Source organism: Kitasatospora sp. NPDC056731, assembly GCF_040687675.1.
Lineage (GTDB): Bacteria > Actinomycetota > Actinomycetes > Streptomycetales > Streptomycetaceae > Kitasatospora.
In genome coordinates, this window is record NZ_JBFBNR010000008.1 from 57,406 (window position 1) to 257,100 (window position 199,695).

Sequence of the window (199,695 nt, forward strand, 5' to 3'; positions counted from 1 at the left end):
TGTTCGACGAGCTGGGCACCGGCTGGCTGCTGCTGGACGCCGAGCTGATGCCCTGGTCGCTGAAGGCCGTGGAACTGCTGCGCCGCCAGTACGCGGCGGTCGGCGCTGCGGCGGGCGCCGCCCTGCCGGAGGCGCTGGCGGCCCTGGAGCGGGCGGCCGGTCGCGGGCTGGACCTGGCGGAGCTGACCGCCAAGCAGCGGCGGCGCGCGGCCGACGCGCAGGCGTTCACCGAGGCGTACCGGCGGTACTGCTGGCCGACCGAGGGGCTGTCGGGCGTGCGGTTGGCGCCGTTCCAGGTGCTGGCCGCCGAGGGGGCGAACCTCGCGGTGCGCCCGCACGACGAGCACCTGGCCTGGATCGACCGCCTGGTCGCGGCCGACGAAGCGGCGGCCGAAGCGTCGGCCGAAGCCGCACGCGAAGCCGCACTCGAAGCCGCACTCGAAGCCGCGCCCGAAGCCGCGCCCGAGACGGCGCCCGAGACGGCGTCCGAAGCGGACGGTGACCGGGCACCGGTCCTGCACCGCACCGGCCGCCTCCTGGTGGACACCGAGGACGAGGCCTCGGTGGCGGCCGCCACGGCCTGGTGGGAGGAGCTGACGGCGGCGGGCGGCGAGGGCATGGTGGTCAAACCGCTGGCCTCGGTGGTGCGTACGAAGCGGGGCGGGGGCCGTCCGGGCGGGCTGGTGCAGCCGGGGGTGAAGGTGCGCGGCCGGGAGTACCTGCGGATCGTCTACGGCCCGGACTACACCGAGTACCTGGACCGGCTGCGCGAGCGGTCGCTGGGCCACAAGCGCTCGCTGGCGCTGCGCGAGTACGCGTTGGGCCTGGAGGCGCTGGACCGGTTGGCGGCCGGCGAGCCGCTGTGGCGGGTGCACGAGCCGGTGTTCGCGGTGCTCGCGCTGGAGTCCGAGCCGGTCGATCCGCGCCTGTAGGCCGGCCGGGCGAAGAGGGTGCCCGCGCCTTTAGACCGACCGGGCGTCGAGGGGGCCCACGGCTGTAGGCCGGTCGGGTGTCGAGGGGGAGTCCGCGGCGGGGCTCCCCCTCTCCCACCCCCGCTGTGTATAGAAATTCCGAGCATCGTATAGACTTGCTACTTTCCCGTACGCCCCGTCATCCCAGGAGCCCGGTATGGCCTTCAACCTCCGGAACAGGCACTTCCTCAAGGAGCTCGACTTCACGCCCCAGGAGTTCCGCTTCCTGGTGGACCTCGCCGCCGGACTCAAGGCGGCCAAGTATGCGGGCACCGAGCAGCCCCGGTTGCGCGGGAAGAACATCGCGCTGATCTTCGAGAAGACCTCCACCCGTACCCGCTGCGCCTTCGAGGTCGCCGCCCACGACCAGGGCGCCACCACCACCTACCTGGACCCGTCCGGTTCGCAGATCGGCCACAAGGAGTCCATCCGGGACACCGCCCGGGTGCTCGGCCGGATGTTCGACGGCATCGAGTACCGCGGCCACGGCCAGGAGATCGTCGAGGAGCTGGCGGCGAACGCCGGCGTCCCGGTCTGGAACGGTCTCACCGACGAGTGGCACCCCACCCAGATGCTGGCCGACGTCCTCACCATCACCGAGCACAGCACCAAGCCGCTGACCGGGACCGCCCTCGCGTACCTCGGCGACGCCCGCTCCAACATGGGCAACTCGCTGCTGGTCACCGGCGCCCTGCTCGGCATGGACGTCCGGATCGTCGCCCCGCGCTCCCTCTGGCCGGTCGAGGAGGTCCGGGAGGCGGCCGAGATGCTGGCCGAGGCGACCGGCGCCCGGATCACCCTCACCGAGGACGTGGCCGAGGGCGTGGCCGACGTGGACTTCCTGTACACCGATGTCTGGGTCTCGATGGGCGAGCCCAAGGAGGTCTGGGCCGAGCGGATCGAGTTGCTCAAGCCCTACCAGGTGTCGATGGACACCGTCCGGGCCACCGGCAACCCGGCCGTGAAGTTCCTGCACTGCCTGCCCGCGTTCCACGACCTCGGCACGGTGCTCGGGCGGCAGATGTACGAGGCGACCGGCATGACCGAGCTGGAGTGCACCGACGAGCTGTTCGAGTCGGCGCACTCCGTCGTGTTCGACCAGGCCGAGAACCGCCTGCACACCATCAAGGCGGTCCTGGTCGCCACCCTCGGCTCCTGAGGCGGAAGCTCACTTCTCCAGCTTGACGCAGGCCGCCCGGTCGCCCGCCGCGTGCGGGCCGGTCGGGGTGCCCGCGTGCATCACCAGCGAGCGGGCCTCGCCCGGCCGCGGCTGCCAGGGCACCGAGGCCGTCGCGGTGCCCTCGCCGTGCTCGTCGGTGCGCAGTGCCAGCCGCAGTTCGTTGCGCCCGTTGGCGTACGCCGGGTCGGTGGACGGCTGCACCGGGTCCACGGCGTCCTGGTAGTGCGGTCCGGACGAGGCCGGGTCGGCCCCGCAGGAGCCGGTGTGCAGGTGGACCGGGAACTCGTGGTCGGGGGCGAGCCCGGTGACGGTCATGGTGAGCACCGTCCGCCCCGCGGTGGAGCGGTCGGTGACGATCCGGGTGTGCGCGCCGTACGGCACGAGGTCGTCCGCGTAGCTGACGGCGGTTGGCGGGACGAAGGCCGTCGCGGGGTCGAAGGCGGCCTCGACGACCGAGACCGGCGAGGCGGTGGAACCCGACGGGGCGGCGGAGCCCGGCGAGGCAGCGGCGGGGACGAGCAGGGCCAGCGGCAGCAGTGCGGCGGCGAGCGGAGTGGCGGCGAGCGGAGCGGACATCAAGGGGCCTTCCAGGGGCAGGGCGACGGACGCCCTGCTCAACGGCGCCGGGCGCCGGCGGACACCCTCGAACGGGCCCGGAGGCGCGCGGGCCGCGCGGGCGCGCCTCTGCTCGTCCCGTCGCCGACCGGCGGTTCCGGTGGTGAGCTGGTGTGAGCCGGTGGTGAGCCGGTGCCGAGTCGACACTGGGCCGGTGCCGAGCCGGCAGTGCTGCCGTTGCCGACCGCCGCCGCCTAAATGGCCCCTGACCTGCGCTTTTGCCGACCCGGGCATGCCTGCGGTGGTGAAGGTGACGGCATGCACTATGGTTTATCTCGACATCGAGATAACTGCCCCATAGGATATATCTCGATATCAAGATACTTGCCGAGCGGAGCTCGCCGGCGATGCGGGCAAGGTAAGCCTAAGTAAGGCTGACCTTACCACCGTGGCGGCCGGATACCGCACGAAGCACCCAGAAGGAGTCAGTCGTGTCCGCGAACAGCTTCGACGCCCGCAGCTCGCTGCAGGTGGGCGACGAGTCGTACGAGATCTTCAAGCTCTCCGCCGTCGAGGGTTCCGAGCGGCTGCCGTACAGCCTCAAGGTGCTGCTGGAGAACCTGCTCCGCACGGAGGACGGCGCGAACATCACCGCCGACCACATCCGCGCGCTCGGCAACTGGGACGCCAGCGCCCAGCCGAGCCAGGAGATCCAGTTCACCCCGGCCCGCGTGATCATGCAGGACTTCACCGGTGTGCCGTGCGTGGTCGACCTCGCCACCATGCGTGAGGCCGTCAAGGAGCTGGGCGGCGACCCGGCCAAGATCAACCCGCTGGCCCCGGCCGAGCTGGTCATCGACCACTCCGTCATCGCCGACAAGTTCGGCACCCCGGACGCCTTCGTCCAGAACGTCGAGATCGAGTACGGCCGCAACAAGGAGCGCTACCAGTTCCTGCGCTGGGGCCAGACCGCCTTCGACGAGTTCAAGGTCGTCCCGCCCGGCACCGGCATCGTCCACCAGGTGAACATCGAGCACCTGGCCCGCACCATCATGGTCCGCGGCGGCCAGGCCTACCCGGACACCTGCGTCGGCACCGACTCGCACACCACCATGGTCAACGGCCTGGGCGTGCTGGGCTGGGGCGTCGGCGGCATCGAGGCCGAGGCCGCGATGCTGGGCCAGCCGGTCTCCATGCTGATCCCGCGCGTGGTCGGCTTCAAGCTCAACGGCCAGCTGCCGGCCGGCACCACCGCCACCGACCTGGTGCTCACCATCACCGAGATGCTGCGCAAGCACGGTGTGGTCGGCAAGTTCGTCGAGTTCTACGGCGAGGGCGTCTCCGCGATCCCGCTGGCCAACCGCGCCACCATCGGCAACATGTCGCCGGAGTTCGGCTCGACCTGCGCGATCTTCCCGATCGACGTCGAGACCATCAACTACCTCAAGCTCACCGGCCGCGACGAGCAGCAGCTCGCCCTGGTCGAGGCGTACGCCAAGGAGCAGGGCCTCTGGCACGACCCGTCGGTCGAGCCGGTCTTCTCCGAGTACCTGGAGCTGGACGTCTCCACCGTCGTCCCGTCGATCTCCGGCCCGAAGCGCCCGCAGGACCGTGTCGTCCTGGCCGAGGCCGCCACCCGGTTCGCCGAGGCGCTGCCGACCTACTCCGCCGAGGCCTCGAAGCCGACCGCCGTCACCGCCCCCGACGGGTCGACGTACGAGATCGACAACGGCGCGGTCGTGATCGCCTCGATCACCTCCTGCACCAACACCTCCAACCCCTCCGTCATGCTGGGCGCCGCCCTGCTGGCGAAGAAGGCCGTGGAGAAGGGCCTCACGGTCAAGCCGTGGGTCAAGACCACCCTGGCCCCCGGGTCCAAGGTCGTCATGGACTACTACGAGAAGGCCGGCCTGCTCCCGTACATGGAGAAGCTGGGCTTCAACCTGGTCGGCTACGGCTGCGTCACCTGCATCGGCAACTCGGGCCCGCTGCCCGAGGAGGTCTCGGCCGCCGTCAACGAGGCCGACCTGGCGGTCGTCTCGGTGCTCTCCGGCAACCGCAACTTCGAGGGCCGGATCAACCCGGACGTGAAGATGAACTACCTGGCCTCGCCGCCGCTGGTGGTCGCCTACGCCCTGGCCGGCAACATGAACATCGACATCACCCGCGACGCCCTGGGCCAGGACGCCGACGGCAACGACGTCTTCCTCGCCGACATCTGGCCGTCGGAGCAGGAGGTGGCGGACACCGTCGCCGGCTCCATCGACGAGGCGATGTTCGACAAGGGCTACCAGGACGTCTTCGCCGGTGACCACCGCTGGCAGTCGCTCCCGGTCCCGACCGGCAACACCTTCGAGTGGGACGCCGAGTCCACCTACGTCCGCAAGCCCCCGTACTTCGAGGGCATGGCCAAGACCCCGAGCCCGGTGACCGACATCGCCGGCGCCCGCGTCCTGGCCAAGCTGGGTGACTCGGTCACCACCGACCACATCTCCCCGGCCGGCAACATCAAGCCGGGCACCCCGGCGGCGCAGTACCTGACCGCCAACGGTGTCGAGAAGCGCGACTTCAACTCCTACGGCTCGCGCCGCGGCAACCACGAGGTGATGATCCGCGGCACCTTCGCCAACATCCGTCTGCGCAACCAGATCGCGCCGGGCACCGAGGGCGGCTACACCCGCGACTTCACCCAGGCCGACGGCCCGGTGTCGTTCATCTACGACGCCTCGCAGAACTACCAGGCCGCCGGCACCCCGCTGGTCGTCCTGGCCGGCAAGGAGTACGGCTCCGGCTCGTCCCGCGACTGGGCCGCCAAGGGCACCGCGCTGCTGGGCGTCAAGGCCGTCATCGCCGAGTCGTACGAGCGCATCCACCGCTCGAACCTGATCGGCATGGGCGTCCTGCCGCTGCAGTTCCCGGAGGGCCAGACCGCCGAGTCCCTCGGCCTGACCGGCGAGGAGACCTTCTCCTTCACCGGCGTGACCGAGCTCAACGAGGGCCGCACCCCGAAGACTGTCAAGGTCAAGGCCGGTGACAAGGAGTTCGACGCGGTCGTCCGCATCGACACCCCCGGTGAGGCGGACTACTACCGCAACGGCGGCATCCTGCAGTACGTGCTGCGCTCGCTCATCGGCTGAACCGAGTTCTAGTTCCGGGGGCTGAGCGCCCCGGTGGCTGAGAGGCCGGACCGCATCGCGCGGTCCGGCCTCTTTTGCATGCTGCCTCTCCTGAGCCCTGCCCCTTGTGCGGTGTGCCGCGATGGACTAAACCTCTATCCCATCTGGTCCAGACCATTTGACGCTCATTCAGAGAACAGGTCCGGTATGCCCACTCGCGCCTCAGCCTTGCTCGCCGCGGCCACCGTCGCCGCGCTGCTCGCCGCCCCCGCCACCGCCAACGCCGCCGACGGCGGGCACGGCCCGAAGCTGAAGGGCCAGCGGGTCGGCTACTTCACCCAGTGGGGCGCCGACAGCTCCGCCAAGCGCGTCCAGGACTCCGGCCAGGCCGGGAAGCTCACCGTCGTCAACTACGCCTTCGGCAACGTCTCCGCCGACGGCACCTGCTTCGAGACCAACGACGCCGGCCAGGGCGACGCCCGCAACGACTACCAGCGCGCCTTCTCCGCCGCCGACTCGGTCGACGGCGTGGCCGACGCCCCGGGCCAGAAGCTGAAGGGCCACTTCAACCAGCTGCGCAAGCTCAAGGCGAAGAACCCGCAGCTGCGCACGGTCATCTCGCTCGGCGGCTGGAGCTGGTCCAAGTACTTCTCCGACGCGGCCGCCACCGACGCCGCGCGCAAGAAGTTCGTCTCCTCCTGCATCGACCTCTACCTCAAGGGCGACGTGCCGGTCCTGCCCGGCTCCCCGGAGGGCGGCGCCGGCGCGGCCGCGGGCGTCTTCGACGGCATCGACATCGACTGGGAGTACCCGGGCGGCGGCGGGGACGCGGGCAACGTGGTCCGCCCCGAGGACGGGCGCAACTTCACCCTGCTGATGCAGGAGTTCCGCCGCCAGCTCGACGACTTCGGCAAGAAGGGCGGCAAGAAGGGCGACAAGGGCCGGCACTACCTGCTGACCGCCGCCGTCGCCGCCAACGAGACCGTCGCCGACCGGCTCGAACTGCCCGAGCTGAGCGAGTCGGTGGACTGGCTCAACCTGATGACCTACGACCTGCACGGCCCCTGGGAGGGCAAGGGCCCGGCCAACCACCAGGCCAACCTCTACTCCGACCCGGCCGACCCCGACGCCCGCCGGCGCAGCGCCGACACGGCCGTCGACCACTACCAGGAGCGCGGCCTGCCCGCCGAGCAGATCGTGCTCGGCGCCCCGCTGTACGGCCACGGCTGGACGGGCGTCGCGCCCGGCAAGCGCGGCGGCCTCTACCAGAGCGCCACCGCCGCCGCCCCCGACCTCTCCTACCGGGAGGTCAACGCGCTGCCCGGCAAGGTGTACGTGGACCGAGACCACGGCGCGTCCTGGAAGTACGACGGCACCACCTTCTACAGCTACGACACCGCCGAGGTGCTCACCCAGAAGGCGCGGTACGTGCGCTGGAACGACCTGGGCGGTGTGATGGTCTGGTCGCTGGACGGCGACGACGCCCAGGGCAGCGCGATCGCCGCCCTGGACCGCGGCCTGCGCCGCGACTGACGCCCCGACGCGAAGGGGCCCGCCGTGTCCGCACGGCGGGCCCCTTCACGGCTGTGTCAGGCCCGGTCGCAGGCCTGCGCCCGCAGCGCGCGGGCCAGGTCGTCGCGGCACTCCAGGACCAGGCGGCGCAGCGCCGGCGCGGCCTGCGGGTGGCCGTCCAGCCAGACGTCGGCCTCGGCCAGGGTCTGCTCGCTGGTCTGCGCGCGGGGGAAGAACCCGCTGACGATCCGCATCGCGATCTCGATGGTCCGCTCGGCCCAGACCCGCTCCAGCAGCTTGAAGTAGGGCGCCGCGTAGAGCGCGGTCAGGTCGCGGTGGGCGGGCAGTGCGAAGCCCGCGATCTGGGCCTCGACCAGGGCGTTCGGCAGTTCGTCGGAGTCGACCACGGCCGACCAGGCGGCGGCCTTGGCCTCGGCGGTGGGCCGGGCGGCCAGGCACTGGGTGTACTGGCGCTTGCCGCTGGCGGTGTTGTCGGCGGCCAGCTCCCCGGCCAGTTCCTCGTCGCCGGCCTGGCCGGCGGCGGCCAGCGCCAGCCACAGCGACCAGCGCAGCTCCTGGTCGACGTCCAGGCCGTCGATCCGGGCGCTGCCGGCCAGCAGACCGCGGACCAGGCCGAGGTGCTCGGCGCCGCCCGCGGTCTGGGCGAGGAAGCGGGCCCAGGCCAGCTGGTGGTCGCTGCCGGGGACGGCCTCGCGCAGTTCGCGCAGGGCTCCGTCGGCCAGCTGCCGGCCGCCCTCGCCGCGCCAGGCCGGGTCGGCGTACAGGTCGACGGCGGTCTTGGCCTGGGCGTGCAGCGACTGCAGCACGCCGATGTTGCCCTCCTGGCCGGCGAAGCGCAGCACCAGGGCGACGTAGTCGCGGGCCGGCATCAGGCCGTCCCGGGTGAGGTTCCAGACGGCGGACCAGGCGAGTGCCCGGGCCAGCTCGTCGTGGATGTCGCCGAGGCCGGTGCGCAGGGTCTCCAGGGACTCGGAGTCGAAGCGGATCTTGCAGTAGGTGAGGTCGTCGTCGTTGAGCAGCACCAGCGCGGGGCGGGGGCGGCCGGCGGCCTCGGCGACGACGGTGCGGTTGCCGGTGACGTCGAGCTCGATCCGCTCGGTGCGCACCAGGGAGCCGTCGGCGTCCCGGTCGTAGAGGCCGATCGCGATCCGGTGCGGGCGCAGCACCGTCCCGTCCTGGAGGACGGCGAGTTCGGTGATCCGGCCCTCGGCGTCGGTGGTCACCTGCGGGGTGAGCGAGTCGACCCCGGCGGTCTGCAGCCAGGCGGCGGCCCAGGCCTTGAGGTCGCGGCCGCTGGTCTCCTCCAGGACGTCCAGCAGGTCGCCGAGTTCGGTGTTGCCGAAGGCGTGGCGCTTGAAGTAGCGGCGGGCGCCCTCGAAGAAGGCCTCGGAGCCGACGTAGGCGACCAGCTGCTTGAGGACGGCGGCGCCCTTGGCGTAGGTGATGCCGTCGAAGTTGAGCTTGGCGTCCTCGAGGTCGCGGATGTCGGCGGTGATCGGGTGGGTGGTGGGGAGCTGGTCCTGCCGGTAGGCCCAGGCCTTGCGCTGGTTGGCGAAGGTGACCCAGGCGGAGGAGTACCGGGTGCGGGCGCCGATCAGGCCGTAGGAGCCCATGAAGTCGGCGAAGGACTCCTTCAGCCACAGGTCGTCCCACCAGCGCATGGTGACCAGGTCGCCGAACCACATGTGCGCCATCTCGTGCAGGATGACGTTGGCGCGGCCCTCGTAGGCGGCGTCGGTGACCTTCGAGCGGAAGACGAACTCCTCGCGGAAGGTGACGCAGCCGGGGTTCTCCATGGCGCCGATGTTGTACTCGGGGACGAACGCCTGGTCGTACTTGCCGAAGGGGTACGGGTAGTCGAACTCCTCGTGGAAGAAGTCGAGTCCGAGCTTGGTGACGCCGAGGATCTCGTCCGCGTCGAAGTACTGGGCGAGGGACTTGCGGCACATCGCGGAGAGCGGAATCTCCAGGGTGGTGCCGTCGGCGAGTTCGCGGCTGTAGTGGTCGCGGGCGACGTGGTAGGGGCCGGCCACGACGGCGGTGAGGTAGCTGGAGATCGGCTGGGTCGGCGCGAACTCCCAGGTGCGGGCGGCGCCTTCCTCGGTGACCTTGTCGTGGACGGCGTTGGACCAGACGTCCCAGGCGGCGGGGGCGGTCACGGTGAAGCCGAACGGGGCCTTCAGGTCGGGCTGTTCGAAGGTCGCGAAGACCCGGCGGGCGTCGGCCGGCTCGTAGTGGGTGTAGAGGTACGTCTCGCCGTCCACCGGGTCGGTGAAGCGGTGCAGGCCCTCGCCGGTGCGGCTGTAGGCGCAGTCCGCCTCGACGGTGAGGACGTTCTCGGCGGCGAGGCCGTCGACGTGCACCCGGGCGCCGTCGTAGGCGGTGGCCGGGTCGATCGCGCGGCCGTTGAGGGTGACGGCGTGGACGGCGGGGGCGAGCAGGTCGAGGAAGGTGGCGGCGCCGGGCCGGGAGCAGCGGAACGTGACGGTGGTGGTGGAGCGGAAGGTGGCGGCCGCCGGATCGGGGGCGGAGGTCACGTCCAGCCGGACCTGGTAGCCCTCCACGGCCAGGATGCTGGCCCGCTGCTGCGCTTCGTCGCGGCTCAGGTTCTTGCCCGGCACGGCGGTACTCCTTTGTCCGGCTCGCACGGTGGTGCGTCTGTGGGTGGTGCGGTCTCGGCGCGCGGTGTGCCGCGCTCCGCAGGGGCATCCTTTCACGCCCTCCCTCGCCGGTACCATTGCACAGGCCGTCCCGGCGGGGTCGGAATCAGCGGCGGCGGGCGGGTGTTGGCGATTCGGGGTGGCACGCCTGCCTGCCTCGTCATCACCTCACGAAGGACGACAGCCGTGACGACTGCCGCTGAGCGCAAGACCGCCGACTTCTGGTTCGACCCGGCCTGCCCGTGGGCGTGGATGACGTCCCGCTGGCTGATCGAGGTGCAGCAGTTGCGTCCGGTGGACGTGAACTGGCGCGTGATGAGCCTGTCGGTGCTGAACGAGGACCGCGACCTCCCGGAGAACTACCGCGAGCTGCTGGACAACGCCTGGGGCGCGGTGCGGGTGTGCATAGCGGCCGCCCAGGCGCATGGCGACGAGGTGCTGGGCCGGCTCTACACCGAGCTGGGCCTGCGCTTCCACAACCAGGGCCTGCCGCAGAACCGGGAGACGGTCGAGGCGGCGCTGGTGGCGGCCGGGCTGCCCGCGGAGCTGGCGGACGCGGCCGACACGGACGCGTACGACGAGGCCCTGCGCGCCTCGCACAAGGAGGGCATCACCCTGGTCGGCGAGGACGTCGGCACCCCGGTGATCGCGGTGGAGGGCGTGGACGGCGAGCGGGTCGCGTTCTTCGGCCCGGTGGTCACCCCGGCCCCGAAGGGCGAGGCCGCGGCCCGGCTCTGGGACGGCACCCTGCTGGTGGCCTCCACCCCGGGCTTCTACGAGATCAAGCGGACCCGTACGGCGGGCCCGTCCTTCGAGTAGCGCGGGGCGCGCGAAGGGCCCGGTACCGCGGCTGGCGGTACCGGGCCCTTCGTGCGTGCCGGGGTCAGCGGGCGGCGGCTGCGTCCCGCCGCTGCTTGACCAGGCCGGCGGCGCTCAGCAGCGCGACCAGCACCCCGGCCGCGTACAGCTGCTGCCGGTTGCCCTCGGTGGTGGTCATCAGGGCGAGGATGCCGGCCACGGCGGCCATCGCGATCCAGGTCAGGTACGGGTAGCCCCACATCTTCACGGTGAGCAGTTCGGGCGCCTCGCGCTCCAGCCGGCGGCGCATCCGCAGCTGGACGAGGCAGATGAACAGCCAGACGACCAGGATGGCCACGCCGGTGGTGTTCATCAGCCAGGTGAAGACGGTCTCCGGCCAGAACTTGGCGGCCAGTACGGCGCCGAAGCCGAACAGGCAGGAGGCCAGCACGGCCCGGCGCGGCACCCCGCCGGAGACCTTGGCCAGCGCCCGGGGGCCCTGGCCGCGGCCGACCAGCGAGTACGCCATCCGGGAGGCGCCGTAGATGTTGGCGTTCATCGCGGAGAGCAGCGCGATCAGCACCACCACCTCCATGATCGTCCCGGCGCCGGTCACCCCGAGGTGCCGCAGCACGGTGACGTACGGGCCGTCGGTGACCACCGCCGGGTCCTTCCAGGAGACCAGGGTGACGACCAGGGCCATCGAGCCGATGTAGAAGATCGCGATCCGCCACACCGCCGTGCGCACCGCGTTGGCGACGTTCTTGCGGGGGTCGTCGGACTCGGCGGCGGCGATGGTGACGGTCTCCAGCCCGCCGTAGGCGAAGACGGAGGCGAGCAGGCCGACGATCAGCCCGCTGACCCCGGTGGGCAGGAAGCCGCCCTGGCCGGTCAGGTTGGTCGCGCCGGGGGCGCCGGGGCCGATCACCCCGGCGATGCCGAGGCCGCCGAGGACCAGGAAGGCGATGATCGCGGCGACCTTGATGGCGGCGAACCAGAACTCGAACTCGCCGAAGTTCTTCACCGCGGTCAGGTTGCTGGCGCAGAAGAAGACCATGAACAGGCCGACCCAGACCCAGGAGGAGACGCCCGGTACCCAGCCGTTGACGATCTTCCCGGCGGCGGTGGCCTCGGCGGCGACGCCGCAGCACAGCATCACCCAGTACATCCAGCCGGCCGTGATCCCGGCCCAGGGGCCGATCTCCTTCTCGGCGTGCACCGAGAACGATCCGGAGGCGGGGCGGGCGGCCGACATCTCGCCGAGCATCCGCATGATCAGCATGACCAGCAGGCCGGAGAGGGTGAACGCCAGGATGATCGCCGGACCGGCGGCCGCGATGCCGGCGCCGGAGCCGACGAACAGGCCCGCGCCGATCACCCCGCCCAGCGCGATCATCGACAGGTGGCGCTGCTTGAGGCCGTGCGCGAGCTGCTGGCCGGTGGCCGGGGCACCGTCGGCGTCGGTGGTCCCGGACGCCTTGGGCGCGGAGGTGGGGGCCATAGGGCTGGATCCAGACTGTGCGGAATGCGGCATGAGCTGTCCAATATCCGGCGACACCTCTGTTCATGCCAAGAGCGGGGACCTCAGGCCCACCATGCGGACCACGCAGTGACGAAGCGGGGTCGACCGGTGACACAGCGTCGGTATGGGTCGAAATGGGCCGGTTCCGACAACGGCCGAGGGCGGGGCTTTGTCCGAAACCGTGGCGGTGGCGTAGTGGATCACCGCGTAGGTTCACAGGTGTTCACTCACCTGAGCACCCCACAGGAGACCCCCGATGGCCACTGCCACCACCCCGATACCGCGCCGCGCCGTCCTCGCCGACCTGCTGCCCGCCGCCACCACCCGCCTCGGCGCCCAGGCCCGCGACCTGGCCCTGGTGGCCGGCGGCGCCGCCCTGACCGGCGTGGCCGCCCAGCTGTCGGTGAACGTCCCCGGCTCGCCGGTGCCGGTCACCGGCCAGACCTTCGCCGCCCTGCTGGTCGGCACCGCGCTCGGCGCCCGCCGCGGCATCGCCTCGCTCGCCCTCTACCTGCTGGCCGGCCTGGCGGGGATGCCCTGGTTCGCCGAGGGCACCTCCGGCTGGACGATGCCCTCGCTCGGCTACGTGCTCGGCTTCGTCCTGGCGGCCGGCCTGACCGGCGAGCTGGCCCGCCGCGGCGCCGACCGGAGCCCGGTGAACACCGCCGTCACCATGGTCCTCGGCAGCCTCGCCATCTACGCGGTCGGCGTCCCGTACCTGGCCCTGTCGCTGCACGTCCCGCTCGCCCGGGCGGCCGAGCTCGGCCTCTACCCGTACCTGGTCGGCGACGCCCTGAAGGCCGTCCTCGCCGCCGGGGCCCTGCCGCTGGTCTGGAAGCTCGCCGCGAAGCGGTGAGCCCCCTGCCGGGCCCGGGCGCACGCGCATGCCACACTCATGGCATGCGCGTGTACCTGGGCTCAGACCATGCCGGATACGAACTGAAGAACCACCTCGTGGAGTGGCTCAAGGAGGCCGGCCACGAGCCGGTCGACTGCGGGCCGCACATCTACGACGCCGAGGACGACTATCCGCCGTTCTGCCTGCGCGCCGCCGAGCGCACCGCCGCCGACCCGGAGGCGCTGGGCGTCGTCATCGGCGGCTCGGGCAACGGTGAGGCGATCGCCGCCAACAAGGTCAAGGGCGTGCGGGCGGCGCTGGCCTGGAGCGAGCAGACGGCCGGGCTCGGCCGCGAGCACAACAACGCCAACGTGGTCTCCGTCGGCGGCCGCATGCACACGCTGGAGGAGGCCACCAAGTTCGTCGAGGTCTTCCTCAACACCCCCTACAGCGGCGAGCCGCGGCACACCCGCCGGATCGAGATGCTGAGCGAGTACGAGACCACCGGCGAGCTCCCGCCGATCCCGGCCCACCACCCGCAGGGCTGATCCCTCCCCCCGTCCACCCCCCGTCGGCCGGCCGCACGCTCCACGCGGTCGGCCGCCGCCGTTCCCGGGCCCGTACGGCTGTGTCATCGGCCACAGGGCCGGGCGCGCCGGCGCTGGTGCGCGCGGGGCGCGTGCGCCGCCCGCGTGGTTCGTACGCCCAACCGGCGCACGCCTCCTGACGCCGCGCCCGCCGTCGCGGCAATCGGCCGAAACCGACTGACGGGCCCGCGCCACGGCGCACCCGCTCGTGTCCGGCCCGTCGACGCCGGGCGGTGCCCGTGGATAAGGTCGGGCCCCATGGCTGGCAGACCGCCGGGCGCACCGCCCCAGACGACTGCGACGAGGCCCGGCGCCGCCACGGCGTCCGGACCCGTGACGGCCCGGTTGCGCAGGAGGCTCCGCCGGGTCCGCCGAAGGCTGCGCACGGCCGGTGTCGACTACTTCCGCGGCGGCGCCGCCGACTGGCCGGTGCTCTGCGCGCTCGCCCTGCTCGTCCCGCTGCTGATCCTGCTCAACATCTGGATCCCCGCCTGGGCCCCGCCCACCGCGCTGGTCCTGCCGATCCTGGCCGGCGCGCTGCTGCTGCGCCCCGGCAGCCTGGTGGTGCTGTACGCGCTGGCGGCGCTCGGCCTGTCCGCCGAGTCGGTGATCCACACCGGCCAGCGGGTGGCCAGCGAGAACCCCGAGGCCTACGTCTACGGCGTCACCCCGGGCGCGGCCCTGGTGGTCGGCGCCGCCGGGGTGGGCGGCCTGCTGCTGGCCCAGTTCCGGGCCCGGGTCGGCGTGCCCTGGTGGGGCGGCTCGACCATGCTGTTCGACCTGCGCGAGCGGCTGCGGGTGCAGAGCCGGGTGCCGGAGCTCCCGGACGGCTGGCACGCCGACATGGCGCTGCGCCCGGCCGGCGGGCAGTCCTTCTCCGGGGACTTCGTGGTCGCCGCCCGCACCGGCCCGGGCCAGCGGCTGCTGGAGGTGGTCCTCGCGGACGTCTCCGGCAAGGGCATGGACGCCGGCTCCCGCGCGCTGCTGCTCTCCGGCGCCTTCGGCGGCCTGGTGGGCTCGCTGCCCGCGCACGACTTCCTGCCCGCCGCCAACGGCTACCTGCTGCGCCAGTCCTGGGAGGAGGGCTTCGCGACCGCCGTCCACCTGGTGCTGGACCTGGACACCGGCGAGTACGAGCTGCTGTCGGCCGGGCACCTGCCGGGGATGCAGCGGCTGGCGGGCGCCGGGCGCTGGGAGGTCAAGGAGGCCGAGGGCCCGCTGCTCGGGATCTACGACGGCGCGAAGTTCGACGGGGTGCGCGGCCGGCTGAACCGCGGCGACGTGCTGATGCTGTGCACCGACGGCATGGTCGAGGAGCCGGGCCGGGACCTCTCCGAGGGGATGGACCGGCTGATGGGGGAGGCGGACCGGCTGGTGCCCGGCAGCGGTCCGGGCGCGGGGGCCGGCGCGGCGGCCGCGCTGATCGAGACGGTGGCCCGGGACATCAACGACGACCGCGCGGTCCTGCTGCTCTGGCGCGACTGACGCCCCCTCGCCCCGGCCGTCCGTCACCGGACGGACCGGCACATGCCGCGGGCACCTGCTGTCAAGCCGGGCAGCCGATCTTCGGCCAAATCGGCCGCCCCGTCGGCTGACCGGACCTGCGGCTTCCGTTACCCGCCTCCGGCCGCCTTCCGGCCGCTCAGCGCCGCCCCGGCGACGATTCGTCAGAACGGCTCCGCTATCGTCCCGGTCGGCGGAAACTCGTCTCGCATCGCAGGATATCGGCGTTGGGCTGACTGTCAGACCTTTACGCAATCGGCACGGTCGACCACACTGAGTCCGGGCGGGACTGTTCAGGATTCGGGGGATGGGGGGCGTCACGTGCGGCACGGCAGACAACGTTCGACCGCGCCGGGCTCCCTCGCCGGTGGTGTGCCGGTCGATCCGCGATTCCGCCTCGGGACCGTCGGACAGGCCGGGGTCCGGCTTCGCAGGTGCCGCCGGGCGGCGGCACCACGCTATGAAACGAGGAAGTGAGTCCGGGTGGCACTCTCCGTCTCCGCGCTGGTCCTGTTCGCAATCCTGTGCATCATCTTCATCCGCAACAAGCAGTTGAAGATCGCGCACGGCATCATCGCCGCCCTGTTCGGCTTCATGCTGCACGAGACCACGGTCGCGGGCTCGATCAACTCCCTGCTGGCGAACCTCGCCCACAGCATCTCGGGCATCACCGGCGGCTGACCCGGCCGGGCCGTCCGCGACCCCCGCGAGGGGATCACCGGCCGGCCCGTCTGGCCTCCCGCCAGCGAGCGAACAATCCCCGGGGGCGGGCCGCCGCCGGGGCGGGGGTACGCACCGGCGCGGGTGCCGCGGCACCCGCCGCCGCGGCCTGCCCCGGCGCCGCCCGCTCGGCCGTCAACAGCACGAACAGCCGCGCCCAGCACAGCCGTTCGCCCCGCGGCCAGTCCATCGCGCGCAGCGCCGCCGACGCGGCCTCCGACACCTCGCCGTCGACCCGGACCTCGGCGACGTCGTCGCCCGCCTTCCCGCCCAGGAAGAGCTTCACCCCGACCGGCCCCGGCCCGGCCAGCTGCGGCCGCAGCGCGGGCGCGAGCGCCGGCAGCACCCGGTGCTCGGCGAGCCAGCCCGCCAGGTGCTCGTTGCCGAAGCCGAACACCGCCGCCGGCCCCTGGACGGCGTGCCAGCCCGGGAGTTCGGCGTGGTCCGCGTGGTCGGCGTGCACGCCGCGCCCGTCCGTCAGCTCGACCAGCACCGAGGCGGTGGTGGTCGCCCACATCTTCACCGCGTTGGCGAGCTTCTCCTCCTCGGTCTTGCCGAGGCCGGCCGCGCAGTCCCACACCACCGGCGCGTCCGCCCGGCCCAGGTGCAGCACGTAGCCGAGGTCGACGTGGCCGGCGCCGTCGTTCCCGGGGTGCTCGCGCACCGCCACCGCCGTCGTCCCCGGGCCGCGCACCACCTCGCCGTCGGCGCTGAACTCCTGCCCGAGGCGTGCCATCTCCCGGACGACACAGCGCTGTATGACGGCCAGCCGCTCCTGGGGACGCACCGGGACTCCTCCACCTCGGAGCGCGGCGGGTGAGCTCCCGCTCGAACTGCGCTCGAACGCCGCCGAGGCTATCGGCCCGGCAGCCAGGCGGGAAACCGTCCGGCCTCCCCGGTTCTCCAGTCGCGGAAATGTCCAGAATGCACCACTTTGGGAAGCGGAACCGCCCCGTGGCCGCCGGCCGGGGCCCTGCCGCCCGCCTGGAGAGCCCGCATGACCCGCACCACCCCGACACCCCCTCCGCCGCCCCTGGCGGCCCCTCCGGCACCCCTTCCGCCCCTCCTGGCGGGCCCGGACGGCTCCGGCCTGGCCGCCGAGATCGAGGCCTATCTCGCCTCGCTGCCCGCCCCCGCGCGCCGCCCGGTGCCGTACGTCTGCCCCCACGGCACCGCCGTGCGGCCGTGGTGCGCCGGCCATCCGGCGCCCCGGGCGACCCTGCTCGACCGGGCGCTGCGCCGCCCGGCCCGCCCGGTGCCGGTCAGCGCCGCCGACCACCTGCGGCTCGCCTCCCGCTACATCGGCGCCCACGGCTGGCTGCAGGGTGCGATGTGGGACGCACGCGGCCGGGTCTGCCTGCTCGGCGCCCAGGCCGCCGTCCTCGCGCACGGCTACGGCACCCCGGCCACCGTGCGCACCGCCCGGGTCCAGCTGATGGAGGTGCTGCACGCGACCGGCCGCCCGGCGCACTCCCCGGACGAGTACAACGACCGCCCCGCCACCCGGGAGGCCGACGTCCACCGGCTGCTCGACCGGGCGGCCGCCCGGGCCGCCCGGCTCGGACTCTGAACCGGCCCTCCCGGCCTCGCGGGGCCGGGAGGACCGCCCGGAAACGCCAACGGCCCCGGTGCGTGGAGACGCACCGGGGCCGGGCCGATGAGCGGGCGACGAGAATCGAACTCGCGTGACTAGTTTGGAAGACTAGGGCTCTACCATTGAGCTACGCCCGCGCGATCCCCCGGTCGTTGCCGGCCGGAAGTTCGGGGGACAGCGTACCTGGTCCGGTCGCTTCCGTGCACACCGGATTCTGCGCGCGCTCCCTCGGACCGCCCCCGAATATGTCGGCGAGCCGCCAGGGCCCGACGTGTACGCTTCCTCTCGGCACCACGGGGTGTGGCGCAGTTTGGTAGCGCGTCCGCTTTGGGAGCGGAAGGCCGTCGGTTCGAATCCGGTCACCCCGACAGTGCGGCAGGGTCTCGTCCACCGTGGCGGGGCCCTGTTCTGTTCGGGCCCGACGGTGGCGCCTGGCGTCCGCCTTTCGTGGTACCGGTAGGATGGGGCGCTGGCGGTAGTCCCTGCGGTGTCAACCCAGGTCAACCGCACGAGGGCGAGGAGTCACTCTCACCGTCCACCCCCCACGGGAGATGCAGCTCCAACCCTTCATCGCCCGTCTCGCCCGACCCATTCGTACGGCCTCGGCCGGCGGCCGGGAACGGCGGAGGCAACCTGACCGCAAGCCCATAGGAGACCTAACCGTGAAGAGCGCCGTCGAGACTCTGAACCCGACCCGGGTTCGACTCACCGTCGAGGTGCCCTTCGAGGAGCTCAAGCCCAGCCTCGACGCGGCGTACAAGAAGATCAACCAGCAGGTCTCGGTCCCGGGCTTCCGCAAGGGCAAGATCCCGAACCGGGTCATCGACCAGCGCTTCGGCCGTGGCGCTGTGCTGGAGGAGGCCGTCAACGACGCCCTCCCGCGCTTCTACACGCAGGCCGTCGACGAGGGCAAGATCGAGGTCCTCGGACAGCCCGACATCACCAACATCGAGGGTGTCGAGAAGCTCGCCGATGGCGGCGACCTGAAGTTCACCGCCGAGGTGGACATCCGTCCGGAGATCACCCTCCCGGACTTCGCCTCCATCGAGGTGACCGTCGACCCGATCGTCGTCTCCGACGAGGACATCGAGAAGTCCCTGGAGCAGCTGCGCGAGCGCTTCTCCTCGGTCAAGGACGTCGAGCGCGCCGCGGCCGCCGGCGACATCGTGGTCGTGGACCTGATCGCCAAGGTCGACGGCGAGGTGCCGGAGGACGGCACCGCCAACGGCGTCAGCTACGAGATCGGCTCGGGCCGCCTGATCGACGGCATCGACGACGCCGTGACCGGCCTGGAGGCCGGTGGCACCGCCACCTTCTCCACCGAGCTCAAGGGCGGCACCCAGGCGGGCCAGACCTCCGAGGTCACCGTCACCGTCACCGCCGTCCAGGAGAAGGAGCTGCCCGAGCTGGACGACGAGTTCGCCCAGCTGGCCAGCGAGTTCGACACCCTGGAGGCCCTGCGCGACGACTCCCGCAAGCGCCTGGAGCGCATGAAGGAGTACGACCAGGCCACCCAGGCCCAGGAGAAGGTGCTGGACGCCCTGCTCGGCCTGGTCGAGATCGAGTTCCCGGAGAAGCTCCTCAAGGACGAGGTCGAGACCCGCAAGCACAACCTGGAGCACCACCAGCTCCAGCCGATGGGCCTCGACATCGACAGCTACCTGGAGACCCAGGGCAAGACCCGCGAGGAGTGGGACGCCGAGATCGAGGAGCAGGCGAAGAAGGGCATCAAGACCCAGTTCGTCCTGGACCAGATCGTCGCCGACGAAGAGCTGGGTGTTAACCAGGAGGAGTTGACCGAGCACCTCATCCGCCGCGCCGCCGGCTCGGGTCTCACCCCGGACCAGTTCGCGCAGCAGGTCGTCCAGGGTGGCCAGGTGCCGCTGCTGGTCGGCGAGGTCGCCCGCGGCAAGGCGCTGGCCACCGTGGTCGAGGCCGCCAAGGTCGTCGACACCGAGGGCAACGAGGTCAACTTCGACGACGAGGACGAGACGGCCGAGACCGTCGAGGCCCCCGCCGCCGAGGAGACCGCCGCCGAGGAGAAGACCGAGGCCTGAGTGCCCCGGTAACCCCTGAGGTCTGCGACGGGCCCGGACGCCGTACGGTGTCCGGGCCCGTCGTCGTCCCCCGGGGCGGGCCCGACCCTGCGCTCACAGCGAACAGTTCTGCGTGAGGGATTCTGCGGCCCGGCCTGCGCGTTAGGGTCCTTGGACAGCACCAATCACACCGTGATACCCGGAAGCTGTGCGACATCGTGACGGCCGTGGAGCGACCGTCCAAATCGACTGAGCAGGTGGCTAAGTGACGTTCCCGCAGATGCAGATGCCTGGCCCGATGGCGCCGCACGCCGCCTCTGGTGACGTGCTCGGCGGCCTGGGCGACCAGGTGTACAACCGGCTGCTCAACGAGCGGATCATCTTCCTCGGCCAGCAGGTCGACGACGACATCGCCAACAAGATCACCGCCCAGCTGCTGCTGCTGGCCGCGGACCCGGAAAAGGACATCTTCCTTTACATCAACTCCCCGGGCGGTTCGATCTCGGCGGGCATGGCGATCTACGACACCATGCAGTACATCAAGAACGACGTCGTCACCATCGCGATGGGCATGGCGGCCTCGATGGGCCAGTTCCTGCTGACCGCCGGCGCCAAGGGCAAGCGCTTCTCGCTGCCGAACGCCAACATCCTCATGCACCAGCCGTCCGCCGGCCTCGGCGGCTCCGCCACCGACATCCGCATCCAGGCCGAGCAGCTGCTGCGCACCAAGAAGCGGATGTCCGAGCTGATCGCCTTCCACAGCGGCCAGTCCTTCGAGCAGATCACCAGGGACTCCGACCGCGACCGCTGGTTCGCGCCGGAGGAGGCCCTGGAGTACGGCCTGATCGACGCGATCATGCACAGCGCCGCGGACGTTCCCGGCGGCGGCGGCACGGGCGCCTGAGCCTCGGCCCGGCCCACGAGACCACAGCCACAACGCCCCGGAGGACAAGAACCCCCATGATCATCCCCAGCCTGTCGGCCGCCCAGGCCCGCGTCGAGGACATGCGCGCCGAGGGTCGCTACATCGTCCCGCGCTTCGTCGAGCGCACCACGCAGGGCATCCGCGAGTACGACCCGTACGCCAAGCTGTTCGAGGAGCGCATCATCTTCCTCGGCTCGCAGGTCGACGACGTCTCGGCGAACGACATCATGGCGCAGCTGCTGTGCCTGGAGTCGATGGACCCGGACCGCGAGATCCAGATGTACATCAACTCGCCCGGCGGCTCGTTCACGGCCCTGACGGCCATCTACGACACCATGCAGTACGTGAAGCCGGACATCACCACGGTCTGCATGGGCCAGGCGGCCTCCGCCGCGGCCGTGCTGCTCGCCGCCGGCACCCCCGGCAAGCGGATGGCGCTGCCGAACGCCCGCATCCTGATCCACCAGCCGTACACCGAGACCGGCCGCGGCCAGGTGTCCGACCTGGAGATCCAGGCCAAGGAGATCTTCCGGATGCGCGAGCAGCTGGAGCAGATGCTCTCCAAGCACTCCAACAAGCCGGTGGAGCAGGTGCGCGAGGACATCGAGCGCGACAAGATCCTCACCGCCGAGGAGGCCCTGGAGTACGGCCTCGTCGACCAGATCATCTCCACCCGCAAGACCTCGCTGACCTCCTGAGGCCGGCACCCTCCGAGGCGGGGCGCGCATCCTGCGTGCGCGCTCCGCTCCGGGTCGTCGGCGGCCTCCGCAACGGCATCTGTTCGGTATCAATTCGCCCAGGGCGTAGGGCAGACCCGGCGAAGAGGACGGAATCAGGGGCCCGGCAGAGTACCGTCGGATAGCGAGACCGATCGCCGTCGGCGTTGACGGTCCACAGCACCAGGCCCCGGAACTTCTGCGGGGCCCCTGGCGAAGGGGAAGCACCTCGTGGCACGCATCGGAGACGGTGGCGACCTGCTCAAGTGCTCGTTCTGCGGCAAGTCGCAGAAGCAGGTGAAGAAGCTGATCGCCGGCCCAGGCGTGTACATCTGCGACGAGTGCATCGACCTGTGCAACGAGATCATCGAGGAGGAACTCGCCGAGACCTCCGAGGTGCGCTTCGAGGAGCTGCCGAAGCCGCGGGAGATCTACGAGTTCCTGGACCAGTACGTGGTCGGCCAGGACCTCGCCAAGAAGGCGCTGTCGGTGGCGGTCTACAACCACTACAAGCGCGTCCAGGCCGGCGAGGCGGGCCGCAGCGGCGGCAACGGCCGCGAGGACGCCATCGAGCTGGCCAAGTCCAACATCCTGCTGCTGGGCCCCACCGGCTCCGGCAAGACGCTGCTGGCGCAGACCCTGGCCCGGATGCTCAACGTGCCGTTCGCGATCGCGGACGCCACCGCGCTGACCGAGGCCGGGTACGTCGGCGAGGACGTCGAGAACATCCTGCTCAAGCTGATCCAGGCGGCCGACTACGACGTCAAGAAGGCCGAGACCGGGATCATCTACATCGACGAGATCGACAAGGTCGCGCGCAAGAGCGAGAACCCGTCGATCACCCGGGACGTCTCCGGCGAGGGCGTGCAGCAGGCGCTGCTGAAGATCCTGGAGGGCACCACCGCCTCGGTGCCGCCGCAGGGCGGGCGCAAGCACCCGCACCAGGAGTTCATCCAGATCGACACCACCAACGTGCTGTTCATCGTCGGCGGCGCGTTCGCCGGCCTGGAGCGGATCATCGAGGGCCGGGCCGGCGCCAAGGGCATCGGCTTCGGCGCCAACATCCGCTCCAAGCGGGAGTCGGACGCCAGCGACCACTTCCGCCAGGTGATGCCCGAGGACCTGGTGAAGTTCGGCATGATCCCCGAGTTCATCGGCCGGCTGCCGGTGATCACCAGCGTCCACAACCTGGACCGCGAGGCGCTCCTGCAGATCCTCACCGAGCCGAAGAACGCGCTGGTCAAGCAGTACCGCAAGCTCTTCGAACTGGACGGTGTGGAGCTGGAGTTCTCCCGGGACGCGCTGGAGGCGATCGCCGACCAGGCGATCCTGCGCGGCACCGGCGCGCGCGGTCTGCGGGCCATCATGGAGGAGGTGCTGATGTCCGTGATGTACGAGGTGCCCTCGCGTCAGGACGTCGCCCGCGTGGTGGTCACCGGGGACGTGGTCTCCAAGCACGCCATCCCCACCCTCGTCCCGCGCGACATGATCAAGCGCGAGCGGCGCGAGAAGAGCGCCTGACCCGCGCCCGCCGCATCCGCAAGGGCCCCGCACCGACCGGTGCGGGGCCCTTCGGCGTTTCCCGGTGCCCGGAGGGTCACCGGCGGTTCCCGGTGGACTACTTGGGGACCTCGGCGACCGCGCGCAGGTCGCGGGTGTCGGCGGCGAGCTTGTCCAGGTCCGGCTGGGCGCTCGGGTCGGCCACCGTCATGACCATCACCAGGCCGCTGCTGTCGGCCCAGGCGCAGATGCCCATCGTGGTCCCGGCCTCGCCCTCGCCGCCGACGACGGTGGCGCACTCCATCGCGCCGCCCTTGGGGCCGGCGTCCACCACGTGCCGGTTGTCGAGCTTGCGACCGGTGGACGCCATGCCCTGGAACGCCTGGTTCAGTTCCTGCTTCGGCGCCAGGACCTTGCCGTAGCCCCCGAACACGACCAGCTGCGGGTCCGACTGCGCGTTCTGGTAGAGGGCGCCCACCCCGGTGGGGCTCCAGTTGCCGTCGCCCTTGCCGAAGCTGGAGGTGAGCCCCTTCTCCAGGGTGTCGGCGACCTGGGGGTCGTCGCTCTGGCGCAGGTCCTTGAACGTGGCCGGCAGGACGATCTTCTGGGTGCCCGCGCTGCTGGCGACGTCGTAGACGAAGTAGGCGAGCGCGCCGCCGCCCAGCAGCACGAAGGCGCCGACGATGCCGAGCACGGTCCAGAGCGTCTTGCGGGACTTGCGCGGCGGCGGCACCGGCGGGTAGGCGCCGTACCCGGGGTAGGCGCCCGGTTCGCCGACCGGCGGGTAGCCGGGCGGCGGGCTCTGCGGCGGGATGCCGCCGTAGCCCGGCGGGGCCGGCGGGGGCGGCGGTGCGTCGTGTCCCGGCTGCGGCGGGGGGCCGTAGGGGTTCTGCTCGGTCACGCGAGGCCTCTCTGATGGCGATGCCCGGGTGCCGCCCGGCGCGGCGGGTGGCGGCGGGGACGTGGTGGTGACGCGGCGGGGCGGTGCCCCGGTTACTTGGCGACGACCATGGCGTCGCGGATCGCCCGGGTCCTGTCCGCGGCCTGGGCCGGGGTGAGGCCCTGGCCGCCGCCGGTCAGGCTGATCTTGCTGAAGGTGATCCGGCCGGTGGTGGACTTGTCCGCCCACACGCAGACGGTGGGCCCGGCCTTGCCCGCGATGACGCTGGCCACGCCGCAGGCGAGCTTCGCCGAGGAGCTGTGGCCGTCCTGCGCCGGGAAGTCCGTCAGCGGCGTGGACCAGGTCAGCCCGCCGCTGTCCTTCTTCGAGTCGTCGATGATCTGGCCGGGGTCGTTGAGCTCCCCGTAGACGCCGACCACGGAGAGCGTGTCGAGCGCGTCGGAGCCCTTGCTGTAGCTGGCCACCAGCACGTTGAGGTTCTTGCCGAACTTCGCCGCCTCGGGCTTGGCCGGGTCGACGGCCTCCTCCTTGGCCGACTTCTGGGTGTAGCCGTCCGGCAGCGACTGCGGCGCGGAGATCTTGTACTGGCCGCCCTGGTCGTCGCCGAGGAACTTCCACGCGGCGAAGCCGCCGCCGCCCAGCACCAGCGCGCCCACGACCAGGCCGACCACCAGGCCGGTCCGGCCCTTCTTCGGCGGCGGCGGGTAGCCCGGCTGGCCCGGCTGGCCGTACGGGGCCTGCGGCGGGTAGCCGTACGGGGGCTGCGGGGCGCCGTACGGCTGCTGCGGGGCGCCGTAGGGCGGCTGGGGAGCGCCGTAGGGCTGGCCCTCCTGCGGCGGGTAGCCGTACTGGGGCGGCTGCTGCGGGGCGCCGTAGGGCGGCGCCGGTTGCGGCGGGCCGTACGGGGGCTGGCCCCCGTACGGCTGAGGCTGTCCCTGCGGTTGTCCCTGCGGATACTGCTGGCCCTGGCCGTACATCTGCGTCCGTGCTCCCCCGCCGCACCCGCGGCCTGTCGTCGTGTCGTCCCGGGGTCCGTGCGGACACCGGACGAGTGCCCGGGAACGGTACCGTACGGTGTCCTCCGCCGAGCCGTTCGGGCGGGTCGCGTCCGCGCGGAGAAAGCGGTTCGTAACACGGGCCTGCGGTTACGTAAACTGTGCGTCGTGACCGACACGACGAACCAGCACCCCGTGAGCACCTTTGCCGGGGACGAAGCAGCAACTCTCCCGACGACCTACACCCCCGCGGACGTAGAGGGCGAGCTGTACGAGCGCTGGGTAGAGCGTGGCTACTTCACCGCGGACGCCAAGAGCGACAAGCCCCCGTTCACCATCGTCATCCCCCCGCCGAACGTGACCGGGGCCCTGCACCTGGGCCACGCCTTCCAGCACACGCTGATGGACGCCCTGACCCGCCGCAAGCGGATGCAGGGCTTCGAGACGCTCTGGCTGCCGGGTATGGACCACGCGGGCATCGCCACCCAGAACAAGGTGGAGCAGCAGCTCGCCGAGTCGGGCCTGTCCCGCCACGACCTGGGCCGCGAGGCCTTCGTCGAGAAGGTCTGGGAGTGGAAGGAGAACTACGGCGGCCGGATCCTCGGCCAGATGCGCCGCCTGGGCGACGGCGTGGACTGGTCGCGCGAGCGCTTCACCATGGACGAGGGGCTCTCGCAGGCCGTTCAGACCATCTTCAAGCGCCTCTTCGACGACGGCCTGATCTACCGGGCCGAGCGCATCATCAACTGGTGCCCGCGCTGCCTCACCGCCCTGTCCGACATCGAGGTGGAGCACGAGGAGGTCCCCGGCGAGCTGGTCTCGATCCGCTACGGCGAGGGCGAGGACTCGATCGTCGTCGCCACGACCCGGGCCGAGACGATGCTGGGCGACACCGCCGTGGCCGTCCACCCGGACGACGAGCGGTACCGGCACCTGGTCGGCCGGACCATCAAGCTGCCGCTGACCGACCGTGAGATCCCGGTCGTCGCGGACGAGCACGTCGACCCGGAGTTCGGCACCGGCGCCGTCAAGGTGACGCCCGCGCACGACCCCAACGACTTCGCGATCGGCCAGCGCCACAACCTGCCCAACCTGAGCATCATGGACGAGCGCGGTGCGATCACCGTGCACGGCCCCTTCCTCGGCCTGGACCGGTTGGAGGCCCGCTCGGCCGTGGTCGGCGCGCTGCGCGAGCAGGGCCGGATCGTCGCCGAGAAGCGCCCGTACATGCACTCGGTCGGCCACTGCTCGCGCTGCCACACCGTGGTCGAGCCGCGGCTGTCGCTCCAGTGGTGGGTCAAGGTCGAGCCGCTGGCGAAGGCCGCCGGCGACGCCGTGCGCGACGGCAAGGTGGAGATCCACCCGAAGGAGCTGGAGCGCCGCTACTTCGACTGGGTCGACAACATGTACGACTGGTGCATCTCGCGCCAGCTGTGGTGGGGCCACCGGATCCCGGTCTGGTACGGCCCGGACGGCGAGGTCGTCTGCGTCGGCCCGGACGAGCAGCCGCCCACCGGCGAGGGCTGGCACCAGGACCCTGACGTCCTGGACACCTGGTTCTCCTCCGGCCTGTGGCCGTTCTCGACGCTCGGCTGGCCGGAACGGACCCCGGAGCTCGAGAAGTTCTACCCGACCGACGTCCTGGTCACCGGCCACGACATCATCTTCTTCTGGGTCGCCCGGATGATGATGTTCGGCCTGTATGCGATGGACGGTGAGGCGCCGTTCAAGACCGTCGCCCTGACCGGCCTGGTCCGCGACGAGTTCGGCAAGAAGATGTCGAAGTCCTCGGGCACCGCCGTGGACCCGCTGGACTGGATGGATGCCTACGGCGCCGACGCCGTCCGCTTCACCCTGGCTCGCGGTGCCAACCCGGGCGCCGACGTGCCGATCGGCGAGGACTGGGTCAAGGGCTCGCGCAACTTCTGCAACAAGATCTGGAACGCGACCCGCTTCGCGCTGATGAACGGCGCCACCGTCGAAGGCCCGCTGCCCGCGCCGGAGCAGCTCACCGCAGTGGACCGCTGGATCCTGTCGCGGCTGAACGCCACCATCGCCGAGGTGGACGCGCTCTACGACGGCTACGAGTTCGCCAAGGCCTCGGACGCGCTCTACCACTTCGCGTGGGACGAGGTCTTCGACTGGTACGTCGAGCTCTCCAAGACCACCCTGGCCAAGGGCGGCCCGCAGGCCGACGCCGCGCGCCGGGTGCTCGGCGAGGTCCTGGACACCACGCTGCGGCTGCTGCACCCGGTGGTCCCGTTCGTCACCGAGGCCCTGTGGACGGCGCTGACCGGCGCCGAGTCGCTGGTGGTCGCCGACTGGCCGACGGACGGCGGGTTCCGTGACACCGCCGCCGAGGCCGAGATCGCCACGCTGCAGCAGGTCGTCACCGAGGTCCGCCGGTTCCGCTCGGACCAGGGCCTGCAGCCCGCGCAGCGCGTCCCGGCGAAGCTGGAGCTGGACGGCACCGTGCTGGCCGTCCACGAGGACGCGATCCGCTCGCTGCTGCGGCTGACCGTCCCCGAGGAGGGCTTCGCGGCCACCGCCTCGCTCCCGGTCGCCGGCGCCACCGTCGCGCTCGACCTCTCCGGCACCATCGACGTCGCGGCGGAGCGCAAGCGCCTCGCCAAGGACCTCGCGGCCGCCGAGAAGGAGAAGGCGCAGACCACGGCCAAGCTCGGCAACGAGGCGTTCCTCGCCAAGGCGCCGGACGAGGTGGTCGCCAAGATCCGGGGCCGCCAGGAGGCCGCCGAGGCCGACATCGCCCGGATCACCGCCCAGCTCGCGGCGCTGCCGCAGGGCTGAGCCCGCACCGGTCCGTGAGGGGCCGCACTCCGCGACGCGCGGGGTGCGGCCCCTCCGGCGTTTCCGGGCGGCTCGGCCGGGCGCGGCGGCGGTGTTCTTTTTGCTACGCCTAATAGCCCATCAACATTGCTCCCTTCCGGCGAATATTCATCCTGGACCGGGTGAGGTCCTATTCCTTCCGAATTCATTCCGGTCTTGCCCGCGCGGGTTCGCGGAAGTTTGCAGGTCGGATGTGTACGGTGTGCACGGAGTTTCTGACGGGTGTTTCTGCTGAGCGTTCCTGCTGAGCCGACGGACGGGAGGGCATGGCGTGGTGGTGACCGAGGAATTGGCCGACGAACTTCCTGCCGAGGCGGTGGAGGAGGCCAAGGCCAGGGCGGCGACCCTGCTGCTGGCGTTCCGTCATGGCAACCAGCTCGCCTTCGACCACGAGCTGGACCTGCTCCTCGCCGAGCGGGCCGAGCGCGAGGTGACCACCCTGCTCGCCTGGATCGCCGCCGAGGCCGTCCGCAAGGCGTACGCGCCCGAGGTCGGCGACCGGGTGCTGCGGGCGATGGCCCGGCGCGCCCCGGCCGACAACGGCGCGGTCGCGGTGGACGAGGAGAGCGCGGACGCCGCCCGGCTGATCGAGGCGGTGGCCGCCGGCGAGGTGGCCGAGGTGCGCGGCCTGGTCGCCTCGACCGCCGACACCACCTTCCTGCTCGGCGGTCTGCTCCAGGGCGTCGCGATGATGCTGCCGCTGCTGCCCGAGGGCGAACTGGCTGAGATCACGGCCGAGTTGCGCCGCCGGCACGGCGGGCCCGCGGCCCACGTCCCGGAGGCCCGGGCCGGGGTCTGAACCCCGGTCCGGGGAGGGGCATCACGGCATGGCGTGCAGGTGCGCGCCGATGGTGCCCGCGACCGGGCTGCCCGCCTTGGCGTCCCAGTTGGTCGACCAGGTCATCGCCCCGCCGATGCCCGGCCAGGTGGTGTCGGGCTTGTAGTTGCCGCAGTTGGTGCCGGCGGCCAGGCAGTCCAGCGCGTTGTCGACCACGCTCGGGCTGACGTACCCGCCGCCCGCCGCGCTGGTGGAGGCCGGCACCCCGAGTCCCACCTGGTCGGGCCGCAGCCCGCCCTTGAGCTGGATGCAGGCCAGCCCGGTGAGGAAGTCCTCGGTGCCCTGCGAGTAGACGTTGCCGTCGCAGCCGTTCATCGCACCGGAGTTGTAGTACTGCATGTTGACGATGGTGAGGATGTCCTTCACGTTCAGCGCCAGCTTGAAGTACTCCATGCCGGTCGACTGCATGTCGATGGTCTGCGGCGCCATGGTGAGGACGAACCCGCTGCCGCTCTTCGCCGCCAGCGAGTGCAGCGCCTGGCCCAGGTAGACGGCGTTGACGCCGTTCTCCAGGTCGATGTCGATCCCGTCGAAGCCGTAGGCCTGCATCAGCGCCCGGGCGGTGCTCGCGAAGTTGGCCGCCGAGGTCGGGTCGCTCACCGACACCGTGCCGTTCTGCCCGCCGACCGAGAGCACCACCTTCTTGCCGGCCGCCCGCTTGGCCGCGATGTCGGCCTTGAACTGGGCGTCGGTGTAGCCGCCGAGGCGGGAGGAGAGGGCGGGGTCCAGGGTGAAGCCCAGCCCGCCCGGCGTGCTGGTGGCGTCGGCGAAGGAGACCGCGATGATGTCGTAGGCGGCCGGGACGTCGCTGATCCGCTGGACGGTGGCGCCGTTGTCGAAGTTCTGCCAGTAGCCGGTCAGGATGTGCTTGGGCAGGCCGGGCGGCTTGCCGGTCGAGGTGGCGGTCGGGCTGCCGGTGCCGGTGTCCGTGGGGGAGGGGCTTCCGGTGCCGGTGGGGCTCGGGGACGTGGTGGCGGTCGGGCTCTGGGAGGGCTGCGGGCCGCCCGGGCCGATCAGCGAGACGTCGTCGGCGAGGAAGGCGGGCTGCCCGTACCAGCCGTGCAGGTAGACGGTGACGCTGGTGGTGCCCGGGCCGGTGGTGAAGCCGGTGCTCAGCTGGGCCCAGCCGGTGGAGTTCGTCCAGGTGCCGGGGTCGGTGCCGCCGGTGCCGCGGGCACCCAGGTAGACGTACGAGCCCTGGACCCAGGAGCTCAGCGTGTACGTCGAGGAGGGCTGCACGGCGACGGTCTGGGTGCACTCGCCGGTGTCGCCCGAGCCCGGGGTGGACTGCAGGGCGTAGCGGCCGGAGTGCGCGGTCGTGCTCTGGACGGCGCCGTTGCCGCAGGACCAGCCGGACAGGGTGCCGGTCTCGAAGCCGCCGTTGGTGATCAGGTCGGGGTCGGCGGCCTGGGCGCCGGTGCCGGTGGCGAGGGCGAGCCCGCTCAGGCCGAGGGCGACGGCGCAGGCCCCGGCGAGCAGGGTGTGGGCGGCGCGCGGGCGCCGGTGTCGGGCAGGTGGCATGACTCCATCTCCTGTGGGGGAGGCCCGGCGGCGCGCCTGGGGTGGGGGTGGAGCGCCGTCCGGGGTGTCGATGGTGCGCGTGCGGGAGCTACCGACAACTCAAGTCCCTGTCGGGGAAGGAGACTTGACTCACAAGGTGGAGTAGACCAATCCGGCTGTCAAGAGGGCGCTAGGCGGCCGACGGCCGTGCCGTGGAGCCGGTTGCTGCGGTGCCGACTGCTCCGGCGTCGGCTGCTCCGGGCTGGGCCGGCCCGGCCGGTTCGGCGACCGCGGCGGTGAGCGCGGCGATCCGCGCCGAGGCCAGGCCGTCGCCGTACGGGCTCGGGGTGGCCGCGAGCCGGGCGAGCCGCTCGGGGGTGTCGGCCAGCCAGGCCCGGGCCAGCTCGCCCAGGTCCTCGTCGGGGCCCACCAGCGCGGCGAAGCCCGCCGCCACCGCCTCCGGACGCTCGGTGGAGCGGCGCACCACCAGCAGCGGGCGGCCGAGCACGGTGCACTCCTCCTGCACGCCGCCGGAGTCGGAGACCAGCAGCGCGGCGTGGCTCGCCAGACCCAGGAAGTCGGCGTACCCGACCGGCCCGGTGACGGCCAGGCGCTCCAGCAGGGCGTCCAGTGCGAAGCGCTCGACGGCGGCCCGGGTGCGCGGGTGCATCGGGAACAGCACCGGGGTGCCCGCCCGGGCGATCCGGTCCAGTTCGGCCAGTACGGCGCCCAGGGCCTCGGCGGTGTCGGTGTTCTCCGGGCGGTGCACGGTGGCCAGCACGTAGCCGTCCGGGCGCAGCCCGTGCGCGGCGAGCAGCGCGGCGCGGTCGGCCGCGGCCGGCAGCTGACGGCGGACCACCTCGACGACGGTGTTGCCGGTGAGCGCGATCCGCTCCTCGGCGAGGGCCTCGGCGCGCAGGTTGGCGACGTTGTCCCCGGTGGCGGCGCAGAGCAGGTCGGAGACGTGGTCGACCATCACCCGGTTGTGCTCCTCGGGCATCGCCCGGTCGAAGCTGCGCAGCCCGGCCTCGACGTGCACCAGCGGGATCTCCCGGGCGTTGGCGGCCAGCGCCCCGGCGAGGGTGGCGTTGGTGTCGCCCTGGACGACGACGGCGGCGGGGCGGTCCTCGGCGAAGGCGGCGTCCAGCTGGCCGAGGGACTGGGCGATCTGGCCGGCCCGGGGGCGCCCGCCGACGCCGGTGAGCAGCTCGGGGCGGGGCAGGTCGAGGTCGCGCAGGAAGCGGCCGGACATCGCCTCGTCCCAGTGCTGGCCGGTGTGCACCAGGCGGGTGGCGTCGCCGAGTTCGTGGATCAGCGGGGCGAGCTTGACCAGTTCGGGGCGGGTGCCCAGGACGACGGCGACGCTGGCGGGGGGAAGGCACATGCTCATGGGGAGGCTCCGAGGGGGTGGGGCAGCTCAGGGCTCGGGCGCGGGGCTCAAGCGCGGGGCTCAGGACTGAGGCTCAGGACTCAAGGGCGGTGGGGGAGCCGAGGGCGACCTTCTCGGCGTTGCGCCGGGTCTTGGCCCAGCCGTTGCGGCCGAGCAGCATCCGGGCGGCGGCCCGGGTGGCGACCACGAAGAGGTGGTAGGCGTAGAGCCAGATCAGGACGCCCCAGAGCAGTCCGGTGAGCCGGCCGCGGTCGGGGTGGACGAGCCGGCGGTAGGCGAAGCCCCAGAACACCATCGGCAGGGTGGCGACCGCGAAGGCGAGCAGCATCCACGGGCCGAACCTGACGTGGAAGTCGGCGGTCTCGGCGGGGAAGAGCACCAGCCCGGCCGCCGTGATCCCGAGCGAGAGCGGGAACAGCAGGACCAGCAGCACGCAGACGACGGGCTGCAGGAAGGTGTACAGCACCTCGGCCTTGCCGGACCAGGTGTAGAAGGGGGAGCGCAGTACCCGGCCGGTGTAGCGCAGGCACTGCATGTTGCCCTGGGCCCAGCGGGTGCGCTGGGTGAGGAAGCGGCGCAGCGAGATCAGGCCCTCCTGGGAGACCTGGGTCTCGGTGACGTGGGTGAGCCGCCAGCCGGCCAGGCGCAGGTCGAGGCCGGACTCGTAGTCCTCCAGCAGGGCGCGCTCGGGCCAGGGGCGGCCGGCCCGGCCCTCCTCGGCGGTGAGCGAGTCGAGGGCGGTGAGGCGGACGAACTGGCCGTTCCCGCCGAGGCCGACGCTGCCGGTGCGGCGGCGCAGCAGCTGCATGCCGGCGTTGTTGGCCTGGAACTCGACGTCCTGCATCCGGACCAGGGCGCGGGCGAACGCGTTGGCGGCCCGGCCGCGGCCGGGCAGTGGGAGTTCGTCGTCGGCGTTGCGCATCCGCACGCCGATCTGTACGGCGCCGGTGTCGGGGCGGCTGAGCGCCTTGTCGTTGCAGACCTGGGGGAGGGTGCCGGGGTCGAGCCGTCCGTCGGCGTCGACGACGCCGATCACCACGCGGGAGCGGTCGGTGTCCTCGGGCAGCCAGGCGGTGATCTCGCGGTAGGCGGCGTTGAGGGCGGCGCCCTTGCCGATCCGGGCGTGCGGGCGGCGGCGCTGGACGAGGTGGACGAGGTCGTCGTGGGCCGCGGCGGCGAGGACGAGGTCGCGGGTGGCGTCCTCGCTGTCGTCGTCGATCACCCACAGGTGGGCCTCGGGCGCACTGGCGCGCAGGCCGGCCAGGGTCTGGGTGACCACGGCCTCCTCGTCGCGGCAGGGGATCACCAGGTGCCACTGGAAGGCGGCCGGGTCGCCGGGCTCGGCGGGCCGGTTGTGCCGGAAGGCGTGCCGGGAGCCGGCCCAGTACAGGAGGAAGCGTCCGAAGACGAAGGCCATGTAGCCGACGAGCGCCAGTGAGACCAGTCCGGCGAACCAGACGACGGCGTCCTGGCGGAGCACGATCCAGTCGTGCAGAGCGTCGGGCATGGCGTAGTACTCCTCGTGATCAAAGGCAGCGCGGCTCCAGGGGGTGCGAATCGATGCTTCGTTGCGGTTCAAATTCGCCAAAGAGATAGTAAAGGGGGCAAATTGGAAACTCCGACCAAAGTGGTCGTTCTCACCCCGTGAGGACGGCCCGCCAACCCTCCGTAGACTGTGGTCGTGAGCGACAAGGCCGACCCGAACCCGTACACCCTCCGCCCCGCCGACGGCGACACCGACGACACCCTGCGCGATGTCGAGGTGGAGCTCTCCAAGCGCTGGCCGGAGAACAAGCTGGAGCCCTCGCTCGACCGGATCGAGGCGCTGATGGACATCCTGGGCCAGCCCCAGCGGTCCTTCCCCTCCATCCACATCACCGGGACCAACGGCAAGACCTCCACCGCCCGGATGATCGAGCAGCTGCTCAACACCTTCGAACTGCGCACGGGCCGCTACACCAGCCCGCACGTGGAGAGCGTCACCGAGCGGATCACCCTGGACGGCGCCCCGATCACCCCCGAGCGCTTCGTCGAGGTCTACCGCGACATCGAGCCGTACGTGCAGATGGTCGACGCGGCGCAGCCGGTGCCGATGTCCTTCTTCGAGGTGCTGACCGGCATGGCCTACGCCGCCTTCGCCGACGCCCCCGTGGACGTCGCCGTGGTCGAGGTCGGCATGGGCGGCTCCTGGGACGCCACCAACGTCATCGACGCCGCCGTCGCCGTGATCACCCCGATCGGGCTGGACCACACCGACAAGCTCGGCGAGACCACCGGCGAGATCGCGGTCGAGAAGTCCGGGATCATCAAGTCCGGTGCCGTCGCCGTCGTCGCCCAGCAGCAGCTGGACGCCGCCCAGAACATCCTGCGGCGCGCCGTCGAGGTCGACGCCACGGTGGCCCGCGAGGGCATGGAGTTCGGCGTGATCCGCCGTGAGCTCGGCGTCGGCGGCCAGCTGGTGACGCTGCGCGGGCTCGGCGGCGAGGAGTACGAGGACGTCTTCATCCCGCTGCACGGCGAGCACCAGGCGCACAACGCGGTGCTGGCGCTGGCCGCGGTCGAGGCCTTCTTCGGCGTCGGCGGCGCCCGCGGCGGGCAGCTCGACGTGGACAAGGTCCGCCAGGCCTTCTCCGGCGTCTCCTCGCCCGGCCGCCTGGAGGTCGTCCGCCGCAGCCCCACGATCATCCTGGACGCCGCGCACAACCCGCACGGCGCCCGCGCCACCGTCGCCGCCCTCGGCGAGTCCTTCGGCTTCACCCGGCTCGTCGGCGTGATCGGCACCTCCGGGGACAAGGACGTGGCCGGCGTGCTGGAGGCCTTCGAGCCGGTCCTCGCCGAGGTCGTCATCACCCAGAACTCCACCCACCGCGCGATGGACGTCGACGAGTTGGCGGCGCTGGCCGTCGACATCTTCGGCGAGGACCGCGTCCAGGTCGAGCCCCGGCTCGACGACGCCATCGCGGCCGCCGTCACCCTCGCCGAGGAGGAGGGCGACCTCGGCGGCGCCGGGGTGCTGGTCACCGGTTCGGTCATCACGGTGGGCGAGGCCCGCCTGCTGCTCGGGAGGAAGTGACATGAGGACCCTCTGCTCCTCGACCCTGATCGGCGAGGCTCTCCTGGCCATGTTCGCCGCGCTGGTCGCGATGCAGCTGTCGAGCGTCTCCACGGCCACGATCTGGATCGTCACCGGGATCGTCATGGCGCTGTGCATCGCGCTCTGCGGCATGATCAACCGCCCTGGTGCGGTGGCCGTCGGCTGGGCGCTGCAGATCGGCCTGATCGCCAGCGGCTTCATCCTGCCGACCATGTTCGGCCTCGGTGTGGTCTTCGCCGGCCTGTGGTGGTGCTCGGTGCACTACGGCCGCAAGGTGGACGAGTTCAAGGCCGCCCGGGCCGCCGCCGAGGCGGCCGCCGTACCGGTCTAGGGCCCGGACCGGCGGGCCGACACGCCGCACACGCAAGGTAATCTCTGCCGTGTCGGCTCCCGCCCGTCGGCCCGACCGCCTTGCCGTACCGAATCCCCAGGAGACGCACCGTGTCCCAGCGCACTCTCGTCCTGCTCAAGCCCGACGCCGTCCAGCGTGGCCTGGCCGGCGAGATCATCAGCCGCATCGAGCGCAAGGCCGGCTGGCGGCTCACCGCCGTCGAGCTGCGCACCTTCGACCGGGCGACGCTGGAGCAGCACTACGCGGAGCACGTCGGCCGCCCGTTCTACGAGCCGCTGCTGGAGTTCATGACCTCCGGCCCGTCGATCGCCCTGATCGTCGAGGGCGAGGAGGTCGTCCGCGGCATCCGGATGCTGGCCGGTGCGACCAACCCGCTGGAGGCCGGGGCCGGCACCATCCGCGGCGACTACGCGACGATCACCCGCGAGAACCTGATCCACGCCTCGGACTCCCCGGAGTCGGCCGAGCGCGAGATCAAGATCTTCTTCCCGGCGCACGCCTGAGTCCAGCCGGGCGACACGCCCGAGGGACCTTGGCACTGCCCCGGTCGGGACCATTGGCCCGGCCGGGGCACTTTTATCGTGAAATAAGCAACCAGAGGCGCCGACACGGCGTCCCAATGCCCGGAGAAGCGAACACGCTCCGGACAATGGACGGTATGCCCCGCATCGACGTCCGTGCCGCGCCGCGTGACTACGATGGACGCGACTCAAGGGCCCGGTAAGGCAGCTCAGCTGGCTCCGCCCGAGCGTGGGCGCGCTCTCGTCCAACCCCCCTATGAACTCCGAGCCCGGGAAGGCAACCACACCCCATGGCGAGCAACCTGTCGTTCATCGGCCGCGACTTGGCGATCGACCTTGGAACTGCCAACACGCTGGTGTACGTCAGGGGCAAGGGGATCGTCCTCAACGAGCCGTCCGTCGTCGCGGTGAACACCAACACCGGCGGCATCCTGGCGGTCGGCGCCGAGGCGAAGAAGATGATCGGCCGGACGCCGGGCAACATCGTCGCCATCCGCCCGCTCAAGGACGGCGTGATCGCCGACTTCGAGATCACCGAGCGGATGCTCCGCTACTTCATCCTCAAGATCCACCGCCGCCGCTACCTCGCCCGCCCCCGGGTCGTGGTCTGCGTGCCCTCCGGCATCACCGGAGTCGAGCGCCGCGCCGTGATCGAGGCCTCCTCGCAGGCCGGTGCCCGCCAGGTGCACATCATCGAGGAACCGATGGCCGCCGCCATCGGCGCCGGGCTGCCCGTCCACGAGGCCACCGGCAACATGGTCGTCGACATCGGCGGCGGCACCACCGAGGTCGCGGTCATCTCCCTCGGCGGCATCGTCACCGCCCAGTCCATCCGGGTCGCCGGCGACGAGCTGGACAACGCGATCGTCCAGCACATCAAGAAGGAGTACTCGCTGCTCCTCGGCGAGCGCAGCGCCGAGCAGATCAAGATGAGCATCGGCAGCGCCTTCGGCCTGGAGGGCGAGAAGGACGAGCACGCCGAGATCCGCGGCCGCGACCTGGTCAGCGGCCTGCCCAAGACCGTGGTCATCTCCGCCGCCGAGGTCCGCGAGGCCATCGACGAGCCGGTCAACTCGATCATCGACGCCGTGAAGACCACCCTCGACCAGTGCCCGCCCGAGCTGGCCGGCGACGTGATGGACCGCGGCATCGTGCTCACCGGCGGCGGCGCCCTGCTGCGCGGCCTCGACGAGCGGCTGCGCCGCGAGACCGGCATGCCGATCCACATCGCCGAGAACCCGCTCGACTCGGTCGCGCTCGGCTCCGGCAAGTGCGTCGAGGAGTTCGAGGCGCTCCAGCAGGTACTGGACGCCTCCCCGCGCCGTTAGCACCACCGAGATATCCGACACTCAACTGAACGGGCTGCCGCCCGGGCCCCACAGCCCGGGCGGCCGACCAGGTACGAAGGGGCAGTACCAGCACCGTGAGGGACACACGAGAGAGCCGGCTGCTGCTCATCCTGCTGGTGGCCGTCGCCTTCGCACTCGTCACCGTGGACATCAAGGGCGGTGAGAGCTCCCCCCTCGGCGGTGCCCGACACGCCGCCGCCAGCGTCCTCGGCCCGGTCGAGCGCGGCGCCGCCACCGTCGTCGACCCGGTCGCCGACACCGTCCGGGCCTTCCGCGACGCCGCCTCCAACAACGGCCGCACCGACGAGCTCGCCCGCGAGAACACCGAACTGCGGCAGAAGCTCGCCTCCTCCGACATGGCCACCGGGCGCACCAAGCAGCTCGACGATCTGCTGCGCACCGCCGGCGCTGGCGGCTACACCGTCAAGGCCGCCCAGGTCATCGCGATCGGCCCCGCCCAGGGCTTCTCCTGGACCATCACCATCGACGCCGGCAGCGACGACGGCCTCACCCGCGACATGACGGTGATCAACGGTCAGGGCCTGGTCGGCCGGATCACCACCGTCGCCCCGACCACCGCCACCGTGCTGCTCGCCTCCGACCCCGGCTTCTCGGCCGGCACCCGGCTGGAGGCCTCCGGCGAGATCGGCTTCGCCTCCGGCGGCGGCACCAGCCCGATGAAGGTCTCGCTGCTCAACGGCAAGGCCCAGGTCAAGGCCGGCGACCGGCTGGTCACCTTCGGCTCGCAGAGCGGCCGCCCGTTCGTGCCCGGCGTGCCGGTCGGCAAGGTCGTCGAGGTCGAGGCCACCCCGGGCCAGCTGACCAAGACCATCCTGGTCGAGCCCTTCGTCCAGTTCACCCGGCTGGACCTGGTCGGCGTGGTGGTCGTGCCGCCGCGCGCCGACCCGCGCGACGCCGTCCTGCCGCCGGCCCCCGCCCAGGCCCCGGCCGCCCCGGCCCAGACCCCGGCCGCGCCCGCCGCCCCGCCCGCCAAGCCCACTGGGGGGAACTGAGCCATGCGCCTCGCCCGCATCCCCGTCTCCGCCGGCCTGATCCTGCTCGGCCTGATCCTCCAGGTCAGCGTCTTCGGACGGCTCCAGCTCCCGGGGGCCACCCCGGACATACTGCTGCTCGTCGTGGTCGGCCTGGCCATGGTCTACGGGCCGTCCGGCGGCTGCGTGGTCGGCTTCTCGGCCGGCCTGCTGGCCGACCTCGCGCCGCCCTCCGACCACGCGATCGGCCGCTACGCGCTGGTGCTCTGCCTGATGGGCTACGCCGCCGGGCTGCTGCGCCCGGACCACGGCCGCCAGCGGTCGGTGTCCAGCGCGCTGATGGTGGTGGCCGCCGCGGCGGTCGCCTCCACCCTGCTGTACGCGATGGTCGGCGCCCTGGTCGGCGACACCGCGGCCCGGCACGTCGGCCTCGGCGGCCTGGTGGTCAGCGCCCTGCTGTACGACGTGCTGCTGGCGCCGTTCGTGGTGCCGCTGGTGATGCTGGTCGGCCGCCGCTTCGGGCGCGACCCGGTGACCGCGGCCACCGACGACGACCAGGGCGGCTCCGGCCTGGGCACGCTGGCCCGCTACCGCACCACGCGCGATGCCTCGGCCGGCCCGTCCTACAAGAAGCGGCGCATGCCCGGCTTCGTCCGGCGCCCGTAACCGGCCCGGCCCCCGACCTCCCGACTTCCCGCATCCTGGAGCGCACGAGACGTGAGCAACATCCCCGAGACCGGCCGTACCCGGCGGGTGACGATCCGTCTGGTGGTGCTGCAGATCCTGGTCCTGTCGCTGCTCGCCACCCTCGGCGGACGGCTGTGGTACCTGCAGATCCGCAACGCCAGCGTCTACACCGCCAAGGCGACCGGCAACCACATCCGCGAGGTGGTCGAACCGGCCGTCCGCGGCGAGATCCTGGACGCCTCCGGGCGGATCCTGGCCGGCAACGAGGCCCGGCTGGTGGTCTCGGTCAGCCGCACCTCGCTGCTGCAGCAGAAGGACGGCGGCAAGGCGGTGCTCGGCCGGCTGGCCGAGGTGCTGGGGATGCCCGCCAAGGACGTGCAGGAGAAGACCCGGCTCTGCGACGCCAAGACCCCGCAGCCCTGCTGGAACGGCTCGCCCTACCAGCCGATCCCGGTCACCAAGGAGGCGACCACCCAGCAGGCGATGCAGATAATGGAGCGCCGCGAGGACTTCCCCGGGGTCACCGCGCAGCCCACCGCCGTGCGCCGCTACACCGGCGCCGAGGGCGCCAACATGGCCCAGGTGCTCGGCTACCTCTCGCCGGTCACCGACGAGGAGGTCAGCAAGACCGCCTCCAAGGCCGGCCTGGACCGCTACCTGCCGGCCGACCAGATCGGCCGGGCCGGACTGGAGTCGGTGTACGACCGCGACCTGCGCGGCACCGCCGGCATCACCCAGCTGGAGGTGGACAACCTCGGCCGGGTGATCGGCACCGCCGGCACCGCCGCCCCGCAGACCGGCAACAACCTGGTCACCAGCATCGACGCCCGGGTGCAGAAGGTGGTCGAGGACAACCTGGCGCAGGCCATGGCCGACGCCCGGAAGACCTTCGACAAGGTCACCAACCGCAACTACGAGGCCGACTCCGGCGCCGCCGTGGTGATGGACGTCCACACCGGCCGGATCGTCGCGATGTCCAGTGCGCCGACCTACGACCCCAACCTCTGGGTGGGCGGCATCACCGGCAAGGACTACCAGTCGCTGACCAGCAAGGACTCCAACTTCCCGCTGCTGAACCGGGCCATACAGGGTCAGTCCGCCCCCGGCTCGACCTTCAAGGTCGTCTCCACCACCGCCGCCGTCGAGGCCGGCTACTCGCTGGACGGGACGTACGCGTGCCCGAAGAGCATGACCATCGGCGGCCGCGAGTTCAAGAACTTCGAGAGCGAGAACTTCGGCTCCATCTCCCTGGAGAAGGCGCTGGAGGTCTCCTGCGACACCGTCTTCTACGGCCTGGCGTACGACCAGTGGATGAAGGACGGCGGCATCAAGCCGAAGAAGGAGCCGGGCGACTGGTTCTTCAAGACCGCCCACCAGTTCGGCCTCGGCGCCAAGACCGGCATCGACCTGCCCAGCGAGGTCACCGGCCGGGTGCCGGACCGGCAGTGGAAGCAGTCCTTCTACGACAACAACAAGGACGCCTGGTGCGCGCAGGCGCAGAAGGGCGGCACCAGCTTCTCCGACCAGATCGCCAAGGAGAACTGCGTCGACGGCTACCAGATGCGCGCCGGTGACGCCGTCAACTTCGCGATCGGCCAGGGCGACACGCTCGTCACCCCGGTCCAGATGGCCCGGATCTACTCGGCGCTGGCCAACGGCGGCACCTTCTACCGGCCGACCATCGCCAAGGCGGTGATAAGCCCGAGCGGGGACCTCGTCCGCGAGATCGCCCCGCACGAGGACGGCAAGTTCCCCGGCTCCCAGAAGCTGCTGAGCTACATCGACCAGGCCACCGCGGGCGTCATCACCGGCGGTACCGCCGCCTGGAAGTTCTCCGGCGCCGGCTGGCCGCAGAACAAGATCGAGCTGCACGCCAAGACCGGCACCGCCGAGGTCGAGGGCAAGCAGACCACCTCCTGGCTGACCACGTACAGCAAGGACTACGCGGTCGTCATGACGATAAGCCAGGGCGGCACCGGCTCCGGCGGCTCCGGCGACGCGGTTCGCCGGATCTACCAGGCGCTGTACGGCGTCGACGACAAGGGCAACATCGACAACGGCAAGGCGCTGCTGCCCGCGCCGCAGGCCGAACTGCCGAAGTTCAACCCGGACGGCACCGCGATCATCAAGCCGGCGGCCTACACCGCCGACACCGCCGACACCGCCGACACCGTCGGCCCGGCGCAGGCCGTCGCGGGCCCGGGCCTCCTGGCGTCGCCGGACCAGGCACAGGGTCTGCCCGGCCCGGCGCCGGCCTTCCTGGAACAGGTGCCGGGCGAACCCGCCCCGGCCTCGGCCTTCCTGGACCCGGCGCAGCCGAACGACCGGCCCGCCCCGGGCACCGCGGCCGACGCCGCACTCGAACCGAACCGCGGCCCGGGAAGGGGGCGGGCATGACCTCCTACGGCTCCTACCGGCAACTGCGGCTGAGCCCGCAGCGCAGCGGGGTCTCCAAGGCCCTGGCCAAGGACTCCCCGCTGTGGCGGCTGGACTGGATACTGCTGCTCGCCGCGCTGGCCCTGTCGCTCGGCAGCTCCCTGCTGGTCTGGTCGGCCACCCGCGGCCGGGACTCGCTCACCCACGGCGACCCGCAGTACTTCCTGTACCGGCACCTGACCAACCTGGTCGTCGGGCTGGTGCTGTGCTCGGTGGTGATAGGGATAGGGAGCCGGCGCTTCCGCACCCTCGTGCCGTTCCTGTACATCGGCGTGATCCTGATGCTGCTCGCCACGCTCAGCCCGCTGGGCTCGACCATCAACGGCGCGCACTCCTGGATCCAGCTGGGCGGCGGCTTCTCCATCCAGCCCGCCGAGTTCGCGAAGCTCGGGATCGTGCTGGCGATGGCGGTCGTGCTGTCCGACCAGGTGGACGCGGGGGAGCGGGAGTACCCCTCGCACCGGGCGGTGTTCCGCGGCCTGGTCTGGGCCTTCCTGCCGATGTGCGTCGTGCTGCTGATGCCGGACGCCGGCTCGGTGATGGTGATGGCCGCGATCGTGCTGGGCATCCTGCTCGGCTCGGGGGCGGCCAACCGCTGGGTGCTCGGGCTGCTGGTGGCGGGCACCGGCGGGTGTGTGGCGATCTGGAAGCTCGGGGTGCTGAGCAAGTACCAGATCGACCGCTTCGCGGCCTTCGCCAACCCGCAGCTGGACCCCTCCGGCGTCGGCTACAACACCGCGCAGGCCCGGATCGCGATCGGCTCGGGCGGGCTGACCGGCAAGGGGCTGTTCCACGGGACGCAGACCACCGGGCAGTTCGTGCCGGAGCAGCAGACCGACTTCGTGTTCACGGTGGCCGGTGAGGAACTGGGCTTCGTCGGGGCGCTGGCGATCATCCTGCTGGTCGGCGTGGTGCTGTGGCGGGCCTGCCGGATCGCCCGGCAGGCGACCGACCTGTACGGGACGATCGTGGCCGCGGGGATCATCGCCTGGTTCTCCTTCCAGGCCTTCGAGAACATCGGGATGTGCCTGGGCATCATGCCGGTGGCGGGCATCCCGCTGCCGTTCGTCTCCTACGGGGGGTCGTCGATGTTCGCGGTCTGGATTGCGATCGGGCTGCTCCAGGCGGTCCGCAGCCAGCGGCCGATAGCGGCCTGAGCGGACCGTCCGTCCACGCGTTCGTCGGTCGAGGGCCGGCCCGGGAATTTCTCGGGTCGGCCCTTGGTGTTTTTCAACTGGGCGCTGTGGGTGGGTAGTTGTTGCCCGGTTGCGGCGGGCCGCGGCCCCGGTCAGAGCAGGCAGTCGGCGGCGGTGAGCGCCGCGCGGACCTGGTGGGCCAGCTGCTCCTGGACCGGCACCCAGCGGGCGCCGAAGCGGTGGTGCAGCTGGCCCAGGCTCTCGGTGACGATGTCGCGGGCCCGGCCGCGGGCCGCCGCCACGGTCGGACCGCCGGTGTCCGCCAGCAGCCGCAGCACCGTCGACGCCACCCGCAGCGGGATCCGGGCCGCGACGATCCCGGCGGTGGTCACCCGGGACACCGTGAGCGGCTCGGCGCACCAGCGGGCCAGCCACTCCTGGGCCACCGACGGGCAGAACTCCAGGGTGAACCCGGCCGCGCGCACCAGTGCGCCGTGCGCCGCCCGGGTGTGCGCGGGCACGTGGGCCAGCAGCCCGGAGAGCTCCTCGGCGCGCTCGCGCAGCGTCCGGGCCGCGGCGCCGACCGCCCGGTCCGCCGCCGGGTGCGGACGGCCGTCGCCGACCGCGTCCACGGCCCACATCGGCACCTCCAGCACGGCCGTCACCCCGCCGTGGCGGCCGGCGTACGACCAGGTGGACAGCTCCGGCTCGTCCGGCAGCGCCCGTGACCGGCCGGCGCCGTCCGCCGAGGGCATCAGATAGGTGCCGGGGAAGGGGCTGGCCCAGCCGACCGCGTCGAAGGGGTCGACGTCCAGCGGGATGCCGGCCCGGCGCACCGAGGAGGCGAAGAGTTCGGGCAGCCCGGGCACCGGAGCGGTCAGCTGGATGAAGGCGCCGCCGAAGTCCACCCCGTGCATCGAGCACTGCAGGAACGGGCGCAGCTCGTCGATCAGGCCGGTCAGCGCCAGGCTCTCCGGCATCGGGGGCCGGCCCGCGTCGGCGGCCGGCAGCAGTTCGGGCTGCTCCTCGAACGAGGGGCGGAAGAAGTGCTCGTAGTGCCGGCGCATGGTGAGCGGCCCGTCCAGCCAGCCCGCGTTGAGCGCGGCGCCGTCCGGGTCCAGGCAGAGCAGCAGGTGCCAGGACAGGCCGGGCCGGGTGGGGCGCGCCAGCAGCACCTCGGCCAGCCGCAGGGCGCCGGCCGTGCCGATCGGCTCGTTGGGGTGCGGGCCGCCGACGACCAGCACCGCGCGCGGGCCCCGGTCGACGGACAGCAGCAGCAGCGGGCGCCCGGCCCGCGAGCGGCCCACCTCGCGCAGCCGGCACCGCTCCGGGTGGCGCAGCGCGAGCCGCCGGGCCGCGGCCTCGGCCTGGGCCGGCGCGGGGTAGCGGGCCGCCCGGCTGCCGAGGGGCCGGGGCGGGCGGACCCGCCGGTCGGTGTCGGTCATGGCTCTCCTAGGGCGTGTCCCCTGGGGTGTGTTCGCGCGGCCGCCCGGCTCGTCGGGCCGTCGGGCCGCCGGGGCGCGCGGGGGCGCCGACGGACGCGGCCTGCGGGGCCGGGGGCGGGGCCCTGCGCGCCGGGGACGGGTCGCCGGGGGGAGTCGGCGAGGGGGTTGAGCGTACGGCCCAACTCCCTTGTCCGGAAGGGGTGCAGAGGTCTCTGGCGGGGCCCTGTCAGTACCGCATGAGTGGTCCGAGCATGTCAACGGCGGACGGCGCCGGGCGGCGGGCGCGCACTGCGCGTGCCGGGGCGGGCCGGACCGGGGCGGCCGCGCCGGAGCGCGGGCGGGTGCCCGGCCCGGGCGGGGGGTGAGCCCGGGGGTGAGCCAGCGGGCCTTTCCCCGGATTGGGCTACCCTTGAGGGTCACCCCTCCCCGCCGTCGCCTGCCGATGCGCGCGGCACCGAATCACGTCGTAAGGGTTCCTAGTACATGACTGTCGAATCGGTCTTCCCACGCCTGGAGGCCCTCCTCCCGCACGTCCAGAAGCCGATCCAGTACGTCGGCGGCGAGCTCAACTCGACCGTCAAGGACTGGGACGCCTGCGACGTCCACTGGGCGCTGATGTACCCCGACGCCTACGAGGTCGGCCTGCCCAACCAGGGCGTCATGATCCTCTACGAGGTGCTCAACGAGCGCGAGGGCGTGCTCGCCGAGCGCACCTACAGCGTCTGGCCGGACCTCGAAGCGCTGATGCGCGAGCACGACGTCCCGCAGTTCACCGTGGACGCGCACCGCCCGGTGAAGGCCTTCGACGTGTTCGGCCTGTCGTTCTCCACCGAGCTCGGCTACACCAACATGCTCACCGCGCTCGACCTGGCCGGCATCCCGCTGGAGGCCAAGGACCGCACCGACGAGGACCCGATCGTCCTGGCCGGCGGCCACGCCGCGTTCAACCCCGAGCCGATCGCGGACTTCATCGACTGCGCGGTGGTCGGCGACGGCGAGCAGGCCGTGCTCGACATCACCGAGCTCGTCCGCGGCTGGAAGGCCGAGGGCCGCCCGGGCGGACGCGACGAGCTGCTGCTGCGCCTCGCCCGTACCGGCGGGGTGTACGTGCCGAAGTTCTACGACGTGGAGTACCTGGCCGACGGCCGGATCGGCCGCGTCGTGCCGAACGCCCCGGGCGTGCCGTGGCGGGTGTCCAAGCACACCGTGATGGACCTCGACGAGTGGCCCTACCCGAAGCAGCCGCTCGTCCCGCTCGCGGAGACCGTGCACGAGCGGATGTCCGTGGAGATCTTCCGCGGCTGCACCCGCGGCTGCCGCTTCTGCCAGGCCGGCATGATCACGCGCCCCGTGCGGGAGCGAAGCATCACCGGCATCGGCGAGATGGTGGAGCGCGGGCTGAAGGCGACCGGTTTCGAGGAGGTGGGCCTGCTGTCGCTGTCCAGCGCCGACCACACCGAGATCGGGGACATCGCCAAGGGCCTGGCCGACCGCTACAGCGACGACAAGATCGGCCTGTCGCTGCCGTCCACCCGCGTCGACGCCTTCAACATCGACCTCGCCAACGAGCTGTCCCGCAACGGCCGTCGCTCGGGCCTCACCTTCGCCCCCGAGGGCGGCAGCGAGCGCATGCGCAAGGTGATCAACAAGATGGTGTCGGAGGAGGACCTGATCCGCACCGTCGCCACCGCCTACGGCAACGGCTGGCGCCAGGTGAAGCTGTACTTCATGTGCGGCCTGCCCACCGAGACCGACGAGGACGTGCTCCAGATCGGCGCGATGGCGAAGAACGTCATCCAGAAGGGCCGCGAGGTCACCGGCCAGAACGACATCCGCTGCACCGTCTCCATCGGCGGGTTCGTGCCCAAGCCGCACACCCCGTTCCAGTGGGCCCCGCAGCTGTCCGCCGAGGCGACCGACGCCCGGCTGGCCAAGTTGCGTGACTCGATCCGCGGCGACCGCAAGTACGGCAAGAACATCGGCTACCGCTACCACGACGGCAAGCCCGGCATCGTCGAGGGCCTGCTGTCCCGCGGCGACCGCCGCATCGGCGCCGTCATCCGCGCCGTCTACGAGGACGGCGGCCGCTTCGACGGCTGGCGCGAGCACTTCTCCTACGACCGCTGGATGGCCTCCGCCGAGAAGGGCCTGGCCGGCACCGGCGTCGACGTCGACTGGTACACCACCCGCGAGCGCACCTACGAGGAGGTGCTGCCCTGGGACCACCTGGACAGCGGCCTCGACAAGGACTGGCTCTGGGAGGACTGGCAGGACGCCCTGGAGGAGGTCGAGGTCGACGACTGCCGTTGGACCCCGTGCTTCGATTGCGGCGTGTGCCCGCAGATGGATCTCAAGATCCAGATCGGTCCCACCGGGAAGAAGCTGCTGCCGCTGGCCGTGGTCAACGGGGCTGCCCCGCAGGGCTAGTTGATGGTGCGGGTGGTACGGATAGCGCGGATCGGGTGGGTCCGGGCCGCGTGACGTGCTCGAAGTGACGGATGGAGCCCTCCCCGGGAATCGGGGAGGGCTCCACGCGTTCGCCGGGCGGACGACGGCCGGGGGCGTCGGGGCGCGGCTGACCAGGGGCGGGACGAGGGGGGTGGCGGGGCGCGTACCCTTTGAGGTGACAGAGTCCGGACAGCGGCGGCAGCCGTCGCGCCGGACGGGGACAACTGACTAAGGACTGAGCGACCCTGGCACGCCGTACGCCCGACGGTCCTCCGCCCGCGCCGACGGTGCAGCGGATCCGTCTCCGCTACACCAAGCGCGGCCGGCTCCGCTTCACCAGCCACCGCGACTTCCAGCGCGCTTTCGAGCGCGCCCTGCGCCGGTCCTCCGTGCCGATGGCCTATTCGGCCGGCTTCACCCCGCACCCGAAGGTGTCCTACGCCAACGCGGCCCCGACCGGGGTGGCGAGCGAGGCGGAGTACCTGGAGATCGGCCTGGCCGCCCTCCGTGACCCGGAGGAACTGCGGGCACAGCTGGACGAGTCGCTGCCGACTGGACTGGACGTGATCGACGCGGTCGAGGTCCGGACGCCGAACTTCGTGGAGCGCCTGGAGGCCTCCGAGTGGCTGGTCCGGCTGGACGGCGTCGAGCCTCAGGAGGCCGCCCGCGCGGTCGCGGTGTTCCTCGCCGCCGAGCGGGTCGAGGTCGAACGCGTGACCAAGAACGGCGTGCGGGTCTTCGACGCGCGCGGTCCGGTGGCGGCGCTCGAGATCGCCGCGCCGCAGGTCGTCGACGGTGCGGACACGGCGGCCGAAGCGGACCGCGATGTTCGGACCGGCCGTCCCTGTGCGATACTGCGCCTGGTAGTACGACACGCCACACCAGCCGTACGACCCGACGACGTATTGTCCGGTCTCCGTGTGACGGCCGACCTGGCGCCGCCGGTCCCCGCAGAGGTGACCAGGCTGGCGCAGGGGCCGCTCGACGAGGAGTCCGGCACGGTGACCGACCCGCTGGCGCTCGACCGCGCCGCGGCCCCGGCCGGCTGACAGCCGCCGGGGTGCGCGGGGCCGCGTCCGCCTGACGGGCGGAGGCCGGGTCCAGTGCCTCACTGGGCCCGACGGTCCTCCAGGTTCCCGCGGCTCCCCAGGGGAGCGAGCGTCGTCGCAGCACAGGCCGGCCACCTGAGGCCCGCCGACCAGGACGGTCGGTGGGCCCGGGAACCCCGTCCGGGAGCCACCCGGGGTTGGGGAACGGCACAGCTTGGGAAAACCTCAGAAGACTGGTCAGACCAGAAGACTTTCGACACCCCGCCGTGCGGCGGGGCGCCGAGCGAGACTACGAGCCCCTGTGCGGCCTCGCGTCCGCGCGGCGGCACCGTGAAAGGGTCCGGCCCGAGCATCCTCGCGATGCCGGCCGGCCACGGGTGCCGTGCCGTGCCCGGATGTGGAGCCCGGGGGCCTGACGGGAGATCCACCCGCATGCTCGATAACACCGATCCGCAGCAGAACGCGGCGACGGAACAGAACGAGACCGCCCCGACCGGCGGCGAGGGCACCTCCGCGGCGCCGCCGCGCCGCCGTCGCCGTGCGGTGTCCCGCCCGGCGGGCACCCCGCAGGGTGCGGCCGCCGAGACGGCCGAGACGGTCGTCCAGGCCGAGGCGCCCGCCGCCGAGGCACAGGCCGCACCGGCCGCCGAGCCGGTGGCCGAGAAGCCGGTCCGGGCCCGCCGGACCCGCAAGCGCGCCGAGGCTCCGGCCGGGACGCCGGAGGCGACCCCGGTCGTGGTCACCGAGCCGGCCGCCGCCGAGGCGCCCGCCGCCGAGAAGACGGCGAAGACAAGCGCGAAGGCGGCCGCGAAGCCGGTCGAGAAGGCCGCTGAGCCGGCCGCCGAGAAGGACGAGAAGGCGGAGAAGCCCGCCCGGGCCCGCCGCACCCGCAAGCGCGCCGAGGCGCCCGCCGGGGCGCCGGCCGCCGCCGAGACCCCGGCCGAGGAGCCTACTGCCGCCGCCCCGGTGGCCGAGGCCCCCGCCGCCGAGCCGGCTGCCGAGGAGGCCCCCGCCGCTCCGGCCCGCCGGGCCCGTCGCCGCCGCGTGGTCGAGGCCGCGCCGGTCGTCGAGACCCCGGTCGAGGAGCCCGCCGCCGCGGAGGAGCCCGTCGAGGAGGAGCCGGCCGAGGAGGCCGTGGCCGTCCAGCCCGCGCCGGCCGCCGAGCCGACCCACCGGGTGCGCCGCCGTGCGGTCCGCCCGTCCACCGCGATCTTCCAGGCTCCGGTGTTCCAGGAGCCCGCCGCCGCCCCGGCCGCCACCCCGGCTCCCGCCGTGCAGCCGCAGGCGCAGCAGCAGCCCGCCGCTGCCGCCCCGGCGCCGGTCGAGGCCCCGGCCGCCGCGCAGCGCGAGGAGGACGAGTTCGAGTACAGCGGCGTCGGCCGCCGCCGCCGGGTGCGCACCTCGGTGCGGGTGCAGCCGCCGAGCCGTTCGAAGGCCGCCGAGCGGAAGGCCGCCGAGCGGGCCGAGCGGGCTGAGCGGGCCGAGAGGGCGGAGAAGGCCGAGAAGGCCAAGGCCGTCGAGAGGGCGAAGGCCGCCGAGAAGGCGAAGCCGGTCGAGCGGGTCGTCGAGGTGCCGGTCGAGGCGCCCGTCGTCGAGGCCCCCGTCGCCGGTCCGGAGACCGAGGGCGAGTGGGAGGACGACCGTCCGTCGCGCCGTCGCCGTCGGGGCGGCCGCCGTCGTCGCCGTGGCGAGGCCGAGGAGTTCGAGGCCGAGGCCGTCGAGACCGGGCAGCCCGTCGTCGAGGAGCCGGCCGCGGACGTCGAGGAGGACGTCGAGGACGATGACGACCTGGCCGCCGGCCTGTCCTCGTCCCGCCGTCGTCGCCGTCGTCGCCGCCGCAGCGGTGAGGCCGGTGCCGTCGAGACCGCCGAGACCACCGAGGACGGGGTCCGCACGGTGGTGAAGGTGCGCGAGCCGCGCCGCCGTTCCACCGAGCCGTCCTTCGACCCGGACGAGGTGCAGTCCATCAAGGGCTCGACCCGTCTGGAGGCGAAGAAGCAGCGTCGCCGCGAGGGCCGCGAGCTGGGCCGCCGCCGGGTGCCGATCATCACCGAGGCCGAGTTCCTGGCCCGCCGCGAGTCGGTCGAGCGCGTCATGGTGGTGCGCCAGAACGGCCAGCGGACCCAGATCGGCGTCCTCGAGGACGGCGTGCTGGTCGAGCACTACGTCAACAAGGAGCAGGCCACCTCGTACGTCGGCAACGTCTACCTGGGCAAGGTCCAGAACGTGCTGCCGTCGATGGAGGCGGCCTTCGTCGACATCGGCAAGGGCCGCAACGCCGTGCTGTACGCCGGCGAGGTCAACTTCGGTGCGCTGGGCCACGGTGGCCCGCGCCGGATCGAGTCGGTGCTGAAGTCCGGCCAGTCCGTGCTGGTGCAGGTCTCCAAGGACCCGATCGGCCACAAGGGCGCCCGCCTGACCAGCCAGATCTCGCTGCCCGGCCGCTACCTGGTCTACGTGCCCGAGGGCTCGATGACCGGCATCTCGCGCAAGCTCCCCGAGAACGAGCGCGCCCGCCTGAAGCAGATCCTCAAGAAGATCGTCCCGGACGACGCGGGCGTCATCGTGCGCACCGCCGCCGAGGGCGCCTCCGAGGAGGAGCTGACCCGCGACGTCCAGCGGCTGCAGCAGCAGTGGGAGGACATCCAGAAGAAGGCCGCGACCGGCAACGCCCCCGCGCTGCTGTACGGCGAGCCGGACATGACCGTCCGGGTCGTCCGCGACATCTTCAACGAGGACTTCACCAAGGTCATCGTCTCCGGCGACGAGGCGTGGAGCACCATCCACGACTACGTCTCCAACGTGGCCCCGGACCTCGCCGGGCGGCTCCAGCGGTGGACCTCCGAGGTGGACGTGTTCGCCACCTACCGGATCGACGAGCAGCTGATGAAGGCGCTGGACCGCAAGGTCTGGCTGCCCAGCGGCGGTTCGCTGGTGATCGACCGCACCGAGGCGATGGTCGTCATCGACGTCAACACCGGGAAGTTCGTCGGCCAGGGCGGCAACCTGGAGGAGACGGTCACCCGCAACAACATCGAGGCGGCCGAGGAGATCGTGCGCCAGCTGCGGCTGCGCGACCTCGGCGGCATCATCGTGATCGACTTCATCGACATGGTGCTGGAGTCCAACCGGGACCTGGTGCTGCGCCGCCTGCTGGAGTGCCTGGGCCGGGACCGGACCAAGCACCAGGTGGCCGAGGTCACCTCGCTGGGCCTGGTCCAGATGACCCGCAAGCGGGTCGGCCAGGGCCTGCTGGAGTCCTTCTCCGAGCCGTGCGTGCACTGCAACGGCCGCGGCGTGATCGTTCACATGGAGCAGCCGAGCGCCCACGTCCACACCCCGGCCGTGTCGGCCGAGGCGGCCGCGGGCAGCAGCAAGCGCCGTCGCCGGGGCAAGGGCGGGGCGGCCGCCGAGGAGCCGCAGGCCGTCGAGGCCGCGGTGGCCGAGGTGGTCGTCGAGGGCGAGCCGGTGCGCGAGGAGATCGAGGGCCAGCTGGCCCTGGAGGTCCCGGGCGTCGAGGCGGAGGCCGTCGAGGAGGCCCCGGCCGCCCAGCCGGACCTGGTCGAGATCCCCGCCGCCGCGGCGGCTCCGGCCGGCCGTACCCGTCGCCGCGCGGTCCGCAAGGCGACGGCTCCGGCCGGGGCGCCGGGCGAGGCCGAGATCGTGGTGCTCCAGGCGCGGGCCGACGCGGCGCTGGAGGCGGCCCTGGAGGCTGCCACCCCGGCCGCCCCGGCCGTGGTGACCCCCGAGGCCGTCGAGGCCGTGGAGGCCGTCGCCGAGGCGCCCGCGGAGGAGACCCCGGCCGTCGAGACCGCGGAGGCCGTCGTCGAGGCGCCCGTGGAGGAGGCCCCGGCCACCGAGGCCGAGGCCGAGGAGCCGTCCGCGGAGGAGGCTCCGGCGCCCAAGAAGCGGGCCGCCCGCAAGACCGCCGCGAAGAAGACCGCCGCCAAGAAGACGACCACGGCGGCCAAGAAGACCACCGCCCGCAAGACCGCGACCAAGCGGACGAGCGCGGCGGCCAAGAAGGCGGCGGCCGCCGAAGGTGATACGGCGGCCGAGTAGTGCCCACGCGCCCGGGGCGGGACCCTTCCCGCCCCGGGCCGTACGGGCCGGTTTGCCCCCCGGGCGGCCGGTCCGTATTCTTGACCCTCGGCGTGTCTACGCCACACGCTCCCGAGCACATCACCTTCCCGAAGCGCCGCGTTCGCGCGGCAGCGGGCGGGGAGAGGCCCCTGTGTCCGTACCCAGGCGGCTGGCGTCGGGAGTTCCGACCGAGTAAGGAAAGCAGGTACCGCATGTACGCGATCGTTCGCGCAGGCGGCCGCCAGCACAAGGTCGCCGTCGGCGACGTGCTGGAGATCGACCGTATCGAGGCCAAGCCGGGTGACTCGGTCGAGCTCTCGACCATCCTGATCGTCGACGGCGAAGCCGTCACGTCCGACCCGTGGGTCCTGGCCGGTGTGAAGACCCACGCCGAGGTCGTCGACCAGACCAAGGGTGACAAGATCATCATCCTGCGCTACAAGAACAAGACCGGCTACCGCCGTCGCCAGGGTCACCGTCAGAAGCACACCGCGGTGCGCATCACCAGCATCGACTCGGTCAGCAAGTAAGGGGATAGCGAGATATGGCACACAAGAAGGGCGCAAGCTCTACCCGTAACGGCCGTGACTCGAACGCCCAGCGCCTCGGCGTGAAGCGCTTCGGCGGCCAGGTCGTCTCCGCCGGCGAGATCCTCGTGCGTCAGCGCGGCACCCACTTCCACCCGGGTGCGGGCGTCGGTCGCGGTGGCGACGACACCCTGTTCGCGCTGACCGCCGGTGCCGTGCAGTTCGGCACCCGCCGCGGCCGCAAGGTCGTCAACATCGTGGCCGTCGAGGCCTGAGTCACACCAGACTCACAGTGAAGGGTGGGCCGGAATGTTCCGGTCCACCCTTCATGCTTTACGCAGGTAGCAGCAGACTTTCGCACACTGGAGGCACACCATGACCACCTTCGTGGACCGCGTCGAACTTCACGTCGCCGCGGGTAACGGGGGCCACGGCTGCGCCTCCGTGCACCGGGAGAAGTTCAAGCCGCTCGGCGGCCCCGACGGCGGCAACGGCGGCGAGGGCGGCAGCGTCATCCTCACCGTCGACGCCCAGGTCACCACCCTGCTGGAGTACCACCACTCGCCCAAGCGCAAGGCCACCAACGGCAAGCCCGGCGCGGGCGGCCACCGCACCGGCGCGGACGGCGGCGACCTCGTCCTGCTGGTGCCGGACGGCACCGTGGTGCTGGACCGCAACGGCGAGGTGCTGGCCGACCTGGTCGGGCACGGCACCAGCTTCGTCGCCGCCCAGGGCGGCCGCGGCGGCCTCGGCAACTCCGCGCTGTCCTCGGCCCGCCGCAAGGCGCCCGGCTTCGCGCTGCTCGGCGAGCCCGGCGAGGCCCGCGACATCGTGATGGAGCTCAAGTCCGTCGCCGACGTGGCCCTGGTGGGCTACCCGAGCGCCGGCAAGTCCTCGCTGATCTCGGTGCTCTCGGCGGCCAAGCCGAAGATCGCGGACTACCCGTTCACCACCCTGATCCCCAACCTCGGCGTGGTCACCGCCGGCGACACCGTGTACACCATCGCCGACGTGCCCGGCCTGATCCCCGGCGCCAGCCAGGGCCGCGGCCTGGGCCTGGAGTTCCTGCGGCACGTCGAGCGCTGCTCGGTGCTGGTGCACGTGCTGGACTGCGCCACCCTGGAGCCAGGCCGCGACCCGCTGACCGACCTGGAGACCATCGAGGCCGAGCTGGCCGAGTACGGCGGTCTGGAGGAGCGCCCGCGCCTGGTCGCCCTCAACAAGGTGGACGTGCCGGACGGCCAGGACATCGCCGACCTCACCCGGGAGTCCCTGGAGGAGCGCGGCTACCAGGTGTTCGAGGTCTCCGCCGCCTCCCGCAAGGGCCTGCGCGAGCTGAACTTCGCGCTGGCGCAGATCGTCGCCGAGGCGCGCGCCGCCAAGCCGGTCGAGGAGTCGACCCGGATCGTGCTGCGGCCCAAGGCCGTGGACGACGAGGGCTTCACCATCACCGAGGAGGACGGCGCCTACCGCATCCGCGGCACCAAGCCGGAGCGCTGGGTCCGCCAGACCGACTTCTCCAACGACGAGGCCGTCGGCTACCTCGCCGACCGGCTGGCCCGCCTCGGCGTCGAGGACAAGCTGTGGAAGGTCGGGGCGCACGAGGGCGACACCGTCATCATCGGCCCGGACGAGAACGCCGTCGTCTTCGACTGGGAGCCGACCATGGCCGCCGGCGCCGAGATGCTCGGCCGCCGCGGTGAGGACCACCGCCTGGAGAGCCCGCGCCCGGCGGTCGACCGCCGCCGCGAGAAGCAGAAGGGCCGGGACGCGGCCGAGGCCGAGTTCCTCGCCTTCGAGGCGCTCTCCAGCACCCGCCCGGCCGCCATCGACGAGGGCGACGACGAGGAGTGACCCGGCCGGCCGGGACGCGTCCTGAGCCGGCCCGGGCGAACGGCCCCCACCACCCTCCGGGGCGGTGGGGGCCGTTCGCGTGTCCGGCCCCCGTCCGGAACTGACGGAGCGTCACTTCGCTCGGGAGGCCCGGGGCTTCAGCGGGTCGGCCGGGCCGTGTCGGCCGTCCGGACCGGCGGCCCGGCCGTGGCGGCGCCGGTCCAGCCGGTGAAACACCCTGCGGGCGACCTGCGCGGATCGCGTAGATTTCGGGGGTGACGGCCGGGCCCGGCCCGCCGCACCCGCACCACACCGGAAGGGCGTACAGCGAGATGAGCGAGGACTCACTGCGCGAGGAGGTGCTGACCGCCCGGCGGATCGTCGTCAAGGTCGGCTCCTCCTCCCTCACCACGGCGGCCGGCGGCCTGGACGCCGACCGGGTCGACGCCCTGGTGGACGCGCTGGCCAAGGTGCGCAGCCGCCCGGACGCGCCAGAGGTCGTCCTCGTCTCCTCCGGCGCCATCGCCGCCGGCCTGGCCCCGCTCGGCCTGGACCAGCGGCCCAAGGACCTGGCCCGCCAGCAGGCCGCCGCCAGCGTCGGCCAGGGCCTGCTGGTCGCCCGCTACACCGCCTCCTTCGCCCGGTACGGCATCCGGGTCGGCCAGGTGCTGCTCACCGCCGAGGACGCCAGCCGGCGCGCCCACTACCGCAACGCCTACCGCACCCTCGACCAGCTGCTGGCGATGGGCGCGATGCCGATCGTCAACGAGAACGACACCGTCGCCACCGCCGAAATCAAGTTCGGGGACAACGACCGGCTGGCCGCGCTGGTCGCCCACCTGGTCCGGGCCGACCTGCTCGTGCTGCTCTCCGACGTGGACGGCCTCTACGACGGCGACCCGGCCCGGCCCGGCACCAGCCGGATCGACCAGGTGAGCGGCCCGCACGACCTCGACGGCGTCGAGATCGGCAGCGCGGGCAAGGCCGGCGTCGGCACCGGCGGCATGGTCACCAAGGTCGAGGCGGCCCGGATCGCCACCGGCGCGGGCATCCCGGTGGTGCTCACCGCCGCCAGCCAGGCCGCCGACGCGCTGGCCGGACGGCGCACCGGCACCCTGTTCCTGCGTACCGGCAGCCGCACCTCCGACCGGATGCTCTGGCTGGCCCACGCGAGCAGCCCGCGCGGCGCCCTGCACCTCGACGCGGGCGCCGTCACGGCCGTCGTCTCCGGCGGCGCCTCGCTGCTGCCCGCCGGGGTCACCAAGGTGGACGGGGAGTTCACGGCGGGTGATCCGGTGGACCTTCTTGCCGAAAACGGCCACATCGTGGCTCGCGGACTGGTCAACTTTGATGCGAGGGAGTTGCCCCGCCTGCTCGGCCGGTCCACCCGCGACCTGGCCCAGGAGTTCGGCGCCGCGTACGAGCGTGAGGTCGTCCACCGCGACGACCTGGTCGTTCTGCGCGGCTGACCGGCCGGTGTGCCGGTACCGGCCGATCGGTTGAGCGCGGTCGGCGGGCCGCTCCGTACGGGGAGTGGCCCGGCCGCGGGCGAGGAGCGGTGCAGCCGTACCGGTCGGCCGCGGGCCGGCGGGTCCGGTGCGGGGGACGACACGACATCGCCGAACAGGAGGCCGCCGGTGGAACGCAGAAGCGAGGCAACGCTGACCGCAGGGACGGCGGGCCGGCGGCTGACCAGCATCGACGGCGGACGCGGGGACGGACCCGCCGAGCCGGCCGGTCCGCCGCCGCAGGGGCCCGGCGGGACGCGCAGGCCGCGGTCGCAGCACGCGGACCCGGGGGAGCCGCCCACCGTGCCCGAGCAGGCCAGGCTCTGGCACGTGGTGCTGAGCGTGTCCGGGCAGGTCACCCCGCTGTCCTCGCTGCGCGTCTCGTTGGAGCGGCTGGCGTACGACCACTCGTTCTTCCTCACCGCCCGCTACGCCGCCGACCACGCCGAGATCCGGTACTGGGAGCAGGCCCGGGACCTGCACGACGCGGCGGCGATCGCGCTGCGGCTGTGGGGCGAGCACAAGGTCACCGCGAACCTGCCGCCGTGGGAGATCGTCGGCCTGGAGGTGGTCGACCGGGCGACGTACCACAAGCGGGTGGCGGAGGGCTTCGGCGATCCGCCGCCGCACCTGGGCGGGGTGCACCCGTACTGAGGGGGGACGCACCCGGGGTGCGGCCCCCGGGGTGCGGCCCCCGGGGTGCGGCCCGGAGTCGGGTGAGCCGAAGGGGAGAACCGTCTCGCCGGGCCGTCTCATCGGGCCGTCCCGCCAGACGAAATGGCTGCTCGGCGGGCCCTGCGCAGTCGCTACCCTTGGCGCATGACCAGCGACCTCGCCACCGCCGACAGCCCCGTCCTCGCCGTAGCGCGCCGAGCCCGGGAGGCCGCCGCCGCGCTCGCCCCGCTGCCGCGCAAGGCGAAGGACGCCGCGCTGCTGGCGATCGCGGACGCCCTGGTGGCCCGCAGCGCCGAGATCACCGCCGCCAACGCCGAGGACGTGGCCCGCGCCCGTGAGGCCGGCACCGCCGAGTCGGTGATCGACCGGCTGAGCCTCGACCACGAGCGGATCGCCGCGATCGCCTCCGACGTGCGCGACGTCGTCGGCCTGCCCGACCCGGTCGGCGAGGTGTTGCGCGGCTACACCCTGCCCAACGGCCTGGACGTGCGCCAGGTGCGGGTGCCGCTCGGCGTGGTCGGCATCATCTACGAGGCCCGGCCGAACGTCACGGTGGACGCCGCCGCGCTCTGCCTCAAGTCCGGCAACGCCGTGCTGCTGCGCGGCTCGGCCTCCGCCTACCGCTCCAACACCGCGCTGGTCGCCGTCCTGCGGGACGCGGTCGCCGCCGCCGGGCTGCCCGCCGACGCCGTCCAGCTCGTTCCGGGCGAGAGCCGGGACTCTGTCCAGGAGCTGATGCGCGCCCGCGGCCTGGTCGACGTGCTGATCCCGCGCGGCGGGGCCTCGCTGATCCGCACGGTGGTCGAGGGCTCGACCGTGCCCGTGATCGAGACCGGCACCGGCAACTGCCACGTCTACGTGGACGCGCAGACCGACCTGGCGATGGCCGTCGGCATCCTGCTGAACTCCAAGGCGCAGCGGGTCAGCGTCTGCAACGCGGCCGAGACGCTGCTCGTCCACCAGGACGTCGCGGACGCCTTCCTGCCGCTCGCGCTGGCCGCCCTCGCCGAGGCCGGGGTGACCGTGCACGGCGACGACGCGGTGCTCAAGGCCGCCGAGGGCGGCGCCGCCACCGTGGTGCCCGCCACCGACGAGGACTGGGGCGCCGAGTACCTGTCCTACGACCTGGCCGCGGCCGTGGTGCCCTCGCTGGACGCCGCCGTCGAGCACATCCGCCGCTGGTCCTCCGGCCACACCGAGGCGATCGTCACCACCTCGCAGGCCGCTGCCCGGCGCTTCACCCGGTTGGTCGACTCGACCACGGTGGCCGTCAACGCCTCCACCCGCTTCACCGACGGCGCCGAGTTCGGCTTCGGCGCGGAGATCGGCATCTCCACCCAGAAGCTGCACGCCCGCGGCCCGATGGGCCTGCCCGAGCTGACCAGCACCAAGTACATCGTCACTGGTGACGGGCACGTGCGCGGCGAGGCGACGCAGACCGTGGGCGGGGACGCGGACGCGCGCTGAGCGCGGCCCGCGCGGCGGGCCGGCCGGGCCCCGGAGCGGTCGGCAGCGGCCCGCGTCACACGTGTGACGGACCAACTGCGATGAGCCACAGACAAATCGGCCGCCCGGTAATACGCTGAATCCGTGGCTGACGATGTGGGGGGCTCGCCGTACCCCGACGGCGCCGACCACGGTGGTGCGGACGACGAGTTCGCCACCGTGGTCTTCGATGAGGCCTTCGTCCGGTCCGCCGCCGTGCACGAGCCGACGGCCAAGGAGCGGCAGCTCGCCGCCGCCGAGGCCCGGTTCGAGCCGGACACCGCGGGCCCGGTCTGGGGCTATGACGTCACCGCCGGGGACGGGCTGCCGCTGGAGCTGCGCCCGCACCCGAGCGGACTGGACGACGACCACCTGTACCCCGATCCCTGGTCGGGCCCCGGCCGGGCGACCGGCCGCCCGGGCCGCCGCCGACGCGGCTACGACCCGGGGCGCGGGCGCGGGCGGTACGTGGCCCAGCAGCGCTGGCACCGGCCGGTGGCCTGGGTGCTCGCCGTGATCATGGGCGTGAGCCTGGTGGCCGTCGCGGTCGCGGCGATCTACCAGGGCGTGGGCGGCTCCTCCGGCGCGCCCCGGCGCCCGGAGTCCGGCAGCAGCAGCCCCGGGACCGACCCGAGGCCCGCGCCGGCCGAGCCGTCGCTCGTGGTCACGGCACCTGCGGGGTGACGTCGTAGGGCGTGGCGCAGGGGTGGTGCGCGCCGGGGCGGGCGGTTGCGGGGCGTTCCCGGGAATCTGCGGTCGCACCCTCGTGGAGGGGCGACGGCGCGCCTTACCCTGGTGTCATGGGTGACCCGCGAGAGCCTCCTGAGGGTGCGCCCGACGGTGGTTCCGGCAATGAGGACGAGTTCCGGTCCGTCGTCTTCGACGAGTCCTTCGTCCGGGCTGCCCGGATCCAGGAGCTGTCCGCCCGGGAGCGGCTGGCCGGCTCCTTCGGCCGGGCGACCCGCCCGCGGGTGCGGTTCGGCCCGCTGGGCAGCGTGCCGCGGCAGGCGCTCGCCCTGCTGCTGCTCGTGCTGCTGGCCTTCGGGGCCGCGGTGTACTTCGGGGTCAGCTCGCCGAACCGGATCTCGGCCCGGCCCGAGGGCAGCCAACTGACCGTCAGCCTGGTCGCGTTGAGCCCGGCCTCGGTGGTCCGGCCGGTCGCCGACCCGGCCAACCCGTTCGCCGCGCTGCCGGTCGGGTACAGCGACGGGGCGATCGGGCTGGGCACCCCGACCGGGGCCGCCACCGAGCACTTCAGCCGGGTCGAGGTGACCAAGGCGCTCGACACCGTCCAGCGCTACCTGGTGGCCTCCTCGCTGGCCCCGGCCACCCTCGTCCAGGGCGCGACCGCCGATGTGCGGGCCTTCGTCACCCCCGGGGAGCAGGCCCAGTTCGACACCAGCGTGACCCAGTCGGTCGACGACCGGCACCACGCGCTGACCGGCTGGCTGGTGCGTTTCGACCCGGCGCAGGTCGCGCTGGCCGCCGACACCGTGAAGGTGACCGGCGCGATGCGGATCGACGAGGCCGACGGCGGCACGCTGCAGATCACCACCGACCACACCTTCGTCTACGCGCTGAAGCCGGCCGGAGCCGCGGCCGGTGCGCCCGTCACCCTGGAGACCGTCCGGCGGCAGCTGACCTTCCAGTTCGACCGGGTCGACCTGGCCTCGGCCCAGCTGCGGCTGGTGGACTCGGTGATCCAGGCCGGGCCGGAGCCCTGCACCACCTCGATGGCCGGCTTCCTCCAGCCGGTGCTGGCCACCCCGCAGGGCACCCAGGTCCCGCCGCCGGCGCCGATCGATCCGGGCAACCACGCGCAGCCGGCCTGGCAGGTGTGCGGGGTGCTGGCGCCCTAGCTAGGGCGTGTCCGGGGCGTCGGCGGCGAGTGGGAGGCGGACCACCGCGCGGGCGCCCGGGCCGGGCGGTGGCGGGTCGGTGAAGGCGGCGGTGCCGTCGACGCCGCGGGCGATCGAGCGGACCAGGGCGAGGCCCAGGCCGGCGCCGCCGGCGTCGCGGGAGCGGGCGTCGTCCAGCCGGACGAACCGGTCGAAGACCCGCTCCCGGTCCTTGGGCGGGATGCCCGGGCCGTCGTCCGTGACGGTCAGCACGGCGTGCCCGTCCTCGACGGTCACCGAGACCGCGACGGCGGTGCCGGCGTGCCGGGCGGCGTTGTCGAGCAGGTTGCGCACCAGCCGGCCCAGCCGCAGCTCGCTGCCCGGGACGGGCGCGGGCTCCAGGGAGACGGCCAGGAAGGCGGGCCCGCCGGTGGACGGGTGGGCGCGTTCGGCGACCTGCTCGCCGACCAGGTCGGCGAGGTCCACCGGCTCGCCGCCGAGCGGCCCGGTGGGCTCCTCGACGGCGGCGAGCAGCAGCAGGTCGTCGGTGAGCAGTTGCAGCCGCTCGGTGCCGGTGAGCGCGTCGCGCACCACCTGCGGCCACTGCACGCCCGCCGGGTGGGCCAGCGGCACCTCCAGCGAGTTGCGCAGCGCGGCCAGCGGGCTGCGCAGCTCGTGCGAGGCGTCCGAGACCAGCCGGCGCTGCTCGTCGATCGCGTGTTCCAGGCGGCCGAGCGTGGTGTTGGTGGTCTCGGCCAGCCGCGCGATGGCGTCCCGCGAGGGCGGCACCGGGACCCGCTCGTGGAAGGCTCCGGCGCCGATCCGGGCCATGCCCCGGCGGATCGACTCCACCGGGCGCAGCGCCAGGCCGGTGACCAGCCAGGCGATCAGGGCGGTGAACAGGGTGGCGCCGGGCAGCACGTAGCGCAGCAGGATGCCGGTGATCCGGTCCTCGGCCTGGTCGGCGACGGTGGGGTTGACCAGCAGGTAGACGGTGACGCGCTGCTCCGGCAGGCCCAGGATGCCGGTGTACTGCCGCAGGGCCTGGGAGGAGACCGGGTCGGTGACCCGCTTGATCATGGTGACGTCCCGGCTGGTGAGGGAGGGGCCGTTCTCGGGCCAGTGCCACAGCCGGGTGTGGTCGGGCAGGGTGATCCGGACCTGCTCGGTGTGTGCGGGGGAGACGTCCTGGGGGTAGGGCGGGAGGGGAGCGAAGGGTTCGGGTGGCAGGCCCGCGTACTCGCCCAGCAGGGTGCTGGGCCCGAGCCCCTTCTTGTTGGGGTAGATGGTGATGCTGCCCCGGCCGTTGGGGGATAGCGGGAAGGCCACCTGGCCGTCGGCCAGTACCAGCAGGAACGACTCCTTCAGGGTCGAGGTCCAGGTCTGGGCGCCGGTGGGTATGTCGTGGGCGACGAGCTCGGCGCTGTCCTGGGCCTGTTTCTCGGCGACCGCCGTCCACTGGTCGTGGACCGCGCCGCCGACCCAGAGGGCGGCCACCGAGAAGGCCAGCACCGAGGCGAGGGCCGCGCCGAGGGCGGCGCGGACGCGGAGCGAGGAGCGGTGCCAGGGGCGCAGCAGCGGGCGGAGGCGGTCAGTGCGCATCGGGCACCAGCCGGTATCCGGCGCCGCGCACCGTCTCGATCCGGCAGCCGACGCCGGGCACGTCCAGTTTCCGCCGCAGGGCGGCGATGTAGACCTCGACGATGTTCACGTCGCCCCGGAAGGCGGCGTCCCAGACGGTGTCCAGGATGCCGCCCTTGGGGACCACCTCGCCGGGGCGGTGGGCCAGGCATTCCAGCACGGCGAACTCCTTGGTGGTGAGCCGGACCTGTCGGTCGGCGGCGGTGCAGCGGCGGGCCGCCGGGTCGATCCGCAGCGCGCCGACCGCGAGCACCGGCGGGCGGGCGGCGGCGCCGCGGCGCAGCAGGGCGCGCAGCCGGGCGGTGAGCACGACGTAGGAGAACGGCTTGCTGAGGAAGTCGTCGGCGCCGCAGTCCAGCGACTCGGCCTCGTCGTACTCGCCGTTCTTCGCGGTGAGCATCAGAATCGGTACAGAATTCCCGGCGGCGCGCAGTTCGCGGCAGACCTTGAAGCCGTTGAGGCCGGGCAGCATCAGATCGAGCACGATCGCCGAATAGGGTTCGGTGAGGGCGAGTTCGAGCCCCCGGGCGCCGTCGTGGGCCAGGTCGACCGCGTATCCCTCGGCCGCCAGCCCCTGCCTCAGGGACTGCGCGAGCCGCTCCTCGTCCTCGATGATCAGTAGCCGCATGACGGACATCCTTAAGGGAATTCCGTTTTCCCGCAACGGCCTTGACCGGCTTGCCCGGGATATCCGAGCTGAAGTTTTCCTCAGCTTTCCTCAGTTTCCCTTCAGCGGGGAATTCCTAGCGTCCGGGTCATGGATTTCCGACGTGTGCTGCCGTGGTCGGTGGCCGCCCTGCTCGCCCCGCTGTACGCGGCCGTCTCGCTCACCAGATACGGCCGGTTGGAGAGTGCGGGTTTCGACCTGGGCATCTTCGAGGAGGCGGTGCGCGCCTACGCCCGGCTCGAAGCACCGGTGGTCGCGCTGAAGGGCACGGGCTTCAACCTCCTGGGCGACCACTTCAGCCCGGTGCTGGCTGTGCTGGCGCCGTTCTACCGGCTCTGGCCGGGGGCGGGCACGCTGCTGGTGGCGCAGGCGGTGCTGGTGGCGCTGTCCGCGGTGCCGGTGACGGGGTACGCGGTGCGGGTGCTGGGGCCGGCGGGCGGGGCGGTCGCCGGGGTCGCGTACGGGCTGTCGGCGGGGTTGCAGAGCGCGGTGGCGTTCGACTTCCACGAGGTGGCCTTCGCGGTGCCGCTCGCGGCGGCCGCGGTGGTGGCGCTGGCCCGGGAGCGGTACGGCCCGGCGGTGGCGTGGGCGCTGCCGCTGCTGCTGGTCAAGGAGGACCAGGCGCTGCTGGTCGCGGCGGTCGGCGGCTACGTGTGGTGGCGCGGGCGGCGCCGGCTGGGGGCGGTCACCGTGCTGGCGGCGGTGGCGGCCGGGCTGCTGGTCACCCTGGTGGTGATCCCGGCGCTCAACCCGGGCGGTGAGTACACGTACGGGCACATGGGGGAGTTCGACGGCGGGAACCCGCTGGCGCGGCTGCTGTTCCCGGCGGTCAAGGCGCTGACCGTCCTGCTGCTGCTGGCGCCGACGCTGCTGCTGGCGCTGCGCTCGCCGCTGGTGCTGCTGGCGGGCGTGCTGCTGGCGGCCCGGTTCTGGGTGGACAATCCGGCGTTCTGGCGCACCGGGCAGCACTACGACGCGGTGCTGGTGCCGCTGCTGTGTACGGCGGGGCTGCACGGGGCGGGCCTGTTGTTGCCCCGGCTGTCCCGGCTGGGCCGACTGGGCCGGGGGCTGCCGGTGGCGGCGGGGATGCTCGCCGTCACGGTGGCGCTGACCGCGACCGGCCCGGTGGCGGGCGTGCTGTCGGGGGACGCCTGGCGGGGCGACGGACGGGCGGCGCAGGTGCGCCGGGTGCTGGCGGTCGTCCCGGACGGCGCCCGGGTGGCCGCCGCCAACCGTCTGGCGCCGCAGCTGACCGGGCGCTGCACGGTGTCGCTGTTCCCGTACCTGACGCCGCCGGGTGGGCCGGGAGGGGCGGGCGGTCCGGGCGGCTGGGGGCGGCCGGTGGCGGAGTGGGTGGCGGTGCTGGAGGAGCCGGACGGCTTCCCGGTGCCGGTGGCGGAGCAGCGGCGGTTCCTGGCCGGGCTGGTCGACGGCGGCGGGTACCGGCGGGTGGCGGACGGGGCCGGGGTGGCGGTGTACCACTGGCAGCCGGGCTAGGCCGACGGCCGGTGACCCCGGGCGGGGTGCACCGGCCGTCGGCGCGGGTGCGGCGGGTCAGCCGTCGGTGCGCTCGCCCCGGTCGGTGCGGCCGTCCTCGCGGGTGGCGGAACCGCCGCGGGAGCCGCCGGTGAACGTGTCGGCGAAGGTGTCGCGGAGCTTGCCGCCGACGGTCGCGGCGCCGCCGGCCACGTCGCGGATCAGGCCCATCAGCGGGTCCTTGCTCTCCTTCACCGAGGTCGTGTAGTGGTCGGCGGCGGCCTTCCACTGCTCGCCGACCGAGGTGTCCGGGTCGTCCGTGCGGCGCGGGTAGGCGCCGGCCAGGATCGAGCGGTACTCGTCGCTCTCCGCCCACTTCTTCAGCTGGGCGACCCGCACCACCGCGAACGGGTGGCTCTGCGGCAGCAGCTGGAGCAGCTTGAGCACGCCGTCGCGCAGGTCGCCGGCCTTGTCGTACTCCTCGGCCTGCTCCAGGAAGGCGTCGACGTTCAGTTCGGCCAGGTTGTGCCCGCCGGCCAGTTTCATCAGGGCGCGCATGGACGCCTGGACGTCCTGCCCGGCGAGCAGGCCGGCCCGGTCGCTGGACAGCTCCGCCTTGCGGAACCACTCCTTGAGCGCGGTGACGATCGCCATGATCGCCAGGTTGCCGAGTGGCACCCAGGCGACCCGGGTGGCGATGTTGGTGAGGATCATCAGCATCGTCCGGTAGACCGCGTGGCCGGACATCGCGTGGCCGACCTCGTGGCCGATGACCGAGCGCAGCTCCTCCTCGTCGAGCAGCTCGATCAGGCCGCTGGTGATCACGATGATCGGGGTGTCGATGCCGATGCAGTACGCGTTGACCGTCGGGTCCTGGGTGACGTACAGGTCCGGGACCTGCTCCAGGTCGAGCACGTAGGCGGCGTCGCGCACCATGTCGTTCAGCTCGGGGAACTGGCGCTCGGAGGTCTTCACGGCGGTGGCCAGGAACATCAGCCGGATCGAGCGCTCGGACACCAGCCCGGCGAGCTTCCGCAGGACGTCGTCGAAGCCGGTGAGCTTGCGCAGGGCGACCAGGGCGGAACGGTCCGCAGGGTGCTCCCAGGCGCGGGTGGAGATGTCGGGGAAGCGCTGGCGGCGCCGGCTCGGGGTCTTCGCGGTCGGGTCGGTCATGGTCTGAGTACCTCCTGGTCGACGGCGGCCCCGGCTCGGCGGCCGGCCCCCGCTGGTCTACGCCTGCAACGACTGTCCTTGCAACGTCCGCGGTTGCGTACTCGTCCCCACGGGCAGCGTACGCGCGGGCCGGGCCACGCCGCAGGGGTCGGTGGGCGGCGCCGGTGTGAGGCCGGTCTACCCTGAATGTCCTGGAGAACCGAGACCGGATCCGGCCGCGGTACCGAGCAGTTCGAGGAGCCCCGCAGATGTCCACCGACGCGCTTGTCAGCCTGGCCGCACCCATCTCCAACGAGGCCGGCCCGGGCCTGTTCCTGCGGATCATCGTGGTGGCGTCGTTCGTCGGCGTCGGCCTGCTGGTCTGGATCATGGCGCGGGCCTTCCGCGGCAACTGAGCACCGCCGCCCCGGTTCGGGCTCACGCCCGGTCAGCGGCGGTGGGCCGCCGAGCGGTTGCCGGGTAAGCCCCCGTACGATGACAGGTGGGCCTTCACCGGCCCGGAAGAACCCCTGGTCCGTTCACCCGAGCCGAGAAGGTCCCGCCGACCATGAACACTGCCGCCGCACTCCCCGTCCTGAACCTGCTCGCCGAGAGCGAGGGGGGCAACCACGAGAGCCTGAACCCGTACCTGACGGGTGGCGCCGCACTGTTCATCCTGGCGCTCCTGCTCTTCGTGACCACCCGCTTCAACCGGGACCGCTGAGCCGCCTCCCGGGGCCGCTCGGGGAGCGTCCGGCGTACCGGCCGGCCGCTCCCTCACGCGTCTTCGGACAACCCCCACCCGGGCGTTCCCGCACCGTAACGGGCGTCGCGTAAGGTGTGGCGGCATGGGAGAGCAGGCCGGGAATCCCGGCGGACCGGAACCGGTGAAGAAGCGCCTCGGGGTGATGGGCGGCACCTTCGACCCGATCCACCACGGCCACCTGGTCGCCGCCAGCGAGGTGGCGAGCGCCTTCCACCTGGACGAGGTGATCTTCGTGCCGACCGGGCAGCCGTGGCAGAAGAGCGACCGCCACGTCACCCCGGCCGAGGACCGCTACCTGATGACGGTCATCGCCACCGCCGAGAACCCGCAGTTCTCGGTCAGCCGGATCGACATCGACCGCGAGGGCCCGACGTACACCGTCGACACCCTGCGCGACCTGCACTCCCAGCACCCGGACGCCGACCTCTTCTTCATCACCGGCGCCGACGCGCTCGCCCAGATCCTCTCCTGGCGCGACTCCGACGAGCTCTTCTCGCTCGCGCACTTCATCGGGTGCACCCGCCCGGGACACACCCTGTCGGACGCCGGGCTCCCGGTGGGCGGGGTCTCCCTGGTCGAGGTCCCCGCGCTGGCCATCTCCTCCACGGACTGCCGCAACCGGGTCGCCAAGGGCGAACCGGTCTGGTACCTCGTCCCGGACGGCGTGGTCCGCTACATCGACAAGCGGGCGCTCTACGCGCCGCACCGGACCTGACCAGGAGCGGGCGTGACCGAGCGAAGCGGCGGAGGCCGGCAGCACCAGCACCAGCAGCAGCCGGAGGACTGGTCGACCGGGCAGTACCAGCAGTACCAGGGCTACCAGCAGCAGCCCGAACAGCTCCCGGAGCAGCAGCAGTACGACCAGCAGCAGTACGACCAGTACGGGCAGCCGGTGTACACGGCGGACCCGTACGGCGGCTACCAGGAGCAGCAGCCGTACCAGGCGTACCAGCAGCCCCCGCAGCAGCAGTACGACCAGTACGGGCAGCCCGTGCAGGCGTACCAGCAGCAGGGGGGCTACGGCTACCAGGACCCGGCGTACGGCGCATGGGGGTCGCCCGGGCCGGAGGCCGGGGGCGGCTACCAGCAGCAGGCCTACCCGGCCGCGCCGGCGGCGGGTGCGCCGGTGGCGGTCGAGCCCGAGGCCGTCGTCGCGCCCGCGCCCGTCGCCCCCGTCGCCCCCGCGCCGCCGCGCCCGCGCGTGCCCCGGCCCGCCGCCGAGGCGGCGGGCGCCAAGCCCGAGCCGCCGTCCGAACTGGTCGGCGGGGCCCGGGCCGGCAAGGCCGGCGGCAAGCCTGGAGGCAAGGCCGCCAAGGACGACTACCCCACGGACGAGTTCACCTTCGTCGACGAGGAGGGGGAGGAGTCCGAGGACGTCATCGACTGGCTGAAGTTCGCCGAGTCCCGCAGCGAGGTGCGCGCCGAGCGCCGCCGCCGACTGCGCAACCGGCTGATCGGCCTCGGCGTGGTGGTGGCGCTCGCGGCGGCCGGCACCGGCGGCTACCTCTGGTTCACCGGCGACAAGCAGACCGCGGCGAGCGCGGCCGGTCCGCGCCAGGTCAGCGTGGTCCACCTGCGCGACCTCCAGGGCAAGGTCTCCAGCGCGCTGCTGGTCAACGACTCCACCGGGAAGAAGGGCACCGTGCTCCTGCTGCCCGACACCCTGCGGCTGCCCGGCCCCGGCGACCCGCCGGTCACCACCGTCGGCCAGGCCATGGACAGCATCGGCGCCTCCGCGACCCGCGACGGCCTGTCCACCGTGCTCGGCGCCCCGGTCGCGGGCACCTGGCGGCTGGACACCCCCTACCTGGAGATGCTGGTCTCCCAGCTCGGCGGCGTCCGGGTGGACACCAACGCCGAGACCCACGAGGGCGGAAAGCCGGACGGCAAGCTGCTGTCCGCGGCCGGCAAGAACACCCTGCTGAACGGGAAGGCCGCGGTCGCCTACGCCACCCTCCAGGCGACCGGCGAGAACCGGGACGCCCAACTGGCCCGGTTCGGACAGGTGATGGACGCGGTGGTGCGCACCATGCCCACCGAGTTCAAGGACGCCAAGGACGACGTGCACCGGATGAACGCGGTGCTCGACCCCTCGCTGCCCGAGGACGCCCTCGCCGGGGTGCTCGCCCAGCTCGCCCAGCAGGCGAAGGACGGCCACCTCGGCACCACCGCGCTGACCGTCAAACCGGACGGCGGCCTGGACGAGGCCACCGCCGGCAAACAGGTCAAGGACGTGCTCGGCGGCACCGTGAAGTCCGCGGCCTCCGCCGACGCCCCCGCCCGGGTCTCGCTCCAGGACGCCACCGGCAACGACCAGGCGGCGGCCGCCGCACAGGTCCAGATCGTGAACTCCGGCCTGACCTTCCTGCCCGGCTCCAAGACCGCCGCGCAGGCCGCCAGTGAGATCCGCTACACCGACGACGCCCGGCAGGCCGCGGCGAAGTCGCTGGCGATCAGCCTCGGACTGCCGGACACGGCGGTAAAGAAGGTCGGCGACGCCCAGAACGCGGACCTGGTGGTCGTGCTCGGCAAGGACTACCAGCCGCCGAAGAGCCAGTAGGCCGCGGCCTCCGGCCCGGGCGGCCCCGGAAAAGCGTTCCGGGGCCGCCCGGGCGGCGTGAGATCCTGGAAGGCGACCCCCGGCCAGGAGCCAGGGGTCGCCCCCCAAGCCGCCGAGCCGGAAGAACACCGTGACCGTCACCGACCACAGCCAGCAGCTCATCACCGTCGCCGCGCAGGCGGCGGCCGACAAGCTCGCGCACAACATCATCGCCTTCGACGTCAGCGAGGTGCTGTCGATCACCGACGCCTTCCTGATCGCCTCCGCCAACAACGACCGCCAGGTCCGGTCGATCGCCGAGGAGATCGAGGACCAGCTGCGCGAGCAGCTGGACATCAAGCCGGTGCGCCGCGAGGGCGAGCGCGACGGCCGCTGGATCCTGCTCGACTACCTGGACATCGTCGTGCACGTCCAGCACTCCGAGGAGCGCTCCTTCTACTCGCTGGACCGCCTCTGGAAGGACTGCCCCGAGCTGCCGCTGCCCGAGGACGCCCTGGCCACGCGCAACCGGCCCGACGCCCACACCGACGAGGCCGGCAACGTCGTCGCCCCGGCCGACGACTTCGGCAAGCCCGAGGACCTGCACTGAGCCGGGACGGGCGGGGGCCGCGCGTCGTCTTCTGGCGCCACGGCCAGACCTCGTGGAACCTGGAGTCCCGCTTCCAGGGCACCACGGACATCGAACTGACCGACCAGGGCGTCCTCCAGGCCCAGCGGGCGGCCCGGCTGCTCTCCGGCCTGCGCCCCGACCTGCTGATCTCCTCCGACCTCACCCGGGCCAAGCGCACGGCCGAGGAACTGGCCGAGGTCACCGGCCTCGACGTGCAGCACCACGAGGGCCTGCGGGAGACCTACGCGGGCTCCTGGCAGGGCCTGACCAACGCCGAGATCCGCGACCGCTTCCCGGAGGAGTACGCGGCCTGGGCGGCCGGCGAGCCGGTGCGGCGCGGCGGCGGCGAACTGGCCACCGAGGTCGCCGACCGCTCGGTGCCGGTCGTGCTGGAGGCCGTCGACAAGCTGCCGGAGGACGGGACGCTGGTGGTGGTCAGCCACGGCGGCACCATCCGCACCATGCTCGGGCGGCTGCTGGACCTGGACCCGGTCCGGTGGGAGTGCTTCGGCGGGCTGTCCAACTGCTGCTGGTCGGTGCTCGGACAGGGGGCGCGCGGCTGGCGCCTGCTGGAGCACAACGCGGGCACGCTCCCGCAGCCGGTCATCGGCGACGACACCTGAGCGACGACGCCTGAGCGACGGGCGCGCCGCGGGGTGGGGTGGGGTGCGGGCGGGGTTTGCGGGCATGCAGGGGCTTGCCGGGGGCTCGCCAGGGGGCGTGCAGGGGCTTCGCAGGGGCGGATTTCGCAGTTCCGGGCCTGACCAGCTAGAGTTTTCCTCGTTCGCAGGGAAGGAACGCGGCCCGGAAGGGAAGCGGGAGATCCGACGACTGCGGGGCTATAGCTCAGTTGGTAGAGCGCTTGCATGGCATGCAAGAGGTCTGGGGTTCAATTCCCCATAGCTCCACTCCGCACCAGCGATCCTGTTCGATCAGGAGCGCCCGTGTCGCGGGGCTGTAGCTCAGTTGGTAGAGCGCTTGCATGGCATGCAAGAGGTCCGGGGTTCAATTCCCCGTAGCTCCACAGTAGTTGAGAGGCCGTCACCCATCGGGTGGCGGCCTCTCGCGTTGCCGGGCCTCTGCGGGTCTGCCAGTTCCCGTCGCCGGGGCGCCTCCGGGGTGGGGCGCGGGCCCGGGGGTGGGAGTGCGGGTCTCGGGGTGGGGGGCGCGGGCTCCGGGGAGGGAGAGCGCGGGCCTGAGGGAGCGGGAACGGGGGCCCCCGGGAACGGATTCGTGGAGCACCCCCGGGAGCGTGTAAAGTGGGCGATGTCGCCGAGGGAAACCGGACGGAAACGGTCGAAAGCCTCCGGTGACATCGCAGGTCAAGGGGCTGTAGCTCAGTTGGTAGAGCGCTTGCATGGCATGCAAGAGGTCCGGGGTTCAATTCCCCGTAGCTCCACAGCAGTCGAGGGCCGCCTCCCGAAATGGGAGGCGGCCCTTCGGCGTTCTGCGCACGCCACCGGCGGAAGGACCGGAAAGACCGCTACCGTCGTTCCATGGCCGATCTGGAGCGAAGGCGGAACGAGGAACTGGCCCGGATACTGCACCAGCTCGGCTGGAGTCCGGAACGGCTCGCCCGCGAGGTGAGCCTCGCCCTGCCGCCAGGCCTGGCCATCAGCTCCACCGCCCCCTACAAGTGGCGCGACCGCGGCATGGTGCCGCGCAGCCCGCACGACCAGACCGTCTGCGAAGTGCTCAGCCGCACCCTCGGCATCGCCGTCACCTACGAACAGCTCTGGGGCCGGATGGGCGGCCACCGCGGCGCCAAGATCCTCTCGCCCCGGCTGCTCACCGACCCGTGGACCGCCGACACCGCCCAGACCGCGCTGCGCGAAGCCGCCACCGACGCCGGGCCCGTCCGCCTCACCGACCTCTTCCGCGGCGCCGACCTCGACCAGGCCGCCGAACGGCTCGCCTCCCCGCCCCCGCCCGTCGGGGGCGGCGAAGGGGCGCTGCGCATCGACCCCGGCCTCGTCGGCGACCTCGGCCTGTCCTACCGCAGCAAGCAGCGGCTCGAACGCTCCTGCGGCGGCGGACTCGTCCTCGGCCCCACCCGGGCCGAACTCGCCATGCTGGCCAAGCTGCTGGAACTCGGCGCCTACGACGAACGGGTCGGCCGCGAGCTGTACGGCACGGCCAGCCGGCTCGCCCGGCTGGCCGGCTGGGCCGCGTACGACCTCGGCCACGACGCGGCCGCCCAGCGCGCCTTCGTCGCCGCCCTGCGGGCCGCCCACGTCAGCGGCGACGCCCGGCTCGGCGTCGCCGTGCTCGGCGGCCTGGTGGTGCTCGCCACCCAGGGCACCGGAGGGCGCGGCCTGGACGCCGTCGCCGCGCTCAACACCGCCCTGGCCCGGCACGGCTCCGTACTGAGCCCCGTCGGCCGGGCCCGGCAACTCGGCCGGATCGCCCGCGCGCACGGCCGCCGGGGCGAGGCCGAGCAGGCCGAGGCCGCCGCCGCCCGGGCCTTCGCCGAACTCGACGGCGTGCCCGGTACGGAGGCGGCCCGCGCCGAACTCGCCGGGATGGTGGGGGAGGGCCGGCTGGCACTCGGCCAGCACCGGATGGCCAAGGCGCTGCTCGCCGAGGCCGTCGCCGGGCTGGGGGCCGGCCGCGGGCGGTCCAAGGCGCTGCTGATGGTCCGCCTCGCCGAGACCCACCGGCGCCTCGGCGACCAGCGGGAGGCCGCCCGCACCGCGTCGCTCGCCCGGGCGCTCGCGGCGGGCATGCAGTCCGAGCGGCTGGCGCGGGCGCTGCGCGACTTCGACGCGGCGACGCGGGCGGCGTCGGCGTCGGCGGGGCGGTGAGGTCTGTGTGTGGCGGGCGCGGCGTTGGCGGGGGCGGCGTCGGTGGGGCGGGGGCTGCGTGTGGTGGGGGGCTTCTCGGGCCGGCGGTGAGGTCCGTGCGGGGGCGGGCCCGGGGCCGTCGGGCCCCGGTGGATACCCGGGAGCGCGCTGATCTGCTTGCGGTACCCTGAGCCCATGCGAACCGTGCGCCTGCTCCTTAGCCGGCCGCGCTGACCAGGACCGGTTACGCCCTCGGGCGGTGCCGGAGTCGGCGTGGCGTCCCCTCCTGCGAGGGGATTTTTTGTTTTCCGCCCCCGTTCACGGGCCGGCCGTGTCCGCGGTTCGCCAACTGACATCGATGGAGCTTGAAGGACCATGAGCGAGACGACCCCTGCGTCCGGCACGGCCGAGACCGCGACCGAGCCGTTCCGGTACAGCGCCGCGCTGGCGGCGGAGATCGAGTCCCGCTGGCAGGACCTCTGGGAGAAGGAGGGCACCTTCAACGCCCCCAACCCCGCCGGTGCGCTGGCCGACCCGGCGGCCGGAGACGTCGCCGCGAAGCCGCACAGCTTCATCATGGACATGTTCCCGTACCCCTCGGGCGCGGGCCTGCACGTCGGCCACCCGCTGGGCTACATCGCCACCGACGTCTACGCCCGCTACCAGCGGATGACCGGCCACAACGTGCTGCACACGCTGGGCTACGACGCGTTCGGCCTGCCCGCCGAGCAGTACGCGGTGCAGACCGGCACCCACCCGCGGGTCTCCACCGAGGCCAACATCGCCAACATGCGCCAGCAGCTGCGCCGGCTGGGCCTGGGCCACGACCCGCGCCGCTCGATCTCCACGATCGACCCGGAGTACTACCGCTGGACCCAGTGGATCTTCCTGCAGATCTTCAACTCCTGGTACGACGAGCAGGCCGGCCGGGCCCGGCCGATCGCCGAGCTGATCGCCCGGTTCGAGTCCGGCGCGAAGCCGACCCCGGACGGGCGCCCGTGGGCCGACCTGTCCGCCGCCGAGCGCGACGAACTGCTGGGCGAGTACCGGCTGGCGTACTCCAAGGAGGTGCCGGTCAACTGGTGCCCCGGCCTGGGCACCGTCCTGGCCAACGAGGAGGTCACCGCGGACGGCCGCTCCGAGCGCGGCAACTTCCCGGTGTTCAAGTCCAACCTGCGCCAGTGGATGATGCGCATCACCGCGTACTCCGACCGTCTGATCTCCGACCTGGACCTGCTGGACTGGCCCGAGGCCATCAAGCTCCAGCAGCGCAACTGGATCGGGCGCTCCGAGGGCGCCCGGGTCGACTTCGCCGTCGGCTCCGATGAGAAGATCACCGTCTTCACCACCCGGCCCGACACCCTGTTCGGCGCCACCTACATGGTGCTGGCCCCCGAGCACGGCCTGGTCGACTCGATCGTCCCGGCCGCCTGGCCCGCGGACGTGCCCGCCGAGTGGACCGGCGGCGCCGCCACCCCCGCCGAGGCCGTCGCCGCCTACCGCGCCACCGCCGCCGCCAAGTCGGACGTCGAGCGACAGGTCGAGGCCAAGGTCAAGACCGGCGTCTTCACCGGCGCCTACGCCGTGAACCCGGTCAGCGGCGCGTCCGTCCCGGTGTTCATCGCCGACTACGTGCTGATGGGCTACGGCACCGGCGCCATCATGGCCGTCCCCGCCCACGACCACCGCGACTTCGCCTTCGCCCGCGCCTTCGCGCTGCCGATGCGCTGTGTCGTCCAGCCCACCGACGGGCGCGGCGAGGACCCGGCCGCCTGGGACGACGCCTTCGACACCTACGACTCCGTCATCGTCAACTCCTCCCGGGACGGGCTGACGCTGGACGGGCTGGGCGTCGTCGACGCCAAGGCCGCCGTCACCGCCTGGCTGGCCGAGCGCGGCATCGGCGAGGGCACCGTCAACTACCGCCTGCGGGACTGGCTGTTCAGCCGCCAGCGGTACTGGGGCGAGCCCTTCCCGATCGTCTACGACGAGGACGGCGTCATGCACGCGCTGCCCGAGTCGATGCTGCCGGTCGAGGTCCCCGAGGTCGAGGACTACTCGCCGCACACCTACGACCCGTACGACGCCACCTCCTCGCCCAAGACCCCGCTGTCGCGCAACGAGGCCTGGGTCAACGTCGAACTGGACCTGGGCGACGGCGTCCGCACCTACCGGCGCGAGACCAACACCATGCCCAACTGGGCGGGTTCGTGCTGGTACGAGCTGCGCTACGTCGACCCGTCGAACTCCTCGGCGGTCGTCGACCCGGCCAACGAGAAGTACTGGCTCGGCCCCACGGCCACCAAGCCGGCCGGCGGCGCCGACCTGTATGTCGGCGGTGCCGAGCACGCCGTGCTGCACCTGCTGTACGCGCGCTTCTGGCACAAGGTGCTGCACGACCTGGGCCACGTCTCGTCCGTCGAGCCGTTCCACAAGCTGTTCAACCAGGGCATGATCACCGCCGACGTCTACCGCGACGAGCGCGGCTTCCCGGTGCCCGCCGCCGAGATCGAGGAGCGCGACGGCCAGTACTTCTGGCAGGGCGAGGCCGTCAAGCGCGAGGCCGGCAAGATGGGCAAGTCCCTGAAGAACGCCGTCGCCCCCGACGAGATCGCCGACGAGTACGGCGCCGACACGCTGCGCCTGTACGAGATGTCCATGGGCCCGCTGGACGTCTCCCGCCCCTGGGACACCCGCGCCGTCGTCGGCTCGTACCGCTTCCTGCAGCGGCTGTGGCGCAACGTCGTCTCGGAGGCCACCGGCGACCTGGTCGTCACCGAGGAGGAGCCGGACGAGGCGACGCTGCGTGCCCTGCACAAGGCGATCGACGGCATCCGCGGCGACATGGCCGGGCTGCGGTTCAACACGGCCGTCGCCAAGGCGATCGAGCTGAACAACTACCTGGTCAAGCGCGGCTCCACGCCGCGCGCCGTGGCCGAGCAGCTGGTCCTGATCGTCGCGCCGCTGGCCCCGCACATCGCCGAGGAGCTGTGGCGCCGGCTGGGCCACGACGAGTCGCTGGCGCACACCGACTACCCGGTCGCCGACCCGGCGTACGTGGTGGACGAGACGGTGACCTGCGTGGTGCAGCTCAAGGGCAAGGTGAAGGCCCGGCTGGAGGTCGCGCCGACGATCTCGGACGCCGAGCTGGAGGCGCTGGCGCTGGCCGACCCGGCCGTCGTCGCGGCGATCGGCGAGGCGCCGGTGCGCAAGGTGATCGCGCGGGCGCCGAAGCTGGTGAACATCGTCACGGGCTGAGGCTGGAGAGGCTGAGGCTTAGGTCGGTCGGCTGAGGTTGAGGTCGCGCGGCCGATGTCGGTCGGCTGGTAGTCGGTCGGCTGAGGCTGCTGGGGCGGGTGTCCTTCGGGACGCCCGCCCTTTGCTCGTGCCCGGGGCCCTGGGAGGACCCTCGAACCCTCGGGGAGATCCCCGATCTGTCCCTGATCTCCGCCGCCCGGGCCCGTTCCGTCCGCCCCGGGCCCGATCCGGCGGCTACCGTGGAACCCTCGGCAGTACGGCCCGCGTTGGGTCCGGTGGGGGCCGAAACGGTGGCGGAAGGTGGCTCGCGATGGACGTGTTCGGCGTGATGATCGGCCTGGTCCTGCTCTTCGGGATCGCGGCGTTCGTCCTGGCCGTGGTCGGCACGGTCAAGGCGGCGAAGGCCGTCGCCACGAAGATCGGGCGGCACGAGGCCAACGCCCGGCGCGCCGTGGAGAACGCCACCCTCAAGGCGAAGACCTTCACCAAGGTCGGACCGCCCGGCCAGATCGCCGCCGTCCGGCTCGGCCTGCGCACCTCGCTCGACGGCACCCGGCAGGTGCTGGAGAGCGGCCTCCCCCAGGACGGCCAGCTCGGCGAGTCCCTCGCCCTGCTCGGCAGGCTCGACGCACACGCCGCCGAACTCGACGGCGAACTGCGGATGCTGGAGCGGGAGCCGGACACCGCGCGGATCGCGGCCAAGCTGCCGGAGCTGCGCGAGCGCGCCGAACGGATCACCCACTCCGCGGAGACCATGCGCTGGGCCGCGCAGGACCGGATGCACCGGTTCGCGGACGACGAGCTGAGCCGGCTCAGCCAGGAGTGCGAGAGCGAGGCGGGGGCGCTGCGGCACTGGGACACCTCGGGGGAGTCGTCGTCCGCGTCCGCCTCCGGCTCCGCTGCTTCCTCTGCGTCGTCCGCGTCCGCGTCCTCGGGCTCGGGCTCGGGCTCGGGTTCGGGGGCGGGCTCCGGGGGTGCTGTGCGGGCCGGGCTGACGGACGGGAAGGGCCGTCCGAGCGCCGAGGAGCTCCTCGGACTCGCCGACCCGCTGGCCAAGCTGGCCCAGCGGCTGCGGAAGCCGTCGGCGGGGCCCACGGCAGGCTGAGCTGAGCTGAGCCGAGCCGAGCCTGAGCTGAGCACCCCGCGCCGGGTGCTGCGGCGGTGCTTCGGCGGGTGCTGCGTGCTTGCTCCGGCGGCGTCCTCGGGGCCTTTCGGGGCTCGCACCCGGGCGCTGTCCTCCCGGACGAACGGGGAGTAATCTCCGCCTCATGCCCTCTGACCTCGCACTTGTCACCGACTCCACGGCCTACCTGCCGCAGGAGACCCTCGACCGGTACGGGATCACGGTGGTCCCGCTGAGCGTCGCGGTCGGTGACGCGGTCCTGTGCGAAGGCGTCGAGATCTCCCCCAAGGACGTCGCCGAGGCGCTGCGCGACAAGCAGCGGGTGACGACCTCCCGACCGAACCCCGAGGCCTTCGCCGCCGCCTATCGGGCCGCCGCCGAGGCCGGGGCGAAGGGCATCGTCTCGGTGCACATCTCCGGCGAGCTGTCCGGCACGGTGGAGGCCGCCCGGCTGGCGGCCGCCGAGGCGCCGGTACCCGTGCGGGTGGTGGACAGCCGACTGGTCGGCATGGCCCTCGGATACGCGGTGCTGGCGGCGGCCGAGGCGATCGCGGCCGGGCGGGACCTGGCGGAGGCGGCCGAGGCCGCCACCCGGCGGGCGGCCGTGACCAGCGGGTTCTTCTACGTCGACACCCTGGAACACCTGCGCAGGGGCGGCCGGATCGGGGCGGCGCGGGCGCTGCTCGGGTCGGCGCTGGCGGTCAAGCCGCTGCTGCACCTGGACGGGGGGCGGATCGAACCGCTGGAGAAGGTGCGCACCGCGTCGCGGGCGATCGCGCGCTTGGAGGAGATCGCGGTCGAGCGGTCGGGGGGCGGGGAGGTCGACATCACCGTGCACCACCTGGCGGCCGAGGAACGGGCCGAGCCGCTTGCGGAGCGGCTGCGGGCCCGGGTGCCGGGGCTGCGGGAGCTGTACGTGGGCGAGGTGGGGGCGGTGATCGGCGCGCACGTCGGGCCGGGGTTGCTCGCGGTGGTCGTCGCGCCGCGCTGAGCGGGCCGGGCGTGCCGCGTCGCGGGCTCTGGTCAACTCCTCGTGGCGCTGATCACTCGTGTGAGTGATCTGTTTTGTCCACAACCCCTGAGTTATCCACAGGGGTTCGGTAATTTCTGCGCACTCTGCCGAGGACTCCTACCGTCCTCGGCATGACGACCATGGGCCTGGGCGCGGCGAAGCGCCACGAGATCAACGAGACCGTCCGGCTGCGGATGGCGGCGCTGCTGCCGACCGGCGGCGGCGCCGTCGTGGGCGATGGGGCGGGAGCAGAGGCCGGGGGCGGGGCCGGTGCCGGGGCCGGTGCCGGGGTCGGGGCGGGCGGGCAGGTGGGCTCCGGTGCCGCGATGGGCGCGCTCGCGTCGACCGGGCCGCCTCCGGGTGCGGTTCCGTCCGGGGCGGGGGAGCGGCCTCCGTCGGCGGGGCCCGCGCCGCCTGTGCCGTTGGAGCCGGGCAGGGCGGGCGGTGACGTGGATCCGCCGGGGCCGGGGGCCGGGTCGGGCCTTCGATTCGGCTCGGCGATGGCACTCGACCGGCGGGCGGTGGCCGGGTTGGCCGTCCTGCTGCTGTTCGCGGTCGGCTACGCCGTGCAGCACTTCTGGCTGGCCAGACCGCGGGCGGTGGCCGTGCCGGCGTTGGCGTCCGCCCCGGTCTCACCGGTCTCACCGGGGGCGGAGGGGGTGGCGGGGGCGGCATCCGCGTCCGTGCCGACTCCGGCCTTGGGCCCGGGCCCGGCCGCGGTCTCGGCGGCCGATCCCGTCGGCCCCGGGGGCGGGGCGGTCGTCGTGGTCGACATCGGCGGGCGGGTTCACCTCGCCGGCCTGCACACCCTGCCGGGCGGCTCGCGGGTGGCCGACGCCCTACGGGCGGCGGGCGGTCCGCTGCCGGAGACGGACACCCGAAGCCTCAACCTGGCCCGGGTCCTGACGGACGGTGAACAGATCCTGGTCGGCGAGCCGGCTCAGACCTCCGCCCCGGGCGCCGGAGCCGGCAACGGACCGCCGGCGGCCGGCACGCCCAGACCGCCCGTCAGCCTCAACCGCGCCGGCCTCGAACAGCTGGACACCCTCCCCGGCGTCGGCCCGACCCTCGCCCAGCGCATCCTCGCCTACCGCACGTCGCACGGCTCGTTCCGCACGCTCGACCAGCTCCGGCAGGTCAGCGGTATCGGGGCGCGCACGTTCGCGGAACTCCGTCCGCTGCTGACCCTCTGACCTCCCCGTCCGTCCCCTTGCCCGCCAGTTCTCCCGCCCGTCCGTCGTCGTCCGTCGTCGCTCGTCGTCGTTCGTCCGTCGCCGCCACCCGCCGAAGGGAGGTACCGCCGTGCCCGCCACCACCGAACCGAACCTGCCGAACCGCTCCACCGGGGCCGACTTCCGGCTGCTGCTTCCCGCCGTCTCGGCCTGGGTGGTGACGGCCGCGCTCCTCGGCCTGGAGCCGGGGTACGACGTCCTCGCCTTCGGCCTGGCGGGTGCCGCCGCACTGGTGGCCGTCCTGCTGCTGGTCAGGCCTGCGCTCCTACGCCGACGCGCAGCGGCGGTGACCTTGGCCGCCGTCCTGCTCACCGGAGCCGCCGCCGCGGTGGCCACCCCGCTGCACACCGCCGATCTGCACCGGGGGCCGCTGTCGGAGCTCGTCCGAGCGGCCGAGCACGCCCCGCCGCGATCCCCGGGCGAGCCCGCTCGGGTGGTGGAGGCGGAGCTGACCGTCGCGGGGGACCCGAAGTCCCACGCGGCCCGGGGCGGGACCACCGGCGGGCAGACCCTCCTCACCGTCGACGCGGTGGCCGACCGGGTCACGCTCCTGCCGGACGGGCGCAGTACCCGGACGCGAACCCCGGTGACCGTCATGGTCCGGGGCGCGGAATCCGGGCCCTGGCAGGGGCTGCTCCCGTCGGAGCGGCTGGTGGTGGAGGCCGAGGTGCGGCCCGCGGGAGACGGCTACGACACCGAGTGCGCGGCGCTGCTGGTCGTCCACAGCCCGCCCCGCCGCCTCGCGCCGCCGAACCTGCCGCAGCGGATCGCCGGGCGGCTGCGTGCCGGTCTGCGCACGGCCAGCGACGGGCTCCCGCCGGACGCGCGCGGGCTGCTCCCGGGCCTGGTCGTGGGGGACACCTCGCGACTGCCCGACGACCTTGAGGACGCCTTCCGGGCCACCGACCTGGTGCACCTGGTGGCGGTGAGCGGGGCCAACCTGGCGATCGTCCTCGGCGCGCTGCTGGGCGCCCCGGGGCAGGCCGGCACCCCGGAACGGCGCGGGCTGGCCGCGCTGCTGGGGCTCTCGCTGCACACCAGCGCGCTGCTCGGGACGGCGCTGACGCTGGCCTTCGTCGCCGTCTGCCGGCCGGAGCCCAGCGTGTTGCGCGCGGCCGGGACGGGGCTGATCGGCATGCTCGCGCTGGCCACCGGCCGGCCCCGGCAGGCGGTGCCCGCGCTCGCCGGGGCGGTCCTGGTGCTCGTTCTGCTCGACCCGTTCCTGGCGCGTTCCTTCGGATTCCTGCTCTCGGTGCTCGCCACGGCCGGGCTGCTCGTCCTCGGGCCGCACTGGGCCGAGGCGCTGCGGTCCCGGCGCTGGCCGCACCACCTGGCGGGTGCCCTGGCGGCGACGGCCGCCGCCCAGGCCCTGTGCGCGCCGGTGACGGTGGTGCTGTCCGGGCACGTCAGCCTGGTCGCGATCCCGTGCAACCTGCTGGCCGAACTGGCGGTGGCCCCGGCGACCCTGCTCGGCTTCGGGGTGCTCGTGCTGCAGCCGCTCCTCCCGGACCTGGCCCGCCTCCTCGCGGAGCCGGCCGGAGTGCCGGTCGGCTGGCTCGCCCTGGTGGCGCGGCGCGGCGCCGAACTTCCGGGCGGCCAACTCTCCTGGCCGGGCGGGTGGTTCGGGACGGCGACGGTCGCGCTGGCCACCCTGGCGGCCTGCTGGGTGATGCCACTCCTGCTGCCACGGCGAGCGCCGTCCGGCAAGCCCGTCCGCGCCCGGCGGCGGTGGGTGCGGGCGCTGGTGACGGGGGTGCTGCTCGTGGTCCTGCTGGCCGTGCTGCTGCGGCCACCGCAGCTCACCCGGATCGCGACCGGCTGGCCGCCGCCGGGGTGGCGGATGGTGATGTGCGACGTGGGCCAAGGGGACATGCTGGTGCTCGCGGCCGGTGCACCGGACAGCGCGGTGGTGGTCGATGCGGGGCCGGATCCGAACGCCGCCGACAGGTGCCTGCGGGATCTGGGTGTCACGGAAGTGCCGCTGTTGGTGGTGACGCACTTCCACGCCGATCACGTCGAGGGTGTGCCGGGGGTGGTCCGGGGCCGCCGGGTCGGAGCGATCGAGGGCACGACCCTGGATGATCCACCGGGTGAGGCGGCCCGGGTGGCGGGCTGGGCGGTCGGTGCCGGAGTCCCGCTGCTGCGCGCGGGGCGCGGTGAACGGCGCTCGGTGGGAGCGGGGTTGTCCTGGGAGGTGGTCTGGCCCGACGCCGGGGCGGCTGTCGAGGCCCCGGGGGCGAACAACGCGAGCGTCGCGCTGGTGGTGTCGGTGGCGGGCGGACTGCGGATGGCGTTGCTCGGGGACCTCGAACCGCCTGCCCAGTCGGCGCTGCTGGGCCGGTTGGGGCGGGTGGACGTCCTGAAGGTGGCGCACCACGGATCGGCGCATCAGGACTGGGCTTTGACCGGTGCGTTGCGTCCCCGGCTGGCATTGATCTCGTGCGGCGAGGGAAACGCGTACGGGCATCCGTCCGTGCGGACGGTGGACCGGCTGCGCGCGCTGGGTGCGAGCGTGCTGCGCACCGATCGGGTGGGCGACATCGCGGTGACGGGCGGCTCGCCGGCCGTCCTCGGGGTGTCCGTGCACCCGCAGGCGGCGCACGAGGCGCGCAAGCCCCGCTCGCACGCTGCGGACGGAGCGCCCGCCTCCCGTACCGGGCGGGGCTCGCACACCCCGCGAGCCCCGCCCGGCTGACCCCGCCTCCTCTCCTCCCAACCATCAGGTGGGGAAGGGAAAGGGGTTGGGGTGGGGAGGAGGGAGGGGGCGGGGGGCGGGGCGGGGCCCGGAGAACGATTGCGGCACGCTCCGGGCCCCACCCGGAGCGCGCCGAAGTACGGGCACCTGCGGTGGTGCGTCGCGCTCGACCGTCGAACGCGAGCTGGTGGCAGGGCCGGCCGGGTCAGCCTTCCTCGCGCCAGCCCTCGTGCTCGACGGCGAGGGCGTCGAGGGCGCGCAGCAGGGCCGGGGTCCAGCCGTCCTCCGGGGGCTCGACGACGACCAGCCACTGGGCGTCCTCGGCGTCGTCCTCGCCGGCCAGGGCGTCCCGGACGAGGTCGAGCTCGCCGAGGTCGGGGTGGGCGGCGCTGAGCTCCTCGGAGGCGTCCTCGGCGGCGTCGCGGTCGGGCAGGACGAGCAGTTGCCGGGCGTGCGGGTCGTTGACGTCCGGCAGGTCGGTGGTGTGGTTCTCGGTCACCGGACCATTCTCCAGGTCGGGTGACCGGCGCGATCGGGCAGGTCGGGTCAGACAGGCCGGGTCGGGCAGGTCGGGCCGGGCCGGAGAGGCGGGGCCGGGCGGGGCCGGGCGGGGCCGGGGGCCGGGGTCGCCCCGGGCGGGAGTGTCCGCGCCCCGTGGGATGCTGGTAGGCGATGGCCAGGAAGAGTGCACCCGACGACCTGCTCGCCCCGCTGACCCTCGCGGTCGGCCAGGAGGAGCTGCTGCTGGACCGCGCGGTCGCCCAGGTGGTGGCGGCGGCGAAGGCGGCGGACCCGGACACCGACGTGCGGGATCTGCCGCCCGGCGGCCTGCAGCCGGGCAGCCTGGCCGAGCTGACCACGCCGTCGCTGTTCTCCGAGCGCAAGGTGATTGTGGTGCGGGCCGCGCAGGACCTCTCCGCCGACTCGGTGAAGGAGGTCAAGGCGTACATCGAGGCGCCGGCCGAAGAAGTGATCATGGTGCTGGCGCATGCGGGCGGGGCCAAGGGCAAGGGCCTGCTGGACGCCGGGCGCAAGGCGGGCGGTCGCGAGGTGGCGTGCGCGAAGCTGACGAAGGCGAGCGAGCGGCTGGCCTTCGTCCGGGGTGAGTTCCGTACGCTGGGCCGCTCGGCCACGCCGGAGGCCTGCCAGGCCCTGCTGGACTCGCTCGGCAGCGACCTGCGCGAGCTGGCGGCCGCGTGCAGCCAGCTGACCTCGGACGTCGAGGGCGCGATCGACGAGACGATGGTGGCCCGCTACTACAGCGGCCGGGCCGAGGCGACGGGCTTCGAGGTGGCCGATCTGGCGGTCACCGGCCGGGCTGCGGAGGCGCTGGAGCGGCTGCGCTGGGCGTTGGCGGTGGGCCAGCCGCCGACCGGCATCACCTACGCACTGGCCTCCGGCGTGCGCAGCATCGGGCGGCTGGCGACCACCGGGCGGAACATGCGTCCGGCGGACCTGGCCCGCGAGTTGGGCATGCCGCCGTGGAAGGTCGATCGGGTGCGCCAGCAGATGCGCGGTTGGACGGGCGACGGGGTGGCCGCCGCGCTGACCGCGATCGCCCAGGCCGACGCCGCCGTCAAGGGCGGCTCGGACGATCCGGCCTTCGCGCTGGAGCGCGCGGTGGTGGCCGTCGCCCGGGCGGCCCGGGCCGGGTCCCGCCCGGCGTACTGACGGCGGCGCGGCCACCGGACCGAACCCGGGACGAGCCGGACCCGGCTACCCGGCTACCTGCCGACCCACCTGCCACCGCCTACGTGCCACCGCCTACGTGCCCATCGAGCGGACGGTCCCCCAGGCGCCGGCCCGCAGCGCCGCCGGAGCCCCGGAACCCCCGAGCCCCAGACACGCGTGACCGACGACAGCGGTCGGGCCGCGGAACGCGACAGGCGCCGCAGTGGGCCTCTGGAGAGAGGCCGACTACGGCGCCTGTCGTACTGCTTCGTACACCGCACCCGCGTGGCGAACGCAGGCCGCGTGCGGTGCGAGTCTCGCGCGCCTCAGGGGTCCGGGTAGAGGGCCGGGTCCGTCCCGAGGCGGTGGGGGCCGAGGCCCCCGGCGTGTCAGGCCTGGGCGGCCGTGTTGACGCGCTTGGTGATGGCCGACTTCTTGTTGGCGGCCTGGTTGGCGTGGATGACGCCCTTGCTCACGGCCTTGTCCAGCGCCTTGGAGGCGGCGCGGGCCAGCACGGTGGCCTTCTCGGTCTCGCCGGCGGCAGCGGCCTCACGGGCCTTGCGCAGGGCGGTCTTCAGCGAGGACTTGACGGCCTTGTTGCGCAGGCGCGCCTTCTCGTTGGTCTTGTTGCGCTTGATCTGGGACTTGATGTTCGCCACGAAGGAGCCTCAGTCTTGTCTAAAAGGATTGAACGGGCTGCACCGCGCGGCCGCCGGGCAGCTGAGAGGGCATGCCGGGGCCAGGTGCAGCAGCCCACGCTACCAGGGGCCCGCCACCCGCCCCAAACCGGGAGCCCGGCCCCACGGCGGGTCGCCTACGCGGTAGTGGGCCGCCTACGCGCTGAGCACCGGCTCCCCGTAGTGCTCGACCTCCGGGAACGGCCGGTAGAAGCGGTGCAGCAGCTCCCGCCACTGCCGGTACTCGGCTGAGCCGCGGAAGCCCTCGGTGTGGTCCGCGAGCGTCTCCCATTCCACCTGGAGGAGGAATCGCGAGCCGCGCCCCTCGTCGAGGCAGCGCCGCAGCTGCAGGGAGCGGAAGCCCTGCTGGACGGCGATCAGGGGCCGGGCCTCGGCGAAGGCGGTGAGGAATTCGTCCTCCTGGCCGGGCAGGACGTCGAGCAGGGCGCTTTCGAGGATCACGGGGTGCCATCCTGCCGCCTGGCGCGGGCCCGGAGAAGGTCCGGGCGGACCGAACGGCGGTCCGCGCCGTGGTCGTGGGAGGATGGGAGGAACTATTTCGATCGGACGAGACTGTCCGGTCCCCGGGAAAACCGGTCAGCGATGACCAGGACACCCCCGGCCCCGGACCAACGGAGAATCGGACCAAGGTGCCCGCGACCCCCAGCAATGTGCCAGAGCCCAGCCGTACCGACCCGGCGCTGATCCGCAACTTCTGCATCATCGCCCACATCGACCACGGCAAGTCGACGCTCGCAGACCGGATGCTGCAGATCACGGGCGTCGTCGACCCGCGGCAGATGCGCGCCCAGTACCTCGACCGCATGGACATCGAGCGCGAGCGCGGCATCACCATCAAGTCGCAGGCGGTCCGCCTCCCGTGGGCGCCGAAGACCGGTCCGAGTGCCGGGACGACGCACATCCTCAACATGATCGACACCCCCGGCCACGTGGACTTCACGTACGAGGTGTCCCGCTCCCTCGCGGCCTGCGAGGGCACCGTCCTGGTGGTCGACGCGGCCCAGGGCATCGAGGCGCAGACCCTCGCCAACCTGTACCTGGCGCTGGAGAACGACCTCACGATCGTCCCGGTGCTGAACAAGATCGACCTGCCGGCCGCCCAGCCGGAGAAGTACGCGGCGGAGATCGCGCACATCATCGGCTGCGACCCCTCGGACGTGCTGCAGGTCAGCGCCAAGACCGGCCTCGGCGTCGAGGACCTGCTGGACCACATCGTCAACACCATCCCGGCCCCGGTCGGCGTCAAGGACGCCCCGGCCCGCGCGATGATCTTCGACTCGGTGTACGACTCCTACCGCGGCGTGGTCACCTACGTGCGTGTCGTGGACGGGCAGCTCACCAAGCGCGAGCGGATCGCGATGATGTCCACCGGCGCCACCCACGAGCTGCTGGAGATCGGCGTCATCTCGCCCGAGCCGAAGGTCGCCGACGGCCTGGGTGTCGGCGAGGTGGGCTACATCATCACCGGTGTGAAGGACGTCCGGCAGTCCAAGGTCGGTGACACCATCACCTCGATGCACAAGGGTGCGACCGTGGCGCTGGGCGGCTACAAGGAGCCGCGCCCGATGGTGTTCTCCGGCCTGTACCCGCTGGACGGCTCGGACTACCCGCTGCTGCGCGACGCCCTGGACAAGCTGCGGCTGAACGACGCCGCGCTGGTGTACGAGCCGGAGACCTCGGTCGCGCTCGGCTTCGGCTACCGCTGCGGCTTCCTCGGCCTGCTGCACCTGGAGATCATCCGGGAGCGCCTGGAGCGCGAGTTCAACCTCGACCTGATCTCCACCGCCCCGAACGTGGTCTACCGGGTGGTCATGGAGGACGGCACCGAGCACATCGTCACCAACCCGAGCGAGTTCCCGACCGGCAAGCTTGCCGAGGTGTACGAGCCGGTCGTGCGCGGCACCATCCTGGCGCCCAACGAGTTCGTCGGCGCGATCATGGAGCTCTGCCAGTCCCGCCGCGGCAACCTGCAAGGCATGGACTACCTGTCCGAGGACCGGGTCGAGCTGCGCTACACCCTGCCGCTCGCCGAGATCGTCTTCGACTTCTTCGACCAGCTGAAGTCCAAGACCCGCGGCTACGCCTCGCTCGACTACGAGCCCATCGGCGAGCAGTCCGCCCAGCTGGTGAAGGTCGACATCCTGCTGCACGGCGACGCGGTGGACGCCTTCTCCGCGATCGTGCACAAGGACAAGGCCTACGGCTACGGCGTGATGATGGCGGGCAAGCTGCAGAAGCTGATCCCGCGCCAGCAGTTCGAGGTGCCGATCCAGGCGGCCATCGGCTCCCGGGTGATCGCCCGTGAGACGGTCCGCGCGATCCGCAAGGACGTCCTCGCCAAGTGCTACGGCGGTGACATCTCGCGCAAGCGCAAGCTGCTGGAGAAGCAGAAGGAAGGCAAGAAGCGGATGAAGATGGTCGGCCGCGTGGAGGTCCCGCAGGAGGCCTTCATCGCCGCGCTGTCGACCGACGCCGAGGCGCCGAAGGAAAAGAAGTAACCACAGGCGCGTGAGAGGGGCCCGGGCAACCGCCCGGGCCCCTCCTCGTTCTCTCCACCGGAGCGGGCCGCCGCAGCTTCCCCGCCGGAGCGGGCCGCCGTAGCTTCCCCCGCCGCAGCGCGCCGCGGACGAGGAGCCGGGGCGGTTCGGGCCCGCCCCGGCTCGGCACCGGCGGTGTGCGACGGTCAGTCCACCTCGGCCACGGCCTCCGCGAACTGCGCCTGGTACAGCCGCGCGTAGGCGCCGTGCGCGGCGATCAGCTCGTCGTGCGAGCCCTGTTCGACGATCGAGCCGTTCTCCATCACCAGGATCACGTCGGCGTCCCGGATGGTGGAGAGCCGGTGCGCGATCACGAAGCTGGTGCGGCCGGTGCGCAGCCGGGCCATGGCCCGCTGGATCAGCACCTCGGTGCGGGTGTCGACGGAGCTGGTCGCCTCGTCCAGGACGAGGATCGACGGCTGGGCGAGGAACGCCCGGGCGATGGTGATCAGCTGCTTCTCGCCCGCGCTGACCCCGGCGCCGTCGTCGTCGATGACGGTGTCGTAGCCGTCCGGCAGGGTGCGCACGAAGCGGTCGACGTGGGCGGCCTTGGCGGCCTCGACGACCTGCTCGCGGGTGGCTCCCTGGGCGCCGTAGGCGATGTTGTCGGCGATGGTGCCGCCGAACAGCCAGGTGTCCTGGAGCACCATGCCGATGCCGGAGCGCAGTTCCTCGCGGGACATCGCGGAGACGTCGACCCCGTCGAGGGTGATCCGCCCGGAGCTGACCTCGTAGAACCGCATCAGGAGGTTGACCAGGGTGGTCTTGCCGGCGCCGGTGGGGCCGACGATGGCGACGGTCTGGCCGGGTTCGACCTTGAGCGAGAGGTCCTCGATGAGCGGCTTCTCGGGGTCGTAGCGGAAGGACACGTCCTGGAAGGCGACCCGGCCGTGGATGGTGTCGGGCCGCTCGGACACGGCGGGGTCGGGGGTCTGCTCGGGGGCGTCCAGCAGTTCGAAGACGCGTTCGGCGGAGGCGACCCCGGACTGCACCAGGTTGGCCATGCTGGCGACCTGGGTGAGCGGCTGGCTGAACTGCCGCGAGTACTGGATGAACGCCTGCACGTCGCCGATGGACAGCGCGCCGCTGGCCACCCGCAGGCCGCCGACGACCGCGACGAGCACGTACTGCAGGTTGCCGATCAGCATCATCGCGGGCTGGATGATCCCGGAGATGAACTGCGCCCGGAAGCTGGAGGTGTACAGCGCCTCGTTGTGCTCGCGGAAGGTCTCGGCGGACTCGCGCTGGCGGCCGAACACCTTGACCAGGGTGTGGCCGGTGTACATCTCCTCGATGTGCGCGTTGAGTTGGCCGGTGGACTTCCACTGCTGGACGAACTGGGGCTGTGCCCGCTTGCCGACCTTGGCGGCGACGGCCACCGACAGCGGCACCGAGACCAGGGCGATCGTCGCCAGCAGCGGGGAGATCCAGAACATCATGGCCAGCACGCCGACCACGGTGAGCAGCGAGTTGACGACCTGTCCCATGGTCTGCTGCATGGACTGGCTGATGTTGTCGATGTCGTTGGTGACCCGGCTGAGCACCTCGCCGCGCGGCTGCTTGTCGAAGTAGCTGAGCGGCAGTCGGGCGATTTTGGCCTCGACGTCCTGGCGCAGCCGGTAGCCGGCCCGCTGGATCGCCGTGGTGGCCAGCCGGCCCTGGACGATGCCGAACAGGGCGGAGGCGAGGTAGATGACCAGCACCCAGAGCAGGACGGTGCCGATGGCGCCGAAGTCCATGCCCTGGCCGGGGGTGAAGTCCACCGAGGAGAGCAGGCCGGCGACGCCGCCCTCGCCGTGGGCGCGCAGCCCCTCGACGATCTGCGCCTTGGAGGTGCCGGGTTCGAAGCGGGCGCCGACGACGCCGGCGAAGATCAGGTCGGTGGCGTTGCCGAGGACCTTGGGGCCGGTGACGGCGCAGCCGATGCTGAGCACGCCGAGGGCCAGCACGCCGGAGATCAGGTTGCGTTCGGGGCGCAGCAGGGCGAGCAGTCGCTTGCCGGAGCCCTTGAAGTCCATGGACTTCTCGGTGCCCTGGCCGCCCATGAAGCGGCCCGGTCCGGCGGGGCCGCGGCGGGCGGCGGCGGCCTGCGAGTCGCTGGGCAGTTCGTCGGCGGGGTCCGCGGCCTTGGTGTCCGGGTCGGGCTGTGTGGTGTCCGTGGTCTCGGGGTCCGCGGTTCTGGTGTCCGCGGCCTCGGGGTCCGCTGTCGCGGTGTCCGCGGTCCTGGTGTCCGCGTCGGGCTTGCCGGGGGTGGTCACGCCGCCTCCTGCTCGGTGAGCTGGGAGAGCACGATCTCCCGGTACGTCGGGTTGTCGGCCATCAGTTCGTGGTGGGTGCCGGTGCCGACGACCGCGCCTTCGTCGAGGACGATGATCCGGTCGGCGTCGCGGATGGTGGAGACGCGCTGGGCGACGATCAGCACGGTGGCGTCGGAGGTCTCGCGGGCGAGGGCCTTGCGCAGCCTGGCGTCGGTGGCGTAGTCGAGTGCCGAGAAGGAGTCGTCGAACAGGTAGACGTCGGGCTGGCGGACCAGGGCCCGGGCGATGGCCAGGCGTTGGCGCTGGCCGCCGGAGACGTTGCCGCCGCCCTGGGCGATCGGGGCGTCCAGGCCTTCGGCCAGTTCCTCGACGAAGTCCTTGGCCTGGGCGATCTCCAGGGCGTGCCAGAGTTCCTCGTCGGTGGCGTCGGGCCGGCCGTAGCGGAGGTTGCTGGCGACGGTGCCGGAGAACAGGTAGGGCTTCTGCGGGACGAGGCCGACGCTCTCGGCGATCGTCTCGGGGGCGAGTTCGCGCACGTCGACGCCGTCGAGCAGGACCTGGCCGGAGGTGGCGTCGAACAGTCGGGGTACGAGTCCGAGCAGGGTGGACTTGCCGCTGCCGGTGGAGCCGATGACGGCGGTGGTCTCGCCGGGGCGGGCGGTGATGGCGATGCCGCGCAGCACCGAGGCCTCGGCGCCGGGGTAGCGGAAGTCGACGTCGCGCAGTTCCAGGTTGCCGCGGCGCAGCACCTCGGTGATCGGCGCGGCGGGCGGGACGACGCTGGAGGAGGTGCCGAGGACCTCCTCGATGCGCTCGGCGCAGACCTCGGCGCGCGGCACCATCATGAACATGAAGGTGGCCATCATGACGCTCATCAGGATCTGCATCAGGTAGGAGAGGAAGGCGGTGAGCGCGCCGATCTGCATGCCGCCGTTGTCGATCCGGTGGGCGCCGAACCAGAGCACGGCGACGCTGGAGACGTTCACGACCAGCATCACGGCCGGGAACATGAACGACATCAGCCGGCCGACCTGGAGGGCGGTGTCGGTGAGGTCCCCGTTGGCCTTGGCGAAGCGGGCCTGCTCGTGGTCGTCCTTGACGAAGGCGCGGATGACCCGGATGCCGGTGATCTGCTCGCGCAGGACCCGGTTCACGGTGTCGATCCGGGTCTGCATGCTGCGGAACTTGGGGCGCAGCGAGCGGACCAGGAGGAGGACGACGGCGCCGAGCAGCGGGATGACCGCGAGCAGCAGGCCGGACAGCGGCACGTCCTGGTTGAGGGCCATGATGATGCCGCCGACGCACATGATCGGGGCGGCCACCATGAGCGTGAAGCTCATCAGGGCCAGCATCTGGACCTGTTGGACGTCGTTGGTGGTGCGGGTGATCAGCGAGGGGGCGCCGAACTGGCCGACCTCGCGGGCGGAGAAGCTCTGCACCCGGTCGAAGACGGCGGCGCGGACGTCCCGGCCGAAGGCCATGGCGGTGCGGGATCCGTAGTAGACGGCGCCGATCGAGCAGAGCGCCTGGACCAGGGTGATGCCGATCATCACCCCGCCCACTTGCAGGATGTAGCCGGTGTCGCCCTTGACCACGCCGTCGTCGATGATGTCGGCGTTGAGCGTCGGCAGGTAGAGCGCCGCCAGGGTGGACACCAGTTGGAGCCCCACGAGCAGCGCGATCGGTCGGGAGTACGGGCGCAGGTACGCCCTGAGAAGTCTGATCAGCACTGGCACACTCTTGTCGTCGACGGGTGGATTCGCATCCCGATTCTCGTTCTTTGGTGGACTCGTACAGGAGATTCACGAGTTGTGGATCGCAGGTTTGCCCAGTCCTTTGCCGAACCGTACGGCGGGCCCGGTTGTAGGGGTTCACCGGGGCGCGGGGCGGAGTGGTCGTCGGGCACCGGCGGCGCGGCGGTGTGCCGGCCGGGCCCCGCCCTCTTACGGAATGACCGGTTTCCCCCTAGGCTGCTGATTACCCCCTTGTTACTCGCCGGTATCGCCCGGGTTGACCGGGGGCCCGGCGACCGCCCCCCACGGGCGCCGAAACCATCCCTCAGACGGCCACCCGCCCCCGGAGGTCCTCGTTGAGTTCCGCGCAGTCCCTGATCGACTCCGGCAGTGCCGACTTGGTCGCCGGGCGTCCCGCCTCCGTCGCCCACCTCTTCCTGGAGCGGGTCGCCGCCACCCCGAACGCCGAGGCCTACCGCTACCCGGCCCCGGTCGACGAGCATGCCGCGGACAGTGCCCCCGGCGCCGAGCAGTGGCGCTCGCTGACCTGGGCGCAGACCGCGGCCCGGGTCAAGGCGGTGGCCGCCGGGCTGATGGCGCTCGGCATCCAGCCGGAGGACCGGGTGGCGCTCGCCTCCTCCACCCGGCTCGAATGGATCATCGCCGACCTCGGGAACATGTGCGCGGGTGCCGCCACCACGACCGTCTATCCCAGCACCAACGCCGACGAGACCGCGTTCATCCTCTCCAACTCCGGTTCCAGGGCGCTGTTCGCGGAGAACTCCGCCCAACTCGCCAAGGCCGTCGACCAGCTCGGACAGCTGCCCGAGCTGCGGACCGTCATCCTCTTCGACGCCGCCGAGGCCGACGCCGCCGGGAGTGACGCCGCCGAGGCGGGCGCCCCAGAGGCCAGTACCCCCGAGGCCGAGGGCCTGAACGCCCTCACCGTGCTCACTCTCGCCGAGCTGGAGCAGCGCGGCGCCGAGTACCTGGAGCAGCACCCGGACGCGGTCGAGAAGACCGTCGCCGCGCTCGACAAGGAGCAGCTGGCCACCCTCATCTACACCTCCGGCACCACCGGCCGCCCCAAGGGCGTGCGCCTGGTGCACGACTGCTGGGCGTACGAGGCCCGGGCCCAGGAGGCCAGCGGGCTGCTGCGCTCCGACGACGTCCAGTTCATGTGGCTGCCGCTGTCGCACGTGTTCGGCAAGACGCTGATCTCCGGCCAGATCGCCACCGGCCACGTGATGGCCGTGGACGGCCGGGTCGACCGGATCATCCACAACCTGCCGGTCATCCGGCCGACCGTGATGGCCTCGGCGCCGCGCATCTTCGAGAAGGTCTACAACGGCATCGCCGGCCGGGCCCGGGCCGAGGGCGGCGCCAAGTACAAGATCTTCCGGTGGGCCGCCAAGGTCGCCCGCGAGCACGCCCGCGCCGTCCAGGAGAGCCGGATCGCCACCGGTGCCGGCACCGCCCCGCTGGGCCTCAGGCTCCAGCACGGCCTGGCCGACAAGCTGGTCTACGCCAAGATCCGCGCGGCCTTCGGCGGCCGGCTGCGCGGCGCCGTCTCCGGCAGCGCCGCGCTCGCGCCCGAGATCGGCTACTTCTTCCTCGGCGCCGGCGTGCCGATCCTGGAGGGCTACGGCCTCAGCGAGACCAGCGCCGGCTCCTGCGTCAACCGTGAGGAGGACATCCGGATCGGCACCGTGGGCCGCCCGCTGCCCGGCACCGAGGTCCGGATCGCCGAGGACGGCGAGATCCTGCTGCGCGGCCCCGGCGTCATGCGCGGCTACCACGACCTGCCCGAGAAGACCGCCGAGGTGCTGGAGGCCGACGGCTGGTTCCACACCGAGGACATCGGCGAGCTCGGCCCCGACGGCTTCCTGCGGATAACCGACCGCAAGAAGGACCTGTTCAAGACCTCCGGCGGCAAGTACGTCGCGCCCAGCGAGGTCGAGGGCAGGTTCAAGGCGGTCTGCCCGTTCGTCAGCAACATCCTCGTGATCGGCAACGGCCGCAACTTCTGCACCGCGCTGATCGGCCTGGACGAGGCGGTCATCATGCCGTGGGCCGCCGAGCACGGGCTGAAGGGCAAGTCCTACGCTGAGGTGACGGCCGACCCGCAGGTGCACCAGCTGATCGAGGGCTTCGTCAAGCGGCTCAACGCCGACCTCCAGCGCTGGCAGACGATCAAGAAGTTCCACCTGCTGCCGCGCGATCTCGACATCGAGCACGGCGAGCTCACCCCGAGCCTGAAGATCAAGCGCCCGGTGGTCGAGCGGACCTACGCGGACGCCGTCACCGCGATGTACGCGGGCGCCAACGAGGCCTGATCGGCCCCGCCCCCGTACGGCTCACCGGTTCGGGTGAGCCGTACGGGACAATGGGGTCATGCCCTCCGCACTCCCCGACGGCGAACCGGTGCCGTCCGACGGTTCCCTGCCCGCATCCGCCCGCACCGGTCTCGGGCAGCGGCCGTTCGGCTTCTACCTGCACGTGCCCTATTGCGCCAGCCGCTGCGGCTACTGCGACTTCAACACCTACACCGCCACCGAGCTGCGCTCCTCCGGGGCGGTCGCCTCCCAGGAGACCTACGCGGACAACGTGGTCGCCGAGATCCGGCTGGCCCGCCAGGTCCTCGGCCCGGTCGACCTGCCGGTGCAGACCGTCTTCCTCGGCGGCGGCACCCCCACCCTGCTGCCCGCCCGCGACCTGGTGAAGATGCTCGCCGCGCTGCGCGAGGAGTTCGGGCTCGCCGACGGCGCCGAGGTCACCACCGAGGCCAACCCGGAGTCCGTCGACCCGGCCTACCTGGCCGAACTGCGCGAGGGCGGCTACAACCGGATCTCCTTCGGCATGCAGAGCGCCCGCCCGCACGTCCTGAAGCTGCTCGACCGCCACCACACCCCGGGCCGTCCCGAGGCCTGCGTCGCCGAGGCCCGCGCCGCCGGCTTCGACCACGTCAACCTGGACCTCATCTACGGCACCCCCGGCGAGTCCGACGACGACTGGCGCGCCTCCCTGGACGCCGCCATCGGCGCCGGGCCCGACCACGTCTCCGCGTACTCCCTGATCGTCGAGGACGGCACCAAGCTCGCCGCCCGGGTCAAGCGCGGCGAACTGCCGATGATCGACGACGACGTGCACGCCGACCGCTACCTCATCGCCGAACAGGCGCTCAGCGCCGCCGGCTACACCTGGTACGAGGTCTCCAACTGGGCCACCACCCCCGAGGGCCGCTGCCGCCACAACGAGCTGTACTGGACCGGCGCCGACTGGTGGGGCGCCGGCCCGGGCGCGCACAGCCACGTCGGCGGCGTCCGCTGGTGGAACGCCAAGCACCCCGCCGCCTACGCCCAGGCCCTCGCCGAGGGCCGCACCCCCGCCCTGGGCCGCGAGGTGCTCGCCGAGGAGGACCGCCGGGTCGAGCGCATCCTGCTGGAACTGCGCCTCGCCGAGGGCATCCCGCTCACCCTCCTCACCGACACCGGCCGCCACGCCGCCGCCCGCCACCTCGCCGACGGCCTCCTCGCCGCCGAGCCGTACGCCGGGGGCCGCGCCGTCCTCACCCTCCAGGGCCGCCTGCTCGCCGACGCGGTCGTACGTGACCTGGTGGACTGACATTCGCTAGCGTGGACGTCAGCCGTCGGAGGGAGCGCGCGATGACCGCCATCGATGACCGGATGGCCGGGATCTTCGAGAACCTGGAGGTGCCGGAAGGCGTCAAGGCCGAGCTCATCAGGGGGGAAATCGTGATGACGGCCGGGCCGGACCTGGTCCACAACCTCATCATCGAGTGCATCGTGGATCAGGTCCCGAGGGCTCTCTGGCATCGGTTGCAGACCCAGGACCTGGCCTTCGCGCACGAGGCCAGCGAGCCGCAGCCCGATCTGGTGGTGATCGAGCGGGGCGCGGTGGAAGCCCCCGGACGGTTGGTCCCGGCGCCTGCGGTGACCATGGTCGTCGAGGTGGTGTCGAAGACCAGCGTCTATCGCGACTACCACGTCAAGCGGGAGATGTACGCGGGCGGGACCATCAAGGCCTATCTGATCGTCAACCCCTTCAAGGGCGAGTGTCGGCTGCTCACCGAACCCGACACCGCTACCACGTCGGGCGTCCCGGACTACGCGGTCGGGCAGCCCTTCAAGTTCGGCGACCCCATCCGGGTCGACGTCCTGGGCGTGACGCTGGACACAGGTGAGTTCGGAACGCTCTGACAGTCACTCCGGAATCGTCACGAAGTCGATCAACTCCTCGACCTTGCCCAACAGTTCCGGCTCCAGGTCCTTGTAGCTGTCCACCGTGGAGAGGATCCGCTTCCAGGCGGCGGGGGTGTTCACCGGCCAGCCGAGGCGGCGGCAGACGCCCTCCTTCCACTCCTCGCCGCGGGGGACGGCGGGCCAGCCGGGGATACCGACGGAGGCGGGCTTCACGGCCTGCCAGATGTCGATGTAGGGGTGGCCGACGACCAGGACGGCGTCGCCGGTGACCTGGGCGGCGATGCGGTGCTCCTTGGTGCCGGGGAGCAGGTGGTCGACCAGGACGCCGAGGCGCCGGCCCGGGCCGGGGGCGAAGTCGGCGACGATCGCGGGCAGGTCGTCCACGCCCTCCAGGTACTCGACGACCACGCCCTCGATCCGCAGGTCGTCGCCCCAGACCCGCTCGACCAGTTCGGCGTCGTGCCGGCCCTCGACGTAGATCCGCGACTCGCGGGCGACCCGGGCCCGGGCGCCGGGGACGGCGACCGAGCCGGAGGCGGTGCGGCCCGGCGTGCGGGAGGGGGCGGGGCCGGCCGGGCGCACCAGGGTGACTGTCCGGCCCTCCAGCAGGAAGCCGCGCGGCACCAGCGGGAACACCCGGAGCTTGCCGAAGCGGTCCTCCAGGGTGACGGTGAAGCCCTCGGCGGTCTTCTCGCAGCGCACCACCGCGCCGCAGAAGCCGGTGGCGGCCTCCTCCACCACCAGGTCCCGTTCGGCGGTCACCTCCGGGGCGGGCTGCTGCTTCTTCCACGGCGGGGTCAGGTCGGGTCCGTACTGGCGGCTGTGCATGAAAGCGACTATACGGACGGACCGTCAGAGGCCCGGCGCGCCCCAGACCGGGAACCAGCGGCTGAGGTCCTTCTCCAGCCGCAGGTCGTTCCCGAGCGTCGCGTTGACCTGGAGTTCCAGCGGGCTGTTGCGCCGCTCCCCGCCGCCGGGCATCGGGGCGAAGGGGTAGAAGGTGCCGCGTTTGTAGAGGTAGACCAGGGCCAGTGACTGCCCGTCCGGGTTGCGGAAGCCGACCAGCGAGCAGAGCAGCTGCGGCCCGAAGCCGTTCGCCTCCAGCTCGCTGTTGACCGCGTGCAGGTCGTTGACCAGGTCCGGCAGTTCCTCGGGGGTGTGCCGGGCGAGCAGCCAGGAGTAGCCGTAGCCGTCCTTGGAGGCCTCGACCGGGACGCCGCCGCGCTCGGTGTCGGCGTCGAGCAGCGCCCGCACCTGTTGTTCGACCTGGCCGAAGGCCGCGCCCTCGACGGCGGCGAAGCAGACCGAGCCGAGCCCGGTGGGGGTGAACCCGGCCGCGGCCTCCAGGGTGAGGGCGGCGGACGGGACGCCGAACAGCTGGTCGAGGTCGGGCTTGACGGGCTTGGTGCGCCCGAACAGGGTGTCCAGGATTCCCACGGCGGTCCTTTCGGGGGAGGGAGTCGGGAGGAGCCAGGAGGGGGGGCGGGAGGGCCGCAGGGGGCCGGGGCCTCAGCGGCCGAGCTGCTCGGAGATCTTCGCCAGCTCCGCGAGCCGCTTCTCCAGCGTCGGGTGGGTGGAGAACAGCTGCGAGGCGGTCTCCCGGGCGCTCAGCGCGGGGGCGAAGTAGAAGGCGTTGTAGGGCTGCGCCTGGCGCAGGTCCTTGCTGGGGATGGCGGCGATCTGGCCGGTGACCTTGGTGAGCGCGGAGGCGAGGGCGCTGGGCCGGCCGGTGAGCTGGGCGGCGGCGCGGTCGGCGGCGAGTTCCCGGTAGCGGGACAGGAGCCGGGTGAGCAGGAAGCTGATGGCGTAGACGACCATCGACACCAGCGGGATGATCAGGGCGACGATGGCCGCGTTCTGGTCGTTGTTGTTGCGGTTGCCGCCCATGAACCCGCCGTACATGGCGATCCGGGTCATGGCCCCGGCGAGGACGCCGAGGAAGCCGGCGATGGTCATCACCGCGACGTCCCGGTGGGCGACGTGGGACAGCTCGTGGGCGAGGACGCCCTCCAGTTCCTCGGGCTCCAGCCGGCGCAGCAGGCCGGTGGTGACGCACACCACGGCGTTCTGTGGGTTGCGGCCGGTGGCGAAGGCGTTCGGCATGTCGTTGTCGGCGACCGCCACCCGGGGTTTGGGCATGTCGGCCAGCGCGCAGAGCCGGTCGATGGTGCCGTGCAGTTGCGGGTACTGCTCAGGGGTCACCTGGTGGGCGCCCATCGCCCGTTCGGTGATCTTGTCGCTGAACCAGAACTGGGCCACGAACAGCCCGCCGGAGATCAGGACGATCAGTGGCCAGGCGCCGCGCAGCAGCACGATCAGCAGACCGGTGAAACCGACGTACAGCAGCCCGATCACGAACATCGTCACGACCATGCGGCCGGTCAGGCCGCGGTCGGGCGCGAAACGGGTGTGCTGGCCCGAGCTCGACATTGCTTGCTCCTCCATTCGCCGTCGTCTTCGATGCTGCCACCCGGACGGCCCTGCGGCACCACCCCCGCGCCGGGAACTGCGGGCAGGATCACTCCGGCCGGGCCGTTCCTGCCGTTGGGCCCGGGCCTTACACTGGCAGGTACGGTTTTGGCACTCGCAGGTTCAGAGTGCCAAAGCGGGTGCCGGAGCCGGGATCCTCCCGGAGCGGGCAGCAGCATGCGTGACACGAACGGACAACGTGCGAAGACGGAGGTGTGTGCCCCATGGCCGGTGAGGTTCGCCAGCTGGACGACCGCAAGCTCGCCGTGCTCCGCGCGATCGTCCAGGACTACGTGGGCACCGAGGAGCCGGTCGGCTCCAAGGCCCTGGTGGAGCGGCACAACCTCGGAGTCTCCCCGGCGACCGTGCGCAACGACATGGCGGCGCTGGAGGAGGAGGGCTACATCCACCAGCCGCACACCAGCGCCGGGCGCATCCCCACCGACAAGGGGTACCGCCTGTTCGTCGACAAGCTCGCCGAGGTCAAGCCGATGAGCGCCCCCGAGCGCCGGGCGATCCGGCACTTCCTGGACGGCGCCGTCGACCTGGACGACGTGGTCATGCGGACGGTGCGGCTGCTCGCCCAGCTCACCCGGCAGGTCGCGGTGGTGCAGTACCCCTCGCTGTCGCGGTCCACCGTCCGGCACATCGAGCTGGTGGCGCTGGCCCCGACCAAGGTGATGCTGGTCCTGATCACCAACACCGGCCGGGTCGAGCAGCGGATGGTCGACTGCCCGGGCCCGGTCGGCGAGACGGTCCTGGCGGACCTGCGGGCCCGGATCAACGCGCGGGCCGTCGGCCAGCGGCTGCCGGACGTGCCGGGGTTCCTGGAGGAGCTCCCGGCGGGTTTCGAGCCGCCGGACCGCCCGACCGTCAGCACGGTCCTGGCGACGCTGTTCGAAGCGCTCGCCGAGCAGAACGAGGAGCGGATCATGCTGGCCGGCACGGCCAACCTGACCCGCTTCGGGCACGACTTCCCCCTGACCATCCAGCCGGTGCTGGAAGCCCTGGAGGAGCAGGTCGTCCTGCTCCGTCTCCTGGGTGAGACGGCGGACGCCGCGATGACGGTCCGGATCGGGCGGGAGATCGCCTACGAGGGGCTGAATTCCACCTCGGTGGTGTCGGTCGGTTACGGTTCGGGCGACGAGAGCGTGGCCAAACTGGGTGTGATCGGTCCGACCCGGATGGACTATCCGGGCACAATGGGGGCGGTGCGTGCGGTGGCGCGGTACGTGGGCCAGATCCTGGCCGAGTCGTAGCACAGGCCGCCGTCGGAACCTCTGACGGCGGTGTCCAGTCGCAGCACTACTACAGGCGGAACAAGCGGAGCATTTGGTGGCCACGGACTACTACGCGGTACTCGGCGTCCGACGGGATGCGGGGCAGGACGAGATCAAGAAGGCCTTCCGACGCCTGGCACGCGAACTGCACCCGGACGTCAACCCGGACCCGAAGACGCAGGAGCGGTTCAAGGAGATCAACGCCGCTTACGAGGTGCTCTCCGATCCGCAGAAGCGCCAGGTCTACGACCTCGGCGGTGACCCGCTCTCGCCGGGCGGCGGGGGCGCGGGCGGCTTCGGCGCGGGGGCGGCCGGATTCGGCTTCTCCGACATCATGGACGCCTTCTTCGGCGCCGCGGCCGGCCAGCGCGGCCCGCGCTCGCGCACCCGCCGCGGCCAGGACGCCATGATCCGGCTGGAGATCACCCTGGAGGAGGCCGCCTTCGGCACCACCAAGGAACTCCAGGTCGACACGGCCGTCACCTGCACCACGTGCAGCGGTGAGGGCGCGGCCCCCGGCACCTCCGCGCAGACCTGCGACATGTGTCGCGGCAGGGGCGAGGTGTCCCAGGTCACCCGGTCGTTCCTGGGCCAGGTCATGACCTCCCGGCCGTGCCCGCAGTGCCAGGGCTTCGGCACCGTCGTGCCGACCCCGTGCCCGGAGTGCGCCGGCGACGGCAGGGTCCGCGCCCGGCGCACCCTGACGGTCAAGATCCCGGCCGGTGTCGACAACGGCACCCGGATCCAGCTGGCCGGCGAGGGCGAGGTCGGCCCCGGCGGCGGCCCGGCCGGCGATCTGTACGTCGAGATCGCCGAGACCAGCCACACCGTCTTCCAGCGGCGCGGGGACGATCTGCACTGCACCGTCACCATCCCGATGACGGCCGCGTCGCTCGGCACCCAGGTGCCGTTGCAGACCCTGGACGGGCTGGAGGAGCTCGACATCCGGCCCGGCACCCAGTCCGGCCAGTCGATCCCGCTGCACGGCCGCGGCATCACGCACCTGCGCGGCGGCGGCCGAGGCGACCTGATAGTGCATGTCGAGGTGCAGACGCCCACCAAGCTCGACCCCGAGCAGGAGGAGCTGCTGCGCCGGCTCGCGGTGCTGCGCGGCGAGGAGCGGCCGTCCGGCCAGTTCGCGCCGGGCCAGCAGGGCCTGTTCTCGCGCCTCAAGGACGCGTTCAACGGCCGCTAGGCCCTAGGCCGGGGCCGCTTGCTGGGCCCTGGCCGTCCGCGCGGGGGTGCCGGGTTCCGCCCGGCGCCCCTTTCGCGTTCCCGATCCGCCCCACCCCCCGGAGGTTCCCCGCATGACCGCCCCCGTCTTCGTCGTCGAGACCGAGCGGATCGCCGCCGCCGCGCCCGGCTCCGTGGTGCGCCTCGACGGGCCGGAGGGGCGGCACGCGGCCGCGGTGAAGCGGCTGGCGGCGGGCGAGGCGGTGACCCTCGCCGACGGGCTGGGCCTCGGGGTGGACGGAACGGTCGCCGCGGTGCTCGGCAAGGACGCGATCGACGTCACGGTGGCCGCCGTCCGCCGGGAGTCCGAGCCGGCGCCGCGGATCGTCGTCGTCCAGGCGCTGCCCAAGGGCGACCGCGGCGAGCTCGCGGTGGAGACCATGACCGAGGTCGGCGTGGACGTGATCGTCCCGTGGGCCGCCTCGCGCTGCATCACGCAGTGGAAGGGCGAGCGGGGCGCCAAGGCGCTGGCCAAGTGGCGGGCCACCGCCCGGGAGGCCGGCAAGCAGTCCCGCCGGCTGCGCTTCCCCGAGGTGCGCGAGCCGGCGACCACCCGGCAGCTGGCGCCGCTGCTGGCCCAGGCCGCGTTCGCCGCCGTGCTGCACGAGGAGGGCGCCGAGCCGCTGGCGCTGGCCGCGCTGCCCGCGGCCGGGGACGTGGTGCTGGTGGTCGGCCCGGAGGGCGGGGTCTCCCCGGAGGAGCTGGCCGCGTTCGCCGAGGCGGGCGCCGGGCCGTACCGGCTGGGCCCCTCGGTGCTGCGCACCTCCACCGCCGGGGTGGCCGCCGGCGCCCTGCTGCTGGGGCGCACCGGCCGCTGGTCGTAGCCGGCCCGCCCGTGCGGTCGGAGTCTGCCCGAACCGGCCCGCGCCGTGCGCGCGCGTGCCTACGCTGACCGCGTGACGGAACCCCTGAGCACCTCTGCGGGCGCCTACCTGCGCCACCCCCATCTGCACGGTGACCTGGTCACCTTCGTCGCCGAGGACGACGTCTGGCTGGCCCCGCTGGACGGTGGCCGGGCCTGGCGGCTGACGGCCGATCACCTGCCCGTCCGGCACCCCCGGTTCGCCCCCGACGGGCGGCACATCGCCTTCACCTCCACCCGGGACGGCGCGCCCGAGGTGCATGTGGTGCCGGTGGACGGCGGGCCGTCCCGGCGGCTCACCCACTGGGGCAGCGAGCAGACCGAGGTGCGGGGCTGGACGGCCGACGGGCGCCCGATCGCCCTCACCACCGCCGGTGAGGCGACCCTGCGCCGCAGCTGGGCGCACGCCGTGCCGCTGGACGGCGGCGAGTCGGTGCGGCTGCCGTACGGGCCGGTCGGCGGGCTCGCCTTCGAGCCGGGCGGCGACCGCGTGCTGCTGGGCACCGTCAACAACCGCGAGCCGGCCTGGTGGAAGCGCTACCGGGGCGGCCGGGCGGGCAAGTTGTGGATCGGGCGGGACGAATTCGTCCGCGTCCACGAGGAGTTGGACGGCCAGCTCGACTCGCCGCTGTGGGTGGGGGAGCGGATCGCCTTCCTCTCCGACCACGAGGGCGTCGGCGAGCTCTACTCCAGCCTCCCGGACGGCTCCGACCTGCGCCGCCACACCACCGACCCGGACGGCTTCTACGCCCGCAACGCCGGCACCGACGGCACCCGGGCGGTGTTCCACCGGGCCGGCGACGTCTGGCTGCTGGACGACCTGGCGGGAGCCGCGCCCCGCCGCCTCGACATCCGGCTGGCCGGCCCGCGCAGCGGCCGCCGCCCCCGCCCGGTGCACGCCGCGCACTGGCTGGAGTCCGCCGCCCCCGACCGCACCGGCCGGGCCGGCGCCGTGGTGGTGCGCGGCGACGTGCACTGGCTGACCCACCGCGAGGGCCCGGCTCGGGTGCTGGACGAGACCCCGGGGGTGCGCGGGCGGCTGGCCCGGGTGGTGCCGGGCGAGGACGGCACCCAGGGCGTGCTGTGGGTGTCCGACGCCGAGGGCGAGGACGCCCTGGAGTTCGCCCCCGACGCCCGGGGCGCCGAGCGCCGCCGGCTGGCCGCCGGGCGGATCGGCCGGGTCAACTCCCTGGCGGTGTCCCCGGACGGCAAGCAGGCCGCGCTCGGCGTGCACGACGGCCGGGTCCTGCTGGTCGCGCTCGCCGACGGCACCGTGCACGAGCTGGACCGCAGCGCCGACGGCGAGGTCGGCGGGCTGGCCTTCAGCCCGGACTCGGCCTGGCTGGCCTGGTCGCGGCCGGTGCACCGGCTGGGCCCGTACTCGCTGCGCCAGATCGTGCTGGCCGACCTGGCGACCCGGACGGTCGGCGAGGTCACCCAGGAGCGCTTCATCGACACCTCGCCGGCCTTCACCGCGGACGGCCGCTACCTGGCGTTCCTGTCGGTGCGCAACTTCGACCCGGTCTACGACTCGCACGTCTTCGACCTGTCGTTCCCCAACGGCTGCCGCCCGTACCTGATCACGTTGGCCGCCGACACGCCGTCCCCGTTCGGGCCGCAGCGGGCCGGGCGCCCGCTCGGCGGGGAGGAGGACGAGCCGCGCGGCAGGAAGGCGGACGGCGAGGAGGCCGCCGGCGACGCCGCGCCGGTGACCAGGGTCGACCTGGACGGCATCGCGGACCGGATCGTCCCGTTCCCGGTCGAGGGCGGCCGGTTCGACGCGCTCAGGGCCGCCAAGGACGGCGTGCTGTGGACCCGCGCCCCGTTGCTCGGCGAACTCGGCGACGAGGCGGCCTCGCCCGAGGACGAGCGGCCCCGGCCGGTGCTGGAGCGCTTCGACCTGAAGAAGCGCCGCGTCGAGCAACTGGTGCACGGCGTGGACGGCTTCGCGGTCAGCGGGGACGGCACCCGGGTGGCCGTGCTGGACGGGAGCGAGCTGCGGATCGTCCCGGCCGAGCACAAGGCGGGCGGCGAGGACGACGAGGTGGGCGTCGACCTGACCCGGCTGCGGGTCACCGTCGACCCGGCCGCCGAGTGGCGGCAGATGTACGCCGAGAACGGCCGCCTGATGCGCGACAACTACTGGCGCCCCGACCTCGGCGGCGTCGACTGGGCCGGCGTGCTGGACCGCTACCGGCCGCTCGTGGAACGCCTCGGCTCGCACGACGACCTGGTCGACCTGCTCTGGGAGGTGCACGGCGAACTCGGCACCTCGCACGCCTACGTCGTCCCGTACGGCCGGTACACCGAGCCCGCCCGGCGCCAGGGCCTGCTCGGCGCGGACCTCGCCAGGGACGGCGACCGGTGGCGGATCGCCCGCATCCTGCCCGGCGAGTCCTCCGACCCCCGGGCCCGCTCGCCGCTGGCCGCGCCCGGCGCCGCGATCCGCCCGGGCGACGCGGTCCTCGCCGTCAACGGCCGCCCGGTGGACCCGGTCACCGGCCCGGCCCCGCTGCTGGCCGGCACCGCCGGGCAGCCGGTCGAGCTGACCGTGGCCGGCAAGGACGGCACCGACCAGCGCCACCCGGTGGTCGTCCCGATCGCCGACGAGGAGCCGCTGCGCTACCACGACTGGGTGGCCGGGCGGCGGGCCGCGGTGCGCGAGCTGTCCGGCGGCCGGCTCGGCTACCTGCACATCCCCGACATGCAGTCGGCCGGCTGGGCCCAGATCCACCGTGACCTGGCCGTGGAGCTGGCCAGGGACGGCGTGATCGTCGACGTCCGGGAGAACCGCGGCGGCCACACCTCGCAGCTGGTGATCGAGAAGCTCGCCCGCCGGATCGTCGGCTGGAACGCCATCCGGGACACCGACCACCCGGTGCCCTACCCCCTCGACGCCCCGCGCGGGCCGGTCGTCGCGCTCGCCAACGAGTTCTCCGGCTCGGACGGCGACGTCGTCAACGCCGTCATCCAGACGCTCGGCATCGGCCCGGTGGTCGGCACCCGCACCTGGGGCGGGGTGATCGGCATCGACAGCCGCTACCACCTGGTCGACGGCACCCTGGTCACCCAGCCCAAGTACGCGTACTGGCTGGAGAACTACGGCTGGGGCGTGGAGAACCACGGCGTCGACCCGGACGTCGAGGTGCCGATGGCCCCGCACCAGTGGGCCGCCGGCGAGGACCCGCAGCTGGCCGAGGGCGTGCGGATCGCCCTCGCCGCGCTCGCCGCGGCCCCGCCCCGCACGGCCCCGCCGATGCCCTGGGCGTAGGGCGCGCCTCCGTCGCCCCGGCGGCGGGCGGGAGAGCAGCCGAACGGGAGGTCGGCCCGGCCGACTTCCCGCTAGGCTGCGCCCGTACGGCCCCAGACCAGACACGAACCGAGGAGAAGCCGATGGCCGGCGAGCCGCAGCCCGACTGCCTGTTCTGCAAGATCGTGGCGGGCGAGATCCCGGCGACGGTGGTGCGCAAGACCGAGCGCGTCCTCGCCTTCCGCGACATCGCCCCCAAGGCGCCGTTGCACGTCCTGGTCATCCCGCACGTCCACTACCCGAACGCCGCCGAGCTGGCCGCCGCCGAGCCGGAGATCGCCGGTGAACTCCTCGCCGAGGCGGGCGCGGTGGCCAGGGACGAGGGCGTCGAGGACTACCGGCTGATCTTCAACACCGGGGCCGGCGCCGGCCAGACCATCTTCCACGCCCACGTCCACGTGCTCGGCGGCAAGCCGATGACCGAGAGCATGGTCTGACCTACGTGTCACAGCGCGAACTCGTCGTCCTCGGCACCGCCAGCCAGGTGCCCACCCGGCACCGCAACCACAACGGCTACCTGCTCCGCTGGGACGGCGAGGGCCTGCTGTTCGACCCCGGCGAGGGCACCCAGCGGCAGATGCTGCTGGCCGGCGTCTCGGCCACCCAGATCACCCGGATCGCCGTCACGCACTTCCACGGCGACCACTGCCTGGGCCTCGCCGGGGTGATCCAGCGGATCAACCTGGACCGCGTCCCGCACCCGGTGGACGTCTACTTCCCGGCCTCCGGCGAGGTCTACTTCGAGCGGCTGCGGCACGCCACCGCCTACCACGAGACGGCCGTCCTGCGGCCCCGGCCGATCGACGAGCCGGGCCCGCTGCCCGCGCCCGGCGCCCGCTTCGCGCTGGACGCCGTGCGGCTGTCCCACCCCGTGGAGTCCTTCGGCTACCGGCTGTCCGAGCCGGACGGCCGCCGCCTGGTGCCCGAACGCCTCGCCGCGCTGGGCGTCTTCGGCCCCGCGGTCGGCCGCCTCCAGCACGAGGGGGCGATCGAGGCGGACGGCCGGCGGGTCACCCTGGAGGAGGTCAGCGAGCCCCGGCCGGGCCAGCGCTTCGCCTTCGTGATGGACACCCGGCTCTGCGACGGCGTGTACGAACTCGCCGAGGGCGCCGACCTGTTGGTCGCCGAGTCGACCTTCACCGACGCCGACTCCCGGCTCGCCGAGGAGCACGGCCACCTCACCGCCGGGCAGGCCGCCAAGGCCGCCGCCGAGGCCGGCGTGCGCACCCTGGTGCTGACCCACTTCTCCCAGCGCTACCCGGACCTCGGCCAGCACCTGGCCGACGCCCGCAAGCACTTCGACGGCGAGCTGGTGCTCGCCGCCGACCTCGCCCGGGTGCCCGTCCCCGTCCGGCGTCAGCCGTGAACCCGGCCCGCACCCCGTGAAAAGCGCTCGCGCCGCCCCCCGATCTGCCGCAGCATCGTCGGGTGCGGCCCCGCCGCCCGCCGCGGCGACCACGTGCGCGGCGTACCCTGGTGCCCCGGAGAGACCGATCGGCACACGACACCACGGATGGGATGAGGCAGGCCCAGCGCCGACCTATGAGTGACACATCGCAGACCCGTACGAACGGACAGTCGCGCCCCGAACCGGCCGACGACGGTCGCGTCAGCGCCCGGATCGTCATCCCCGAGAAGCACCCGATGGTCACCCTGCTCGGCACGGCGGACTCGCTGCTGCGCGTGATCGAGCAGGGCTTCCCCGCCGCCGACATCCACGTCCGCGGCAACGAGGTGACCGCCACCGGAGCGCGCGCCGAGGTCGCCCTCGTGCAGCGGCTCTTCACCGAGATGATGCTGGTGCTGCGCACCGGCCAGCCCTTGACGGAGGATTCCGTGGAGCGCTCCATCGCCATGCTCCGCGGTGCCGCGGAGGACCCGGACAGCCCGGCGCCGTCCAAGGTGTTCACCGCGAACATCCTGTCCAACCGGGGCCGCACGATCCGCCCCAAGACCCTCAACCAGCAGCGCTACGTCGAGGCGATCGACAAGCACACGATCGTCTTCGGCCTCGGCCCGGCCGGCACCGGCAAGACCTACCTCGCGATGGCCAAGGCCGTCCAGGCCCTCCAGGCCAAGGAGGTCAACCGGATCATCCTGACCCGCCCGGCCGTCGAGGCGGGGGAGCGGCTGGGCTTCCTGCCCGGCACCCTCTACGAGAAGATCGACCCGTACCTGCGCCCGCTGTACGACGCGCTGCACGACATGATGGACCCGGACTCCATCCCGCGCCTGATGGCGGCCGGCACCATCGAGGTCGCGCCGCTGGCGTACATGCGCGGCCGCACCCTCAACGACGCCTTCATCATCCTGGACGAGGCCCAGAACACCTCGCCCGAGCAGATGAAGATGTTCCTCACCCGCCTCGGTTTCAACTCCCGGGTGGTGGTCACCGGCGACACCAGCCAGATCGACCTCCCGGGCGGCACCCGCAGCGGCCTCAAGGTCGTCCAGGACATCCTGGCCGACGTGCCCGACATCCACTTCTCCGTCCTCACCAGCACCGACGTGGTCCGCCACAAGCTGGTCGGCCGGATCGTGGACGCCTACGAACGCTGGGACGCCAAGCAGGAGGCCGAGGAGAACCCCTCGCCCGCCCGCAAGCCGGCCCAGCGGCGCGGCTCCCGCGCACCCCGTCAGTCCCATCGCACCGAAAGCTGAGTACGCAGCCCGTCATGTCGATCGACATCGCCAACGAGTCCGGTTGGGACGCCGATGAGGAAGCCATCCTCGACGTCGCCCGCTTCGCCCTGGACAAGATGCGGATCCACCCGCAGTCCGAACTGTCCGTGATCCTGGTGGACGGAGCGGCGATGGAGGAGCTGCACATCCAGTGGATGGACCTCCCCGGCCCCACCGACGTGATGTCCTTCCCCATGGACGAGCTGCGCCCCGGCAAGGAGGGCGAGGAGCTGCCGCAGGGCCTGCTCGGCGACATCGTGCTCTGCCCGGAGGTCGCCGAGCAGCAGGGCAAGGCGGCCCCCTCCAAGCACTCGATGGACGAGGAGCTCCAACTGCTCACCGTCCACGGGGTGCTGCACGTCCTCGGGTACGACCACGAGGAGCCCGAGGAGGAGGAGGAGATGTTCGCCCTCCAGAAGCGCATCCTGGACGACTGGCGGGCGGGCCGGGGCCTCGGTGGTCTCTCCCCGGCCCCCACCACCCACTGAGCGCGGAGCCCGAACCCCTGTGAGTGGTGAAAGTACGAGCTTCATCCTCGGTGCCGTGCTCCTCGTCGTCCTCGGCTGGCTGGCCGCGTGCGCCGAGGCGGGCATCTCCCGGGTCTCCCGGTTCCGGGCGGAGGAGGCCGTGCGGGCCGGGCGGCGCGGCTCGGCCCGGCTGCTGACCGTCGCCTCCGACCCGATCCGCTACCTCAACCTGGCGACCCTGATCCGGGTGGCCAGCGAGATGGCGGCGGCCGTCCTGGTCACCGTGGTGTGCGTGCGCAACGTGGAGCCGATCTGGCAGGCCGTGCTGCTGGCGTTCGGCGTGATGGTGCTGGTGTCCTTCGTCGCGGTGGGGGTCTCGCCGCGCACGATCGGGCGCCAGCACCCGCTCACCACCGCGACCGCCGCCTCCTTCGTGCTGCTGCCGCTGGCCGCGGTGCTCGGCCCGATCCCGCGGCTGCTGATCCTGCTCGGCAACGCGCTGACCCCGGGCAAGGGCTACCGGGAGGGGCCGTTCGCCTCCGAGGCCGAACTGCGGGCGCTGGTCGACCTCGCCGAGAAGGACGACCTGATCGAGGACGAGGAGCGCCGGATGGTGCACTCGGTCTTCGAGCTGGGCGACACCATCGTCCGCGAGGTGATGGTGCCGCGCACCGACCTGGTGATGATCGAGCGGCACAAGACCGTCCGGCAGGCGCTCACCCTGGCGCTGCGCTCGGGCTTCTCGCGGATCCCCGTGGTCGGGGACAGCGAGGACGACGTGGTCGGCATCGTCTACCTGAAGGACCTGGTCCGGCGCACCCACATCAACCGGGAGGCGGAGTCCGAGGAGGTCGGCGCGGTGATGCGCCCGGCCGTCTTCGTACCGGACTCCAAGCCGGCCGGCGACCTGCTGCGCGAGATGCAGCAGCGCCGCTCGCACGTGGCGATCGTGATCGACGAGTACGGCGGCACGGCCGGCCTGGTCACCATCGAGGACGTCCTGGAGGAGATCGTCGGCGAGATCACCGACGAGTACGACCGGGAGATCGCGCCGGTGGAGGACCTCGGCGACGGCTCGTACCGGATCACCGCCCGGCTGCTGGTGGAGGACCTGGGCGAGCTCTTCGGCATCGAGCTGGAGGACGAGGACGTCGAGACCGTCGGCGGCCTGCTGGCCAAGCACCTCGGCCGGGTGCCGATCCCCGGCTCGGCCTGCGAGATCCCGCTGCCCGAGCCCGCCGGCACCGGGCTGACCGGCATCCTGCTGACCGCCGAGTCCTCGGCCGGGCGCCGCAACCGGATCGGCTCGATGGTCGCGACCCCGGTCCGCAAGGCCGCGGAGGCCGGGGCGGAGCCCGGCGAGTAGCGGTCGCGCCCCGGCGGAGCGACCATGGACAGCATGACGCATCAACTTCGCGCGGAGTACGGCCCGCAGGGTGCGACCGGCGGGGTCAAGGTCTGGCACGTGGTGCGCGACGGCGACCCCGCGACGGCGCTCTGCGGCCGCAGCCTGGCCGACGACGCCGAGACGCGGCCCGAGCAGGAGTGGGGCACCGGGCTGCGCTGCTGCCAGCAGTGCGGTTCGCTCTACATGCACGAGGTGCCGCACATGCAGGGGAGCCATCCCTACAGCTAGGCCGTGGTGGAGGTCGCCATGAAGCTGCAAGACGAACTGCCCGTGAACAGCCGGCTCGCCACGGTGTGGCGGATCGGGGCGGGGCTCGGGGGGATCTTCCTGATCGTGTTCGGGTGCCTGGGGCTGGCCGATCACCCGGGCTTCCTCGCCACCCACGGTGACCGGATCACCGGGCTGTCGACCAACGGGGCGCTGAGCATCCTGTCCATCGTGGCGGGCGCGATCCTGGTGGCGGGGGCGGTGGTCGGCGGCAACTTCGCGTCCAACCTGAACATGGTGGTCGGCGTGCTGTTCGTCCTGTCCGGCTTCTACGGCCTGGCGGTGCTCGGGCGGCCGGACGCCAACATCCTGAACTTCCGGATGTCGAACGTGCTGTTCGCCTTCATCTTCGGGGTGATCCTGACGACCTTCGGGATGTACGGCCGGGTGAGCAGCCACCTGCCGCACGACAACCCGTTCTGGCGCGAGCGCACGGAGCACGAGACGGCGCGGCCGTCCGGGCCGAAGACCTTCGTCAAGGTCCTCAACCCGAACCCCGGTCCGACCCACCCGGTCGGCCACTGAGCGGCCGCGGGGGCGGCCTATGCTCGGCGGCATGAGTGACATCGTCGAGCTCGACCCCGAAGACAAGAAGATCATCACCCTGGCCCGCTCGGCCCGCGCCCGCAACGGCGTCGCCGAGGGGGCCGCGGTGCGTGACGAGACCGGCCGGACGTACGTGGCCGGGACGGTCGCGCTGGAGTCGCTGCGGCTGAGCGCGCTGCAGACGGCGGTGGCGATGGCGGTGGCCAGCGGTGCGAAGTCGCTGGAGGCGGCGGCCGTGGTGAGCGAGGCGGAGCAGCCGGCCGAGGCCGACCTGGCGGCCGTCCGGGACCTCGGCGGGGCCGGGACGCCCGTGCTGCTGGCCGGTGTGGACGGGACGCTGCGGGTGGCGGCCGAGGCCCGCTGAGGGCTGCTGGGGCCCGCCAGGGCCTGCTCAGGGCCCGCTGTGGCCTGCCGTGGCGGGCGATGGCGGCGGCCTGGCGAACACCTGCCCGAACCGAGCGGATAGTCTCACCGGGGGAGTGAACTCGGTGAGGGGGCTGGGCACATGGGGGCGGTGGCGTTCTTCGCCGGGCTGCTGCTGTTCGTGATGGGGATGGGCAAGTGGCAGGAGACCGGCTCGCCGTACTGGCTCTGGGGTTCGGTCGCCTTCCTGGTCCTGTTGGTGGTGATGTCGGTGGTTTCGCGGGGCGGTCGCAAGGGCTGATCGGGCGGTGCGGGCGGGCCCGGGCAGCGCGACTCCGGTGATCAGGGAGAATGGAGCACATGAGTGCCCCTTCCTCCTCGTACCGCTCCGGCTTCGCGTGCTTCGTCGGCCGACCCAACGCGGGCAAGTCGACCCTGACCAACGCTCTGGTGGGGACGAAGGTCGCGATCACCTCCGACCGCCCGCAGACCACCCGGCACACCGTGCGCGGCATCGTGCACCGCCCGGACTCCCAGCTCGTCCTGGTCGACACCCCCGGCCTGCACAAGCCGCGCACCCTGCTCGGCGAGCGCCTCAACGACCTGGTCCGCAGCACCTGGGCCGAGGTCGACGTGATCGGCTTCTGCCTGCCCGCCGACCAGAAGCTCGGCCCCGGCGACAAGTTCATCGCCAAGGAACTCGCCGAGGTCAAGAAGACCCCCAAGGTCGCCATCGTCACCAAGACCGACCTGGTCGACTCCAAGCGGCTCGCCGAGCAGCTGATCGCCATCCACCAGCTCGGTGAGGAACTCGGCATCGAGTGGGCCGAGATCATCCCGGTCTCGGCCGTCGGCGACAAGCAGGTGGAACTGGTCGGCGACCTGATCACCAAGCTGCTGCCGGAGGGCATGCCGCTCTACCCGGACGGCGACCTCACCGACGAGCCCGAGCAGATCATGGTCGCGGAGCTGATCCGCGAGGCCGCCCTGGAGGGCGTCCGGGACGAGCTGCCGCACTCGCTGGCCGTCGTGGTCGAGGAGATGCTCCCGCGCGAGGGCCGCCCGGCGGACCGCCCGCTGCTGGACATCCACGCCAACGTCTACATCGAGCGGCAGAGCCAGAAGGCGATCGTCATCGGCGCCAAGGGCGCGCGGCTCAAGCACGTCGGCACCACCGCCCGCAAGCACATCGAGGCGCTGCTCGGCACGCCGGTCTTCCTGGACCTGCACGTCAAGGTGGCCAAGGACTGGCAGCGCGACCCGAAGCAGCTGCGCAAGCTCGGCTTCTGAGCCCCGGCTCCCAGCGAAGGCCCGCCCGGATCTGTCGATCGGGCGGGCCTTCGGCGTGTCCGAGGGCCGGTGGGGCTACGCGCCCTCGCGCAGGACCAGCGACACCAGTTCGCGCTGCGAGTCGGTGAGCTTCGGGTCGGCGCAGTAGACCGTCCGGCCGTCGACGGTGATCTCGTAGTGGAAGCCGTCCGGCACCCCGTACGAGGGCGCCCGCAGCCCGCCCGCGACGGCCTCGCGGGCGAGCGCGTGGACGTGCGGGGCGTCCGTGCGGTCGACGGTGTCGAGTTCCGCATGGCGGACGATCCCCGCGAAGCCGCCGGTCCGGGTCACCTGGATACGCATGGTGTCCATGGTGCTACCAGGGGAGGGAGTTTGCCGGTCTTTTCCCGGACCGTGACCTTAAGCCCGGCTCAACCTGGTCTCAACCGGCCGTCGCCGGGGCCTTCATCGTGGCTGCCGGAGGGGCCGTCGGAGGGGTTCAGCCGGGGCTGACGCCCACCTGCGCCCAGGAGGCCGTCACGGTGTCCGCGACCGAGGACTGGCCGGGGTAGCGGGCCTTGGCGGCGGCCACGGTGGCCCGGGCGAAGGCGGTGAAGTCGGCGTCGGCGGCCAGCTGGTGGCCGGTCAGGGCGTCGTACCAGATCCGCCCGGCGCGGTCCCAGGCCTGGCCGCCGAGGGCGGTGGCCAGCAGGTAGAACGCGTGGTTGGGGATGCCGGAGTTGATGTGCACGCCGCCGTTGTCGTCGGTGGTGTCCACGTAGTCCCGCATGTGCGCGGGCTGCGGGTCCTTGCCGAGCCGGGGGTCGTCGTAGGCGGTGCCGGGGGCCTTCATCGAGCGCAGCGCCACGCCCTGGATGCCGGGGGCGAGCAGTCCGGCGCCGATCAGCCAGTCGGCGTGGGCGGCGTCCTGGCGCAGCGCGTACTGCTTGACCAGCGAGCCGAAGACGTCGGAGACCGACTCGTTGAGCGCGCCGGGCTGGTCCTGGTACTGCAGGCCGGCGGTGAACTGGGTGACGCCGTGGGTGAGTTCGTGGCCGATGACGTCGACGCAGGCGGTGAAGTCGCCGAAGATCTCGCCGTCGCCGTCGCCGAAGACCATCTGGTGGCCGTTCCAGAAGGCGTTGTCGTAGTCCTGGCCGTAGTGCACGGTGGCGTCCAGGCGCAGCCCCCGGTTGTCGATCGAGCGGCGGCCGAAGACGGTGGCGTACAGGGCGAAGGTGTCGCCGAGGCCGTCGTAGGCGTGGTTGACGGACTGGTCGGTGACCGGGGCCTGGCCCTCGGTGCGGACGGTGCGGCCGGGCAGCCGCTGGCTGTGGGCGGTGTCGGCGATCAGCCGGCTGGGGGTCGGGCCGGTGCTGACGGGCGGGGCAGGGGCGAGGCGGGCCGCGCGGTGCGCGGTGTCGAGCAGGAGGGAGCGGACGGCGGGTTCGTGACCGGCCTCGGCGAGGCGGTCCAGGACGTACGGCGGGACGATCGCGCAGATCGGAACTGCTGCAGTCATGTGGCCCAGGGTGAGGCCTCGATGACCGGTTGTCACCACTCTTGGCGTGACCGGTCGGTGTCTCAAGGGGTGGAACGGTGGCCCGGATCACTTCGGGGGCGCGCGGCCCTGGGTTACGCTGGGGCCATCATGCGCAACGGGCTGCTTCTTCTTAGCTGCCGCGTCGAGGGCCTGTAGTCCACAGGGCCGGCTCCCTCGCCGCGGGGATCGAGCTGTGCGCGTCATCCGGCGATCCAACGGAGGGTCGCGAGCGGCAGCTGCCGGCCAGTCGGTGTCGACCACCCCGACCCGCCCCCGCACCACGCATCACAGGAAGCCGAGAGTCATTCCATGACCGAGCAGAGCTCCGCCGCGCCCATCCCCGCCGGTCGCGCCTTCGTCGACCGTCCCACCCCGATCACCGCCGCGTCCGTACGCCAGCTGCCCTCCGGCATGCGGTACGGGCGCTACCTGCCGTTCGACACCGTCGACCTGCCGGACCGCACCTGGCCGAGCACGGTGATCACCAAGGCGCCGCGCTGGCTCTCCACCGACCTGCGGGACGGCAACCAGGCGCTGATCGACCCGATGTCCCCGGCCCGCAAGCGCAAGATGTTCGACCTGCTGGTCGCGATGGGCTACAAGGAGATCGAGGTCGGCTTCCCGTCCTCCGGCGCCACCGACCACGCCTTCGTGCGGTCGCTGATCGAGGAGGGGGCGATCCCCGAGGACGTCACCATCTCGGTGCTGACGCAGGCCCGCGAGGAGCTGATCGAGAAGACCGTCGAGTCGCTGGTCGGCGCCCCGCGCGCGACGGTCCACCTGTACAACGCGACGGCGCCGCTGTTCCGCCGGGTGGTGTTCCGCAACGACCGGGCCGCCACCAAGGCGATCGCCACCGACGGCACCCGGCTGGTGATGGAGTACGCCGAGAAGCTGCTGGGCGAGGAGACCGTCTTCGGCTACCAGTACTCGCCGGAGATCTTCGTGGACACCGAGCTGGACTTCGCGCTGGAGGTCTGCGAGGCGGTCATGGACGTCTGGCAGCCGGGCGAGGGCCGCGAGATCATCCTGAACCTGCCGGCCACCATCGAGCGGGCCACCCCGAACGTGCAGGCCGACCAGTTCGAGTGGATGTCGCGCAACCTGTCGCGCCGCGAGTTCGTCTGCCTGTCGGTGCACCCGCACAACGACCGCGGCACCGCCGTCGCCTCCGCCGAACTGGCCTACATGGCGGGCGCGGACCGCATCGAGGGCTGCCTGTTCGGCCAGGGCGAGCGGACGGGCAACGTCGACCTGGTGACCCTGGGCATGAACCTGTTCTCGCAGGGCATCGACCCGCAGATCGACTTCTCCGACATCGACGAGGTGCGCCGCACCGCCGAGTACTGCAACCAGATGGAGGTGCACCCGCGCCACCCGTACGCCGGCGACCTGGTGTACACCTCCTTCTCCGGCTCGCACCAGGACGCCATCAAGAAGGGCTTCGACGCCCTGGAGGCGGACGCGGCGGCGGCGGGCGTCCCGGTGGGGGAGCACACCTGGGGCGTGCCGTACCTGCCGATCGACCCGAAGGACGTCGGCCGCACCTACGAGGCGGTCATCCGGGTCAACAGCCAGTCCGGCAAGGGCGGTGTGGCGTACGTCCTGAAGAACGACCACAAGCTGGACCTGCCGCGCCGGATGCAGATCGAGTTCTCCCGGATCATCCAGGCCAAGACCGACGCCGAGGGCGGCGAGGTCACCCCGGCCGAGATCTGGCGGGTCTTCGAGGACGAGTACCTGCCGACCCCGGCCAACCCGTGGGGCCGGATCTCGCTGAGCGGTTCGCGCACCCTGACCACCGAGGACGGCCGGGACGCGCTGATCGCCGGCGCCCTGGTGGACTCGGTACCGGTGACCCTGACCGGTGTCGGCAACGGCCCGGTCTCCGCCTTCACGGACGCGCTGGCCCGGATCGGCCTGGACGTCCGCGTCCTGGACTACGCCGAGCACGCGCTGAGCGAGGGCGGCGACGCCCAGGCCGCCGCGTACGTCGAGTGCGCGGTGGACGGCAAGGTGCTGTGGGGCGTCGGCATCGACGCCAACACCGTGCTGGCCTCGCTGAAGGCGATCATCAGCGCCGTCAACCGGGCACAGCGCGGGTAGTTCGTACGAGTGAGATGTGGCGGGGCCGTCCTCCGGGGCGGCCCTTCGCCGCACCTGGGGCCAGTTGTGTCCTGCGCCACATTTTTTCGGGTCGGAAGCCGTTCGAGGTACTGACACGTGCCGGTAACCATGGCAACATCGATCCACCGGAAAGCCGGGTCGGTGGGACGGCCTCGGTGTCCGGTCGCGTGACCTGCCCATTGTTGTGCAGGCCGTCTGCCATGTCTGGGGAGTGGCGCCGTGACCAGGTTGTGGGGTGTTCGCCCGCGGTGGCGGACTGACGTTCTCGGTGACTTCTTCTGCCCGGGCTGTGGCGGGGACCGCAACTACCGCCGGCAGCACGGCCGGCGGTGGCTGCGGTTGCTGGGGACCCCGGTGGCCCCGCTCGGCCCGGTGATCGGCAGCGTGCAGTGCACCAGCTGCCACGGCCGCTACGGCGTCGAGAGCCTGGAACAGCCCACCTCCGTACGGCTCGGCGCGATGCTGCGGGACGCGCAGTACACCATCGCGCTCGCCCTGCTCGCGGCCGGCGGCACCGCGCACCGCGCGGCCCGCGAGTCGGCCTGCACGGCGGTGCGCGAGGCCGGGTTCGAGGACTGCGGCGAGGCCCAGGTACTGGCCGCGCTCGCCGCGCTGTCCGGGCTCGGCGGCGAACTCTACGACGCCCACGGGATGGCCGGCGGCCTGGCCGTGGAACTGCACGCGGTGCTCGAACCGCTCGCCCCGCACCTGGCCCACCAGGGCCGGGAGCGGCTGCTGCTGCAGGGCGCGGCGATCGCCCTGTCCGACGGGCGCTACCTGCCGCAGGAGCGCGAGGCGCTGGCCGCGGTCGGGCGCTGTCTGGATCTACCGCAGTCGCGGGTCGGGGCGCTGCTGGAGGCGGCGACCCGGGCTCCGTACTAGACCTCCTCCGCAGGACGGCACACCTCCTCCGCGGTAACCGGACCTCCCCCGCAGGACGGGACGTCCTCCGCAGTACCGGGCCCGCTCCGCAGTGCCGGGCCTGCCGCGCAACCCCCGAGCCATCTCCGATCCCCCACAAAACGGGCCCGAAATCCCCCTCCGGGCCCGCCGTGACCCGCACCGCTCGGTCCTCCCCCACGGACCCGGTGCGGGCAACACGGCTGTCGGCGGCCGGGGCGCGCCGTGGGGGAGAATGGTTCCCATGAGTCTTTTCCGGGACGACGGCGTCGTGCTGCGGGCGCAGAAGCTCGGCGAGGCCGATCGGATCATCACCCTGCTGACCCGGCACCACGGCAAGGTGCGGGCGGTGGCACGCGGGGTGCGCAAGACCAAGTCCAAGTTCGGCGCCCGGCTGGAGCCGTTCTCGCACGTGGACGTGCAGTTCTTCAGCCGGGGGAGTGAGCTGATCGGCCGTGGGTTGCCGCTGTGCACCCAGGTGGAGACGATCGCGCCGTACGGCGGGTCGATCGTCACCGACTACGGCCGCTACACCGCCGGGACGGCGATGCTGGAGACGGCCGAGCGGTTCGCCGAGAACGAGGGCGAACCGGCCGTCCAGCAGTACCTGCTGCTGGTGGGCGCCCTGCGCACGCTGGCGGCCGGGCTGCACGAGTCGCACCTGGTGATGGACGCCTTCCTGCTGCGCTCGCTCGCGGTGAACGGGTACGGCGCGAGCTTCACGGACTGCGCCAAATGCGGGCTGGAGGGGCCGAACCGTTTCTTCTCCCTTCCCGCAGGTGGGGTCCTCTGCCCGGACTGCCGAGTGCCCGGATGTGCCGTACCCTCCCCTGAGACACTGGTACTGCTCGGGGCGCTGCTGTCAGGGGACTGGCAGACGGCCGATTCCTGCGAGCCGAGGTACTGGCGGGAGGGCAGCGGCCTGGTCGCGGCCTATCTGCAGTGGCATTTGGAGCGGGGCATCCGCTCGATGAGATACGTGGAGAAGTGAGCACATGGCAGCGCGACGGCTCTTCGGCGGCGGCAAACAGAGGGAGTACCTCCCCCCGACCCCGCACCCCAGTGGCGCACAGCCCCCGAAGATTCCCGGCGAGCTGGTCCCCGGCCACGTCGCCATCGTGATGGACGGCAACGGCCGCTGGGCCAAGGAGCGCGGACTGCCCCGCACCGAGGGCCACAAGGTCGGCGAGTCCGTCGTGCTGGACGTCCTCAAGGGCGCGATCGAGCTCGGCGTGAAGAACATCTCGCTGTACGCGTTCTCCACCGAGAACTGGAAGCGCTCGCCCGACGAGGTGAAGTTCCTGATGAACTTCAACCGGGACGTCATCCACCGCCGCCGCGACGAGATGGACGCGATGGGCGTGCGGGTCCGCTGGGCGGGCCGGATGCCCAAGCTGTGGAAGAGCGTCGTCCAGGAGCTCCAGGTCGCCGAGGAGCAGACCAAGGACAACGACGCCGTCACGCTCTACATGTGCGTCAACTACGGTGGCCGGGCCGAGCTCGCGGACGCCGCGGCGGCCCTCGCGGCCGACGTCGCCGCCGGGAAGCTGGACCCGAAGAAGGTCAACGAGAAGACCCTCGCCAAGTACATGTACCACCCGGACATGCCGGACGTGGACCTGTTCCTGCGCCCCAGCGGCGAGCAGCGCACCTCCAACTTCCTGCTCTGGCAGTCCGCGTACGCCGAGTTCGTGTTCCAGGACGTGCTCTGGCCGGACTTCGACCGCCGCGACCTGTGGCGCGCCTGCGAGCAGTACGCGAGGCGCGACCGCCGCTTCGGCGGGGCGATCCCGAACGAGGTGCCCGAGCCGCTGGACCTGCCCACCCAGCGCTGACGCGGTACGGCGGCGGTACGGCGAAGGGCCCGTGGGAATCGCTCCCACGGGCCCTTCGCCGTACCGGTGCTCCGCTGGTCAGACCTTCTTGGCGCACTCCGCACAGGTGCCGAAGATCTCCAGGGTGTGCGCGATGTCGCTGAACCCGTGCTCCGCGGCGACCGCGTTGGCCCAGCGCTCCACCGCCGGGCCCTCCACCTCGACGGTGGCGCCGCAGTGCCGGCACACCAGGTGGTGGTGGTGTCCGCTGCTGCACCGGCGGTAGACGGCCTCGCCGTCGGCGGTGCGCAGCACGTCCACCTCGCCGGCGTCGGCGAGCGACTGGAGGGTGCGGTAGACCGTGGTCAGACCGACGGAGTCCCCGCGGTGCTTGAGCATGTCGTGGAGCTCCTGCGCGCTGCGGAAGTCCTCGATCTCGTCCAGGGCCGCCGAGACGGCGGCACGTTGCCGGGTCGAGCGGGCGCGCGGCGACGGGCCTGCGGTGGTCACCGTGGGTCCTCCTGGGGTGGTGGGCGTCTCGCACCTCATTGTGCCAGCCCCGCACCCCGCTCCGGAGTGATCGCGTCGGAGGAACCGCGGCCCGGGAGTTGCCCCGGGATCTGATCCGGGGATTGCCCCGGGGATTGTCCCGGGACGGGTTCCGGCAGGGCGACGTCGCAGACCTTCGGTCCGGGGTCCGCGACGCCCCTGCGGTGGCGCCGCCGGGCGAGCGGCGCGGCGAGCAGGCTGAACACCGCGAACACCGCGATGGCGAGCAGCACGATGGCCGGGCCGGAGGGCACGTTGAGGTGGTAGGAGCCGGTGACGCCGGCCAGCGAGACCACCACGCCGAGCGCGATCGAGGCCGCCTGGGTGGCGGCGAACGACCGGGTGAGCTGCTGGGCGGCGACCACCGGGACCACCATCAGGGCGCTGACCAGCAGCAGCCCGACCACCCGCATCGCGACGGTGACGGTGACGGCGGCCATCACCGCGAGCAGCAGGTTGAGCGTGCGCACCGGTAGGCCGGTGACCCGGGCGAAGTCCTCGTCCTGGCAGATCGCGAAGAGCTGCCGGCGCAGGCCGACGGTGACCGCGACGACCACCGCGCCGAGCACCGCGATGGTGATCAGGTCGGCCGGGGCGACGGTGAGGATGGAGCCCCACAGGTAGCTCTCCAGCGAGCCGGCGCCGGCCTGGGCGGAGAGCGAGACGAGCAGCTTGCCGCAGGCCATGCCGCCGTAGAAGAGCATCGCCAGGGCGATGTCGCCGCGCTGGTTGCCGCGCGAGCGGACCAGTTCCATCGTGACGGCGCCGAGCACGCAGACCAGCACGGCCATCCAGACCGGGCTGGTCTGGAAGATGAAGCCGAGGCCGACGCCGGTCATCGCGACGTGCCCCATGCCGTCGCCCATCAGGGCCTGCCGGCGCTGCACCAGGTAGATGCCGACGGCCGGGGCGGTGATCCCGACCAGGACGGCGGCGAGCAGGGCGCGCTGCATGAAGTCGTAGGAGAGCATCTCGGTCATGCCAGCAGCCTCGGCGGGGTGTGGTCGGCGTGCGGGTGGACGTGGTCGTGGCCGGGCAGCGCGTGCAGTCCGGTGTTGGGCACGGGCGGGCCGTCGTGTGCGACGCAGCCGTCCCGCAGCACCACGGCGCGGTCGATCAGCGGTTCCAGCGGCCCGAGTTCGTGCAGCACGAGGAGGACGGCGGCGCCGCGGGAGACCTCGGCGCGCAGGGTGTCGGCGAGCACCTGCTGGCTGGCGGCGTCCACGCCGGCCATCGGCTCGTCCATGATCAGCAGGTCGGGGGTGCCGACCAGGGCGCGGGCGATCAGCACCCGCTGCTGTTGGCCGCCGGACAGGTCGGCGACGCCGTCCCCGGCGCGCTCCAGCATGCCGACGGCGGCGAGCGCGCGGTCGACCGCCGCGCGGTCCCGGCGGCGGAACGGCAGCAGCCGGTGCTGCGGCAGCCGCCCGGTGGAGACCACTTCGCGCACGGTGGCCGGCACGCCGGAGGCGGCGGTGGTGCGCTGCGGGACGTACCCGATCCGGTGCCAGGCGCGGAAGCCGGCGTACGGGATGCCGAACAGCTCCAGCGTGCCCTGCCCCAGCGGGACGGAGCCGATGACGGCCTTGACGGTGGTGGACTTGCCGGAGCCGTTGGCGCCGAGCAGGGCGACCACCTCGCCGGGCTGGACGGTGAGGTCGACGCCGCGCAGCACCGGCCGACCGCCGCGGGAGGCGACGGCGTCGCGGAGGCGGACGGCCGGGGGTATCGGGTGGGTCATGGTGCTGTCGTCCCGTCAGCTGGTGGGGGTGCCGGTCGCGGTGGGAGTGGTGCCGGTCGCGGCGGGGGTGGCGCCGAGGGCGGCCTGGAGGTTGGCCAGGTTCTGCTTCATGACCGAGAGGTAGTCATCCTTGCCCGGGTCCTTGACGCCCTCCAGCGGGTCCAGCACGGCGGTCTTGAGGCCGAGGTCCTTGGCGACGGTGTCGGCGAGCTTGGGGCTGACCAGGGTCTCGAAGAAGATCGTGGTGACGCCGTTGTCCTTGGCGGCCTTCTGCACGTCGGCGAGGCGGGCCGGGGTGGGCTCGGACTCGGGGTCGACGCCGTTGATGGCGACCTGGGTGAGGCCGTAGTGGTCGGCGAGGTAGCCGAAGGCGGCGTGGCTGGTGACGAAGGTCCTGGACTTGGCGTCCTTCAGGCCGTCCCGGAACTCCTGGTCCAGCGTGGTCAGCCGGCCGACCAGGTCGTCGGTGTTCTTGCGGTAGTCGTCGGCGTGGGCCGGGTCGGCCTTGGCGAACCCGTCGCCGACGCTCTTGGCGATCGCCGCGTAGCGGGTCGGGTCGAGCCAGATGTGCGGGTCGCCGGCCGGGCCGTCGTGCTGGTGGCCGTCGGCCTCGGTGCCCTCGTCGAGGTGGTGGTCGACCAGCGGGCTGGCGGCGGTGGCGTCGATCTTGTACTTGGCCGAGGACTGGCCGACGGCCTGGTCGACGGTGGGCTGCAGGCCCTTGAGGTAGATGATCGCGTCGGACTTCTGGACGGTGGCGACCTGCTTGGCGGTGAGCTCCAGGTCGTGCGGCTCGACGCCGGCCGCGGTGAGGTCGGTGACCGTGACGTGGTCCTTGCCGATCTGCTGGGCCAGGTACTCCATCGGGTAGAAGGAGGCGACGACCTTCAGCTTGCCGTCGGCGCTCTGGGCGCTGCTGCTGCCACCGCAGGCGGTCAGGACGAGGGAGGCGGTGAGGGCGGTGGCGGCGATGGCTATGGAGCTGCGGGTACGTCGTCCGATCATCATGACAATCATTCTCATCTTATCTGGAAATGATTGTCAACTCACTCGGACGGGTGAACGGCAGGTGGCCGTGGCTGGGAGGGGCCGGACGATACCGATTTGAACCCCGTACCCGTATGGCCGGTAACCTGAGGTATTCGGGTACGCGCAACCAGCCGTGCCCTGACCGTGCCGTACGTACTGAAGAGAGCACTGTGGCCGCCGACAAGATCGACACGATCGTCAGCCTGAGCAAGCGCCGTGGCTTCGTCTACCCCTGCAGCGAGATCTACGGCGGCACGCGTGCCGCCTGGGACTACGGGCCGCTGGGCGTCGAACTCAAGGAGAACATCAAGCGCCAGTGGTGGCGCGCGATGGTCCAGGCCCGTGAGGACGTCGTGGGACTCGACTCGTCGGTGATCCTCGCGCGCGAGGTGTGGGAGGCCTCCGGCCACGTCGCCACCTTCAACGACCCGCTGACCGAGTGCCTCTCCTGCCACAAGCGCCACCGGGCCGACCACCTGGAGGAGAAGTACGAGGCCAAGCACGGTTTCCCGCCGCCGAACGGCCTCAAGGACGTCAACTGCCCCGACTGCGGCACCAAGGGCCAGTTCACCGAGCCCAAGGACTTCTCGGGCATGCTGAAGACCCACCTCGGCGTCACCGAGGAGGCCAGCGGCCTGGCCTTCCTGCGGCCCGAGACCGCCCAGGGCATCTTCACCAACTTCAAGGCCGTCCAGACCACGTCGCGCAAGAAGCCGCCGTTCGGCATCGCCCAGACCGGCAAGAGCTTCCGCAACGAGATCACCCCCGGCAACTTCATCTTCCGCACCCGCGAGTTCGAGCAGATGGAGATGGAGTTCTTCGTCAAGCCGGGCGAGGACGAGCAGTGGCACGAGTACTGGCTCCAGCAGCGCTGGGACTGGTACGTCGACCTCGGCCTGCGCACCGAGAACATGCGCTTCTTCGAGCACCCGAAGGAGAAGCTCTCCCACTACGCCAAGCGCACGGTGGACATCGAGTACCGCTTCAACTTCGGCGGTAGCGAGTACTCCGAGCTGGAGGGCGTCGCCAACCGCACCGACTACGACCTGCGGGTGCACAGCGAGGCGTCCGGCCAGGACCTCAAGTACTTCGACCAGGAGAGCGGCGAGCGGTACTTCCCGTTCGTCATCGAGCCGGCGGCCGGCCTCAACCGCGCCATGCTGGCCTTCCTGATCGACGCCTACTTCGAGGACGAGGCGCCCAACGCCAAGGGCGTCATGGAGAAGCGCGTCGGCATGCGGCTCGACCCGCGCCTGGCCCCGGTCAAGGTCGCCGTCCTGCCGCTGTCGCGCAACACCGACCTCTCCCCGAAGGCCCGCGGCCTCGCCGCCGACCTGCGCACCGCGTGGAACGTCGAGTTCGACGACGCCGGCGCCATCGGCAAGCGCTACCGCCGCCAGGACGAGATCGGCACGCCGTTCTGCGTCACCGTCGACTTCGACACCCTTGAGGACAACGCGGTGACCGTCCGCGACCGCGACACCATGTCGCAGGAGCGCGTCTCGCTCGACCAGGTCAAGGCGTACCTGGGTGCGCGACTGATCGGCTGCTGAGCCCGCTCAGCCCTTCTGGAGCCCTCGTTCGCCCCGGTCCGTCCGGGGCGGGCGGGGGCTCCCGCGTTCTGTTCCCCGTCTGCGGTTCTACCGTCTGCCCCAGCGGGAACGGGGGGCCGCGGCCGGTTCGGTCGGCAGGCCGGCGCTGCGCAGGGCGGCCAGCGTCGTCCGGTGCCGGGCGCCGTCGGCGAGCAGCGCGGCGAGCAGCCGCCCGTACAGCTCCGGGCTGGTGTCCAACGCGGCCGCCAGCTTGACCAGCTCCACCGGCGGGCGCAGCGCCGCCAGCTCGTACAGCAGGACGGTCGCGAGCTCGGCCGGCAGCTCCGTCGCCAGCGCGGCCAGCTCCGCCGTCGGCCGGCCGGCCGCCTGGCGCAGCAGCGTCCGCACGTCGGCGTGCCGGCCCGTACGGCGGAGGCCGGTCGCCAGCGCCGTCAGCTCCGGCGTCGGCGCCGAACCCCACTCCCAGAGCAGCGTCGCGCCGTCCGCACCCTGACCGGCCCGCTCCAGCGCGGCCAGCAGGGCGGGCAGCGCCGACGCCGGATAGCCCCAGAACGCGTGGAACAGCTCGGCCGCCTCCTCCGCCAGTCCCAGCTCGCGCAACTCCGCCAGCATCGCCACCGCCTGCTCCGGCGCGCACTGCGCGGCGCTCCTGGCCAGGTGCAGGGACGCGCCCGTCGGGCCGCGCCGGGAGAGCATGCCGACCAGCAGCGCGGCGTCGGCCGGGTCGAGGCCGGTGGCCGCCCGGGACAGCAGCTCCGTCGCCTCGGCGAAGGCGCCGGCGCGGTGCAGGGCCGCCACCCGCTCGGCGAGGGCGCCGATGTCGGGGCGGGCGGGCCGGGCCTGGGGCGGCGGGGCCTGGGCCGGTTGCGGCTCCGGCGGTCGGCTCCTCAGCCGGTTCTCCAACGCCTCCAGCCGATCGCTCAGTTGGAGGCAGCGGGCGCCCAGGCCCTCGCGCAGCGTGCGCGCCTGCGCCAGCTGCCGCAGCAGGTCCCCGTCCGGCCGCTGACGGCCCGGCGCCGCCCGGATCGCCTCGTTCAACCGCCGCTCCCGCTGGCTCGCGTAGCGGCTCGCGCGGAGTAACTCGTCCAGTTCCGCCCGGAGTTCGTACGCCTGCTGCTCGCCCTCCGGGTCCTGGCCCGCGGATTGTGCCGTCGGCCGCATGCGCATGATCGCCCCACCCCGTCCATCTCTCCCCTGACTGCGGGACATCCTGGCGTCGCTATATGGCGGGGGAGTTAAGGGAGCACGTCCAGTCGTGCGCGACTGGTGTCAAGGAGCGCGCAGACGGCGGTCGTTGCAAGAAGTGCGCCGGTCGCGCTCCGCAGCAGGGTCGCCTCGTAGTACGAGCCGGGTGCGACCACGGCGACGGCGCAGCCGACGGCCGCCCCGACCAGGGCGGCGGGGATCAGGCGGACCGTCCGTACCGCAGGAAGGAGCACCACGAGCCCCGCGACGGCCGCCAGTTCGGGGGTTCCGAAGGAGACGCCGTAGCGGACGGCCAGCGCGGGGACGAAGAACAGGACGAGGGCCCGCCCGAGCGTGCCGGTCAGCGCGGTGGTGTGCGGGCCGGCCGGACCGCCGCTCCACGGCACGAACCGGGTGGCGGCCAGGACCGCCAACGCGACCAGCGCGCCGGCGAGATGGTCGCCGAGTCGGCCCAGGTTGTACAGCAGCGCGGTGTCGTACAGCGTCAGCATCAGCGTGCCGAACGCCCACAGGTCGAGCGTGAACAGCACCGGGCCGCGGGGTGGCCGGGCCTGTTCGTGGGAGGCCAGCCAGACGAGCAGCGGTGGTGTGACGAGCGCGGACACCGTCCGCAGCGCGATGTCGTCCACCGTGTACGGATTCCGCAGGTCCCACTCCACCGCGCAGAACGCCACCGTGTAGGAGGCGGCGGCGAGTCCGGTCAGCGGCGAGCGCATCGCCCGGACGTAGAGGCCGTGGTCCAGGCGTCGCAGCACGGCGGCGAACGCCAGGAGCACCAGCGGGAGTTCGAGGAACGCCTGGACGCGGAGCACGGTGGGTGCGAGCAGCTCGGGCGCGGGGAAGTGTGCCGCCAGCCAGTCGATCGCCGGGTTGCCGCGCGGCACGTCGAACCACCCGGGCGGCAGGTAGCGGGCGACGAACGCCGTACTCCCGTCCCGCACCCGCTGCACGTACACGGCGAACAGCACCTGGTTCAGATAGACGAGCGCCACGACCAGCGCGAGCGCCCCCTCCGGGCCGAAACGCCCCCCGCGCCCCGGCCGGACCTCGCGCCGCCGCCACGCCCTGGGCGCCAGGGCCAGCGCGGCGGCGGCCGACACCACCACCGTGCCGTCCAGCACCGGGCCGACCGCCCTCATGCGGCGAGCCGTGCCCGCGCCTCCATCAGGGCGAAGCCGAGCAGGTTCAACCCCCGCCACTCGTCCGGCCGTTCGGCGCGGATGTCGTCGGCCGCGAGCCCGATGCCCCAGATCCGGTCCACCGGGCTGGCCTCGACCAGGACGCGGTCGCCGGTGCCCAGCAGGTAGGCGCGCAGCGCCTCGTCCTGCCCGAACTTCGCGACGTTCCCCTCGACGACCAGCTCGAACCGGCCGGCCGTCCAGGCCGCGTCGTCGAACCCCTTGACCAGCCGCCCCAGCTTCTTCGCCTCGGCCGGCGTGTGGGCCGCCAGCACCCGCTGCTCGATGGCCTCGTCCCCGAACATCCGGGCCTTGCCCGCCATCATCCAGTGCTCGGCGGACGCGTACGCCACCCCGTCGACGGTGAACTGCCCGGGCCACCACTGGCTCAGGCACTCCCGCCGCGTCCCCCCGCCCTTCCGCTCGGTGTGCCCCCAGAACATCAGCCACTTCGGCCGCACCCCGGCGGCCGTCAGCGCCGCCAGCTCCGCCCGGCTACGGACGTCGGCAGGGCTCCCCACGCGCATCTCGCTCATATCGTCATTCTGACGCAAAGGGGGCCGTCGGGCCAGCGGGTTTTCGGTGGGCGGTCGGGTCAGTTGGCGGGCAGTGCGCTCGCCATGTCCCGGAAGCGGGGCGACACCCGCATCATGCCGTCCGAGCCGACGTTGAGGTTCTCGATCCAGCCGTCCCGGTACCAGAAGAGCGACGGGGTCAGCGGGGCCGGGTCGCCGGCCGCGAGCTCCTTCGACAGGTCGATCAGGAAGCGGATGGCGTTCAGCGACAGGCTGGTACGGATCGGGACCGCGCAGAGCGCGTTGTTCGTCGGCAGGGCGACGAGGGCCCCGTTGGGCAGCTCGACGCCCCCTCCCAGGGCGTTCTCCAGGCGCAGCGCGTGGGCGGCTCCGGGCCAGGCCCCCATCCCGTTGACGGTGTGGATGGTGTCGCCGTTGGACGCGTCGAAGGTCCGCCGGTTGAGTTGCTCGGTGGCCAGGTTCGCGAAGGCCCGCTCCCACAGCTCGGCCCGGCTGATGCTCCACTGGTCGGCGGCGTGTTCGGCTATCGACAGGGCCTCGGTCTTTCCGGCCCGCTTGCCGGCGTCCACGCAGAGGACGACCGACAACTCGTCGTCGATCTGCCGCGCCATCGGATCGGGCCCCAGGCCGCGGCTCCTGGTGATCAGGAGCCGCAGTCGGTCCCGGACCTCGAAGACCGAGATATTCGCCAGCGCCTGGCACGGGCCGTGCTCGTCGCACAGCGGCTTCGGAAGGTTCTTGCGGCTGCCGAACAGCGGCATGGGTGACTCCCTGGGTGGTTGCGATGGTCGGACCGAGCCACAGCATTCCATCGGTCGGCCCTGCCGTCCCGGGATCACTCCATTCCCGGAGGTGTTCTGTCGATCCGTCAGATGGTGGCGTGCTCCCAGAGGAGGGCGGGGTGGCCGTCGATCCAGTAGTGGGTCGCCCGGTCGGTGATCCGCACGCGGACGGCGGTGAGGTCGGGGCGGCCGGCCTCCTGCCAGGCGGTGAGGATGCGCTCGACCTCGTCCCAGAGCGGGACCGGGCCGTATTGGTGGACCGTCCAGCCGTAGGTGTCGTCGGCGACCTCGGCGGCGGATCCGAGGGTGGCCAGGTAGTAGATCGACTCCAGATCCTCCCCGATCGATACGGTGAACTTTGCGCTGGGGAAGGCGAGTTGGGCGAGGAGGGCCGGCGTCGGTTCGTTGAGGAGGGCGGGGGAGACATGTGCCAGCCGCTTCGGCGCGGCCGCCTCCGCCCGGGCCGCGAGGCCCCCGACCCGGGCCGTCGGGGGCTCGGGGCGGACGGGAGGGAGGGTGGAACGGTCGATGAACCGGCCGTCGGCGGTGCCGTCGGCGGTGATGGTGACCCTGGCCAGGCCGGCGCCCTCGGGCCAGGTGCCGACCGTGGCCAGGATCGTGCCGCCGGGCTTGGCCCGCTGCACCCAGGCGTAGGGGATGCGGCGCACCGCGTGGGTGGCGATCACCCGGTCGTACGTGACTTTCGGGTCGGCCTCGACGGTGCTGACGTTGCGCTCGCCGAGGAGGTGGCGGAGCAGGGCCGTCGAGTAGCCCGTGCCGGTGCCGATCTCCAACACGGTGTGCCCGTCCTCGGCGCCCAGGGCGTCGATCATGCGGACGGTGGCGGCCGGGGTGGTGGTGGAGGCGGTGGGGAAGCCCCGGACGGGCGCGGAGACCTGGTCGGCGGTCAGGTGGCCGTTGAGCTGGGTGACCAACGACCGGTTGCTGTAAGCGAGTTCGACCCACTCCGCCGGATCGGCGCCGAGCTCGGTCACCGGCCGCCAGCGGCGCCTGCCGGTGGACACGAACACCCCGGGGCGCAGGAACGGCTCCCGGGGGACGGCCTCCACGGCCGCCCGCAGCGCCGGGCTGGTCAGGGCGCCGCCCGCCTCAAGCCGGTCGGCGAGCGCACGGCGGGCTGCTGCGGTGTCCGGGGTCATGGTTCTCCTTCCTGGGGCGGGCGTGTGCGTCTGCGCTGGATCGCCCCGCTGAGTGCGGAGTTGACCAGAACGGTGACAACGCAGAGTACGAGGAGGAAGGAGGGGTTCGCCAAGAGAGCCCCTAGAAGACTGATGAAGATGTTGAAAGCGCGCCCGGCTTGTACCAGTTCGACCTGATTGATATTTACCGGCAATCTGGGGTGAGTCGGGCGGCCAGAGCAAGATCTTCAAGAGGCTTCTAGGAGTAGTGCTTGTGCAGGTCGTCGCTGATCAGCCCGGTGCCGTGGTGGACGGCCAGGCTGGAGTAGGTTCCGCGCAGTTGGGCGGCGTGGGCGGTTCGCTGGTGTTCGATCAGCAGCCCTTCGGTGTCGTCCGAGTGGCCGCTGCGGGCGCGCTCTCGGCGACTCAGGAAGACGGTCGTGCCGATGATGGTGGCCACGAGTGCGACCAGGAACGCGATGACGAAGGTCATGAGGTCTCACCTTTCCCCCGGGCCTGGATCGTCCCATGACGAACCATCTCCACGGAAGGGTCAATTCCACCCGACCCGCCGCACGAGAAGTCGGCCAGGCCGACTTCCTGCGCCGGGCGCCACGGGTTTCGGGGCCCGTCCCATCGAGCAGATCGGGGAGGGGGCATGACAACTCCCCCTTCCAGAGGTCGATGTGAGGAGCCCGCATGAGCCCCACCCGTCGTGACGTCCTGCGCTGGGGAGCCGGTGCCGGCGGCGCCCTCCTGGCCGCCGCCGCGTTCAGCCCGGACGCGGCGGCAGCCGCCGCCGTCAGCCCGTCCGCCTGGATGAGCGCCCTGGACGACGCCACGCCGCTGACCGCCCTGACGATCCCCGGCACCCACGACTCCTGCTGCACCGACCCGCTGCACGGCACCGAGTGGTCCCACACCCAGAACTGGGGCCTGCCCGAGCAGCTCCAGCGCGGCATCCGCTTCCTCGACATCCGCTGCAACGGGCTCGCCGGGACGGCCGACGAACTCGGCATCTACCACAGCGACAACTACCAGTACGTCCGCCTCCAGGACGTCCTCGACCAGTGCCGCGCCTTCCTCGCCGCCAACCCGGGCGAGGGCCTGGTCATGCGCGTCAGGAACGAGTACGCGGGCGGGAACCGGCTCGACGACACCGAGTTCCAGCGCCGGATCAACCACTACCTGGACGGTCTCGGCTACCGGGGCCTGTTCTGGACGAACCCCTGGTGGCCCACCCTCGGCCAGGTCCGCGGCCGCGTCGTCCTCGCCGCCGACTTCGCCAACCCCTGGTCCGTCATCCAGTGGTCGAGCGCCACCAACACCTGGTTCGCCACCCAGGACACCTTCCAGGGCATCAGCCTCGCCGCCAAGTCCAAGGCCGTCACCGACTGGTTCGACCGCGCCTTCCTCGACCAGGGCTCCCCGCGGATGTACGTGAACTTCACCAGCTACGCCAACGGCGGCTGGCCCAAGGTCAACGCGGCCGCCATCGTGCCTCCCGTCCGCGACTACCTGAACGCCCGCCGCCAGCAGCCCGCCCACTTCGGCATCGTCCCGATGGACTTCCCCGATTTCCACACCGACGTCCTGCAACTGCTCATCGACAAGAACTTCATCGGCCGCTGACCGGGCCCCGGCCCAGCCCGCCGATTCGCCGTCGCCGACGCCCCGCGACGTGCCGGCGGCCCCGCGATCGGGTGTCGATCGCGGGGCCGTTGCCGTTGCCCGTGGCCCGGGGCCGGTGGGCTCAGCCGATGGAGCGGGGGAGGCGGGTGGTCAGGTACAGGATGACGAAGGAGCCGATGAGCTGAAGGCCCAGGCAGAGGGCGAGGGCGCGGTCCATGCCGAGGCTGGGGGAGAGCGACAGGTAGAGGGTGCCGAGGGTGGCGACGCCGAGGGCGAGGCTGGACTGCTGGCCGGTGGCCAGGACGCCGCTGCCGACGCCGGCCCGGGCGGCGGGCACCTTGGCGAGGACGACGCGGAACAGCGGGGTGCCGATCAGGCCTTGTCCGATGCCGGCGAGGGCGACGCCGGGCGCCATCCGCAGCGGGGAGAAGTGCGACCAGTCGGCGAGGACGGTGACGGCGAGGGTGGCCAGGCCGGCGGCCTGGATGACGGCGCCCGCGCTCAGCACCCGGCTGCCGTAGCGGCCGATCAGGCGGGGGCCGGAGAGCGAGGCGGTGAAGTAGCCGACGGCCATCGGGACGAGCGCCCAGCCGGCCGCGACCGGGCCGAGGTGCAGGCCCTGCTGGAGGGCGACGGCGATGACGAACATGAAGCCGCCGAAGCCGGCGAAGTAGGGCAGGGCGATGCCGAGGCCGCGCCGCATCTCGGGGATGCGCAGCAGGGACGGCGGCACCAGCGGGGTGGCGCCGCGCTGCTCCGCCCGGCGTTCGACCAGGACGAAGGCGGCGGCGAGGACGGGGAACAGTGCGAGCAGCACCCAGGACCAGAGCGGCCAGCCGGCGGCGCGGCCCTCCATCAGCGGGACGAGCAGGGCGAGCAGCGAGGCGGTGAGCAGGACGGTGCCGGGCACGTCGACGCGGGCGGCCTGGGTGGCCCGGCTCTCCGGGACGTAGCGGACGGCGAGGACCATGGTGAGCAGCGCGAACGGCACGTTGAGCAGGAAGACGGAGCGCCAGCCGGTGCCGAACAGGTCGGCGGCGACGAGCATGCCGCCGAGCACCTGCCCGATGACCACGGAGATGCCGCCGACGGCGCCGTAGATGCTGAGGGCGCGGCCGCGCCGGGCGCCGTCGGTGGCGGCGGTGATGGTGCCGAGGACCTGCGGGATCAGCAGCGCGGCCGAGGCGCCCTGGGCGGCGCGGGCGGCGACCAGGGTCCAGGCGCCGGGGGCGAGGCCGCAGGCGAGCGAGGTGAGGGCGAAGGTGGCGGCGCCGACGACGAAGAGCCGGCGGCGGCCGAAGATGTCGCCGAGGCGCCCGCCGAGGACGAGCAGGACGGCGAAGGCGATGCCGTAGCCGGCGGCGACGAGTTCGAGGACGGCGGGCCCGGCGGCCAGGTCGTGGTCGATGGTGGGCAGCGCGACGTTGACGATGAAGAAGTCGAGCATCGGCAGGAAGGCCCCGAGCAGGACGGTGACCAGCCCGGCGGTGCCGAGGGAGGGGGCGGCGGTGCGGGCGGCGGTCGCGGTCGCGGTGCCGGGGGTGGTGGCGGCGCGGACCGGGTCGGGGGCGACGGCGAGTTGTTGGGTCACGGGTCCTACGATCCGCCTGGCCGTACCCTGGTACCAGAGTGTGGTTATCCAGGTATAAGAAGTACCTGGCAACAGGCTCCGGGCTGGCGCATGCTAGGAACCATGAGCCTCACCACCCCGGTCGCGCAAGCCCGGTCCGCCTCGGTCGCGCAAGCCCGGACCGCCCCGGCGACGCAAGCCCGGACCGCCCCCGACGACGCCCGCCGGCACGACCTGGCGGCCTTCCTGCGCAGCCGCCGCGAGCGGATCGCCCCCGACCAGGTGGGCCTGCCCCCGACCGGCCGCCGCCGCACGCCGGGGCTGCGCCGCGAGGAGGTCGCGCAGCTCGCCGCCGTCGGGGTGACCTGGTACACGTGGTTGGAGCAGGGGCGCGACATCCAGGTGTCCACCCAGGTGCTGGACGCGGTCTCCCGCGCCCTGCTGCTGGACCCGAGCGAGCGTGCGCACCTGTTCACCCTGGCCGGCGCGGAGGACCCGGCGCCGGTGAAGGAGTGCCCCTCGGTCACCCCGAGCGTGCGGCTGGTGCTGGAGCAGATGGCGCCGTACCCGGCCGTGGCGGTCAACACCCGCTACGACGTGCTCGCGTACAACGCCCAGTACACCGCGATCATCGGCGATCTCAACGAACTTCCGCCCGAGGACCGCAACTTGATGTGGCTGGCGTTCACCCCCTCGCGGTTCCGCGAGGTGCTGATCGACTACCGGACCGAACGCCTCGGCATGGTGGCCCGGTTCCGCGCCGCGATGGCCGACCACAGCGCGGAGCCCGCCTGGAAGGCACTGCTGGCCCGACTGCTCACCTCGCCGGACTTCGCGGAGGTCTGGCAGCGGCACGAGGTGATGGGGCCGAGCAACGGGATCAAGCGGTTCCAGGTGCCGGGCGTCGGACTGCTGCGCTGCGAGTACACCAGCTTCTGGCTCGGCCCCCGACTCGGGACGCGGATGATCACGTACACCCCGCTGGACGAGGAGACCCGCGCGCTGATGAGCCAGCTGCCCAGCAGCTTCTAGCCCCTCCTGACGGCTTCTAGCGGGTGGCGAGGACGGCGCGCCCGAGCAGCACGCACACCACCGCGAGCGGCAGTTCGACGCCGAGCGCCATCACCAGGGCGGCGAGCACCGCGTGGCCCGGGCCGGCGCAGGCGATGTCGGCCAGCGCGTCCCCCGCGAGCAGCAGGGCCACCGCTCCGCCGGCCCAGCCGGCGGCGGCGCTGCGCCGGCGCAGCAGGGCGTCGAGCGAGAGCAGCGCGGAGAACTCCAGCAGGTCGAGCACGACCCACGGGGTCTCGTGGCAGGCGGCGAGGACCGCGAGCCAGGGCAGCAGAGCGACGGCGGCCACGACGGGCACCCGCTCGAAGCGGGCGGGCAGGACGAGGGCGGCGGCCGGGCGGCCGACGAGGACGGCGGTGCTCATGCGGCCCCTCCGGCGACCGGGGCTCCTCCGGCGACCGAGGCCTCGCCCGCGATCGCGACCTCGCCCCGGCGCCGCACCCGCTCCAGCGGCTGCCGCTCGGTGGTGTCCCCGCCGGGGTGCCGGACCAGCACCCCGGTGTACGGGCCCTCGGCCCAGGCGAGCCAGAACCGCCCGGCGACCGCGACCACCTCGGCGCCGACGGCCGGCCGCTCGAACCGGAACGGCCCGGCCGACCAGAGCGACCGTACGGACCAGAGCGAGCGTACGGCCCGGAACGGCCCGGCCAGCCGCCCGGCGGTGAACGCCACCGCGGGCGCGCTGCCGTCGGCCGCCAGCCGGCCCCAGGCGAGCACGTGGTGCGCCCGCCCGCCGGCCGGGCTGCGACGAGCACCGCGCAGCAGCTGCGGGGTGAGCCGGGCGGCGACCAGGACATCGGCCAACTCGCCGTCCTGGTACACCTCCAGCGCGGCCCGGCCGCGGCGGCCGACCAGGCTGCGGACCGACCAGGGCCCGGCCCCGACCGGCAGCGTCCCCTCCGGCCCCGCCGTCCGGCGGAGCGCGTCCCCGGGAACACCCCCGTGGCTCCCGGGGACGGGCCGCCGGTGCGGCGGGGTGGCGGAGTGCGATGCGGTGCTCGTCATGCCGTCCAGCTTCCCGTCGATCATGGGTCGCTGTCGGTGGTGCCGTGCTCCGAATCCGGGGTGTACCTAGATACACCCCGACCGTGAGCCCCCCTTCATGGCGGCCGTTGATCATCGCGCCCTACGCTGTCGGTCATGCCCTCCACCACGTTGCGCCGAGCGCTCGTCAGGAGCCTTCGGCGCCCCCCGTGGTCGCCCGAGGCCTGGCGGGACACCCGTTTCATAGCCGCCGGCCTCCCGCTGGCCCTGCCGGTCTGGCTGGCCGTCACCGAGTCCAAGCTGCTCTTCCCGATGACGGCCCTGGTCCTCATCTGCACCCGCCCGCTCACCGCCGCCCAGCGCGGCCGGCTGCGCGCCCTGCGCGGGGTGGAGGTGTCGCCGCCGCGTCCGGGCGAGCCGTGGGCCTGGCTGCCGGGCCGGCTGCTGCTGGGGCTGACCTGGCGCCAGGCCGTCCACCACCTGCTGGCCGGCCCATTGCTGGCGGCGGGCGCGCTGGTGGTGCTGTACGCCTGGGGCGCCGGCGTGGTGATGGCCAGCGTGTACGGCTGGGTCTGGCTGATGCCCGTCGGCAGCCCGCTGCGCTCGGAGCTGGCCGGGCTGGACGTCCTGATCACGGTCGGCGGGGTGCTGCTGCTGGCCGTGATGCCCTGGCTGGCGGCGCTGGCGGCCTGGCTGGAGGTGCGCACGGCCCAGCTGCTGCTCGGCCCCAACCGGGCGGAGGCGCTGGAGCGGCGGGTCGAGGAGATCGCCGAGAGCCGGGCCGGGCTGGTCGACGTGGTGGACGCCGAGCGCCGCCGGATCGAGCGGGACCTGCACGACGGCGCCCAGCAGCGCCTGACCTCCCTCGCGATGAACCTGGGCCTGGCCCGGCGCACCCTCAAGGACGTCCCGCCCGAGGTCATGCAGGTGATCGTGGACGCGCACGAGGAGGCGCAGGCGGCCATCGACGAGCTGCGCGACCTGGTCCGCGGCCTGCACCCGGCGGTCCTGGAGGACCGCGGCTTGGACGCGGCGCTGTCCGGCATCGCGGCCCGCGCCCCGCTGCCGGTGCGCCTGGATGTGCACCTCGCCGAGCCGGTCGCCCCGACCGTCGAGGCGGTCGCCTACTTCACCGTCTCCGAGGCCCTGACCAACGTGGCCAAGCACGCCCGCGCCCAGCGGGTCGACCTCTCGGTGCGGACGGTCGGCGGTCGGCTGCGCCTGGTCATCAGTGACGACGGCGTGGGCGGCGCGGACGCCTCCCGTGGCACCGGGCTGACCGGCCTGCGCAAGCGCGCCGCCTCCGTCGACGGCACACTGTCCGTTCTCAGCCCCCTCGGGGGCCCCACCACCATCACCGTGGAGTTGCCGTGCGCGCTGTGATCGCCGAGGACTCGGTCCTGCTGAGGGTCGGCCTGGTCAAGGTCCTGGAGGCGGTGGGCTTCGAGGTCGCCGCTGCCGTCGGGGACGCCACCGAGTTGCTGGCGGCCGTCGAGGAGCACCGCCCGAAGGTGGTGGTGGCGGACGTCCGGATGCCTCCGGACTTCACCGACGAGGGCGTGAAGGCCGCGCTGATGATCCGCCGGCAGTGGCCGGACGTCGCCGTGCTGCTGCTCTCCCAGTACGTGGAGGAGCGTTACGCCGCCGACCTGCTGGCCACCAACACCAGCGGCGTCGGCTACCTGCTCAAGCAGCGGGTGGCCAACGTGGACGACTTCGTGGAGGCGCTGCAGCGGGTCGCCGCGGGCGGCACCGCGCTGGACCCTGAGGTGGTGGCCCAGTTGCTGCTGCGCCGCCACCGGGACCCGCTGGAGAAGCTGACCCCGCGCGAGCGGGACGTGCTCGGCCTGATGGCGGAGGGCCGCTCCAACGCCGCGATCGCGGCCGCCCTGGTGGTCAGCGACAGCGCGGTGGCCAAGCACATCAACTCGATCTTCACCAAGCTCGACCTGCCGCCGGCCGACGACAGCCACCGCCGGGTGCTGGCGGTGCTGCGGTTCCTGGAGGTCGGGTAGCCGTGGGCGGACCGACGAAGGCGTGGGGGCGGAAGGCCTGGCGCACCACCGGGGCGCTCGCGATCGCGGTCGTCATGATCGGCGCCGGGATGCAGACCTGGGCGATGGTGGTGCAGCAGCAGACGACCTCGATGCAGCCGTACAACGTCGTCATCCACAAGCTCCGGCTGGACACCGGCAGCGCCTCGGTGCGGATCAGGGCGGGCCGGGAAGGCCGGGTGGTGGTCCGGCAGAACCTGGACTGGATGGTGCGCAAGCCGTCGGTGTCGACCACCTTCGACGGTGACGTGCTCACGGTCGGCATGGAGTGCCGGAAGGTCCTGCCGTTCGCCGACTTCGGCTGCGGTGCCCAGATCGAGCTGGAGGTGCCGGCCGGTACCGACGTGTCGGGGCAGGTGAGCTCGGGCAGCGTCGAGGTGGACGGCCTGAGCGGCGGCGTCCGGATGGACCTCACCTCGGGCGAGCTGAAACTGATCGGCACGTCCGGGCAGGTGTACGCGCACGCCACCTCCGGGATGGTGCAGGGCACCGACCTGAGCTCGGAGCAGGTGTACGCGGAGACCACCTCGGGGGCGGTCGACCTGGCCTTCTCCAAGGCACCGCGGTCGGTGGACACCAGGAGCACGTCCGGCTCGGTGAAGCTGACCCTGCCGCAGGACTCCCACTACGCCTTCAGCGGCGAGGTCGGCAGCGGCAGCCGCCACATCGACCCGAGCCTGGCGGACCCGGCCAGCCCGAACCGGATCCACGGCTCGGTCACCTCGGGCTCGATCACGGTCGACCCGGCCTAGAGAAGGCCTGGAGCGGTCTGGGGAGGCCTGGAGCGGTCCGGGGAGGCCCGGAGCGGCCCGGAAACAGGGGCTGACCCGGGTGGGGGACAATGGAGAGTCCCGTTCCCCTGCCCCGAGGTCAGCCGCGCATGACAGCCACGCCCGCACCCACCGCGCCCGACGCCGAGTTCGCGCCGCTGGACATCGGCCCGATCCGGGTGTGGCCGCCCGTCGTGCTGGCGCCGATGGCCGGCATCACCAACGCGCCGTTCCGCACCCTCTGCCGCGAGCAGAGCGGCGGAAAAGGTCTGTACGTCTCCGAGATGATCACCACCCGGGCCCTGGTCGAGCGCAACGCCAAGACCATGCAGCTGATCAAGTTCGACGCCAGCGAGAAGCCGCGCTCGATCCAGCTGTACGGCGTGGACCCGGTGACGGTCGGCAAGGCCGCCCGGATGATCGCGGACGAGGGCCTGGCCGACCACATCGACCTCAACTTCGGCTGCCCCGTCCCCAAGGTGACCCGCAAGGGCGGCGGCTCGGCGCTGCCGTACAAGCGCAACCTGCTGCGCGAGATCCTGCGCGAGGCCGTGGCCAACGCGGGCGACCTGCCGGTCACCATGAAGATGCGCAAGGGCATCGACGACGACCACCTGACCTACCTGGACGCCGGCCGGATCGGCGCCGAGGAGGGCGTGGCCGCGATCGCCCTGCACGGGCGCACCGCCGCCCAGCACTACGGCGGGACGGCCGACTGGTCGGCGATCGCCCGGCTGCGCGAGTCCGTTCCGGCGCACGTCCCGGTGCTGGGCAACGGGGACATCTGGTCGGCGGACGACGCGCTGCGGATGATGCGGGAGACCGGCTGCGACGGTGTCGTGGTGGGCCGCGGCTGCCTGGGCCGGCCGTGGCTGTTCCGGGACCTGGTCTCGATCTTCGAGGGCGAGGTCGACTACGCCCGTCCGGACTTCGGCTACGTGGCGCGGGCGATGGTGCGGCACGCGCAGCTGCTCGGCGAGTGGATCGGGGACGAGGCGCGCGGCGTGATCGACTTCCGCAAGCACGTCGCCTGGTACACCAAGGGCTTCTCGGTCGGCTCGGAGCTGCGGGTGAAGCTCGCCAACTCCTCCTCCCTGGCCGAACTGGCCGAAACCCTCGCCCTGGTGGAGCAGTCCCAGGCCTGGCCGGCCGGTGCGGACGGCCCGCGCGGGCGTACCGCCGGCAACAACCGGGTGGTGCTGCCCGAGGGCTGGTTGGACGATCCGTACGACTGCGCCCGACCGGGCGCGGACGCCGAATCGGACACCTCTGGCGGATGACCTGTCCGTAGTGGCGAAATCGGCCCTCCAGGGCCCACTGCCACTCGGTCCCAGCCCTCTTGTCCAATCTGGACAGGAGGGCTCCTTTTTGGCGGTCCGATGTCACGGAACGGGCGCGTTTCTGGACGGAGTGCGACGATCGGCGGAGGCGGACTACGTTCGACCGGTGAGATGCGCTGGTGACGCTTGCCACATGCGGTGGCGCCTGACGGCGGGTCAGTGGACGAAATGGACAGGTCGACTGTGAATCGCTTCCCGAAGCCGGTGGGCCGGTGATCGGCCGATCCGAGTGCAGGAAATCAAGCCGGGGCAACGCGGGCGACCCGCGACCGCTACCCAGCGTCCGAATCGTGCGATCTTCGTGTTTCTATTCGTTCAAGACTTGAAGGCGGGCTAGCGTCATCCGGACGATTTCACCAACAGAGGTGAACGCCTTTATGTGCATTCGATCTATCGGGTTACCCCTGGGTACCGGCCTCGTACGGCCTATTCGGGGCAGAGAAGAACCTTCGAAATGGGTATGTTCTCCGGCGTCAGGGCAACCGCGTACGAGGAGACCGACCCGTGCCGTCCCAGCAGAAGTTTGTTTACTCCTTCACTGAAGGAAACAAGGACCTCAAGGACCTTCTCGGCGGCAAGGGCGCGAACCTGGCCGAGATGACCAACCTTGGCCTCCCCGTCCCTCCGGGGTTCACCATCACCACCGAGGCCTGCAAGGTCTTCCTGGAGACCGGCAGCGAGCCCTCCTCGCTCCACCAGGAGATCAGCGCCCACCTGGACGCGCTCGAGCAGGAGATGGGCAAGAAGCTCGGCCAGCCCGACAACCCGCTGCTGGTGTCGGTGCGCTCGGGCGCGAAGTTCTCCATGCCCGGCATGATGGACACCGTCCTGAACATCGGCCTCTCGGACGCCTCGGTGGTCGGTCTCGTCGCCCAGTCCGGCAACGAGCGCTTCGCCTGGGACTCCTACCGCCGCCTGGTCCAGATGTTCGGCAAGACCGTGCTGGGCGTCGACGGCGAGCTGTTCGAGGAGGCCCTCGACGAGGCCAAGCACGCCAAGGGCACCGTCAACGACCTGGACCTGGACGCTGCCGACCTCCGGGAACTCGTCGAGCTGTTCAAGGGCATCGTCGAGCGCGAGACCGGCCGGGCCTTCCCGCAGGACCCGCGCGAGCAGATGGACCTCGCCATCCACGCCGTCTTCCACTCCTGGAACGGCGACCGCGCCCGCCTGTACCGCCGGCAGGAGCGCATCCCGAACGACCTCGGCACCGCGGTCAACGTCTGCAGCATGGTCTTCGGCAACCTCGGCGAGGACTCCGGCACCGGTGTCGCCTTCACCCGCGACCCCTCCACCGGTGCCCAGGGCGTCTACGGCGACTACCTGTCCAACGCCCAGGGCGAGGACGTCGTCGCCGGCATCCGCAACACCCTGCCGCTGGCCGAGCTGGAGAAGCTCGACAAGAAGTCGTACGACGAGCTGATGACGATCATGCAGACGCTCGAGAACCACTACCGCGACCTCTGCGACATCGAGTTCACCATCGAGCGCGGCAAGCTCTGGATGCTGCAGACCCGCGTCGGCAAGCGCACCGCCGCCGCGGCCTTCCGGATCGCCGTCCAGCTGGTCGACCAGGGCCTGATCGACCTGGACGAGGCCCTCATGCGGGTCACCGGCGGCCAGCTCTCGCAGCTGATGTTCCCGCGCTTCGCCCCGAACGCCGAGTCCCAGCAGATCGCCTGGGGCCTCGCCGCCTCGCCCGGCGCCGCCATCGGCAAGATCGTGTTCGACTCCTACACCGCCGTCAAGTGGTCCCGTTCCGGCGAGAAGGTCATCCTGGTCCGCCGCGAGACCAACCCGGACGACCTGGACGGCATGATCGCCGCCGAGGGCATCCTCACCTCGCGCGGCGGCAAGACCTCGCACGCCGCCGTCGTCGCCCGCGGCATGGGCAAGACCTGTGTCTGCGGCGCCGAGGAGCTGGAGGTCGACACCAAGCGCCGCCGGATGACCACCGCCGCCGGCCTGGTGCTGGAGGAGGGCGACATCGTCTCCATCGACGGCGCCACCGGCAAGGTCTACCTCGGCGAGGTCCCCGTCCTGCCGTCCCCCGTCGTCGAGTACTTCGAGGGCACCCTGCACGCCGGCGCCGACGTCCAGGGCGGACTCGTCCAGGCCGTCCACCGGCTGATGGCGCACGCCGACGTCCGCCGCCGGCTCGCCGTGCGCGCCAACGCCGACAACGCCGAGGACGGCGGGCGCGCCCGCCGCTACGGCGCCCAGGGCATCGGCCTGTGCCGCACCGAGCACATGTTCCTCGGCGAGGAGCGCCGCAAGGAGGTCGAGCACCTGATCCTGGCGGACAACGACAAGGACCGCGAGCTCGCCCTCTCCACCCTGCTGCCGCTGCAGAAGGGCGACTTCCTGGAGCTCTTCCAGGCCATGGACGGCCTGCCGGTCACCGTCCGGCTGCTCGACCCGCCGCTGCACGAGTTCCTGCCGGACATCACCGAGCTGTCGGTGCGCGTCGCCCTCGCCGAGGCCCGCAAGGACCCGAACGAGAACGACCTGCGCCTGCTCCAGGCGGTGCACAAGCTGCACGAGCAGAACCCGATGCTGGGCCTGCGCGGCGTCCGCCTCGGCCTGGTCATCCCCGGCCTGTTCGGCATGCAGGTCCGCGCCATCGCTGAGGCCGCCGCCGAGCGCCGACTGGCCGGCGCGGACCCGCGCCCCGAGGTGATGATCCCGCTGGTCGGCACCGTCCAGGAGCTGGAGCTGGTCCGCGACGAGTGCGAGCGTGTGCTCGCCGAGGTCGCCCAGTCCACCGGCGTGCAGCTGGACATCAAGCTCGGCACCATGATCGAGCTGCCGCGCGCCGCGGTCACCGCCGGTCAGATCGCCGAGGCCGCCGAGTTCTTCTCCTTCGGCACCAACGACCTCACCCAGACCGTGTGGGGCTTCTCCCGGGACGACGTGGAGGCCTCGTTCTTCACCGCCTACCTGGAGAAGGGCATCTTCGGGGTCTCCCCGTTCGAGACCATCGACCGCGACGGCGTCGGCGCGCTCGTCAAGCACGCCGTCGAGGCCGGCCGGGCCACCCGCCCCGACCTCAAGCTCGGCGTCTGCGGCGAGCACGGCGGCGACCCGGACTCGGTCCACTTCTTCCACGAGGTGGGGCTGGACTACGTCTCCTGCTCCCCCTTCCGGATCCCGGTGGCGCGCCTGGAGGCAGGCCGCGCCGCCATCGAGACGGCGGGCAGCGACCCGCGCTGAGAGAGGGTAGGCATCCCCTCCTCGGCCGCGGGCCGGACTGACCGCTTCCCTCCCCACCGGGAGGGCGTACACCGGAGCTCGGCGCAGGAGAACCGGCGTACGTAACAACGGCCGGGCGGGGACGGACAATGGCGTCCGTCCCCGCCCGGCCGTCCGTCTGTGTGCGGCCCCGCCCTTTCCCGGCCGTCCTTACCCGTCCGGCCGGATGTGGCGGCGGCCACGTGTGTAGCTGGCCGGGCGGCGCCCGCGCGCCTGCCAAGCTGGGGCGCATGACCAGACGTAAAAGCCCGCTCGTCGTCGTGGCCGTCCTGATCCTGGCCCTCGTCGCCGGGATCGGGTACCTGCTCGCCGGCAAGGGCGGCAGCAGCCACCCCAAGGCTGCCGCGAGCTCCACCGCCACCTCTGCGGGCGCCTCGGCCCCCAAGTCCTCGGCCCCCAAGCCGTCCCCGCCCGCCGGCGGCACCCCCGCCCCGAGCGGCACCTGGGTGCCCGCCGACCCGGCGCTCGCCGACGTCTGCCGCAGCAAGCTCCCCAGCCAGGCCCAGGACACCCTCGGCCTGATCGCCAAGAACGGCCCGTACCCGTACAACCGCGACGGCATCGTCTTCGAGAACCGCGAGAGCCGCCTGCCGAAGAAGTCCGGCGGCTACTACCACGAGTTCACCGTGGTCACCCCGGGCTCCAACGACCGCGGCACCCGCCGCGTGGTCACCGGCGGCTCCGGCGAGCAGTACTGGTCGCCGGACCACTACGCGACCTTCCAGGAGATCGACCCGCGCTGCTGACACCCCGCACCGCGCTCGTGGCCCGGGCCGAGCACGCGGCCCTCACCGGGCCCGGCGCCAGCTGACCCGGCGGTGGGGGCCGTGCGGGCCGGTGGTGAGGAGGGCGGTCAGCTCGTGGAACACCGGGACGGGGTCGCGCCGGAGCTGGACCGGGGTGGTGCGGACCACGGGGAGCCCGACGGCGGTCAGCCGGTTGGCGCGGGCCAGGCCGCGTTCGTGGTCGGCGGGGCGCAGGTGCCAGGCGCGGGAGTCGATCTCCAACGCCACGCAGGCGTGCGGCCAGTAGGCGTCCGGGACGGCGAGGAAGCGGCCGTCCAGGAAGAGCACCGGGTTCCACAGCGGCTCGGGCAGGCCCGCGTGCGCCAGGAGTTCGCGGGCCTCGCCCTCCACCACCGACCGCACTCCGGCGGTGAGGTCCTCCACCACCCGGGCCACCTGCGGCAGCCCGAGCGCGCCCGGCCGGGCCAGCAAGTGGTCCAGCAGCTCGCCGAGTTCGCAGTGCCGCCGCTGGACGGCCTCCGCGCACAGCGCCCGGAACCGGCGCTGCCCGGTCTCGCCCGGCGCGAGGTCGGCCAGCGCCCGGGCGACGGTGGTGCTCCACAGCCCGTCGTCCCGCTCGAAGCCGCCCGGCAGTGGCCCGGCCGACCGGTGGATCCGGACGAACTCGCGGTCGCCGACCCGGCGTTGGGCGGGGATCAGGACGTCGATCCGGGCCAGGTCCGCCGGGTGTCCGGCGCTCGGCAGCCCCGCGTCGGCCAGCACCGCGTCCCCGGTCAGCAGTACCTCCCCGGCCTGCGGCGCCCGCCCCTTGGGGCTCGCGTACGCCAGCGCGGCGCGCAGCCGTTGGTGCGCCGTCAATCGGCCGGACTGCAGGCAGATCACCCGGGGCAGCACCTGCTGCCAGGGCCCGTCGGGGCGCAGCCGGTGGGCGATGGTGCCGGACGGCACGCCGAGCCGGCGCAGTTGCGCCCGGGTGACGATGTGCTGCTGGTCGGCGCCGAGCAGCACGACGGGGTCGAGCGGGTTCACGCGGGTCATACCCCGGGTGCTGCCCACCAGGGTCGGATGTATGCGAAACATCGCTCGTCGGGGGAGCCTGTGAGAATGAGGTTGACGGAGCACCGGTCGAACCGCTGAGCTGGGGACCATATGACGACTCCACCCACCGGCCCCGCGCTCGACGCGCTCAACGGCCTTTCGGTAGGCGATGCCTACGGCGCACAGTTCTTCGTCCCGGCCACCGCAGCCGCCCACTTCGCCGCCCGCACCGACCCGCCCGGCCCCTGGCCGTGGACCGACGACACCGAGATGGCCTGTTCGGTGTACGCCGCGCACACCGAACGCGGCACGATCGACACCTTCGACCTCACCCACGCCTTCGCCCGGCACCACGACTTCGACCGGGGGTACGGGCCGGCCGCCAACCGGATGCTGCGGCTGGTCCGGGAGGGCGGTGACGCGAAGGACCTGGCGGCCGAACTCTTCGACGGCCAGGGCTCGTACGGCAACGGCGCCGCGATGCGGGTCGCCCCGCTGGGGGCGGCGTACGCCGAGGACCCGGCCTCCGTGGTCCGGCCCGCCGCCGACACCGCCGTGATCACCCACACCCACCCGCAGGCGGTGGACGGCGCCGTCGCGGTCGCGGTGGCCGCCGCGTACGCGGCGCGGGCGCGCACCGAGGCGATGACGCCGGAGTCCTTCCTGGAAGCGGTGATCGGCCTCACCCCGTACGGCGCCGTCCGTGACGGTCTCACCGAGGCGGTCCAGCTGCTCGCCGAACCGGACCCGAGGGCCGCCGCCGAGATCCTGGGCAACGGCAGCCGGACGTCCGCCGTCGACACCGTCCCGTACGCCCTGTGGTGCGCCGCCCGGCACCTGACCGACTATCCGGCCGCCGTCCGGGAGGCGGTCGCGGCCGGCGGCGACATGGACACGGTGGCCGCGATCGCCGGGGGAGTGGTCGCCGCACACACCGGGACCGAGGGCATCCCGGCCGCCTGGCTGGCCGCCCGCGAACCGCTGCCCGGCTGGGCGTTCCCCGAGCCGGGCGGAGTCCGGCCCGCCCCGGAGAGCGAGGGCCGTCTGAAGCCCATGCTGCTGCCCCGCGCCTGCCCGGTGCCGGACGTGGTCTGGACGGACGAGGAGTGGCAGCGGATCCGGGCCGGGCTGCGCCCCCGGGAGATGGAGGACAAGTGGGTGTCCCACACCGCCGAGGGCGTGCTGCACCTGCACCGCAGCTGGACCGGCTTCGAGATCTGGAGCGTCCGGGTCGCCCCGGTGCGCGGCGGCGGCTGGCGGCCCGGGTCGGCGCTGGCCGAGGCGCATCCCGACCGCTTCCGGGGAGCTGCCGATCCGGAGCTCCTCGTACGGGTCCTCGGCCTGGCCGTCAGGGGCTACGGGTGGCGGCCGTAGCCCCCTTCGGGCCGTGAGCAGGCGTCCGGGTCAGGCGGTGATCAGGTGCCCGGGGCCGCCGCCGTGTCTAAGGCACTCCTGGTTGATCGCCGGATCCGGGGCGCTGGGCGAGGTGGCGGCGGCGATCCGCAGCTCGATGATGTCCCGCACCGCGGGCCACTCGTCGTCGAGGATCGAGTAGAACGCGGTCGAGCGCACCACCCCGTCGAGCCCGCGCGAGTGGGCCCGGCGGACGCCCTCGGAGGTGGCGCCGAGCCGTTCGATGGCGGTGCGCGAGCGCTGGTTGCGGGCGTCGGCGCGCAGCGAGATCCGCTGCACCCCCCAGGTCTCGAAGGCGTGGCGCAGCATCAGCAGCTTGGCCTCGGTGTTGATGCCGGTGCCCTGGGCGCGCGGCGAGAGCCAGGTGTTGCCGATCTCGGCGGCGTCCGGGACGGCCGTGGCCGGGTCGCCGAACGGCACCCCGGGCACCGGCGGCCAGACCACCGGCCCCTGCCAGTAGTCGAGTTCCAGGAATCGGGTGGAGCCGACGACCCGGCCGTTTGCCACGTTCACCGTCGCGAACGGCAGCGACCGGCCCGCGGCCTGGTCGGCGAGGGCGCGCGCGATGTAGTCGCGGGCCGCTTCGAGGCCGTGCGGGACGGGCGTGAAGGCGTAGGTCGTACGGTCCTCGGCGCCGGCCTCGGCGATGGCCGAGGCATGGTGCGCGGCGAGGGGCTCCAGCCGCACGGTGCGGCCGGTGAGGATGACAGGTACGGGCACGGAACCTTCGGTCCTTCATCGGTCGGAGGGTGCCTACCGTGCCGGGGTACGGCTCGGGAGGCAGGGACAGTCGCCCCGGCCCCGGAGCACGCCCGCCGGTACCCGCGCACGCCGGAGAGCCGGTCGGGCGGGGCGGGGGCGGCGGCCCGGAGGCGGGCAGCGCGGTGCCGGAACGGACTCGGGTCCACGGACCGGTCCGGCGGGGATGAGCGAGGGGACAGTGTGCGTCCGCGAGATGGCCGATGAGGAAACGGGAGCGCGAAGGAAACAGGCGGCCAGATGAAGGCAAGATGCGTCGTGTGGGCTGGCCGAACACCGGTCCGGGACGTGGCCGACGGCGTTACGGGACGACGTGACGACGACGCGACGATGCGAGGCAGCGAGAGGACGATACCCGTCAGAAGGCGGTGCGTCACTTCGCGGCACGCGAATGGCGGTGCGGGCCGTTGCGACCCGCCCCCGGACGGGCCGTTGAACACCCGTGACCAGGGGCTTTCCACCCGGGTGCGATCATGGTCCGGAGCGGTCCGGGGAGGCCGCCGACCCCGCCGACGGGCGGGTCGGGAATTCCGGCGGCGCCCGGCACGCTGGAGAGGACGAGAAGCCGGTACGTCGTGACGAGTAGAGAACGGGGTTGGGTGCGCGGTGCGTGACTTCCAGGCGTTGTACGAGCTGGATCAGCAGGGCGTGGCCGCGGTGGCCGCGGCCACCGCGGAGCTGCGCGACACCGGTGCGGGCCTCGTGCTGCTCCAGCACTTCGAGGGCTTCATGGACGCCGGCGAGGCCGGCGGCCAGGTGGTGGCCCATCTCCTGGAGACGGGCTCGCCGCAGGTGGTGGCCCGCTTCGACCACGACCGCCTGGTCGACTACCGGGCGCGCCGCCCCGCGATGGTCTTCGACCGGGACCAGTGGGCGTCCTACGAGCCGCCGGAGATCCTGCTCCAGCTCGTCCGCGATGGCGCGGGCGCGCCGTTCCTGCTGCTCACCGGCCCCGAGCCGGACGTCGAGTGGGAGCGCTTCGCCGGTGCCGTCCGCGAGCTGGTGGAGCGCTTCGAGGTCCGGCTGGCGGTGGACTTCCACGGCATCCCGATGGGCGTGCCGCACACCCGCCCGGTCGGCCTGACTCCGCACGGCAACCGGCTCGACCTCGCGGCCGGCTACCCGCAGTGGTTCGAGCAGGCGCAGGTCCCGGGCAGCGCCCAGGCGCTGCTGGAGTACCGCCTGGCCGAGGCCGGGCACGACGTGCTGGGCTTCGCCGTGCACGTCCCGCACTACGTGGCGCGCTCGGAGTACCCGGCGGCCGCCGTGCTGATCCTGGAGGCGGTGCAGTCCGCCACCGGCCTGGTGCTGCCCGGCACCCGGCTGCGCGAGCGGGTCGGCGAGGTGTACGCCGACATCGAGGAGCAGCTGGCGCACGGGGACGGCGAGTTGCGTTCGGCGATCCGCGGCATGGAGGGCCAGTACGACGCGGTGGCGGGGGCGGAGGGCCGGGAGAGCCTGCTGGCCGAGCCGGTGGACCTGCCGTCGGCGGACGAGTTGGGGCGGCGCTTCGAGGAGTTCCTGGCCGAGCACGAGCGCGGCGCGGAGTAGGCCGGGCGGGGAGTAGGCAGGGGCAGGGAGCAGGCCCGGCGGGGAGTGGGTCCGGCACGGAATCGGCCTCGCAGGGGCGGGAACCGGCCGGGTCGGCGGCGGCCGGGAGTCACGGGAGTCATTCGCGGGCCCCGTTCGTTGGTGCTGGCGGCGTCGGGGGACGCGCCGCCGTACGGAGCTGCCTGTGACGCCTATCCCCCGGGGGGATGCCATGCCCACGACCATGTCCAGGACCATCCGCCCGGCCGTCGCCCTGACGGCCGGGCTCGCCGCGCTGCTGCTCGCCGGATGCACCGCCGCGGACGGCGGGACGGAGGGCTTCGCGGGCGCGCTGCCCGGCAAGAACGCCAAGTCCACGCCGCCGCCGAACGGCCCGTACGTGGCCCTCGGCGACTCGTACACCGCCGGCCTGAAGATCGCCCCGCAGGTGGGCGAGCCGAAGGGCTGCTCCCGCTCGGGGGTCAACTACCCGTCCCTGGTGGCGAAGGGGCTCGGGCTGCCGGCCGGCCAGTTCCAGGACGTCAGTTGCAGCGGCGCCCGCACCGGAGACCTGACCGGTGCCCAGGAGACCGACCACGGCACCAACCCGCCCCAGCTGGACGCGCTGACCCCGGCCACCCGTGTGGTGACGGTCGGCATCGGCGGCAACGACGCGGGCTTCATGGAGGTCGTCAAGGAGTGCGCCAAGGAGAACCTGGTGGACGCGGTGAAGGGCATCGTCGGCGCCACCCGCGCGCCCTCGCCCTGCCGCGAGCACTACGCCTCCGGCGGGACCGACGAGGTGCAGCGCAAGGTCGACGCGGCCGGTGAGCAACTCGGCCGGATCCTGCAGGACATCAAGCACCGCTCCCCGCAGGCCCGGGTGTACGTGATCGGGTACCCGACGCTGCTTCCGTCCGACCCGGCCGGCTGCCGACAGGTGTTGGGCAAGGCGGTCGCGGCCGGGGACCTGGGCTTCCTCTCGGAGAAGGAGCAGCAGCTCAACGGCATGCTCAAGCGGCGGGCGGAGGGCGGCGGCGCGGTGTTCGTGGACGCGGCCGCCCCCTCGGCCGGGCACGACATGTGCGCGGGCGAGGCCACCCGCTGGGTCGAACCGCCGTTCCCGGCCCCGGGCCTGGCGGCGATCCACCCCAACGCCAAGGGGCAGGAGGCGGTGGCCGCCGTCGTCCTCAAGGCCGTCCGCGGCTGAGGCCGGAGGCCGGGGGCCGGGGCCGGACCGCAGGCAGCGGGCCGGGGCGGCCACCGGCGCGCAACCCGGGCCGGGGCGGACACCAGCGCGTACCGCAGGATTCACGCTCCGGCCCACACCCCTTCGTGCGCGGCACACCCCGGCTGTCGGGGGCGCGGCGTACCGTGAGGGGCATATGGATGACACCGCGCACCGCCTCGCCGCCGCCCCGCTCCCGTACGACCACGCCGCCGAGGCCCGCTGGGTCCCCGAACCGGACAAGCGCCCCGGCCGCACGGCGTTTCAGCGCGACCGCGCCCGGGTGCTGCACTCGGCGGCGCTGCGGCGGCTGGCCGGCACCACCCAGGTGGTCGCCCCGATGCGCAGCGACTTCCCCCGCACCCGGCTCACCCACTCCCTCGAATGCGCCCAGGTGGGGCGGGAGTTGGGCGCCGCCCTGGGCTGCGACCCGGACCTCGTGGAGGCCGGCTGCCTGGCCCACGACATCGGCCACCCGCCGTTCGGCCACACCGGCGAGGAGGCGCTCGACCAGGCCGCCGAGGCCTGCGGCGGCTTCGAGGGCAACGCGCAGTCGCTGCGCATCCTCACCCGACTCGAACCCAAGCGCTTCGCCCCGGATGGCGAGCACCCCGCCGCCCGGCTCGCCCCCTGGCCCGGCCGCAGCGTCGGCCTCAACCTGACCCGCGCCGCCCTCGACGCCGCCACCAAGTACCCGTGGACGCGCGGCGCCCACCCCACCGACCCGGCCTCGCCCAAGTACGGCGTCTACGCCGACGACCTGCCGGTGTTCCGCTGGCTGCGGGCCGGCTCCCCGGCCGGGCGCAAGTGCTTCGAGGCCACCGTCATGGACTGGTCCGACGACGTCGCGTACTCGACCCACGACGTCGAGGACGGCCTCCAGGCCGGCCACATCGACCCGGCCGTGCTGCGGGCGCCGAGCGAGCGGGCCGAACTCTTCAAGGTCGCCGAGCGCTACGCCCCGGACGCCGAGCCGGAGGAGCTGGCCGCCGCCCTCGACCGGCTGCTCGCCCAGGACCGGTGGCCCCAGGAGTACGACGGCACGGCCCGCGCCCGGGCCGGGCTGAAGGACCTCACCAGCCAGCTGATCGGCCGCTTCTGCCTGGCCGCCGAGCAGGCCACCCGGGCCCGCTACGGCCCCGGCCGGCTCACCCGGTACACGGCCGAGCTGGTGGTGCCGCGGGGCGTCCGGCTGGAGGTCGCGGTGCTCAAGGCGGTCGCCGTCCGCTTCGTGATGCAGCGCGACGAGCAGGCCCAGCTGCGGGCCCGCCAGCGGATCGTGATCGCCGAGCTGGCGTACGTGCTCACCCAGCGCGCCCCCGAGGGCCTGGACCCGGTGTTCGGCGCGCTCTACCGCGAGGCCGAGGACGACCGGGCCGCCCTGCGCGCGGTCATCGACCAGATCGCCACCCTCACCGACGCCTCCGCCCTCGCCCTGCACGCCAGGCTCGTCGGCGCCGCCTGGGCCTGACCGCCCGCGGGCCCCGGCGTCCGACCGCTCAGGCGCAACGGCCCGGCGCCCGGCGTCCGACCGCTCAAGCGCAACCGCCCGGCGCCCGACCGCGCGCAGTGCAACCGGCCCGGCACGACCGGCCCGCCGGGAAACCCCGGCCACCCCAGTAGACTTCCGGGGTGGCCGGGCGGATCAGGGACGAAGACGTACAAGCGGTGCGCAGCGCACTGCCGATCGACGCCGTGGTCGGCGACTACGTTCAGCTCACCAACGGTGGCGGCGGCGAGTACAAGGGCGTCTGCCCCTTCCACGACGAGAAGTCCGCCTCGTTCTACGTGAACCCCGCCAAGGGCGTCTTCCACTGCTTCGGCTGCCAGGAGAACGGCGACACCATCGCCTTCCTGATGAAGATCGAGCACTTCACCTTCGCCGAGGCCGTCGAGCGGATGGCCGCCCAGGCCGGCATCACCCTGCGTTACGAGGAGGGCGGCTACAGCCCCCGCCACCAGCAGGGCGAGCGGACCCGCCTGGTCGAGGCGCACAAGGTGGCCGCCGCCTACTACCGGGAGCAGCTGGCCTCGGCGGAGGCGGAGATCGGCCGCCGCTTCCTGGCCGAGCGCGGCTTCGACGAGGAGGCCGCGAAGACCTTCGGCGTCGGCTACGCCCCGGTGGGCTGGGAGCACCTGGTCCGCTACCTGCGCGGCAAGGGCTTCAGCGACAAGGAGATCCTGCTCGGCGGCCTGGCCTCGCAGGGCCAGCGCGGCGGCCTGATCGACCGCTTCCGGGGCCGGCTGGTCTGGCCGATCCGGGACATCGCGGGCGAGGTGGTCGGCTTCGGCGCCCGCCGCCTGCGCGAGGACGACAACGGCCCGAAGTACCTGAACACCCCCGAGACGCCGATCTACAAGAAGTCGCACGTGCTGTACGGCATCGACCTGGCGAAGAAGGAGATCGCCAAGTCGGGCCGCGCGGTCGTGGTCGAGGGCTACACCGATGTGATGGCCTGCCACCTGGCGGGGGTCACCTCGGCGGTGGCCACCTGCGGTACGGCCTTCGCCGAGGACCACATCAAGATCATCCGCCGGCTGCTGATGGACACCTCGCAGTACCGCGGCGAGACGGTCTTCACCTTCGACGGCGACGCGGCCGGCCAGAAGGCCGCCCTGCGGGCCTTCGAGGACGACCAGAAGTTCGCCGCCAAGACCTCCATCGCAGTCAGCCCGGGCGGCATGGACCCGTGCGAACTGCGCCTGGCCCAGGGCGACGAGGCGGTCAAGCAGCTGATCGACAACCCCGTCCCGCTGTTCGAGTTCGCGCTGGTCTCGGCGGTGTCCAAGCACCGGGTGGAGACGCCGGAGGGGCGGTCGGCGGCCCTGGAGGAGGCGGCCCCGATCGTCGCCAAGATCAAGGACCGCTCGATCCAGCACGAGTACGCCGTCCGCCTGGCCGGCATGCTCGGCATCCTGGACGAGCCCTTCGTCGTCCGCCGGGTCTCCCAGCTGGCCCGCTGGGACCGCGAGCGCCAGCAGAACCCCCGGGGCGCCGACCGCGGCCGCCGCGCCGAGCCCGCGCCGGTGCGCCCGGCGCAGCCCGCCTTCCGGCTCAACCCGCGCGACCCGGCCCAGTTCGTCGAGCGGGAGCTGCTCAAGCTGGCGCTCCAGCACCCGGACCTGGTCAGCCCGGCCTTCGACCACTACGGCGAGGACGAGTTCCCCACCCTGCCGTACACGGCCGTCCGGCAGGCCATCGCCAAGGCCGGCGGCGCCGCGTACGGGGCGACGCTGCCCGACTTCACCAGCGTGGTGCGCGAGGCGGCCCCGGACGACCAGGTGCGCTCGCTCGTCACCGAGCTGACCGTCGAGCCGGTGCGCTCCCGCCGGAAGGTGGACGCGGTCTACGCCGGGGAGTTCCTGGTGAAGCTGCGCCTGCTGGCGGTGGACCGGCGGATCGCCGAGGTCCGCGGCTACCTGCAGCGGCTCGGCCACCGGGCCGACGCCGAGCAGCAGCACGCGGTGCAGACCGAGCTGTGGCAGCTCCAGCAGTACGGCCAGCAGCTCCGCAGCCAGGGCGCGGCGGGGCTGTAGGAGCGCGGCGGGGCCGTGGGAGCGGCCCAGAAAGTCGACGCACGAGTCTCGGCCACGGAGTGTGGCGTACCGCACACTGGAGGGCGTCCCACCTCCGTTCAGCGCGGGTCCGCCAGAGTCGCGCCCGCCCCGAGGGATGCCCGTGGACCGAGGCTTTGCCGCGACCTCCAGCCCTACTGCCGCATCGACCGCCGCACCGCCCGGCATCGACACCGGACCGCACCCCGCCGGACCGGCCGGGGAACGGGAGACGGACCACGGCCGGGCCGGGGCCGCGCCCCCGGACGGCGCCCGCGGCGTGCCGCAGGGCCACCCCGAGGCCCCGGAGACGGACCCCGACGCCGAGGACCCGGAGCCCGGCGACGGGGACGAGGAGGAGCCCCGCCCGCCGGCCGAGGGCGACGCCGGCCCGGCGCCGGACCTGCTCCGCCAGTACCTGCGCGAGATCGGCCGGGTCCGCCTGCTCACCGCCGCCGAGGAGGTGGAGCTGGCCCGCCGGGTCGAGGCCGGCCTGTTCGCCGAGGAGCGGCTGAACGGCGACCCCCCGCCGTCCGACCCGCCGGCCCGCGAACTGGACACCCTGGTGGTGCGCGGCCGGATCGCCAAACGCCGGCTGATCGAGGCGAACCTGCGGCTGGTGGTGTCCGTCGCCAAACGCTACGTCGGCCGCGGACTGACCCTGCTGGACCTGATCCAGGAGGGCAACCTGGGCCTGATCCGGGCGGTGGAGAAGTTCGACTACGCCCGCGGCTACAAGTTCTCCACGTACGCGACCTGGTGGATCCGGCAGGCGATGAGCCGGGCGCTGGCCGACCAGGCCCGGACGATCCGGGTGCCGGTGCACGTGGTCGAGCTGATCAACCGGGTGATCCGGGTGCAGCGCGCCCTGCTGCAGGAGCGCGGGCTGGAACCGACCCCGGCCGGGATCGCCGCCGTCCTGGAGCTGACCGAGGAGCGGGTGCGTGAGCTGCTCCGGCTGGCCCAGGAGCCGATCTCGCTGCACACCCCGGTCGGCGAGGAGGACGACGTCGCGCTCGGCGACCTGATCGAGGACGCCGACGCCGCCTCACCCGCGGAGTCCGCCACCTTCCTGCTGCTGCGCCAGCACCTGGACGCCGTCCTGGCCACCCTGGGCGAGCGGGAGCGCCAGGTCGTCCAGCTCCGCTACGGGCTGGACGACGGCCGCCCGCGCACGCTGGAGGAGATCGGCACGGTGTTCGGCGTGACCCGGGAGCGGATCCGCCAGATCGAGTCGAAGACGCTGATCAAGCTCCGCGACCACGCCTTCGCGGCGCAGCTGCGCGGGTATCTCGACTGAGCGGCCCGCCGGGGTCGGCCGGGACCGGCCGGGGACCGCCCTAGGACCGCTGCGCGGTGGCGGGCTGTGTGTCGGTCGGCTGTGCCGGGGAGGGCGGGTCGGTGGCCGCCGCGTCCGGGCCGGTGCCCGGGGGCGGCGAGGCGGGGCCGATCGGGATCGGGGTGGAGGCCACCACGGCGGCCAGGCCGGAGACGGGCGAGGTGCAGACGTGCCCGGCCGGCTGGTACCCGCAGACCTGGAAGGTGACGGCCGGGTCGGCCGCGTCCAGCATCGACGAGTAGTTGTCGTAGCCCCAGTGGATGAGCGCCGTCTCGCTCTGGCCGGAGTCGTCGGTGATGGTCGCGTAGTCGTTCGGCTCGCCCTCGGTGATCGCCGCCCAGGCCGCCTGGCAGGTCTGGCTGTACCGGAGGTAGACGACGACCTTGCCGATGACGTCGGTCTGCAGGGTCCGGGCGTCCTTGCCGCAGCCGGTGGCCTTGGGGTCCTTGTGCGCGCAGCCGACGGCCTGGCAGACGGGAGCGCCCGGGACGGGCTTGGCCGCGGTGGCGGTCGGGACGGGCTCGGCGACGGTCTGGGGCTGCTCCTGGTGCCGGGAGGCCCGCAGGCCGACCAGCACCAGCAGGGACACCAGCAGGGCGGCGCCGGTCAGCAGCGTCGCCGGGCGCCGCCACCACGTCACGGGTGCCGTCACGGCGCCGCCGGGCTCGCCGGGTGCGGCGCTCAGGTCGAGCACGTCGGTCACGTCGGAGGCAGCGGGTGTGGCGGGCGCGCCGGTCCGGTCCGTCGGGGGCTGCGCCGCCCGGGGCTGCTCGGGGGCCGCCTGCGCGGCGGGCTCCTCCGGGGCGGCGGGCCCGCCGCCCTCCTCGGGCCCCGCCACGGCCTGCTCCCGCAGCGCCCGCAGGGCCGGCCCGTCGCAGTCCACCGCCCTGGTCAGCGCCTCCAGTGCCTGCCCGGTGATGACCCGCTTGCCGTTCAGCCAGCGCTCCCAGGAGGCCCGGCTGTAGTGCGTCCGGGCGGCGAGCTCGGACAGCGAGAGTCCGGCGGCGTCCTTGATGGCCCGGAGCTCCTCGGCCAGGAGCCGGGCGGGTCCGGACAGCTCTTCGGGCAGGTTCTTCCAGGCGGAACCCATGGGGCCTTCCAACGATGCGAGACGGGAACGGGGGGACGGGGAGAGCGGAACGGGCTCCGGCCCGGGCCGTTCGGGTGTCTCCGCTTCTCCAAACTCACCGGTCCGGCGTCCCAAACCCCAGGTCATGGCGCTGAGACGGACGGAAGTGTCTCACAACCCCCGGGAACGCTCGCATGTGCACGTGTCCGTCGTGCACAGTTCTCTGGTCGGCGCGGTTCGCCGCCCGACGGCGTCGTTCGGACGCGGACCGGTCACCGGTCCCCGCTCCGGCAGCACGTCCCGATTCCCCCACCGGCCGGGGCAGCCTCGCGGGGGGAGGCTGCCCCGGTTCGTCCGGGACGCACGGTGGGGAGGGCGCTTCGCAGCGCCCTCCCCACCGTGATCACGCCCCGCCGTGTTCACGCCCCGGCGGATCCAGTCCCTAGTGGTGGAAGCCCGACCGGGCCGGTACCCCGAGTTCCTTGAGCGGGCCGGGCTGGCGCCGCAGCTCCGGCAGCAGCCGGGAGAGGTCGGCCAGCAGCAGGTCGGCGAGGTCCAGCGAGAAGCCGTTGCGGCAGACCACCCGGAGCACCGACAGGTCCGTCCGGTTCTCGGGGAACGTGTACGCGGGCACCTGCCAGCCGCGCTCGCGCAGCCGCCGCGAGACGTCGAACACGTCGAACGGCTCGTCGTCGGCGGTGGTGAAGGCGAAGACCGGCAACTGGTCGCCGCGGGTCAGCAGCCGGAAGCCGCCCATGTGCTCGATCGCCCCGGACAGGTGGGTGGCGACCTCGCGGCAGGCGCCCTGGACGGCCCGGAGGCCGTCCCGGCCGAGCCGCAGGAAGATGTAGTACTGCGCGACGACCTCGGCGCCGGGGCGGGAGAAGTTGAGCGCGAAGGTCGGCATCTCGCCGCCGAGGTAGTTGACCCGGAAGACCAGTTCCTCCGGCAGTGCCTCCTGGTCGCGCCACAGGGCCCAGCCGACGCCGGGGTAGACCAGGCCGTACTTGTGCCCGGAGCTGTTGATCGAGGCGACCCGGGGGAGCCGGAAGTCCCAGACCACCCCGGGGTCGAGGAACGGCGCCACCATGCCGCCGGAGGCGCCGTCCACGTGCACCGGGACGTCGAGGCCGGTGCGTTGCTGGAGGTCGTCCAGGGCCGCGCAGATCTCCGCGATCGGCTCGTAGGAGCCGTCGAAGGTGGAACCGAGGATGCCGACCACGCCGATGGTGTCCTCGTCGCACAGCGCGACCGCGTGCTCGGCGTCGAGGTGGAAGCGCCCGCCCTCCATGGGCGCGGTGCGGGCCTCGACCTCCCAGAAGGTGCAGAACTTGTCCCAGCACACCTGCACGTTGACGCCCATCACCAGGTTGGGCCGGGCCCCGGCCGCGTATCGCTCGGCGTTGCGGTGCATCCAGCGGCGCTTGAGCGCCATGCCGGCCAGCATGCAGGCCTCGCTGGAGCCGGTGGTGGAGCAGCCGACCGTGGCGTCCGGGTCGGGGGCGTGCCAGAGGTCGGCGAGGATCGCCACGCAGCGCCGCTCCAGTTCGGCGGTCTGCGGGTACTCGTCCTTGTCGATCATGTTCTTGTCCAGGCACTCGGTCATCAGCCGGGCGGCCTGCGCCTCCATCGAGGTGGTGACGAAGGTCGCCAGGTTGAGCCGGGCGTTGCCGTCCAGCATCAGCTCGTCGTGGATCAGCTGGTACGCGGTGTCGGCCGTGACGGGCCCCTCGCCGAGCCGGTGCAGCGGCGGTGCCAGCTTCATCGAGCCCAGCGGGTCGGCGGCGCCCACGAGCGGCCCGATGCTCAGCCGGCGGTCGTTGCGGGCCCCCTTGTGCAGCGCCATGGAGTCCTGCCGCCCTTCATGTCGGTGGCCGTGTCCCGTCCCACGCTGCCACCGGCCGCCGGGTGACGCATCTTCACCGGTCGGGGTCGGGGTCGGGCGCTGCCGTCCCCGGCCGGTGAGGCCGCCGCGGGCCGCCTCCAGGCCGCCGCAGCCGGGTTCAGGCCGCCGTCTCCGGGTGGACCTGTTCGCGGGCGGCGCGGTACTGCTGGCGCACCGCCGAACCGATCGCCAGGTCCTGCTCCCCGTCCGGCTCGACGGTCTCGGCGTCCGGCAGCTCCCACTCCGGCGGCTCCGGGGTGCCGGCCAGCGCCCAGGCGGCCTGCCGGGCGGCCCCGCGGGCGGCGTGGGCGCCCGGCGGCGGCACCACGACCGGGACGCCGAACAGCGGCGGGGCGATGTGCCGGACGGCGGGCAGCCGCCCGGCCGCGCCGAGCAGGAACACCCGCCGCACCGCGACGCCCTGGGCGCGCAGCACGTCGAGGGCGTCCGCGATGTTGCACAGCATGCCCTCGACGGCGGCCCGGGCCAGGTGCTGCGGCGTCATCGACTCGGCCCGCAGGCCGGTCAGGGTGCCGGCCGCGTGCGGGAGGGCCGGCGTCCGCTCGCCGTCCAGGTAGGGGAGGAGCACCAGCCCGTACGCGCCGGGGGAGGAGTGCAGGGCGAGGTCGCTCAGGCCGTCCAGGTCCCGGCCGAGCATGGCGGCGGTGGCGCGGAGCACCTGGGCGGCGTTGAGGGTGGCGACCATCGGGAGGTGGCGGCCGGCGGCGTCGGCGAAGGAGGAGATCAGTCCGGTGGCGTCCACCACGGCCCGGTCGTGCACGGCGAAGATCGTTCCGGTGCTGCCGAGCGAGACCACCGCGTCGCCGGGGCGCAGCCCGAGGCCGAGCGCGGCGGCCATGTTGTCGCCGGTGCCGGCCGAGATCAGCAGGCCTTCGGGGGTGTGCCCGGCGGGTTCGGCGGGGCCGAGCACCTCGGGCAGCCGCAGCTCGTGGCCGAGCGCCAGCTCGACCAGGTCCTGCCGGTACTCGCCGGTGATCGGGGACCAGTAGCCGGTGCCGGAGGCGTCGCCCCGGTCGGTGGTGCGGCGCCTGGGGTGGCCGAGGAGCTGCCAGACCAGCCAGTCGTGCGGCAGCAGGACCTCGGCCACCCGGCGGGCGTTGGCCGGCTCGAACTCGGCCAGCCAGCGCAGCTTGGCGATGGTGTAGGTCGGGCTGGGGACGGCGCCGATCGCGGCGGTCCAGGCGGCCGGGCCGCCGAGCGCGTCCAGCAGCTTGGCGGCGGCGCCGCTGGAGCGCGGGTCGTTCCAGAGGATCGCCGGCCGGACCAGCACGCCGCCCGCGTCCAGGCCGATCATGCCGTGCTGCTGTGCGCTGACGCCGATGGCCCGGACGCCCTCCAGCAGGCCGCCGGCGGCGGCGTCGCCGAGCGAGTGCAGCCAGAGCTGCGGGTCGGTCTCGCCGGGGCGGGTGTCCGGGTCCTCGGGGACGGGGTGCGGCGCCTTGCCGGAGCGCAGGACGGCGCCGGTGTCGGCGTCGCACGCGACGATCCGGGTGCGGTTGGTCGAGCTGTCTATCCCCGCGACGATGGCCATGTCGAGATCATGCCTCAGCCCGGCCCGGGACGCGTCCGGGCCGGGTGAGGTGTTGCCCGTTCGGGACCGGACGCAGGGCCCTGGTACACCCTGGCGTCACCGTCCCGTCACGGGCGGAAGGTACCCCAGCCGTCGTCCTCGGCCCGGGAACGGTTGAAGTACGGCACCCGGTCGGTGACGGCGTTCGGCAGCCGGTCGCCGACCTTGTCCGCGACGGCGCCGGCGGCCTTCCCGGCGACCGCGCCGGCCTGCTGCCTGGCTCGGTCGGCCGCGCCCTGCACCGTGGGGTTCTGGGCGATCTTCCGGGTGACCTTCGTGATCTGGTCGTAGCGCCGGCGCCCGGCCCGGGAGCCCAGGACGTAGCCGGCCGCGAACCCCGCGGCCAACGACAGCTTCCACATGATCGGATCCACCCTCTCCTGGCGGCCTTCTGCCGCATTGCCCTACCCGTCCGTCGGGACGGCGAACCGTCCGTGCCCCCCAGCATCCCCGGGGGCCGTGCCGGGCGCGCGCCGGGCACGCCGGGCGGGAGCCCGGGGGGCGGTCCGGCGAAAGCGATTGGCGGACCACCCCCCCGAGTGCGCTAATGTATGTCCCGCAGCGAGCGCCGAGGAGCCCGGGGAACCGGGGGCCGAGGCGGTAGCCGATCCCCCATAGCTCAATTGGCAGAGCAGCCGACTGTTAATCGGCAGGTTATTGGTTCGAGTCCAATTGGGGGAGCTCGGGAGAGGTCTTGCAAGAGGCCTCCTCCCGTCCGTGGTACGGAAGTTCGGTACCGCGATCCCGCATAGCTCAATTGGCAGAGCAGCCGGCTGTTAACCGGCAGGTTTTTGGTTCGAGTCCAAATGCGGGAGCTTCATCGGGTCCGCCCGGTGACTGCTCAGAGCGAAGGCCCCTCGGATGACCGGGGGGCCTTCGTGTTGCCTTCGTCACCTCGCGACGGCCGGGCGGCTCAGGTGGTCGCTTCCCGGTAGAGCGCGGAGACCCGCTGGTCGAAGGTGACGCTGTAGGAGGTGCCGGCCGTCTCGCCGCCCTCCTGGTAGCCGCCGATCACGCCGACGACCGTGCCGCCGTCCGTCACCCACGGGCTGCCGCTGGTGCCGTCGGTGTAGCCGTCGCAGTCGAAGCGCTCCTGGGTCGGGCTCTGCGAGCGGGTCCTGGCCGCGCAGGTGATCGGCTCGTCGCGCTCGTTCGGGTAGCCGGTCACCGAGACGGCCAGCCCGAAGCCCTGGCCGGTGGCGATCGGGTTGCCGCCGACGGCGTCCTCGACCTGCTTGCCGCCGACCGTGCCCACGGTGACGAAGGCCACGTCGTACTCGGGGTCGTCGTCGTCCGCCCAGCGCGGGTCGACGGTGATCGACTTCACCGGCCAACTGCCGTACGGGATGAAGCCGTTGCGGTAGCCGGGGGTGAACACCAGGCCGTCCAGCAGGCCGATCCGGCGGTTCTGCACGCAGTGCGCCGCGGTGACCAGCAGGTTGTGCCTGGGGCTGCGGACGACGCTCGCCGTGCAGGCCCGGGGGCCCTGCGCGGTCCGGACCGAGAGGGTGCCGATCCGGTCGCGGGTGCTGCTCTGCTGCGCGACCTCGGCGGCGGGCGCCTGGTCCTGCTCGCCGCCGTCGCACGCGGTTCCGGCGGTGAGCAGCAGGGCCGCCAGCGCGACCGTCCGTGCGGCGCGCGGGGGCCGTGCCGGGCGGGGGGCCATCGGGGCTCCGTCTCGTTCCTCGGGGCGGGCACCGGGTTCGTGCGTTCCGCCGTTCGAGAGGAAGATCTATCAGGCCGTGCCCGGCGGCGCCACTGCCGCCCCTCCGGTCAGCCGGTGGCCCGGTCGTAGAGCGCCTGGACGCGGTCGCCGAAGTAGCTGCTGTACGAGGTGTCCGGGCTGTCGCCGCCCTGCTGGTAGCCGCCGATCACGCCGACCACGGTGCCGGTCCTGGTGCTCGGGTCGAAGTCGGTCACCCAGGGGCTGCCGCTGGTGCCGCCGGTGTAGTCGGGGCAGTCGATCCGCAGCTGGGTGGAGCTCTGCTCGGTGGTGTTGTTGGCGCAGGTGATCGGGACGTCGCTGGTGCCGGGGTAGCCGGTGATCCGCACGGGCAGCTGGTAGCCGAGGCCGACGCCCAGCTTGTTGGCGCCGAGCACCTGCTGCACCTGCTGCCCGTTCTGGGCCTGGACGACCGCGAAGGCGACGTCCACGTCCGGGTCGGCGTGGTCCTTCCAGCCGTCGTCGACGGTGACGGCGATCAGCGGCCAGACGCCGCTGGGGGTGTCGCCGTTGCGGTAGCCGGGGACGAAGACGAGGTCGCTGCGCTGGCCGAGTTGGGGGTCCCAGACGCAGTGCGCGGCGGTGACGATGAGGTTGAGCCCGGCGCTGTCGACGACGCTGGCGGTGCAGAAGTGGTCGCCGTCCGCGTTGCGGGTGAAGACGGCGCCGACCAGGCCGTTGAGCACGGTGGGCCTGGCGGTGCGGGTGACCCCGGTGTGCCTGGCGACGGCGCCCCTGAGCCGCTGCCGGCTCCAGCCGTGGCCGCCGCCGGAGGCCGAGGCGGATCCGGAGGGGCGGGCGGAGGGGCGGGTGGAGGGGGTGGCCGGAGCCGAGCTGACCGTCGGCGCGCCCCCGCCGGGCCCGGCCGAGGTGGTGCAGCCCGCCGCGGCCAGCAGCACCGCGAGCGCCCCGGCGGCGGCTCCCGTCCCACGTGTCGTCATCCGTCCAGGCTGCCCGTGGGGCCGTCCGGGCGCCACCCGAACTGCGCAACCAGGACAGGCGCACGCCTGTGCGCACCCGTGCGCGCCCCCGGCGCGCACCACGGGTGATCGACCGGCTATGCTGCCCGGGACGTCCTTTCGGGGCCGTCTGCTGCTGCCGTGGTCGACGACCGGCGCACGCGGCGAACCGGGGCGGTAGCTCAGCCGGTTAGAGCAGGGGACTCATAATCCCTTGGTCGTGGGTTCGAGTCCCACCCGCCCCACCTCAGCCACTGATCGATCGTTGGATCGATCATCAGACAAAACAGTGGCTTGATCTGGCAGAACGGCTCCAGTTCCGGTCGGAACTGTAGAGCATCGGCCAGCCGCTCAGGGCCTGGCGCGCTGAGATTCACCCACCAGTGGACATTGAGTGGACACGGCTCGGGACGGGCCGGCTTGCCCTACCCCGAGCCGGCTTGCCCTGCCCCCAGACGAATGCGGTCCGGCCCCTGGCGCCGTCGGCGCAAAAAGTGATATCATTTTGACAGCTGGATCGGAAAAACTCGCTGGAGGAGCTGGTCTCATGACCACACCGCGTTCTGCCGTCGACGTCGAAGACGGCCCCGTCCTCGACCTTCCGGCACCCAAGATCACCGAGCGGGTCATCACCGGTGCCGCCGGGCTGCCGGTGCTCGGAGGGACGCTGCTCGGCCTGCTCGCGGGGATCGGGGCGACCATCGTCGGCGGTATCCAACTGGCCGGCGGGTCCAAGGCGTTGGGGATCACCCTGCTGACCGTCGGGCCGCTGGCCGTCCTGGGCGCACTGCTGCTGCTGTGCGGGCTGACCGTGGTCTCGCCCGGCCAGGCGCGGGTGGTCCAGCTGCTCGGCCGCTACCGCGGCACCATCCGTGCCGAGGGCCTGACCTGGCTGAACCCGTTCACCAGCCGCCGCCGGATATCCACCCGGATCCGCAACCACGAGACCGAGACCAACAAGGTCAACGACGCGGACGGCAACCCGATCGAGATGGCCGCCGTGGTGGTCTGGCAGGTCGAGGACACCGCCAAGGCCGTGTTCGAGGTGGACGACTACAGCGACTTCGTCGCCATCCAGACCGAGACCGCCGTCCGGCACATCGCCAGCAGCTACCCGTACGACGCCCACCGCGAGGGCCAGTTGTCGCTGCGCGACGGCGCGGAGGAGATCAGCCGGATGCTCTCCGCCGAGATCGCGGCCCGGGTCGTCTCGGCCGGGGTGCGGGTCGTCGAGTCCCGGATCACCCGGCTCGCCTACGCGCCCGAGGTCGCCCAGGTGATGCTCCAGCGCCAGCAGGCCGGGGCCGTGGTCGCGGCACGGCGGCTGATCGTCGAGGGCGCCGTCGGTATGGTCGAGGAGGCGCTGGACCGGCTCGCCGAGCGCGACGTCGTCGAACTGGACGAGGAGCGCAAGGCCGCGATGGTGAGCAACCTCCTGGTGGTGCTCTGCGGCGACCGGGGCGCCCAGCCCGTCGTGAACACGGGCTCCCTCTACCAGTAAGGCGCGGCGTTGGCGACGGAGCGGAAGAAGATCCTGCTGCGACTGGACCCGGCGGTCCACGACGCACTGGCCCGGTGGGCCGCGGACGAGCTGCGCAGTGCCAACGCGCAGATCGAGTTCCTCCTTCGCCGTGCCCTCAGCGACGCGGGCCGGATGCCCGGCGACGCGGCCCGTCTTCCCCGGCGCGGCCGACCGCCCAAGGAGAACCCGGAGACCGGCGGTTCCGACGCCGGATGAACGGGCCCATCCACCGTCCATCTGCTTGGAGTCCATCGTGGACCTGCCCATCACCCTGCCGGAGAAGCTCTACCTGCTCGCCTACCACCCCGAGCGCGAGCGGCTCACCGCCACCGCCAGGCTCGACCTGGTGCTGCGGGCCGCCGCGCTCGCCGAACTCCTGCGGCGCGCGCTGATCCGCGACGACGGCCGGCACCCGGCCGCCGTCGACGGCGCGTCGGCCGACGGCCTCGACCCGCTCTCCGCCGCGATGCTGGAGCAGATCCGGCAGGGCCGGCGGCGCAGCTGGCAGAGCTGGGTCGGCCGCCGCCAGGGCCCGGCGGCCCGCGCCGCGCGGGTGGTCCGGGACGGGCTGGCGACGTCCGGGCGGATCCGGCTCGAACAGCGCCGCGCGCTCGGACTGTTCCCGTGCACCCGGGTCGTGCTGCCGGAGCAGCGGCTGCGCAAGTCGCTCGTGGCATCGGTGGGTTCGGCGCTGAAGGCGCCGCTCAGCCGGGTCGACCCGGCGGACGCCGCGCTGGTCGCGCTGGTCGACGCCGCCCGGCTCGGAGCCGTCCTGACGTGGCGCCAGAGCCGCGAGTTCCGCACCCGGATCGACAAGCTGGCCCCCGCCGCGGGCCCCGTCCCGCGCGCCCTGCGCCGGGCCATCAGCACCCGCAACTCCGACGTCGCGTTGGTCTGACCCGCCCGGTGTGATCCGCAGGAGAGGCCCGGTCGCCGACACGGCGGCCGGGCCTCCCGCGTTCCGGGCCCGCGCCCGTGCTCCATCCACCGATCGGTTGATCCGCCGTCCACCGCGCCCGCCCACAGCTCTGACCGTCCGGTCGATCCGCGGCCGGGGCCCCGCGCGGGAAGCTCGTTGCAGGCCGGAGGAACCGGCCGGACCAGCGGGGACGAGCGGGAGGGAGCGGCGCGATGGCCGTGATCGAGGTGGCGGGGCTGCGCAAGGCCTACGGGCGGCGCCAGGTGCTGGAGGAGGTCTCCTTCGGCGTGGAGCGCGGCGAGGTGTTCGGCCTGCTGGGGCCGAACGGCGCGGGCAAGACGACCGCCGTGGAGTGCTGCGAGGGCCTGCGCCGGGCCGACGCGGGGACGGTCCGTGTCCTCGGCCTGGACCCGGTGAAGGACGCCCACCGGCTGCGGCCGAGGATCGGCATCCAGCTCCAGCAGGCCCAGTTGCAGGGCGCGTTGCGGGTCGGCGAGGCGCTGGAACTGTACGCCGCGCTCTACCCGAACCCCCGGGACTGGCGCGAGCTGCTGGACGAGTGGGGGCTCGCCGACCAGCGCCGGACCCCGTTCGACAAGCTCTCCGGCGGCCAGCGCCAGCGGCTGTTCATCGCCCTCGCCCTGATCGGCAACCCCGAGGTGGCCTTCCTGGACGAGCTGACCACCGCGCTCGACCCGCAGGGCCGCCGCGACACCTGGGAGCTGATCCGGCGGATCCGCGACGAGGGCGTGACGGTGGTCCTGGTCTCGCACTTCATGGACGAGGTCGAGGCGCTCTGCGACCGGGCCGCCGTCCTCGACGGCGGACGGATCGTCGCCACCGGCACCCCCGCGGAGCTGATCGCCCGCTCCGGCACCGGCGGCACGCTCGGCTTCCGCCCCACCGGGCCGCTGGACACCGCCCGGCTGGCGGCCCTGCCGGGGGTCACCGGGGTCGAGGAGCGGGACGGCCGGGTCGAGGTCTCCGGTGTCGGGGACTTCGCCGACGAGGTCACCGGCCTGCTCGCCCGCGAGGGGATCGTCGTCACCGGGCTGCGGATCCGCGAGCACAGCCTGGACGACGCCTACCTCGCCCTGACCCGCCACGACGCCTGACCTGCCAGTACTCCTGAGCCGCCATCACCACGCCCGAGGGGACCACCACCGTGAACCACACCGCCCACGCCGTCCGCCGCCTGGCCGTCGCCGAGGCCCGCCTGTTCCTCCGCGACCCGCTGACCGCATTCTTCGGCCTCGCCTTCCCCGTCGTGCTGTTCCTCGTCCTCGGCTCCGTCCCGGCCCTGCGCAAGACCTCGCCCGACATGCACGGCATGAGCACCATCCAGCTGTACGCGCCGATCCTGGCCGTCTTCACCCTGCTGCTGCTCGGCCTCAACGGCCTGCCCTCGCTGCTCGCCGCCTACCGCGAACGCGGCGTGCTGCGCCGGATGTCGGCCAGCCCCGTCCGCCCGGCGCTGCTGTTCGGCGCGCTGCTGCCGCTGTACCTGGGCGTCGCCGTCGTCTCGGTGCTGCTGGTGGTGGCGGCCGGGCCCCTGCTCGGGGTGTCGCTGCCGCGCCGGCCGCTGGGGTTCCTGCTGGCCTTCCTGCTGGCCGCCGCCGCGCTGCTGTCGATCGGCCTGCTGCTCGCCGCGGTCGTCCCGTCCGCCAAGGCCGGCAACGCGGTCGGCGCGCTGGCCTTCTTCCCGATGATGTTCTTCTCCGGGATCTGGCTGCCGCGCGAGTTCTCGCCGGCCCTGCTCAACCGGATCGGCGACTTCACCCCCAGCGGCGCCGCCGTCCAGACCTTGCAGGACGCCTGGTCCGGGCACTTCCCGCACGCCGTGGGCCTGCTCACACTCGCGGCGTACGCGGTGCTCGCGGGGGCCGCGGCTGCCAGGCTGTTCCGGTGGGAATGATCATGCGGCCGTCGGCCGACGAGAACGCGCTCGGCGACTGGCAGGACCGGCTGGACCGGCTGATCGGCCCGCTCTGCTACGTCGCCCTGCTGATCGCCACCGCCCTGGCCCTGCTGATCCCCGTCCCGAACGCGCGTCCCGCCGCCGCCGTCCTCCCGGCGGCGGCCGCCGCGTTCCTGTGGCTGGTCCTGCGCTCGGTGCTCGACCGCAGGCCGGGCCCGGACGGCCGCGCCCGGTACGCCGGCGCCCACTTCGCCGTCCTGCTGGCGCTGATCACCGTCCTGGTGCTGGACAACCCGATCTTCGGCTTCTTCGCCTTCACCGGCTACCTGCACGCCGCCCAGTACCTGCGGGGCCGGGCCCGGATGGCGGGCGCGGCCGTGGCCACCGTCCCCACCTCGCTCTCCCAGGTCGGCGGAGTCCTGCCCGACAGCCCGGCGAAGGTCGGCGGACTGCTGGCCGTCGTCGCCTTCAACCTGATGGTGGTCGGGCTGATGTTCGCGCTCAGCGAGGCGGCCGACCGGCTGAGCGCCCGCCGCAAGGCCGCCAACGCCGAACTCGCCGAGGCCAACCGGCTGCTCACCGAGACGCTCGCCGAGAACGCCGGCCTGCACGCCCAACTCCTCGTCCAGGCCCGGGAGGCCGGGGCCGCGGACGAGCGCCGCCGGCTCGCCCGGGAGATCCACGACACCGTCGCCCAGGGCCTGGCCGGGATCGTCACCCAGCTCCAGGCCGCCGACCAGACCCGCGCCCAGGACGCCGCGGCCGCCGAGCGGCACCAGGCGAACGCGGCGGCCCTCGCCCGGGAGAGCCTGACCCAGGCCCGCCGGGCCGTCCACGCGCTGCGCCCGATCGAACTGGAGCGGGCCGCGCTGCCGGAGGCGCTGGCAGAGCTGGTCGAGCAGTGGCGGGAGCGCAACGACGCCGCCGCCGGGCTGACCGTCACCGGCGAGGCCCGCCCGCTGCACCCCGAGGTCGAGGTGACCCTGCTGCGGATCGCCCAGGAGTCGCTGGCCAACGCCGCCAAGTACGCGCGGGCCTCCCGGGTCGGCGTCACCCTCTCGTACATGCCCGGCCTGGTCACCCTGGACGTCCGGGACGACGGCGTCGGCTTCGACCCGGCCGCCGAGCCCGCCTCCCGGGCCACCGGCGGCGGCTACGGCCTGGACGTGATGCGCCGCCGCGTGCAGCGCCTGGCCGGGCGGCTCGACCTGGAGACCGAACCGGGCGCCGGCACGACCGTGTCCGCGACCCTGCCGGCGATCAGCATGGAGGAGTAGCGCCGTGAGCGACGCGACGACGATCAGACTGCTGTTGGTGGACGACCACCCGGTGGTGCGGGACGGGCTGCGCGGGATGTTCACCGCCGCCCCCGGATTCGAGGTGGTCGGCGAGGCCGGGGACGGCGCCGAGGCGCTGGTCCTGGTCGCCGCGCTGCGCCCGGACGTGGTGCTGATGGACCTGCGGATGCCGCGGATGGACGGCGTCACCGCGATCCGCGAGATGGCCGAACGCGGCCTGCCCGGGCGGGTCCTGGTGCTCACCACCTACGACACCGACGCCGACGTGCTGCCCGCCGTCCGGGCCGGCGCCACCGGCTATCTGCTCAAGGACGCGGCCCGGGAGGAGCTGTTCCACGCCGTCCGGGAAGCCGCCCGCGGCGCCTCGGTGATCGCGCCGACCGTCGCCGCCAAGCTGCTCGGCCAGGTCCGCGCGCCCGTCCGGGAGCCGCTCAGCCCGCGCGAGCTGGAGGTGCTGGAACTGGTCGCGTCCGGCGCCACCAACCGGGAGGCCGCCGCCCGGCTGTTCATCAGCGAGGCCACCGTGAAGACCCATCTGATCCACGTCTACGCCAAGCTCGACGTCAAGGACCGCGCCTCCGCCGTCGCCGCCGCCTACAACCTGGGGCTGCTCACCCCGACCGGCCGGTCGGTCTAAGCTGGCCGGATGCTCGAACCCGCCCTGCTGCCGACCCCGCTGGTGGACTGCGCCGACGAGGTGTTCGCGCGGGCCGGGGTGGAACTGCGGCTCAAACGGGACGACCTGCTGCACCCGAGCGTCCCGGGCAACAAGTGGCGCAAGCTCGCGCCCAACCTGGCGGCCGCCGTCGCCCAGGGCCACACCCGGCTGCTGACCTTCGGCGGGGCGTACTCCACCCACCTGCGGGCGGTCGCGGCGGCCGCCGCGGCGCTCGGCCTGGAGAGCGTCGGGCTGGTCCGCGGCGAGGAACTGGCCGACCGGCCGCGCAACTGGTCGCTGCGGGCGGCCGAACGGGCCGGGATGCGGCTGGAGTTCCTGACCCGCGCCGAGTACCGGGAGGCCACCGGCCGCGCCGACGCCGGCCCCACGGCCGATCCGCAGGGGCGCTGGGGCCCCTGCCTGGTGCTCCCGGAGGGCGGCTCCAACGCGCTGGCCGTGACCGGCGCGGCGGCGATCCCGGCCGAACTGCCCGGCCTGGGCGGGCACGACGTGGTCTGCTGCCCGGTCGGCACCGGCGGCACCCTGGCGGGCATCGCGGCCGGCCTGCCGCCGGGCGCGCGGGCGCTCGGCGTGGCCGTGCTGCGCGGCGGCGAGGGCTACCTGGAGGGCGAGGTCACCCGGCTCCACCGGGCCGCCTACGGCCGGGAGTTCGACAACTGGCGGATCGACCACGCGCACCACGGCGGCGGCTACGGCAAGGTCCCGGCCGAACTGGCCGCCTTCGCCGAGCGGTTCGAAGCCCGCCACGGCATCCCGCTGGAACGCCGTTACGTGGCCAAGCTGCTGGCCGCGCTGACCGGCCTGGCCGCCGCCGGAGCCTTCCCCCGCGGCACCCGGCTCACCGCCGTCGTCACCGGCCTGCCCGACCCGGAGTAGACCCGGATCGGGCCGGAACGGCTCATCCGAAGGTCAGGTCGGCGCACGGGTCGGTGTCGGCGCCGCGGGTGTTCTCCGCTATGCCGGTGGGCACCCCGCTGGGCACGCCGCTCGGGTCGGCGGTGGCGGGGGCGGAGGACTTGGCGCCGGGGCCGCTGCCGACCGCGTCCAGCTTGGTGGCGGGGCTGGGCCGGTAGTCGCGGCCCAGGGTGACGGTGATGCCCTCGGAGCCAGGTTCCTCGACCGCGCGCGCCCCCGGGAAGAGCGCGGCCACCTGGTCGGCGGCGGCCTTCAGGGCCGGGTCGTAGCTGATCTCGGTCTGCATCCGTCCGCCGGCGGGCTTGCCGAGCGTGACGTTCTGGAAGCCCCGGGCCCGCAGCGCCTCCCCGCCGGAGGTGGACAGGCCGGGGGTGCCGACGCCGTTGACCACGAGCACGGGGGCCGCGGCCTGTTCGGGCGTGAGCGGTGCGGACGGGCCGGCCGAGGCTCCCGGGGTCGCGCCGTCGGGGCCGGGGGCGGTGGGGGAGGGCGCCGGGGTGTCGGTACCGGAGGTGCTCTGGCCGTCCAGGGTGCGGTCCTCGCGCAGCAGCCGCCACAGCGTGTTGGCGTCCGGCTGGACGAGCTGGACGCGCTCGCCGGCGAAGCGCCAGGGCGCGGTCACGAAGGTGATGTCGGACAGCTTGATGTCCTGGAGCGAGCGGGCGAAGTCCACCAGCTTCATCGCGGTGCCCAGCCCCTCGTCCACGGTGAGCGAGCGGGTGGCCGCGTCGGCGAGCGGGAGCAGCGTGGGCAGGGAGAAGCCCTGGCCCTGCACCTTCTTGATCATCGAGGAGACGAAGGCCTGCTGGCGCTTCATCCGCCCGATGTCGGAGTTGTCGCCGAAGCCGTAGCGGGCCCGCAGGTAGTCCACGGCGGGCTGGCCGGAGAGCTTCTGCATGCCCTTGCGGAGGTGTATGCCGTGCGAGTCGACGTTGTTGGGGACGCAGACGTCCACGCCGTTGATGGCGTCGGCCATCGCGGCGGCGCCCTTGAAGTCGACCACGATGGTGTGGTCGATCCGCAGGCCGGTGAGCGTCTCGACGGTGTTCTGCGTGCAGGCCGGGTTGCCCTTGGGGAACTCGCCGATGGTGAAGGCCGAGTTGAACATCTGGTTGTTCCGGGGCGTGGTCCAGGTGCCGCTCGGCAGCTTGCAGGACGGGATGGTGACCAGGGTGTCCCGGGGTATGGAGACGCCGACGGCGTGCTTGTGGTCGGCGTAGACGTGCACCAGCATCGCGGTGTCGGAGTGGCCGACGCCCTCGTCGCCGCCGCCGATCGCGCTGTTGCCGTCGTCGCGGGTGTCCGAGCCGAGCACCAGGATGTTCACCGGCAGTTGGGCGCCGGGGGTGACCGGGGCGGGCGCGGGCGGGCGCTCGGTGGCGACGCCGCCCGGGTCGAAGGTGGTGATGTTGTTGTCCAGCCGGTGGTAGAACCAGGCCCCGGCGCCCACGACGGACAGCACCAGGACGGCGGCCAGGCCGATGGCTGTCCGCAGGTAGCGGCGCCTGCGCGTGCTGCTGCCCATCCTCCGTGTCCCCCCGTCTTTCCGTCTCTCGTGTTCGATGTTCGAACATTAGACGTTTCGACGGGCTGTTCGGTTACCTCCGCCGGAGGCCCGGATTTCGCTCCGGGGCTGTGATGCTGATCACGCCCCGGATGCCGGTCACGCTCCGGGGCCGGCGGCGCCGGTGAGCATCCGGCGGAGCAGGTCGCGCAGGACGGCCCGCTCGTCGTGGCCGAGGGCGGCCAGCGGCTCGCGGGCGAAGTTCAGCGATTCGCGCAGTTCCTCGGAGGCGGTGGCGCCGGTGCCGGTGGCGGCGACCAGCTTGACCCGGCGGTCCTGCCGGTCGGCCTCCCGGGTGACGAAGCCGCGGGCTTCGAGCCGGTCGACGATGCCGGTGATGTTGGACGGCTCGCAGCTGAGCGTCTGGGCGATCTGGCGCATCGGCATGGGGCCGCGGCGCAGTAGGGCGAGCACCTTGGCCTGGGCGCCGGTGAGTGAGCGGGCGGCGGCGGCCTCCTCGTACTCGCGATGGAACAGCGCGACCAGGTTGGCCATCAGATCGACGACCTCGCGGGTGATCTCGTCGGACTGCGGCGTGGCGGTCCGGGTCGACTGGGTGTCCATGTCCGAGAGTCTACCTGAAAAGTTGACAACATGAACCTTTCATGCCCATCGTTACTTCAGTAGCTCAACCTTTCATGCATCGGAACCACCTAAGGAGCGCCTCCCATGGCAGAGCAGGCCGCACCCGCGACCGCCCGTGAATGGCACCTCGCCGCCCGCCCCCAGGGCTGGCCGGTGCCGACCGACTTCGCCCTGGTCGAGGCCCCGGTCCGGACCCCGGGCCCGGGCGAGATCCTGGTCCGCAACGCCTTCCTCTCGGTGGACCCGTACATGCGGGGCCGGATGAACGACGTGAAGTCCTACGCCCCGCCGTTCCGGCTCGGCGAGGCCATGGAGGGCGGCGCGGTCGGCTACGTGGTCGCCTCCGGGGCCGAGGGCTTCGCCCCGGGCGACGCCGTCCTGCACGGCCTCGGCTGGCGCGAGTACGCCACCCTGGACGCCCGCCAGGCGGTCAAGGTCGACCCGGCCGCCGCCCCGCTCTCCGCCTACCTCGGCGTGCTCGGCATGCCAGGCCTGACCGCCTACGCCGGCCTGCTCGCCGTCGGCGGCCTCAAGAAGGGTGACAAGGTCTTCGTCTCCGGCGCGGCCGGCGCGGTCGGCAGCATGGTCGGCCAGATCGCCAAGCTCAAGGGCGCCTCGCTGGTGGTCGGTTCGGCCGGCTCGGCGGAGAAGGTCGCCAAGCTGGTGGACGTCTACGGCTACGACGCCGCCTTCAACTACAAGGACGCCCCGGTCCACGAGCAGCTGGCGCAGGCCGCCCCGGACGGCATCGACCTCTACTTCGACAACGTCGGCGGGGAGCACCTGGAGGCCGCGATCGGCGCGCTCACCGTGCACGGCCGCGCCGTGCTCTGCGGCGCGATCGCCCAGTACAACGACACCACCGCCCCCGCCGCCCCGCGCAACCTGGCGCTCGCGATCGGCAAGCGGCTGCGCCTGGAGGGCATGCTGGTCAGCGACCACGCGGCGCTGCAGTCGCAGTTCGTCGCCGACGTGGCCGGCTGGCTGACGTCCGGCGAACTGCGCCACGAGGAGACCGTGGTGGACGGCTTCGAGCGCACCGCGGACGCCTTCCTCGACCTGCTGCGCGGCGTCAACACCGGCAAGATGGTGGTCCGCCTGGACGGCTGACCCTCCGTCGGCTCGCTGACCGCCCCGCCGCCCCCACCGGGCGTGCGGGGCGGTTTGCGTACGGGCGCAGGGGAATCGGTCGCACTACCGCATTCCGGCCGGATCCGAAAGTGCGTCATCCACGGTGCGGGGCGGCGCGGTACGGTGGGTCCCGCCTGGCGATGGGGCCGTTCGGGGGAGAGATCCGGCCGAGGGGTAGACCTCGTTGAGGATTCGACTAGCATTGAGCGAAAGCCTGTCCGTTTTGCTCAATTTAGTAGCTTAATGTCGGCTAACGTGGGTAACTGTGGATCAACTGCAGGCACGAGGCAGCTGGGGAAGGCGACCCTCGTCCACAGCCTGGAGGTCCCGGTGACGACACGTGGAGTTCTCTACATCCACTCCGCGCCCCGCGCGCTGTGCCCGCACGTCGAGTGGGCCGTCGCGGGGGTGCTGGGTGTGCGGGTGAGCCTGGACTGGATCCGCCAGCCGGCCTCGCCCGGACACTGGCGTGCCGAGCTTTCCTGGCAAGGGGAGCCCGGTACGGCCTCGAAGGTCGCCTCCGCACTGCGCGGTTGGCAGCTGATGCGGTACGAGGTCACCAGTGAGCCCTGCGCCACGGCGGAGGGGGAGCGGTACAGCAGCACGCCCTCGCTCGGCATCTTCCACGCCGTCACGGGTATCCACGGCGACATCCTGATCCCCGAGGACCGGCTGCGCGCCGTCCTGCTGCGGGCCCGCAGCGAGGGGGCCGACCTGGAGGCCGAGATCTCCCGGCTGCTGGGCAAGCCCTGGGACGACGAGTTGGAGCCGTTCCGCTACGCGGGCGAGGGGGCACCGGTGCGCTGGCTGCACCAGGTGGTCTGAGCCGGCGGGCTACGACGCACGAGAGGGGCCGACGCTCACGGCGAGCGCCGGCCCCTCTCGGTGCGTTCGGACCCGGTGCGTACCGGGTCGGTGTGCGGACTACCGGGAGCGGAAGGCCAGCACCACGTTGTGGCCGCCGAAGCCGAACGAGTTGTTCAGCGCCGCGATCCGGCCCTCGGGCAGCGGGCGGGCCTCGCCGCGCACGATGTCCGCGTCCACGTCGTCGTCCAGCTCGTCGACGTTGATGGTCGGCGGGGCGATCCGGTGGTACAGGGCCAGCACGGTGGCGACGGTCTCGATGCCGCCGGCGCCGCCCAGCAGGTGGCCGGTCATCGACTTGGTGGCCGAGATGGCGATGTGGTCGAGGTCGTCGCCGAGCTCCTTGCGCAGCGCCTTCAGCTCGGCGGTGTCACCCTGCGGGGTCGAGGTGGCGTGCGCGTTGACGTGCACGATCTCGGCCTTGTCCAGGTCGTTGCGGTCGAACAGGTCGGCCAGTGCGCGGGCCACGCCGGCGCCGGTCGGCTCGGGCTGGGCGATGTGGTGGGCGTCCGAGGACAGGCCCTGGCCCACGGCCTCGCAGTAGATCCGGGCGCCGCGCGCCTCGGCGTGCTCGACCGACTCCAGCACGACCACGCCGGCGCCCTCGCCCAGCACGAAGCCGTCCCGGCCCTTGTCGTACGGGCGGGAGGCGCCCTCGGGGTCGTCGTTGTTCTTGGACATCGCCATCATGTTGGCGAACGCGGCGATCGGCAGCGGGTGGATCGCCGCCTCGGTGCCGCCGGCCACCACGACGTCGGCGCGGCCGGTGCGGATCATCTCGATCGCGTAGCCGATCGCCTCGGCGCCGGAGGCGCAGGCGGAGACGGGGGTGTGCACACCCGCGCGGGCGCCGACCTCCAGACCGACGTTGGCCGCCGGGGAGTTGGGCATCAGCATCGGGACGGTGTGCGGGGAGACCTTGCGGGCGCCCTTCTCCTTCAGCACGTCGTACTGGTCGAGCAGGGTGGTCACGCCGCCGATGCCGGAGGCGATGACGGTGCCGAGGCGCTCGGGGGCGAGCTTGGAGGATTCGTCGGTGGCCGGCGTCTCGTAGCCGGCGTCGGCCCAGGCCTCACGGGCGGCGATCAGCGCGAACTGGGCCGAGCGGTCCAGCTTGCGGGCCAGCGGCCGGGGGAGGATCTCGCCCGGCTCGACGGCCGTGCGGGCGGCGATCTTGACGGGCAGCTCGGCGGCCCACTCCTCGGTCAGGGCCGCCACTCCGGAGCGTCCTGCGACCAGGTTCTCCCAGGTGGTGGCGGCGTCGCCGCCCAGCGGCGTGAAGGCGCCGATACCCGTGACGACCACGGTACGGTTTTCAGCGGTCACTGGTTCTTCTTCTCTCACGATCGTGGGGTCGGCGGCGAGCCGAGGAAGGGCCCGGCCGGGCGCCCGGTGGGGCGTCCCGGCCGGCGGGTCGGCCAGGCTCGGGGGGAGCCGGGCCGACGGGTCAGCCGTCCGAGGCGTCGAGAACGCCGGACGTGCTGGACCGATCGAACGGGTCGATCGGTCAGGCGGCGGCGTTGGTGAGGATGTAGTTCACCGCGTCGCCGACGGTCTTCAGGTTCTTGACCTCGTCGTCCGGGATCTTGACGTCGAAGCGCTCCTCGGCGGCCACGACGACCTCGACCATGGACAGCGAGTCGACGTCCAGGTCGTCCGTGAAGGACTTCTCGAGCTCGACGTCCTCGGTCGGGATACCGGCGATCTCGTTGACGATCTCGGCGAGACCTTCCAGAACCTCGTCCTTGGTAGCCATACTGGCTGCTCCTCTTCGGTGTTGAACGCGTCCGACCGGCGGCCGGACGCAGGCTTTGCGGAATGAGTGGGGCGAAACGCGCCTAGGGGAGCGTAACGACTGCCGCGGCGTACACGAGACCCGCCCCGAACCCGATGATCAGTGCGAGGTCGCCGCTGCGGGCCTCGCCGCTCTCCAGCATGCGCTCCATCGCCAGCGGGATGGAGGCCGCCGAGGTGTTGCCGGTCTCGGCGATGTCGCGGGCGACCGGCACCGAGTCGGGCAGCTTGAGCGCCTTGATCATGGCGTCGGTGATGCGCATGTTGGCCTGGTGCGGGATGAAGGCGCCGAGCTGGTCGGCGGTGACCCCGGCGGCATCCAGCGCCTGCTGGGCCACCTTGGCCATCTCCCACACCGCCCAGCGGAAGACCGGCTGGCCGTCCATCCGCAGGGCCGGCCACTTGGCCTCCTCGCCCACGCCGTTGACGGCGTCGGGCTTGGCGAAGGCGGTGTCCCAGGCCTGGGTCTGCGAGATGACGTCGGACTGCGAACCGTCCGAGCCCCAGATCAGCTTGCCGATACCGGGCGTGTCGGACGGGCCGACGATCGCGGCGCCGGCGCCGTCGCCGAAGATGAACGCGGTCGAGCGGTCCGACTGGTCGGTCAGGTCGCTCAGCCGCTCGACGCCGATCACCAGCACGTACTCGGCGCTGCCGCCGCGGATCATGCCGTCGGCCAGGCCCAGGCCGTAGCCGAAGCCCGCGCAGGCGGCCGAGATGTCGAAGGCCGGGGCGGTGCCGCAGCCGAGCCGCTCGGCGATCTCGGTGGCGATCGCCGGGGTCTGCTTGAGGTGCGAGACGGTCGCGACGATCACGCCGCCGATCTGGTCCGGGGTGATCCCGGCCTGGGCGATGGCCTTGCCGGAGGCCTGCACCGACATCTCGGCGACGCTCTCCTCCGGGCCGGCCCAGCGGCGCTCGGCGATCCCGCTGCGGGTGCGGATCCACTCGTCCGAGGAGTCGATCCACTCCAGCACCTCGGCGTTGGGGATCACCCGGACCGGGCGGTAGCCGCCCACGCCGAGGATGCGCGCGTACTGCGCGCCCTCGGACGGGCGGATCTGCGGCTTCGTCATGCCTGGGTCTCCTGATCCTGACCGCCGTGCTCCGCGACGAGCGCGCGGGCCTTGTCCAGGTCGGCGGGGGTCTTGAGGGCAAGCGTCGCCACACCCTTGAGGTTGCGCTTGACCAGTCCGGTGAGAGTGCCCGCGGGGGACAGCTCGATGACGGCGGTCGCACCCAGCTGCCCGAGGGTCTCCATGCAGAGGTCCCAGCGGACCGGGTTGGAGACCTGTGACACCAGGCGGGTGAGCACCTCGGCGCCGGAGGCCACGACCTCGCCGTCCTTGTTGGAGACGTAGCGGACCTGCGGGTCGGCCACGGTCAGCGTCGGGGCCAGCGCGGCCAGCCGCTCGACACCCGGGGCCATGTGCTCGGTGTGGAAGGCGCCGGCCACCTTCAGGGCGACCAGCTTGGCACCGGCCGGCGGGTCCGCCTTCAGCGTCTCCAACTGGGCCAGCGTGCCGGCGGCGACGATCTGGCCGCCGCCGTTGTTGTTGGCCGCCGTCAGGCCGTGCTCGGCCAGCTTCGCCGCGACGACCTCCGGGTCGCCGCCGAGCACGGCGATCATGCCGGTCTCGGTGACGGCGGCGGCCGCGGCCATCGCCCGGCCGCGCTCGCGGACGAAGGTCAGCGCGTCGTGCGCGCTCAGCACCCCGGCGCCGGCGGCGGCGGTGATCTCGCCGACGCTGTGGCCGGCCACGGCGCCGACCAGCTTGCGGGCGACGTCCTCGTCCGGGAACAGCTCACGGGCGGTCATCAGACCGGCCGCGACCAGCAGCGGCTGGGCGACGGCGGTGTCCTTGATCTCCTCTGCGGAGGCCTCGGTCCCGGCGTGCACCAGGTCGAGCCCGGCGACCTCCGACCAGCCGCAGAGGCGGTCGGCGACACCGTCCAGCTCCAGCCAGGGGCTGAGGAAACCGGGGGACTGGGCACCCTGTCCAGGGGCGACGATTACGAGCACGGTTCAACCCTCTCTCGCCAGGCGCCCAGGGGCGGGTAGGCGACGGTAACGAAGAAAACCATCCGGGATTGTAAGTTCCCTACAGGCGGTTCAGCTCGGCTCCCCGGCCGCGGTGAGTCGGCCGAGGGCGAGTGCGATCCGCAGCGTGAACGCCGAACGCACGTCGGACGGGGCGTACCCCGTGACGTCGGTCACACGTCGTAGCCGGTAGCGCACCGTATTGGGGTGGACGAAGAGCATCCGGGCGGCGCCCTCCAGCGAAGAGGCCTGCTCCAGGTAGACGCTCAGCGTTTCCAGCAGCGCCGAGCCGGCTTCGTCCAGCGGTGTGTAGATCTCCTCCACCAGCTGGCGGCGGGCGGCCTGGTCGCCGGCCAGCGCGCGCTCGGGCAGCAGGTCGTCGGCCAGCACCGGGCGGGGCGCGTCCGGCCAGGCGGCGCAGGCGCGCAGGCCGGCCGCGGCGGCGTGCGCCGAGCGGGTCGCCGAGAGCAGGTCCGGCACGGTCGGACCGACCACCACCGGGCCCGGCGCGAACTGGCCGATCAACGCCCGGGCCGCGTGCACCGGCTCCTTGTCGCCGCCGACCACGACCACCAGGCGCTTGCCCAGCACCCCGGTCAGCACGTGCAGCTTGGCGTACCGGGCGGCCCGGCGGATCGCCTCGACCACCAGCTCGCTGTCGCCGTCCGGGGCGCTGCCCATCACCACCCGGACCTGGCTGGGCTGGCCCCAGCCGAGCGCCGCGGCCCGCGACAGCACGCCCTCGTCCGCGTCGCCGGACAGCAGCGAGTTGACCACCAGCGCCTCCAGCCGGGCGTCCCAGGCGCCGCGCGCCTCGGCCGCCTGGGCGTACACCTGGGCGGTCGCGAAGGCGATCTCCCGGGCGTAGACCAGCACCGACTCGCGCATGTCCGCCTCGTCGCCGGGGGCGGCCACCTCCTCGATGGCCTCCTCCATCACCTCGATCGTGGTGCGGATCAGCTCGACGGTCTGGCGCAGGGTGATCGCCCTGGTCAGCTCGCGCGGGGCGGTGCCGAAGACGTCCGTGGAGATCGCCTGGGCGGCGTCCGGGTGGCGGTACCACTCGGTGAAGGCGGCGATACCGGCCTGGGCGACCAGGCCGATCCAGGAACGGTGCTCCGGCGGCATCCGCCGGTACCAGCCGAGCTGGTCGTCCATCCGGGAGATCGCGGCGGTGGCCAGCTTGCCCGAGGACTTCTCCAGCCGCTTGAGCGTCGCGGCCCGGCGCTCGGCCCGCTCGGCGGCCATTCTGCGCTCCTGCGCGGTCAGGCGGGGCGCCGCCCGGCCGGGGCGGTCGCGGCCGGCCCTGGGGGCCGGGCTCTTCCCGGTCGGCTCGGCCGTGGGACTGGGTTCGCTCTTGGAGTTCGCGGAAGCGGCTGGCACAAGGACAAGACTGCCTCACGTGAGTGACTGCTCGTGCACACCCCCCGGTGCAGCGGCACGGTGGTGCCGGTCACACCCACTACCGTGGGGCCCGTGACAGACGACGCCGCCCGCCCCCGCGCCGACCTGCGCCGCACCGCCGAGCGCTACCTCTCCACCCCGGCCGAGGGCGTCGAGACCCGACACGCGTTCTCCTTCTCCGGCCACTACGACCCGAAGAACACGCACTTCGGCGCGCTGCTCGCGTGCAACGAGGAACTCCTCGCCCCCGGCGCCGGGTACGAGGAGCACAAGCACCGGGACACCGAGATCCTCACCTGGGTGCTGGAGGGCGCGCTGGCGCACCGGGACTCCCAGGGGCACGGCGGGGTGGTCCGCCCGGGGATGGTCCAGCACCTCGGCGCGGGCTCCGGCGTCACCCACACCGAGCGCAACGTCGGCGGGGCCGCCGGCCCGGTCCGCTTCGTCCAGATGTGGCTCCAGCCGGACGTGTTCGACGCGCCCCCGGCGTACGGGCTGCGCAAGGTGGAACCGGCCGACGGCGGGTTGACGCTGCTCGCCTCCGGGCTGGAGCGCGACGCCGGGACGGACGCCCTGCGGCTGCGCCGCGGCGACGCCGCGCTCTGGCTGGCGACGGCGGGGCCGTGGCAGCCGCTGCCCGCACTGCCCGAGGCCGCCTGGCGGTACGCGCATCTGACCGCCGGCTCGCTCGGCTACCGGACGATCCCGGGGCCCAAGGGCGGCGGCCGCTCGATGGCCCCGGGCGACAGTGTGCGGATCACCGGCGACGCCTTCGCCGACCCGACGGCCGGCGAGACCGGCGCCGAACTCCTGCTCTGGGAGATGCACTCGCCGGTCTCGTACGGCTAGGGGCTGTCCTTTCAGCCTTCCAGTCGTTCAGCTGTTCAGTTCGGCCAGGACCGCGTCCGAGCAGGCCGGCCAGACCTCGGCTGCCCACGGGCCGAAGTCCCGGTCGGTGAGCGCGACGCAGGCCACGCCGGCCTCCGGGTCGACCCACAGGAAGGTGCCGGACTGGCCGAAGTGGCCGAAGGTGGCGGGCGAGTTGGCGGTGCCCGTCCAGTGCGGGGCCTTGCCGTCGCGGATCTCGAAGCCGAGACCCCAGTCGTTCGGCCGGCGGTGGCCGTAGCCGGGCAGCACGCCGCTGGTGCCCGGGAAGGCGACCTCGCGGGTGGCCTGCCGGACGGTGGACGGGTCCAGCAGCTTCGGGGACTGGAGCTCGGCGGCGAACCGGACCAGGTCCGCGACGGTGGACAGGCCGCCGGCGCCGGCCGGGGACTTGTGCGCGGTGTTCAGCAGGGTGTCGTGCATGCCCAGCGGCTCGAACACCGCCTCGGCGGCGTACCGGGAGAACTCGATCCCGGCGGCGTCGGACAGCGCCCGCGCCAGCGCGTCGAAGCCCGCGTTGGAGTACAGCCGGCGGTTGCCGGGCTCGGCGAACACCCGGTTCTCGTCGAAGCCCAGGCCGGAGGTGTGCGCGAGCAGGTGGCGGACGGTCGAGCCGGCCGGCCCGGCCGGGTCGTCCAGCTCGAAGACGCCCTCCTCGACCGCGACCAGCACCGCGTACGAGGTGAGCAGCTTGGTCACCGACGCCAGCGGGAACAGGTGCTGCTGCGGCCCGTACGTGCCCAGCACCGCGCCGTCCGCCCCCCGGACCACCGCCGCCGCGGCGTGGGGCACCGGCCAGTTCTCGATCATCCGCAAGCTCTCCATGCGCCCGACTCTAACGAAGGCCCGAAAACGGGTGGCGGGAGCACCCGGGTGCGAGGCTTGCTTGGAGTGCACTCCAACTCGATAGCGTCGTCGTCACCGCTCACCACAGGGGGTAACCGATCATGGCCACGCTCGCACCCGTCCAGCTCGACCTGCGGACCTGCGCCGACGTGTACCAGCGCCCGGTCGGCGATCCGGACCGGACCCCGCGGCACACCATCAGCGAGGTCGCGGTGGCCAGCGGGCTCACCGCGCACACCCTGCGCTGGTACGAGCGGATCGGTCTGCTCGACCCGGTCGACCGCTCCGCCAGCGGCCAGCGCCGCTACTGCGACGCCGACCTGCACCGGCTGGCCTTCCTGGGCCGGCTGCGGCTGACCGGCATGCCGATCGCCGACATGCTCCGCTACGTGGAGCTGGCCCGCGAGGGTGAGCGGACCTACGAGGCGCGGCGCCAACTGCTGGTCGACCAGCGCGAGGAGGTCCGCCAACGGGTCGCCGACCTCCAGGCCACCCTCGCCGTCCTCGACTACAAGATCGACCTGTACTCCGGCCGGATCGCCGCGTCCGACGAACCGGCCGTCCGCCGCCACGAGTAGCCGCCATCAGCACGCCGCACGCGGAGCACGCCGCAGCGGAGTACGCCGCACGCATGCGCCGCACGCAGAGGAAGAAGCAGAGCGATGACCGTTCCCGTCCTCCCCACCGCCCGACTCGGCACCGACGGCCCGTTCGTGGGCGTCCAGGGCCTCGGCTGCATGGGCATGAGCGACTTCTACGGCCCGACCGACCGGCCCGAGGCGCTCGCCACCCTGGACGCCGCCCTGGAAGCCGGCGTCACCCTGTTCGACACCGCTGACGCCTACGGCTTCGGCCGCAACGAGGAGCTGATCGGCCCCTTCGTCCGCGCCAACCGCGACCGGATGGTGCTCGCCACCAAGTTCGCCGTGGAGCGCAAGGAGGACGACCCGAGTTACCGCGGCATCCGCAACGACCCGGCGTACATCCGGGCCGCCGTCGACGCCTCGCTGCGCCGCCTCGGCGTGGACGAGATCGACCTCTACTACATGCACCGCCGTGACCCGGCCGTGCCGTTGGCCGACTCGGTCGGCACCATGGCCGAGCTGGTCCGGGCCGGCAAGGTGCGCCGACTGGGACTGTCCGAGGTGACGGGCGCCGAACTGCGCGAGGCGTACGCGATCCACCCGATCGCCGCGCTGCAGTCCGAGTGGTCGGTGTTCGCCCGGGACGTCGAGCGCACGGCGGTGCCGGCCGCGGCCGAACTGGGCGTCGCCTTCGTGCCGTACTCGCCGCTCGGCCGGGGCTTCCTGACCGGGGCGTTCCAGGCCGCCGAGCAGCTCGCGGCGGACGACGTCCGGCGCACCCAGCCGCGCTTCACCGGCGCCAACGCGGCGGCCAACGCCGAACTCCTGGCACCGCTGCGGGAGATCGCGACGGACCGTGGGGTGACCCTCGCGCAGGTCGCGCTGGCCTGGGTGCACCAGCGGGCCGAGGTGCACGGGCTGACCGTCGTGCCGATCCCCGGCACCCGCAAGCGCAGCCGGCTCGCCGAGAACACCGCGGCCGCCACGCTGCGGCTCACCGCCGAGGAACTGGCCCGGCTGGAGCCGGTGGCGGGCGAGGTCGCCGGGGACCGCTACCCGGACATGCGCTTCACCCAGGTCGGCCGGGAGTAGCGGCGGTGGGGGAGCGGCCGCCCGGGCCGCTCCCCCCGCCCCGGGTGCCTGCTCAGACCTCCCGGCCCAGCCAGGCGGCCAGCCGGGTGTGCACGTCGGCGTCCGGGGCGACCGGCCGCACCTCGCCGAACGGGACCGCCCCGCCGCGGTGCTCGGCCGACAGGACGGCCTGGGCGACGGCCAGCGCGGCATGCGCCAAGGCGTCGTCCAGCGGCTGCCGGGAACCGAGCGCCCGGGAGATGTCCCAGGTGTGCGCGACCGTCTCCATCAGGTAGCCGCCGACCGCGATCCGGCCGGGCACCACACCCCAGGGCGCGTGGGCCGGGCGGTCCAGCGCGGCGTCGTCCGCCCAGGCCGCGACGGCCCGGGCGCGGGCCCGGTCCAGCGCGCCCGGCCAGGCGTCGTCCGCCAGGTCCCCGGTGGCGGCGACGACGTCCTCGGCCCGGCCGCCCTCGCCCAGGTAGGCGAACCGGTGGATGCCGCCGACCACGTGGCTCAGCAGCTCCCGCAGCGTGAACGCGCTGCACGGGGTGGGCCGGTCGAGGGCGTCCGGGGTGATCTCGGCGAACAGCTTCTCCAACTGGCCGAGGGCGAGCAGGTACTGCGGGCGGGCGTCCTGGACGGAGTTCACGTGGAATCAGCTCCCTGGGGTGGTGCGGGCTTTCGGGCTCGAACGGCAATCTCCCAGTAAAACCTGACAACCGCCGTCAGGATTGCTGGGATTCTGCTGCCATGAAGGCCGACCGCCTGCTCTCCATCCTGCTCCTGCTCCAGACCCGCGGCCGGGTGCCCGCCACCGAACTGGCCGGGCGCCTGGAGGTGTCCGTCCGCACCATCTACCGCGACGTGGAGTCGCTCTCCGCCGCCGGCGTGCCGGTGTTCACCGAACGCGGCCGCCACGGCGGCATCAGCCTGCTGCCCGGCTACCGCACCGACGTCACCGGACTGACCGCGGACGAGGCCCGGGCGCTGTTCGTGCTCTCCGCCCAGGGCGCGCACAGCGACCTCGGGCTGGACGGCGCGCTCGGCTCGGCGCTGCGCAAGGTGATGGCCGCGCTGCCGGCCCCGCACCGCCCGGCCGCCGAGCGGATCACCGAGCGGATCCTGGTCGACCCGGCCCGCTGGCTGCAGAGCGGCCCGGCGGCCGGCGCCGCGGCCGGCCCCGAACTGGGCGAGCTGCAGTACGCGGTGTTCGCCGACCGGCGGCTGCGGCTGAGCTACCGGCACAGCGGCACCCCGGCGCCGGTGGAGTACACCGTGGACCCGTACGGGCTGGTGAGCAAGGCCGCGGTCTGGTACCTGGTGGCCGATCTGCACGGCGAGCCCCGGCTGTTCCGGGCCGACCGGGTGCTGGCCGCCGAGACCACCGACGAGGCGGTGCGCCGCCGCGCCGGGGTGGGGCTCGGGGACGCCTGGGCGGTGCTGCGCGAGCAGGTGGAGCGGCTGCCGAAGGAGCTGCCGGTCCGGGTGCGGGTGCGGCGCGGGCGGCTGGACATGTTCGTCCGCATCCACGGCGGCCGGGTCACCGCGCCGCCGCCGGAGGCGGGTGCCGGGCCGGCCGAGGAGTGGGTCGAGGTGGCGATGGTCTTCCCGGCGCCGGCGGCCGTCCGCGCGCTGCTCGCCTTCGGCACGGACGTCGAGGTGCTGGCCCCGCTCGCGGCCCGCCGCGAGCTGGCCCGGGCGGCGGCGGACGCCCTGCGCCTCTACCAGGAGTAGGGCCAGGAGTAGGGCCAGGAGTAGGGCCAGGAGTAGGAACTAGGAGTTCGGGGCGGGGCGGACGACGTCCTGGTAGTGGCCGAGCGAGATCGCCGCGAAGTTGTGCAGGCTGTCGGTGCCCTCGGTGAAGTAGCCGTTGTGGCCGGCCGCGCGGGCCGAGGAGATCTGCTCGGCGCCGAAGCCGCCGGCGGTCGGGTCGGCGCCGTGGCCGAGGCCGCCGACCTCCAGGTACGGGACGTTGCCGATCCAGTCGGTGGGGTTGCGGGTGGCCCAGACGTGCACGCCGGTGCCCAGCTCGCTGGTGCTCTGCACGCCCATGCCGGGGCTGCCGAACACCATCAGGTCGGTGATCCCGGAGGTGTCGGAGGGCGAGGCGGCCGCGCGCGGGATCTCGGGGGCGGCGTTGCCGCAGACCACGGAGCCGTACGAGTGGCAGAGCAGGGCCGGGGGCGCGTCCGGCCGGGTGGTCTCCTTGAGCCCGGCGAGCAGCCGCTGCAGCCGGGGCGCGCCGGCGTCGGCGAGCCGGGAGGTGACGGCGTCCGGGCCGAGGCCGGACGGGGTGACGTAGCCGGTCCAGGCGATCACCGCGGTGCGGGTGTTCGGCGCCTGCCGCTGCTCCTCGGTGTAGAGGGCGCGGGCCATGCCGGCCGGGGAGCGCAGCGGTTCGGGGGCCTGGTCGAAGTGGCCGAGGTCGGCGTCCGAGCCGGGGACGACGACGGAGATCCGCTCGGCGTCGGCGAGGTCGCCCCACACCTCGGTGATCAGGCCGCGGCCGCGCGGGTCGAAGGCGAGGATCTGCCGGTCGGGGCCGAGCAGGTGCTCGACGTCGTTGGCGCGGGAGACGGCCAGCTCGCGGGTGTCGGTGTCGAGCTTGTGGTCGGCGGCGCGGGCCCGGGCGCTGTCGCGTTCGGCGGCCAGCGCGATCTTGTTGGCGCGGTAGCGCAGGTCCAGCGGGGCGCCGTCGAAGTTGCCGACGACCAGCGGGTAGTCCCGGATCAGCCGGTCCAGCTCGGTGGGGGCGAGCGAGGCGAAGAACGCGGCGGCGGCGGCCGGGGTGGTGGTGGCCGGGTCGGGCAGGGTGCGGTCGAAGCTGTGGTCCTGGACCCAGGCGGCGCTGCCGGCCGGGGGTGTGGAGATCGCCAGCTGCTCGGTGGAGGCGGCCGCCTGGGCCGCCGCGGCGCCGGCGTCGGCGAGCACGGCACAGCCCGCGAACGCCCCGATCAGTACCCGCTTCCAGCGCCGACGGTTGCGCACCGCACCAACTCCCTTAGGGCCCGTCACCGTTTCTCGGGCGGTGCCCGGAGGTGCGATGAGACTGCCTGCTTCCCTGCGCAAGCGTAGGGTGCCCGGAGAGGTGACGCGCCCGCCCAAACTGTGGGATGGCTCACATGAACCGGCGGTGTCGTTTCAGCGTCACAGAGTGGCCCGCACGTCGAATTCGCGCACCATCCGCTTGGGCGCCGTGCGCCGCCAGGCCTCGACGACGAGGTCGCGCAGCTCCTCCGGATCGACCAGGTCCAGCCGGACGCTCACCCAGCCGTGCCGCCCGACGTACGGCGCGCTGGAGAACACCTCGGGTTCGGCGGCGAGCAGTTCGGCCTGGTCCTCGGGGGAGGCCTTGACGGTGACGGAACGGCCCCCGGGCGCGCCCATTGCGAAGATCCGGCCGCGGATCCGCAGGGTCTCGATGTCCCAGGTCGGCTCCTGTGCGGCCTCCGGCAGGGCGAGCGCCATCGCGCGGAACTCCTCGAACGTCACCATGCCCGCAGCGTAGGGCAGGGGACCGACAGTGCGCCCCCCGGTGCACGCGGGGCGCACCGGGGGGCGGGTGGCCAGGGCCGGGCGGGTCAGAGCAGCGAGGACCAGGCGTCGCAGGAGCGGTCGCCGGAGACCAGCCGGTCCGGGTGGCCGCTGCCGTCGGCGATCGAGATCCGGCGGTAGCTCTGGCCGGAGAAGCACCAGAACTCGCTCCGGCCGCCGACCCGCTGGCAGTCCGGGACGGGCAGGAAGCAGTCCACCCGGCTCAGGCCGTTCAGCGAGCCCCACTGGGAGAGTTCGCGGTCGGTGCGCTCGCACACGTCGGTGTGCGCGGCGCCGTCGGCCACCGAGACCAGCCGGTAGCGCTGGCGGCCGCCGGTGGTGTGGAACGCCCAGTACCAGCTCTTGCCGCCGACCCGCTGCTGGTCGGGGACGGGCAGGAAGCAGTCCATCCGGTCGACGCCGCCCAGCGAGTTCCAGGCGCCGAGGTCGCGGTCCTGGCGCTCCACGGCGCTGGTCGTGGATCCGCCGCCGCAGGTGATCGAGACGGCCCGGTACTGCTGGCGGCCGGCGGTGCTGTGGAACACCCAGTACCAGCTCTTGCCGTCCGGGTTCTGGAGGTCGGGCATCGGCAGGACGCAGTCGACCCGCCCGACGCCCTGCAGACACGTCCAGGCCGTCAGCCCGGTGTCGCCGTCGACCACGTGGTCGGTGTGGGAGGAGCCGTCGGCCACCGAGATCCGGCGGCACCGGTCGGCGTGGAACACCCAGTACTGGCTCTGGCCGCCCCTGCGCTGCTGGTCCGGGACGGCGAGGAACTCGTCGCAGGGGTACGCCTTGCCGGAGGCGGCCTGGCCGCCGCCGCCCTGCTGGGTCTGCCCGGTGGTCTGGTCCGTGGGCTGTCCGGTGGGCTGCCCGGTGGTCTGGCCGGATCCGCCGGTGAGCCGCCCGTCGCAGAGCGCCTTCAGAGTGCTGACGGACGGCATGAAGGCGTACACCGAGCCGGTGGTCCGGACGAACTGCTGGAAGCTCAGCAGGGTGTGCTTGACCGTGCCGTCCGGATCCCGGCTCTCGAAGTCGACGTCCGGGGCCTCCTGGGTGACCGGGTCCTTGCCGGGCACCGGGTTGCGCTTGGGCGGGAAGTCCGGCTGGTCCATCCAGTCGGCCTGGATGAACTCGAACTGCCGGGCGATGTCCGCCTGGTAGCAGATGAACAGCAGGCCGCGTGGGTCGTCGGGGCCGCCCGGGCCCTCCGAGGCCGGGTCGAACGGCGAGCCGTACGGGGTGCCGCGGCGCATGATCCGACGGCCGTCGAGGGCGTTCGGGTCGAACGGCGGGTGGCTCGGGTCCTCCTGGAGGGCGGCGCGCGGGCTGGTCTTGCGCAGGTGCGACCAGAGCGGCGTGACCAGGCCCTCCAGGTCGTCCCGGAAGTCGAAGTCGTTGTCGTTGGACGAGGTCGGGTCGTTCGGGGTGTCCCGGTCCTGGTGCTTGCAGACCGGGGCGCCGGAGCGCCAGCGGCCGACCATCCGGGCGGCCAGCCACTCGGTGGTGGCGTTGTCCGGGACGGCCTTGGCCAGCCGCAGCTCCTGGAGCTTGACCGAGACCTGCGACCACCAGCCGGGGACGTCCTGGGCGAGCCGGCGGACCACCTGGAAGGAGCCGTTGCGCGTCCAGTCCGGGTACTGGTCCTTGGGGAAGCTGAACGGGTCGTTGTCCTCGCCGCAGATGAACTCGCCGGCCGGGATGATCCGGGTGCCCCGGTGGCCCTCGACCTCGTCCGGGTTGTTCGGGTCCGGCCGGTCGAAGAAGCGCACGCCGGGCTCGCTGATGCCGTCCTTGAAGCCGAAGTGCTCCTTGCCGCGGCGGCTGCCCAGCAGGGTCTGGGCGTTCTGCTGGTAGGCGATCAGGACCCGGGCCTCGGCGGCCGCGATGCGCTGGGCCTCGATGGCCGCCTGGAGGTCCTTCTCGCTGTCCGCGGAGATCTTCAGCAGCGCGTGGACCGGCTGGTTCCTGCCGTTGCCGAACAGCCAGTTCTCCGGGGAGTTGTCGCCGCTGTCGCCGAGTGCGCCGGCCCGCTGCGCCGAGCCCTCCTTGAACGCCTCCAGGCCGCTTCCGATCGGCGGGGCCTGCGCGAACGGGTCGGTGGCGGAGAGCATCCGCATGCCCTCGTAGGTGAAGCTGACGCCCAGCCAGGTGGCGGTCAGCGACTTGGGGTCGTCGCCGCCGGAGGCGCTCCTGGCCTCGCTGAACGCCTCGTTGAACGTGGCGACCTGGCGGGTGGTGGCGATCTGCGGGACCAGTCGGCGCAGCCAGTCGCGGGCGCGCGCCGCGTCCTCGAACTTGAGGAACAGGACGCTGACGTTGTCCTTCCGGAAGCCGGCCAGGATGTCGCCCTGGATCTCGTCGCTCCGGCGCAGCCGCAGGTCGGTGGCCGTGGGGGTGCTCATGGGTGGGTCTTTCCTTCGCTGGGGGGCGGTTCGGGGATCAGGCCGAGGAACTGAGCTGGACCCACTGCGCGACGCTGGGCACGCCCTGGTCGTTGAGCAGGAAGAGCATGTACCAGCCGGGCGGCGCGGCCTTGGCGTCCGGCGGGGCCTGGAACTCCAGCCGGTTGCCGGCCCGGCTGGTGAGCCGCAGCTCGATGTGGCGCTGGCTGGTGTTGACCGAGTGGGTCGAGGTGGTCGGCGCCAGCAGGACGGCCTTGGCGGCGAGCCCCGGGGTGGTGCTGGTGACGGTGAACTTCTTGTCGTAGCCGACCGGGGTGGTCGGCGCCCGGTCCAGCTGGGGCCGGTTGCCCTGGTTCAGGTAGGCGGGTTCGTAGATCTCGATGGTGCCGTTCATGGTGACGGGCCCGGTCGTGCCGGGGATGCCGCTCACCGTGCCGTTGACGTCCGGGTTGTTGGCGAGCTGCTGGAGCTCGTCGCCGGTCACCATCACGCGCCCGTCGGGCAGGACCACGGCGTTGGAGTGGTAGCCGCGCGGGAGCCGCTGGACCGGGCCGAGCTTCCAGTTGCCCTGGTCGTCGCGCAGTTCGACCTGGCGGTACTTGAGGTCGGCGTTGGGGTTGTACGGGCCGTTGCCGTAGTCGCGGATGTCGTACGCGCCGTTGACGGTCATCAGCCGGCCGTTGGGCAGCAGGAGGGTGTCGTCCTGGGTGCGGCCGAAGGCGCGGGACTTCTCGGCGGTCCAACTGCCGTTGGAGAAGCGCAGGGTGCTCGGGTTGTCGCGGTCGCCGCCGAGGATCAGGGCGGAGTCCGGGCCGTTGACGCCGCCGGGCAGCATGACGGCGGAGCCGTAGTTGCGCGGGCGGCCGTCCGGGCGGGCGGTGAGGTCGCTGCGGGACTCGGCGACCGGGTCGAACCTCCACTGCTCGGTGGGCTGGCGGCCGAAGCCGTAGACGTTGCCGTCGTTGAGCGAGAACAGGTGCGGGTAGTCCGTGGTGAACGGGGCGTCGGCCTTGAAGCGCTCCACCGGGGTGTTCTTGGGAGTGTCGTTCTTGCCCTGGGGGACGGGGAAGCCCTTGGCGGGGAAGCGCTCGACCACCGGGGTCGGGGTGCCGTGGCCGAGTTCGGACTGGCCGGACATGATCAGCTGCCGGCCGTCGGCGCCGGTCACCACCGAGGGGTACCAGCGGCCGACCGACATGTCGGGGTTGCGGGTCCAGGTCTCGGTCCACGGGTCGAAGATCAGCGACAGCTTGGCGCCGGTGCCGCCGTTGCCGCCGAGGTTCCCGCCGAAGACGCCGAGCATGCCGTTGGGCAGGAAGGAGTGGCCGGAGCAGAAGAACGGCACCGGGCGGGGCTCGTTGAGGCCGTCCGGCATGTCGGAGACCGGCGGGGTGACCTGTTTGAAGGCGTCCTTGCCGGTGCCCTTGGCCGGGTCCCAGAGGAAGGCCCGGCCGGCGTTCTCCTTGCCGGTGGTCTGGGTGGGGGCGGGTTCCTTCTCCGGGTTGGACTCGATCCGCTCGAAGGAGAACAGCAGCACCTTGCCGGTCGGCAGCAGCGCGACGTGGTCGCCGAAGTCGGGGGAGGAGAAGTACTCCTTGAACGTGCCGAACACCGCCGGGTCGAAGCCGGCGTTGGTGCTGGCCTGGGAGGCCGTCAGCGCGTTGTACCGGTTGGTGCGGGTGGTCTGCGGGTAGTCGCCGATGCCGCGGATGGCGGCGCGGGCCCGGGCGTGCTCCTCGGCGTGTTCGGGGCCGAGCGCGGCGACCTCGTCGTCCCGCATCTCGGCCATCACCCGGGGGGAGGCGATGTGCGGGGTGAGGTCGTTCTGGCCGGGGGTGGCCGGCCCGCCGTGGGCGGCGGCCGGGCCGACGGCGGCGAGCAGGGTGCCGGTGGTCACCGCGCAGACCACGGCGGTGGCCGACAGCCGGCGGCGGGCCCGGCGCCGTGGCTGCGGTGCGGACGGGGACATGGATCTCCTCGGGGAGGGGGTGGGCGGGGAGGGTGGCGAATGCGGACGGACGGGCCGTGGGCGGGCGCGGTCCAGCGATGGTCGCCGACCGTCACAGGAGATCACAGTGCGTGGTGGTTCGCCTGCGGATGCATCCCGCTGCGGACCCCTGTGACGGGCGGCCCCGGAGTGGCCGTGGACCGGCCCCGGAACGGCCGAAAGGGCGCGGACCGATCGGTCCGCGCCCCTCCGGTGCCTCACTCTCCGGCGCAGGTCACACCATGCCCAGCGCGTACGCGGCGAACAGCGCCGCACCCGCCGCAGCCAGTGCCTTCCCGGCCCGGGAGAAGGCCGTCCACGGCCCGTCGAACCGCCGGGTGAACCACCCGATCGCCACCAGCACGGCCCCGAACAGCGGAAGCAGCGCCACCCGGGCGGCCACCCAGCCGATCGAGTCCGGCGCGGTGGTCAGCCCCGGCACGGCGCCCAGGCCGGCCGCGCCGGGCACCGCCACCGCGAGCATCGCGCTCTGGTGCCAGCAGAAGATCGTCATCGCCGAGAGGTTGACCGCCACCACCGGCAGCCACAGCAGCGGACGGCGGGTCAGCAGCCGGCCCAGCCGATCCCGCAGCAGCACCGCGGCGCCGCACTGCGTCGCCGCCAGGGCCAGCACCAGCAGGGACGGCGGGTGCGAGTTGGTCCGCTCCATCCCGGGCACCCCGACCATGCTGGCCGGGTAGTGGAACGCCAGCAGCAGCGTGGCGAACAGCGCGCCGCCGCCGACCAGCAGCACCCGGGCCACCGGGCGGCCGAGTCGGCCCTGCGCCCACAGCACGCCCAGCTGGTAGCCGAACAGCCAGCCCGGCAGGATGTTCAACAGCCCGACCCAGGACGGCACCGCCTCCGCCCACGGCCCGTACCGCAGCAGGTCGACCGCGGCGACGGCGGCCACCAGGACGCCCGCCGACCAGCCGCCCAGCCGGCGCCCGGCCGCCACGCACAGCGGGGTGAGCGCGGTCAGCCCCAGGTAGACCGCGATGTACCAGAGCGGCTGCACCACCAGCGTCGCGCCGGTCCGCACGGTGTCCCCGGGGACGCCGAGCGCGGGCAGCAGCGCGATCAGCAGCGCCCAGACGGCCGTCACCCCCAGCACCGGGCGCAGCAGCCGCACCGACCGGCCGCGCAGCCAGCCCAGGTACGTCACGCCCTTGGCCCGGGCCCGCTCCAGCGACTGGACCGAGGAGTGGCCGCCGACCAGGAAGAACACCCCGAGCATCTGGAGCACCCAGCTGATCGGGGCGAGGCCGCCGAGCGAGGAGAGCGGGCTCGCGTTGTGCAGGGCGCCGTCGGCGGAGAGCGTGAAGCCGCCGAGCAGCCAGTGCCCGACCGGCACGGCGAGCAGGGCGAGGGCGCGCAGCCCGTCCAGGGCGCGGTCGCGGGTCTCGGGGGTGCGGGCGTCGACCTGGTGGGCGGCGCGGCGCAGGGCGGTCAGCGGGTGGGCCATGGCGGTGCTCCTTTCGGTGAGGCGGTCAGCGGTCAGCGGTCGAGGCCGAGGGCGATGGCGGCGAAGGCGGTGAGCGAGGCGGTGCCGGGGGCGAAGTAGCCGGCGTGGCCCTCGGATCCGGTGGCGGGCAGCGGGCGGGCGCCGAAGCCGGGGGCGGTCGGGTCGGCGCCGTGGCCGAGGCCGAGCACCGAGACGAAGGGGACCCGGCCGATCCAGTCGGAGTCGTTGCGGGCGGTGGCCCAGAGCGGGACGCGCGGGTCGAGGGCGGCGGCCGAGCCGACGCCCATCCCGGGCGAGCCGAGGACGACCACGCCGGAGGCCTGGTCGGGCCCGGGGCGGGCCAGCCCGCAGACCACCGAGCCGTAGCTGTGGCAGAACACCGTGGCCGGGGCCTGCGGGCGGGTGCTGACGGCGAGTCCGTCGAGCAGCCGGGTGAACCGCGCGGCCCCGGCCCGGGCCAGGTCCTCGGTGGCGGCGCCCAGGCCGATCCCGACCGGGGTGGTGTAGCCGGTCCAGGCGATCACGGCGCTCTGCCGGTCGGTGGCCCGGTAGAGCGAGCGGGCCATGCCGGCGGGGGTGCCGTACGAGCCGGGGGAGCGGTCGAAGTTCTCCAGGTCGTTGTCCGAGCCGGGGACGACGACGGCGGTGCGGCGGGCGGTGGCGAGGTCGCCGAAGACCTCGGCGACCTCGCCGCGATCGCGCGGGTCGAAGACGAGGATCCGGCGGTCGCCGTCCAGCAGGGCGCGGTAGCGCTCGGCGCGGGTGCGGGCCTGCTCGTGGTCCTGCGGGGTGAGCGCCGGGTCGGTGGCCCGGGCGAGTTCGCGGCCGAGCTCCGCGGTGAGGGCCAGCGTGTTGGCCCGGTACCGGAGTTGGACCGGGGCGCCGTCCAGGTTGCCGACCACCAGCGGGTGCCGGACGGCCAGCGCGTCCTGCTGGGCGGGCGTCAACTCGGCGAAGAACGCGGCGACTTCGGCCGGGGTGGCGGTGGCCGGGTCGGGCGGGTGGAGGCCGAGCGCGGTGTCGGCCACCCAGGCGGCGCTGCCCGGCGGCGGGCCGGTGACGGCCTGTTGGGCGTCCGTGGAGAAGCCGCCGAGACCGAGCACCGCGGCCAGCATCACCGTACTGGCCGCGATGGCTCTCTTGACCCGAAACTTCCCCATGTCCGGCCCCTCCCTGATCCGTTCGACTTCGACGGAAAGGAAGGTAGAAATGCGACGGCCCCGCGGACGTCACACCGCGGGGCCAACTCCCGGGTGCTACCGGGGTACTACTCGAGGTATCGCTCGGGTACCAAGGGGGGGTGTCTCCGGACCGGAGCCCTCGGGTTGGAGCCGCCGAGGGTCACCGGACCGGCGTCACTGGCCGGGCGTCACGAGGCCGGACTCGTAGGCGAGGACGACGGCCTGGGCGCGGTCGCGCAGGTCGAGCTTGGCGAGGATGCGCCCGATGTGGGTCTTGACGGTCTGCTCGGCCAGGACCAGCCGGCCGGCTATCTCCTGGTTGGACAGGCCGCGGGCGATCAGCTCCAGCACCTCGGTCTCACGCGGGGTGAGGCCGTTGAGCCGCAGTTTGGGATCGCGCCGCCGGGCCGGCCGGTTGCGGGCGAAGTCCTCGATCAGCCGGCGGGTCACCGAGGGGGCGAGCAGTGCCTCGCCGGCCGAGACCACCCGGACCGCGGAGATCAGGTCGGCCGGCGGGGCGTCCTTGAGCAGGAAGCCGCTGGCCCCGGCGCGCAGCGCCTCGTACACGTAGTCGTCCACGTCGAAGGTGGTCAGCATCATCACCTTGGGCCGGTGCGCGCCGGGGACGGCGGGGTCGAGCAGTCGGCGGGCGGCCTCCAGGCCGTCCATGACGGGCATGCGGACGTCCATCAGCACCAGGTCCGGGTGGGTGCGGCCGCTCACCTCCAGGGCCTGCGCGCCGTCGGCCGCGTCCCCCACCACGTCGATGTCGCTCTGGGCGTTGAGCAGGGCGGCGAAGCCGGCCCGCACCATGGCCTGGTCGTCGACGATGATCACGCGGATGGTCATGCGGGCTTCTCCCGGGGGGTTTCGAGGGGCAGGACGGCGGCGACCTTGTAGCCGCCGTCCGGCATCGGGCCGGTCTCCAGCCTGCCACCGACCAGCCGGGCGCGTTCCCGCATTCCGATCAGTCCCTGTCCGGTGCCCTCCATGGAGGCCTCCAGCGACTCGGTGTGCTGGGGCGGGGGCGTGTTCACCACGGTCAGCAGCAGGGTGGCGCCCTCGTCGACCAGGGATATCCGGGCCCGCGAGCCGGGCGCGTGGCGCACCACGTTGGCCAGCGCCTCCTGCACGATCCGGTACGCGGACAGGGCGACCGCCTTCGGCACCGCCTCGGCCAGCCCCGGATCCACCGTCAGTTCGGCCGGGACCCCGGCCCGCCCCACCGTCTCGATCAGCTGCGGCAGTTGCTCGATCCCGGGCTGCGGCACCTTCTCGGCGGCGGACTCCTCGCTGCGCAGCACGCCGAGCAGTCGGCGCATCTCGGTCAGCGACTCGCGGGCGGTGCCGGCGATGGCGGTGAACTCCTCGGTGGCCGCGGCCGGTACGCCGGTGATCCGGTACGGCGCGCTGGCCGCCTGTACGGCGATCACCGACATGTGGTGGGCGACCACGTCGTGCAGTTCCCTCGCGATCCGGGCGCGCTCCTCCAGCAGGGTGCGCCGCTCGCGTTCGGCCTCGCTGATGTGCTCCTGTTCGGCGAGCAGCCGGCGGGCCTCGGCGCGGTCCTGGACGGCCCAGCCGAGCAGCAGGGCGGCGCCGCCGAGGGCGACCAGCAGCATGGTGGTGCCGTCGTCGGCGTGCGGGAAGCCGAGCGTGGTGGTGAGGAGGGTGAGCAGGATCGTGGCGATCCAGACCGCGATCAGGGTGGCCCGGCTCTCCCGCAGCGCGAGCGCGATCAGCAGGAAGACGTACGCCAGGATCATCGGCGCCGTCCACGGCCAGGTGCCGCCGAGCTGGTGGTGCCGGGCGGTGATGGAGGCCGTGGTGACGAGGGTGGCCGCGCTGATCCACCAGGCGGCCAGCGGCCGGGTGATGGCGAGCAGCAGCGGCGAGGTCTGGGCGATGGTGAGCGCGCCGGCGATGGGCACGGCGACGCCGTAGAAGTCGACCAGGGCGACGATCCCGGTGGGGATCAGCGAGGCCTGCATGATCAGCGCGACGACGTAGGGCAGTCGGCGCAGCCAGGCCCGGGGCGAGTCCCCGAGCAGCGGGGTGGACCCGCCGGTCGGGGTGGTGAGGTGGTGCCGGAGCGAGCGGAGCAGCCGGAGGGCCTGCGCGCGGACTTCGGTCGTGGTGATCGTCTTCATCGCGGGCCAGCCTAAGAGGGTGCCGACCGCCCGTCGTCGCACTGGGGTCGAACATCGGAGTGCTACCGGGGTAGGGGGTGCTACCCGGGTACTACTGCTCCCGGCACGGTTCCGGGGCCGGGAGCGGTGCCCGCGGTACTACTGCGGGCCGGTATGACTGCGGGCCGGTACTGCCGCGTGGCCGGTACTACTGCGGGCCGGTGCGCCAGTGGCCGGCCAGGGCCGGGCCGAGCTGGTCGAAGTGGCGCTCGATGACGGCGACCATGCCCTCGGGCCCGGCGGGCTCCTGGTCGGGGGTCCAGGACAGGTGGGCGGCGCGCAGCACGCTACCGAAGACGGCGGCGAGCACGGTGGGGCGCAGGTCCTCGACCGGGTCGAGGCCCTCGCGCTCGGCGATTACCCGGACGACCACCCGTTCCTGCTCGGTGACCCGGCGCAGGTGGGTGGCGAGCAGGGTGGGGGTCTCCTCGATCATCCGCATCAGTTCGAGGGCGGTGGTGATCGAGCGGGGGCCGGTGCGGTGTTCGGCGCCGAGTTCGCGCCAGGACTGGACGATCGCGGCGCGCAGGGCCTGGAGCGGGGACTCGTGGGCCGGGCGGCGGCACAGGCACTCGATGAAGTAGTCCTCGGCGTCGGCCATCACGGCGAGCGCGACCTCGTCCTTGTTGGCGAAGTAGCGGAAGAAGGTGCGCTGGGAGACCTCGACGGCGGAGGCGATCTCGTCGACGGTGGTGCGGGCGAAGCCCTGGCCGAGGAAGAGCACGTGGGCGGCCTGGACGAGGGCGTCCCTGGTCTGCTGCTTCTTGCGCTCGCGCAGCCCTGGCAGCCGTTCGGGGGTGCCCGGGGCGGCGGTGGGGGTGGGGGTGCGAGCGGCCATGGCGGGGCCTTCCGAGCGCGTGCGGGCGGGGTGAGGAGCACAACCTTAGCGCTCTGACAAATGTCAGCCAGAGCCAGAAGTCAGTGTTTGCCGAATGTCAGTGGCTGACATAATCTGCCGGAAGTGGCGCTCGCCGACCGGGCACTCGTGGGGACGGGTGGGTCGCGGCGCCACGCCCACGTTCCGTTCTCTGCCACGCCCCCGGAGGGCCCCAGATGAGCCAGTCCGTCGTCAAGAACGCCAAGGCGGACGTCCCGCCGCAGCGCACGCCACCGGGCGGGGGAGGGCTCAAGGGGCACCCCTGGCTGACCCTGCTGACCGTCGCGGTCGGCGTGATGATGGTCGCCCTGGACGGCACGATCGTCGCCATCGCCAACCCCGTCATCCAGGCGGACCTGAAGGCCGCGCCCTCCGAGATCCAGTGGGTGACCAGCGGCTACCTGCTGGCCCTGGCGGTCTTCCTGATCACGGCCGGCAAGATCGGCGACCGGTTCGGCCACAAGAACACCTTCCTGGTCGGCGCCGTCGGCTTCGCCGCCACCTCGGCCGCGATCGGCTTCGCCGGCAACATCCAGACCGTGATCGCCTTCCGGGTGCTCCAGGGCCTGTTCGGCGCGCTGCTCCAGCCGGCCGCGCTCGGCCTGCTGCGCGGCGCCTTCCCGGCCGAGAAGCTCAACATGGCGATCGGCATCTGGGGCGGTGTGATCGGCGCCTCCACCGCGGCCGGCCCGATCGTCGGCGGCCTGCTGGTCGAGCACGTCAACTGGGAGTCGGTCTTCTTCATCAACATCCCGGTCGGCCTGATCGCGCTCGGCCTCGGCCTGTGGATCCTCAAGGACGTACGGGCCGAGAAGGCCGCCAAGTCCTTCGACCTGCCCGGGATCGCGCTGCTCTCGGTGGCGATGTTCGCGCTGGTCTTCGGCATCATCAAGGCCCCCGAGTGGGGCTGGGGCGACGCCCGCACGCTGCTGTTCCTGGGCGGCGCGGTGGTCCTGATGGTGCTCTTCGCGTTCTGGCAGGCCCGGGCGAAGGAGCCGCTGATCCCGCTCAGCCTGTTCCGTTCGGTGCCGCTGTCGGCGGGCACCCTGCTGATGGTGCTGATGGCCTTCGCGTTCTTCGGCGCGATCTTCTTCGTGACCTTCTACTTGCAGAACGTGCACGGGATGTCGCCGGTGTCGGCCGGCGTCCACCTGCTGCCGATGACCGGCATGATGATCATCGGTTCGCCGGTGGCGGGCATCGCGATCGGCAAGCTCGGCCCGCGGATCCCGATCGTGGCCGGCATGCTGATCACCACCACCGCGATGTTCGGCATGTCCACCCTGGACGCGGGCTCCGGCACCGGCGTGATGTCGCTCTGGTTCGTCCTGATGGGCCTCGGCATCAGCCCGGTCATGGTCGGCGCCACCGAGGTGATCGTCGGCAACGCCCCGCTGGAGCTGTCCGGTGTGGCCGGCGGCCTCCAGCAGGCCGCGATGCAGGTCGGCGGCAGCCTCGGCACCGCGGTGCTCGGTGCGCTGATGGCGGCCAAGGTCGGGGACGTGCTGCCCGGCAACTGGGCCAAGGCCGGCCTGCCGCCGGTCCAGGGCGCCGAGGCCGAGGGCCTCAAGCAGGCCGCGCAGCTCGGCATCGCCCCGCCGGCCCCGGCCGGCACCCCGCAGCAGGCGGTGGACGCGATGGCCGGCGCCGTGCACGACTCCTTCGTCAGCGGCATGTCGCTCGCCTTCGCGGTCGCCGCCGTGGTGGCCTTCGGCGCCGCGGTGCTCGGCCTGCTCACCCGCCGCGGCACCGTCGACGCGGGCCCGGCCGTCCACATCTGATCCCGCGCGGCCAGCGGCCAGCGGCCAACGACCAACAAACCAGCGGCCCCGGACTCGACCGAGTCCGGGGCCGCTGCGTGCCGTCATCCGCCGCCGCGAGCAGACTGGACTACCCGGATGTACCCGGGTACGCCGAAGGGCCGGACCTCCGTGCTCGGAGGCCCGGCCCTTCAGGGTCTAGCGGGTGATCAGGCGTCGCCGCCGGCGGCGCCCGGGTCGGCCGCGGCCACGTCGAGCAGCTGGTAGCGGTCGATCGCGTCCTTCAGCGCGCTGCGGTCGATCTTGCCCTGCTTGGCGAGCTCGGTGAGCACCGCCAGGACGACCGACTGCGGGTCGATGTGGAAGAAGCGACGGGCCGCACCACGGGTGTCGGCGAAGCCGAACCCGTCGGCGCCCAGCGACTGGTACTGACCGGGCACCCAGCGGGAGATCTGGTCCGGCACCGCGCGCATCCAGTCGGACACGGCGACGACCGGGCCCTCGGCACCCTGGAGCTTCTGGGTGACGTACGGCACGCGCTGCTGCTCCTCGGGGTGCAGCAGGTTGAACTCCTCGGCCTCCACCGCGTCGCGGCGCAGCTCGTTCCAGGAGGTCGCGGACCAGACGTCGGCCTTGACGTTCCACTCCTCGGCGAGGATGCGCTGGGCCTCCAGGGCCCACGGCACGGCCACGCCGGAGGCGAGGATCTGGGCCGGGATCTGGCCGGCGGTGCCCGGCGCGTACCTGTGCAGACCCTTGAGGATGCCCTCGACGTCCACGTTCTCGGGCTCGGCCGGCATCTTGATCGGCTCGTTGTAGACGGTCATGTAGTAGAACACGTCCTCGCCGTGCGGGTGCTCGGCACTGGTGCCGTACATCCGCCGCAGACCGTCCTGGACGATGTGCGCGATCTCGAAGCCGTACGCCGGGTCGTACGCGACGACGCCGGGGTTGGTCGAGGCCAGCAGCTGCGAGTGGCCGTCGGCGTGCTGGAGGCCCTCGCCGGTCAGCGTGGTGCGGCCGGCGGTGGCGCCGATCACGAAGCCGCGGGCCAGCTGGTCGGCCATCTGCCAGAACTGGTCGCCGGTGCGCTGGAACCCGAACATCGAGTAGAAGACGTACACCGGGATCAGCGGCTCGCCGTGGGTGGCGTAGGAGGAGCCGGCGGCGATCAGCGAGGCGGTGCAGCCGGCCTCGGAGATGCCGTCGTGCAGCATCTGGCCGGTCGGCGACTCCTTGTAGGCCAGCAGCAGGTCGCGGTCGACCGACTCGTAGGTCTGGCCGAGCGGGTTGTAGATCTTCGCCGACGGGAAGAGCGAGTCCATGCCGAAGGTGCGGTACTCGTCGGGCGCGATCGGCACGAAGCGGTTGCCGATGCCCTTGTCCCGCATGAGGTCCTTGAGCACCCGGACGAACGCCATGGTGGTGGCGATGGTCTGGTTGCCGGAGCCCTTCTTGACCGCCTTGTACGCGTCGTCGCCGGGCAGTTCCAGCTGACGCGGGCGCACCTTGCGGGTCGGCACGTAGCCGCCCAGCTCGCTGCGGCGGTCGTGCATGTACTGGATCTCTTCCGAGTCGCGGCCCGGGTGGTAGTAGGGCGGGTAGCCCTCGTCGAGCTGCTTGTCGGTGATCGGCAGGTGCAGCCGGTCGCGGAAGCGCTTCAGGTCCTCGACCGTCAGCTTCTTCATCTGGTGGGTGGCGTTGCGGCCCTCGAAGTTGGGGCCGAGCGTCCAGCCCTTGACCGTCTGGGCGAGGATGACCGTCGGCTGGCCCTGGTGCTCGCGGGCCGCCTTGAACGCCGCGTAGATCTTCTTGTGGTCGTGGCCGCCGCGACCCAGGTGCTGGACCTGCTGGTCGGTCATGCTCTCGACCATCTTGCGCAGGCGCAGGTCGCTGCCGAAGAAGTGCTCGCGGATGTACTGGCCGGTCTCGGTGGCGTAGGTCTGGAACTGGCCGTCCACCGTGGTGTTCAGCTTGTTGACCAGGACGCCGTCGCGGTCCTGCGCGAGCAGCGGGTCCCAGCTGCGGTCCCAGACCAGCTTGATCACGTTCCAGCCGGCGCCCCGGAACTGGGACTCCAGCTCCTGGATGATCTTGCCGTTGCCGCGGACCGGGCCGTCCAGGCGCTGCAGGTTGCAGTTGACCACGAAGGTCAGGTTGTCGAGGCCCTCGCGCGCGGCCAGCGACAGCTGGCCCAGCGACTCCGGCTCGTCCATCTCGCCGTCGCCGAGGAAGGCGTAGACCTGCGAGTCGGAGGTGTCCTTGATCCCGCGGTGCTCCAGGTAGCGGTTCATCCGGGCCTGGTAGATCGCGCCGAGCGGGCCGAGGCCCATGGACACGGTCGGGAACTCCCAGAAGTCCGGCATCAGCCGCGGGTGCGGGTAGCTGGAGAGGCCGTACGGGGCCTTCGACTTCTCCTGGCGGAACGCGTCGAGCTGCTGCTCGGACAGTCGGTCCAGCAGGAACGCGCGAGCGTAGATGCCGGGGGAGGCGTGGCCCTGGAAGAAGATCTGGTCGCCGGACTCGCCCTCGGCGTCCTTGCCGCGGAAGAAGTAGTTGAAGCCGACGTCGTACAGCGACGCGGAGGAGGCGAAGGTGGCGATGTGCCCGCCCACGCCGATGCCCGGGCGCTGCGCCCGGGAGACCATCACGGCCGCGTTCCAGCGGGTCGCGTTGAGGATCTTGCGCTCGATCTCCTCGTTGCCGGGGAAGAACGGCTCGTCCTTGGTCGCGATGGTGTTGACGTAGTCCGTGCTGCGCATCTCGGGCACGGCGACACGCTTCTCGCGGGCGCGCTCGATCAGGCGGAGCATCAGGTAGCGGGCGCGCTCGCGCCCCCGCTCGTCGATGGCCGCGTCAAGCGACTCCAGCCATTCCGCGGTCTCCTCGGGATCGAAGTCCGGGACCTGACTCGGAAGGCCGCCAATGATGATCGGGTTGCGATCGGATCCGGAAGCCACGCTGTTCCTTCACTGTCGGTCGAAACTGAGGTGTGTCGCGCCGCCTCCATCGTGCTACCGCGCTCGGAGATCCGTCATCTCTACCGATCGGTAACCGTTCCGCCTGGTGGGCGGGACGGTCTGGCGGTGCGCGGTCCGGGCGACTTCGCCCGCCCCGCACACCCCCGGGTGCTACGTACAGAGGTGGTCCGACCTGGTGTCCCGTCCGCCCGATGGCGGGCGGCCGGGGTGAGGGCCAACAGGAGACTCTACGCCCGCGCACGCGCGGACCCGAATGCCGTTCGTATCTCGGGCATCCGTACGCCCTGTGGGCCGGGACCACCCGAAGCATCCTTGTCTCATGCAGAGAAGGGCAAATCGGTGTGATTCCCGACACAAGGAACGGCGTGTCCCCGCTGTGGCACGTCAACCTTTGGGGGGGATCGGGGGTCGGGTACTTGCGCGAACCGCCGCGCCCGTGTGGACTACGGCCACAGCCTCGGCATGGATGCCGGGCCGAATACTGGAGGTTATTCCCGTGAGCGCGACCGCGGACCCCGCGGACAAGTCCAACCCGGCGACCCGTCTCGGCTTCGAAGAAGGCCAGATCATCCAGGAGCTGGGGTACGACGACGACACTGACCAGGATCTCCGCGAAGGCATCGAGGAGCTCACCGGGACGGATCTCGTCGACGAGGACTACGACGACGTCGCCGACGCCGTTCTGCTGTGGCACCGCGACGACGACGGGGACCTCACCGACTCCCTCGTCGATGCCTTGGAGTACCTGGCCGAGGGCGGTCTGATCTGGCTGCTGACGCCCAAGACCGGGCGTGACGGCCACGTCGAGGCGTCCGACATCGCGGACGCGGCCCGCACCGCCGGTCTCTCCCAGACCAGCTCGATCGCGGTCGCCAAGGACTGGGCGGCCACCCGGCTCGCCACCAAGTCCACGGCCAAGCCGGGCGGCAAGCGCTGAGCGGGCTCTGAGGCCCCGCACCGGGCCCCGCCGGAGGATCCCTCCGGCGGGGCCCGATCGTTTTCCGGGGTCCGGAACCGGCGGCGGCGCCCGCCCGTGTCATCACGGAGCGTGTTCACCCGGGGTCGCGTCGGCCTCGGAGCCGGCCCGGAGACGCGTTCGCCCAGGGCGAAAGCGGTGAAGCGTGCGGGTGCCGCCCTCATCCATTCGGCGGAACGTGCCCGAACGGATGCGAGGATGGCGCTGGCCGCGCCGCCCGCGCGGCACGGTCGCGTCAGAAAGGTCACGTCCATGGCCATCGAGGTCGGCACCGAGGCTCCGGACTTCGAGCTCAACAACCAGCACGGCGAAGCGGTCCGCCTCTCCGACTTCCGGGGCGAGCGGAACGTCGTCCTGGTCTTCTACCCGTTCTCCTTCACCGGCGTCTGCACCGGCGAGCTCGGCGCCATCCAGCGGGAGCTGGCGCAGCTGCAGAACGACCGGGTCCAGGTGCTCGGCGTCTCCTGCGACTCGCAGTTCACCCAGCGCGTCTTCGCCGACCGGGAGGGCCTGGAGTTCCCGCTGCTGGCCGACTTCTGGCCGCACGGCGAGGTCGCCCGCGCCTACGGCGTCCTCGACGAGCGGAAGGGCTGCCCCGTGCGCGGCACCTTCGTGATCGACACGGCGGGCACGGTGCGCTGGAGCGTCGTCAACGACCTCCCGGACGCCCGGGACGAGCAGGAGTACCTGAAGGCCCTCGGCGCCCTCTGAGGCCCCGCGTGGAGGCCCGTGGCGGTGGCCGCGGGCCCGGCCCCGCGAACTTCGAACAGCCGCGCCGGTCCCGTTCGCACGTCCGGACGGGAACCGCGCACTACGCTCGGTCCGTTGGTCGGGTGGGGCACGTGAGCCGCTCGCCGGCCGGCGCCTCGAACCGCACCACGGGGGCACCAGGGCGTGCCTCCCGATTCTTGGAGGACAAGTGGGTGTCAGCCTGAGCAAGGGCGGCAATGTCTCGCTCACCAAGGAGGCCCCGGGGCTTTCGGCCGTGGTCGTCGGCCTGGGCTGGGACGTCCGGACCACCACCGGGACGGACTTCGACCTGGACGCCAGCGCGCTGCTCTGCAACGAGCAGGGCAAGGTCGCCTCGGACGGGAACTTCGTCTTCTTCAACAACCTGAAGAGCGCGGACGGCTCCGTCGAGCACACCGGTGACAACCGCACCGGCGAGGGCGAGGGCGACGACGAGGCGATCAAGGTCAACCTGGCCGGCGTCCCGGCGGACGTGCAGAAGATCGTCTTCCCGGTCTCGATCTACGACGCCGAGAGCCGCGGGCAGAACTTCGGCCAGGTGCGCAACGCGTTCATCCGCGTGGTGAACCAGGCCGACAACGCGGAGCTGGCCCGCTACGACCTCTCCGAGGACGCCTCCACCGAGACCGCGATGGTCTTCGGCGAGCTGTACCGCAACGGCGCCGAGTGGAAGTTCCGGGCCATCGGCCAGGGCTACGCCTCCGGCCTGCGCGGCATCGCCCAGGACTTCGGCGTCAACGTCTGACCGGACGACACCGGACGACACCGGGCGACACCGGGCAACACCGGACGGCGCCGGGCGACACGACACGGCGCCGGACGGCGGCCGGTCGCCCGGCGCGGGAGCCTTGTACGGGGCGGCCCCGGACCTTCAGAGGTCCGGGGCCGCCCCGGCTTCGTGCCGGCTCCGTGCGCTGCGAGGATGTGAGTTCAGGAAGTTCAGCCGGCCAAACGGGGCCGGCCCGGGCCGTGGGGGACTACACCTTGTAGGCGCGCCCCGGGAGAAGGCAAGGGAGGAAGAACAGTCATGGTGGTCACGCTCGCCAAGGGCGGGAACGTCTCGCTCACCAAGGCCGCGCCGAACCTGACGCAGGTCCAGATCGGCCTCGGCTGGTCCGCCCGTTCGACCACGGGCGCACCGTTCGACCTCGATGCGAGCGCCCTGATCTGTGGTGGCGGCCGGGTGCTCGGTGACGAGTACTTCGTCTTCTACAACAACCTCAAGAGCCCCGAGGGCTCGGTCGAGCACACCGGTGACAACCTCACCGGCGGCGAGGAAGACGGCGACGACGAGGTGGTCCTGGTCAACCTGGAGCTGGTTCCGGCGCAGGCGGACAAGGTGGTCTTCGCGGTGTCGATCTACGACGCCGAGGCGCGGCTGCAGAACTTCGGGCAGGTCCGCAACGCCTACATCCGGGTCGCCAACTCCCTCGACGGCCAGGAGATCGCCCGCTACGACCTGTCCGAGGACGCGTCCAGCGAGACCGCGATGATCTTCGGCGAGCTGTACCGCTACGCGGGCGAGTGGAAGTTCCGCGCGGTGGGCCAGGGCTACGCCTCCGGCCTGCGCGGCATCGCCCTCGACTTCGGCGTAAACGTACAGTAAGGGCGAAAAGGCGAAAATCAGAACAATCGCACCCAACCTACGATCATGAGAACAGAGGGCAGTGCGGGGGTGACCTGACCGGGCCCGGCCCGGTCAGGGCGTCTCGGGACGAGGCCGCCCCCGGCACGGCCCGAAACCCGAAAGGTAACCAAGTCCCGTGTTCCTCCGCACTTTCGGCTGGTCGTTCGCGATCACCGTCCTAGGCCTGATCGCGGCCGGACTGCTCTGGGGGGCCCAAGGATTCGGCATCGTGCTGATCCTCTCCATCCTGGAGATCTCCCTGTCGTTCGACAACGCGGTGGTCAACGCCACGGTGTTGAAGCGGATGAACCCGTACTGGCAGAAGATCTTCCTGACCGTCGGCGTGCTCATCGCCGTCTTCGGCATGCGGCTGGTCTTCCCGCTGCTGGTGGTCGGCCTCACCGCGAAGCTCAACCCCGCGACGGTCATCGACCTCGCGCTGCACTCCAACGCGACGCACGACGGCCTGACCTACGGCCAGTACCTGGAGGCGGCCAACCCCGCCATCGCGGCCTTCGGCGGCGTCTTCCTGCTCATGATCTTCCTCGACTTCGTGTTCGACGACGAGAAGGAGCACAACTGGCTGGGCTGGATCGAGCGCCCGCTGGAGAAGGTCGGCAAGCTGGACGCCTTCTCCAGCGTCGTCGCGCTGGTCGTGCTGGTGCTGGCCTCCAACTTCTTCGCCGGGGAGCACGCTGAAACCGTTCTGCTCGCCGGTGTCCTCGGCCTGATCACCTACCTCGTGGTCGGCGGCCTCTCCTCGATCTTCGAATCGGGTCTGGAGGAGGACGCCGAGCGCGAGGAGGCGGCCGAGAAGTCCGGCAAGTCGATCCTCCAGGTCGGCGGCAAGGCCGCGTTCTTCCTCTTCCTCTACCTGGAGGTCCTGGACGCCTCGTTCTCCTTCGACGGCGTGGTCGGCGCGTTCGCCATCTCCAGCGACATCTTCCAGATCACCCTGGGCCTGGGCATCGGCGCGATGTACATCCGCTCGCTGACCGTCTTCCTGGTCCGCAAGGGCACCCTGGACGACTACGTCTACCTGGAGCACGGCGCGCACTACGCGATCGGCGCGCTCTCGGTGATCCTGCTGGTCGGGATCAAGTACCACATCCCGGAGATCGTCACCGGCCTGATCGGCGTCGCCTTCATCGGGCTGGCGCTCGGCTCGTCGATCCTGCGCAACCGGCGCGAGGGCGCGCAGGACGAACCGGAACTGGTGAGCACGAGTACCGGCGAGTAGTCCGCCGGGTACGCGAAACGGCCGCTCCCGGGAATCCGGGGGCGGCCGTTTCGCGTCGCGGTGCGCCCTAGGGCGTGTCTGACAATTCGCGGCGGATCAGCGCGCGGCGTTGGGCGCCCGGCTGGGCGTGCCGGCGAAGCGTCCTCGTACTGGGCCGTACT

Annotated in this window: 169 protein-coding genes and 8 tRNA genes (1 of these 177 only partly in view); 113 read left to right on the plus strand and 64 right to left on the minus strand. The window is 72.8% G+C overall.

All coding sequences use genetic code 11. The features are described from left to right. Both AB0R04_RS10370 and argF read left to right on the plus strand, forming a co-directional pair. A protein-coding gene (locus AB0R04_RS10370) for a polynucleotide kinase-phosphatase (protein WP_363369847.1) crosses the window boundary here: on the plus strand, window positions 1-932 show its final stretch. 1,840 nt of this gene lie to the left of the window's left edge; the window shows 932 of its 2,772 coding nt (coding positions 1,841-2,772); its start codon lies off the left edge, out of view; the stop codon is at window positions 930-932. Window positions 933-1,128: 196 nt separating this feature from the next. Beyond that, the gene (argF, locus tag AB0R04_RS10375) at window positions 1,129-2,130 is read left to right on the plus strand and encodes an ornithine carbamoyltransferase (RefSeq protein WP_063347583.1); all 1,002 of its coding nucleotides are present in this window, start codon (window positions 1,129-1,131) and stop codon (window positions 2,128-2,130) included. Between the two features lie 9 nt (window positions 2,131-2,139). Here the strand turns inward: argF and AB0R04_RS10380 are convergent, their stop codons facing one another. Beyond that, a complete protein-coding gene (locus AB0R04_RS10380; protein WP_363369850.1) occupies window positions 2,140-2,727 on the minus strand; it encodes a superoxide dismutase family protein in 588 nt (195 codons plus the stop codon). Between the two features lie 470 nt (window positions 2,728-3,197). On the opposite strand from AB0R04_RS10380, the gene acnA reads away from it, so the two are divergent. Further along, the gene (acnA, locus tag AB0R04_RS10385; protein WP_363369852.1) at window positions 3,198-5,843 is read left to right on the plus strand and encodes an aconitate hydratase AcnA; all 2,646 of its coding nucleotides are present in this window, start codon (window positions 3,198-3,200) and stop codon (window positions 5,841-5,843) included. 186 nt (window positions 5,844-6,029) lie between these two features. Continuing rightward, window positions 6,030-7,355, plus strand: a complete 1,326-nt coding sequence (locus AB0R04_RS10390) for a glycoside hydrolase family 18 protein (protein ID WP_363369854.1) — start codon at window positions 6,030-6,032, stop codon at window positions 7,353-7,355. Between the two features lie 56 nt (window positions 7,356-7,411). Here the strand turns inward: AB0R04_RS10390 and pepN are convergent, their stop codons facing one another. Then, window positions 7,412-9,976, minus strand: coding sequence for an aminopeptidase N (gene pepN, locus AB0R04_RS10395; RefSeq protein ID WP_363369856.1), 2,565 nt, complete (start codon window positions 9,974-9,976; stop codon window positions 7,412-7,414). Window positions 9,977-10,267: 291 nt separating this feature from the next. On the opposite strand from pepN, the gene AB0R04_RS10400 reads away from it, so the two are divergent. Further along, window positions 10,268-10,834 (plus strand): disulfide bond formation protein DsbA, encoded by a 567-nt coding sequence (locus AB0R04_RS10400; RefSeq protein WP_363370059.1) that lies wholly within the window; start codon window positions 10,268-10,270, stop codon window positions 10,832-10,834. A 64-nt stretch (window positions 10,835-10,898) separates the two neighbouring features. Here the strand turns inward: AB0R04_RS10400 and AB0R04_RS10405 are convergent, their stop codons facing one another. Next, on the minus strand, window positions 10,899-12,209 hold the full coding sequence (locus AB0R04_RS10405; protein ID WP_363370061.1) for an amino acid permease: 1,311 nt from the start codon (window positions 12,207-12,209) through the stop codon (window positions 10,899-10,901). A gap of 382 nt (window positions 12,210-12,591) precedes the next feature. Between AB0R04_RS10405 and AB0R04_RS10410 the strand changes: the two genes are divergently transcribed. The 4 genes from AB0R04_RS10410 (at window position 12,592) to AB0R04_RS10425 (ending at window position 15,944) form a co-directional block, all read left to right on the plus strand. Beyond that, window positions 12,592-13,191, plus strand: a complete 600-nt coding sequence (locus tag AB0R04_RS10410; protein ID WP_063347576.1) for a biotin transporter BioY — start codon at window positions 12,592-12,594, stop codon at window positions 13,189-13,191. Between the two features lie 44 nt (window positions 13,192-13,235). Next, window positions 13,236-13,721, plus strand: a complete 486-nt coding sequence (locus AB0R04_RS10415; RefSeq protein WP_063347575.1) for a ribose-5-phosphate isomerase — start codon at window positions 13,236-13,238, stop codon at window positions 13,719-13,721. Window positions 13,722-14,105: 384 nt separating this feature from the next. Beyond that, window positions 14,106-15,245: a PP2C family protein-serine/threonine phosphatase gene (locus AB0R04_RS10420; RefSeq protein WP_063351101.1), complete on the plus strand. Its 1,140-nt coding sequence runs from the start codon at window positions 14,106-14,108 to the stop codon at window positions 15,243-15,245. Window positions 15,246-15,746: 501 nt separating this feature from the next. Further along, window positions 15,747-15,944 (plus strand): hypothetical protein, encoded by a 198-nt coding sequence (locus AB0R04_RS10425; protein WP_063347574.1) that lies wholly within the window; start codon window positions 15,747-15,749, stop codon window positions 15,942-15,944. A 34-nt stretch (window positions 15,945-15,978) separates the two neighbouring features. Here the strand turns inward: AB0R04_RS10425 and AB0R04_RS10430 are convergent, their stop codons facing one another. Then, complete coding sequence (locus AB0R04_RS10430; RefSeq protein ID WP_363369859.1) at window positions 15,979-16,770, minus strand: DUF6348 family protein; 792 nt, start codon at window positions 16,768-16,770, stop codon at window positions 15,979-15,981. A 210-nt stretch (window positions 16,771-16,980) separates the two neighbouring features. Here AB0R04_RS10430 and AB0R04_RS10435 point away from each other — a divergent pair, with 210 nt between their 5' ends. Beyond that, window positions 16,981-17,553, plus strand: coding sequence for a hypothetical protein (locus tag AB0R04_RS10435; protein ID WP_363369861.1), 573 nt, complete (start codon window positions 16,981-16,983; stop codon window positions 17,551-17,553). 90 nt (window positions 17,554-17,643) lie between these two features. Here the strand turns inward: AB0R04_RS10435 and AB0R04_RS10440 are convergent. Continuing rightward, window positions 17,644-17,714: transfer RNA gene (locus tag AB0R04_RS10440), tRNA-Gly, on the minus strand. Window positions 17,715-17,871: 157 nt separating this feature from the next. On the opposite strand from AB0R04_RS10440, the gene AB0R04_RS10445 reads away from it, so the two are divergent. The 5 genes from AB0R04_RS10445 to clpX all read left to right on the plus strand — a co-directional run bounded on the left by AB0R04_RS10445 (window position 17,872) and on the right by clpX (window position 22,775). Beyond that, window positions 17,872-17,945, plus strand: a tRNA-Pro gene (locus AB0R04_RS10445). 294 nt (window positions 17,946-18,239) lie between these two features. Next, the gene (gene tig / locus AB0R04_RS10450) at window positions 18,240-19,634 is read left to right on the plus strand and encodes a trigger factor (RefSeq protein WP_363369863.1); all 1,395 of its coding nucleotides are present in this window, start codon (window positions 18,240-18,242) and stop codon (window positions 19,632-19,634) included. A gap of 265 nt (window positions 19,635-19,899) precedes the next feature. Then, window positions 19,900-20,517: an ATP-dependent Clp protease proteolytic subunit gene (locus AB0R04_RS10455; protein ID WP_063351100.1), complete on the plus strand. Its 618-nt coding sequence runs from the start codon at window positions 19,900-19,902 to the stop codon at window positions 20,515-20,517. Between the two features lie 56 nt (window positions 20,518-20,573). Further along, window positions 20,574-21,236 carry an ATP-dependent Clp protease proteolytic subunit gene (locus AB0R04_RS10460; protein WP_063347570.1) on the plus strand — a complete coding sequence of 221 codons (663 nt, stop codon included), beginning with the start codon at window positions 20,574-20,576 and terminating at the stop codon, window positions 21,234-21,236. Window positions 21,237-21,485: 249 nt separating this feature from the next. Beyond that, window positions 21,486-22,775, plus strand: a complete 1,290-nt coding sequence (gene clpX, locus AB0R04_RS10465; protein WP_063347569.1) for an ATP-dependent Clp protease ATP-binding subunit ClpX — start codon at window positions 21,486-21,488, stop codon at window positions 22,773-22,775. Between the two features lie 97 nt (window positions 22,776-22,872). Here the strand turns inward: clpX and AB0R04_RS10470 are convergent, their stop codons facing one another. Together AB0R04_RS10470 and AB0R04_RS10475 are read right to left on the minus strand one after the other, a co-directional pair. Then, window positions 22,873-23,655, minus strand: coding sequence for a hypothetical protein (locus AB0R04_RS10470; RefSeq protein WP_363369865.1), 783 nt, complete (start codon window positions 23,653-23,655; stop codon window positions 22,873-22,875). Between the two features lie 92 nt (window positions 23,656-23,747). After that, window positions 23,748-24,632, minus strand: coding sequence for a hypothetical protein (locus tag AB0R04_RS10475; protein ID WP_363369867.1), 885 nt, complete (start codon window positions 24,630-24,632; stop codon window positions 23,748-23,750). 186 nt (window positions 24,633-24,818) lie between these two features. Here AB0R04_RS10475 and AB0R04_RS10480 point away from each other — a divergent pair, with 186 nt between their 5' ends. Further along, window positions 24,819-27,458 (plus strand): valine--tRNA ligase, encoded by a 2,640-nt coding sequence (locus tag AB0R04_RS10480; protein ID WP_363369869.1) that lies wholly within the window; start codon window positions 24,819-24,821, stop codon window positions 27,456-27,458. Between the two features lie 316 nt (window positions 27,459-27,774). After that, window positions 27,775-28,296 (plus strand): hypothetical protein, encoded by a 522-nt coding sequence (locus AB0R04_RS10485; protein WP_350878266.1) that lies wholly within the window; start codon window positions 27,775-27,777, stop codon window positions 28,294-28,296. 21 nt (window positions 28,297-28,317) lie between these two features. Here the strand turns inward: AB0R04_RS10485 and AB0R04_RS10490 are convergent, their stop codons facing one another. From AB0R04_RS10490 to AB0R04_RS10500, 3 genes are all read right to left on the minus strand, one after another. Beyond that, the gene (locus AB0R04_RS10490; RefSeq protein WP_363369872.1) at window positions 28,318-29,856 is read right to left on the minus strand and encodes a glycosyl hydrolase family 18 protein; all 1,539 of its coding nucleotides are present in this window, start codon (window positions 29,854-29,856) and stop codon (window positions 28,318-28,320) included. Window positions 29,857-30,025: 169 nt separating this feature from the next. Beyond that, window positions 30,026-31,219, minus strand: a complete 1,194-nt coding sequence (gene wecB / locus AB0R04_RS10495) for a UDP-N-acetylglucosamine 2-epimerase (non-hydrolyzing) (protein ID WP_363369874.1) — start codon at window positions 31,217-31,219, stop codon at window positions 30,026-30,028. Between the two features lie 79 nt (window positions 31,220-31,298). Beyond that, complete coding sequence (locus tag AB0R04_RS10500; RefSeq protein ID WP_363369876.1) at window positions 31,299-32,732, minus strand: glycosyltransferase family 2 protein; 1,434 nt, start codon at window positions 32,730-32,732, stop codon at window positions 31,299-31,301. A 174-nt stretch (window positions 32,733-32,906) separates the two neighbouring features. Here AB0R04_RS10500 and AB0R04_RS10505 point away from each other — a divergent pair, with 174 nt between their 5' ends. The 8 genes from AB0R04_RS10505 (at window position 32,907) to rodA (ending at window position 41,813) form a co-directional block, all read left to right on the plus strand. Then, window positions 32,907-34,298, plus strand: coding sequence for a folylpolyglutamate synthase/dihydrofolate synthase family protein (locus tag AB0R04_RS10505; RefSeq protein WP_363369878.1), 1,392 nt, complete (start codon window positions 32,907-32,909; stop codon window positions 34,296-34,298). A 1-nt stretch (window position 34,299) separates the two neighbouring features. Further along, window positions 34,300-34,650, plus strand: coding sequence for a DUF4233 domain-containing protein (locus tag AB0R04_RS10510; RefSeq protein ID WP_063347563.1), 351 nt, complete (start codon window positions 34,300-34,302; stop codon window positions 34,648-34,650). 110 nt (window positions 34,651-34,760) lie between these two features. Continuing rightward, window positions 34,761-35,174 carry a nucleoside-diphosphate kinase gene (gene ndk / locus AB0R04_RS10515; protein ID WP_063347562.1) on the plus strand — a complete coding sequence of 138 codons (414 nt, stop codon included), beginning with the start codon at window positions 34,761-34,763 and terminating at the stop codon, window positions 35,172-35,174. A gap of 320 nt (window positions 35,175-35,494) precedes the next feature. Then, window positions 35,495-36,520, plus strand: coding sequence for a rod shape-determining protein (locus AB0R04_RS10520; protein WP_031076009.1), 1,026 nt, complete (start codon window positions 35,495-35,497; stop codon window positions 36,518-36,520). Between the two features lie 95 nt (window positions 36,521-36,615). Next, a complete protein-coding gene (mreC, locus tag AB0R04_RS10525; protein WP_363369880.1) occupies window positions 36,616-37,554 on the plus strand; it encodes a rod shape-determining protein MreC in 939 nt (312 codons plus the stop codon). A 3-nt stretch (window positions 37,555-37,557) separates the two neighbouring features. Beyond that, window positions 37,558-38,199, plus strand: a complete 642-nt coding sequence (gene mreD, locus AB0R04_RS10530) for a rod shape-determining protein MreD (protein ID WP_363369882.1) — start codon at window positions 37,558-37,560, stop codon at window positions 38,197-38,199. Window positions 38,200-38,250: 51 nt separating this feature from the next. Next, window positions 38,251-40,617 carry a penicillin-binding protein 2 gene (mrdA, locus tag AB0R04_RS10535; RefSeq protein WP_363369884.1) on the plus strand — a complete coding sequence of 789 codons (2,367 nt, stop codon included), beginning with the start codon at window positions 38,251-38,253 and terminating at the stop codon, window positions 40,615-40,617. Beyond that, window positions 40,614-41,813 carry a rod shape-determining protein RodA gene (gene rodA / locus AB0R04_RS10540; RefSeq protein WP_063347559.1) on the plus strand — a complete coding sequence of 400 codons (1,200 nt, stop codon included), beginning with the start codon at window positions 40,614-40,616 and terminating at the stop codon, window positions 41,811-41,813. Before mrdA ends, rodA begins: the two co-directional genes overlap by 4 nt. A 131-nt stretch (window positions 41,814-41,944) precedes the next feature. Here the strand turns inward: rodA and AB0R04_RS10545 are convergent, their stop codons facing one another. Further along, window positions 41,945-43,237, minus strand: a complete 1,293-nt coding sequence (locus AB0R04_RS10545) for a M14 family zinc carboxypeptidase (RefSeq protein ID WP_363369886.1) — start codon at window positions 43,235-43,237, stop codon at window positions 41,945-41,947. Between the two features lie 483 nt (window positions 43,238-43,720). Between AB0R04_RS10545 and AB0R04_RS10550 the strand changes: the two genes are divergently transcribed. The 11 genes from AB0R04_RS10550 (at window position 43,721) to AB0R04_RS10600 (ending at window position 58,704) form a co-directional block, all read left to right on the plus strand. Next, window positions 43,721-45,664 (plus strand): TIGR03960 family B12-binding radical SAM protein, encoded by a 1,944-nt coding sequence (locus tag AB0R04_RS10550; RefSeq protein ID WP_063347557.1) that lies wholly within the window; start codon window positions 43,721-43,723, stop codon window positions 45,662-45,664. 308 nt (window positions 45,665-45,972) lie between these two features. Further along, a complete protein-coding gene (locus tag AB0R04_RS10555; RefSeq protein WP_063347556.1) occupies window positions 45,973-46,734 on the plus strand; it encodes a TIGR03936 family radical SAM-associated protein in 762 nt (253 codons plus the stop codon). Between the two features lie 432 nt (window positions 46,735-47,166). After that, window positions 47,167-50,796, plus strand: a complete 3,630-nt coding sequence (locus tag AB0R04_RS10560; protein ID WP_363369889.1) for an Rne/Rng family ribonuclease — start codon at window positions 47,167-47,169, stop codon at window positions 50,794-50,796. A gap of 233 nt (window positions 50,797-51,029) precedes the next feature. After that, entirely contained in the window at window positions 51,030-51,347 is a 318-nt protein-coding gene (gene rplU, locus AB0R04_RS10565) for a 50S ribosomal protein L21 (protein ID WP_063347554.1), read from the plus strand. A gap of 14 nt (window positions 51,348-51,361) precedes the next feature. Next, window positions 51,362-51,619 (plus strand): 50S ribosomal protein L27, encoded by a 258-nt coding sequence (rpmA, locus tag AB0R04_RS10570; RefSeq protein WP_030309712.1) that lies wholly within the window; start codon window positions 51,362-51,364, stop codon window positions 51,617-51,619. A 100-nt stretch (window positions 51,620-51,719) separates the two neighbouring features. Next, window positions 51,720-53,198: a GTPase ObgE gene (obgE, locus tag AB0R04_RS10575; protein ID WP_063347553.1), complete on the plus strand. Its 1,479-nt coding sequence runs from the start codon at window positions 51,720-51,722 to the stop codon at window positions 53,196-53,198. Between the two features lie 311 nt (window positions 53,199-53,509). After that, entirely contained in the window at window positions 53,510-54,646 is a 1,137-nt protein-coding gene (gene proB, locus AB0R04_RS10580) for a glutamate 5-kinase (protein WP_063347552.1), read from the plus strand. A gap of 168 nt (window positions 54,647-54,814) precedes the next feature. Then, window positions 54,815-55,339, plus strand: coding sequence for a hypothetical protein (locus tag AB0R04_RS10585; protein WP_363369892.1), 525 nt, complete (start codon window positions 54,815-54,817; stop codon window positions 55,337-55,339). A gap of 165 nt (window positions 55,340-55,504) precedes the next feature. Then, entirely contained in the window at window positions 55,505-56,827 is a 1,323-nt protein-coding gene (locus tag AB0R04_RS10590) for a glutamate-5-semialdehyde dehydrogenase (RefSeq protein ID WP_363369894.1), read from the plus strand. A gap of 123 nt (window positions 56,828-56,950) precedes the next feature. After that, entirely contained in the window at window positions 56,951-57,529 is a 579-nt protein-coding gene (locus AB0R04_RS10595; RefSeq protein WP_063347549.1) for a hypothetical protein, read from the plus strand. A gap of 116 nt (window positions 57,530-57,645) precedes the next feature. After that, window positions 57,646-58,704, plus strand: coding sequence for a hypothetical protein (locus AB0R04_RS10600; RefSeq protein WP_063347548.1), 1,059 nt, complete (start codon window positions 57,646-57,648; stop codon window positions 58,702-58,704). Here AB0R04_RS10600 and AB0R04_RS10605 read toward each other — a convergent pair whose 3' ends face one another. Both AB0R04_RS10605 and AB0R04_RS10610 read right to left on the minus strand, forming a co-directional pair. Continuing rightward, window positions 58,705-60,285 (minus strand): HAMP domain-containing sensor histidine kinase, encoded by a 1,581-nt coding sequence (locus AB0R04_RS10605; RefSeq protein ID WP_363369896.1) that lies wholly within the window; start codon window positions 60,283-60,285, stop codon window positions 58,705-58,707. Continuing rightward, on the minus strand, window positions 60,275-60,952 hold the full coding sequence (locus AB0R04_RS10610; protein WP_363369898.1) for a response regulator transcription factor: 678 nt from the start codon (window positions 60,950-60,952) through the stop codon (window positions 60,275-60,277). The genes AB0R04_RS10605 and AB0R04_RS10610 overlap by 11 nt, the downstream gene beginning before the upstream one ends. Before the next feature lie 129 nt (window positions 60,953-61,081). Here AB0R04_RS10610 and AB0R04_RS10615 point away from each other — a divergent pair, with 129 nt between their 5' ends. Next, window positions 61,082-62,488, plus strand: a complete 1,407-nt coding sequence (locus tag AB0R04_RS10615) for a DUF2079 domain-containing protein (protein ID WP_363369900.1) — start codon at window positions 61,082-61,084, stop codon at window positions 62,486-62,488. A gap of 57 nt (window positions 62,489-62,545) precedes the next feature. Here the strand turns inward: AB0R04_RS10615 and AB0R04_RS10620 are convergent, their stop codons facing one another. Then, window positions 62,546-63,640, minus strand: coding sequence for a M48 family metallopeptidase (locus tag AB0R04_RS10620; RefSeq protein ID WP_363369902.1), 1,095 nt, complete (start codon window positions 63,638-63,640; stop codon window positions 62,546-62,548). A gap of 248 nt (window positions 63,641-63,888) precedes the next feature. On the opposite strand from AB0R04_RS10620, the gene AB0R04_RS10625 reads away from it, so the two are divergent. The 15 genes from AB0R04_RS10625 to AB0R04_RS10695 all read left to right on the plus strand — a co-directional run bounded on the left by AB0R04_RS10625 (window position 63,889) and on the right by AB0R04_RS10695 (window position 79,658). Beyond that, entirely contained in the window at window positions 63,889-64,035 is a 147-nt protein-coding gene (locus tag AB0R04_RS10625) for a hypothetical protein (RefSeq protein ID WP_159398425.1), read from the plus strand. A 152-nt stretch (window positions 64,036-64,187) separates the two neighbouring features. Next, window positions 64,188-64,343, plus strand: coding sequence for a hypothetical protein (locus tag AB0R04_RS10630; protein WP_167745857.1), 156 nt, complete (start codon window positions 64,188-64,190; stop codon window positions 64,341-64,343). Between the two features lie 124 nt (window positions 64,344-64,467). Next, window positions 64,468-65,100, plus strand: a complete 633-nt coding sequence (nadD, locus tag AB0R04_RS10635) for a nicotinate-nucleotide adenylyltransferase (protein ID WP_063347543.1) — start codon at window positions 64,468-64,470, stop codon at window positions 65,098-65,100. Window positions 65,101-65,112: 12 nt separating this feature from the next. Further along, window positions 65,113-66,945 carry an LCP family protein gene (locus AB0R04_RS10640; RefSeq protein WP_363369904.1) on the plus strand — a complete coding sequence of 611 codons (1,833 nt, stop codon included), beginning with the start codon at window positions 65,113-65,115 and terminating at the stop codon, window positions 66,943-66,945. Window positions 66,946-67,075: 130 nt separating this feature from the next. Next, entirely contained in the window at window positions 67,076-67,534 is a 459-nt protein-coding gene (gene rsfS, locus AB0R04_RS10645) for a ribosome silencing factor (RefSeq protein ID WP_063347541.1), read from the plus strand. After that, a complete protein-coding gene (locus AB0R04_RS10650) occupies window positions 67,531-68,178 on the plus strand; it encodes a histidine phosphatase family protein (RefSeq protein ID WP_363370063.1) in 648 nt (215 codons plus the stop codon). Before rsfS ends, AB0R04_RS10650 begins: the two co-directional genes overlap by 4 nt. A gap of 212 nt (window positions 68,179-68,390) precedes the next feature. Next, a tRNA-Ala gene (locus AB0R04_RS10655) sits at window positions 68,391-68,463 on the plus strand. Window positions 68,464-68,506: 43 nt separating this feature from the next. After that, a tRNA-Ala gene (locus tag AB0R04_RS10660) sits at window positions 68,507-68,579 on the plus strand. Window positions 68,580-68,881: 302 nt separating this feature from the next. Further along, window positions 68,882-68,954: transfer RNA gene (locus tag AB0R04_RS10665), tRNA-Ala, on the plus strand. Window positions 68,955-69,051: 97 nt separating this feature from the next. Then, complete coding sequence (locus AB0R04_RS10670) at window positions 69,052-70,359, plus strand: hypothetical protein (RefSeq protein WP_363369906.1); 1,308 nt, start codon at window positions 69,052-69,054, stop codon at window positions 70,357-70,359. A 354-nt stretch (window positions 70,360-70,713) separates the two neighbouring features. Then, window positions 70,714-73,596, plus strand: coding sequence for a leucine--tRNA ligase (gene leuS / locus AB0R04_RS10675; RefSeq protein ID WP_363369908.1), 2,883 nt, complete (start codon window positions 70,714-70,716; stop codon window positions 73,594-73,596). 310 nt (window positions 73,597-73,906) lie between these two features. Then, complete coding sequence (locus AB0R04_RS10680; RefSeq protein ID WP_363369910.1) at window positions 73,907-74,701, plus strand: hypothetical protein; 795 nt, start codon at window positions 73,907-73,909, stop codon at window positions 74,699-74,701. A 163-nt stretch (window positions 74,702-74,864) separates the two neighbouring features. Beyond that, entirely contained in the window at window positions 74,865-75,710 is an 846-nt protein-coding gene (locus AB0R04_RS10685) for a DegV family protein (protein WP_063347537.1), read from the plus strand. 152 nt (window positions 75,711-75,862) lie between these two features. Then, window positions 75,863-76,924 carry a helix-hairpin-helix domain-containing protein gene (locus tag AB0R04_RS10690; protein WP_363369912.1) on the plus strand — a complete coding sequence of 354 codons (1,062 nt, stop codon included), beginning with the start codon at window positions 75,863-75,865 and terminating at the stop codon, window positions 76,922-76,924. 109 nt (window positions 76,925-77,033) lie between these two features. Then, window positions 77,034-79,658: a ComEC/Rec2 family competence protein gene (locus tag AB0R04_RS10695; RefSeq protein ID WP_363369914.1), complete on the plus strand. Its 2,625-nt coding sequence runs from the start codon at window positions 77,034-77,036 to the stop codon at window positions 79,656-79,658. A gap of 205 nt (window positions 79,659-79,863) precedes the next feature. Here AB0R04_RS10695 and AB0R04_RS10700 read toward each other — a convergent pair whose 3' ends face one another. After that, window positions 79,864-80,157, minus strand: a complete 294-nt coding sequence (locus AB0R04_RS10700; protein WP_363369916.1) for a hypothetical protein — start codon at window positions 80,155-80,157, stop codon at window positions 79,864-79,866. Window positions 80,158-80,330: 173 nt separating this feature from the next. On the opposite strand from AB0R04_RS10700, the gene holA reads away from it, so the two are divergent. After that, window positions 80,331-81,329 carry a DNA polymerase III subunit delta gene (gene holA, locus AB0R04_RS10705; RefSeq protein ID WP_363369918.1) on the plus strand — a complete coding sequence of 333 codons (999 nt, stop codon included), beginning with the start codon at window positions 80,331-80,333 and terminating at the stop codon, window positions 81,327-81,329. Between the two features lie 389 nt (window positions 81,330-81,718). Here holA and rpsT read toward each other — a convergent pair whose 3' ends face one another. Further along, window positions 81,719-81,988, minus strand: a complete 270-nt coding sequence (gene rpsT / locus AB0R04_RS10710) for a 30S ribosomal protein S20 (RefSeq protein ID WP_063347533.1) — start codon at window positions 81,986-81,988, stop codon at window positions 81,719-81,721. A 174-nt stretch (window positions 81,989-82,162) separates the two neighbouring features. Further along, on the minus strand, window positions 82,163-82,468 hold the full coding sequence (locus AB0R04_RS10715; protein ID WP_363369920.1) for an antibiotic biosynthesis monooxygenase: 306 nt from the start codon (window positions 82,466-82,468) through the stop codon (window positions 82,163-82,165). 188 nt (window positions 82,469-82,656) lie between these two features. Here AB0R04_RS10715 and lepA point away from each other — a divergent pair, with 188 nt between their 5' ends. After that, window positions 82,657-84,525 (plus strand): translation elongation factor 4, encoded by a 1,869-nt coding sequence (gene lepA, locus AB0R04_RS10720; protein ID WP_363369922.1) that lies wholly within the window; start codon window positions 82,657-82,659, stop codon window positions 84,523-84,525. A gap of 185 nt (window positions 84,526-84,710) precedes the next feature. Here the strand turns inward: lepA and AB0R04_RS10725 are convergent, their stop codons facing one another. Continuing rightward, window positions 84,711-86,609, minus strand: coding sequence for an ABC transporter ATP-binding protein (locus AB0R04_RS10725; protein WP_363370065.1), 1,899 nt, complete (start codon window positions 86,607-86,609; stop codon window positions 84,711-84,713). A gap of 209 nt (window positions 86,610-86,818) precedes the next feature. Continuing rightward, complete coding sequence (locus AB0R04_RS10730) at window positions 86,819-88,552, minus strand: ABC transporter ATP-binding protein (RefSeq protein WP_063347530.1); 1,734 nt, start codon at window positions 88,550-88,552, stop codon at window positions 86,819-86,821. Window positions 88,553-88,911: 359 nt separating this feature from the next. On the opposite strand from AB0R04_RS10730, the gene AB0R04_RS10735 reads away from it, so the two are divergent. The 3 genes from AB0R04_RS10735 to AB0R04_RS10745 are packed head-to-tail and all read left to right on the plus strand — an operon-like array spanning window position 88,912 to window position 92,775. Then, window positions 88,912-90,891, plus strand: a complete 1,980-nt coding sequence (locus AB0R04_RS10735; RefSeq protein WP_363369924.1) for a long-chain fatty acid--CoA ligase — start codon at window positions 88,912-88,914, stop codon at window positions 90,889-90,891. Between the two features lie 58 nt (window positions 90,892-90,949). Next, a complete protein-coding gene (gene hemW, locus AB0R04_RS10740) occupies window positions 90,950-92,179 on the plus strand; it encodes a radical SAM family heme chaperone HemW (RefSeq protein WP_363369926.1) in 1,230 nt (409 codons plus the stop codon). Window positions 92,180-92,220: 41 nt separating this feature from the next. After that, window positions 92,221-92,775 (plus strand): Uma2 family endonuclease, encoded by a 555-nt coding sequence (locus AB0R04_RS10745; protein ID WP_363369928.1) that lies wholly within the window; start codon window positions 92,221-92,223, stop codon window positions 92,773-92,775. A 3-nt stretch (window positions 92,776-92,778) separates the two neighbouring features. On the opposite strand, the gene AB0R04_RS10750 is transcribed toward AB0R04_RS10745, so the two are convergent. The 3 genes from AB0R04_RS10750 to htpX form a co-directional block, all read right to left on the minus strand. Continuing rightward, window positions 92,779-93,606 carry a DUF3097 domain-containing protein gene (locus AB0R04_RS10750; RefSeq protein WP_063347526.1) on the minus strand — a complete coding sequence of 276 codons (828 nt, stop codon included), beginning with the start codon at window positions 93,604-93,606 and terminating at the stop codon, window positions 92,779-92,781. A gap of 24 nt (window positions 93,607-93,630) precedes the next feature. Further along, window positions 93,631-94,215 carry a hypothetical protein gene (locus AB0R04_RS10755; RefSeq protein WP_363369929.1) on the minus strand — a complete coding sequence of 195 codons (585 nt, stop codon included), beginning with the start codon at window positions 94,213-94,215 and terminating at the stop codon, window positions 93,631-93,633. Between the two features lie 72 nt (window positions 94,216-94,287). Next, on the minus strand, window positions 94,288-95,208 hold the full coding sequence (gene htpX, locus AB0R04_RS10760; RefSeq protein ID WP_063347524.1) for a zinc metalloprotease HtpX: 921 nt from the start codon (window positions 95,206-95,208) through the stop codon (window positions 94,288-94,290). Window positions 95,209-95,471: 263 nt separating this feature from the next. Between htpX and hrcA the strand changes: the two genes are divergently transcribed. The 14 genes from hrcA to era all read left to right on the plus strand — a co-directional run bounded on the left by hrcA (window position 95,472) and on the right by era (window position 108,955). Continuing rightward, the gene (gene hrcA / locus AB0R04_RS10765) at window positions 95,472-96,506 is read left to right on the plus strand and encodes a heat-inducible transcriptional repressor HrcA (protein ID WP_063347523.1); all 1,035 of its coding nucleotides are present in this window, start codon (window positions 95,472-95,474) and stop codon (window positions 96,504-96,506) included. A gap of 76 nt (window positions 96,507-96,582) precedes the next feature. Beyond that, window positions 96,583-97,722 carry a molecular chaperone DnaJ gene (gene dnaJ / locus AB0R04_RS10770; RefSeq protein WP_363369932.1) on the plus strand — a complete coding sequence of 380 codons (1,140 nt, stop codon included), beginning with the start codon at window positions 96,583-96,585 and terminating at the stop codon, window positions 97,720-97,722. 112 nt (window positions 97,723-97,834) lie between these two features. Next, window positions 97,835-98,584 (plus strand): 16S rRNA (uracil(1498)-N(3))-methyltransferase, encoded by a 750-nt coding sequence (locus AB0R04_RS10775; protein WP_363369934.1) that lies wholly within the window; start codon window positions 97,835-97,837, stop codon window positions 98,582-98,584. Window positions 98,585-98,656: 72 nt separating this feature from the next. Next, window positions 98,657-101,893, plus strand: a complete 3,237-nt coding sequence (locus AB0R04_RS10780) for a PDZ domain-containing protein (RefSeq protein ID WP_363369936.1) — start codon at window positions 98,657-98,659, stop codon at window positions 101,891-101,893. 122 nt (window positions 101,894-102,015) lie between these two features. Next, a complete protein-coding gene (locus AB0R04_RS10785) occupies window positions 102,016-102,369 on the plus strand; it encodes a histidine triad nucleotide-binding protein (RefSeq protein ID WP_363369938.1) in 354 nt (117 codons plus the stop codon). A gap of 5 nt (window positions 102,370-102,374) precedes the next feature. Next, entirely contained in the window at window positions 102,375-103,298 is a 924-nt protein-coding gene (locus AB0R04_RS10790; RefSeq protein WP_063347519.1) for a ribonuclease Z, read from the plus strand. A 278-nt stretch (window positions 103,299-103,576) separates the two neighbouring features. Continuing rightward, window positions 103,577-104,593: a PhoH family protein gene (locus AB0R04_RS10795; protein WP_244293611.1), complete on the plus strand. Its 1,017-nt coding sequence runs from the start codon at window positions 103,577-103,579 to the stop codon at window positions 104,591-104,593. A gap of 14 nt (window positions 104,594-104,607) precedes the next feature. Next, entirely contained in the window at window positions 104,608-105,102 is a 495-nt protein-coding gene (ybeY, locus tag AB0R04_RS10800; protein WP_063347517.1) for an rRNA maturation RNase YbeY, read from the plus strand. A gap of 19 nt (window positions 105,103-105,121) precedes the next feature. Further along, entirely contained in the window at window positions 105,122-106,447 is a 1,326-nt protein-coding gene (locus tag AB0R04_RS10805; RefSeq protein WP_063347516.1) for a hemolysin family protein, read from the plus strand. 33 nt (window positions 106,448-106,480) lie between these two features. After that, entirely contained in the window at window positions 106,481-106,717 is a 237-nt protein-coding gene (locus tag AB0R04_RS10810; protein WP_063351092.1) for a hypothetical protein, read from the plus strand. Between the two features lie 18 nt (window positions 106,718-106,735). After that, the gene (locus tag AB0R04_RS10815; RefSeq protein ID WP_063347515.1) at window positions 106,736-107,281 is read left to right on the plus strand and encodes a DUF4383 domain-containing protein; all 546 of its coding nucleotides are present in this window, start codon (window positions 106,736-106,738) and stop codon (window positions 107,279-107,281) included. A 31-nt stretch (window positions 107,282-107,312) separates the two neighbouring features. Further along, complete coding sequence (locus AB0R04_RS10820) at window positions 107,313-107,666, plus strand: hypothetical protein (RefSeq protein ID WP_063351091.1); 354 nt, start codon at window positions 107,313-107,315, stop codon at window positions 107,664-107,666. A gap of 141 nt (window positions 107,667-107,807) precedes the next feature. Next, entirely contained in the window at window positions 107,808-107,966 is a 159-nt protein-coding gene (locus AB0R04_RS10825; protein WP_159398424.1) for a hypothetical protein, read from the plus strand. 59 nt (window positions 107,967-108,025) lie between these two features. Beyond that, window positions 108,026-108,955, plus strand: coding sequence for a GTPase Era (era, locus tag AB0R04_RS10830; protein WP_063347514.1), 930 nt, complete (start codon window positions 108,026-108,028; stop codon window positions 108,953-108,955). A 75-nt stretch (window positions 108,956-109,030) separates the two neighbouring features. Here the strand turns inward: era and AB0R04_RS10835 are convergent, their stop codons facing one another. Both AB0R04_RS10835 and AB0R04_RS10840 read right to left on the minus strand, forming a co-directional pair. After that, on the minus strand, window positions 109,031-109,297 hold the full coding sequence (locus tag AB0R04_RS10835) for a protealysin inhibitor emfourin (RefSeq protein WP_063351090.1): 267 nt from the start codon (window positions 109,295-109,297) through the stop codon (window positions 109,031-109,033). A gap of 136 nt (window positions 109,298-109,433) precedes the next feature. After that, a complete protein-coding gene (locus AB0R04_RS10840; RefSeq protein WP_363369943.1) occupies window positions 109,434-110,456 on the minus strand; it encodes a M4 family metallopeptidase in 1,023 nt (340 codons plus the stop codon). A 330-nt stretch (window positions 110,457-110,786) separates the two neighbouring features. On the opposite strand from AB0R04_RS10840, the gene leuA reads away from it, so the two are divergent. From leuA to AB0R04_RS10860, 4 genes are all read left to right on the plus strand, one after another. After that, window positions 110,787-112,583, plus strand: coding sequence for a 2-isopropylmalate synthase (gene leuA, locus AB0R04_RS10845; protein ID WP_363369945.1), 1,797 nt, complete (start codon window positions 110,787-110,789; stop codon window positions 112,581-112,583). Between the two features lie 360 nt (window positions 112,584-112,943). Then, window positions 112,944-113,486, plus strand: coding sequence for a TerB family tellurite resistance protein (locus AB0R04_RS10850; RefSeq protein ID WP_244293348.1), 543 nt, complete (start codon window positions 112,944-112,946; stop codon window positions 113,484-113,486). A gap of 262 nt (window positions 113,487-113,748) precedes the next feature. Beyond that, on the plus strand, window positions 113,749-114,495 hold the full coding sequence (recO, locus tag AB0R04_RS10855) for a DNA repair protein RecO (RefSeq protein WP_063347510.1): 747 nt from the start codon (window positions 113,749-113,751) through the stop codon (window positions 114,493-114,495). Between the two features lie 4 nt (window positions 114,496-114,499). Next, complete coding sequence (locus tag AB0R04_RS10860; RefSeq protein WP_363369948.1) at window positions 114,500-115,339, plus strand: isoprenyl transferase; 840 nt, start codon at window positions 114,500-114,502, stop codon at window positions 115,337-115,339. 78 nt (window positions 115,340-115,417) lie between these two features. On the opposite strand, the gene AB0R04_RS10865 is transcribed toward AB0R04_RS10860, so the two are convergent. Genes AB0R04_RS10865 through AB0R04_RS10880 form a run of 4 tightly spaced genes read right to left on the minus strand, consistent with a single transcriptional unit; the run spans window position 115,418 to window position 118,613 of the window. Then, window positions 115,418-115,828: a Fur family transcriptional regulator gene (locus AB0R04_RS10865; RefSeq protein WP_063347508.1), complete on the minus strand. Its 411-nt coding sequence runs from the start codon at window positions 115,826-115,828 to the stop codon at window positions 115,418-115,420. A 35-nt stretch (window positions 115,829-115,863) separates the two neighbouring features. Then, window positions 115,864-116,847: a metal ABC transporter permease gene (locus tag AB0R04_RS10870; RefSeq protein ID WP_363369950.1), complete on the minus strand. Its 984-nt coding sequence runs from the start codon at window positions 116,845-116,847 to the stop codon at window positions 115,864-115,866. After that, the gene (locus AB0R04_RS10875; RefSeq protein ID WP_063347507.1) at window positions 116,844-117,608 is read right to left on the minus strand and encodes a metal ABC transporter ATP-binding protein; all 765 of its coding nucleotides are present in this window, start codon (window positions 117,606-117,608) and stop codon (window positions 116,844-116,846) included. Before AB0R04_RS10875 ends, AB0R04_RS10870 begins: the two co-directional genes overlap by 4 nt. A 15-nt stretch (window positions 117,609-117,623) precedes the next feature. Further along, window positions 117,624-118,613: a metal ABC transporter substrate-binding protein gene (locus AB0R04_RS10880; protein WP_363370067.1), complete on the minus strand. Its 990-nt coding sequence runs from the start codon at window positions 118,611-118,613 to the stop codon at window positions 117,624-117,626. A 194-nt stretch (window positions 118,614-118,807) separates the two neighbouring features. Between AB0R04_RS10880 and AB0R04_RS10885 the strand changes: the two genes are divergently transcribed. Next, window positions 118,808-120,190, plus strand: coding sequence for a glycine--tRNA ligase (locus AB0R04_RS10885; RefSeq protein WP_363369953.1), 1,383 nt, complete (start codon window positions 118,808-118,810; stop codon window positions 120,188-120,190). Between the two features lie 87 nt (window positions 120,191-120,277). On the opposite strand, the gene AB0R04_RS10890 is transcribed toward AB0R04_RS10885, so the two are convergent. The 6 genes from AB0R04_RS10890 to AB0R04_RS10915 form a co-directional block, all read right to left on the minus strand. Beyond that, a complete protein-coding gene (locus AB0R04_RS10890; RefSeq protein ID WP_159398423.1) occupies window positions 120,278-121,357 on the minus strand; it encodes a hypothetical protein in 1,080 nt (359 codons plus the stop codon). A 68-nt stretch (window positions 121,358-121,425) separates the two neighbouring features. Further along, window positions 121,426-122,535 (minus strand): hypothetical protein, encoded by a 1,110-nt coding sequence (locus tag AB0R04_RS10895; protein WP_363369955.1) that lies wholly within the window; start codon window positions 122,533-122,535, stop codon window positions 121,426-121,428. Next, entirely contained in the window at window positions 122,532-123,110 is a 579-nt protein-coding gene (locus AB0R04_RS10900) for an NADAR family protein (RefSeq protein ID WP_363369957.1), read from the minus strand. The genes AB0R04_RS10895 and AB0R04_RS10900 overlap by 4 nt, the downstream gene beginning before the upstream one ends. Before the next feature lie 59 nt (window positions 123,111-123,169). Continuing rightward, complete coding sequence (locus AB0R04_RS10905) at window positions 123,170-123,871, minus strand: hypothetical protein (RefSeq protein WP_363369959.1); 702 nt, start codon at window positions 123,869-123,871, stop codon at window positions 123,170-123,172. A 107-nt stretch (window positions 123,872-123,978) separates the two neighbouring features. Then, window positions 123,979-125,052: a methyltransferase gene (locus AB0R04_RS10910; protein WP_363369961.1), complete on the minus strand. Its 1,074-nt coding sequence runs from the start codon at window positions 125,050-125,052 to the stop codon at window positions 123,979-123,981. 238 nt (window positions 125,053-125,290) lie between these two features. Beyond that, window positions 125,291-125,524, minus strand: coding sequence for a hypothetical protein (locus tag AB0R04_RS10915; RefSeq protein ID WP_363369962.1), 234 nt, complete (start codon window positions 125,522-125,524; stop codon window positions 125,291-125,293). A 206-nt stretch (window positions 125,525-125,730) separates the two neighbouring features. Here AB0R04_RS10915 and AB0R04_RS10920 point away from each other — a divergent pair, with 206 nt between their 5' ends. Then, the gene (locus AB0R04_RS10920; RefSeq protein WP_363369964.1) at window positions 125,731-126,663 is read left to right on the plus strand and encodes a phosphatidylinositol-specific phospholipase C; all 933 of its coding nucleotides are present in this window, start codon (window positions 125,731-125,733) and stop codon (window positions 126,661-126,663) included. A 121-nt stretch (window positions 126,664-126,784) separates the two neighbouring features. Here AB0R04_RS10920 and AB0R04_RS10925 read toward each other — a convergent pair whose 3' ends face one another. Beyond that, entirely contained in the window at window positions 126,785-128,254 is a 1,470-nt protein-coding gene (locus AB0R04_RS10925; protein WP_363369966.1) for an MFS transporter, read from the minus strand. A gap of 102 nt (window positions 128,255-128,356) precedes the next feature. Between AB0R04_RS10925 and AB0R04_RS10930 the strand changes: the two genes are divergently transcribed. Beyond that, window positions 128,357-129,265, plus strand: coding sequence for a helix-turn-helix transcriptional regulator (locus AB0R04_RS10930; RefSeq protein ID WP_363369968.1), 909 nt, complete (start codon window positions 128,357-128,359; stop codon window positions 129,263-129,265). A gap of 16 nt (window positions 129,266-129,281) precedes the next feature. On the opposite strand, the gene AB0R04_RS10935 is transcribed toward AB0R04_RS10930, so the two are convergent. Both AB0R04_RS10935 and AB0R04_RS10940 read right to left on the minus strand, forming a co-directional pair. Further along, window positions 129,282-129,668: a hypothetical protein gene (locus AB0R04_RS10935; protein ID WP_363369970.1), complete on the minus strand. Its 387-nt coding sequence runs from the start codon at window positions 129,666-129,668 to the stop codon at window positions 129,282-129,284. After that, window positions 129,665-130,309, minus strand: a complete 645-nt coding sequence (locus AB0R04_RS10940; RefSeq protein ID WP_363369972.1) for a hypothetical protein — start codon at window positions 130,307-130,309, stop codon at window positions 129,665-129,667. The genes AB0R04_RS10935 and AB0R04_RS10940 overlap by 4 nt, the downstream gene beginning before the upstream one ends. Window positions 130,310-130,444: 135 nt before the next feature. Between AB0R04_RS10940 and AB0R04_RS10945 the strand changes: the two genes are divergently transcribed. From AB0R04_RS10945 to AB0R04_RS10970, 6 genes are all read left to right on the plus strand, one after another. Continuing rightward, a complete protein-coding gene (locus tag AB0R04_RS10945) occupies window positions 130,445-131,671 on the plus strand; it encodes a sensor histidine kinase (RefSeq protein ID WP_363369974.1) in 1,227 nt (408 codons plus the stop codon). Further along, window positions 131,659-132,303 (plus strand): response regulator transcription factor, encoded by a 645-nt coding sequence (locus AB0R04_RS10950; protein ID WP_363369976.1) that lies wholly within the window; start codon window positions 131,659-131,661, stop codon window positions 132,301-132,303. The genes AB0R04_RS10945 and AB0R04_RS10950 overlap by 13 nt, the downstream gene beginning before the upstream one ends. 2 nt (window positions 132,304-132,305) lie before the next feature. Continuing rightward, entirely contained in the window at window positions 132,306-133,094 is a 789-nt protein-coding gene (locus AB0R04_RS10955; protein WP_363369978.1) for a DUF4097 family beta strand repeat-containing protein, read from the plus strand. A 128-nt stretch (window positions 133,095-133,222) separates the two neighbouring features. Further along, on the plus strand, window positions 133,223-134,392 hold the full coding sequence (gene dusB, locus AB0R04_RS10960) for a tRNA dihydrouridine synthase DusB (RefSeq protein ID WP_363369980.1): 1,170 nt from the start codon (window positions 133,223-133,225) through the stop codon (window positions 134,390-134,392). 564 nt (window positions 134,393-134,956) lie between these two features. Beyond that, entirely contained in the window at window positions 134,957-137,665 is a 2,709-nt protein-coding gene (gene ppdK / locus AB0R04_RS10965) for a pyruvate, phosphate dikinase (RefSeq protein WP_363369982.1), read from the plus strand. A gap of 269 nt (window positions 137,666-137,934) precedes the next feature. After that, entirely contained in the window at window positions 137,935-138,450 is a 516-nt protein-coding gene (locus AB0R04_RS10970) for a ribonuclease (protein WP_363369984.1), read from the plus strand. A gap of 42 nt (window positions 138,451-138,492) precedes the next feature. Here the strand turns inward: AB0R04_RS10970 and AB0R04_RS10975 are convergent, their stop codons facing one another. Next, window positions 138,493-139,488 carry a hypothetical protein gene (locus AB0R04_RS10975; protein ID WP_363369986.1) on the minus strand — a complete coding sequence of 332 codons (996 nt, stop codon included), beginning with the start codon at window positions 139,486-139,488 and terminating at the stop codon, window positions 138,493-138,495. 111 nt (window positions 139,489-139,599) lie between these two features. Here AB0R04_RS10975 and AB0R04_RS10980 point away from each other — a divergent pair, with 111 nt between their 5' ends. Then, entirely contained in the window at window positions 139,600-140,862 is a 1,263-nt protein-coding gene (locus AB0R04_RS10980; RefSeq protein ID WP_363369988.1) for an ADP-ribosylglycohydrolase family protein, read from the plus strand. A gap of 30 nt (window positions 140,863-140,892) precedes the next feature. Here the strand turns inward: AB0R04_RS10980 and AB0R04_RS10985 are convergent, their stop codons facing one another. Then, window positions 140,893-141,621 (minus strand): GNAT family protein, encoded by a 729-nt coding sequence (locus AB0R04_RS10985; RefSeq protein ID WP_363369990.1) that lies wholly within the window; start codon window positions 141,619-141,621, stop codon window positions 140,893-140,895. Window positions 141,622-142,266: 645 nt separating this feature from the next. Between AB0R04_RS10985 and AB0R04_RS10990 the strand changes: the two genes are divergently transcribed. The 5 genes from AB0R04_RS10990 to AB0R04_RS11010 all read left to right on the plus strand — a co-directional run bounded on the left by AB0R04_RS10990 (window position 142,267) and on the right by AB0R04_RS11010 (window position 149,273). Further along, on the plus strand, window positions 142,267-143,211 hold the full coding sequence (locus AB0R04_RS10990; protein ID WP_363369992.1) for a PAC2 family protein: 945 nt from the start codon (window positions 142,267-142,269) through the stop codon (window positions 143,209-143,211). Between the two features lie 223 nt (window positions 143,212-143,434). Then, window positions 143,435-144,400: an SGNH/GDSL hydrolase family protein gene (locus AB0R04_RS10995; protein WP_363369994.1), complete on the plus strand. Its 966-nt coding sequence runs from the start codon at window positions 143,435-143,437 to the stop codon at window positions 144,398-144,400. Window positions 144,401-144,575: 175 nt separating this feature from the next. After that, entirely contained in the window at window positions 144,576-145,889 is a 1,314-nt protein-coding gene (locus AB0R04_RS11000) for a deoxyguanosinetriphosphate triphosphohydrolase (RefSeq protein WP_363369996.1), read from the plus strand. Between the two features lie 161 nt (window positions 145,890-146,050). Further along, window positions 146,051-147,955, plus strand: a complete 1,905-nt coding sequence (gene dnaG / locus AB0R04_RS11005) for a DNA primase (protein WP_363369998.1) — start codon at window positions 146,051-146,053, stop codon at window positions 147,953-147,955. Between the two features lie 142 nt (window positions 147,956-148,097). Further along, window positions 148,098-149,273, plus strand: a complete 1,176-nt coding sequence (locus tag AB0R04_RS11010) for a sigma-70 family RNA polymerase sigma factor (protein WP_363370000.1) — start codon at window positions 148,098-148,100, stop codon at window positions 149,271-149,273. A 40-nt stretch (window positions 149,274-149,313) separates the two neighbouring features. On the opposite strand, the gene AB0R04_RS11015 is transcribed toward AB0R04_RS11010, so the two are convergent. The 4 genes from AB0R04_RS11015 to AB0R04_RS11030 all read right to left on the minus strand — a co-directional run bounded on the left by AB0R04_RS11015 (window position 149,314) and on the right by AB0R04_RS11030 (window position 154,219). Further along, window positions 149,314-150,402 carry a DUF2690 domain-containing protein gene (locus AB0R04_RS11015; protein WP_363370002.1) on the minus strand — a complete coding sequence of 363 codons (1,089 nt, stop codon included), beginning with the start codon at window positions 150,400-150,402 and terminating at the stop codon, window positions 149,314-149,316. A gap of 421 nt (window positions 150,403-150,823) precedes the next feature. Next, complete coding sequence (locus AB0R04_RS11020) at window positions 150,824-152,227, minus strand: glutamate decarboxylase (RefSeq protein ID WP_363370004.1); 1,404 nt, start codon at window positions 152,225-152,227, stop codon at window positions 150,824-150,826. Between the two features lie 157 nt (window positions 152,228-152,384). Then, complete coding sequence (locus tag AB0R04_RS11025; RefSeq protein ID WP_363370006.1) at window positions 152,385-153,818, minus strand: FGGY family carbohydrate kinase; 1,434 nt, start codon at window positions 153,816-153,818, stop codon at window positions 152,385-152,387. Window positions 153,819-153,925: 107 nt separating this feature from the next. Then, a complete protein-coding gene (locus AB0R04_RS11030; RefSeq protein WP_347878532.1) occupies window positions 153,926-154,219 on the minus strand; it encodes a hypothetical protein in 294 nt (97 codons plus the stop codon). Window positions 154,220-154,465: 246 nt separating this feature from the next. Here AB0R04_RS11030 and AB0R04_RS11035 point away from each other — a divergent pair. After that, a tRNA-Asn gene (locus tag AB0R04_RS11035) sits at window positions 154,466-154,538 on the plus strand. A gap of 61 nt (window positions 154,539-154,599) precedes the next feature. Next, window positions 154,600-154,672 (plus strand) — tRNA-Asn (locus tag AB0R04_RS11040). Between the two features lie 98 nt (window positions 154,673-154,770). On the opposite strand, the gene AB0R04_RS11045 is transcribed toward AB0R04_RS11040, so the two are convergent. Both AB0R04_RS11045 and AB0R04_RS11050 read right to left on the minus strand, forming a co-directional pair. Then, window positions 154,771-155,523, minus strand: a complete 753-nt coding sequence (locus tag AB0R04_RS11045) for a trypsin-like peptidase domain-containing protein (protein ID WP_363370008.1) — start codon at window positions 155,521-155,523, stop codon at window positions 154,771-154,773. Window positions 155,524-155,630: 107 nt separating this feature from the next. Next, window positions 155,631-156,521 carry a hypothetical protein gene (locus AB0R04_RS11050; protein WP_363370010.1) on the minus strand — a complete coding sequence of 297 codons (891 nt, stop codon included), beginning with the start codon at window positions 156,519-156,521 and terminating at the stop codon, window positions 155,631-155,633. A gap of 189 nt (window positions 156,522-156,710) precedes the next feature. Between AB0R04_RS11050 and AB0R04_RS11055 the strand changes: the two genes are divergently transcribed. The 9 genes from AB0R04_RS11055 (at window position 156,711) to AB0R04_RS11095 (ending at window position 163,751) form a co-directional block, all read left to right on the plus strand. Further along, a tRNA-Ile gene (locus AB0R04_RS11055) sits at window positions 156,711-156,784 on the plus strand. Window positions 156,785-157,086: 302 nt separating this feature from the next. Continuing rightward, window positions 157,087-158,040: an SPFH domain-containing protein gene (locus AB0R04_RS11060; protein WP_363370012.1), complete on the plus strand. Its 954-nt coding sequence runs from the start codon at window positions 157,087-157,089 to the stop codon at window positions 158,038-158,040. A 9-nt stretch (window positions 158,041-158,049) separates the two neighbouring features. Further along, window positions 158,050-158,277, plus strand: coding sequence for a hypothetical protein (locus AB0R04_RS11065; RefSeq protein ID WP_063347470.1), 228 nt, complete (start codon window positions 158,050-158,052; stop codon window positions 158,275-158,277). A 37-nt stretch (window positions 158,278-158,314) separates the two neighbouring features. Continuing rightward, entirely contained in the window at window positions 158,315-158,959 is a 645-nt protein-coding gene (locus tag AB0R04_RS11070) for a GPP34 family phosphoprotein (RefSeq protein WP_363370014.1), read from the plus strand. Window positions 158,960-159,192: 233 nt separating this feature from the next. Continuing rightward, a complete protein-coding gene (locus AB0R04_RS11075; protein ID WP_063347469.1) occupies window positions 159,193-160,095 on the plus strand; it encodes an ABC transporter ATP-binding protein in 903 nt (300 codons plus the stop codon). A 50-nt stretch (window positions 160,096-160,145) separates the two neighbouring features. Further along, complete coding sequence (locus AB0R04_RS11080) at window positions 160,146-160,895, plus strand: ABC transporter permease (protein ID WP_063347468.1); 750 nt, start codon at window positions 160,146-160,148, stop codon at window positions 160,893-160,895. Continuing rightward, complete coding sequence (locus AB0R04_RS11085; protein WP_363370069.1) at window positions 160,892-162,175, plus strand: sensor histidine kinase; 1,284 nt, start codon at window positions 160,892-160,894, stop codon at window positions 162,173-162,175. Before AB0R04_RS11080 ends, AB0R04_RS11085 begins: the two co-directional genes overlap by 4 nt. Before the next feature lie 4 nt (window positions 162,176-162,179). Next, window positions 162,180-162,833 carry a response regulator transcription factor gene (locus tag AB0R04_RS11090; RefSeq protein WP_363370016.1) on the plus strand — a complete coding sequence of 218 codons (654 nt, stop codon included), beginning with the start codon at window positions 162,180-162,182 and terminating at the stop codon, window positions 162,831-162,833. A 9-nt stretch (window positions 162,834-162,842) separates the two neighbouring features. After that, on the plus strand, window positions 162,843-163,751 hold the full coding sequence (locus AB0R04_RS11095) for a pyridoxal-phosphate dependent enzyme (RefSeq protein WP_363370018.1): 909 nt from the start codon (window positions 162,843-162,845) through the stop codon (window positions 163,749-163,751). A 22-nt stretch (window positions 163,752-163,773) separates the two neighbouring features. On the opposite strand, the gene AB0R04_RS11100 is transcribed toward AB0R04_RS11095, so the two are convergent. Next, window positions 163,774-165,315, minus strand: a complete 1,542-nt coding sequence (locus tag AB0R04_RS11100; RefSeq protein ID WP_363370020.1) for an LCP family protein — start codon at window positions 165,313-165,315, stop codon at window positions 163,774-163,776. A gap of 138 nt (window positions 165,316-165,453) precedes the next feature. Further along, window positions 165,454-165,918, minus strand: a complete 465-nt coding sequence (locus tag AB0R04_RS11105) for a MarR family transcriptional regulator (protein WP_063347464.1) — start codon at window positions 165,916-165,918, stop codon at window positions 165,454-165,456. Between the two features lie 105 nt (window positions 165,919-166,023). On the opposite strand from AB0R04_RS11105, the gene AB0R04_RS11110 reads away from it, so the two are divergent. Then, window positions 166,024-167,049 (plus strand): NADP-dependent oxidoreductase, encoded by a 1,026-nt coding sequence (locus AB0R04_RS11110; protein ID WP_363370022.1) that lies wholly within the window; start codon window positions 166,024-166,026, stop codon window positions 167,047-167,049. Between the two features lie 351 nt (window positions 167,050-167,400). Then, window positions 167,401-167,895, plus strand: a complete 495-nt coding sequence (locus tag AB0R04_RS11115; protein WP_063347462.1) for a DUF3145 domain-containing protein — start codon at window positions 167,401-167,403, stop codon at window positions 167,893-167,895. 99 nt (window positions 167,896-167,994) lie between these two features. Here AB0R04_RS11115 and fabF read toward each other — a convergent pair whose 3' ends face one another. From fabF to AB0R04_RS11140, 5 genes are all read right to left on the minus strand, one after another. Then, entirely contained in the window at window positions 167,995-169,260 is a 1,266-nt protein-coding gene (fabF, locus tag AB0R04_RS11120) for a beta-ketoacyl-ACP synthase II (RefSeq protein ID WP_363370024.1), read from the minus strand. Between the two features lie 181 nt (window positions 169,261-169,441). Further along, window positions 169,442-169,690: an acyl carrier protein gene (locus tag AB0R04_RS11125; protein WP_063347460.1), complete on the minus strand. Its 249-nt coding sequence runs from the start codon at window positions 169,688-169,690 to the stop codon at window positions 169,442-169,444. A gap of 82 nt (window positions 169,691-169,772) precedes the next feature. Then, window positions 169,773-170,804, minus strand: a complete 1,032-nt coding sequence (locus AB0R04_RS11130; RefSeq protein ID WP_350878134.1) for a beta-ketoacyl-ACP synthase III — start codon at window positions 170,802-170,804, stop codon at window positions 169,773-169,775. Then, window positions 170,801-171,751, minus strand: a complete 951-nt coding sequence (locus tag AB0R04_RS11135) for an ACP S-malonyltransferase (RefSeq protein ID WP_363370027.1) — start codon at window positions 171,749-171,751, stop codon at window positions 170,801-170,803. Before AB0R04_RS11135 ends, AB0R04_RS11130 begins: the two co-directional genes overlap by 4 nt. Before the next feature lie 90 nt (window positions 171,752-171,841). After that, entirely contained in the window at window positions 171,842-173,017 is a 1,176-nt protein-coding gene (locus AB0R04_RS11140; protein ID WP_063347457.1) for a PucR family transcriptional regulator, read from the minus strand. A 228-nt stretch (window positions 173,018-173,245) separates the two neighbouring features. On the opposite strand from AB0R04_RS11140, the gene AB0R04_RS11145 reads away from it, so the two are divergent. Further along, window positions 173,246-174,022 carry a pirin family protein gene (locus tag AB0R04_RS11145; RefSeq protein WP_159398417.1) on the plus strand — a complete coding sequence of 259 codons (777 nt, stop codon included), beginning with the start codon at window positions 173,246-173,248 and terminating at the stop codon, window positions 174,020-174,022. Between the two features lie 27 nt (window positions 174,023-174,049). On the opposite strand, the gene AB0R04_RS11150 is transcribed toward AB0R04_RS11145, so the two are convergent. Then, on the minus strand, window positions 174,050-174,883 hold the full coding sequence (locus AB0R04_RS11150) for a serine hydrolase domain-containing protein (protein ID WP_363370030.1): 834 nt from the start codon (window positions 174,881-174,883) through the stop codon (window positions 174,050-174,052). A 122-nt stretch (window positions 174,884-175,005) separates the two neighbouring features. Between AB0R04_RS11150 and AB0R04_RS11155 the strand changes: the two genes are divergently transcribed. Together AB0R04_RS11155 and AB0R04_RS11160 are read left to right on the plus strand one after the other, a co-directional pair. Continuing rightward, window positions 175,006-175,482 carry a MerR family transcriptional regulator gene (locus AB0R04_RS11155; RefSeq protein WP_363370032.1) on the plus strand — a complete coding sequence of 159 codons (477 nt, stop codon included), beginning with the start codon at window positions 175,006-175,008 and terminating at the stop codon, window positions 175,480-175,482. Window positions 175,483-175,566: 84 nt separating this feature from the next. Further along, window positions 175,567-176,580: an aldo/keto reductase gene (locus tag AB0R04_RS11160; protein WP_363370034.1), complete on the plus strand. Its 1,014-nt coding sequence runs from the start codon at window positions 175,567-175,569 to the stop codon at window positions 176,578-176,580. Window positions 176,581-176,632: 52 nt separating this feature from the next. Here AB0R04_RS11160 and AB0R04_RS11165 read toward each other — a convergent pair whose 3' ends face one another. Beyond that, entirely contained in the window at window positions 176,633-177,211 is a 579-nt protein-coding gene (locus AB0R04_RS11165) for a TIGR03086 family metal-binding protein (RefSeq protein ID WP_363370036.1), read from the minus strand. Window positions 177,212-177,312: 101 nt separating this feature from the next. On the opposite strand from AB0R04_RS11165, the gene AB0R04_RS11170 reads away from it, so the two are divergent. Next, entirely contained in the window at window positions 177,313-178,296 is a 984-nt protein-coding gene (locus tag AB0R04_RS11170) for a WYL domain-containing protein (RefSeq protein ID WP_363370037.1), read from the plus strand. 39 nt (window positions 178,297-178,335) lie between these two features. Here AB0R04_RS11170 and AB0R04_RS11175 read toward each other — a convergent pair whose 3' ends face one another. From AB0R04_RS11175 to AB0R04_RS11215, 9 genes are all read right to left on the minus strand, one after another. Then, a complete protein-coding gene (locus tag AB0R04_RS11175) occupies window positions 178,336-179,550 on the minus strand; it encodes an alpha/beta hydrolase (protein ID WP_363370039.1) in 1,215 nt (404 codons plus the stop codon). 159 nt (window positions 179,551-179,709) lie between these two features. After that, the gene (locus tag AB0R04_RS11180; RefSeq protein WP_363370041.1) at window positions 179,710-180,057 is read right to left on the minus strand and encodes an MmcQ/YjbR family DNA-binding protein; all 348 of its coding nucleotides are present in this window, start codon (window positions 180,055-180,057) and stop codon (window positions 179,710-179,712) included. Between the two features lie 86 nt (window positions 180,058-180,143). After that, window positions 180,144-182,501, minus strand: coding sequence for a Dyp-type peroxidase (locus AB0R04_RS11185; protein WP_363370043.1), 2,358 nt, complete (start codon window positions 182,499-182,501; stop codon window positions 180,144-180,146). A gap of 37 nt (window positions 182,502-182,538) precedes the next feature. Further along, entirely contained in the window at window positions 182,539-184,470 is a 1,932-nt protein-coding gene (locus AB0R04_RS11190) for a galactose oxidase-like domain-containing protein (protein ID WP_363370045.1), read from the minus strand. A 253-nt stretch (window positions 184,471-184,723) separates the two neighbouring features. Continuing rightward, window positions 184,724-185,953, minus strand: coding sequence for an acyltransferase (locus tag AB0R04_RS11195; RefSeq protein ID WP_063347448.1), 1,230 nt, complete (start codon window positions 185,951-185,953; stop codon window positions 184,724-184,726). A 32-nt stretch (window positions 185,954-185,985) separates the two neighbouring features. Further along, a complete protein-coding gene (locus AB0R04_RS11200) occupies window positions 185,986-187,068 on the minus strand; it encodes an alpha/beta hydrolase (protein WP_363370071.1) in 1,083 nt (360 codons plus the stop codon). Between the two features lie 240 nt (window positions 187,069-187,308). Beyond that, window positions 187,309-187,983: a response regulator transcription factor gene (locus tag AB0R04_RS11205; RefSeq protein ID WP_063347446.1), complete on the minus strand. Its 675-nt coding sequence runs from the start codon at window positions 187,981-187,983 to the stop codon at window positions 187,309-187,311. Next, window positions 187,980-189,284: a sensor histidine kinase gene (locus tag AB0R04_RS11210; protein ID WP_363370048.1), complete on the minus strand. Its 1,305-nt coding sequence runs from the start codon at window positions 189,282-189,284 to the stop codon at window positions 187,980-187,982. The genes AB0R04_RS11205 and AB0R04_RS11210 overlap by 4 nt, the downstream gene beginning before the upstream one ends. 187 nt (window positions 189,285-189,471) lie before the next feature. After that, window positions 189,472-190,161, minus strand: coding sequence for a TetR family transcriptional regulator (locus AB0R04_RS11215; RefSeq protein ID WP_363370050.1), 690 nt, complete (start codon window positions 190,159-190,161; stop codon window positions 189,472-189,474). A gap of 215 nt (window positions 190,162-190,376) precedes the next feature. Between AB0R04_RS11215 and AB0R04_RS11220 the strand changes: the two genes are divergently transcribed. Next, window positions 190,377-191,981, plus strand: coding sequence for an MFS transporter (locus tag AB0R04_RS11220; protein ID WP_063347443.1), 1,605 nt, complete (start codon window positions 190,377-190,379; stop codon window positions 191,979-191,981). Window positions 191,982-192,169: 188 nt separating this feature from the next. On the opposite strand, the gene aceE is transcribed toward AB0R04_RS11220, so the two are convergent. Then, window positions 192,170-194,920 (minus strand): pyruvate dehydrogenase (acetyl-transferring), homodimeric type, encoded by a 2,751-nt coding sequence (gene aceE, locus AB0R04_RS11225; protein WP_063347442.1) that lies wholly within the window; start codon window positions 194,918-194,920, stop codon window positions 192,170-192,172. A gap of 517 nt (window positions 194,921-195,437) precedes the next feature. Between aceE and AB0R04_RS11230 the strand changes: the two genes are divergently transcribed. The 5 genes from AB0R04_RS11230 (at window position 195,438) to AB0R04_RS11250 (ending at window position 199,534) form a co-directional block, all read left to right on the plus strand. Then, complete coding sequence (locus AB0R04_RS11230) at window positions 195,438-195,878, plus strand: DUF3052 domain-containing protein (protein ID WP_063347441.1); 441 nt, start codon at window positions 195,438-195,440, stop codon at window positions 195,876-195,878. 291 nt (window positions 195,879-196,169) lie between these two features. Then, window positions 196,170-196,628, plus strand: a complete 459-nt coding sequence (locus AB0R04_RS11235) for a peroxiredoxin (RefSeq protein ID WP_063351080.1) — start codon at window positions 196,170-196,172, stop codon at window positions 196,626-196,628. Window positions 196,629-196,836: 208 nt separating this feature from the next. Further along, on the plus strand, window positions 196,837-197,412 hold the full coding sequence (locus tag AB0R04_RS11240) for a TerD family protein (protein WP_063347440.1): 576 nt from the start codon (window positions 196,837-196,839) through the stop codon (window positions 197,410-197,412). Window positions 197,413-197,694: 282 nt separating this feature from the next. After that, on the plus strand, window positions 197,695-198,273 hold the full coding sequence (locus AB0R04_RS11245) for a TerD family protein (protein ID WP_363370054.1): 579 nt from the start codon (window positions 197,695-197,697) through the stop codon (window positions 198,271-198,273). A gap of 157 nt (window positions 198,274-198,430) precedes the next feature. Then, window positions 198,431-199,534, plus strand: coding sequence for a DUF475 domain-containing protein (locus AB0R04_RS11250; protein WP_363370055.1), 1,104 nt, complete (start codon window positions 198,431-198,433; stop codon window positions 199,532-199,534). Window positions 199,535-199,695 lie beyond the last annotated feature (161 nt).

Bases quoted from the DNA above. Each gene is read 5' to 3' on its own strand.
- argF (WP_063347583.1), top strand. From the start codon at position 1,129: ATGGCCTTCAACCTCCGGAACAGGCACTTCCTCAAGGAGCTCGACTTC.
- AB0R04_RS10380 (WP_363369850.1), bottom strand. From the start codon at position 2,727: ATGTCCGCTCCGCTCGCCGCCACTCCGCTCGCCGCCGCACTGCTGCCG.
- AB0R04_RS10390 (WP_363369854.1), top strand. From the start codon at position 6,030: ATGCCCACTCGCGCCTCAGCCTTGCTCGCCGCGGCCACCGTCGCCGCG.
- AB0R04_RS10400 (WP_363370059.1), top strand. From the start codon at position 10,268: ATGACGTCCCGCTGGCTGATCGAGGTGCAGCAGTTGCGTCCGGTGGAC.
- AB0R04_RS10405 (WP_363370061.1), bottom strand. From the start codon at position 12,209: ATGATCGCGCTGGGCGGGGTGATCGGCGCGGGCCTGTTCGTCGGCTCC.
- AB0R04_RS10410 (WP_063347576.1), top strand. From the start codon at position 12,592: ATGGCCACTGCCACCACCCCGATACCGCGCCGCGCCGTCCTCGCCGAC.
- AB0R04_RS10415 (WP_063347575.1), top strand. From the start codon at position 13,236: ATGCGCGTGTACCTGGGCTCAGACCATGCCGGATACGAACTGAAGAAC.
- AB0R04_RS10435 (WP_363369861.1), top strand. From the start codon at position 16,981: ATGACCCGCACCACCCCGACACCCCCTCCGCCGCCCCTGGCGGCCCCT.
- AB0R04_RS10455 (WP_063351100.1), top strand. From the start codon at position 19,900: ATGCCTGGCCCGATGGCGCCGCACGCCGCCTCTGGTGACGTGCTCGGC.
- AB0R04_RS10460 (WP_063347570.1), top strand. From the start codon at position 20,574: ATGATCATCCCCAGCCTGTCGGCCGCCCAGGCCCGCGTCGAGGACATG.
- AB0R04_RS10475 (WP_363369867.1), bottom strand. From the start codon at position 24,632: ATGTACGGCCAGGGCCAGCAGTATCCGCAGGGACAACCGCAGGGACAG.
- AB0R04_RS10490 (WP_363369872.1), bottom strand. From the start codon at position 29,856: ATGCCACCTGCCCGACACCGGCGCCCGCGCGCCGCCCACACCCTGCTC.
- wecB (WP_363369874.1), bottom strand. From the start codon at position 31,219: ATGTGCCTTCCCCCCGCCAGCGTCGCCGTCGTCCTGGGCACCCGCCCC.
- AB0R04_RS10500 (WP_363369876.1), bottom strand. From the start codon at position 32,732: ATGCCCGACGCTCTGCACGACTGGATCGTGCTCCGCCAGGACGCCGTC.
- AB0R04_RS10510 (WP_063347563.1), top strand. From the start codon at position 34,300: ATGAGGACCCTCTGCTCCTCGACCCTGATCGGCGAGGCTCTCCTGGCC.
- mreD (WP_363369882.1), top strand. From the start codon at position 37,558: ATGCGCCTCGCCCGCATCCCCGTCTCCGCCGGCCTGATCCTGCTCGGC.
- rodA (WP_063347559.1), top strand. From the start codon at position 40,614: ATGACCTCCTACGGCTCCTACCGGCAACTGCGGCTGAGCCCGCAGCGC.
- AB0R04_RS10545 (WP_363369886.1), bottom strand. From the start codon at position 43,237: ATGACCGACACCGACCGGCGGGTCCGCCCGCCCCGGCCCCTCGGCAGC.
- AB0R04_RS10550 (WP_063347557.1), top strand. From the start codon at position 43,721: ATGACTGTCGAATCGGTCTTCCCACGCCTGGAGGCCCTCCTCCCGCAC.
- AB0R04_RS10560 (WP_363369889.1), top strand. From the start codon at position 47,167: ATGCTCGATAACACCGATCCGCAGCAGAACGCGGCGACGGAACAGAAC.
- rplU (WP_063347554.1), top strand. From the start codon at position 51,030: ATGTACGCGATCGTTCGCGCAGGCGGCCGCCAGCACAAGGTCGCCGTC.
- rpmA (WP_030309712.1), top strand. From the start codon at position 51,362: ATGGCACACAAGAAGGGCGCAAGCTCTACCCGTAACGGCCGTGACTCG.
- obgE (WP_063347553.1), top strand. From the start codon at position 51,720: ATGACCACCTTCGTGGACCGCGTCGAACTTCACGTCGCCGCGGGTAAC.
- proB (WP_063347552.1), top strand. From the start codon at position 53,510: ATGAGCGAGGACTCACTGCGCGAGGAGGTGCTGACCGCCCGGCGGATC.
- AB0R04_RS10590 (WP_363369894.1), top strand. From the start codon at position 55,505: ATGACCAGCGACCTCGCCACCGCCGACAGCCCCGTCCTCGCCGTAGCG.
- AB0R04_RS10600 (WP_063347548.1), top strand. From the start codon at position 57,646: ATGGGTGACCCGCGAGAGCCTCCTGAGGGTGCGCCCGACGGTGGTTCC.
- AB0R04_RS10605 (WP_363369896.1), bottom strand. From the start codon at position 60,285: ATGCGCACTGACCGCCTCCGCCCGCTGCTGCGCCCCTGGCACCGCTCC.
- AB0R04_RS10610 (WP_363369898.1), bottom strand. From the start codon at position 60,952: ATGCGGCTACTGATCATCGAGGACGAGGAGCGGCTCGCGCAGTCCCTG.
- AB0R04_RS10615 (WP_363369900.1), top strand. From the start codon at position 61,082: ATGGATTTCCGACGTGTGCTGCCGTGGTCGGTGGCCGCCCTGCTCGCC.
- AB0R04_RS10620 (WP_363369902.1), bottom strand. From the start codon at position 63,640: ATGACCGACCCGACCGCGAAGACCCCGAGCCGGCGCCGCCAGCGCTTC.
- AB0R04_RS10625 (WP_159398425.1), top strand. From the start codon at position 63,889: ATGTCCACCGACGCGCTTGTCAGCCTGGCCGCACCCATCTCCAACGAG.
- AB0R04_RS10630 (WP_167745857.1), top strand. From the start codon at position 64,188: ATGAACACTGCCGCCGCACTCCCCGTCCTGAACCTGCTCGCCGAGAGC.
- nadD (WP_063347543.1), top strand. From the start codon at position 64,468: ATGGGAGAGCAGGCCGGGAATCCCGGCGGACCGGAACCGGTGAAGAAG.
- AB0R04_RS10670 (WP_363369906.1), top strand. From the start codon at position 69,052: ATGGCCGATCTGGAGCGAAGGCGGAACGAGGAACTGGCCCGGATACTG.
- leuS (WP_363369908.1), top strand. From the start codon at position 70,714: ATGAGCGAGACGACCCCTGCGTCCGGCACGGCCGAGACCGCGACCGAG.
- AB0R04_RS10680 (WP_363369910.1), top strand. From the start codon at position 73,907: ATGGACGTGTTCGGCGTGATGATCGGCCTGGTCCTGCTCTTCGGGATC.
- AB0R04_RS10685 (WP_063347537.1), top strand. From the start codon at position 74,865: ATGCCCTCTGACCTCGCACTTGTCACCGACTCCACGGCCTACCTGCCG.
- AB0R04_RS10690 (WP_363369912.1), top strand. From the start codon at position 75,863: ATGACGACCATGGGCCTGGGCGCGGCGAAGCGCCACGAGATCAACGAG.
- holA (WP_363369918.1), top strand. From the start codon at position 80,331: ATGGCCAGGAAGAGTGCACCCGACGACCTGCTCGCCCCGCTGACCCTC.
- AB0R04_RS10725 (WP_363370065.1), bottom strand. From the start codon at position 86,609: ATGGGCGGCCAGGGCACCGAGAAGTCCATGGACTTCAAGGGCTCCGGC.
- hemW (WP_363369926.1), top strand. From the start codon at position 90,950: ATGCCCTCCGCACTCCCCGACGGCGAACCGGTGCCGTCCGACGGTTCC.
- AB0R04_RS10745 (WP_363369928.1), top strand. From the start codon at position 92,221: ATGACCGCCATCGATGACCGGATGGCCGGGATCTTCGAGAACCTGGAG.
- AB0R04_RS10750 (WP_063347526.1), bottom strand. From the start codon at position 93,606: ATGCACAGCCGCCAGTACGGACCCGACCTGACCCCGCCGTGGAAGAAG.
- htpX (WP_063347524.1), bottom strand. From the start codon at position 95,208: ATGTCGAGCTCGGGCCAGCACACCCGTTTCGCGCCCGACCGCGGCCTG.
- hrcA (WP_063347523.1), top strand. From the start codon at position 95,472: ATGGCCGGTGAGGTTCGCCAGCTGGACGACCGCAAGCTCGCCGTGCTC.
- AB0R04_RS10775 (WP_363369934.1), top strand. From the start codon at position 97,835: ATGACCGCCCCCGTCTTCGTCGTCGAGACCGAGCGGATCGCCGCCGCC.
- AB0R04_RS10785 (WP_363369938.1), top strand. From the start codon at position 102,016: ATGGCCGGCGAGCCGCAGCCCGACTGCCTGTTCTGCAAGATCGTGGCG.
- AB0R04_RS10795 (WP_244293611.1), top strand. From the start codon at position 103,577: ATGGTCACCCTGCTCGGCACGGCGGACTCGCTGCTGCGCGTGATCGAG.
- ybeY (WP_063347517.1), top strand. From the start codon at position 104,608: ATGTCGATCGACATCGCCAACGAGTCCGGTTGGGACGCCGATGAGGAA.
- AB0R04_RS10810 (WP_063351092.1), top strand. From the start codon at position 106,481: ATGACGCATCAACTTCGCGCGGAGTACGGCCCGCAGGGTGCGACCGGC.
- AB0R04_RS10815 (WP_063347515.1), top strand. From the start codon at position 106,736: ATGAAGCTGCAAGACGAACTGCCCGTGAACAGCCGGCTCGCCACGGTG.
- AB0R04_RS10820 (WP_063351091.1), top strand. From the start codon at position 107,313: ATGAGTGACATCGTCGAGCTCGACCCCGAAGACAAGAAGATCATCACC.
- AB0R04_RS10825 (WP_159398424.1), top strand. From the start codon at position 107,808: ATGGGGGCGGTGGCGTTCTTCGCCGGGCTGCTGCTGTTCGTGATGGGG.
- era (WP_063347514.1), top strand. From the start codon at position 108,026: ATGAGTGCCCCTTCCTCCTCGTACCGCTCCGGCTTCGCGTGCTTCGTC.
- AB0R04_RS10835 (WP_063351090.1), bottom strand. From the start codon at position 109,297: ATGCGTATCCAGGTGACCCGGACCGGCGGCTTCGCGGGGATCGTCCGC.
- AB0R04_RS10840 (WP_363369943.1), bottom strand. From the start codon at position 110,456: ATGACTGCAGCAGTTCCGATCTGCGCGATCGTCCCGCCGTACGTCCTG.
- leuA (WP_363369945.1), top strand. From the start codon at position 110,787: ATGACCGAGCAGAGCTCCGCCGCGCCCATCCCCGCCGGTCGCGCCTTC.
- recO (WP_063347510.1), top strand. From the start codon at position 113,749: ATGAGTCTTTTCCGGGACGACGGCGTCGTGCTGCGGGCGCAGAAGCTC.
- AB0R04_RS10860 (WP_363369948.1), top strand. From the start codon at position 114,500: ATGGCAGCGCGACGGCTCTTCGGCGGCGGCAAACAGAGGGAGTACCTC.
- AB0R04_RS10870 (WP_363369950.1), bottom strand. From the start codon at position 116,847: ATGACCGAGATGCTCTCCTACGACTTCATGCAGCGCGCCCTGCTCGCC.
- AB0R04_RS10875 (WP_063347507.1), bottom strand. From the start codon at position 117,608: ATGACCCACCCGATACCCCCGGCCGTCCGCCTCCGCGACGCCGTCGCC.
- AB0R04_RS10880 (WP_363370067.1), bottom strand. From the start codon at position 118,613: ATGATCGGACGACGTACCCGCAGCTCCATAGCCATCGCCGCCACCGCC.
- AB0R04_RS10890 (WP_159398423.1), bottom strand. From the start codon at position 121,357: ATGCGCATGCGGCCGACGGCACAATCCGCGGGCCAGGACCCGGAGGGC.
- AB0R04_RS10895 (WP_363369955.1), bottom strand. From the start codon at position 122,535: ATGAGGGCGGTCGGCCCGGTGCTGGACGGCACGGTGGTGGTGTCGGCC.
- AB0R04_RS10900 (WP_363369957.1), bottom strand. From the start codon at position 123,110: ATGAGCGAGATGCGCGTGGGGAGCCCTGCCGACGTCCGTAGCCGGGCG.
- AB0R04_RS10905 (WP_363369959.1), bottom strand. From the start codon at position 123,871: ATGCCGCTGTTCGGCAGCCGCAAGAACCTTCCGAAGCCGCTGTGCGAC.
- AB0R04_RS10910 (WP_363369961.1), bottom strand. From the start codon at position 125,052: ATGACCCCGGACACCGCAGCAGCCCGCCGTGCGCTCGCCGACCGGCTT.
- AB0R04_RS10915 (WP_363369962.1), bottom strand. From the start codon at position 125,524: ATGACCTTCGTCATCGCGTTCCTGGTCGCACTCGTGGCCACCATCATC.
- AB0R04_RS10920 (WP_363369964.1), top strand. From the start codon at position 125,731: ATGAGCCCCACCCGTCGTGACGTCCTGCGCTGGGGAGCCGGTGCCGGC.
- AB0R04_RS10930 (WP_363369968.1), top strand. From the start codon at position 128,357: ATGAGCCTCACCACCCCGGTCGCGCAAGCCCGGTCCGCCTCGGTCGCG.
- AB0R04_RS10935 (WP_363369970.1), bottom strand. From the start codon at position 129,668: ATGAGCACCGCCGTCCTCGTCGGCCGCCCGGCCGCCGCCCTCGTCCTG.
- AB0R04_RS10940 (WP_363369972.1), bottom strand. From the start codon at position 130,309: ATGACGAGCACCGCATCGCACTCCGCCACCCCGCCGCACCGGCGGCCC.
- AB0R04_RS10945 (WP_363369974.1), top strand. From the start codon at position 130,445: ATGCCCTCCACCACGTTGCGCCGAGCGCTCGTCAGGAGCCTTCGGCGC.
- dusB (WP_363369980.1), top strand. From the start codon at position 133,223: ATGACAGCCACGCCCGCACCCACCGCGCCCGACGCCGAGTTCGCGCCG.
- AB0R04_RS10970 (WP_363369984.1), top strand. From the start codon at position 137,935: ATGACCAGACGTAAAAGCCCGCTCGTCGTCGTGGCCGTCCTGATCCTG.
- AB0R04_RS10975 (WP_363369986.1), bottom strand. From the start codon at position 139,488: ATGACCCGCGTGAACCCGCTCGACCCCGTCGTGCTGCTCGGCGCCGAC.
- AB0R04_RS10980 (WP_363369988.1), top strand. From the start codon at position 139,600: ATGACGACTCCACCCACCGGCCCCGCGCTCGACGCGCTCAACGGCCTT.
- AB0R04_RS10995 (WP_363369994.1), top strand. From the start codon at position 143,435: ATGTCCAGGACCATCCGCCCGGCCGTCGCCCTGACGGCCGGGCTCGCC.
- AB0R04_RS11000 (WP_363369996.1), top strand. From the start codon at position 144,576: ATGGATGACACCGCGCACCGCCTCGCCGCCGCCCCGCTCCCGTACGAC.
- AB0R04_RS11015 (WP_363370002.1), bottom strand. From the start codon at position 150,402: ATGGGTTCCGCCTGGAAGAACCTGCCCGAAGAGCTGTCCGGACCCGCC.
- AB0R04_RS11020 (WP_363370004.1), bottom strand. From the start codon at position 152,227: ATGGCGCTGCACAAGGGGGCCCGCAACGACCGCCGGCTGAGCATCGGG.
- AB0R04_RS11025 (WP_363370006.1), bottom strand. From the start codon at position 153,818: ATGGCCATCGTCGCGGGGATAGACAGCTCGACCAACCGCACCCGGATC.
- AB0R04_RS11030 (WP_347878532.1), bottom strand. From the start codon at position 154,219: ATGTGGAAGCTGTCGTTGGCCGCGGGGTTCGCGGCCGGCTACGTCCTG.
- AB0R04_RS11045 (WP_363370008.1), bottom strand. From the start codon at position 155,523: ATGGCCCCCCGCCCGGCACGGCCCCCGCGCGCCGCACGGACGGTCGCG.
- AB0R04_RS11050 (WP_363370010.1), bottom strand. From the start codon at position 156,521: ATGACGACACGTGGGACGGGAGCCGCCGCCGGGGCGCTCGCGGTGCTG.
- AB0R04_RS11060 (WP_363370012.1), top strand. From the start codon at position 157,087: ATGACCACACCGCGTTCTGCCGTCGACGTCGAAGACGGCCCCGTCCTC.
- AB0R04_RS11075 (WP_063347469.1), top strand. From the start codon at position 159,193: ATGGCCGTGATCGAGGTGGCGGGGCTGCGCAAGGCCTACGGGCGGCGC.
- AB0R04_RS11085 (WP_363370069.1), top strand. From the start codon at position 160,892: ATGATCATGCGGCCGTCGGCCGACGAGAACGCGCTCGGCGACTGGCAG.
- AB0R04_RS11095 (WP_363370018.1), top strand. From the start codon at position 162,843: ATGCTCGAACCCGCCCTGCTGCCGACCCCGCTGGTGGACTGCGCCGAC.
- AB0R04_RS11100 (WP_363370020.1), bottom strand. From the start codon at position 165,315: ATGGGCAGCAGCACGCGCAGGCGCCGCTACCTGCGGACAGCCATCGGC.
- AB0R04_RS11105 (WP_063347464.1), bottom strand. From the start codon at position 165,918: ATGGACACCCAGTCGACCCGGACCGCCACGCCGCAGTCCGACGAGATC.
- AB0R04_RS11110 (WP_363370022.1), top strand. From the start codon at position 166,024: ATGGCAGAGCAGGCCGCACCCGCGACCGCCCGTGAATGGCACCTCGCC.
- AB0R04_RS11125 (WP_063347460.1), bottom strand. From the start codon at position 169,690: ATGGCTACCAAGGACGAGGTTCTGGAAGGTCTCGCCGAGATCGTCAAC.
- AB0R04_RS11130 (WP_350878134.1), bottom strand. From the start codon at position 170,804: ATGACGAAGCCGCAGATCCGCCCGTCCGAGGGCGCGCAGTACGCGCGC.
- AB0R04_RS11140 (WP_063347457.1), bottom strand. From the start codon at position 173,017: ATGGCCGCCGAGCGGGCCGAGCGCCGGGCCGCGACGCTCAAGCGGCTG.
- AB0R04_RS11150 (WP_363370030.1), bottom strand. From the start codon at position 174,883: ATGGAGAGCTTGCGGATGATCGAGAACTGGCCGGTGCCCCACGCCGCG.
- AB0R04_RS11155 (WP_363370032.1), top strand. From the start codon at position 175,006: ATGGCCACGCTCGCACCCGTCCAGCTCGACCTGCGGACCTGCGCCGAC.
- AB0R04_RS11160 (WP_363370034.1), top strand. From the start codon at position 175,567: ATGACCGTTCCCGTCCTCCCCACCGCCCGACTCGGCACCGACGGCCCG.
- AB0R04_RS11170 (WP_363370037.1), top strand. From the start codon at position 177,313: ATGAAGGCCGACCGCCTGCTCTCCATCCTGCTCCTGCTCCAGACCCGC.
- AB0R04_RS11180 (WP_363370041.1), bottom strand. From the start codon at position 180,057: ATGGTGACGTTCGAGGAGTTCCGCGCGATGGCGCTCGCCCTGCCGGAG.
- AB0R04_RS11185 (WP_363370043.1), bottom strand. From the start codon at position 182,501: ATGAGCACCCCCACGGCCACCGACCTGCGGCTGCGCCGGAGCGACGAG.
- AB0R04_RS11190 (WP_363370045.1), bottom strand. From the start codon at position 184,470: ATGTCCCCGTCCGCACCGCAGCCACGGCGCCGGGCCCGCCGCCGGCTG.
- AB0R04_RS11195 (WP_063347448.1), bottom strand. From the start codon at position 185,953: ATGGCCCACCCGCTGACCGCCCTGCGCCGCGCCGCCCACCAGGTCGAC.
- AB0R04_RS11200 (WP_363370071.1), bottom strand. From the start codon at position 187,068: ATGCTGGCCGCGGTGCTCGGTCTCGGCGGCTTCTCCACGGACGCCCAA.
- AB0R04_RS11205 (WP_063347446.1), bottom strand. From the start codon at position 187,983: ATGACCATCCGCGTGATCATCGTCGACGACCAGGCCATGGTGCGGGCC.
- AB0R04_RS11210 (WP_363370048.1), bottom strand. From the start codon at position 189,284: ATGAAGACGATCACCACGACCGAAGTCCGCGCGCAGGCCCTCCGGCTG.
- AB0R04_RS11215 (WP_363370050.1), bottom strand. From the start codon at position 190,161: ATGGCCGCTCGCACCCCCACCCCCACCGCCGCCCCGGGCACCCCCGAA.
- AB0R04_RS11220 (WP_063347443.1), top strand. From the start codon at position 190,377: ATGAGCCAGTCCGTCGTCAAGAACGCCAAGGCGGACGTCCCGCCGCAG.
- AB0R04_RS11235 (WP_063351080.1), top strand. From the start codon at position 196,170: ATGGCCATCGAGGTCGGCACCGAGGCTCCGGACTTCGAGCTCAACAAC.
- AB0R04_RS11245 (WP_363370054.1), top strand. From the start codon at position 197,695: ATGGTGGTCACGCTCGCCAAGGGCGGGAACGTCTCGCTCACCAAGGCC.